This is a genomic window from Pseudomonas sp. DW-iso17, from assembly GCF_058725345.1.
In genome coordinates, this window is the sequence record NZ_JBZXEA010000045.1 from 1 (window position 1) to 230686 (window position 230686).

At 59.6% G+C, this 230686-nt stretch carries 205 protein-coding genes, 1 other RNA gene and 3 pseudogenes (1 of these 209 cut by a window edge); 117 read left to right on the plus strand and 92 right to left on the minus strand.

Annotated features, from left to right (window positions below; translation table 11 throughout):
• From AC4PS6_RS23685 to AC4PS6_RS23695, 3 genes are all read right to left on the minus strand, one after another.
• Positions 1-3617, minus strand: a 3617-nt coding sequence (locus AC4PS6_RS23685; protein WP_492181026.1) for a DUF6531 domain-containing protein, incomplete at its 3' end; no start/stop codon positions are given.
• 135 nt (positions 3618-3752) lie between these two features.
• On the minus strand, positions 3753-4133 hold the full coding sequence (locus AC4PS6_RS23690; protein ID WP_103451861.1) for a MerR family transcriptional regulator: 381 nt from the start codon (positions 4131-4133) through the stop codon (positions 3753-3755).
• Positions 4072-4716, minus strand: a complete 645-nt coding sequence (locus tag AC4PS6_RS23695) for an NAD(P)H-dependent oxidoreductase (RefSeq protein ID WP_014720117.1) — start codon at positions 4714-4716, stop codon at positions 4072-4074. The genes AC4PS6_RS23690 and AC4PS6_RS23695 overlap by 62 nt, the downstream gene beginning before the upstream one ends.
• A 174-nt stretch (positions 4717-4890) precedes the next feature.
• On the opposite strand from AC4PS6_RS23695, the gene AC4PS6_RS23700 reads away from it, so the two are divergent.
• The 9 genes from AC4PS6_RS23700 (at position 4891) to AC4PS6_RS23740 (ending at position 12269) form a co-directional block, all read left to right on the plus strand.
• Positions 4891-5922 (plus strand): PDDEXK nuclease domain-containing protein, encoded by a 1032-nt coding sequence (locus AC4PS6_RS23700; RefSeq protein ID WP_038451653.1) that lies wholly within the window; start codon positions 4891-4893, stop codon positions 5920-5922.
• A gap of 228 nt (positions 5923-6150) precedes the next feature.
• Positions 6151-6732: a YjfI family protein gene (locus AC4PS6_RS23705; RefSeq protein WP_019818839.1), complete on the plus strand. Its 582-nt coding sequence runs from the start codon at positions 6151-6153 to the stop codon at positions 6730-6732.
• Between the two features lie 18 nt (positions 6733-6750).
• A complete protein-coding gene (locus AC4PS6_RS23710; protein ID WP_014720114.1) occupies positions 6751-7449 on the plus strand; it encodes a PspA/IM30 family protein in 699 nt (232 codons plus the stop codon).
• Between the two features lie 151 nt (positions 7450-7600).
• On the plus strand, positions 7601-8161 hold the full coding sequence (locus AC4PS6_RS23715) for a rhomboid family intramembrane serine protease (protein ID WP_336827058.1): 561 nt from the start codon (positions 7601-7603) through the stop codon (positions 8159-8161).
• A 72-nt stretch (positions 8162-8233) separates the two neighbouring features.
• The gene (locus AC4PS6_RS23720) at positions 8234-9268 is read left to right on the plus strand and encodes an ion channel (protein ID WP_019818834.1); all 1035 of its coding nucleotides are present in this window, start codon (positions 8234-8236) and stop codon (positions 9266-9268) included.
• Positions 9255-9929, plus strand: coding sequence for a DUF2491 family protein (locus AC4PS6_RS23725; RefSeq protein ID WP_020302431.1), 675 nt, complete (start codon positions 9255-9257; stop codon positions 9927-9929). The genes AC4PS6_RS23720 and AC4PS6_RS23725 overlap by 14 nt, the downstream gene beginning before the upstream one ends.
• A gap of 16 nt (positions 9930-9945) precedes the next feature.
• Positions 9946-10374 (plus strand): DUF350 domain-containing protein, encoded by a 429-nt coding sequence (locus AC4PS6_RS23730; RefSeq protein ID WP_003194539.1) that lies wholly within the window; start codon positions 9946-9948, stop codon positions 10372-10374.
• A gap of 18 nt (positions 10375-10392) precedes the next feature.
• On the plus strand, positions 10393-11100 hold the full coding sequence (locus AC4PS6_RS23735; RefSeq protein ID WP_014720111.1) for a DUF1190 domain-containing protein: 708 nt from the start codon (positions 10393-10395) through the stop codon (positions 11098-11100).
• A gap of 11 nt (positions 11101-11111) precedes the next feature.
• Positions 11112-12269, plus strand: a complete 1158-nt coding sequence (locus AC4PS6_RS23740; protein ID WP_014720110.1) for a glutathionylspermidine synthase family protein — start codon at positions 11112-11114, stop codon at positions 12267-12269.
• A gap of 137 nt (positions 12270-12406) precedes the next feature.
• Here AC4PS6_RS23740 and ycaC read toward each other — a convergent pair whose 3' ends face one another.
• Positions 12407-13039, minus strand: a complete 633-nt coding sequence (gene ycaC, locus AC4PS6_RS23745) for an isochorismate family cysteine hydrolase YcaC (RefSeq protein WP_014720109.1) — start codon at positions 13037-13039, stop codon at positions 12407-12409.
• Between the two features lie 505 nt (positions 13040-13544).
• On the opposite strand from ycaC, the gene AC4PS6_RS23750 reads away from it, so the two are divergent.
• Positions 13545-13781, plus strand: coding sequence for a hypothetical protein (locus tag AC4PS6_RS23750; RefSeq protein WP_003194531.1), 237 nt, complete (start codon positions 13545-13547; stop codon positions 13779-13781).
• Positions 13782-13845: 64 nt separating this feature from the next.
• Here the strand turns inward: AC4PS6_RS23750 and fic are convergent, their stop codons facing one another.
• The 10 genes from fic to exaC all read right to left on the minus strand — a co-directional run bounded on the left by fic (position 13846) and on the right by exaC (position 24942).
• Positions 13846-14967 (minus strand): protein adenylyltransferase Fic, encoded by a 1122-nt coding sequence (gene fic / locus AC4PS6_RS23755; protein WP_032904192.1) that lies wholly within the window; start codon positions 14965-14967, stop codon positions 13846-13848.
• 546 nt (positions 14968-15513) lie between these two features.
• Entirely contained in the window at positions 15514-16284 is a 771-nt protein-coding gene (locus AC4PS6_RS23760; protein WP_014720107.1) for a LexA family transcriptional regulator, read from the minus strand.
• A gap of 211 nt (positions 16285-16495) precedes the next feature.
• Positions 16496-17023: an inorganic diphosphatase gene (ppa, locus tag AC4PS6_RS23765; RefSeq protein ID WP_003176323.1), complete on the minus strand. Its 528-nt coding sequence runs from the start codon at positions 17021-17023 to the stop codon at positions 16496-16498.
• A 109-nt stretch (positions 17024-17132) separates the two neighbouring features.
• Positions 17133-17948 carry a M90 family metallopeptidase gene (locus tag AC4PS6_RS23770; protein ID WP_103451865.1) on the minus strand — a complete coding sequence of 272 codons (816 nt, stop codon included), beginning with the start codon at positions 17946-17948 and terminating at the stop codon, positions 17133-17135.
• Positions 17949-17954: 6 nt separating this feature from the next.
• Positions 17955-18611 (minus strand): DedA family protein, encoded by a 657-nt coding sequence (locus AC4PS6_RS23775; RefSeq protein ID WP_003194521.1) that lies wholly within the window; start codon positions 18609-18611, stop codon positions 17955-17957.
• Between the two features lie 321 nt (positions 18612-18932).
• Positions 18933-19391, minus strand: a complete 459-nt coding sequence (locus AC4PS6_RS23780; RefSeq protein ID WP_014720105.1) for a GNAT family N-acetyltransferase — start codon at positions 19389-19391, stop codon at positions 18933-18935.
• An 89-nt stretch (positions 19392-19480) separates the two neighbouring features.
• Positions 19481-20317, minus strand: coding sequence for an ethanolamine ammonia-lyase subunit EutC (eutC, locus tag AC4PS6_RS23785; protein WP_019818775.1), 837 nt, complete (start codon positions 20315-20317; stop codon positions 19481-19483).
• Positions 20314-21708 carry an ethanolamine ammonia-lyase subunit EutB gene (locus AC4PS6_RS23790; protein ID WP_014720103.1) on the minus strand — a complete coding sequence of 465 codons (1395 nt, stop codon included), beginning with the start codon at positions 21706-21708 and terminating at the stop codon, positions 20314-20316. The genes eutC and AC4PS6_RS23790 overlap by 4 nt, the downstream gene beginning before the upstream one ends.
• A gap of 63 nt (positions 21709-21771) precedes the next feature.
• Positions 21772-23205 (minus strand): ethanolamine permease, encoded by a 1434-nt coding sequence (eat, locus tag AC4PS6_RS23795; protein ID WP_003194515.1) that lies wholly within the window; start codon positions 23203-23205, stop codon positions 21772-21774.
• Positions 23206-23421: 216 nt separating this feature from the next.
• On the minus strand, positions 23422-24942 hold the full coding sequence (gene exaC, locus AC4PS6_RS23800; protein ID WP_005791797.1) for an acetaldehyde dehydrogenase ExaC: 1521 nt from the start codon (positions 24940-24942) through the stop codon (positions 23422-23424).
• A gap of 272 nt (positions 24943-25214) precedes the next feature.
• On the opposite strand from exaC, the gene AC4PS6_RS23805 reads away from it, so the two are divergent.
• On the plus strand, positions 25215-27125 hold the full coding sequence (locus AC4PS6_RS23805) for a sigma-54-dependent Fis family transcriptional regulator (RefSeq protein WP_014720101.1): 1911 nt from the start codon (positions 25215-25217) through the stop codon (positions 27123-27125).
• Between the two features lie 345 nt (positions 27126-27470).
• Here the strand turns inward: AC4PS6_RS23805 and AC4PS6_RS23810 are convergent, their stop codons facing one another.
• Positions 27471-27755: a hypothetical protein gene (locus AC4PS6_RS23810; RefSeq protein WP_177480889.1), complete on the minus strand. Its 285-nt coding sequence runs from the start codon at positions 27753-27755 to the stop codon at positions 27471-27473.
• On the opposite strand from AC4PS6_RS23810, the gene AC4PS6_RS23815 reads away from it, so the two are divergent.
• The 4 genes from AC4PS6_RS23815 (at position 27742) to AC4PS6_RS23830 (ending at position 30862) form a co-directional block, all read left to right on the plus strand.
• Positions 27742-28500 (plus strand): hypothetical protein, encoded by a 759-nt coding sequence (locus AC4PS6_RS23815; RefSeq protein ID WP_224796998.1) that lies wholly within the window; start codon positions 27742-27744, stop codon positions 28498-28500. The genes AC4PS6_RS23810 and AC4PS6_RS23815 overlap by 14 nt on opposite strands.
• A gap of 109 nt (positions 28501-28609) precedes the next feature.
• Complete coding sequence (mpl, locus tag AC4PS6_RS23820) at positions 28610-29959, plus strand: UDP-N-acetylmuramate:L-alanyl-gamma-D-glutamyl-meso-diaminopimelate ligase (RefSeq protein ID WP_336827056.1); 1350 nt, start codon at positions 28610-28612, stop codon at positions 29957-29959.
• Positions 29956-30585, plus strand: coding sequence for a flavin prenyltransferase UbiX (ubiX, locus tag AC4PS6_RS23825; protein WP_032895136.1), 630 nt, complete (start codon positions 29956-29958; stop codon positions 30583-30585). Before mpl ends, ubiX begins: the two co-directional genes overlap by 4 nt.
• Complete coding sequence (locus AC4PS6_RS23830; RefSeq protein WP_122301361.1) at positions 30578-30862, plus strand: YceK/YidQ family lipoprotein; 285 nt, start codon at positions 30578-30580, stop codon at positions 30860-30862. Before ubiX ends, AC4PS6_RS23830 begins: the two co-directional genes overlap by 8 nt.
• 143 nt (positions 30863-31005) lie before the next feature.
• On the opposite strand, the gene AC4PS6_RS23835 is transcribed toward AC4PS6_RS23830, so the two are convergent.
• The 3 genes from AC4PS6_RS23835 to AC4PS6_RS23845 all read right to left on the minus strand — a co-directional run bounded on the left by AC4PS6_RS23835 (position 31006) and on the right by AC4PS6_RS23845 (position 34014).
• The gene (locus AC4PS6_RS23835; RefSeq protein ID WP_014720096.1) at positions 31006-31647 is read right to left on the minus strand and encodes an oxidoreductase; all 642 of its coding nucleotides are present in this window, start codon (positions 31645-31647) and stop codon (positions 31006-31008) included.
• 29 nt (positions 31648-31676) lie between these two features.
• Positions 31677-33395 carry a C13 family peptidase gene (locus AC4PS6_RS23840; protein ID WP_072435471.1) on the minus strand — a complete coding sequence of 573 codons (1719 nt, stop codon included), beginning with the start codon at positions 33393-33395 and terminating at the stop codon, positions 31677-31679.
• 163 nt (positions 33396-33558) lie between these two features.
• Positions 33559-34014 carry a MaoC family dehydratase gene (locus tag AC4PS6_RS23845; protein ID WP_019818757.1) on the minus strand — a complete coding sequence of 152 codons (456 nt, stop codon included), beginning with the start codon at positions 34012-34014 and terminating at the stop codon, positions 33559-33561.
• Between the two features lie 184 nt (positions 34015-34198).
• Here AC4PS6_RS23845 and AC4PS6_RS23850 point away from each other — a divergent pair, with 184 nt between their 5' ends.
• The 4 genes from AC4PS6_RS23850 to AC4PS6_RS23865 all read left to right on the plus strand — a co-directional run bounded on the left by AC4PS6_RS23850 (position 34199) and on the right by AC4PS6_RS23865 (position 36193).
• The gene (locus AC4PS6_RS23850; RefSeq protein ID WP_014720093.1) at positions 34199-34552 is read left to right on the plus strand and encodes a CidA/LrgA family protein; all 354 of its coding nucleotides are present in this window, start codon (positions 34199-34201) and stop codon (positions 34550-34552) included.
• Positions 34549-35265: an LrgB family protein gene (locus AC4PS6_RS23855; protein ID WP_014720092.1), complete on the plus strand. Its 717-nt coding sequence runs from the start codon at positions 34549-34551 to the stop codon at positions 35263-35265. The genes AC4PS6_RS23850 and AC4PS6_RS23855 overlap by 4 nt, the downstream gene beginning before the upstream one ends.
• A gap of 21 nt (positions 35266-35286) precedes the next feature.
• Positions 35287-35877: an LON peptidase substrate-binding domain-containing protein gene (locus tag AC4PS6_RS23860; RefSeq protein ID WP_014720091.1), complete on the plus strand. Its 591-nt coding sequence runs from the start codon at positions 35287-35289 to the stop codon at positions 35875-35877.
• 100 nt (positions 35878-35977) lie between these two features.
• Positions 35978-36193 carry a hypothetical protein gene (locus tag AC4PS6_RS23865; protein ID WP_019818751.1) on the plus strand — a complete coding sequence of 72 codons (216 nt, stop codon included), beginning with the start codon at positions 35978-35980 and terminating at the stop codon, positions 36191-36193.
• Here AC4PS6_RS23865 and AC4PS6_RS23870 read toward each other — a convergent pair.
• Both AC4PS6_RS23870 and AC4PS6_RS23875 read right to left on the minus strand, forming a co-directional pair.
• Positions 36187-37503, minus strand: a complete 1317-nt coding sequence (locus AC4PS6_RS23870; protein WP_020301972.1) for a bifunctional DedA family/phosphatase PAP2 family protein — start codon at positions 37501-37503, stop codon at positions 36187-36189. The genes AC4PS6_RS23865 and AC4PS6_RS23870 overlap by 7 nt on opposite strands.
• Positions 37504-37659: 156 nt before the next feature.
• Positions 37660-38343: a DNA-3-methyladenine glycosylase gene (locus AC4PS6_RS23875; protein WP_003194484.1), complete on the minus strand. Its 684-nt coding sequence runs from the start codon at positions 38341-38343 to the stop codon at positions 37660-37662.
• A 175-nt stretch (positions 38344-38518) separates the two neighbouring features.
• Here AC4PS6_RS23875 and AC4PS6_RS23880 point away from each other — a divergent pair, with 175 nt between their 5' ends.
• The 13 genes from AC4PS6_RS23880 to AC4PS6_RS23940 all read left to right on the plus strand — a co-directional run bounded on the left by AC4PS6_RS23880 (position 38519) and on the right by AC4PS6_RS23940 (position 50993).
• Positions 38519-39784 (plus strand): glutamate-5-semialdehyde dehydrogenase, encoded by a 1266-nt coding sequence (locus tag AC4PS6_RS23880; protein WP_020301956.1) that lies wholly within the window; start codon positions 38519-38521, stop codon positions 39782-39784.
• The gene (nadD, locus tag AC4PS6_RS23885; RefSeq protein WP_003194480.1) at positions 39784-40428 is read left to right on the plus strand and encodes a nicotinate-nucleotide adenylyltransferase; all 645 of its coding nucleotides are present in this window, start codon (positions 39784-39786) and stop codon (positions 40426-40428) included. The genes AC4PS6_RS23880 and nadD overlap by 1 nt, the downstream gene beginning before the upstream one ends.
• Before the next feature lie 66 nt (positions 40429-40494).
• Complete coding sequence (rsfS, locus tag AC4PS6_RS23890; protein WP_003176298.1) at positions 40495-40989, plus strand: ribosome silencing factor; 495 nt, start codon at positions 40495-40497, stop codon at positions 40987-40989.
• A 9-nt stretch (positions 40990-40998) separates the two neighbouring features.
• Positions 40999-41466, plus strand: a complete 468-nt coding sequence (gene rlmH / locus AC4PS6_RS23895; RefSeq protein WP_003176297.1) for a 23S rRNA (pseudouridine(1915)-N(3))-methyltransferase RlmH — start codon at positions 40999-41001, stop codon at positions 41464-41466.
• Positions 41467-41481: 15 nt separating this feature from the next.
• Entirely contained in the window at positions 41482-43380 is a 1899-nt protein-coding gene (gene mrdA, locus AC4PS6_RS23900) for a penicillin-binding protein 2 (RefSeq protein WP_014720086.1), read from the plus strand.
• A gap of 31 nt (positions 43381-43411) precedes the next feature.
• Positions 43412-44515 carry a rod shape-determining protein RodA gene (rodA, locus tag AC4PS6_RS23905; protein ID WP_044268991.1) on the plus strand — a complete coding sequence of 368 codons (1104 nt, stop codon included), beginning with the start codon at positions 43412-43414 and terminating at the stop codon, positions 44513-44515.
• A gap of 17 nt (positions 44516-44532) precedes the next feature.
• Positions 44533-45543 (plus strand): lytic murein transglycosylase B, encoded by a 1011-nt coding sequence (gene mltB / locus AC4PS6_RS23910; protein ID WP_020301955.1) that lies wholly within the window; start codon positions 44533-44535, stop codon positions 45541-45543.
• Entirely contained in the window at positions 45543-46547 is a 1005-nt protein-coding gene (locus AC4PS6_RS23915; protein WP_014720084.1) for a septal ring lytic transglycosylase RlpA family protein, read from the plus strand. The genes mltB and AC4PS6_RS23915 overlap by 1 nt, the downstream gene beginning before the upstream one ends.
• Before the next feature lie 180 nt (positions 46548-46727).
• Complete coding sequence (locus AC4PS6_RS23920) at positions 46728-47885, plus strand: D-alanyl-D-alanine carboxypeptidase family protein (protein WP_014720083.1); 1158 nt, start codon at positions 46728-46730, stop codon at positions 47883-47885.
• An 85-nt stretch (positions 47886-47970) separates the two neighbouring features.
• The gene (locus tag AC4PS6_RS23925) at positions 47971-48246 is read left to right on the plus strand and encodes a DUF493 domain-containing protein (protein WP_336827055.1); all 276 of its coding nucleotides are present in this window, start codon (positions 47971-47973) and stop codon (positions 48244-48246) included.
• Positions 48246-48893 carry a lipoyl(octanoyl) transferase LipB gene (gene lipB, locus AC4PS6_RS23930; RefSeq protein ID WP_336827054.1) on the plus strand — a complete coding sequence of 216 codons (648 nt, stop codon included), beginning with the start codon at positions 48246-48248 and terminating at the stop codon, positions 48891-48893. Before AC4PS6_RS23925 ends, lipB begins: the two co-directional genes overlap by 1 nt.
• Before the next feature lie 25 nt (positions 48894-48918).
• Positions 48919-49920, plus strand: coding sequence for a lipoyl synthase (gene lipA / locus AC4PS6_RS23935; RefSeq protein WP_161793230.1), 1002 nt, complete (start codon positions 48919-48921; stop codon positions 49918-49920).
• A 152-nt stretch (positions 49921-50072) separates the two neighbouring features.
• Complete coding sequence (locus tag AC4PS6_RS23940; RefSeq protein ID WP_336827053.1) at positions 50073-50993, plus strand: S66 peptidase family protein; 921 nt, start codon at positions 50073-50075, stop codon at positions 50991-50993.
• Positions 50994-51108: 115 nt separating this feature from the next.
• Here AC4PS6_RS23940 and AC4PS6_RS23945 read toward each other — a convergent pair whose 3' ends face one another.
• The 5 genes from AC4PS6_RS23945 to leuS all read right to left on the minus strand — a co-directional run bounded on the left by AC4PS6_RS23945 (position 51109) and on the right by leuS (position 57272).
• The gene (locus AC4PS6_RS23945; protein ID WP_003194458.1) at positions 51109-52434 is read right to left on the minus strand and encodes a lytic murein transglycosylase; all 1326 of its coding nucleotides are present in this window, start codon (positions 52432-52434) and stop codon (positions 51109-51111) included.
• A gap of 61 nt (positions 52435-52495) precedes the next feature.
• A complete protein-coding gene (arfA, locus tag AC4PS6_RS23950; protein ID WP_003176285.1) occupies positions 52496-52660 on the minus strand; it encodes an alternative ribosome rescue factor ArfA in 165 nt (54 codons plus the stop codon).
• A 234-nt stretch (positions 52661-52894) separates the two neighbouring features.
• Entirely contained in the window at positions 52895-53932 is a 1038-nt protein-coding gene (gene holA / locus AC4PS6_RS23955; protein ID WP_003194456.1) for a DNA polymerase III subunit delta, read from the minus strand.
• 39 nt (positions 53933-53971) lie between these two features.
• Positions 53972-54577 carry an LPS-assembly lipoprotein LptE gene (locus AC4PS6_RS23960; RefSeq protein WP_014720078.1) on the minus strand — a complete coding sequence of 202 codons (606 nt, stop codon included), beginning with the start codon at positions 54575-54577 and terminating at the stop codon, positions 53972-53974.
• Between the two features lie 88 nt (positions 54578-54665).
• Positions 54666-57272, minus strand: coding sequence for a leucine--tRNA ligase (gene leuS / locus AC4PS6_RS23965; RefSeq protein WP_200600697.1), 2607 nt, complete (start codon positions 57270-57272; stop codon positions 54666-54668).
• Between the two features lie 261 nt (positions 57273-57533).
• Here leuS and AC4PS6_RS23970 point away from each other — a divergent pair, with 261 nt between their 5' ends.
• Positions 57534-57839: a hypothetical protein gene (locus AC4PS6_RS23970; protein WP_020301951.1), complete on the plus strand. Its 306-nt coding sequence runs from the start codon at positions 57534-57536 to the stop codon at positions 57837-57839.
• Positions 57840-57936: 97 nt separating this feature from the next.
• Positions 57937-58698 (plus strand): YdcF family protein, encoded by a 762-nt coding sequence (locus tag AC4PS6_RS23975; RefSeq protein WP_014720075.1) that lies wholly within the window; start codon positions 57937-57939, stop codon positions 58696-58698.
• Between the two features lie 112 nt (positions 58699-58810).
• On the opposite strand, the gene lnt is transcribed toward AC4PS6_RS23975, so the two are convergent.
• The 5 genes from lnt to miaB form a co-directional block, all read right to left on the minus strand.
• On the minus strand, positions 58811-60334 hold the full coding sequence (gene lnt, locus AC4PS6_RS23980) for an apolipoprotein N-acyltransferase (RefSeq protein WP_014720074.1): 1524 nt from the start codon (positions 60332-60334) through the stop codon (positions 58811-58813).
• An 8-nt stretch (positions 60335-60342) separates the two neighbouring features.
• Positions 60343-61182, minus strand: coding sequence for a CorC family transporter (locus AC4PS6_RS23985; protein WP_003194444.1), 840 nt, complete (start codon positions 61180-61182; stop codon positions 60343-60345).
• Positions 61183-61224: 42 nt separating this feature from the next.
• Positions 61225-61683, minus strand: a complete 459-nt coding sequence (gene ybeY, locus AC4PS6_RS23990) for an rRNA maturation RNase YbeY (protein ID WP_014720073.1) — start codon at positions 61681-61683, stop codon at positions 61225-61227.
• Positions 61676-62680: a PhoH family protein gene (locus tag AC4PS6_RS23995; protein WP_014720072.1), complete on the minus strand. Its 1005-nt coding sequence runs from the start codon at positions 62678-62680 to the stop codon at positions 61676-61678. The genes ybeY and AC4PS6_RS23995 overlap by 8 nt, the downstream gene beginning before the upstream one ends.
• Before the next feature lie 230 nt (positions 62681-62910).
• Entirely contained in the window at positions 62911-64239 is a 1329-nt protein-coding gene (gene miaB / locus AC4PS6_RS24000) for a tRNA (N6-isopentenyl adenosine(37)-C2)-methylthiotransferase MiaB (RefSeq protein WP_014720071.1), read from the minus strand.
• 130 nt (positions 64240-64369) lie between these two features.
• On the opposite strand from miaB, the gene AC4PS6_RS24005 reads away from it, so the two are divergent.
• From AC4PS6_RS24005 to AC4PS6_RS24030, 6 genes are all read left to right on the plus strand, one after another.
• Positions 64370-64696 carry a DUF1820 family protein gene (locus AC4PS6_RS24005; RefSeq protein WP_003215457.1) on the plus strand — a complete coding sequence of 109 codons (327 nt, stop codon included), beginning with the start codon at positions 64370-64372 and terminating at the stop codon, positions 64694-64696.
• A 223-nt stretch (positions 64697-64919) separates the two neighbouring features.
• Positions 64920-66974, plus strand: a complete 2055-nt coding sequence (locus AC4PS6_RS24010) for an oxidoreductase (RefSeq protein ID WP_032904149.1) — start codon at positions 64920-64922, stop codon at positions 66972-66974.
• Positions 66975-67012: 38 nt separating this feature from the next.
• A complete protein-coding gene (locus tag AC4PS6_RS24015; RefSeq protein ID WP_019818062.1) occupies positions 67013-67771 on the plus strand; it encodes a transporter substrate-binding domain-containing protein in 759 nt (252 codons plus the stop codon).
• Positions 67772-67801: 30 nt separating this feature from the next.
• A complete protein-coding gene (locus AC4PS6_RS24020; protein ID WP_492181035.1) occupies positions 67802-68518 on the plus strand; it encodes an ABC transporter permease in 717 nt (238 codons plus the stop codon).
• Positions 68515-69225: an ABC transporter permease gene (locus AC4PS6_RS24025; RefSeq protein WP_038451623.1), complete on the plus strand. Its 711-nt coding sequence runs from the start codon at positions 68515-68517 to the stop codon at positions 69223-69225. The genes AC4PS6_RS24020 and AC4PS6_RS24025 overlap by 4 nt, the downstream gene beginning before the upstream one ends.
• 8 nt (positions 69226-69233) lie before the next feature.
• Positions 69234-70346 (plus strand): succinylglutamate desuccinylase/aspartoacylase family protein, encoded by a 1113-nt coding sequence (locus tag AC4PS6_RS24030; RefSeq protein WP_073843938.1) that lies wholly within the window; start codon positions 69234-69236, stop codon positions 70344-70346.
• Here AC4PS6_RS24030 and AC4PS6_RS24035 read toward each other — a convergent pair whose 3' ends face one another.
• From AC4PS6_RS24035 to AC4PS6_RS24050, 4 genes are all read right to left on the minus strand, one after another.
• Complete coding sequence (locus AC4PS6_RS24035; RefSeq protein WP_014720065.1) at positions 70347-70901, minus strand: tetratricopeptide repeat protein; 555 nt, start codon at positions 70899-70901, stop codon at positions 70347-70349.
• A gap of 226 nt (positions 70902-71127) precedes the next feature.
• Positions 71128-72411, minus strand: coding sequence for a glutamate-1-semialdehyde 2,1-aminomutase (gene hemL, locus AC4PS6_RS24040; protein WP_019818059.1), 1284 nt, complete (start codon positions 72409-72411; stop codon positions 71128-71130).
• 11 nt (positions 72412-72422) lie between these two features.
• Complete coding sequence (gene thiE, locus AC4PS6_RS24045) at positions 72423-73052, minus strand: thiamine phosphate synthase (RefSeq protein WP_014720063.1); 630 nt, start codon at positions 73050-73052, stop codon at positions 72423-72425.
• 30 nt (positions 73053-73082) lie between these two features.
• Positions 73083-73880, minus strand: a complete 798-nt coding sequence (locus tag AC4PS6_RS24050) for a hydroxymethylpyrimidine/phosphomethylpyrimidine kinase (protein WP_019818058.1) — start codon at positions 73878-73880, stop codon at positions 73083-73085.
• A 275-nt stretch (positions 73881-74155) separates the two neighbouring features.
• On the opposite strand from AC4PS6_RS24050, the gene AC4PS6_RS24055 reads away from it, so the two are divergent.
• From AC4PS6_RS24055 to AC4PS6_RS24070, 4 genes are all read left to right on the plus strand, one after another.
• Positions 74156-76555, plus strand: coding sequence for a hybrid sensor histidine kinase/response regulator (locus AC4PS6_RS24055; RefSeq protein ID WP_336827051.1), 2400 nt, complete (start codon positions 74156-74158; stop codon positions 76553-76555).
• Between the two features lie 68 nt (positions 76556-76623).
• The gene (locus tag AC4PS6_RS24060) at positions 76624-78276 is read left to right on the plus strand and encodes an acyl-CoA dehydrogenase family protein (protein ID WP_038451618.1); all 1653 of its coding nucleotides are present in this window, start codon (positions 76624-76626) and stop codon (positions 78274-78276) included.
• 183 nt (positions 78277-78459) lie between these two features.
• The gene (amn, locus tag AC4PS6_RS24065; RefSeq protein ID WP_161981173.1) at positions 78460-79932 is read left to right on the plus strand and encodes an AMP nucleosidase; all 1473 of its coding nucleotides are present in this window, start codon (positions 78460-78462) and stop codon (positions 79930-79932) included.
• Positions 79933-80003: 71 nt separating this feature from the next.
• Positions 80004-80636, plus strand: a complete 633-nt coding sequence (locus AC4PS6_RS24070) for a pseudouridine synthase (protein WP_019818056.1) — start codon at positions 80004-80006, stop codon at positions 80634-80636.
• On the opposite strand, the gene AC4PS6_RS24075 is transcribed toward AC4PS6_RS24070, so the two are convergent.
• Both AC4PS6_RS24075 and AC4PS6_RS24080 read right to left on the minus strand, forming a co-directional pair.
• A complete protein-coding gene (locus tag AC4PS6_RS24075) occupies positions 80631-80840 on the minus strand; it encodes a DUF2788 domain-containing protein (RefSeq protein ID WP_025999909.1) in 210 nt (69 codons plus the stop codon). The two genes, AC4PS6_RS24070 and AC4PS6_RS24075, sit on opposite strands and share 6 nt — an antisense overlap.
• A 186-nt stretch (positions 80841-81026) precedes the next feature.
• Entirely contained in the window at positions 81027-81506 is a 480-nt protein-coding gene (locus AC4PS6_RS24080; RefSeq protein ID WP_003194418.1) for an Lrp/AsnC family transcriptional regulator, read from the minus strand.
• 427 nt (positions 81507-81933) lie between these two features.
• On the opposite strand from AC4PS6_RS24080, the gene AC4PS6_RS24085 reads away from it, so the two are divergent.
• The gene (locus tag AC4PS6_RS24085; RefSeq protein WP_198833176.1) at positions 81934-82896 is read left to right on the plus strand and encodes a DUF6515 family protein; all 963 of its coding nucleotides are present in this window, start codon (positions 81934-81936) and stop codon (positions 82894-82896) included.
• Here AC4PS6_RS24085 and AC4PS6_RS24090 read toward each other — a convergent pair.
• The gene (locus tag AC4PS6_RS24090; RefSeq protein ID WP_060766661.1) at positions 82893-83786 is read right to left on the minus strand and encodes a cation diffusion facilitator family transporter; all 894 of its coding nucleotides are present in this window, start codon (positions 83784-83786) and stop codon (positions 82893-82895) included. The two genes, AC4PS6_RS24085 and AC4PS6_RS24090, sit on opposite strands and share 4 nt — an antisense overlap.
• A gap of 9 nt (positions 83787-83795) precedes the next feature.
• Entirely contained in the window at positions 83796-84215 is a 420-nt protein-coding gene (locus tag AC4PS6_RS24095; protein ID WP_019818055.1) for a hypothetical protein, read from the minus strand.
• Positions 84216-84468: 253 nt separating this feature from the next.
• Between AC4PS6_RS24095 and hrpB the strand changes: the two genes are divergently transcribed.
• Positions 84469-86976: an ATP-dependent helicase HrpB gene (hrpB, locus tag AC4PS6_RS24100; protein ID WP_336827050.1), complete on the plus strand. Its 2508-nt coding sequence runs from the start codon at positions 84469-84471 to the stop codon at positions 86974-86976.
• A 122-nt stretch (positions 86977-87098) separates the two neighbouring features.
• Here hrpB and AC4PS6_RS24105 read toward each other — a convergent pair whose 3' ends face one another.
• Together AC4PS6_RS24105 and AC4PS6_RS24110 are read right to left on the minus strand one after the other, a co-directional pair.
• On the minus strand, positions 87099-88187 hold the full coding sequence (locus AC4PS6_RS24105) for an endonuclease/exonuclease/phosphatase family protein (protein ID WP_122300812.1): 1089 nt from the start codon (positions 88185-88187) through the stop codon (positions 87099-87101).
• Between the two features lie 41 nt (positions 88188-88228).
• Entirely contained in the window at positions 88229-88888 is a 660-nt protein-coding gene (locus AC4PS6_RS24110) for a DUF7847 domain-containing protein (RefSeq protein ID WP_336827049.1), read from the minus strand.
• Between the two features lie 182 nt (positions 88889-89070).
• Between AC4PS6_RS24110 and AC4PS6_RS24115 the strand changes: the two genes are divergently transcribed.
• The 3 genes from AC4PS6_RS24115 to AC4PS6_RS24125 all read left to right on the plus strand — a co-directional run bounded on the left by AC4PS6_RS24115 (position 89071) and on the right by AC4PS6_RS24125 (position 91025).
• On the plus strand, positions 89071-89793 hold the full coding sequence (locus tag AC4PS6_RS24115) for a DUF2076 domain-containing protein (protein ID WP_336827048.1): 723 nt from the start codon (positions 89071-89073) through the stop codon (positions 89791-89793).
• Between the two features lie 118 nt (positions 89794-89911).
• The gene (locus tag AC4PS6_RS24120; protein ID WP_003194396.1) at positions 89912-90388 is read left to right on the plus strand and encodes a LabA-like NYN domain-containing protein; all 477 of its coding nucleotides are present in this window, start codon (positions 89912-89914) and stop codon (positions 90386-90388) included.
• A 25-nt stretch (positions 90389-90413) separates the two neighbouring features.
• Positions 90414-91025 carry a 3'-5' exonuclease gene (locus tag AC4PS6_RS24125; RefSeq protein WP_014720051.1) on the plus strand — a complete coding sequence of 204 codons (612 nt, stop codon included), beginning with the start codon at positions 90414-90416 and terminating at the stop codon, positions 91023-91025.
• Positions 91026-91352: 327 nt separating this feature from the next.
• Here the strand turns inward: AC4PS6_RS24125 and AC4PS6_RS24130 are convergent, their stop codons facing one another.
• A complete protein-coding gene (locus AC4PS6_RS24130) occupies positions 91353-91664 on the minus strand; it encodes a DUF6124 family protein (RefSeq protein ID WP_014720050.1) in 312 nt (103 codons plus the stop codon).
• 474 nt (positions 91665-92138) lie between these two features.
• Between AC4PS6_RS24130 and AC4PS6_RS24135 the strand changes: the two genes are divergently transcribed.
• Both AC4PS6_RS24135 and AC4PS6_RS24140 read left to right on the plus strand, forming a co-directional pair.
• Positions 92139-92705 (plus strand): hypothetical protein, encoded by a 567-nt coding sequence (locus tag AC4PS6_RS24135; RefSeq protein ID WP_032873225.1) that lies wholly within the window; start codon positions 92139-92141, stop codon positions 92703-92705.
• A complete protein-coding gene (locus AC4PS6_RS24140) occupies positions 92695-92961 on the plus strand; it encodes an acyl carrier protein (RefSeq protein ID WP_019818047.1) in 267 nt (88 codons plus the stop codon). The genes AC4PS6_RS24135 and AC4PS6_RS24140 overlap by 11 nt, the downstream gene beginning before the upstream one ends.
• Before the next feature lie 179 nt (positions 92962-93140).
• Here AC4PS6_RS24140 and AC4PS6_RS24145 read toward each other — a convergent pair whose 3' ends face one another.
• Complete coding sequence (locus AC4PS6_RS24145; RefSeq protein ID WP_014720049.1) at positions 93141-93602, minus strand: Lrp/AsnC family transcriptional regulator; 462 nt, start codon at positions 93600-93602, stop codon at positions 93141-93143.
• Between the two features lie 160 nt (positions 93603-93762).
• Here AC4PS6_RS24145 and yedA point away from each other — a divergent pair, with 160 nt between their 5' ends.
• Both yedA and rhlE1 read left to right on the plus strand, forming a co-directional pair.
• Positions 93763-94659 carry a drug/metabolite exporter YedA gene (gene yedA / locus AC4PS6_RS24150; protein WP_073452101.1) on the plus strand — a complete coding sequence of 299 codons (897 nt, stop codon included), beginning with the start codon at positions 93763-93765 and terminating at the stop codon, positions 94657-94659.
• A 48-nt stretch (positions 94660-94707) separates the two neighbouring features.
• Entirely contained in the window at positions 94708-96042 is a 1335-nt protein-coding gene (gene rhlE1, locus AC4PS6_RS24155) for an RNA helicase RhlE1 (protein ID WP_014720047.1), read from the plus strand.
• A 113-nt stretch (positions 96043-96155) separates the two neighbouring features.
• Here rhlE1 and AC4PS6_RS24160 read toward each other — a convergent pair whose 3' ends face one another.
• Together AC4PS6_RS24160 and AC4PS6_RS24165 are read right to left on the minus strand one after the other, a co-directional pair.
• Entirely contained in the window at positions 96156-97382 is a 1227-nt protein-coding gene (locus AC4PS6_RS24160) for a TIGR03862 family flavoprotein (protein WP_336827046.1), read from the minus strand.
• 171 nt (positions 97383-97553) lie between these two features.
• Complete coding sequence (locus tag AC4PS6_RS24165; protein WP_060767991.1) at positions 97554-98474, minus strand: histone deacetylase family protein; 921 nt, start codon at positions 98472-98474, stop codon at positions 97554-97556.
• A gap of 77 nt (positions 98475-98551) precedes the next feature.
• Between AC4PS6_RS24165 and AC4PS6_RS24170 the strand changes: the two genes are divergently transcribed.
• From AC4PS6_RS24170 to AC4PS6_RS24180, 3 genes are read left to right on the plus strand one after another with little or no spacing between them, the layout of a single operon-like run.
• A complete protein-coding gene (locus AC4PS6_RS24170) occupies positions 98552-99121 on the plus strand; it encodes a GNAT family N-acetyltransferase (RefSeq protein ID WP_014720044.1) in 570 nt (189 codons plus the stop codon).
• A gap of 38 nt (positions 99122-99159) precedes the next feature.
• Positions 99160-100029, plus strand: coding sequence for an acyl-CoA thioesterase II (gene tesB, locus AC4PS6_RS24175; RefSeq protein ID WP_038451600.1), 870 nt, complete (start codon positions 99160-99162; stop codon positions 100027-100029).
• Positions 100026-100613 carry an HAD family hydrolase gene (locus tag AC4PS6_RS24180; RefSeq protein ID WP_200583413.1) on the plus strand — a complete coding sequence of 196 codons (588 nt, stop codon included), beginning with the start codon at positions 100026-100028 and terminating at the stop codon, positions 100611-100613. The genes tesB and AC4PS6_RS24180 overlap by 4 nt, the downstream gene beginning before the upstream one ends.
• A gap of 132 nt (positions 100614-100745) precedes the next feature.
• Here AC4PS6_RS24180 and AC4PS6_RS24185 read toward each other — a convergent pair whose 3' ends face one another.
• From AC4PS6_RS24185 to AC4PS6_RS24195, 3 genes are read right to left on the minus strand one after another with little or no spacing between them, the layout of a single operon-like run.
• Complete coding sequence (locus AC4PS6_RS24185; RefSeq protein WP_058410083.1) at positions 100746-101720, minus strand: hypothetical protein; 975 nt, start codon at positions 101718-101720, stop codon at positions 100746-100748.
• Positions 101721-102608 carry a KPN_02809 family neutral zinc metallopeptidase gene (ypfJ, locus tag AC4PS6_RS24190; protein WP_014720040.1) on the minus strand — a complete coding sequence of 296 codons (888 nt, stop codon included), beginning with the start codon at positions 102606-102608 and terminating at the stop codon, positions 101721-101723.
• A gap of 45 nt (positions 102609-102653) precedes the next feature.
• On the minus strand, positions 102654-103067 hold the full coding sequence (locus AC4PS6_RS24195) for a lipoprotein (RefSeq protein ID WP_014720039.1): 414 nt from the start codon (positions 103065-103067) through the stop codon (positions 102654-102656).
• Between the two features lie 199 nt (positions 103068-103266).
• Here AC4PS6_RS24195 and AC4PS6_RS24200 point away from each other — a divergent pair, with 199 nt between their 5' ends.
• The gene (locus tag AC4PS6_RS24200; RefSeq protein ID WP_003194370.1) at positions 103267-104145 is read left to right on the plus strand and encodes a DMT family transporter; all 879 of its coding nucleotides are present in this window, start codon (positions 103267-103269) and stop codon (positions 104143-104145) included.
• A 1-nt stretch (position 104146) separates the two neighbouring features.
• On the opposite strand, the gene AC4PS6_RS24205 is transcribed toward AC4PS6_RS24200, so the two are convergent.
• Positions 104147-105481, minus strand: coding sequence for an MFS transporter (locus AC4PS6_RS24205; RefSeq protein ID WP_014720038.1), 1335 nt, complete (start codon positions 105479-105481; stop codon positions 104147-104149).
• A 226-nt stretch (positions 105482-105707) separates the two neighbouring features.
• Here AC4PS6_RS24205 and quiC point away from each other — a divergent pair, with 226 nt between their 5' ends.
• Together quiC and AC4PS6_RS24215 are read left to right on the plus strand one after the other, a co-directional pair.
• A complete protein-coding gene (gene quiC / locus AC4PS6_RS24210) occupies positions 105708-107609 on the plus strand; it encodes a 3-dehydroshikimate dehydratase QuiC (RefSeq protein WP_336827044.1) in 1902 nt (633 codons plus the stop codon).
• 77 nt (positions 107610-107686) lie between these two features.
• Entirely contained in the window at positions 107687-108352 is a 666-nt protein-coding gene (locus AC4PS6_RS24215; protein WP_014720036.1) for a TetR/AcrR family transcriptional regulator, read from the plus strand.
• Positions 108353-108405: 53 nt separating this feature from the next.
• On the opposite strand, the gene AC4PS6_RS24220 is transcribed toward AC4PS6_RS24215, so the two are convergent.
• Together AC4PS6_RS24220 and aroQ are read right to left on the minus strand one after the other, a co-directional pair.
• Entirely contained in the window at positions 108406-109254 is an 849-nt protein-coding gene (locus AC4PS6_RS24220) for a shikimate dehydrogenase (RefSeq protein WP_014720035.1), read from the minus strand.
• Positions 109254-109700, minus strand: coding sequence for a type II 3-dehydroquinate dehydratase (gene aroQ / locus AC4PS6_RS24225; protein ID WP_014720034.1), 447 nt, complete (start codon positions 109698-109700; stop codon positions 109254-109256). Before aroQ ends, AC4PS6_RS24220 begins: the two co-directional genes overlap by 1 nt.
• Positions 109701-109739: 39 nt before the next feature.
• Between aroQ and AC4PS6_RS24230 the strand changes: the two genes are divergently transcribed.
• The 3 genes from AC4PS6_RS24230 to AC4PS6_RS24240 all read left to right on the plus strand — a co-directional run bounded on the left by AC4PS6_RS24230 (position 109740) and on the right by AC4PS6_RS24240 (position 110941).
• The gene (locus tag AC4PS6_RS24230; protein ID WP_144269790.1) at positions 109740-109967 is read left to right on the plus strand and encodes a hypothetical protein; all 228 of its coding nucleotides are present in this window, start codon (positions 109740-109742) and stop codon (positions 109965-109967) included.
• 84 nt (positions 109968-110051) lie between these two features.
• On the plus strand, positions 110052-110480 hold the full coding sequence (locus tag AC4PS6_RS24235; protein WP_019818036.1) for a DUF4160 domain-containing protein: 429 nt from the start codon (positions 110052-110054) through the stop codon (positions 110478-110480).
• Positions 110477-110941 (plus strand): DUF2442 domain-containing protein, encoded by a 465-nt coding sequence (locus AC4PS6_RS24240; protein ID WP_032904163.1) that lies wholly within the window; start codon positions 110477-110479, stop codon positions 110939-110941. Before AC4PS6_RS24235 ends, AC4PS6_RS24240 begins: the two co-directional genes overlap by 4 nt.
• A 55-nt stretch (positions 110942-110996) precedes the next feature.
• On the opposite strand, the gene trmA is transcribed toward AC4PS6_RS24240, so the two are convergent.
• A complete protein-coding gene (gene trmA / locus AC4PS6_RS24245; RefSeq protein ID WP_020301735.1) occupies positions 110997-112076 on the minus strand; it encodes a tRNA (uridine(54)-C5)-methyltransferase TrmA in 1080 nt (359 codons plus the stop codon).
• Positions 112073-113368 (minus strand): NCS2 family permease, encoded by a 1296-nt coding sequence (locus AC4PS6_RS24250; RefSeq protein WP_492181041.1) that lies wholly within the window; start codon positions 113366-113368, stop codon positions 112073-112075. The genes trmA and AC4PS6_RS24250 overlap by 4 nt, the downstream gene beginning before the upstream one ends.
• A gap of 188 nt (positions 113369-113556) precedes the next feature.
• On the opposite strand from AC4PS6_RS24250, the gene AC4PS6_RS24255 reads away from it, so the two are divergent.
• The 4 genes from AC4PS6_RS24255 (at position 113557) to AC4PS6_RS24270 (ending at position 117790) form a co-directional block, all read left to right on the plus strand.
• Positions 113557-114003, plus strand: a complete 447-nt coding sequence (locus AC4PS6_RS24255) for a DUF4879 domain-containing protein (protein WP_032904795.1) — start codon at positions 113557-113559, stop codon at positions 114001-114003.
• A gap of 96 nt (positions 114004-114099) precedes the next feature.
• The gene (locus AC4PS6_RS24260) at positions 114100-114624 is read left to right on the plus strand and encodes a (2Fe-2S)-binding protein (RefSeq protein ID WP_014720030.1); all 525 of its coding nucleotides are present in this window, start codon (positions 114100-114102) and stop codon (positions 114622-114624) included.
• Positions 114621-115610 (plus strand): FAD binding domain-containing protein, encoded by a 990-nt coding sequence (locus AC4PS6_RS24265; protein ID WP_020301733.1) that lies wholly within the window; start codon positions 114621-114623, stop codon positions 115608-115610. The genes AC4PS6_RS24260 and AC4PS6_RS24265 overlap by 4 nt, the downstream gene beginning before the upstream one ends.
• Complete coding sequence (locus AC4PS6_RS24270) at positions 115607-117790, plus strand: xanthine dehydrogenase family protein molybdopterin-binding subunit (protein WP_336827043.1); 2184 nt, start codon at positions 115607-115609, stop codon at positions 117788-117790. Before AC4PS6_RS24265 ends, AC4PS6_RS24270 begins: the two co-directional genes overlap by 4 nt.
• Positions 117791-117890: 100 nt before the next feature.
• Here AC4PS6_RS24270 and AC4PS6_RS24275 read toward each other — a convergent pair whose 3' ends face one another.
• Positions 117891-120383 (minus strand): membrane-targeted effector domain-containing toxin, encoded by a 2493-nt coding sequence (locus tag AC4PS6_RS24275; protein ID WP_258035784.1) that lies wholly within the window; start codon positions 120381-120383, stop codon positions 117891-117893.
• Positions 120384-120499: 116 nt separating this feature from the next.
• Entirely contained in the window at positions 120500-121738 is a 1239-nt protein-coding gene (locus AC4PS6_RS24280) for an MFS transporter (RefSeq protein WP_198833186.1), read from the minus strand.
• 316 nt (positions 121739-122054) lie between these two features.
• Here AC4PS6_RS24280 and AC4PS6_RS24285 point away from each other — a divergent pair, with 316 nt between their 5' ends.
• From AC4PS6_RS24285 to AC4PS6_RS24295, 3 genes are read left to right on the plus strand one after another with little or no spacing between them, the layout of a single operon-like run.
• Positions 122055-123494: a cytochrome ubiquinol oxidase subunit I gene (locus tag AC4PS6_RS24285; protein WP_014720025.1), complete on the plus strand. Its 1440-nt coding sequence runs from the start codon at positions 122055-122057 to the stop codon at positions 123492-123494.
• A gap of 1 nt (position 123495) precedes the next feature.
• On the plus strand, positions 123496-124503 hold the full coding sequence (gene cydB / locus AC4PS6_RS24290) for a cytochrome d ubiquinol oxidase subunit II (RefSeq protein WP_014720024.1): 1008 nt from the start codon (positions 123496-123498) through the stop codon (positions 124501-124503).
• Positions 124504-124515: 12 nt separating this feature from the next.
• Complete coding sequence (locus tag AC4PS6_RS24295) at positions 124516-124680, plus strand: DUF2474 domain-containing protein (RefSeq protein WP_003194328.1); 165 nt, start codon at positions 124516-124518, stop codon at positions 124678-124680.
• Positions 124681-124729: 49 nt separating this feature from the next.
• Here the strand turns inward: AC4PS6_RS24295 and AC4PS6_RS24300 are convergent, their stop codons facing one another.
• Together AC4PS6_RS24300 and AC4PS6_RS24305 are read right to left on the minus strand one after the other, a co-directional pair.
• Entirely contained in the window at positions 124730-125854 is a 1125-nt protein-coding gene (locus AC4PS6_RS24300) for a methyltransferase (protein WP_073452117.1), read from the minus strand.
• A 139-nt stretch (positions 125855-125993) separates the two neighbouring features.
• Positions 125994-126704, minus strand: a complete 711-nt coding sequence (locus tag AC4PS6_RS24305; RefSeq protein WP_336827042.1) for a helix-turn-helix transcriptional regulator — start codon at positions 126702-126704, stop codon at positions 125994-125996.
• Between the two features lie 436 nt (positions 126705-127140).
• On the opposite strand from AC4PS6_RS24305, the gene AC4PS6_RS24310 reads away from it, so the two are divergent.
• Entirely contained in the window at positions 127141-127917 is a 777-nt protein-coding gene (locus AC4PS6_RS24310) for a ferredoxin--NADP reductase (RefSeq protein WP_336827041.1), read from the plus strand.
• A 41-nt stretch (positions 127918-127958) separates the two neighbouring features.
• On the opposite strand, the gene mscL is transcribed toward AC4PS6_RS24310, so the two are convergent.
• Entirely contained in the window at positions 127959-128375 is a 417-nt protein-coding gene (gene mscL / locus AC4PS6_RS24315) for a large-conductance mechanosensitive channel protein MscL (protein ID WP_014720019.1), read from the minus strand.
• A 287-nt stretch (positions 128376-128662) separates the two neighbouring features.
• Between mscL and katB the strand changes: the two genes are divergently transcribed.
• From katB to radA, 3 genes are read left to right on the plus strand one after another with little or no spacing between them, the layout of a single operon-like run.
• Positions 128663-130204 carry a catalase KatB gene (gene katB, locus AC4PS6_RS24320; RefSeq protein WP_020301753.1) on the plus strand — a complete coding sequence of 514 codons (1542 nt, stop codon included), beginning with the start codon at positions 128663-128665 and terminating at the stop codon, positions 130202-130204.
• A 57-nt stretch (positions 130205-130261) separates the two neighbouring features.
• A complete protein-coding gene (locus tag AC4PS6_RS24325; protein WP_336827040.1) occupies positions 130262-130801 on the plus strand; it encodes an ankyrin repeat domain-containing protein in 540 nt (179 codons plus the stop codon).
• Between the two features lie 35 nt (positions 130802-130836).
• Positions 130837-132204: a DNA repair protein RadA gene (gene radA, locus AC4PS6_RS24330; RefSeq protein WP_003194313.1), complete on the plus strand. Its 1368-nt coding sequence runs from the start codon at positions 130837-130839 to the stop codon at positions 132202-132204.
• Positions 132205-132332: 128 nt separating this feature from the next.
• Here the strand turns inward: radA and AC4PS6_RS24335 are convergent, their stop codons facing one another.
• Positions 132333-132701, minus strand: coding sequence for a PilZ domain-containing protein (locus AC4PS6_RS24335; protein WP_020301754.1), 369 nt, complete (start codon positions 132699-132701; stop codon positions 132333-132335).
• 174 nt (positions 132702-132875) lie between these two features.
• Between AC4PS6_RS24335 and AC4PS6_RS24340 the strand changes: the two genes are divergently transcribed.
• From AC4PS6_RS24340 to yjiA, 3 genes are all read left to right on the plus strand, one after another.
• The gene (locus AC4PS6_RS24340) at positions 132876-134942 is read left to right on the plus strand and encodes a carbon starvation CstA family protein (protein ID WP_014720014.1); all 2067 of its coding nucleotides are present in this window, start codon (positions 132876-132878) and stop codon (positions 134940-134942) included.
• 15 nt (positions 134943-134957) lie between these two features.
• Positions 134958-135155 carry a YbdD/YjiX family protein gene (locus AC4PS6_RS24345; protein ID WP_003194308.1) on the plus strand — a complete coding sequence of 66 codons (198 nt, stop codon included), beginning with the start codon at positions 134958-134960 and terminating at the stop codon, positions 135153-135155.
• Positions 135156-135338: 183 nt separating this feature from the next.
• A complete protein-coding gene (yjiA, locus tag AC4PS6_RS24350; RefSeq protein WP_014720013.1) occupies positions 135339-136295 on the plus strand; it encodes a GTPase in 957 nt (318 codons plus the stop codon).
• Positions 136296-136484: 189 nt separating this feature from the next.
• Here yjiA and glyA read toward each other — a convergent pair whose 3' ends face one another.
• Together glyA and AC4PS6_RS24360 are read right to left on the minus strand one after the other, a co-directional pair.
• A complete protein-coding gene (gene glyA, locus AC4PS6_RS24355) occupies positions 136485-137738 on the minus strand; it encodes a serine hydroxymethyltransferase (protein ID WP_003194304.1) in 1254 nt (417 codons plus the stop codon).
• A gap of 231 nt (positions 137739-137969) precedes the next feature.
• On the minus strand, positions 137970-141821 hold the full coding sequence (locus AC4PS6_RS24360; protein WP_014720012.1) for a sensor domain-containing protein: 3852 nt from the start codon (positions 141819-141821) through the stop codon (positions 137970-137972).
• Between the two features lie 285 nt (positions 141822-142106).
• Between AC4PS6_RS24360 and ettA the strand changes: the two genes are divergently transcribed.
• Positions 142107-143771 (plus strand): energy-dependent translational throttle protein EttA, encoded by a 1665-nt coding sequence (gene ettA / locus AC4PS6_RS24365; protein ID WP_014720011.1) that lies wholly within the window; start codon positions 142107-142109, stop codon positions 143769-143771.
• Between the two features lie 66 nt (positions 143772-143837).
• Here ettA and AC4PS6_RS24370 read toward each other — a convergent pair whose 3' ends face one another.
• Positions 143838-144767, minus strand: a complete 930-nt coding sequence (locus AC4PS6_RS24370) for a LysR family transcriptional regulator (protein WP_336827039.1) — start codon at positions 144765-144767, stop codon at positions 143838-143840.
• Positions 144768-144862: 95 nt separating this feature from the next.
• Here AC4PS6_RS24370 and AC4PS6_RS24375 point away from each other — a divergent pair, with 95 nt between their 5' ends.
• The 7 genes from AC4PS6_RS24375 (at position 144863) to gdhA (ending at position 152927) form a co-directional block, all read left to right on the plus strand.
• Complete coding sequence (locus tag AC4PS6_RS24375; RefSeq protein WP_336827038.1) at positions 144863-146056, plus strand: MFS transporter; 1194 nt, start codon at positions 144863-144865, stop codon at positions 146054-146056.
• 34 nt (positions 146057-146090) lie between these two features.
• Positions 146091-146915 (plus strand): hypothetical protein, encoded by an 825-nt coding sequence (locus tag AC4PS6_RS24380; protein ID WP_019818016.1) that lies wholly within the window; start codon positions 146091-146093, stop codon positions 146913-146915.
• Between the two features lie 32 nt (positions 146916-146947).
• Positions 146948-148165, plus strand: a complete 1218-nt coding sequence (locus AC4PS6_RS24385) for an MFS transporter (RefSeq protein WP_073452129.1) — start codon at positions 146948-146950, stop codon at positions 148163-148165.
• A 39-nt stretch (positions 148166-148204) separates the two neighbouring features.
• The gene (locus tag AC4PS6_RS24390) at positions 148205-149434 is read left to right on the plus strand and encodes a pyridoxal phosphate-dependent aminotransferase (RefSeq protein WP_032904172.1); all 1230 of its coding nucleotides are present in this window, start codon (positions 148205-148207) and stop codon (positions 149432-149434) included.
• A gap of 24 nt (positions 149435-149458) precedes the next feature.
• Positions 149459-150304 (plus strand): hypothetical protein, encoded by an 846-nt coding sequence (locus AC4PS6_RS24395; protein WP_014720005.1) that lies wholly within the window; start codon positions 149459-149461, stop codon positions 150302-150304.
• A gap of 48 nt (positions 150305-150352) precedes the next feature.
• Positions 150353-151243: a phosphoenolpyruvate mutase gene (gene aepX, locus AC4PS6_RS24400; protein WP_492181050.1), complete on the plus strand. Its 891-nt coding sequence runs from the start codon at positions 150353-150355 to the stop codon at positions 151241-151243.
• A gap of 346 nt (positions 151244-151589) precedes the next feature.
• Positions 151590-152927 carry an NADP-specific glutamate dehydrogenase gene (gene gdhA / locus AC4PS6_RS24405; protein WP_336827036.1) on the plus strand — a complete coding sequence of 446 codons (1338 nt, stop codon included), beginning with the start codon at positions 151590-151592 and terminating at the stop codon, positions 152925-152927.
• Here gdhA and AC4PS6_RS24410 read toward each other — a convergent pair.
• The 4 genes from AC4PS6_RS24410 to AC4PS6_RS24425 all read right to left on the minus strand — a co-directional run bounded on the left by AC4PS6_RS24410 (position 152924) and on the right by AC4PS6_RS24425 (position 156563).
• Entirely contained in the window at positions 152924-153421 is a 498-nt protein-coding gene (locus AC4PS6_RS24410) for a GreA/GreB family elongation factor (protein WP_014720002.1), read from the minus strand. The two genes, gdhA and AC4PS6_RS24410, sit on opposite strands and share 4 nt — an antisense overlap.
• A 153-nt stretch (positions 153422-153574) precedes the next feature.
• Positions 153575-153931, minus strand: coding sequence for a hypothetical protein (locus AC4PS6_RS24415; protein ID WP_106111433.1), 357 nt, complete (start codon positions 153929-153931; stop codon positions 153575-153577).
• A 197-nt stretch (positions 153932-154128) separates the two neighbouring features.
• Positions 154129-155982 (minus strand): Lnb N-terminal periplasmic domain-containing protein, encoded by a 1854-nt coding sequence (locus AC4PS6_RS24420; RefSeq protein WP_336827035.1) that lies wholly within the window; start codon positions 155980-155982, stop codon positions 154129-154131.
• Between the two features lie 92 nt (positions 155983-156074).
• The gene (locus AC4PS6_RS24425) at positions 156075-156563 is read right to left on the minus strand and encodes a DUF3015 domain-containing protein (RefSeq protein WP_003194274.1); all 489 of its coding nucleotides are present in this window, start codon (positions 156561-156563) and stop codon (positions 156075-156077) included.
• A 263-nt stretch (positions 156564-156826) separates the two neighbouring features.
• Between AC4PS6_RS24425 and AC4PS6_RS24430 the strand changes: the two genes are divergently transcribed.
• Positions 156827-159265, plus strand: a complete 2439-nt coding sequence (locus AC4PS6_RS24430; protein ID WP_003194272.1) for a Lon protease family protein — start codon at positions 156827-156829, stop codon at positions 159263-159265.
• Between the two features lie 314 nt (positions 159266-159579).
• Positions 159580-159897: a PA4575 family protein gene (locus tag AC4PS6_RS24435; RefSeq protein WP_003194269.1), complete on the plus strand. Its 318-nt coding sequence runs from the start codon at positions 159580-159582 to the stop codon at positions 159895-159897.
• Positions 159898-159956: 59 nt separating this feature from the next.
• Here AC4PS6_RS24435 and AC4PS6_RS24440 read toward each other — a convergent pair whose 3' ends face one another.
• On the minus strand, positions 159957-161780 hold the full coding sequence (locus AC4PS6_RS24440) for a hypothetical protein (RefSeq protein WP_336827034.1): 1824 nt from the start codon (positions 161778-161780) through the stop codon (positions 159957-159959).
• Positions 161781-161942: 162 nt separating this feature from the next.
• Here AC4PS6_RS24440 and AC4PS6_RS24445 point away from each other — a divergent pair, with 162 nt between their 5' ends.
• A complete protein-coding gene (locus tag AC4PS6_RS24445) occupies positions 161943-162431 on the plus strand; it encodes a TIGR00645 family protein (protein ID WP_014719996.1) in 489 nt (162 codons plus the stop codon).
• Positions 162432-162446: 15 nt separating this feature from the next.
• Here AC4PS6_RS24445 and AC4PS6_RS24450 read toward each other — a convergent pair whose 3' ends face one another.
• From AC4PS6_RS24450 to AC4PS6_RS24475, 6 genes are all read right to left on the minus strand, one after another.
• Positions 162447-163880 carry an ArnT family glycosyltransferase gene (locus tag AC4PS6_RS24450; RefSeq protein WP_336827033.1) on the minus strand — a complete coding sequence of 478 codons (1434 nt, stop codon included), beginning with the start codon at positions 163878-163880 and terminating at the stop codon, positions 162447-162449.
• Positions 163881-163996: 116 nt separating this feature from the next.
• Positions 163997-165022, minus strand: a complete 1026-nt coding sequence (locus AC4PS6_RS24455; protein ID WP_336827032.1) for a hypothetical protein — start codon at positions 165020-165022, stop codon at positions 163997-163999.
• Positions 165023-165128: 106 nt separating this feature from the next.
• Positions 165129-165383 carry a DUF6124 family protein gene (locus tag AC4PS6_RS24460; protein WP_060764095.1) on the minus strand — a complete coding sequence of 85 codons (255 nt, stop codon included), beginning with the start codon at positions 165381-165383 and terminating at the stop codon, positions 165129-165131.
• Between the two features lie 416 nt (positions 165384-165799).
• Complete coding sequence (locus tag AC4PS6_RS24465; RefSeq protein ID WP_336827031.1) at positions 165800-166339, minus strand: hypothetical protein; 540 nt, start codon at positions 166337-166339, stop codon at positions 165800-165802.
• 127 nt (positions 166340-166466) lie between these two features.
• Positions 166467-166718, minus strand: coding sequence for a DUF6124 family protein (locus tag AC4PS6_RS24470; RefSeq protein ID WP_336827030.1), 252 nt, complete (start codon positions 166716-166718; stop codon positions 166467-166469).
• Positions 166719-167059: 341 nt separating this feature from the next.
• Positions 167060-167578 carry a cysteine hydrolase family protein gene (locus AC4PS6_RS24475; protein ID WP_336827029.1) on the minus strand — a complete coding sequence of 173 codons (519 nt, stop codon included), beginning with the start codon at positions 167576-167578 and terminating at the stop codon, positions 167060-167062.
• Between the two features lie 410 nt (positions 167579-167988).
• On the opposite strand from AC4PS6_RS24475, the pseudogene AC4PS6_RS24480 reads away from it, so the two are divergent.
• Positions 167989-168389, plus strand: a pseudogene (locus AC4PS6_RS24480) (transposase); the annotation flags it as partial.
• Positions 168390-169887: 1498 nt separating this feature from the next.
• Here AC4PS6_RS24480 and AC4PS6_RS24485 read toward each other — a convergent pair.
• Positions 169888-170568, minus strand: coding sequence for a hypothetical protein (locus AC4PS6_RS24485; protein ID WP_371039653.1), 681 nt, complete (start codon positions 170566-170568; stop codon positions 169888-169890).
• A 661-nt stretch (positions 170569-171229) separates the two neighbouring features.
• Here AC4PS6_RS24485 and AC4PS6_RS24490 point away from each other — a divergent pair.
• The 3 genes from AC4PS6_RS24490 (at position 171230) to AC4PS6_RS24500 (ending at position 173506) form a co-directional block, all read left to right on the plus strand.
• On the plus strand, positions 171230-172090 hold the full coding sequence (locus tag AC4PS6_RS24490; RefSeq protein ID WP_371039654.1) for a hypothetical protein: 861 nt from the start codon (positions 171230-171232) through the stop codon (positions 172088-172090).
• Positions 172091-172168: 78 nt separating this feature from the next.
• The gene (locus AC4PS6_RS24495; protein WP_023442851.1) at positions 172169-172348 is read left to right on the plus strand and encodes a helix-turn-helix transcriptional regulator; all 180 of its coding nucleotides are present in this window, start codon (positions 172169-172171) and stop codon (positions 172346-172348) included.
• A gap of 489 nt (positions 172349-172837) precedes the next feature.
• A complete protein-coding gene (locus AC4PS6_RS24500; protein WP_034100791.1) occupies positions 172838-173506 on the plus strand; it encodes an inovirus Gp2 family protein in 669 nt (222 codons plus the stop codon).
• Positions 173507-173745: 239 nt separating this feature from the next.
• On the opposite strand, the gene AC4PS6_RS24505 is transcribed toward AC4PS6_RS24500, so the two are convergent.
• The gene (locus AC4PS6_RS24505; RefSeq protein ID WP_033968774.1) at positions 173746-174393 is read right to left on the minus strand and encodes a HEPN domain-containing protein; all 648 of its coding nucleotides are present in this window, start codon (positions 174391-174393) and stop codon (positions 173746-173748) included.
• Between the two features lie 45 nt (positions 174394-174438).
• Between AC4PS6_RS24505 and AC4PS6_RS24510 the strand changes: the two genes are divergently transcribed.
• The 3 genes from AC4PS6_RS24510 to AC4PS6_RS24520 all read left to right on the plus strand — a co-directional run bounded on the left by AC4PS6_RS24510 (position 174439) and on the right by AC4PS6_RS24520 (position 180012).
• Positions 174439-176094, plus strand: a complete 1656-nt coding sequence (locus tag AC4PS6_RS24510) for a hypothetical protein (protein WP_492181051.1) — start codon at positions 174439-174441, stop codon at positions 176092-176094.
• Positions 176095-176159: 65 nt separating this feature from the next.
• The gene (locus AC4PS6_RS24515; protein WP_371039656.1) at positions 176160-179570 is read left to right on the plus strand and encodes a TM0106 family RecB-like putative nuclease; all 3411 of its coding nucleotides are present in this window, start codon (positions 176160-176162) and stop codon (positions 179568-179570) included.
• Between the two features lie 229 nt (positions 179571-179799).
• Positions 179800-180012: a hypothetical protein gene (locus AC4PS6_RS24520; protein WP_172901756.1), complete on the plus strand. Its 213-nt coding sequence runs from the start codon at positions 179800-179802 to the stop codon at positions 180010-180012.
• Between the two features lie 195 nt (positions 180013-180207).
• Here AC4PS6_RS24520 and AC4PS6_RS24525 read toward each other — a convergent pair whose 3' ends face one another.
• Positions 180208-181083 (minus strand): BrxR family helix-turn-helix transcriptional regulator, encoded by an 876-nt coding sequence (locus AC4PS6_RS24525; protein ID WP_096426792.1) that lies wholly within the window; start codon positions 181081-181083, stop codon positions 180208-180210.
• 119 nt (positions 181084-181202) lie between these two features.
• Here AC4PS6_RS24525 and AC4PS6_RS24530 point away from each other — a divergent pair, with 119 nt between their 5' ends.
• Genes AC4PS6_RS24530 through AC4PS6_RS24540 form a run of 3 tightly spaced genes read left to right on the plus strand, consistent with a single transcriptional unit; the run spans position 181203 to position 182769 of the window.
• Positions 181203-181460 (plus strand): hypothetical protein, encoded by a 258-nt coding sequence (locus AC4PS6_RS24530; RefSeq protein WP_096426791.1) that lies wholly within the window; start codon positions 181203-181205, stop codon positions 181458-181460.
• A 9-nt stretch (positions 181461-181469) separates the two neighbouring features.
• Complete coding sequence (locus AC4PS6_RS24535; protein WP_371039657.1) at positions 181470-182522, plus strand: ADP-ribosylglycohydrolase family protein; 1053 nt, start codon at positions 181470-181472, stop codon at positions 182520-182522.
• Between the two features lie 46 nt (positions 182523-182568).
• Positions 182569-182769 (plus strand): hypothetical protein, encoded by a 201-nt coding sequence (locus tag AC4PS6_RS24540; RefSeq protein WP_034100781.1) that lies wholly within the window; start codon positions 182569-182571, stop codon positions 182767-182769.
• An 85-nt stretch (positions 182770-182854) separates the two neighbouring features.
• On the opposite strand, the gene AC4PS6_RS24545 is transcribed toward AC4PS6_RS24540, so the two are convergent.
• The 3 genes from AC4PS6_RS24545 to AC4PS6_RS24555 are packed head-to-tail and all read right to left on the minus strand — an operon-like array spanning position 182855 to position 189160.
• Complete coding sequence (locus tag AC4PS6_RS24545) at positions 182855-185200, minus strand: dynamin family protein (RefSeq protein WP_371039658.1); 2346 nt, start codon at positions 185198-185200, stop codon at positions 182855-182857.
• The gene (locus AC4PS6_RS24550) at positions 185197-187440 is read right to left on the minus strand and encodes a dynamin family protein (RefSeq protein ID WP_492181052.1); all 2244 of its coding nucleotides are present in this window, start codon (positions 187438-187440) and stop codon (positions 185197-185199) included. Before AC4PS6_RS24550 ends, AC4PS6_RS24545 begins: the two co-directional genes overlap by 4 nt.
• Before the next feature lie 13 nt (positions 187441-187453).
• On the minus strand, positions 187454-189160 hold the full coding sequence (locus AC4PS6_RS24555; RefSeq protein WP_371039660.1) for a dynamin family protein: 1707 nt from the start codon (positions 189158-189160) through the stop codon (positions 187454-187456).
• A 701-nt stretch (positions 189161-189861) separates the two neighbouring features.
• On the opposite strand from AC4PS6_RS24555, the gene AC4PS6_RS24560 reads away from it, so the two are divergent.
• Entirely contained in the window at positions 189862-190347 is a 486-nt protein-coding gene (locus tag AC4PS6_RS24560) for a hypothetical protein (protein ID WP_371039661.1), read from the plus strand.
• Between the two features lie 52 nt (positions 190348-190399).
• Here the strand turns inward: AC4PS6_RS24560 and AC4PS6_RS24565 are convergent.
• Positions 190400-190666, minus strand: a pseudogene (locus AC4PS6_RS24565) (BrxR family helix-turn-helix transcriptional regulator); the annotation flags it as partial.
• Positions 190667-190783: 117 nt separating this feature from the next.
• Here AC4PS6_RS24565 and AC4PS6_RS24570 point away from each other — a divergent pair.
• The 9 genes and pseudogenes from AC4PS6_RS24570 (at position 190784) to brxL (ending at position 206246) form a co-directional block, all read left to right on the plus strand.
• A pseudogene (locus tag AC4PS6_RS24570) lies at positions 190784-191004 on the plus strand (hypothetical protein).
• Positions 191005-191180: 176 nt separating this feature from the next.
• The gene (locus tag AC4PS6_RS24575; RefSeq protein WP_102886092.1) at positions 191181-191378 is read left to right on the plus strand and encodes a helix-turn-helix domain-containing protein; all 198 of its coding nucleotides are present in this window, start codon (positions 191181-191183) and stop codon (positions 191376-191378) included.
• Positions 191375-191989, plus strand: coding sequence for a DUF1819 family protein (locus AC4PS6_RS24580; RefSeq protein WP_371039662.1), 615 nt, complete (start codon positions 191375-191377; stop codon positions 191987-191989). The genes AC4PS6_RS24575 and AC4PS6_RS24580 overlap by 4 nt, the downstream gene beginning before the upstream one ends.
• The gene (locus AC4PS6_RS24585; protein WP_371039663.1) at positions 191986-192642 is read left to right on the plus strand and encodes a DUF1788 domain-containing protein; all 657 of its coding nucleotides are present in this window, start codon (positions 191986-191988) and stop codon (positions 192640-192642) included. Before AC4PS6_RS24580 ends, AC4PS6_RS24585 begins: the two co-directional genes overlap by 4 nt.
• Before the next feature lie 11 nt (positions 192643-192653).
• Positions 192654-196196: a BREX system P-loop protein BrxC gene (gene brxC / locus AC4PS6_RS24590; RefSeq protein ID WP_371039664.1), complete on the plus strand. Its 3543-nt coding sequence runs from the start codon at positions 192654-192656 to the stop codon at positions 196194-196196.
• A 90-nt stretch (positions 196197-196286) separates the two neighbouring features.
• Complete coding sequence (gene pglX, locus AC4PS6_RS24595; RefSeq protein ID WP_371039665.1) at positions 196287-199772, plus strand: BREX-1 system adenine-specific DNA-methyltransferase PglX; 3486 nt, start codon at positions 196287-196289, stop codon at positions 199770-199772.
• Between the two features lies 1 nt (position 199773).
• Positions 199774-201648 (plus strand): DUF262 domain-containing protein, encoded by a 1875-nt coding sequence (locus AC4PS6_RS24600; protein ID WP_371039666.1) that lies wholly within the window; start codon positions 199774-199776, stop codon positions 201646-201648.
• The gene (gene pglZ, locus AC4PS6_RS24605; RefSeq protein ID WP_371039667.1) at positions 201645-204152 is read left to right on the plus strand and encodes a BREX-1 system phosphatase PglZ type A; all 2508 of its coding nucleotides are present in this window, start codon (positions 201645-201647) and stop codon (positions 204150-204152) included. The genes AC4PS6_RS24600 and pglZ overlap by 4 nt, the downstream gene beginning before the upstream one ends.
• Positions 204153-204164: 12 nt before the next feature.
• Entirely contained in the window at positions 204165-206246 is a 2082-nt protein-coding gene (brxL, locus tag AC4PS6_RS24610; protein WP_371039668.1) for a BREX system Lon protease-like protein BrxL, read from the plus strand.
• 399 nt (positions 206247-206645) lie between these two features.
• Here brxL and radC read toward each other — a convergent pair whose 3' ends face one another.
• The 10 genes from radC to AC4PS6_RS24660 form a co-directional block, all read right to left on the minus strand.
• Positions 206646-207143, minus strand: a complete 498-nt coding sequence (gene radC, locus AC4PS6_RS24615) for a RadC family protein (RefSeq protein ID WP_371039669.1) — start codon at positions 207141-207143, stop codon at positions 206646-206648.
• A 51-nt stretch (positions 207144-207194) separates the two neighbouring features.
• Positions 207195-208115 carry a recombination directionality factor gene (locus AC4PS6_RS24620; protein ID WP_371039670.1) on the minus strand — a complete coding sequence of 307 codons (921 nt, stop codon included), beginning with the start codon at positions 208113-208115 and terminating at the stop codon, positions 207195-207197.
• A 77-nt stretch (positions 208116-208192) separates the two neighbouring features.
• On the minus strand, positions 208193-209197 hold the full coding sequence (locus tag AC4PS6_RS24625; protein WP_371039671.1) for a YqaJ viral recombinase family nuclease: 1005 nt from the start codon (positions 209195-209197) through the stop codon (positions 208193-208195).
• 76 nt (positions 209198-209273) lie between these two features.
• A complete protein-coding gene (locus AC4PS6_RS24630) occupies positions 209274-210242 on the minus strand; it encodes a DUF932 domain-containing protein (protein WP_371039672.1) in 969 nt (322 codons plus the stop codon).
• Positions 210243-210313: 71 nt separating this feature from the next.
• Positions 210314-210643 (minus strand): hypothetical protein, encoded by a 330-nt coding sequence (locus tag AC4PS6_RS24635; RefSeq protein WP_371039673.1) that lies wholly within the window; start codon positions 210641-210643, stop codon positions 210314-210316.
• 343 nt (positions 210644-210986) lie between these two features.
• Positions 210987-212243: an integrase domain-containing protein gene (locus AC4PS6_RS24640; protein ID WP_426429122.1), complete on the minus strand. Its 1257-nt coding sequence runs from the start codon at positions 212241-212243 to the stop codon at positions 210987-210989.
• A 184-nt stretch (positions 212244-212427) separates the two neighbouring features.
• Positions 212428-212824: a transfer-messenger RNA gene (gene ssrA, locus AC4PS6_RS24645) on the minus strand.
• A gap of 94 nt (positions 212825-212918) precedes the next feature.
• Positions 212919-213197 (minus strand): PA2433 domain-containing protein, encoded by a 279-nt coding sequence (locus AC4PS6_RS24650; protein ID WP_005791519.1) that lies wholly within the window; start codon positions 213195-213197, stop codon positions 212919-212921.
• A gap of 136 nt (positions 213198-213333) precedes the next feature.
• On the minus strand, positions 213334-216144 hold the full coding sequence (locus tag AC4PS6_RS24655; protein ID WP_336827025.1) for an FAD-binding and (Fe-S)-binding domain-containing protein: 2811 nt from the start codon (positions 216142-216144) through the stop codon (positions 213334-213336).
• A 70-nt stretch (positions 216145-216214) separates the two neighbouring features.
• Positions 216215-217909: a lactate permease LctP family transporter gene (locus AC4PS6_RS24660; RefSeq protein ID WP_336827024.1), complete on the minus strand. Its 1695-nt coding sequence runs from the start codon at positions 217907-217909 to the stop codon at positions 216215-216217.
• 251 nt (positions 217910-218160) lie between these two features.
• Here AC4PS6_RS24660 and AC4PS6_RS24665 point away from each other — a divergent pair, with 251 nt between their 5' ends.
• Complete coding sequence (locus AC4PS6_RS24665; RefSeq protein WP_014719963.1) at positions 218161-218928, plus strand: FCD domain-containing protein; 768 nt, start codon at positions 218161-218163, stop codon at positions 218926-218928.
• Between the two features lie 27 nt (positions 218929-218955).
• On the opposite strand, the gene smpB is transcribed toward AC4PS6_RS24665, so the two are convergent.
• Positions 218956-219438 carry an SsrA-binding protein SmpB gene (smpB, locus tag AC4PS6_RS24670; protein ID WP_014719962.1) on the minus strand — a complete coding sequence of 161 codons (483 nt, stop codon included), beginning with the start codon at positions 219436-219438 and terminating at the stop codon, positions 218956-218958.
• A gap of 167 nt (positions 219439-219605) precedes the next feature.
• Between smpB and AC4PS6_RS24675 the strand changes: the two genes are divergently transcribed.
• Both AC4PS6_RS24675 and AC4PS6_RS24680 read left to right on the plus strand, forming a co-directional pair.
• A complete protein-coding gene (locus tag AC4PS6_RS24675; RefSeq protein WP_003194226.1) occupies positions 219606-220040 on the plus strand; it encodes a type II toxin-antitoxin system RatA family toxin in 435 nt (144 codons plus the stop codon).
• Entirely contained in the window at positions 220033-220335 is a 303-nt protein-coding gene (locus AC4PS6_RS24680) for an RnfH family protein (protein ID WP_014719961.1), read from the plus strand. The genes AC4PS6_RS24675 and AC4PS6_RS24680 overlap by 8 nt, the downstream gene beginning before the upstream one ends.
• A 306-nt stretch (positions 220336-220641) precedes the next feature.
• Here AC4PS6_RS24680 and AC4PS6_RS24685 read toward each other — a convergent pair whose 3' ends face one another.
• Positions 220642-221169 carry an outer membrane protein assembly factor BamE gene (locus AC4PS6_RS24685; protein ID WP_019817954.1) on the minus strand — a complete coding sequence of 176 codons (528 nt, stop codon included), beginning with the start codon at positions 221167-221169 and terminating at the stop codon, positions 220642-220644.
• 98 nt (positions 221170-221267) lie between these two features.
• On the opposite strand from AC4PS6_RS24685, the gene fur reads away from it, so the two are divergent.
• The gene (gene fur, locus AC4PS6_RS24690) at positions 221268-221672 is read left to right on the plus strand and encodes a ferric iron uptake transcriptional regulator (RefSeq protein ID WP_003194220.1); all 405 of its coding nucleotides are present in this window, start codon (positions 221268-221270) and stop codon (positions 221670-221672) included.
• An 85-nt stretch (positions 221673-221757) separates the two neighbouring features.
• On the opposite strand, the gene recN is transcribed toward fur, so the two are convergent.
• Positions 221758-223431, minus strand: a complete 1674-nt coding sequence (gene recN, locus AC4PS6_RS24695; protein ID WP_492181053.1) for a DNA repair protein RecN — start codon at positions 223429-223431, stop codon at positions 221758-221760.
• A 254-nt stretch (positions 223432-223685) separates the two neighbouring features.
• On the opposite strand from recN, the gene grpE reads away from it, so the two are divergent.
• The 6 genes from grpE to carB all read left to right on the plus strand — a co-directional run.
• On the plus strand, positions 223686-224246 hold the full coding sequence (grpE, locus tag AC4PS6_RS24700; RefSeq protein WP_003194215.1) for a nucleotide exchange factor GrpE: 561 nt from the start codon (positions 223686-223688) through the stop codon (positions 224244-224246).
• A 102-nt stretch (positions 224247-224348) separates the two neighbouring features.
• Positions 224349-226265 (plus strand): molecular chaperone DnaK, encoded by a 1917-nt coding sequence (gene dnaK / locus AC4PS6_RS24705; protein WP_014719959.1) that lies wholly within the window; start codon positions 224349-224351, stop codon positions 226263-226265.
• Between the two features lie 316 nt (positions 226266-226581).
• A complete protein-coding gene (dnaJ, locus tag AC4PS6_RS24710; RefSeq protein WP_014719958.1) occupies positions 226582-227706 on the plus strand; it encodes a molecular chaperone DnaJ in 1125 nt (374 codons plus the stop codon).
• A gap of 10 nt (positions 227707-227716) precedes the next feature.
• Positions 227717-228523 carry a 4-hydroxy-tetrahydrodipicolinate reductase gene (gene dapB / locus AC4PS6_RS24715; RefSeq protein ID WP_014719957.1) on the plus strand — a complete coding sequence of 269 codons (807 nt, stop codon included), beginning with the start codon at positions 227717-227719 and terminating at the stop codon, positions 228521-228523.
• 259 nt (positions 228524-228782) lie between these two features.
• A complete protein-coding gene (carA, locus tag AC4PS6_RS24720; RefSeq protein WP_003194208.1) occupies positions 228783-229919 on the plus strand; it encodes a glutamine-hydrolyzing carbamoyl-phosphate synthase small subunit in 1137 nt (378 codons plus the stop codon).
• A gap of 105 nt (positions 229920-230024) precedes the next feature.
• Positions 230025-230686, plus strand: the beginning of a protein-coding gene (carB, locus tag AC4PS6_RS24725) for a carbamoyl-phosphate synthase large subunit (RefSeq protein ID WP_003194205.1). Its footprint extends 2560 nt past the window's final position; the window shows 662 of its 3222 coding nt (coding positions 1-662); the start codon lies at positions 230025-230027; its stop codon lies beyond the right edge, outside the window.

Genomic DNA, 230686 nt, shown 5'->3' on the forward strand with positions numbered 1-230686 from the left:
TGGCCCTTGCCGCGTCGTTCGCGGATGAGGTTGCCGAAGGCGTCATAGTCATAGTGGCGGTCACCCTGGATCACCAGACGGTTAGCGGCCACGATGTCTGGCCCTGGGCGGTCTTGCATCAGCAAGTTGCCCGCCGGGTTGTGGGCGAAGCGTTCCTGTACGTCCTGCGAGTGATCGGCGCGAGTCAGGCGGGCGAGGGGGTCGTAGTGGTAGCGGTGTTCGCCTTTGCGGGTGTCGAGCAGGCGGGTGAGGTTGCCGGATTTGTCGTAGTCGTACTGGCGTTGGTAAAAATGGTTTTGCTGTTGGGTTACCGCATGGGCGTGTAGGCGGCTCTGGTCATCGTAGTGGTAGTGGCTGAGCAGTTGGCCTTGCTGGCGCTGGTGTTCGCGGCCGCTCTTGAACAGATGTGAGGTGAGTACTTCACCGTTGAGTTCGACCGTGGCGAGGTGGCCGCCTTTGTTGTGGTTGAAAGTGACGCGGTTGTTGTCTGGCAGGCACAGGTTTTTCAGCTGGCCGCAGGCGTCGTAGCCGTAGCGCAGGGTGCCCCAGCCTTGGTGTTCGGCGGTGAGGCGGTTTTGGCGGTCGTATTCGTAGGCCAGCGCCCAGTGGCCGTCTTCGGCGCTGAGGAGGTTGCCTTGGCGGTCGTAGGTATAGTCGACAACGCTGGCATCGGGCAGGGTTTTTTGTACGAGGCGCCCGGCGTGGTCGCGCTGATAACGGGTGATTAGCTGACTGTTATCGTCGCCGTATTCGGTCTTCTCCAGCAGGTTGCCGTTGAGGTCGTAGGCATACGCGGTGCGCTGGCCGTCGAAGCCGGTTTCCTGGCGGATCAGGCCGTTGGGGTGATAGTCGAGTTGGTAGGTTTCGCCGGCTTCGTTTTCGATCTCGGTGAGCAGCAGCCGGGCGTTGTCGTAGCGGTACTTGACTTGGGTGCCGTCGGCGTTGAGGCGGCGGCTGATCAGGTGCAGGCCGTCGGCGTATTCGTAGCGGGTGACGTGGCCGAGTTCGTCGCGTTCTGCGATGATTTTGCCGTAGGGGTTGTAGCTGAATTCTCGTGTGGCGCCGCCTGGCAAGACGAGGCGAATCAACCTACCGACGCTGTCCCATTCATAAACGGTCTGCGCGCCATGTTCATCTTCACGGGCAATCTGTCGCCCCAGATCGTCATAGCGATAACGCTTGATCCCACCATTGGGCAATTGCTCTTCCAGCAACTGCCCCCGCTCATTCCACACCAGCCGATGGCAACTATGATCCGGGTACCAAACCCCGGTCAGTTGCCCGTGTTTGTTGTAGCTGTAATCGGTAACCTCGCCGTCAGGATCGATCCTGCGCGTAACATCGCCTTGCTCATTACGCTCATATTTCCAGGCCGCCTCACCACGGCGCACAACTCGTACGAACCCATTGTCATGCTCGTAGGATGTCGGCTCATCCTCCCCCGGAAACAGCGCCACCAAGCGTCCGGCGTCGTCATATTGATAGGCCGTCACCGCGCCCATCGGGTCTTGCTCGACGGTCAGCCGGCCCTGGTCGTCGTAGGATTTGAAATGCGTGGCACCATCCGGATCAATCCTCTGTACCAGCCGCGCCCGCTGATCATGGACATACACTTCCTGGCTACCATCGGCGTTATGCACGGTGACGCGCCCGTCATCGCCCCAGGCATAACGCGTGTCCATCTGCGAAAAACTCGCCCAATGCCGAACGCAGCGCGCCGCCTTGCCAGCGTGTTCCCATTCCCAATAGAAACTCGCGCCTCCGGCCAACTGCCGCTCGAGAATGACGTGCTGATCGTCGTACCGATAACGCTCGCTTTCCCCGACAGCATTGGTCGCGCAGACCAGTCGTCCGTGTTCGTCATAGGCGTAGGAAACAAGGTTCTGCTCGGTCTCCCACACGTAGGGCTCACGCCCTTTGGCGCGATGAACCTGGTAGTCCACCGCGACGATACGGTCCAGTTCATAGCGCAGCAGCAGCGAACGGCCACAACCGTTATCCAACCGCTCAATTCGCCCGGAATGATCACGGCAAATGCGCAGGCGGTTGTCATACGCATCACTGATCGAGACCAGGACACCATCGCGAAAGTGATAAAACCGTGACGCCTGGGCCAACACCAGTTCATCAGGCGCCGAGCCCAGGTAGATCGCCGCTTCGGCCAGGCTGTTGGTGATCGCCGGTCGAGCAGCCGTGGGCAAGGGCAGGGTAGTCGAGCGGTTCTCATGATCGGTCCACACCACCGAATCGCCCGATACAGCAAGCCTGTGCGCCAGCGCATGACTCCAGCCAAACCCCAACCCACAATCCACTTCCACCGCACTGGTGCGATAAATCCGCGTCCACTCAAACGGCAAGATCCCATCCAGCGTGCCATCGGTGAGGGTCAGCAATTCCTCCCCAGTGACCATCGACACCGGGCAGCCGTTAGTAACCGTCTTGTCCGCAGGCGCCGCCGCATCCCCCTTCGGATTCGAAGCCACGACAGGCACATCATCCACACGCTCTTTCTGCTTCAGCACCGCGTTCTGCCGCGCCTTCCAGCGCATCTGCATCGTGCCTTGCTTCAGTCCACCCACCACCCCGCGAACCGCCACCGCCTTGTAACGGTCAACCGCCTGCATGAACTTCTTGAGAATCGCCAGCACACCCTTCACGAAGCCTACGGCAGCCTCAAGAATCCACGCGCCGTACTTGACCAGGCGCAAGCTCAAATACGCCACGCCCGCCGCTGGCAACGCGATGGTTAACACTGAGCCAATCACCAGATCAATCAGCAGCGACACCATAAAACTGGCGGCTGCCTGCGCAACTTCACTGGGCGGTAACGCGTCCAGCCAGACCATGGCGGTGCGCAGTAACAGGTACAGCGCCGCTTCATCACTGGCGAGCAACATCGCCTGTTCCATGACCTTGGGCGCATCGGTGGCGATCTGCGCCAACTTGGCCGCTTCGTTACCCAGTTGCTCAACGTACTTCAGCGGGTCTTCAAGCATCGCCTGCACCAGCTTGATGCTGTCCCACACATCTGTGATCGCTGCCCAACTGCCCGCCAGCACGCCGCTGCCAATCGCGCTGGCAGTAGAGCGTTCCCAGTGGGGTTTGAAGTCTTTCCACTGTGACCGAAGCCACTGTTCCAAGTCCGCCGTCAGCCCGTCATAGGAGGCAAACAAGGCGTCCACTTGCTGCGCTGAAACACCGCCCTGAACCCGTACCTGATAGCGCCCCCCAGCGGCGCAGTAGTGCGAACCCTTGCCGTGCTCATCGAGCATCACCACCGTGGAGCTGCCGTCATCCAGGCCGATCACCTCAACCTGGATATCGCCAATCGGTACGTCATACGCTGATTCGAATTTGCTCTCGATCTCCAGCACGCCACCCACCGGGCAACGGGCTACGGTGGAAAAATCTGCATCGGTAATGCTCACCGAACGCTGCGAATCCCCAATCCGCAACACCCTGTCCATGCCTAGCAACGACGGCATATCCGCTGCATGGCTTACTGATTCCAGCGCACGCGAATACCAGGCGCCCATCTGCTGGCGGTACTCCACCAGGCTCTGATGGAAGCCATCCAGCTCATGTTCGATAGCGGCAATGTGGGCAGCGTGGGTCATCCATGACGTCTCGACAGAAGGCAAGGCGTCGGAGTCTGCCGCAGCGAAAAGCGGCTGGATGAACGGTTTGGAAAATCAGATTGCCCTTACACGGGGCTCGCAAAAGTCAGCGGCAACTCATGCGTAAGGGCTACTTCAAATGGCGACACTACTGATTGACGAGCATTGCCCTTGGGCGTCTTTCAGTTGGGCTTCAAACTCAATCAAGCCCGCCTGCATCCGTTGCAACACGGCGATTTGCGCAGCCAGCGCGTGCTTCTTGTTGGCGATGGCTTGGTCCGCCCTGTCCCAGGGAAAGGCGTCACCGTCGTACCCCAGCAAAATCTCCTGCAACTCCTTGAGTTTGAACCCGAGCTGCTGGGCGCATTTGATAAAGGTCAGTCGCTCTACGCTCCGCGCCGTATAAACCCGATAGCCACCAAGGCGTTGCGGCTCGGGCATCAATCCAATCGCCTCATAGTGACGAATCGCCTTGATGGTCGTGCCGGACAACTGCGCGGCTTTGCCGATGTACATGAAAACTCCCTTTTTCAAATAGTGCGCCGGCCTGTTTCAGCCACTTGGCCCGCTGCGTCAGCGAAGAGCCCAGCACCGGCCCCAACAGCAGCGTCTTGCTCGTCGCGATGCCGCACAGCGCCAGCGTGGTGCGCCGCATTTGGTGGATGGCCGGCATGCGATAAACCCAGCGGTAATACCACGGCGGCGTGTCGAGGGTCACTAACAAGTGCGCGGTTCGGCCCTTTAGCAGCTTGTCTGGGAATGCCTTGCCTGCGCGGTACTTGAAGGCAAAGCCGGGGAGGAAAACGCGGTCGATAAAGCCCTTCATCAGTGCCGGGATACCGCCCCACCAGACAGGGAAAACCCAGGCCAGATGCTCGGCCCAAAGGATGTCGGCTTGGGCGCTGAGCAAGTCAGGTTCCAGCGCTTGAACCTGGGTGTAAGCATGATGAAGGATGGGGTCGAACCTGAGATCACCCAGGCGCAGGACGCGGACTTCGTGACCGGCCGTTTTAGCAGCGTGGATATAAGTGTGCGCGAGGGCGGAACAAAAGCTATCGGCGGACGGGTGGCCGAGAATGACCAGAATGCGCTGACTCATGGTGATAAGTTCTGAGAAAAGGGCATTCAGGGTAGGGGGTGCCGTATAGGGGAGAGTCAAGTGCCAGCAGGACCTTTCTGTGAGGTACGCAGGACCCTTCCTGAACTGTTCTCGAATGCTTGTGACGGTACTGTCGGCTGGCTAGCCTGCCGAAAACACCAGAGTAAAAAAGGCATGAGCGAAACTTCTATCGGGTTGATCGCGCCTCCTGAGGGCTACGGCGATTGGCTGACAGACCTCAAGGGCCGTATCCATCAGGCGCAACAGCGCGCATCAATTGCCGTTAATCGTGAGCTGGTGCTGCTCTACTGGCAGCTCGGTCACGATATTTTGGCGCGTCAGCACGCTCAAGGTTGGGGTAGTAAAGTGATCGACCGCCTTGCGCAAGATCTGCGGGCGGCCTTTCCTGACATCAAGGGTTTTTCGCCGCGCAATCTGAAATACATGCGTGCTTTTGCCGAGGCGTGGCCGGATTCGGAATTTGTGCAACAGGCTGCTGCACAATTGCCTTGGGGCCACAACGTGGTGCTGCTCGATAAGCTTCCCGGCCCCGAAACTCGTCGTTGGTACATCATCCAGGCCTTAAAACATAACTGGTCGCGCAACACACTGGTGATGCACATTGAAAATCGCCTGCTGGAGCGCAGTGGCAAGGCCGTCAGCAACTTCGAAAGCCATCTGCCCAAAGCGCAATCCGACCTGGCGCGCGAATCCCTCAAAGACCCGTACCGCTTTGATTTCCTCAGCCTGGGCCAGAATGCACAAGAGCGCGAAATCGAAAACGCCCTGATCAAGCATGTCACTGACTTCTTGTTGGAGTTGGGCGCAGGTTTTGCCTTCGTTGGCCGGCAAGTGCTGCTGAATGTAGGCGGCGATGAGTTCTTCATTGACCTGTTGTTCTATCACCTGAAGCTGCGTTGCTATGTGGTGATCGAACTCAAGGCAGGCAAGTTCAAGCCCGAGCATCTGGGCAAATTGAGCTTCTATCTTGCGGCGGTGGATGCCGAGATAAAGCACCCACAGGATGGCCCGACTATCGGCCTCTTGTTGTGCAAGGGTAAAAATGAAGTGGTGGCTGAATACGCACTGCGCGATAACAACCGGCCTATTGGTGTGGCGCAATATCAACTGATGGAGTCTTTGCCAGCCGAACTGCAATCGAGCTTGCCTAGCATCGAGCAAATCGAGCGAGAGTTGGCGGGGTAGGCTGGGTCTTTTCGGTGGCTGAAAAATGTAAGGAAAAATCTCACGCGTGAGCTATTGAGTACCTTGCGGATTGCCTGTAGATTTTCTCACGCGTGAGTTTTTCACAGCGAGGTCAGTACCATGAACAGCAGCTCTCCATCGAGCCCATCAACTGGGCCCGATACCGATTCAACAAGCCTCAAGGGAGAGCGCTTGAAGCCGTCCGCAAAAAAGCCGTCGAGCTTTTACATGAAGCAGATGCGTGCGGGGCTGGCGGCGGCCGGTTATGTGAAACACGAGACTTGGGTGCTTCCCGAAAACCGAAGCCTGCTCAAGCAAATGGAGAAACAGCTACGCCAACCGATCCTGGCTGGCTCATTCATGTCGGAGAATTTCATGAGCGCAGGTACTAACTGGAATATCGATCGTCTTTACAGTGCTCTTCAGGCGCTGGATGACGTGACGTCCAATGACATTACGCTTTCTCTCGTCCAAGGCTCCGAGTCCAGCATCAAGCTGGAAATGAACGACTTTGGTGGCTTGCCGATTTACATCGCGGTGGTGGGCGAGCAAATCATCGTGGATACCGTCCTGGTCGACGCCGAGTCCATCAACGACGTGCCGGCCTTCAATGACGCCGTGCTGCGCAGCCGGGAGATGTTCCCGTTGTCGTCGATCGGTATCGAGTCCATGCCGAACGGGCAGGTGGTTTACAACATGTTCGGTGCGCTCAGCTCCGACTCCAGCCTGACCAACATCGTGACCGAGGTGAAAACCCTGGTTGATAACGTGCAGCGCGCCAGCGAAGCCTTCGAACGTTTCTTCATTTAATTATTCGGGAAAAACCCAATGACTCAGTCCATCTGGAGCAAATTGTTCACCGCGTTGCGTGGCGGTGCCAGCGAAGTCGGCGAATCGATCGTCGACCAACAGGCCCTGCGCATCCTTGACCAGGAAATTCGCGATGCAGACAGCGCCTTGGCCAACGCCAAGCGTGAGCTGGTGAGCATCATGGCCAAGCACAAACTGGCGGCTGATCGTGTTGGCGAGTACGACGCCAAGATCAAAGACCTGGAATCCAAGGCGATGGCCGCTATCCAGGCCAACCGTGAAGACCTCGCCCTGGAAGTGGCCGAAGCCATTTCGACCCTGACCAACGAGCGGGACGTTGAGCAAAAGCAGACCACCGAGTTCGGTGGGTACGCTGAGAGCATGCGCAAAGACATCACCAAGGCCGAAAGCCGCATCAAAAGCCTGCGCCAGCAAGTGGACATGGCCAAGGCTCGCGACAGCGTGCAAAAGGCCCAGGTCAGTGCCTCCATTGCCAGCGGCGGTGCCAACGGCAAGCTGGAAACCGCCGTCGGTACGCTCAATCGCTTGCAGGCCAAACAGCAACAACGCGCCGCTGAGCTGCAAGCCCAGGATGAGCTGGCTGAAGCGTCGACGGGGACAGACCTGGAACGCAAACTGCGCGATGCCGGCATCACGCCGAACGAAGGCAGTGCCAATGCGATTCTGGAGCGTCTGAAGCAAAAGTCGGCTGAGTAATCAACGTAGGTCAGTTAAGCCTGCAACTCTGTGGGGAGGGAGCTTGCTCCCGCTGCGCAGCAGTCCTGTTTTTGGGGCCGCTTCGCGCCCCAGCGGGAGCAAGCTCCCTCGCCACAGTCGCAGTGCTCTTCTTTTGTATGTTGAGGTCAGGATGGACGCCTTGAAGGGTTTCAAGACAATCGCAGGCCTGGCCCTCTTCATGGTCGCGCTGCAACTGCTCAATGTGGTGACCGGTTACAGCCTCATGGCATTCGGGCTAATCCCGAGAACGATGCAGGGTCTGTTCGGCATCCTCACATCACCGTTTTTGCACGCCTCCTTCGCCCACCTGAGCGCCAACCTGATTGCCTTTGTGATCCTGGGTTCTCTGGTCATCATCGAAGGGGTCAACCGGTTCATCGCCGTCAGTGCCATCGTCATTCTGCTGGGCGGCTTGTTGGTCTGGCTGTTCGGTTTTTCAGGCGTACACGTCGGCGCCAGCGGCTGGGTGTTCGGGCTATGGGCCTATCTGCTGTCTCGCGCCTGGTTTCACAGAAGCTGGGGCAACCTGCTAACAGCCGCTGTTGTGGCTTTGCTGTATGGCGGACTGGTCGTGGGCTTCCTTCCGCGGCAGGGCGTTTCCTTCGAAGGGCATCTGTTTGGTGCGCTCGCCGGATTTATTGCAGCCAAGGTACTTCTATCCACGCCGCGCAGCGGGTTTAATGCCGGGTGAACGCACTTGAGCATCCAGACGCCGAGGCGATGCTGTCGTCAGGATTCAAGTACCCAGGGAGCCAGGGGCTAAATGTCGATTTTCCTACTGCTACGCATGTACGCCTCGTCCCTCTTTCATCGCTTCGGTTGGGCAGGCCTGATCGTTGCCTTGGGTGTCCACCTGAGCACCGCTTACCTGGGCCTGGTGTTGCTGGGCGAACAACACCTCACCGCTGCCGCCACGTTTATCTACTTCTATCTCACCACCACACTCACCGTCGGCTATGGCGACCTCGCGCCGCAGACGTCTGCTGGGCGAATTTTCGTGGCGGCCTGGGTCATGCTCGGGGGCATTGCGCTGCTCACGGCAGCCATCGGCAAAACCACCAGCAGTGTTATCGATGCATGGAGAAAAGGCATGAAGGGCAAAGGTGATTTCACCGGCAAGGTCGGCCATACCGTGTTGATCGGCTGGGAGGGCGCGTCCAGCGAGCGGGTGATTGAGTTGTTGCTGCAAGACGAAACCTCGAACGACAACCTGATCGTGATCTGCGATTGCAGCCTTGAAGAAAATCCGATGCCGGGCAAAGCAGCGTTCATCCGCGGCGAAAGCCTGTCTTCCACCGCGCTGTTGCTGCGTGCCGGTGTGCCCGGTGCCGAGCGTGTGCTGGTGCGAACCCCGTCTGACGACCTGACGCTGGCCACCGTGCTGGCGGTGAACCAACTGAGCCCCGTGGGGCATGTGGTCGCCCACTTCAACGAAAGTGAAATCGCTGCACTGGCCAGCTCCTACGCCCCGCGCCTGGAATGCACGTCCAGCATGGCGATCGAAATGCTGGTGCGCGCCTCTCAGGATCCGGGCTCGTCGGTGGTCATCAATGAGTTGCTGTGCGTGGGGCAGGGCGCCACCCAGTACCTGATGAAATTGCCCGACGCCTTTGAGGCAACGTTCGGCGAGCTGTACACGCAGATGAAGGAGCGCCACAACGCCACCCTCATTGGCTATCGCGCCAAAGGTGTTCAGCAGCCGTCGATCAACCCGCCCAGTGCCACAGCGGTCAAAGGCGGCGAACTCTTCTACATCGCTTCCACTCGCCTTAAGGAAATCTTTCATGGGATGGCTTAAACAGTTGATGGGGCTTGAGGCCCCAAAAGCCACTACCGACTCGAGTCGAACCGCCAGCCCAAGCCTGCCCGCCACCGGCCCTTTGGGCCTGGCGCCGGGCAAGGGCGTGATGTTTGACACGACTCTGAAATTGCTGCTCGATGAAAAAACCAACGTGGTGATCCCCGGCTCCCAGGAAATCTGGAGCAACGGCACCATCGACCTCGGCCAGTCCACCTGGCTGTCGCGCTATTACATGAACGACGAAGATTATTGGTTGCAGGTGCACACCACCGGCCAGATAGCGGGCCAGGTCGAGTCAGTGATTCTGTTCAACTACCTGAGTTACGTCACCATCAGCAGTGAAGCGGAACTGAGCAGGCTCGCGGGCCCACAAAGCCTGATCGGTCTGCCGACCTACACCCACGACGGCGTCGAGTTCTTCCGGGAGTGGGGCAGCGAAGATGGCCAGACCGAATTGGTGGCGATGAGCGAACAGGTCATCAGCCCAGAAGCCACCTACAGCGTCGAGCACCGTTCGATGCTATACGCCCGCGACACCGGCTTGACCGACCGCCGAGAGTTCCTGCTGTTCTCCGTCGAAGAAGATGCCGAAGGCACCATCAGCCTGAGCACATCCCTGGGCATTTCGCTGTACACCACCGACCTGACTACGCTCTAAAAAAAGGAAGCCGTCCATGCTAGAAGCACTCTCCATCTCCCTCAACAAAGCTGCGGTGCTCGGCTTTGTCCTCTACATCCTGGGGGCTGCGGTACTGTTCGCGCTGTTCCAGTTCATCTACACCCGCATCACCCCGCACAAGGAGTTCGAACTGATCCGTGCGGGCAACACCTCCGCAGCGGTCGCCCTGGGCGGTGCCATCGTCGGTTTCGCCATTCCGGCCAGCAATGTGATTGCCTACTCGATCAACGTTCTCGACTTCATCGTCTGGGCCGTGATCGCCGCCGTCGTCCAACTGCTGGCGTTCCTGCTGACCAGCCTGGTGCTCAAAGGCACGTCCGAGCGCATCAAGAAGGGCGAACTGGCGGCCGGTATCTACGTGGCCGCGGTGGCCATCAGCGTCGGCATGCTGAATGCCGCGTGCATGACGCCCACCTCGAACTGATTGCCCACGGAGCTCCCGATGAAACGAAGCAAGTACGTCCAGCTGTCGCTGGCAGCGTCGGTCGCCATGGCGATATCCGGCTGTGGCCCAACGGAAAAAACCTACGACCTGCAAAAGAAGTACAACTTCCAATCGGTACAGCAATGCGCCGATGAAAAACTTCCGGTAGACGTCTGCTCGGACGCCTACATGACGGCCATGGCCGAGCATCGCCGCATTGCGCCGGTGTATGACAGCCAGGCCGATTGCGACGCCGACTTTGTCGCTGACTGGTGCCAGCAAGACTCCACCGGCAAATTCATCCCGCGCTTGGGCGGTTTCGAACTGACCGCCGAAGGCCAGGTGACCCAATCCCAAGTCGACGCTGCCAATGCGCAAGCGGCCAACGCTCAGGCCAGCGGCGGCTCAGGCTTCTCCACCAGCAGCCTGCTGACCGGCTTGCTGATCGGCAACATGCTGAGCAACAACCGCAACAGCTACCGTTCGGAACCGGTGTACCGCTATCGCGATGATCGCGGCAACTACGGTAACTCGACGCTCAACCAACGCGTGTCCAATGGCGCGACCTTTGGCCGTTCCAACCAGGCCCGGTACGGCAGCAGCAATTACACCAGCACGCTGCGCTCTTCACCTAAGTCGAGCTCGGTTTCATCGGCCACCTCCCGCGGCGGCTTCGGCAGCAAAGCCAGCGCACGCAGCGGCTGGGGCGGCGGGTCGAGCAGCTAAGGAAACCGGCCATGAAGAAGATCCAATGCGCAGAGCGTCATGACTGGAAACACACCGCCGAGAGCCTCGGCTTCCTGTTCCATACCATCGACGGCGAACCCTACTGGGACGAAAGCGCGTACTACCAGTTCACGCTCAAGCAAATCGAGCGCGACCTCGAAGACCCGACCACCGAGCTCCATGACATGTGCATGGACCTCGTCGCCCGCGTGGTCCACAGCGAAGAACTGCTTGAACGCCTGAGCATCCCCGCGCCTTTCTACGACATGATCCGAACCTCATGGCTCGAAGGCCACCCGCACCTTTACGGGCGCATGGACTTCTCCTACAACGGCAGCGGGCCCGCCAAGTTGCTGGAGCTCAACTACGACACCCCCACCAGCCTCTACGAAGCAGCCGCGTTTCAGTGGGGCTGGCTGGAACAATGCATCGAACGCGGCCTGCTGCCCAAGCACGCCGACCAGTTCAATAGCATCGACACCAAACTGCACCAGGCCTTCGCGCAACTGCAGGTCAACCAGCCGTTCTACTTCGCCTCGATGAAAGACTCGATCGAAGACAAAGGCACCACCGACTACCTGCGCCTGGTCGCTGAAAAGGTCGGCATCGAATCGCGCCACATCGACATCGAAGACATCGGCCTGAACAGCGAAGGCCGCTTCGTCGACCTTGAAGATCGCTGGATTCCCCACCTGTTCAAACTGCACGCCTGGGAGTTCATCTTCCACGAACCCTTTGGTGCCGCGATTGCCCAGAGCGACACACAGTTCTTCGAGCCCGCGTGGAAATCCATTATTTCCAACAAAGGCATCCTGCCGCTGCTGTGGGAATTCAACAAAGGCCACCCCAACCTGCTCGCGTCCCACCTGGACACCGACCCAGGCAAAGCCGTGCCAAAAGGCTGGGTGCGCAAGCCGTTCTTCTCCCGTGAAGGCGCCAACATCGAACTGCAAACCGCCGAAGGCCTGACCGTAAAAGAAGACGGCCCCTACACGGATGCGCCCTTCATCCTTCAAGAGTTCGCACCGCTGCCAAAATTTGGTGACAGCTACACGCTGATCGGCTCTTGGGTCATTGGCGACCAGGCCGCCGGCATCGGTGTGCGCGAGGACAATAGCTTGATCACCAAGGATTCAAGCCGGTTTCTGCCGCACTTGATCCTGGATTAGGGACGTCTGACGGGTTCGTTCCCACGCTCCGCGTGGTAACGCATCCAGTGACGCTCTGCGTCACCCGCACGCCTCTCAATCTACACCCATAAAAAAGCCTGCCTTTTCAGGCAGGCTCAATACGGAGCATGGCAGTCTTAGCTCTGGCGAGCAGATAGGGCCGAGTAGCTGTTCATCAAATTGCGGTAGTTAGGAATCCGCTGGGACAACAAATTCCCCAGCCCTTCGATATCGTTGCGCCAGTCGCGGTGCAACTCACACGCCACCGAGAACCAGTTCATCAACTGCGCGCCGGCCTGCGTCATCCGGCTCCACGCCGCTTGCTGCACGGTGGTATTGAACGTGCCCGATGCATCCGTCACCACAAACACCTCAAAACCTTCTGCCAGCGCCGACAAGGTCGGGAACGCCACACACACATCCGTCACCACACCGGCAATGATGATCTGCTTACGCCCGGTGGCCTTGATTGCCTTGACGAAATCCTCGTTGTCCCAGGCGTTGATCTGACCAGGGCGAGCGATATACGGCGCGTCCGGGAACATCTCCTTCAGCTCCGGTACCAGCGGGCCGTTAGGGCCTTGCTCGAAACTGGTGGTGAGGATGGTCGGCAAGTTGAAGAACTTGGCCAGGTCAGCCAGGGCCAGCACGTTGTTCTTGAACTCGTTGGGGGAGAAGTCCTGCACCAGCGAGATCAGGCCGGTCTGGTGGTCGACCAGCAGAACAATGGCGTCGTCTTTGTTCAAGCGGTTGTAGGTTGCAGTGCTCATGGTTGAATCCTTTTTTGTTTAGGTTGGTTGGGCGTTGCGTTCAACATGGGCACAGATTAATGGGTAGGTGACGAGGGATAAATCGGGTGGAAGGAGTCTTACTGTCAACTTAAAGTGGACAATAGTTGGCACCCGATTTCAGGCCTCCGGGTCGCTGTGCAGACCAGGAGTGAATTGCCTGATTTTGAGTAGCTAGCAGGTCCGATCCCTTTCCTTTGCAGGACGTTTCCGAGAGAATCCCAACCGCTTGCGCCAGTGGAATTGGGTGACTAGGCTGCTGACCGTCACTGCTAATTCAGTGATCGGGTTTAGTCGCCCGGATTCGATTGGCGCATATGCAACTCATGAGTCAGGCACCTCATCGCCTGCATCTTATGGTGGCTGTGCGCAGGGCACCTTCGGGTGCGCCGGGTTCCAATCGACCGGTCGACTAACCTGCGTACAGCTGCCACCTTTCGTTTAGTCGCGTAATTGGCAGCTTCAAATTATCGATTGGAGTTTTGCTATGGATAACGTTGTTTCGGATTCGCCGTCGTCAGGCGCAACCAACCCATTTACGGTCAATGAAGAACTGAGCTTCGAGGATGCCTGGGTGCAGGTGGCTGAGCTGCTGCATTGTGCGCTGGCTACGTCGCAGGTGATCGGCGAGTCAGTGGCTGCGCCACAGAGGGCGGTGATGCATTTGGTGGAGATGGCGAAGATGGTGGCGGATAGGGCTGTGGAGTGTTTGCAGCCTAGGTGATATGACGTCGCCTGTTCGGTTTTGATCGTCCAGGCGACTTATTCACGATTTCCTTAATTTCGGCTCAGAAATAGGGCTTGAATTCGTTGCTGTCGCGAATCAGCAACTGCATCAGCTTTGGATGAATGAACAGTTTTTCCTTTCCGACCTGAACCTCTTGCAGAACATCAATGGAGACCAGCTCTTTGAGGTAGCGAGAAGCAGCCTGGCGCTGAGCGATCTGCTTGTCGACGACGTTGCTAATACGGCAATAGGGCTGCTCAAAAATCACGTCCACCAATTCGCGTGAGTAGGTTTTCGGCAAACGTTCGCGAACAAATTGGCTGGTGTGCTCGGACAGGCTGCGAATGGCGGCAATTTTTGCACTGGTCCAGCGAGCGGTTTCTTCCACGGCAGTAAGCATGTACAGCAGCCAGGGCTCCCAGGCCTGTTCGCGTGTGACATCAAGCAGTAGTCGATAGTAATCGGCTCTATGCGCAATGATGAAATGACTAAGGTAAAGAATCGGTAGATTCAACAGACCTTCCTGGATCAGATACAGGGTGTTTAGCACGCGCCCGGTACGACCGTTGCCGTCTGTGAATGGATGAATAGCCTCGAACTGATAGTGTCCGACAGCCATGCGAACCAGCGGGTCGAGGTCTGTCTCGTTGTGTAGAAAACGTTCCCAGTTGGTGAGCAAGTCGCGTAAGCGATCTTCGCCCTCTGGTGGGGTATAGATGATTTCTCCGGTCCGATCATTGGCTAGCTGGACGCCTGGCACTCGACGGATGTCCATGTCTACACCCTTGAGCGTTCGACAGATCTCTACTGCTGTGCCGGTAGAGAGTGGACGTTCAGCCAGAGACTGGAAACCGTTATGTAGAGCCTTGCGGTACCGGAGGGCTTCTTTGGTCGCGGGATCTGCATGATTGGCGCAATCCTGGGCATGCTGAAAGAGTAAATCTGTAGTAGTGACAATACTTTCGATCTCGGAGCTGTCCTTGGCTTCCAGCAGCGGGATCGTATTGATCAGCATCGTCTGGTTAGGAATCAGCTCGGCTGCTTGTTTCAATTCGGCCAAGGCTGCTCGAGCTTCGATGCAGCGTTTGAGGACTGCTCGGGTTTCCAGTTCTGCCTTTGGCGGCAAGGGTGGAAGCTGGTTATAGGGTCTATCCGCCTGCCAAGGCCGTTGGGGGTTAGTCATGGGCGCACGCTCACTAGGACGTCCAGTTAAAGGTAAGGCCGCTTTTATAAGCGCCCTTGTCATGTCGCTAGTGTAAGCCTGCGTGCATAACGTGTCGTTATTTTTGTATTTTTGCGACATGTTTCATCCTCGCGTCGCTGTTGGCGACATGTTGGATATCGATCAGGTCGCTGACTATTTGGGTGAAGCAATGAAGAAGGGGTAATACACCTAGATTGCGTCGAGTCATTTTGATATTGCTGGAGCCCACTGGCCTTTGAATGGCTGCCTATTGCACCAGAGACATGTTCAGGGGGGGCAGAGTGGATCTTTAAGGCTACGTGATTGATGTTTAAGGGGGGGGATTAAAAAGCCGGCTTGTGGCCGGCTTCTCGGGGACTGCCTCAGCTTGTTTTTGACAAACCTCACCAGCCTTCAAATCGCTCAGCCCACATTGCGTCAGGCTGAATAGTAGGGGCATCCGCGGGAACTCCTCCGCTTCGCCAGCAGGGAATCAGCTAGAAGCGACCCCTGCCAAATGTGCGGCGCATGATACTCACATTCACTTCAGTTGCCCACCTCCGGTTCCGATTTAGAGCCTTCCCAGCCCAGCAGGTGTTCATCCAGTGGCACCGGTGGGCGGCGGTTGTTGAGGGTGGACCACCAGAATACCCAGCCGACGATCTTGAAGCTTTGCTCGAAGCGTTCCTCGTGGTTGAGGTATTCGTCCGGGTGTTCGCTGGCGTTGTGGCTGCGCAGGCGCAGGCCGCCGCCAGGGCGGTTGTAGAGGTATTTGATACGCAGCATGCCGTCGTGTTCGACGGCGTAGATTTCACCGTCGATGATTTGGGTACGGCCTCGGTCGATGGCGAGGGTGGCGCCTTGTTGGATGATGTCGATCATGCTGTTGTCGACCATGTAGGCGCCTATCGCGCGGTCGGGGTTTACGTTGAGTGTTTCCAGGCTGTGCAGGGAGACGCGGATGCGTTCGGTTGAGGTGAAGGTGGGGTGGAGGGGGATCTCCACGTCGGTTTTTTCCGGGCGGCAGGCGGGGCCTGTGAGGTATTTGCCTGTGTCTTCGCGGGCGGTTGCAATCCTTGCGGTGGGGCCTTCCAACAGGTAGTTGGCGGGCGGGTGTTTGGGGCCTTTGCCGTCGCTTAACCAGCGACTTGAGACGCACAGCAACTCTGCGATCTCGTTGAGTCGGCCCATGGGGACCCCGCGTTTGAACCAGTTGTTCACGTGCTGAGGCGTGACGCCGCGGTTCTTGGCGAAGTCGGAGGCGGAAAGATGAACTTCCCGTAATAGCGCTTTTAAACGATCACCTGATGTATTCATAAACGCAGAGTTTACTGGCCGGAAAGTCTAATCAAATAAACCATGCGTTGATTTGCGGTTGTAGGATTTGGCTTAGTTGTGGCCGGATCTTTCAGGTGTGCAACTTAGTTAAACGCTGCAAATAAACATTGAACTTGATGTTTAATTCGGCCCATAAAAAAGCCCCGAATTAACGGGGCTTTTTAATTGCCGTGGCAATGAGGCGCGGGTATCAGCCTTTGTAGGCGGCAACCGACTTCATGATCTCGGCGCGGGCGGCGTCTGCGTTGCCCCAACCGTCGATCTTCACCCACTTGCCTTTTTCGAGGTCTTTGTAGTTCTCGAAGAAGTGCTTGATCTGTTCCAGCAACAGTGGCGGCAGGTCGGTGTATTCCTTCACGTCCACGTACAGCTGGGACAGCTTGTCGTGTGGCACTGCGATTACTTTGGCATCGCCGCCGCCGTCGTCGGTCATGTTCAGGATGCCGACTGGGCGTGCGCGGATAACCGAGCCTGGGGTGACCGGGTAAGGGGTCACGACCAGCACGTCGAGGGGGTCACCGTCGTCAGCCAGGGTGTTAGGGATAAAACCGTAGTTGGCCGGGTAGAACATCGGGGTGGCCATGAAACGGTCAACGAACAGGCAGTCGCTGTCTTTGTCGATTTCGTATTTGATCGGCGCGTGGTTGGCCGGAATTTCGATGGCGACGTAGATGTCGTTCGGCAGGTCTTTGCCAGCCGGAATCTTGCTGTAGCTCATTGGGCGTTGCCCCCGTTAGTTGGCCATATGACATGGCCGGATTGGCCTAAAAGTGGCGGCGATTATAGGCATATTCTGACGCCGATGCCATGCGCCAAGCGTCGTACGGTCATTCGCCCCGTGGCGCGTAGCGCAGGTCGCTGGCTTGCAGTTGAGTCAGGCGGGCCAGGGGATCCTGGCGATAAAAGCGGCTGAGTTGGGCGTACACCTGTGGATAACTGTTGACCAGTAAATCCGGGGCGCTGAAGAAATACTCGCTGGTGACGGCAAAGAACTCCGCCGGGTTTTCCGCAGCGTAAGGGTCTATCTCGGTCTCGGCGTCCGGGTTGGCGTCCAACTGGCGATTGAGGTCATCGAAGGCGCCTTGCATGACGCTGGCCCAATCCTGCACGCGCATGTCGTGGTGCAGCGGCGGCAGGCCGTTGGCGTCGCCGTTGAGCATGTCCAGCTTGTGCGCTAGTTCGTGGATGACCAGGTTGTAGCCTTCCCATTGGCCGCTGGCGAGCACGCCGGGCCAGGCGAGGATCACCGGGCCCTGTTGCCAGGCTTCGCCGCTGTGTTCGCCGTCCCACTCGTGTTCGACGCCGCTGGCATCGCGATGGCGTTGTGGGCTGAGGAAGTCGTCGGGGTACAGCACGATCTCATGAAAGCCTTGGTACCAGTCGAGGTCGCCCAGGTTCATCAGCGGCAGTTGCGCCTGGGCGGCGAGCAGCAGGCGTTGTTCCTGGTGCAGTTCGACGCCAGGCAGGGCGGTGAGGTGTTTTTCGCTGAGGAACACCACGCAGGCTTCGCGTAGCCACTGATCTTGCTCCGGCGTGATGCCGTCGAGGAAGGTCAGGTGGTGGCGCACCCGTTGCCAGATGTCATCGGCAATCGGGTGCTTGGCCAGCAGGCGCCGGCGACGCCAGGCGCTGAAGGACCACACGGGCAATCAGTGCGGGTTGGCTTCGGAGGACGTGCGGCCAAAGCGGCTGCGCACTACGCCAATAATCATCGGCACCAGGGACAGCAGAATGATGAACACCACCAGCAGCGACAGGTTCTTCTTGATAAAAGGCACGTTGCCGAAGAAGTAACCCAAGGTCACCAGGCCGCCGACCCACAGGATGGTGCCCAGTACGCTGAAGCCGAAGAAGCGTGGATACGGCATCTTGGCCACGCCCGCGACGAACGGCGCGAAGGTACGCAGGATCGGCAGGAAGCGCGCCAGCGTCACGGTCTTGCCGCCGTGCTTGTCGTAGAAGTCGTGGGTCTTTTGCAGGTAGTCGCGGCGGAAGATCTTGGAGTTCGGGTTGCTGAACAAGCGCTCGCCCGCCGTTCGTCCGATCACATAGTTGGTGCTGTCGCCGAGGATGGCCGCCAGCATCAGCAGGCCGGCCAGCAGGACTGGGTCCATACCGCCGCCGGCCGCTACGGCACCGGCAATGAACAGCAAGGAGTCGCCCGGCAGGAAGGGCATGACCACCAGGCCGGTTTCGCAAAAAATCACCAGGAACAGAATGGCGTAGATCCACGGACCGTAATTGGTTACCAGCATGTCGAGGTAAACGTCGAGATGCAGGATAAGGTCAAGCGGGTTGAAATCCATGGATGGCACCTGTGTGAATGGCCCGGCTCAGCGGGCTTGTGCGGAAGCTCAGGCAATAAGGCTACAAGTAATTGTCGCGGTTCTTACAACCCTGAAAGGTCGGCATTATACGGATTGAGAGGTGAAAAGCGTGTGGCTTTTGTAGCGGGGAGTGTCGCGAAATTGTGAAGGGGTTGGGCTTCAAGCCAGTCGCCGGACCCAATGTGGGAGCTGGCTTGTCTGCGATAGCGGTGGGTCAGTATGAGAAGTGCTCGCTGACACTTCGCCATCGCAGGCAAGCCAGCTCCCACAAGGATATTGCGGTGTTTGGCTTACCGGTTTTCAGTCTTCGTTGATCGGCAACACGTAGTTTTTGAATTCGGTGTCTTCGCGAAACCCAATCGACTCATAGGTCTTCTGCGCCACGTCGTTATCGCTGCTGGTCGATACCCGCAACCGTACCGCGTGGGTGTCCTTGGCCATTTTCTTGGCCGTGCGCATCAGGTTGTCGGCCACCAGTTGCCGGCGCGCATCCTCGGCCACATAGATGTCGTTGAGGATCCATACCCGCTTGAGAGACAGTGAGGAAAAGCTCGGATAGAGCTGGCAAAACCCCAGCAGCCGCTTGTCATCATCGTCGGCCAGGGCCAGGTAGATCACCGACTCCTTGCGCCGCAGGCGCTTTTCCAAAAAGGCCCGTGACGAGTCCGGGAACGGCAGGGCCCCGTAGAACTCGCGGTATTTGACGAACAACGGGGTCAACAGGTCCAGGTGTTCCAGGGTCGCTTGAGTAATCCGCATGCCAGGCCTCAACTTCCAAATGGGGTATGACCACACGAGCGGCCGTGACTCGATGCTGCCTAATGACGCCAAAAAGCGCAATCTTGCCGCTATCGGTCATCGGGCGGGCTGAGCAGGAAATTGCCCTTCATCAGGTCCGGGTCGTCCGATTCGAGGGTCTGAACCTGTGCCTCATCCTTGAGATTAACCCCCGACAACTGCCGGCGACACGCCTCGCGCATCAAGTACAGCAGGCGATGGGCCGCCATGCCATAACTCAGGCCTTCCAGCCGCACGTTGGAGATGCAGTTGCGATAGGCATCGGTGAGGCCGACCTTGGGGTTGTAGGTGAAATACAGGCCCAGGCTGTCCGGCGAACTGAGCCCCGGCCGTTCGCCGATCAGGATCACCACCATCTTGGCGCCCAGTAGCTGCCCGATTTCATCGGCTACCGCCACGCGGCCTTGCTCTACCAGGATCACCGGTGACAAGGACCAGCCTTCGGCGTGAGTCTGTTCTTCCAGGCGCGCCAGAAACGGTGCTGTGTGTTTATGCACCGCCAATGCCGACAGGCCATCGGCCACTACGATGGCCAAGTCCACCCCGCCGGGCTGGGCCGAAGCGTAGTCGCGCAATGTTTGCGCCGACTCATCGCTCAAGCGTCGCCCCAGGTCCGGGCGTTGCAGGTACATGTGCCGGTCTGTGGCGGCGCTGTGCAGCAACAGGCTGTCTCGGCCACGTTCGGCCAATTGGCGGCTGAGGCCGGTGTGATCGAACGGCAAATGCACCGCGTCCCGCGCCTGGGCGTGGGCAAACTGGAAGTCCAGTTGGGCGCTGGTGGGAAGGCTGGTGCCGGTGCGGCCCAGGGCAATACGCGCCGGGGTGAGGCGGCGCAGTTCCAGCCACGGGTTGTCAGGCAATTCTGGTTGCACGGTCGGCTCCTTCATCCCAATTGCGCCAAGGCGTGACGAAAGGCCGGTGGCAAGCTATTGCCAAAATGCACCTTGCCATCAGCCTGCGTGAAGATGCCCATTTTCGCCAGCCACTGCTCGAACTCCGGCGCCGGTTTTAAACCCAATGTTTGCCGGGCGTACAGGGCGTCGTGAAACGAGGTGGTCTGGTAGTTGAGCATGATGTCGTCGGAGCCGGGGATGCCCATGATGAAGTTGATGCCGGCCACGCCGAGCAGGGTCAGCAGGGTGTCCATGTCGTCCTGGTCGGCTTCGGCGTGGTTGGTGTAGCAGATGTCGCAACCCATGGGCACGCCGAGCAGTTTGCCGCAGAAGTGGTCTTCAAGGCCGGCGCGGATAATCTGCTTGCCGTTGTACAGGTACTCCGGGCCGATAAAGCCGACCACGGTGTTCACCAGAAACGGCTTGAAGTGCCGGGCCACGGCGTAGGCACGGGTTTCACAGGTTTGCTGATCGACGCCAAAGTGCGCATTGGCCGACAAAGCGCTGCCCTGGCCGGTTTCGAAGTACATCAGGTTCTGGCCCAGGGTGCCGCGCTTGAGGCTTAAGCCCGCGTCATAACCTTCCTGCAGCACGTTCAGGTTGATCCCGAAACTGGCATTGGCCGCTTCGGTACCGGCAATTGACTGAAACACCAGGTCCAGCGGTACGCCGCGGTTGATCGCTTCGATGGAGGTGGTGACGTGGGTCAGCACGCAGGCCTGGGTGGGGATGTCGTAGCGCTGGATGATCGCGTCGAGCATCTCCAGCATGGCGCAGATCGAGGCGATGCTGTCGGTGGCCGGGTTGATGCCGATCATGGCGTCGCCGTTGCCGTACAGCAGGCCGTCGAGGATGCTCGCCGCGATGCCGGCCGGTTCATCGGTGGGGTGGTTGGGCTGCAAGCGCGTGGACAAGCGCCCGCGCAGGCCCAGGGTGCCGCGAAACTGGGTGACCACGCGGATCTTCTGCGCCACCAGCACCAGGTCTTGCACGCGCATGATCTTGGACACGGCCGCGGCCATTTCCGGTGTCAGCCCTGGCGCCAATGCGCGTAGGGCCTGTTCATCGGCCGCATCGCTGAGCAGCCAGTCGCGCAGGCCGCCGACAGTGAGGTGGCTGACCGCTGCAAACGCCTGTTTATCGTGGGTGTCGATGATCAGCCGGGTGACTTCATCGCTTTCATAAGGAATCAATGCTTCCTGCAGGAAGTGCTTGAGCGGGATATTTGCCAGCGCCATCTGCGCCGCCACACGTTCGCCGTCATTCTGCGCGGCGACACCGGCGAGGAAGTCCCCGGAGCGTGCCGGGCTGGCCTTGGCCATCACGTCCTTGAGGCTGTCGAAGCGGTAGGTTTGAGCACCCACCGCGTGGGAAAAGCTTGCCATACAGTGTCTCCTTGGTGACGCGCGCCTGCTGTGGGCAAGGCGCCGCGTCGAGGTTTTCGGCAGTTAGTGCAGGGCGGCCTCTGCAGCCTGGATCGCCGCGAATTCCTCTTCCGGCGTGCCTGCTACCAAGTGATGCCGGCTGTAGAAAGCAAAGTAAGCAATTAATACTCCATAGATGATCGCCGCGCCAATCACCACGCGCGGGTCCACCAGAAAGCCCGCCACCACGGCCACGCAGGCCAGCACCAGCGCCACACCCGAGGTGAAGATGCCACCCGGCGTGCGGTATGGCCGCTCCATTTTAGGGCGACGGATGCGCAGGGTGATGTGGGCGGCCATCATCAACACGTAGGAAATCGTGGCGCCAAACACCGCCACCAGGATCAGCAAGTCACCCTGACCGGTCAGCGACAGGCCAAAGCCGATAATCCCGGGGATCACCAGCGCCAATACCGGCGCCTTGCTCTTGTTGGTCTCGGACAATTTGCGTGGCAGGTAACCGGCACGGGACAAGGCAAAGATCTGCCGCGAATAGGCGTAGATGATCGAGAAAAAGCTCGCGATCAAACCGGCCAGGCCGACCAGGTTGACGAAGCTCCCCATCCAGGTGGAACCGCCGTAAGACAACGCCAAGGCTTCAACCAGCGGGTTGCCGGATTTGATCAGCGCATAAGTGCCCGCACCGCCCGGCGCGATCACCAGGATCAACAGGGCAAAACTGGTCAGCACCACAATGGCGCCAATCAGCCCACGCGGCAGGTCGCGCTTGGGGTTCTTGGTTTCTTCAGCGGCCAGCGGCACACCTTCCACCGCCAGGAAAAACCAGATGGCATAAGGGATCGCGGCCCACACGCCGACGTAGCCGAACGGCAGGAAGCTGCTGGCGCCCTTGGCCTCGGTCACGGGTATGTCGAGCAGATTGGCGACGTTGAAGTGCGGCACCATCGACACCAGGAACACGCCTAGGGCGATCGCGGCGACGGCGGTGATCACAAACATCAGCTTCAAGGCTTCACCCACACCAAAAATGTGGATGCCGATAAAGATGATGTAGAACGCCAGGTAGATCATCCAGCCGCCAATGCCGAATAGCGACTCGCAATAGGCGCCGATAAACACCGCGATGGCGGCGGGCGCGATGGCGTATTCGATAAGGATGGCAGTGCCGGTCAGGAACCCGCCCCAGGGGCCGAAAGCGCTGCGGGCAAAACCGTAGCCGCCGCCAGCAGTAGGGATCATGGAAGACAATTCGGCCAGGGAAAAGCACATGCACAGGTACATGGTGGCCATCAGCAAAGTAGCGAGGAACATACCGCCCCAACCGCCCTGGGCCAGGCCGAAGTTCCAGCCGGCGTAGTCTCCGGAAATAACATAGGCGACGCCCAGGCCAACCAGTAATACCCAGCCGGCGGCGCCTTTTTTCAGTTCGCGTTGTTGAAAGTAATCGGTGCCGACTTTTTCAAAGTCGACAGAAGAACCAGTGGGTTCGCTAGGCATGGGAAGTACCTTCCATTCTTATTGTTTTTGACTCGGCGTCTGTGTGCCGAACGAGGTAGCAATTGCGTGTGATATCAAATGTGGGAGCTGGCTTGCCTGCGATAGCGGCCTGTCTGCTACCCCTTATTTGGCTGATACATCGTTATCGCAGGCAAGCCAGCTCCCACACTTGATTGCGTTTCATGTTGGGAACTGGTTGCTTGCTATAAGGCTGAGTTAGAAAAAGCCCAACGGATTAATGTCGTAGCTCACCAGCAAGTTCTTGGTCTGCTGGTAGTGATCCAACATCATCTTGTGGGTTTCACGGCCCACGCCAGACTTCTTGTAACCGCCAAACGCGGCATGCGCCGGGTACAGGTGGTAGCAGTTGGTCCACACGCGGCCAGCCTTGATCGCCCGGCCCATGCGGTAGGCGCGGTTGATATCGCGGGTCCACAGGCCAGCGCCCAGGCCGAACTCGGTGTCGTTGGCAATCGCCAGGGCTTCGGCTTCATCCTTGAAAGTGGTGATGCTCACCACCGGGCCGAAGATTTCTTCCTGGAATACGCGCATGTCGTTGGTGCCCTTGAGCAGGGTCGGCTGGATGTAATAACCGGTGGCCAGGTCGCCGGTGAGCTTCTCCACCTTGCCGCCCGTGAGCAATTGCGCGCCTTCGCCCTTGGCGATTTCCAGGTAAGACAGGATCTTGTCGAACTGCTGCTCGGACGCTTGGGCGCCGACCATGGTGTCGGTATCCAGCGGGTCGCCACGCTTGATCGACTCGACCTTTTTCATCACCACTTTCATGAAGTCGTCGTAGATCGACTCTTCCACCAGAGCACGGGAAGGGCAGGTGCACACTTCGCCCTGGTTGAAGAACGCCAGCACCAGGCCTTCGGCGGCTTTTTCGATAAATGCAGGTTCCGCTTTCATGATGTCGGCGAAGAAGATGTTCGGCGACTTGCCGCCCAACTCCACCGTAGACGGAATGATGTTCTCGGCCGCCGCATGCATGATGTGCGAGCCCACAGGCGTTGAGCCGGTGAAGGCGATCTTGGCGATGCGCTTGCTGGTGGCAAGGGCTTCGCCGGCTTCCTTGCCGAAACCGTGCACCACGTTCAGCACGCCCGGTGGCAGCAGGTCGCCGATCAGCTCCATCAGCACGCTGATGCCCAGCGGCGTTTGCTCGGCGGGCTTGAGCACCACGCAGTTACCGGCGGCCAGGGCTGGGGCGAGTTTCCAGGCGGCCATCAGCAGCGGGAAGTTCCACGGGATGATCTGGCCGACCACGCCCAGCGGCTCGTGGAAGTGGTAGGCGGCGGTGAGTTCATTGATTTCGGCGCTGCTGCCTTCCTGGGCGCGGATGCAGCCGGCGAAGTAGCGGAAGTGGTCGGCAGCCAGGGGGATGTCGGCGTTAAGGGTTTCACGCACGGCCTTGCCGTTGTCCCAGGTTTCGGTGATGGCCAGCAGTTCGAGGTTTTGCTCGATGCGGTCGGCGATTTTCAGCAGCACCAGCGAACGGTCCTGGGCCGAGGTTTTGCCCCAGGCGTCCGCAGCGGCGTGGGCGGCGTCCAGCGCCTTGTCGATGTCTTTGGCGGTGGAACGCGGGAAGTCGGCTATCGGCTTGCCGTTGACCGGCGAGGTGTTGGAGAAATAGTTGCCATCGACTGGCGCCACGAATTCGCCGCCGATGTAGTTGCCGTATTTGGCCTTGAACGAAACGATGGCGCCTTCAGTACCGGGGTGTGCATAACGCATGGTGAGCATCTCCTGCTTTTATGTTTATTGGAGTACAGCGCGGCAAGCGCGTTATAAAGCGTAGAGCAAAGGTTGGGCCACTGCTGTGCGGGCCAGCAAAATCAATGGGTTGGGCTTTGTCGCAAGGCGGTGCCGTGACAGGTGTGGTACAGGCGTGGTGACAGTTTGTGCCATAAGCGGTACAGCCTGTGACCGGTGGGTCGGGCCGGGATTGCAAAGGCCCAATGGCTGGGGGATGCTGGGCGTTCTCACGCAGGGAGAATAATAAGAACATGCATAACGATCATTTCAGCCGCCATGCCCAGCAAGTCCTGACCGTCACCCGTGGCCAAGAGCTTTCCCAGGGGCCGGGCAGCGACCCGTCCATCGCCCGCTCCTGGCTGCGCTGCGTGGAGGACTACCACCTCGACCCGGCGCTGACCATCGCGCCTACCGTGCTTGAACACGGGCGCCTGCTGGAAAGTCGCGAACGCCTGCGCCAGGTGCTGCACATCGCCGGCAGCGAGATGAATAGCCTGCACCAGCAACTTTCCGGTGCCGGCCATGCGGTGCTGCTCACCGATGCGCGCGGGGTGATCCTCAACTGTGTCACCGCGCCGTCGGAGCGCAAGATTTTCGAGCGCGCCGGTTTATGGTTGGGCGCTGACTGGAGCGAAGCCTGCGAAGGCACTAACGGCATAGGCACCTGCCTGGTAGAGCGGCAGTCGTTGACGATCCACCGTGACGAGCATTTTCGCGGCCGTCATACCGGGCTGACCTGTTCGGCCAGCCCGGTGTTCGATCCTCATGGTGAATTGCTGGCGGTGCTGGATGTGTCCTCGGCCCGCGAAGCCGTGTCGCGCCAAAGCCAGTTCCACACCATGGCGCTGGTGAACCTGTCGGCCAAGATGATCGAAAGTTGCTACTTCCTGCGCCACTTCGAACACCACTGGCTGTTGCGTTTTCACCTGCAGGCCGAGTCGGTCGGGTTATTCAGCGAAGGCTTGCTGGCGTTTGATGGCGAAGGGCACATTTGTGCGGTCAACCAGAGCGCCCTGAACCTGTTGGGGCAGTTGCGCGGCGGCTTGGTGGGCCAGCCGGTGGAAGCGTTTTTCGACTGCTCCCTGGATCAGTTGCTGGGGCGGGCCAGCGCAAATGCCACGGCCAGTTGGCCGCTGCGCACCCGCGATGGTCGGCCTTTATTCGCAGCGCTGCGAGGCCAGCCGCGCAGTGCGCCGGCCCCTATCATCAAGCCACAGGCGTCACGCCCATTGGGTATCTGCCTGGGCGACCCGGCGTTGCAAAATGAGCTGCGCAAGGCCTCGCGAGTGTTCGAGCGCGATGTGCCCTTGCTGATCAACGGCGAAACCGGCTGCGGTAAAGAAGCCTTCGCCAAGGCCGTGCATCAGGGCAGCCAGCGGGGCGACAAGGCCTTTATCGCGCTGAACTGTGCGGCGATTCCAGAAAACCTGATCGAGAGCGAACTGTTTGGCTATCGCGCCGGCAGTTTCACCGGCGCCCTTAAAGAAGGCATGCGCGGCAAGCTGCAACAGGCCGATGGTGGCACGCTGTTTCTCGACGAAATCGGCGACATGCCCCTGGCGTTACAAACCCGCCTGTTAAGGGTGCTGGAGGATCGCCTGGTGGTGCCTATCGGCGGCGAACCCCAAGCCGTGAACGTGCGCATCATCAGCGCCACGCACCGCAATTTGCTGGAACGGGTGGCCGATGGCAGCTTTCGTGAAGACCTGTATTACCGCTTGAACGGCTTGGAAGTCGCCCTCCCGCCGTTGCGCGAGCGCAGTGACAAGTCGCAACTGTTGGATTTCCTCTTGGCGCAGGAAGCAGGCACCGAGCAGGTGATGCTCGACGAGTCGACGCGCCAGGCCTTGTTGGCATTCCACTGGCCCGGCAACCTGCGGCAGATGCGTACTGTGTTGCGCACGGTGGTGGCACTCTGTGAGGGCGGGCGAGTCGGTCTTGAAGACTTGCCGGCGCTGATTCGCCAGGCGCGGCCGCAAGGGGCAAGGGCGGATGCGCCGTACGCTTTGCCACTGGAGAGCGCCGAGCGCCAGGCATTACTCGATGCGTTGGCGCAGCAGCGCTGGCATATGAGCCATGTGGCGGAACAGTTGGGCGTCAGTCGCAATACGCTGTATCGCAAGTTACGCAAACATGGTATTTCACGGGGCGCCATGCATTAGGGCGCGCGACAGTTGTCGGAATAACTCCGTTATTGCGGACGACTCGTTTTTGTCCCACGTCATTTAAGGTTTTTTATCGCTCTACCCGTTCACGTCGTCCCGGAACGTGGCACGTTGTTTTAAGCACTGATGGAATAAGGGCAGAGCATTAATTGCCCTTAAACACCGCTGTTTGAAACTTCTAGGGTGACAACACATGAATATTACAAGTCCAATAACGACTCCTGTGCCACAACTCCCTGTTCAACTTGATGTTACGCCCACCTCCCCACCGCAACACTCGATAACGGGCTGGGGCGAACCGATGGACCCCCCTCAGCCTGACCATGACACGCCGCCTTCTGCTCAGGAGGCCGACCAAGCGCCGAAGGTACGCAACAAGCGTGGAATCTCCTTCTTCGGACGGCGGTTCCCATTTGGAGGCGCAACCCGGCCCACGGCGCCCGTGTCTCCCACGCCATCGATCAAGGTGCCGTCGCCTGCGTCCGTGTCCCCCGGTCCATCGACCAGGGTGCCGCCCGCCCCGGTCAATCCCACTGCCACCAGGCTGCAGAACGCACTGGGTGGAAATAACCCTGGTACCAGCTCGACCGCAGCCAGTTCAAGCCAGTCGGCCTTGGATAAACTCAAGGGCGTAGTGACCAGGGGGCCTCAAACGCCCACCAGTGGCGGGGTTGTCTCCGTAAAGCCGGTGGAACCGCCCAAGATCAGTGTGGCCGATGTCACCCAGCGGCTTTTGGATGCCGACAGGCTGGTCAAGGCAGGGGTTATTTCCACCTCACCTTCAACCGGCAAGACGATCAAGGACGCGTTCATCAACGCGGGCGTCAATGGCATCGTCAGCGCGCCGATCAATGTGGGCGCATACGCCGGGTCCGTGGCCGCGGGAGAGGCGATCAAGGGCCAGTATGTACCGTCGCCATTGCCGCCGCCGCATTTGCCTGGTACTGCAAAGCCAGATCCCGCGTCTACACCGCAAGTAGCCGCGCCCACCACATCGGATACGCCAACGCCTTCGGCCACGCGCCATCTGGACCGGGTAGAAAAAGTGGTGCTGGAATTTGCCAATGTCATCATCACGCTGGCGTCGGGAAATACTGAAGACCGGCTTGCCATGGGCGACGCCTGGCCCAAGGAGCGGGGGGCACGCTTGGATAACCTTGAGCAGTTACTGAGCATTTCGGAAACCCATATGAAGCAAGTGGCCGAGGATAACGGCATTATTTTCAAACCTCACCTTGAACCAGAAACCGCCCCAGGCACGGGGGGGCGCTTAGGCGTGATAGAGCGCCGTTATCGCGCCTTGGAAAAGGCGGCTGACCGGATCATTACCCTGAAAGACGCCGAAGCCAAAAAAACCGAGGCCTCCGTTTAAGGCAGCCTTTTTGCCCGCCGGATCCTACCGGCGGGCGTTTCGCGCTCAGCTAAAGCGTGCGAACTTTCCCACCCTACGCTAACCTGCCTCGATGTTTACGAGGTCGACTATGCACATTCATATTCTGGGTATCTGCGGTACGTTCATGGGTTCGATGGCGGTTCTGGCCAAGGAGCTGGGCCATCATGTAACTGGCTCCGATGCCAATGTTTATCCCCCCATGAGCACGCAGCTACAGGCGCAAGGGATTGAGCTGACCCAAGGTTACGACCCCGCGCAATTCGACCCGGTGCCGGACCTGGTCGTGATCGGCAACGCCATGTCGCGCGGCAATCCGGCGGTGGAATACGTACTGAACAAAGGCTTGCCTTACGTCTCCGGCCCCCAGTGGCTGGCCGACCATGTGCTGCAAGGCCGTTGGGTCCTGGCAGTGGCAGGCACTCACGGCAAGACCACCACCAGCAGCATGCTCGCCTGGGTGCTGGAGCATGCGGGCATGAGCCCGGGGTTCCTGATTGGCGGCGTGCCGCAGAACTTCTCGGTATCGGCGCGCCTGGGTGAGACACCGTTTTTTGTGATCGAGGCCGATGAGTACGACAGCGCCTTTTTCGACAAGCGCTCCAAGTTCGTCCATTACCGCCCACGCACAGCGATCCTGAATAACCTTGAGTTCGATCACGCGGATATCTTCCCCGATCTGCCGGCGATTGAGCGGCAGTTCCACCACTTGGTGCGCACTATTCCAAGTGAGGGCCTTGTCATTCATCCCACCACCGAGCCTGCGTTGCAGCGTGTGATCGACATGGGCTGCTGGACCCCGGTGCAAACCACCGGCGCGGGCGGGCAGTGGCAGGCGAGGTTGCTCAGCGAAGACGGTTCGCGGTTTGAAGTGCTGTTCGAAGGCCAACCCCAAGGCACCGTCGATTGGGGCATGACCGGCCAACACAACGTGGCCAACGCTTTGGTGAGCCTGGCTGCCGCTCGGCATGTTGGCGTGGTACCAGCCATGGGCATTGCCGCCTTGAGCGCGTTCAAGAGTGTGAAGCGGCGCATGGAGAAAGTCGCTGAAGTAAATGGAATTACCATCTACGACGACTTTGCCCACCACCCGACCGCAATTGCCACCACCCTGGATGGCCTGCGCAAGCGCGTCGGCGATGCGCAGATCATTGCCATCGTCGAGCCGCGCTCCAACTCCATGAAGCTGGGTGCGCACCGTGATGGCCTGCCCGAAAGCGTCAACGATGCCGACCAGGTGGTGTGGTATGCACCGGCCAACCTTGGCTGGGATTTGCCCGCGATTGCTGCGCTATGCACCGTGCCCTCCACAGTCTGCGATTCGTTGGAAGGCATCATTGAGCATGTGAAGTCCTTGGCCCAGGCCGGCACCCACGTGGTGGTCATGAGCAACGGCGGCTTCGGCGGCCTGCACGGCAAGCTGGCCGAGGCACTGAAATGAGCGGGCCGGAACGCATTACCCTGGCGATGACCGGCGCATCCGGTGCGCCCTATGGCCTGCGCCTGCTCGATTGCCTGGTACGTGAAGACCGTGAGGTGCATTTTCTGATCTCCAAGGCGGCGCAATTGGTGCTGGCGACTGAGACCGATGTCGCGCTGCCTTCCAAGGTGCAGATGATGCAGGCATTCCTCACCGAGTACACCGGCGCAGCGGCGGGGCAGATCAAGGTCTACGGCAAAGAAGACTGGATGTCGCCGGTAGCCTCAGGCTCCGGTGCGCCAGCGGCGATGGTGGTGGTGCCGTGTTCCACCGGCACCTTGTCGGCGATTGCCACGGGCGCCTGCAACAACCTGATCGAACGGGCGGCGGACGTGACCTTAAAGGAGCGCCGCCAATTGATCCTGGTGCCGCGCGAAGCGCCGTATTCGAGCATTCACTTGGAGCACATGCTCAAGTTGTCGAACATGGGCGTGACCATTCTGCCCGCGTCGCCAGGCTTCTATCACCAGCCACAGACCATCGATGACCTGGTGGACTTTGTGGTGGCGCGCATTCTCAACCTGTTGAACATTCCCCAGGACATGCTGCCACGTTGGGGTGAGCACCACCTGGGCGGCGATGAATAAAGCACTGCTGCTGTTGATGGCGCTGCAACTCACCGGCTGTGCCACCGCGCGCACGCTGGATGCCGCGCAACCGGGCGCCCCGGTGGTGTATGCCGGCACGCGCCTGGATCTGTACGCGATCAATGGCGGCTGCTGCGCCAAGGACCGCTTTGGTGCCGAGGCCCCGAGCTCTCCCCATCTCGACCTGCCGGCCAGTGCGTTGCTCGATACCTTGTTGTTGCCACTGTCGGTGCTGACGGTGCTGGGGGTTGGCTTCAACGCCACGGGCGGGCTGTAAGATAATGGCTACCTGGGTGGATCGTTCCCACGCTCCGCGTGGGAATGCAGTCGGGGACGCTCCGCGTCCCAAGCATGACGCAGAGCGTCATAACCGGCGTTCCCACGCAGAGCGTGGGAACGATCAGTACCAGCCCTGCATCATCACTTGCCGAGTTTGCGCAACTCGTCCGACTCCACCACCCGCACGCCATCCTGTTCTTCCAGCGCCAGGCGCCACATGGCGCGAGCCAGTTCGCAGACTTCAATACCGTGGTACTTGCCCGGGATAAGCCGTGACAGCGGGCCGGCCAACTGTTCGGCCAGGCGCGGTTCCAGTCGCTCACCCAGCAGGAGCGAGGGACGTACGATGGTCAACTGCGGCCAGTCTTGCGCTCGGAGCGCCAGTTCCATTTCCCCTTTGACCCGGTTGTAGAACACCGAGGATTTCGGGTCGGCGCCAATCGCACTGATCACGATCAGATGCCGCGCGCCCAGTTCCCGTGCGCGTTTGGCGAAGGCCACTACCATGTCCAGGTCGACCGCACGGAACGCCGCTTCCGAGCCGGCCTTTTTAATCGTGGTGCCCAGGCAGCAGAAGGCAATATCCACGCGGCCGCTCAGTTGCGGCAGGAACACCGCCGGGTCGCCTACCGGGTTTTCCAGGCGTGGATGTTCAGCCAATGGTTTGCGGCTGGGTGCCAGCACGCGGGTCACGGTAGGTTCGTTGAGCAGGCGGTCGAGCAGGTGTTCGCCAGTGAGGCCGGAGGCCCCGGCCAGCAAGATATGCTGCGGTGTCAGGTACATGGTGTTTCCCCCTTGTTACACGTTACAGCTTAGTTGCCTTTGGCTTCCTTGCTATTCATTGAGACGCTTTCGAGCGCCTTTCGTGCCTGCTGTTTACGTAATAATTGCCAATGGGCGATCACGCCCTTAGGCGCCCAGATCTGCGGTTCGGAGGCTTCGAAATTGTCCGCCTGTTCGCGTTCGGCCACGTGCAGTTGTGCCAGTTTGAAGGCGTGTTGCAAGTCATCCGTTTGGTTGAAAGCCTGTGCGAAAAGCGCATCACCGAAGTAGGTGAAGTCTGCTTCTTCCGAGCAGCCGAACGACACGCGGTCCGCGCGGGAGGCGGTCATGATCAGGGTGCGCTCATCTTTGAGCGCCGGTATGAAGCCGCCGGAATAACATGCGGAGATCACGATGACCTTGTCGCGGTTTTTCAGCGGTGCGAGCACGGCGGCCAGCTCGTCGGCGGGCAGGTCGGCCAGTTCCATGCGCGGTTGGTCGAGCACCAGCTCATGCTCATGGGTGCCATGGCTGGTCAGGTAAATGAACACCAGGTCTTCCGGCCCGGTCCGTTCGGCCAGGGTTTGTACCGAGCGGCGCAGGCTTTCGCGGGTGGCCAGGGGGCGGTCGGCGATATGGTCGCGGTGGTTGACCAGGCGCACTTGCCCGCGCGCGCCGAAGCGGGTGGCGAGCAGGTTGCTGACGTAATCGGCTTCGCGCAGGAACACGCTTTGTTTGCCGTCACCGGCCAGCACCAGGGTGTACAGTTCCACCGCCGGGGTGGACGCGGGCACGGTCGCCAGGGCGTCATTAAGCAAGCGGCCTTGGGCCAGTATGCCGGTCTCCAGTGGGTCGGGCAGCAGCTTGCCCTCGGCGTCGCGTACGCGCAGGCCATTGACCCAGGTGCCGGACTGCACGGTGCCGTCGGTGAGGACCAGGGTGCCACGGCCTTGATAGTTGTCACTGTCAAAGCCACCGATATAGAAACTGCCATCGGTGAGGTTCAGACGCCCTTCGCCGGTAAAGCGCCAGTCACTGAACTGGCCGACGTAGTGGCTGCCATCAACCCCGATCAGTTCGCCTTTGCCGGTCAGCGCGCCCTCCTTGAACTGGCCGATCCATACATCGCCGTCGGCGTTCTCGTAGCGGCCTTTACCGTTGAGCTGGTTCTGCTTGAATTGGCCGACATAGATATCGCCCTCGGCGCTATTAAAGGTGCCATTGCCTTCCAGTTGGCCATCGACAAAGCGGCCGCTGAACTGGTTGCCGCTGTCGTCATTGCGCTGGCCTTCGCCATTGGGCTTGCCGTGGGCGAACTGGCCCTGATACTGGCTGCCGTCGGCCAGTTCCAGGCGGCCGAGGCCTGAATACTGGTCGTCCTGGAATTCGCCGCGATAGGTCATCTGCCCCTCTTTGAGGGTGCCTTCGCCGTTGCGTCGACCATTCTTGAAGCCGCCCACGTAGCTGCTGCCCGACGTGGTCAGGCTGCCCTGGCCATCAAACAGGCCCTGTTTGAATTCGCCTTTATAGACTTCGCCATTGCTGCCATGCCATTCGCCCTGGCCGTGCCACTGGCCTTTGTCGAACTGGCCGGCGTACCAACTGCCATTGGGGTAGTCCACACGGCCTTGGCCTTGCAGCAAACCGTTGACCACATCGCCACGGTAGCGGCCGCCATCGGGCAGGCGCGCATCGGGCGGCAACAGCGATTCGCCGTCTCCGCAAGCGGTGAGCAACAGGGCAAGGGCAAGGGGAGCGAGTGGGCGCATAGCGGGATCCGGATAATTGAGCGCCGAGTATGCCGTAGCCGGGGTGCCGAACCTAGTGGTCTATGCGCAGGATCTACCACCTGTAGGAGCGGGCTTGCCCGCGAAAAACTCATAGGCACCGCATTTATTCAGCAAGCTCGCTCCTACAGAGCAGGTGTGGTGATTATACGAAGCAGAGTGACAGCGACTCGGCAATGTAGGCCGGCTTCTCCTGGCCTTCGATTTCCAGGGTGGCCGTCGCCTTGAACAGCCATTGGCCCGGCTTTTTCTCGGTGACGTCAGTGAGGGTGACGTTCAGGCGCACCTTGGAGTTCACCTTCACCGGCTGGATAAAGCGCACGCTGTCCAGGCCGTAGTTGACGGCCATTTTCAAGCCTTCGGGCATGATCAGGATGTCTTCCATCAACTTGGGCATCAGCGACAGCGACAGGAACCCATGGGCAATGGTGCTGCCGAACGGGGTTTGCGCCGCCTTGATCGGGTCGACGTGGATGAACTGATGATCGCCGGTGGCTTCCGCGAAGAGGTTGATACGCGCCTGGTCGATGATGAGCCATTCGGAACGTCCCAGTTCCTTGCCGACGTAATCTTTGAGCTGCGCTACGGGTACATAGGGCATTGCGTCTCTCCTTGGTTCATCACTTATGTGCCCGTTGATAAGGGGCGTTTTTTTTGGTTGCAGAGAACCACTGTAGATCATCACGGGCAATCAGCCCGGTCAACCCAACATGCTTTTGGCGAATGCCGGAGCATAGGGCGGGCGTGCTTATAATGCGCGCGGGATTTGAGGGGGAGAGAGCGGGATGCTGTTACGTGGCCTGACCTGGCTGGTGCTGTTTCAACTGATCGGCACCGCGATCAATCATTTGCTGGTGCCGGTGCTGCCTGGGCCAATCATCGGCTTGTTGCTGATGCTGGGCTTTCTGGTCTGGCGCGGTGAAGTCGGCGAGCCCCTGAGCCTGGCGGCCGGCAGCCTGTTGCGTTACCTGCCGCTGCTGCTGGTGCCGCCGGCCGTGGGGGTAATGGTGTACGCCAAGGACATTGTGGCGGATTTTTGGGCCATCGTCGGGGCGTTGGTGCTGTCGCTGGTGGTTGCCATGGGCTTTGTCGGCGTGCTGATGCAGCAGATGGTCAAGCGCAAGGAGAAGGACCAATGATCCTCGACTGGCAGGGCGCCTGGACGGCGGTCATTCATCACCCGTTGTTCGGTATCGGTATCACCCTGGGCGCCTATCAGCTGGTGCTGGCGGGGTTCGAGAAAACCCGCTGGATCTTCCTGCAGCCGGTGCTGGTGTCGATGTTGCTGGTGATCGGCGTGCTGCTCACCTGCGGGCTGAGCTACGCCGAATACCGCGAGAGCACCGAGATCATGGGCATCCTGCTGGGGCCTGCGACCGTGGCCCTGGCGGTGCCGCTTTATCTGAACCTGCGACGGATTCGCCAATTGTTCTGGCCGATTTTTACTACGCTGGTGGTAGGCGGGGTATTGGCCACTGGCCTGTGTGTGGCGTTGGGGTGGTGGTTCGGGGCCGAGCACAGGGTGCTGATGACCATGGCACCCAAGTCGGTGACCTCGCCGATTGCCATGCTGGTGGCCGAGCAGATCGGCGGCGTGGCGGCCTTGGCGGCGGTGTTCGTGTTGATCACTGGGGTGGTCGGCGCGATGATCGGCCCAGCGCTCTTGTCACGGCTGGGAGTGCGCAGCCCCGAAGCGCGCGGCATGGCTTTGGGCATGACCGCCCACGCCGTCGGCACTTCGGTGGCCCTGCAGGAAAGCGAAGAATGCGGCGCCTTCGCGGCGCTGGCCATGAGTTTGATGGGCGTGGCCACGGCGGTGTTCCTACCGTTGGCGGTGTCGGTCATTGTTTAACCCAGGTTTAAGGAAACCGTTATGAGTCTGGCGCTATTCCCCCTCAACACTGTGCTGTTCCCGGGCTGCATCCTCGACTTGCAGATATTTGAGGCGCGCTACCTGGACATGATCGGCCGTTGCATGAAAAAGGGCGAAGGCTTTGGTGTGGTGTGCATCCTGGATGGCTCTGAGGTGGGCGCGGCCCCTGACGGCTATGCGCTTGTCGGTTGTGAAGCGCTGATTCGTGACTTCAAGCAGCAGGATAACGGCCTGCTGGGCATTCGCGTCGAAGGTGGCCGTCGATTCCGCGTGCGTGAGGCCGACGTGCAGAAAGACCAATTGCTGGTGGCCCAAGTGCAATGGTTGCAAGAGTTGCCGGACCCGCCGCTGGGCGAAGAGGACGCCGACTTGCTGGCGTTGCTTGAGGCCCTGGCCGAGCACCCGATGGTGGCCTCGCTGGACATGGGCGGCCACGCCGAAGGCCAGCAAGCCCTGGGCAATCAATTGGCCTATCTGTTGCCGTTTACCGAAGCCGACAAGATCGACTTGCTGCAACTGGACGACCCACAGCAACGGCTGGATGCGATCCAGATGTTGCTCGATGAACTGCAGGGCGAGCTGTTCACCTGAGGTTCGGATTTGCCTGACAGCGCTTTCAGACTTTGCTCGGTCGTCTCCACGGTGTCGCCTGCACTATTTTCCGATCACACAACAATGATCGGAGAGAACCATGATTCGGCTGACACCCTCGGAACAAGTGGCGTGGGACGCTTATTTTGTCAGCGTGACCACGCAATTACTCCAGCAGCAAGCCACGCGGGGCGCGGAGTACATTGCCGAGCGCGCCGCCGAAGTGGCTGATGAGATGTTACTGGAGCGCCGCGAACGTTGCGTTGAACGGCGCAGCGCCTCCGTGGACTGGATCGGCCCGGCCAAGGGTCAGTAGGCGTACCTGAGCAGGGCGTGGGGCGTGCCGGTAAAGGCGATAAAACCGAGCACGGCCACCACGGCGGGCAGCAGCAGCCACCAGGCTTTTTGCGACATGGCTGGCAATGGGCTGCGGTACTGGATGGCCGTCAGGCTGAACGCACACACGGTCATCGCCAGCAAGGTGCCGGCCAGGATGTCCGTCGGCCAGTGGGCGCCCAGGTACACCCGTGACAAGGCAATGAACGCCGCCGGAATGCAGCCCAGCAGCATCCAGGTCAGGCGCAGCCGCGTGGGTTGACCGCGACCGGCCAATACCGCGAGCGCCAGGAAGAAGGCAAAGGCACCGGAGGCATGGCCGCTGGGCATGCTGAAGCTGGTCAGCGGGTCGGTGAGGATTTCCGGGCGGCCCCGGGCGAAAAACAGCTTGGTGCCGGTGTTGATCACTGCCGCGCCAGCGAGGGTGGCGCCGACAAACACCGCGTGGCGCCACTGCCGTGCCAACAGCAACAGGCCAGTGAACACCGCGCTGGCGAAAAACATCTTCTTGAACTCGCCCAGTTGGGTGACCCGTACCATCACTTCGTCCAGCCACGGGCTGCGATGTTCCTGCACCAGTGCGCTCAGGCCCTGGTCGAAGTTGTTGAGATGGGGGTAGCCGATAAACAACGCGATCAACAACACCAGGCTGGCGCAACCGATCCACAAGGTGGCGCGCCGATGCCCGCGCCAACTGCTGTTCAAACTCAGCCCCAGCAGCACCGCCAGGCACGCCGCGATAATCGCCGCTTCCGGCCAGAAGCCTTCCGGCAACGGCAGGCGGAACGCGGCGCCGGCAGCCCAGCCCGGCAGCAGATAGGCCACGGTCCAACCCGCTGCGGCAATGATGCTCACAACGGCAAAGCGCGGGAAGGGCATGTCGCACATGCCGGCGACCATGGGCAGCATGGGACGCAATGGGCCGATGAAACGCCCGACCAACAGGCTGGCGATTCCGTACTTGTGGAAGTAGGTTTCTGCGCCGTTCATCCATTCAGGATGCTGGCGCAGGCCGGGCAGGCGCCGGATGTTCTGATGGAAATGGCGGCCCAGGTAATAGGAAACGCCGTCGCCCAATAAACCGCCGAGGAAGCCCAGCAGTAGGGTTTCACTCAAAGGCAGCGCACCGCTGCCAGCCAACGCGGCGATTGCGAACAGCAATACCGTGCCCGGCACGATCAACCCGGCAATCGCCAGGCACTCCACACACGCGACGATAAACACCGCGGCTGCCAGCCATTGTGGGTTGAGGGTCAACCAGCCGGTGATGCTATCGAGCCATTGGCCCATACAATCCACTCCATGCATACAAAACAGAATTTGAGGCGGTGAAATTCAACTGTGGGAGCTGGCTTGCCTGCGATGGCTGCGGCATGGCCAGCATTGAAGTTGCCTGGCCCACTGCTATCGCAGGCAAGCCAGCTCCCACATGGGATGTGTCGCGCGTTAAATCAAAAAATAATCCCGGCCTTCGACCTGCCCCCGACGCATCGGGTTCCGCGTGCAATAAGGCGCATAGCCAGCATCGACGAAGCGGTACATCAAGTGTTCATCGCGCCCACTGGGGATGCCCAGGCGTGTGGTCTGGATAATCTGCGTGGGCACCTGGCCCACGTCTTCGACATACAGCAGTTCCTGATCGAAGCGCTTGGCGTCCCACATCGGCACTTTCAGGCCCAGGGCCTTGCACAGCAGCGTCTGGCCCGCACAGAGTTTCTGCGAGGGGCGTGGGCTGCCATCGGGGTTGGGGTTGTTCAACAGCATCTGCGCCAGGCTCGCCGCGCCGGAAATGTCGTCGACCCAGGGATAGGCCGATTTGATCAGCACGGCATTGCCCGGGCCGTGAGCGCTGAAGTTCAACGAATCACCGCCACGGGCGTAGTACATGTAGATATGGCCACCATCCAGAAACAAAGCCTTACGCTTTTCTGTGTAGCCGAGTGAGGCGTGGCTGCCTTTTTCGGCCACGTAATAGGCTTCGGTTTCAATAATTCGCGCCGAAAGCCAGAGATCGCCCACACGATGACGAATGACTTTTCCGAGTAATTCGCGCGCAAGCAGTTGGGCATCGCGGTCGAAGAAGCTATCGGGCAGGGGGCTGGCGGGAAGTTGGGGCGAAAAATCGGGCATGGCGGTCAAGGGTTGATACGGCTAAATGTGACCGAATCATAACAACTCTCAGCTTAATTACGCCTGAACCTGGGGTTTTTACAGTTCATTTCGACCATCCGCCCCTCACCGCTGTCAGTCGGGCGGCGTCACAGCTATAATCTGCCGCTTTCCTCTTTGCCAAGACTCCCTGACCATGACTGAGTCCGTTCTTGACTACATGACCCGCCTGGGTCGCGCTGCCCGGCAGGCCTCGCGGTTGATCGCCCGTGCGAGCACCGCGCAGAAGAACCGTGCGCTGCTGGCGGCTGCGGATGCTCTGGATGCTTCGCGCTCCGAGCTGACCGCCGCCAACGAACTGGACCTGGCCAATGGGCGCGCCAATGGCCTGGAGCCAGCCCTTTTGGACCGCCTGGCGCTGACCCCGGCACGTATTGACGACATGATCGAAGGCCTGCGTCAGGTGGCCAAGCTGCCTGACCCCATCGGTGAAATTCGCGACATGCGTTACCTGCCGTCCGGCATCCAGGTGGGCAAGATGCGCGTGCCCCTGGGCGTGATCGGCATTATCTATGAGTCGCGCCCGAACGTGACCATCGACGCCGCGAGCCTGTGCCTCAAGTCAGGCAACGCTACCATCCTGCGTGGCGGTTCCGAGGCGATCAACTCCAACCGCGCCATCGCCGCCTGCATCCAGCAGGGCTTGGCCGTGGCCGAGTTGCCAGCCGAAGTGGTGCAAGTGGTGGAAACCACCGACCGTGCCGCCGTGGGCGCGCTGATTACCATGCCGGAATTCGTCGACGTGATTGTGCCTCGTGGTGGCAAGAGCCTGATCGAGCGCGTCAGCCGCGATGCCAAGGTGCCAGTTATCAAGCACCTAGACGGCGTCTGCCATGTGTTCATCGACATCGCCGCCGATCTCGACAAGGCGATCCGCATTGCCGACAACGCCAAGACTCACCGCTACGCGCCGTGCAACACTATGGAAACCCTGCTGGTGCACGTCGGCATTGCCGAGCGCGTGCTGCCGCCGCTGGCCTCCATCTACCGTGACAAGTCGGTAGAACTGCGCGGTTGCGAGCGCACCCGTGCGCTGCTGGGCGCGGACGTCATCGAGGCGACCGAGCAGGATTGGTACACCGAGTACACGGCCCCGATCCTGTCGATCCGCATCGTCGACGACCTGGATCAGGCCATCGAACACATCAATACCTATGGCTCCAAGCACACCGACGCCATCGTTTCCGAGCATTTCAGCGATGCCCGGCGTTTCCTCAACGAAGTGGATTCCGCTTCGGTGATGGTCAACGCCTCGACGCGTTTTGCCGACGGCTTCGAGTACGGCCTGGGGGCGGAGATCGGTATTTCCACCGACAAGCTCCACGCACGCGGCCCGGTGGGCCTCGAAGGGCTGACCAGCGAGAAGTACGTGGTGTTTGGCGACGGTCATGTGCGCACTTGATGACTAAACGCATCGGGCTGCTCGGCGGTACTTTCGACCCCGTGCACATCGGCCATTTGCGCAGTGCCCTGGAAGTTGCGGATGCCCTTGCGCTGGATGAGCTGCGCCTGCTGCCCAATTTTCGGCCGCCCCATCGCGACACGCCGCAGGTGGCCGCAGAACAACGCCTGGAAATGGTGCGTGTTGCCGTAGAAGGTATATCGCCGCTGGTGGTGGACGATCGCGAACTCAAGCGCGATAAACCGTCCTACACTATCGACACCCTGGAGCTGATGCGCGCCGAATTGGCCGCAGATGACCCACTGTTTCTGCTTTTGGGCTGGGACGCATTTTGCGGCCTGCCCTCTTGGCACCGCTGGGAGGAACTCCTCCAGCATTGCCACATCCTGGTTTTGCAACGCCCGGATGCCGACAGCGAACCGCCGGATGCCTTGCGCAACCTGCTGGCCGCGCGGTCGGTAAGTGACCCCTTGGCCCTGACCGGGCCGAACGGGAATATTGCATTCGTCTGGCAGACCCCGCTTGCGGTGTCCGCCACCCAGATCCGTCAACTGCTGGCCAGCGGGAAGTCGGTACGTTTCCTGGTGCCTGACGCGGTCCTGGCCTACATCGATGCGCACGGGCTTTACCGTGCGTCGAACTGAAAAGGCGCGCTTGAACGCACGAACCGTGCAGCAAGCGCCCGAACATACGAGCAAAACGAGTTTTATATGACGAACAAAGACGTAAGCAAAGTTAAGCGCAAAGGCACCTTCAAAAGCGCGCCGCTGCCGGTTGAAGCCCATGTTGGCCCGGAACTGGCTGGCGAAGAGCTGGTGAAAGTCGCCGTGGCTGCCCTGGAAGACGTTAAAGCCCAGGACATCCAGGTGCTGGACGTGCGCGACAAGCAGAGCATCACCGACTTCATGATCATCGCCACCGGTACCTCCAACCGCCAGATCGGCGCGATGCTGGACAAGGTTCGCGAAGCCGTCAAAGCCCAGGGCGTCAAGCCACTGGGTGAAGAAGGCAAGGGCGACAGCGACTGGGTGCTGCTGGACATGGACGATGTGATCGTTCACATGATGACCTCCAACGCTCGCCAGTTCTACGACCTGGAGCGTCTGTGGAAAGGCGCCGAGCAGAGCCGTGCTGCCGATGGCAAGCACCACAGCCCGGAAGTGGGCCACGCGCACTTCGACAAGCTCAACAAAGACCAGGAATAAGGAACGGCTGTGCGCCTGCGTCTGATCGCTGTCGGTTCACGCATGCCCAAGTGGGTGGAAGAAGGCTGGCACGAATATGCCAAGCGTCTGCCCGCTGAGCTGTCGCTTGAGCTGGTGGAAATACCGCTCAATACCCGGGGCAAGAACGCCGACGTGGCGCGCTTTATCCGTCAGGAAGGCGAAGCCATGCTGGCCAAGGTCGGCCCCAATGAGCGCATCGTCACCCTTGAAGTGCACGGCAAGCCCTGGAGCACCGAACAACTGGCGGTGGAGCTGGATCGCTGGCGCCTGGATTCGCGCACGGTCAATTTCATGGTCGGCGGCCCGGAAGGGCTGGCGCCAGAAGTCTGTGCGCGGGCCGATCAGCGCTGGTCGCTGTCGGCGCTGACGTTGCCGCACCCGTTGGTAAGGATTCTGATCGGTGAACAGCTGTATCGCGCCTGGACAGTCCTGTCCGGGCACCCTTACCACAAATAGTCTGCGCCGCCCCCGATGACCCAGCCGATCCGCATCAAGGACCACGAGAAAGACGCACGTCTGGTACGCGCGCGGGTGGTGTTCGGTGCTGTCTTGGTGGTGGTGCTGATGTGCGTGCTGATTGCGCGGCTGTATTTCCTCCAGGTGATCCAGTACGACTATCACTCCACGCTGTCGGAAAACAACCGGGTGCATGTGCAGCCGATTCCCCCGACCCGTGGGCTGATTTTCGACCGCAATGGCGTAGTGGTTGCCGATAACCGGCCCAGCTTCAGCCTGAGCATGACCCGTGAACGCTCCGGCGATTGGAAGCAGGTCCTCGATGTCATCGTCGAGGTGCTGCAACTGACGCCGGAAGACCGGGCCGTCTTCGAGAAGCGCATGCGGCAGGGGCGCCGGCCGTTCGAGCCGGTGCCTATTCTGTTCGAGCTGACCGAAGAGCAGATCGCCCGGATTGCGGTGAACCAGTTCCGCCTGCCGGGTGTGGAAGTGGTGGCGCAGTTGGTGCGGCATTACCCGCAAGGGCCGCACTTTGCCCACTCCGTTGGCTACATGGGGCGGATCAACGAGAAAGAGCTGAAAACCCTCGACCCGATCAACTACAGCGGCACCCACCATATCGGCAAAACCGGCATCGAGCGTTTCTACGAGGCCGAGTTGCATGGCCAGGTAGGTAACGAGGAAGTCGAGACCAATGCGCGTGGCCGCGTATTGCGCGTGCTCAAGCGCACCGATCCGGTACCGGGCAAGGACATTGTCCTGAGCCTGGACATCAAGTTGCAGGAAGCTGCCGAGATGGCCTTGGGCGGTCGGCGAGGTGCCGTAGTGGCGCTGGACCCGAAGACTGGCGAAGTGCTGGCGATGGTCAGCCAGCCCAGCTTCGACCCCAACCCGTTTGTGACTGGCATCAGCTTCAAGGCCTACGCCGAGCTGCGTGACTCCATCGACCGGCCACTGTTCAACCGTGTGTTGCGCGGCCTGTACCCCCCGGGCTCGACCATCAAGCCGGCGGTGGCGATTGCCGGCCTGGATGCTGGTGTGGTCACGGCCTCAAGCCGGGTGTACGACCCTGGCTACTACATGCTGCCCAACTACGACCACAAGTACCGTAACTGGAACCGCTCCGGTGACGGCTATGTCGATTTGGACACCGCGATCATGCGCTCCAACGACACCTATTTTTACGACCTGGCCCACAAGCTGGGGATTGATCGGCTATCTGCCTACATGGGCAAGTTCGGCCTCGGTCAGAAAGTCTCCTTGGACATGTTCGAAGAATCCCCTGGCCTGATGCCATCGCGGGAGTGGAAGCGTGCGACCCGCCGCCAGGCGTGGTTCCCTGGCGAAACCCTGATCCTGGGTATCGGCCAGGGCTATATGCAAGCCACTCCGCTGCAACTGGCCCAGGCCACGGCGCTGGTGGCGAACAAAGGCGTGTGGAACCGACCGCATCTGGCCAGGACCATCGAAGGCGAAAAGCCGGTGGACGACAACCCGATTCCGGACATCGTGCTGCGTGACCCGTCCGACTGGACCAAGGTCAACCACGGCATGCAGCAGGTGATGCACGGCGCTCGCGGCACCGCGCGCAAGGCGGCGGTCGGCGCGCAGTACCGCATTGCCGGCAAGAGTGGTACGGCCCAGGTGGTCGCAATCAAGCAGGGCGAAAAGTATGACCGCTCCAAGGTGCAGGAGCGCCACCGCGACCACGCCTTGTTTGTCGGCTTTGCGCCGGCGGAAGACCCGAAAATCGTGGTGGCAGTGATGGTCGAGAACGGCGAGTCCGGCTCCGGCGTCGCGGCCCCAGTGGTACGCCAGGTGATGGACGCCTGGCTGCTGGCCGACGATGGCCGGCTCAAGCCCGAGTATGGCGGCCCCCCTTCAAGCCCCGAGGTTACGGCCCGTGAAGAGTAATTTTGACCGCATCCTCTCCAGTGAAGATGTGATGCGTCGCCGTGCGACGTTGCTGCAACGCATGCACATTGATGGCCCCTTGCTGATCCTGCTGCTGACCCTGGCGGCCGGCAGCCTTTTTGTACTGTATTCGGCCAGCGGCAAGAACTGGGACTTGCTGATCAAGCAGGCGTCCTCGTTTGGCCTGGGCCTGCTGTCGATGGTGGTGATCGCCCAGTTGGAGCCGCGCTTCATGGCACGCTGGGTGCCCTTGGGCTATGTCGCCGGCGTGTTGCTGCTGGTGGTGGTGGACGTCATGGGCCACAACGCCATGGGGGCCACACGCTGGATCAACATCCCCGGGGTGATTCGCTTCCAGCCGTCGGAATTCATGAAGATCCTGATGCCGGCCACTATTGCCTGGTACCTGTCCAAGCGCACCTTGCCGCCGCAGCTCAAGCACGTGGCGATCAGCCTGATCCTGATTGGCGTGCCCTTTGTGCTGATCGTGCGCCAGCCGGACCTTGGCACCTCGTTGCTGATCCTCGCCGGTGGCGCGTTCGTACTGTTCATGGGCGGATTGCGCTGGCGCTGGATCCTCAGCGTGCTGGCCGCCGCCGTGCCCGTGGCGGTGGCCATGTGGTTCTTCTTTATGCACGACTACCAGAAGCAACGGATCCTGACGTTCCTCGACCCGGAGAGCGACCCGCTGGGCACCGGCTGGAACATCATCCAATCCAAGGCGGCCATCGGTTCCGGCGGGGTATTTGGCAAGGGGTGGTTGCTGGGCACCCAGTCTCACCTGGACTTCTTGCCCGAGAGCCATACCGACTTCATCATCGCGGTGATGGGCGAAGAGTTCGGCCTGGTGGGCATTTGCGCATTGTTGCTGATCTATCTGCTGTTGATTGGTCGCGGCCTGGTGATCACGGCCCAGGCGCAGACGCTGTTCGGCAAATTGCTCGCCGGCAGCCTGACCATGACTTTTTTTGTTTACGTTTTCGTCAACATCGGTATGGTCAGTGGCCTGCTGCCGGTGGTTGGGGTGCCGTTGCCATTCATTAGCTACGGCGGAACTTCGCTGGTGACATTGCTGTCAGCGTTTGGGGTTTTGATGTCGATTCATACGCATCGCAAGTGGATCGCACAGGTTTGAATAAGGTGAAGATGTCAATGCAAGTAATGCGCGGCTGGGCGACTCGGCATGCGACCTGGATGGGCCTGATCGGGCTGCTGGGGGCAACGCAAGAGGCGCAGGCCGGTGACTACGATGGCTCTCCCCAGGTTGCCGAATTTGTCGGTGAGCTGACCCGCGACTACGGTTTTGCCGGTGAGCAACTGATGGGCGTGTTCCGCGAAGCCCAGAAAAAGCAGGCGATCCTCGACGCCATTTCCCGGCCCGCCGAACGCGTCAAGCAGTGGAAGGACTATCGCCCGATGTTCCTCACTGATGCACGCATCGCCCGCGGCGTGGATTTCTGGCGCCAGCACGAGGCGGTACTGGCCCGCGCCGAGCAAGAATACGGCGTGCCGGCGCAGGTGATCGTCTCGATCATCGGCATCGAAACCTTTTACGGGCGCAATACCGGCAGCTACCGGGTGATCGACGCCTTGTCGACCCTGGGCTTCGATTACCCGCCCCGTGCCGAATTCTTCCGCAAGGAACTGCGCGAATTCCTGTTGCTGGCCCGCGAAGAGCAGGTCGACCCGCTGAGCCTCAAGGGCTCCTACGCCGGGGCGATGGGCTTGCCGCAGTTCATGCCGAGCAGCTTTCGGGCCTACGCGGTGGATTTCGACGGTGACGGGCACATCAATATCTGGAGCAACCCCGACGATGCCATCGGCAGCGTGGCCAGCTACTTCAAGCGCCACGGCTGGGTGGGCGGCGAGCCGGTGGTTATCCGCGCCGATGTCGCGGGCGAGCACGCCGACGAGGGCCTGACCCAAGGTATCGAACCGGTCAAGACCGTCGGGGAGTTGCGAGCGCTGGGCTGGTCGAGTCAGAATGCGCCACGCGACGACATGCCGGTGACGGCATTCCGCCTGGAAGGCGCAAATGGCCCTGAATACTGGATGGGCCTGAAGAATTTCTACGCAATCACGCGTTATAACCGCAGTGTGATGTACGCCATGGCCGTGCATCAGCTGTCAGATGAGCTGGTTCAAGCACGGGGCAACAAGTAATGCGGGTATCGCCGTTCAAAAAACCGCTCAAGCTGGTGGCGTTCGCCGCGTTGTCCTTGTTGGTAGCCAGTTGCTCCACCACGCCTAACCGTGCGCCGGCCAAGAAGGCCGGCGGCGCGGTCGTGCGCGCCCAGCCGGGCCTGGACATCAACCGCGCGCACAAAGACGGCGCGCCGTGGTGGGATGTGGATGTGTCGAAAATCCCGGACGCCACGCCGACCCTGCACACCGGCCCCTACAAGGCCAACCCCTATACCGTGCTGGGCAAGAATTACTTCCCGCTGCAGGAGTCCAAGACTTACGTGCAGTCGGGCACCGCGTCCTGGTACGGCACCAAGTTCCATGGCCAGAACACCGCCAACGGCGAAGTGTATGACCTGTATGGCATGAGCGCGGCCCACAAGACCCTGCCGCTGCCCAGCTATGTTCGCGTCACCAACCTGGACAACAACCGCACGGTGATCCTGCGGGTCAATGACCGCGGGCCGTTCTATTCGGACCGGATCATCGACCTGTCCTACGCCGCCGCCAAGAAGCTTGGCTACGCCGAAACCGGCACCGCCCGGGTGAAAGTCGAAGGCATCGACCCGGCGCAGTACTGGGCCCAGCGCGGCAAGCCGGCGCCGTTGATGCTCAACGAACCGGCTACCCCGCAACCGCAAGTGACGGCCTCGACCGGCAAGATCGAGCAGTGGACGCCGCCGCCGGCGCAACATGCTCCGGATACCGTCGTCGTCCCTCACGCGGCACCGGGCGCCTCGATGGCGGGCGGGCAATACCTGCAGGTCGGCGCTTTCGCCAACCCGGATGCGGCAGAACTGTTAAGGTCCAAGCTCAGCGGTATGGTCAGCGCGCCAGTCTTCATCAGCTCCATCGTGCGTAACCAGCAAACGTTGCACCGTGTGCGCATGGGCCCGATCGGCTCGCCGAGCGAAGTGGCGCAAGTGCAGAACAGCGTACGCCTGGCCAACCTTGGGCAACCTAGCGTGGTCACCGCAGAATAAGTAACGCATTGATGGCTCGGGGGCGTCTGCGTGCCCGAGCCCTGGTTGTTGGCTCGTTGAACAATAAAAACCCAGGGGCAAGGGGTGAGCGGGCAACCGAACACGTGACAGTCTGGAAGCGGGCTGTCTGAATAGTTTTGCCCGCGAGGGCAAGTTTCCATAAGCAATTTCGAGAGACGGATGAACATCACCACCTTAGCCAAACGCACGTGCCTGCTTATCTCGCTGATCATCACCCCGGCCGCCTGGGCGGTTGAAATGGTGCCGGCCTCCCCGCAACTGGCTGCCAAGTCGTGGGTCCTCATGGACGCCGCCAGTGGCAACGTGCTGGTCGAAAACGGCGGTGATGTACGCCTGCCGCCTGCCAGCCTGACCAAGCTGATGACCGCCTACATCGCGACCCTGGAAATCCGTCGCGGCCAGATCGGCGAAAACGACCCGGTTACTGTCAGCGAAAACGCCTGGCGTACCGGTGGTTCGCGGATGTTCATCAAGGTGGGTTCGCAAGTGACCGTGAGCGACCTGCTGCACGGCATCATCATCCAGTCCGGTAACGACGCCAGCGTCGCCCTGGCCGAGCACATCGCCGGCAGCGAAGACGCCTTCGCCGACATGATGAACAAAACCGCCGGTGAGTTGGGCATGACCAACAGCCACTTCATGAACCCGACCGGCCTGCCGAACCCGGAGCACTACTCGTCGGCTCATGACATGGCGATCCTGGCGCGCGCCATCATCCGCGTTGACCCGGTGCACTACGCGATCTACTCCCAGAAGGAATTCTTCTGGAACAACATCAAGCAGCCTAACCGCAACCTGTTGCTGTGGCGCGACAAGACCGTCGATGGCCTGAAGACCGGCCACACCGACGAAGCCGGCTACTGCATGGTGTCGTCCGCCGTACGTGATGGCCAGCGCCTGATCGCCGTAGTATTCGGCACCAACAGCGAGCAGGCCCGTGCGGCCGAGACGCAAAAACTGCTGACTTACGGCTTCCGCTTCTTCGAAACCCAGACCTTCTACCAGAAGGGTGCTGAACTGGCGACCGCGCCGGTGTGGAAGGGCTCGACTTCGCAAGTCAAGGCCGGCCTGGCCGACGACCTGACCCTGACCATGCCTAAAGGCCAGCTGAAAAAGCTCGCCGCCAGCATGACCCTGAACCCGCAATTGGTTGCGCCAATCGCCAAGGGTGATGTGATCGGTAAGGTCGAAGTGAAGCTGGACGACAAGGTGGTGCACAGCGCCGACCTGATCGCGCTGGACGCTGTCGAGGAAGGTGGTATCTTCCGCCGCGTATGGGATAGCATCCGTCTATTCTTCTACGGCTTGTTCAACTGATTGTGTGCACCTGCAAAGCCCCGCGTTGATCCAACGCGGGGCTTTGCCCGTCGCCACGGCTTAGCGCTTACGAGGCTGTTCTGCCATGACCGATAAAGAAGTAAAAGCGCCAAAAATTGAATTCCCTGTGACGGATTATCCTATCAAGGTAATCAGCGACACCGGTGTGGGCCGCAAGGACACGATTCTTGAGATCGTGCGTAAACATGCGACGATCAACGATAACCGGGTGGATGAGCGCTCCAGCACCACCGGTAAGTACACGACTATCCAGTTGCACATCGTTGCGACCGATCAAGACCAGCTCTACAACATCAACAGCGAACTGCGAGCCACCGGCTTCGTGCATATGGTGCTGTGATGTCGCAAGTCCTGGGCTTTCGCGAGCTCGGCCGGATGGCATACGAGCCGGTCTGGCATGCCATGCAGCGCTTTACCAATGAGCGCGGCACCTCGGCCCCGGATGAAATCTGGCTGGTGGAACACCCGCCGGTCTTCACCCAGGGTCAGGCCGGCAAGGCCGAGCACTTGCTGCTTCCGGGTGATATTCCGGTGGTGCAGGTCGACCGAGGGGGGCAAGTGACTTACCATGGGCCCGGTCAACTGGTGGCTTACCTGCTACTGGACGTGCGCAAGTTGGGGTTTGGCGTGCGCGAACTGGTCAGCCGCATGGAAACGTGCCTGATCGAGCTATTGGCCAGTTACGGCGTGACCGCCGTGGCCAAGCCCGATGCACCGGGTGTGTACGTGGATGGCGCGAAAATCGCCTCCCTGGGGCTGCGCATTCGCCACGGTTGTTCCTTTCATGGCCTGGCCTTGAATGTGGACATGGACCTGGCGCCGTTCCGGCGCATCAACCCGTGCGGTTACGCCGGGCTTGCGATGACCCAGTTGAGTGAGCATGCAACATCCATAGAATTTGCCGAGGTAAGTGCCCGGCTGCGCGCGCAGCTCGTCAAACACCTCGACTATGCAGAGCAGACGACCCTGACGGGCGGAATCGATTGATATGACTACTGATGTTGTGCAAACCATGATCCCGACGCTGGACATCACTGAGCGTCCAGCCCCGGCCCCGCGTGCCAAGGTGGAAGCCGGCGTCAAGCTGCGCGGCGCCGAGAAGGTTGCACGCATCCCGGTCAAGATCATCCCGACCACCGAACTGCCGAAGAAACCTGACTGGATTCGCGTGCGCATCCCGGTTTCGCCGGAAGTCGACCGTATCAAGTCGCTGCTGCGCAAACACAAGTTGCACAGCGTATGCGAAGAAGCCTCCTGCCCGAACCTGGGCGAGTGCTTCTCTGGCGGCACCGCCACGTTCATGATCATGGGTGACATCTGCACCCGTCGTTGCCCGTTCTGCGACGTCGGCCACGGCCGTCCGAAGCCGTTGGACGTCAACGAGCCAGAAAGCCTGGCCATCGCCATCGCCGACCTGAAGCTCAAGTATGTGGTGATCACCTCGGTAGACCGCGACGACCTGCGTGACGGTGGTGCCCAGCACTTTGCCGACTGCATCCGCGAGATCCGCAAGCTGTCGCCCAACGTGATGCTCGAAACCCTGGTGCCGGACTACCGTGGCCGTATGGACGTCGCCCTGGACATCACCGCTGCCGAGCCGCCGGATGTGTTCAACCACAACCTGGAAACCGTGCCGCGCCTGTACAAGGCGGCGCGCCCGGGTTCGGACTACCAGTGGTCGCTGACCCTGCTGCAGAAATTCAAGCAGATGATGCCGCACATCCCGACCAAGTCCGGCTTGATGCTGGGCCTGGGTGAGACCGACGAAGAAGTCATCGAAGTCATGAAGCGCATGCGCGAACACGACATCGACATGCTGACCCTGGGCCAGTACCTGCAACCGTCCCGCAGCCACTTGCCGGTGCAGCGCTTCGTGCACCCGGACACCTTCGCCTGGTTCGCCGAGGAAGGCTACAAGATGGGCTTCAAGAACGTGGCCTCGGGCCCGTTGGTGCGGTCTTCGTACCACGCCGACGAGCAGGCCAAGCTGGTCAAGGCGAGCCTGGTTTCGTAAGCCGCTCCAGAATCAATGTGAAATGCGGGCTTGTGTGGGAGCTGGCTTGCCTGCGATAGCATCACCTCGGTGTCACTGATACACCGAGGCGCTTGCATCGCAGGCAAGCCAGCTCCCACATTTCGTTCTGCGTCATATAGGGAGAACCATGGATGACCGCCGCCGTACCTGCACTGCGCCCCGAAGGCACCCTCGGCCTGATCGCCCCCGCCGGCCCCGCCGAGCTGGATGTTGAAAAAGCCCGGCAATGGATGCGTGCCCGTGGCTACGACCTGCACATTTTCCCTGGTGTGCACGAGCGCGACGGCTACCTGGCCGGTAGCGATGAAGTGCGCGTGCGTGATTTGCATGCCGCCTTCGCCAACCCCGATATCGATGCCATCCTTTGCCTGCGTGGCGGTTACGGCACGCCCCGTTTGCTCGACGCCCTAGACTTCGACCTGCTGCGCGCCAACCCGAAGCCGTTCGTGGGCTACAGCGATATCACCGCCTTGCATCTGGCCATCAACCGCTATGCGGGCTTTGTGACGTTCCATGGCCCGATGCTCAACGCCGACCTGCTCGGCGGCAAACAGCCACCCACCGAATCCTCCTTGTTCAGCCTGCTGCGTGGCCAGCGGGGCGCCGGCAGTGTGCTGCCGCACCCGATGGCCTACCCGTTGACCACAATCGAGCCAGGTGTGGCCTGTGGGCGCTTGCTGGGGGGTAACTTGTCGATGATCGCCGCAGTCATGGGCACGCCTTACGAAATAGACGCTGACGGCATCATCCTGTTTATCGAAGACGTCAACGAACCGCTCTATCGCATTGACCGTCTGCTGACCCACCTGCGCCTGGCTGGCAAGCTGGCCCAGGTCGCCGGTGTGCTGGTAGGGGATGTGGCTGGTGTGGATAGCGGGGCGTTGGCACGTCTGCTGAAGCAGTCCTTTGAGCCGCTGTGCATTCCAGTGCTGGCAGGCTGGCGCAGTGGGCATTGCGACCCGAACCTGACATTGCCGATGGGCGCCTTGGTGCGCCTGGATGCGGGGGAGCAGCGTGTGGTGTTGGAGCAGGATGTAGTGTTCAAGGCCTGATCGTTCCCACGCTCTGCGTGGGAATGCCTCCAGTGACGCTCTGCGTCACCCTCTTCAGCCGCCGACGCGGAGCGTCCAAGGCAGCGCTCCCACGCAGAGCGTGGGAGCGATCACTTCAGCGGTTCTGCAGCGACTCCAGCAACTTCACCGTCGGATACCCATCCGCCGGCCAGCCCAACGCCTGCTGCGCAGCCCGAATCGCCTTGCGCGTGTTAGCGCCAATAATCCCGTCGGCATTACCCGCGTCATACCCCTTGGCGCTGAGCGCCGTCTGCAGGTCAATGCGTTGCGAACGGCTCAGCGGCAGCTCATCCTTTGGCCAACTGCCCCGAATCACACCGCCGCCGCCAAATCGCTCCGACAGCAAACCAACCGCCAGTGCATAGGACGACGAATTGTTGTACTTGAGGATCGCGCGGAAGTTATCCAGCACCAGGAACGCCGGGCCACGGTAGCCGGCCGGCAGCAGCAGGGCGGCGGACAGCTGGTCGACATTGGCCGGCAGGCTCACGCCAGGCGGCAGTTGGATCCCCAGTTGCAGCCATTGCGCCACGGTCTTGCGCACGCCGCCATCGGCCAGGCTGTAGTCGAAGCCCGACGGCAGCGGCTGTACTTCAACGCCCCACGGCTGGCCTTTCTGCCAACCGGAGCTTTGCAGGTAATGCGCGGTGGAGGCGAGGGCGTCGGACGGGCTGTTCCAGATATCGCGGCGACCGTCACCGTCGAAGTCCACGGCATGGGTGTTGTAGGTGGTCGGGATGAACTGGGTCTGGCCCATCGCCCCGGCCCAGGAACCTTTCATCTGGTCGGCCTGAATATCGCCATGCTGGATGATCTGCAGCGCGGCCAGCAACTGCGCTTGCGCAAAGGCCGGACGACGTCCTTCATAGGCGAGGGTGGCCAAGGAGCGGATCACCGAGTTATTGCCCTGGAAAGCGCCGAAGTTGCTCTCCATGCCCCACACCGAGACCAGCGCCTGGCGGTCGACGCCATAGCGTTGCTCGATGCTTTGCAGAATATCGGCGTACTTGACCAGCAGTGCCTGGCCATTGCGCACGCGCACCGGCGACAGTGCTCCGTCGAGGTATTCCCACACTGGGCGGGAAAATTCCGGTTGGCTGCGGTCGGCGCGAATCACCGCCATATCAGGTGTGACGCCGGCAAAAGCGTTATCGAACACGGCCGCAGTGATCCCGGCCTGCAGCGCTTGCGCACGGAAGCCAGCTTGCCATTCGGCAAAGGTCTGGGTCGGCTGGATATCGAGATTGTCCACCGCCAACGGGGCCACCACGGCAGGCGCGATAGCCGGGGCCGTCTGGAGCTTGGGCAGGGGTTGAGCGTCCGCAGCGGTAGGTTTTTCGGCGCAGGCGACAAGCAGAATGAGGCTGGAGGCAGCGATCAATTGGCGCAGGTGCCAATGACGAGAAAGACGAGAGGGCATGCACAGGTCCAGGGGTTACAAATCAGGTACAGACCTTATCATGCCAGAGGGGCGCTTGCCTTCAGGCAGCCAGAAAGTAAGAAGCCTCCCAGCTATTAGACTGGAAGGCTTCGCGGCGGTAGCTGCCTTTGCCTTTGCCGGCGCGTTCCTGGCGGCTGCGGAACAAGGGCTGGGCGATGATGGATTTGGCCTTGTTGGGGCCATGCTTGGATGGCTTTTTGCTCATGGTGGATTCTCTCGCTTGAGGGTGGAATGCAGCGGTGCAAATCATCTGCCGAAGTGGGCCGGCTGTAAAGCCCGTCGATAGGTGGGAAATGTCGCAAATAAGCAGTGGGCAGAGTCAATGTGGGAGCTGGCTTGCCTGCGATGGCGGTGGGTCAGTTGGCACAAAGGGCACTGATACACCGCCATCGCAGGCAAGCCAGCTCCCACAGGGTTTTGTGCTGTTGTACAGAAGGGTTTATTCGGCAGGCAACGCCAGGCGCTGGCCAGCCATCAACAGCGACAAGCGGCTCAGGCTCATCCACGGCGAGCCGGCCGCCTGGCCTTTGATCTGTGCGTCGATGCGCTGCGCTTCCAGTAACAGTTGCGCCCAGCGTTGCGCCGAGTGCCGTTGCAGGGCTTTGCTCATCAGGGGTTTGCGTTTGTCCCACACCGGCGGCCTGGCCTGGCTGAAGCATTTGTCCAGCGGTGTGCCTTGGCTGTATTGCAGGGCAATGTTCGCCAGCACCCGCAGCTCCCGAGCCAGTGCCCACAGAATCACCGGCGGTTCCACTCCTTCGCCACGCAGGCCTTCGAGCATGCGCAGGGCGTGGGCGGGCTCGCCGTTGAGGATGGCGTCCACCAGGCCGAACACATCAAAGCGTGCGCTATCGGCCACTGCGCCTTGCACGGTTTCGACGGTGATCTGCCCGTCTTCAGCCATCAACTTGAGCTTTTCGATCTCCTGGGCGGCGGCAAGCAGGTTGCCCTCGACCCGAGCGGCGATCAGTTCCACGGCATCCTGTGTCGCCGCCAGCCCTGATTGCGACAGGCGCTGACGAATCCACTGCGGCAACTGGTTGCTGTCCACCGGCCAGATCTGGATGAACTGAGTCTGTGGACCTTCAACCAGGGCCTTGCCCCACTTGGTTTTCTGCGCGCTGCCGTCAAGCTTGGGCAGGCTGACCAGCAGCACGGTGTCTTCGGCGGGGCGCGAGCAGTATTCCATCAGGGCCGCCGCGCCTTTATCGCCCGGCTTGCCCGAGGGCAGGCGCAGTTCCAGCAGGCGTTTTTCGGCAAACAGCGACATGCTCGCGCCAGCTTGCAGCAGCGTGCCCCAGTCGAAACTGGCGTCAGCACTGAACACCTGGCGTTCATCGAAACCTTGCTGGCGTGCGGCGGTGCGGATAGCGTCGGCCGCTTCCTGGCACAGTAGCGGGTCGTCGCCGCTGACGATGTACACAGGCGCAAGGCCACCTTGCAGGTGTTTGGCGAGTTGGGCGGGGGCAAGTTTCATAGGCAGGGCGAACGGGGCGCCAGGGGCGCCCCGTCTGGCTTACTCGACAGGGACTTCAACAGGCGACTGTTTCGGCGTGTTGTCTTCATATTCCTGCGCGGCTTTCAGGGCGTCGGCATCAGCCTTGGCCTTGTTGTCGGCCACTTGCTGCAGCTCAGCCAGTTTTTCCGGAGTGAGCATTTGCAGGCGAGTCATCATGCGCTGGATCAGCTCACGACGCATTTCCTTGCGCACCTGGATGGTCTCGGAGTCCGAACCCACCAGGTTGTTGCCATCGTGGCTCACCACTTTCTGCACCTGGATCTTGTCACCCATCAACGGCAACTGATCACGGCCTTGTATTTCGAACATCAGCGCAGTGTTCAACTCGACGTCGGACGCACGGCCAGCACTGGCGTAGCTGATATTGCGCTGGGTTTCGCGCTCATCCGTCAGGATCAGTTTGTAGGTGGCGCCGTTGTACACGTGCACACCGCTGTTTTCCAGGGTCTGGCGCAGCTGGGTGACGGTTTCGCCGTAGGCGTTGCGGGCGCTGACGTCGAGTTCCTTGAGCGACAGCTCATTGGTGCCGGTACCGCGCAGCTGGAAGCCGCAAGCGCTCAACAGCACGGCAAGGCCCATAACCAGCAGATTGCGTTTGATCATTTTGTTGCTCCCCTTGAAACCAGGTGGGCCTTCTCGGGCCCTAAAGGTTTAGTTCGGCGTGGGGCCCAAGCCCCGCGCCTGATCCGATTTAGCTGGCGACGATATTGACCAGTTTGCCAGGCACCACGATCACCTTGCGGATGGTCAGGCCTTCGGTAAAGCGCAGCACGTTCTCATTGATACGTGCAGCTGCTTCAACCTCTTCACGGCTGGCGCTGGCCGGCATGTCGATCTGGCCACGCAGTTTACCGTTAACCTGGATGACCAGTTGCAGCGTGTCCTGTACCAGGGCGCTGTCATCCTGCACCGGCCAGGCGGCATCGATGACGGCACCGCTGTGGCCCAGACGGCTCCACAGTTCATGGCTGATATGCGGCGTGATCGGCGCGAGCAACAGGGTAACTGTTTCCAGGCCTTCCTGGATCAGCGCACGGTCTTGCTCGGTCGCCTGCGAGGCTTTTTCCAGCACGTTCATCAGCGTCATCACCTGGGCGATGGCGGTGTTGAACTTGTGGTTCTGCCCGACGTCCTGGCTGGCCTGGCGGATAGCCAGGTGGATGCTGCGGCGCACGGCTTTCTGCTCGTCGTTCAAGGCGCCGAGGTCCAGCTTGCCCGGCAGGCCCTGGCTGACGTGGGCGTGGGCCAGGCGCCAGACGCGCTTGAGGAAACGGTGCGAACCTTCAACGCCAGAGTCGGACCATTCGGCGCTCATGTCAGGCGGCGAGGCAAACATCATGAACAGGCGGCAGGTGTCGGCGCCGAACTGATCGATCATCGACTGTGGGTCGACGCCGTTGTTCTTGGACTTGGCCATCTTCTCGGTGCCACCGATTTCCACCGGCAGGCCGTCGGCCTTCAATTTGGCGCTGATGACCTTGGCCTTGCTGTCACGCTCAAGCTCGACATCCGCCGGGTTGAACCAGGTGTAGGCGCCATTGGCTTCGCGACGATAGTAAGTGTCGGCGATCACCATGCCCTGGGTCAGCAGGTTCTTGAACGGCTCATCGGAGCTCACCAGGCCTTCGTCACGCATCAGCTTATGGAAGAAGCGCGCATACAGCAGGTGGAGGATGGCGTGTTCGATGCCACCGATGTACTGATCCACCGGCAACCAATGGTCGGCTGCGGATTTCTCCACCAGGCCGCCTTCATAGTGCGGCGAGGCATAACGAGCGTAGTACCACGAGGACTCGACGAAGGTGTCCATGGTGTCGGTTTCACGCTTGGCCGGTGCGCCGCACTTAGGGCAGCTGCACTCGTAGAACTCAGGCATGCGTGCCAACGGCGAGCCAGCGCCATCCGGCACCACGTCTTCTGGCAACACGACCGGCAGTTGGTCTTCCGGTACCGGCACGTCGCCGCAGGTTTGGCAGTGGATGATCGGGATCGGGCAGCCCCAGTAGCGCTGGCGGCTGATGCCCCAGTCGCGCAGGCGGAACTGGGTGCGCGAGGCACCGAGGTTTTTCTGGATCAGGGCCACTTCCATGGCATCGAAGGCGCCCTGGAAGTCCAGGCCGTCGAATTCGCCGGAGTTGATCAGCGTGCCGTGCTCGCCGTAGGCGTCTTGCCACGGAGCGGGGTTGGTGTCGCCCGAGCTGGTGCGCACGACCGACTTGATCGGCAGGCTGTACTTGGTAGCGAATTCGAAATCGCGCTCGTCGTGGGCCGGCACGGCCATGACGGCGCCATCGCCGTAGTGCATCAATACGTAGTTGGCGACCCAAACCGGCAGTTTCTCGCCGGTCAGCGGGTGCTCGACGAACAGGCCGGTTGGCAGGCCTTTTTTCTCCTGGGTGGCGACGTCGGCTTCGGCCACGCTGCCGCCTTTGCATTCAGCGATGAACGCCTGCAGCTCAGGGTTGTTCTGTGCGGCCTGGGTGGCCAGCGGGTGTTCGGCGGCCACGGCGACGTAGGTCGCGCCCATCAGGGTGTCTGGGCGGGTGGTGAAGACCTTGAGTGCGCCCGCTTCGCCGATGGAGTCGACGTTGTACGGGAACTGCACTTCCATGCCCTTGGATTTGCCGATCCAGTTGCGCTGCATGGTCTTGACCTGTTCAGGCCAGCCCGGCAGATCGTCGAGGCTCGACAACAGTTCATCCGCGTAGGCGGTGATCTTGAAGTAGTACATCGGGATTTCGCGCTTTTCGATCAGCGCGCCGGAACGCCAGCCGCGACCGTCGATAACCTGTTCGTTGGCCAGTACGGTCTGGTCGATCGGGTCCCAGTTCACGGTGCCGCTTTTTTTGTAGATCACACCTTTTTCGAACAGGCGAGTGAACAGCCATTGTTCCCAACGGTAGTAATCCGGCTTGCAGGTGGTGACCTCGCGGGACCAGTCCACCGCCAGGCCCAGGCTGCGCAGCTGGGTCTTCATGTAGGCGATGTTTTCGTAGGTCCACTTGGCGGGCGCCACGTTGTTTTTCATCGCGGCGTTTTCTGCCGGCATGCCGAAGGCGTCCCAACCCATAGGTTGCAACACGTTCTTGCCGAGCATGCGCTGGTAGCGCGAAATCACGTCGCCGATGGTGTAGTTGCGCACGTGCCCCATGTGTAGCTTGCCGCTGGGGTAAGGGAACATCGATAGGCAGTAGTAAGTCTCCTTGCCTGGCTGTTCACTGACTTCAAAGGACTTTTGCTCGTCCCAGAAGGTTTGGGCGGCATTTTCTATTTCACGGGGCTGATATTGTTCGTGCATGGCTACTTTTGAACTGGATAGGGGTGGCCTAATCCTCTTCGGTGCACTGTCCGGGTTGTTCGACACCAAGAAGCGGCGCGTCCGTGCCCAAACCCTGCGGGAAGTGGAGTTACAGGAAGCGCCGTAGCATACATGACCCCACTCTATCGAGGGAAACCCTGATTGCGCGGCAAGGGCCGTCTGTCGCGGCACCGGGCAGGCGCAGCCACGGGGGCTACGCTGTTTAGTGGGGAGCAAGTATTTCTTCAATGAGGTGAGGGGATGGTTGAATCGCAGCGAACTTTAACGAAACCGCAGTTGTATGAAGGATTGATCGACCGTTTGGGTCGGGCATTGGATGCCGCAAGAACCGCAGGCCGATTGCGTGATGAGCGGCCTCTGGAGCTGGAGTTGCGAGGCTTGAGCCAGGCGGAGCTTGAATTGATCAAGAACTACCTGGCGTTGAATCACGACCGCGCCTCCCATGGGCAGGCTTCCCCGCCCGCTCATTCGGCCAAGGTCATCTGGCTCAAAGACCTGGCGACCGGCCGCGGGCCAGAGAACTTCCGCTCCGTGCGGTGCAAGTGAGCCCCGCGTTATCCGTTAGCGTTATCAAAATGTTGTCGGTAAGGATTGTTGCAAAACCCCGATGCATCTAGGCTGCGGGCATCTTTGGAGATGCCCGATGCCTTTTCGTTATTTCATTAAACAACTGTTGTTGCCGCCCGGTATTTTTCTGCTGTTGCTGGCGTGTGCCTGGTGGTTTCGCCGCAGCCGTCCACGCCTGGCGGGCTTGTGCTTTGCCCTCGGGCTGGGCGGGATGTGGTTGATCAGCCTGCCAGTGATGGTGCAGTGGGGCGCCCGTGTCCTGGAGACAGAACCACCTTTGGCCCGGGAAGACTGGGCCACCTTGGCCCAGCGTGCCGACGCGATTGTGGTGCTGGGCTCGGGGCGCGAGCGCGGTGACGTTGCCTGGGGCAGCGACCAGCCCACCGGTATTGGCCTGGAGCGTGAGCGTTTTGCCGCGCGGCTGGCCAAAGCATCCGGTTTGCCAGTGCTGACCAGCGGTGGCTTGCACTACGGCACGCCGCCCAGTGAGGCCGAGCTGATGGCCGTGTCGATGCAGGATGACTTCGGTGTCACCGTACGCTGGAAAGAAGAGCGAAGCCGCACTACCTGGGAAAACGCCCAGATGAGCGCCGAGATACTCTTGCCTCAAGGCATCAAGCGTGTGGTAGTGGTGACCCAGGCCTGGCACATGCCGCGTTCGGTGTGGAGTTTTGAAAAGGCCGGCTTCACCGTGGTGCCGGGGCCGGTGGGCTTTTTGGGTGTGGACCATGGCCGACCGCTGGGTGGCTGGATGCCGGAGGTCAAGGCGGTGTGGCAAAGCGGGCAGTTGATCAATGAAGCGGTGGGGCAGGTGGGGTATCGGTTGTTCTACCGGTAGGCGCAACACAGGAGATCAAAATGTGGGAGCTGGCTTGCCTGCGATGGCGGTGGGTCAGTGAGCACTCAGGGCACTGATCCACCGCCATCGCAGGCAAGCCAGCTCCCACAGGTCAGAGCGTTTTGGACATTCGTGCAGCCAGCAGAGCCCAGCCAAACAATGCCAGGCACACAATGATCAACGGCCACGAACGCCATTGCAGGTACGGCGTGAGGTTATGCATCGGCACCACCTCTCCATAGAGAATGCCACGTTCGAACTGCGGGATCTGCGCGGTGATCTGCCCAAACGGATTGATCAGCCCGGTCACGCCGTTGTTGGTGGCGCGGATCATCCAGCGGCCAGCTTCCAGGGCACGCATCTGCGCCATTTGCAGGTGCTGCAGCGGGCCGATGGAGCGGCCAAACCAGGTGTCGTTGCTGATGGTCAGCAGCAGGTCGCTCTGGGCCGACAGGCCGGCGGCGAATTCGGGGTACACCACTTCATAGCAAATGAACGGCGCAATCTGATAACCCTTGGCCTGTAGCATGGCCTGGTCAGAAGGGCCGCGGGCGAAGTCGGACATGGGCAGGTCGAAAAAGGCGATCAGCCCGCGCAACATGTCCTGCAACGGCACGTACTCGCCAAACGGCACCAGTTTCTGCTTGAGGTAGGTGCCGTCACCTTCACCCACCACGGTGATGCCGTTGAAGTAGCGCTTCTGGTGGTGCACTTCCTGGCGAATCGGTACCCCGGTGATCAACGCACTGTCCCGGTCGGCGGCAAACTTGCCCATCATGCCCAGGTAGCCCTCGACGGACTCCTTGAGCACCGGCACGGCGGTTTCCGGCCAGACCAGCAGGTCGACGCGCTTGGAGCTCAGGCTCATGTCGCGGTACAGCGCCAACTGTGCATTGAGCTGGTCGGGGTCCCACTTCATGCTTTGCTCGACGTTGCCCTGAATCGCGGCCACGCTCAGCGGCGCGCCAGACGGCGACGTCCAGGCGTGATGCTTGAGCGCCAGGCCAATGGCCCAAGGTGCAACCAGCAATAACAGGCCCGCGCCGATGAAGGCATTGCGCTTGCTGGCCAGCAGACGCGGCAGGTTGCACAGCAATGCGGCGGTGAGTGCGAGGGCGAAGGAAATCAGCCACATCCCACCCAATGGCGCGAGGCCGGTCAAAGGCCCATCGAGTTGACTGTAACCGGAGTACAACCACGGGAAACCGGTAAGGAACCAGCCACGAAAGGCTTCCTGGCCGACCCACAACGCGGCGAACGTCAATGCATCCGCCAGTGGTGCTTCGTTACGGCGCAACCAGCGTGCCCATAACCAGGCGGGCAGGGCAAAGAACCAGGCGATGGCGGCGGTGAACAGCAGCATCAGGAACCCCGCCAGCAGCACCGAAGCGCCGCCGAAGTGGTGGATGCTGTAGTAGATCCAACTGGTGCCGGCGCCAAACAGGCCGAAGCCGAAACACCAGCCACGGGCCAGGGCTTGGCGGGGTGTCAGCTCCCGCAGGCCGATATAGAACAGGCCGACCGCTACCAGCGCCAACGGCCAGATATCGAACGGCGCCAGCGCCAGGGTTGTGATGGCGCCGGCCACCACGGCCAGCAAGTTACCGGGCCAGCCGGGTGCGATCATACGGCGCATGTCAGTCCTTAGCGGGCGATAGGTGTCAAACGGATCAGATGGATACGACGGCTATCGGCATTGAGGATGCGGAAGCGATACGCACCGATCTCGGTGGTTTCATTACGCTTGGGCAAATGCCCGAACGCACTCATCACCAGGCCGCCGACGGTGTCGAACTCATCGTCCGAGAACTCGCTGTCGAAAAACTCGTTGAAGTTCTCGATCGGCGTCAGCGCCTTGATCAGGAAATCACCGCTGGGCAGCGGCTTGATGTAGCTGTCTTCTTCGACGTCGTGCTCGTCTTCGATGTCGCCGACGATCTGCTCCAGCACGTCTTCGATGGTGACCAGGCCGGCCACGCCGCCGTATTCGTCAATCACAATGGCCATGTGATTGTGGTTGGCGCGGAACTCGCGCAGCAGCACATTCAGGCGCTTGGACTCGGGCACGAAGGTGGCCGGGCGCAGCAGGTCCTTGATGTTGAAGCTGTCGCCGTTCTCCTTGAGGATCAACGGCAGCAAGTCCTTGGCCAGCAGGACGCCCATGACGTCGTCATGGCTTTCACCGATCACCGGGTAGCGCGAATGCGCCGAGTCGATCACGGCCGGGAGGAATTCCCGTGGGGTCTGGGTCGCCTTGATGCTGATCATCTGCGAGCGCGGGACCATGATGTCGCGTACTTGCAGGTCAGCCACCTGGATGGCGCCCTCGACGATGGCCAGCGCTTCGCTGTCCAGCAATTTGTTCTGGTGTGCATCGCGCAGCAGCTCCAAGAGCTCCTGGCGGTTCTTCGGCTCGTGGGCAAAAGCCTGGGTCAGTTTACCCAGCCATGACTTCTGCCCGTTGCTCGATCGGTCTTCGCTCATAGCGATTACTCTAAATCCTTTGATATGACAGTTGAGTGTTGATCAGTTTTCGTCGTCTGCGTACGGGTCGCGGTGACCCAGCTCTGCAAGCAACGTTCGTTCCAGCGCTTCCATTTCCTCGGCTTCGTCATCGTCTATGTGGTCGTAACCCAAGAGATGCAAGCAGCCGTGGATGACTAGATGGGCCCAATGGGCCTCAAGTTCCTTGCCTTGTTCGGCCGCTTCGCGCTCGACCACCGCGACGCAGATCACCAGGTCGCCCAGCAGCGGAATATCCAGCAATTCGTCGGGCACGTCGGCGGGGAAGGACAGCACGTTGGTCGCGTAGTCTTTCTGGCGCCAGGTGTGGTTCAGCTCACGGCCTTCGGCCTCGTCCACCAGACGAATGGTCAGTTCCGAGTCGGCGGTGCGCTGGCGCAAGGCCAGTTCACACCATTGGCGGAACTGGGCTTCGCTGGGGGCGGGCGCGTCGGTGGCCAGCTGCAGGTCTAGCTCAACCATCGTGGCGAGCGTCCTTGGCGGGCGCGTCGTCGCGGTGTTCGAAACGCTCATAGGCCTCGACAATGCGCTGCACCAGCGGGTGGCGTACCACGTCCTTGGGCATGAAATGCGTGAAGCTGATACCCGGCACGTCCTTGAGCACCTCGATCACCTGGCCCAGGCCCGACTTGGTGCCCTTGGGCAGGTCGACCTGGGTGATGTCGCCCGTGATCACGGCAGTGGAGCCGAAACCGATACGGGTGAGGAACATCTTCATCTGCTCAACGGTGGTGTTCTGGCTTTCGTCGAGGATGATGAAGCTGTTGTTCAAAGTGCGGCCACGCATGTAGGCCAGTGGTGCGATCTCGATCACCTGGCGCTCGATCAGCTTGGCCACGTATTCAAAGCCGAGCATCTCGTACAGCGCGTCGTAGAGCGGGCGCAGGTAGGGGTCGATCTTCTGGGCCAGGTCGCCGGGCAGGAAACCGAGCTTTTCGCCGGCCTCGACCGCTGGGCGCACCAGCAGGATGCGCCGCACTTGCTCGCGCTCCAGGGCATCGACAGCGCAGGCCACCGCCAGGTAGGTCTTGCCGGTACCGGCCGGGCCGATGCCGAAGTTGATGTCGTTGCCGAGGATTTCCTTGACGTACTTCTGCTGATTCAAGCCGCGGGGGCGAATCATGCCTTTTTTGGTACGCAAGGCCACGCTGGCTTCGGCCACCGGGTTATTGGCCAGGTCTTCCACAGCCGATTCCTGCAGGTACAGGTGCACGGTCTCCGGCGACAGCTCGCTACCCTTGGTTTCGCGGTAGAGGCGGCGCAACAGGTTTTCTGCAGACGTGGTGTGTTGAGGTTCACCAATGAGCTCGAACTGATTGCCGCGGTTGCGGATCTCGATGCTCAGGCGTTGTTCGATCAGGCGCAGGTGCTCGTCGAACTGTCCGCACAGGTTGGCGAAACGGCGAGCCTCAAACGGCTCGAGGATAAAGCGATGGGGTTCTGCTATGGGTGCGTTCAAGGTTGCTTTTAGCCGCCCTTTGGCTGATGAGGTGAGAGAGAGAATAACGCCAGGCGCCGGTGTGCGAAAGCACTTAAATAGCTTGGCCCCACTCTCGATAACCCTGAAGAACCCCTGTGGGAGCTGGCTTGCCTGCGATAGCGGTGGGTCAGTTGGCACATAGGGCACTGATACATCGCTATCGCAGGCAAGCCAGCTTCCACATTTTGATCTTCATCCGGTCAGCGAGATCAGTTGATCAACGAGCCACGCAACGAGTGTGGCTGCGCCGCATCAATGTGCACATCGGCAAACTGGCCGATCAGCGTGGGATTGTCGCAGCGGAAGTTGACGATTCGGTTGTTCTCGGTACGCCCCTGCAATTCACCCGGGTCTTTCTTCGAATAATCGGTGACCAGAATGCGCTGGATCGAACCGACCATTTGTCGGCTGATTTCAAAGCCCTGCTGATTGAGGCGATGTTGCAGCGCGTTCAAACGCTCTTTTTTCAACGCTTCCGGGGTTTCATCCAGCAGGTCGGCAGCCGGGGTGCCCGGGCGCTGGCTGTAGACGAACGAGTAGGAGAAGTCGAAACCGACGTCCTCGATCAGCTTCATGGTCTGCTGGAAGTCTTTCTCGGTTTCGCCCGGGAAGCCGACGATAAAGTCCGAACTGATGCAGATGCCCGGCACGGCAGCGCGCAGTTTGCGCAATTTGGATTTGTATTCCAGCGCGGTGTGGTTGCGCTTCATCGCCGACAAAATGCGGTCCGAACCCGATTGCACCGGCAAGTGCAGGTGTTTGACCAGCTCTGGCACTTCGGCGTGGGCCTGGATCAGGCTGTCGGAGAACTCCAGCGGGTGCGAGGTGGTGTAGCGGATACGCTCGATGCCATCGACAGCGGCGACCACGCGGATCAATTCCGCCAGGTCGGCCAGGCGGCCATCATCGGTCTGGCCACGGTAGCCGTTGACGTTCTGGCCCAGCAGGGTCACTTCGCGCACGCCGTTTTCAGCCAGGTGGATGATTTCCGATAGCACATCGTCAAACGGCCGGCTGACTTCTTCGCCGCGGGTGTAAGGCACCACGCAGAAGGTGCAGTACTTGCTGCAGCCTTCCATCACCGACACATAGGCGCTCGGCCCATCGATGCGCGGTTCGGGCAGATGATCAAATTTTTCGATTTCGGGGAACGACACGTCAACCTGCGGCAGCTTGGTGATGCGTGCGGCGTCGATCATCTCGGGCAAGCGGTGCAGGGTTTGCGGGCCGAACACCACATCGACATAGGGCGCGCGGTCGCGGATCGCAGCGCCTTCCTGGCTGGCCACGCACCCGCCGACGGCGATCACCATGTCCGGGTTGGCCAGTTTCAATTCGCGCCAGCGGCCCAGCTGCGAATACACACGGTCCTGGGCCCGCTCGCGGATCGAGCAGGTATTGAGCAGGATCACGTCGGCATCTTCGGCGCGGGCAGTGACTTCCAGGGCCTGGTGTTCGCCCAGCAAGTCGACCATGCGCGAGCTGTCGTACTCGTTCATCTGGCAACCGTGGGTTTCGATGTAAAGCTTCTTGGCCATGGGAATCGTCAACTGGTGGTAAAGAACCGCGCATTATAGGGGGCATGCCCATTGGTTCCTAGCGCTGTGCATCGGGTGCCATGCTATAGTTCGCGCCCTCTTTTATATCCCCATGTGTTGTTCGCCCACCATGACCAAACGTGAAGCTCCAATCTATAAGGTGATTTTCCTCAACCAGGGCCAGGTGTTCGAAATGTACGCCAAGCAGATCTATCAAAGTGATCTGTGGGGCTTCCTGGAGGTGGAAGAGTTCGTCTTTGGCGAGCGCACCCAGTTGGTGGTCGATCCGGGCGAAGAAAAGCTCAAGGCCCAGTTCGAAGGGGTAGTGCGCAGCTTTGTGCCCATGCATTCGATTGTGCGCATCGATGAAGTCGAGCGCTTGGGGACGCCGAAGATCAGTGAAGCTCGGGGCATGAGCAATGTGATGCCGTTTCCGATGCCGATGCCTGAGAAGTGATCTGCAATTAATTTGTAGGGCGTTTCCGAAACTGCCTCTCAATGGATAGACATTTTGTTTGAAAGATAGCAAATTTTGTTTATTCAGAGAGGGCATCATGAATCTACCAATAATAAGAAAACCTCGAAGTTTCCCCCGTTCGACTGCGTTTAATCACGCCACTCATTAGCGCCAAGTTCCATCACGCCTTCATTAACGAACTGACCTGTTCGGGAGTAGCCCTGTGCGCGATCCTCGCTATGACATTCTGTTTGAACCGGTGCAAATAGGCCCGGTGCGTACCCGCAATCGCTTTTATCAAGTTCCGCACTGTAATGGCATGGGCCACGTGCACCCCTCGGCGATGGCGCGCATGCGCGCAGTGAAAGCCGAGGGCGGCTGGGGCGTGGTGTGCACGGAAGAATGCGAAATCAGCCCGCTGAGCGAGTTCTCACCTTATATAGAAGCGCGTCTTTGGGATGAACGCGATATTCCTGCACTGGCGCGCATGTGTGAGGGGGTACACCGTCACGGGGCGTTGGCCGGGGTAGAGCTGGCATTCAATGGTTACTCGGCGCCCAACCGCTACAGTCGCGAAATTCCCTGGGCGCCTTCCAATACCCCGGTGCGCAGTTACGACCCGGTGCAGGCTCGGGCCATGAGCCATGCCGATATCCGGCAATTGCGCGCCCTGCATCGAGCCGCCGCATTGCGCGCCCGGGAGGCGGGTTTCGACATCATCTATGTGTACGCCGGCCACGACCTGAGCGTGCCGTTCCATTTCCTCACGCCACGCAATAACCGGCGTACCGACGAATACGGCGGTACGTTGAAAAACCGTGTGCGCCTGTTGCGCGAGTTGATCGAAGACACTCGCGACGCAGTCGGTGATCGGTGTGCCGTAGCGGTCCGCCTGGCGGTGGATGAGCAAATGGCCGACGGCCTCAGCCGCGAGGGCGAAGGTGCCGAAATCTTCTCGATGCTGGCGGACCTGCCGGACTTGTGGGACGTCAATGTCGCCGATTGGTCCAATGACAGCGTGACGGCGCGCTTTGCCGGGGAGGGTTACCAGGAGGCCTTCCTGCTGGGGCTCAAGGCGCTGACCAGCAAGCCCGTGGTGGGCGTCGGCCGCTTCACTTCGCCGGACACCATGGTGTCTTTGGTTCGCCGTGGCGTACTGGACCTGATCGGGGCGGCCCGCCCTTCGATTGCCGATCCGTTCTTGCCCAAGAAGATTGAAGAGGGGCGCGCCGAGGAAATTCGCGAATGCATCGGCTGCAATGTATGTGTCAGTGGCGACCACACCAGCACGCCCCTGCGCTGTACACAGAACCCGACCATGGGCGAGGAGTGGCGGCGTGGCTGGCACCCCGAGTCGGTCAACCGTACGCAGCAACCCGGCCGGGCGCTGGTGGTCGGCGCCGGGCCATCCGGGCTTGAGTGTGCACGGATCCTAGGTGCGCGAGGGATGGAAGTGGCCCTGGTCGACAGCCTGCGCACCCTAGGCGGGCGTGTAGCGTTGGAAGCCCGGCTGCCGGGGCTGGCGAGTTGGGCACGGGTGATTGACTATCGACTGGATGCGTTGAGCCGCATGCCGTCAGTCGAGATCTATCGGGAAAGCCCCTTGCAGGCCCAGGATGTGCTGGATTTCGCCGCCGAGCATGTGTTCATCGCTACGGGTTCCCATTGGCGGCGGGATGGCTTGGGACGCGCCTTGCGCTCCCCCTTAACGGGCCTGGAGAGCCTGCCCGTGCTGACGCCTGATGACCTGATGGCGGGGGTGTTGCCCACTTCGCCGGTGCTGCTGTTCGATGACGATCACTATTACATGGGCAGCGTGCTGGCCGAACACCTGGTGGCGCGGGGTGTGGAGGTGATATTCGTCACCCCTGCGGCGGACGTGGCGGCCTGGACCCATAACACTCTCGAGCAGCACCGCATTCAGCGTCGTCTGATGCAGTTGAATGTCACGATCATACCGTCCCATACGCTGGTCAGCGTTAAGCCTGAGGGCGTGGTAGCGGGCTGCATCTACACCGAACGTACGCGGTTGATCCCAGCTGCAGCCTTGCTGCTGGTCACTTCCCGGGAGCCTGAGCAGGCGCTGTATCAGGCCTTGAACAACTCACCCGAACAGTTACAGGCGGCAGGCATCCGAACGCTGACGCTGATCGGCGACTGTGTGGCGCCGGGCACCATTGCGGCGGCGGTGTATTCAGGTCATCGCATCGCACGTGAGTTCGATGCGCCCGAAGGCTCGCTGATAGTGCGGCGGGAAATTCCATTTATCGAGGTGTAGTCAGTCCGACTGTTCAATCAATAACGAGGAATACAATAATGAAAAAAATACTCCTGATGTTATTCACCACACTCCTTATTAATTCATCGTTGTTTGCCAGCGATTATAAAGTGATCCGTTTCGCTGCCGATCCCAACTATGCGCCCTTTGCTTATAAAGACAGTACGGGCACTTTGACCGGTTTTGAAATAGATATTGGCAATGCAATTTGTGCACATTTGAATGTTCGCTGCCAATGGGTCGAGAGTGACTTTGACGGCATGATTCCCAGCCTCAATGCCGGCAAGATCGACGCCATCCTTGCTTCAATGACCATCACTGCCGCTCGGCAAAAGGTCATCGACTTTTCCTCGGAGGTGTTTTCCAGTCCCACCGCCATGGTGATGCGCCCTGGCACTGAGCTTTCCACAGGCATGGCCGTCGGCTATTTGCAGGGCAGTACTCAAGAAGTGTATGCCCGGCAAGTGCTCGCCGGGCAGGGTATGAAGGTGGTGGCTTATGCCGATCAGGAGCAAGTGTACGCGGACCTGCTGACAGGGCGTTTGCAGGCATCGCTGCAGGATGCTCAGCAAGCACAGAGCGGATTTTTACGTTCACCCCAAGGCGTCGGGTTCGTGCTGGGCCCGTTGATTGACAGCGAGTTGATGCCGTCCAAAAGCGGCATTGGCATCGCCAAGGGCAACCACACGTTGAAAGCGCTGTTGGATAAGGGGCTGGCTGCCCTGCACGCCGATGGCACCTACGCTCGCCTGCAAGAGCAGTACTTCCCCGGAGTGAACATGTTCAGCGGCCAATAACCGCCCTCAACGGCCAGCGAGGACACAATCATGCTACCTGCCTTCACTCAATTCGCCGCGTCCCTGGGCGGTTTTTTGCCGATGTTACTGCACGGGGTCTGGGTCACCCTGCAACTGGCACTGTTGTCATTGCTGCTGGGGCTGATCCTGGGCCTGCTGGGGGCAGGCACCAAGCTGTCCAGGGTCAGGGCATGGCGCCTGTGCGCGCAGGTGTATACCACCTTGATTCGCGGGGTTCCGGACCTGTTGTTGATGCTGTTGATTTTCTACGGGTTGCAGACAGGCCTGAGTCGTCTGACCAGCGAATTGGGCTGGGCCTACATCGATGTCGACCCTTTCAGCGCCGGCGTGATCACTCTGGGGTTTATCTACGGCGCCTATTTCACCGAAACCTTTCGCGGCGCGTTGCTGGCTGTGCCCCGGGGCCAGTTCCAGGCTGCCAAAGCCCTTGGCCTGACCTTCAGGCAGAGTTTTGTGCATGTGATATTCCCGCAAATGATGCGGTTTGCCCTGCCGGGGCTGGGCAATAACTGGATGGTCTTGCTCAAGGCCACGGCGTTGGTGTCGATCATCGGCTTGGCAGACTTGGTGAAAGTGGCGCAGATGGCGGGCAAGAGCAGTCAGCAATTACTGGCTTTTCTGCTGCTGGCGGCGCTGGTTTACCTGTTGCTCAGCAGTGTTTCAAACGCGGCGTTGCGCTGGCTGGAGCGTCGGTATGGTGACGGTGTGCAGGAATCATCATCATGATCGAGCTTATCCAGGAGTATTGGCGGCCGTTTATCTATTCTGACGGCCAACAAATCACCGGCCTGGCCATGACCTTGTGGCTGACTAGCGTCTCTTCGTGCCTGGGCCTGCTGTTGGCGTTGCCACTGTCCATTGCCAGGACGTCCAGCCGACGCTGGCTGCGTTGGCCGGTGCAAAGCTTTACCTACGTGTTTCGCGGCACACCGCTGTATATCCAGTTGCTGATCTTCTACACCGGCATCTACAGCATTGGCGCCGTTCGCGAGCAACCGTTGCTGGATGCTTTTTTTCGCGAAGCGCTCAATTGCACCCTTCTGGCGTTTGCCCTCAATACCGCGGCCTACACCACGGAAATACTCGCGGGCGCGATCCGGGCGATGCCGCGCGGTGAAATCGAGGCTGCACGGTCGTTGGGTTTCGACGGTTGGAAGCTGTACGTGCACTTGATCATGCCCTCGGCCCTGCGCCGGTCGTTGCCCTACTACAGCAATGAAGTGATCTTCATGTTGCATTCCACCACCCTGGCGTTCACGGCAACGGTGCCGGATATCCTGAAAGTCGCACGGGATGCCAACGCTGCAACCTTCCTCACCTTCCAATCCTTTGGCCTGGCCGCGGCGCTCTACTTGTGCATTACGTTCGCGTTGATCTGCCTGTTCCGTCTGGCAGAACGACGCTGGCTGAGCTTTCTTGATTCGAATCGATAGGAGGCGATATGCAGACTTGCAGACATGAACTGTTGACGGCTGTGCCAGGTACCACGCGGCATATTCATAGTTTTCATTACGGCCCAGCCGATGCGCCGAGCAAGGTTTACATCCAGGCGTCCCTGCACGCCGATGAGCTGCCGGGGATGTTGGTGTTGTGGCATCTCAAACAACGGCTGGCAGATCTGGAGGCCAAAGGTGCGCTGCGTTGGCAGGTGGTGCTGGTGCCGGTGGCCAATCCGCTGGGGTTGGAGCAGGTGCTGATGGACGTGCCGCAGGGACGCTTCGATAACGACAGTCGAGAGAACTTCAATCGCTTCTTCGTCGACGTCAGCCAGCAGGTCGGGGATCAGGTCCAGGATGTTCTGACTGATGATCCTGCGCATAACCTGCACCTGATCCGCGCGACCTTGCGGCAAACCCTTGTCAGCCAGGTGCCGGGGACCCAGCTGCATTCCCTGCGCCTGGCCCTGCAAACGCTGGCCTGTGACGCCGACAGAGTGCTGGACCTGCATTGTGATTTCGAGGCGGTGCAGCACCTGTACCTGGCACCGGACGCCTGGCCCCAGGTGGAACCGCTGGCGCGGTACCTGGGCGCCCGCGCCTGCTTTATGAGCCCGGACGCGGGCGGGCATTCGTTCGACGATTGCTACACCTTGTTCTGGGCACGGATGCAGGCGCGTTTTCCTGGGGTCTTTGCGGCGCCGGGTTTTGCCGTGACCGTGGAGTTGCGCGGCGTGGCTGATGTGAGCCACGGGCTGGCGCGACAGGATTGTCAGGCGTTGATCAACTATCTGACTTTGCAGGGAGGCGTTGAGGGGCAAGCGCCTCCACTACCGGCGTTATTGAGTCCGCCAACACCCTTGGCGGGGGTCGAGCCGGTGGTGAGTGCGGTGGGAGGCTTGATTGTGTTTTGCGCGCAGGTGGGGGATTACCTGGAAGCAGGACAAATCGTGGCGCACGTCATCGATCCGATTACAGACCGTGTGACCGAGGTAGCGTGTGAGCGTGCAGGGCTTTTGTATGTACGATCAATACGCCGAATGGCAAGCGCCGGTATGGCGATTGCCCACGTCGCAGGGGTCACGGCGTATCGACAGGGCTACCTGTTATCGCCGTGATCAAGGCAGGGGAGAGAAAGGCGAACGCCCATCGGCGCTCTGCAACTCCTGCAGGTAGTTGCGGAAAATCTGCCCCAGCACCTGGGTCGCCACTTCCAGTTCATCGCGCTGCATGTGCTCGGCGACTTCGTCGGCGGTGTCCAGCGCGTCTTCGGCGCCATTGACCGCGGCCATTTTCAGCACGATGTACGCCTGAATGTTGTTGGCCGGCACGCCTTCGCCTTTGAAGAACATGTTGCCCAACTGGTATTGCGCCTGGGCGTGGCCCTGCAACGAGGCTTTCTCGAAGTAGCTCAACGCTTTGTTGAGGTCAACGGCCGGGTTCTTGCTGTCGTGGTAGTACTCGCCCAACTCGTATTGCGCCTGCGCATCCCCGTCCTCGGCCTGTTTCTGGCACGCGCTCAGGGCTTCGGCCTGGCTCTCTGGCTGGGTATTGAGGGTGCAACGACCCATCGCTGGAATTAACAACGAGTTGCCGCCGGCCTGGGCATGTGCCAGTAGCGGTTGAAGGAGCAACAGGCAGCCCAGAACCAGGGTGCGGCCGGTGCGTTTCATGGGAATCGACTTACCTCTGACGGGGCGCGCGGACCCTCGAGGGAGTCCAATAAGCGCGCATTATGAAATAAGCAGGCCTCTGCTTACAAAGTCTTTACTCGTTTTTCTGCTGCTTGGGCAAGTTATCTGCCGGATTGCAGTGCAATTCTCGAAAAAACCAGGAATTCTCTGTAAGCAAAGTAGCAAATCTGACGCTGCCAGGGGCAACGTCAGAGGTTGCCGTCACTTATTTCAGGGCCGCGAAGGCGCGCTCGGCAGCATCCAGGGTCAACTTCAGTTCGGCTTCGCCATGGGCAATCGAGGTGAAGCCGGCTTCAAAGGCGCTCGGTGCCAGGTACACGCCGCCTTCGAGCATCAGGTGGAAGAAGCGCTTGAACAGCTCGGCATCGCTGCCCATCACGTCATCGAAGGTGACGATATCGTCGGCGCCGCTGAAGTACAGGCCGAACATGCCACCGGCCTGGGTGGTCACAAACGGGATGCCGGCGGCGTCGGCGCGTTGTTGCAGGCCGTCGAGCAGGCGCGTGGTGTAGTCGGTCAGCTCGGCGTGGAAGCCCGGGCGGCTGATCAGGCGCAGGGTGGTCAGGCCGGCGGCCATGGCCAGTGGGTTACCCGACAAGGTGCCTGCCTGGTATACCGGGCCGAGCGGGGCGATGTGTTGCATGATCTCGCGCTTGCCGCCGAAGCAGCCTACCGGCATGCCGCCGCCGATGATCTTGCCGAAGGTGCTCAGGTCTGGCGTAACGCCGTAGTAAGCCTGGGCGCCACCGAGGGCGACCCGGAAACCGGTCATCACTTCGTCAAAAATCAGCACCACGCCATGCTTGTCGCACTGCTCGCGCAAGCCCTCAAGAAAACCCGGGGCCGGTGGAACGCAGTTCATGTTGCCGGCAACCGGCTCGACGATGATGCAGGCAACGTCCTGGCCGACTTCGCTGAGCATCTGCTCGACGGCTGCGATGTCGTTGAACGGCAAGGTCAGGGTGTGCTTGGCGAATGCCGCAGGTACGCCAGCGGAATTGGGGACGCCCTGGGTCAGCGCGCCGGAGCCGGCTTTCACCAGCAGGCTGTCGGAGTGGCCGTGGTAGCAGCCTTCGAACTTGATGATGTTGTCGCGGCCGGTGAAACCACGGGCCAGGCGGATCGCGCTCATGGTGGCTTCGGTGCCGGAGCTGACCATGCGCACCATTTCCATCGACGGTACGATCGAGCAGACCAGGTCGGCCATCTCGGTTTCCATCGCGGTCGGGGCGCCGTAGGACAAGCCGTGTTGCAGTTGCTGGCGCACCGCCTCCAGCACATCCGGATGGCTGTGGCCGAGGATCATCGGGCCCCAGGAGCCGACGTAGTCGACATAGCGCTTGTCGTCTTCATCGGTGACGTAGGCGCCTTCGGCATGCTTGAAGAACAACGGCGTGCCGCCCACGCTCTTGAACGCACGCACGGGGGAGTTCACACCGCCGGGGATGTGTTTCTGGGCGTTGGCAAACAGGGTTTCGGAACGGGACATGATCGGGCTCTCTAAACTGAAGATTTAAGAAGGTCGTTGAATGCACGGGCGCGGCGCGTGACTTCCTGGGTGCTGTCGGCACCGAACAGGCCATGGACCACGGCGAGCAGGTCAGCCCCGTGGGCCACCAGCGGCTCGGCGTTTTCCAGGGTGACGCCGCCAATTACGCAGATCGGCAGGTGCAGGCGCTTGCGGGCCTGGGCCAGCATGTCAACGGTGGCGGCGGGTGCGCCGGGTTTGGTCGTGGAATTGAAGAAGCGGCCGAAGGCGACGTAGCTGGCGCCTTCTTTGGCGGCCTGTTCGGCCAGTTCGATCTGGCTGTGGCAGGTGGCGCCGATGATCGCCTTGGCGCCGAGCAGTGCCCGGGCCGAGGTCAGCGGGCCGTCGGTCTGGCCCAGATGTACGCCGACGCCCAGTCGCGCGGCCAGTTCGGCATCGTCGTTGATGATCAATTGAGTCTTGTAGCGCGAGCACAGTTCATAGAGCTTTTCGGCTTCACGCAGGCGCCGTGCCTCGTCGCTGCTTTTGTCGCGGTACTGCAACAGGGTGACGCCACCGTCCAGCGCCGCCTCGACGTAGGCGAGGAATTTGCCGGCCAACAGTTGGCTGTCGGTAATGGCGTAAAGGCCGCGTAGTTTCATCGGGCAAACCCCTTGCTGACGAGCGATAAGTTACGAGCAGAAATCCAGCGGCAATCGACGCGGCACGAACTGGCCCTGGCCGAGTTGTTCGGCATCACGCAGGGTACGCCACGTGTAGTTGAGAGCCGTTTGCACGGCGCTGGCCAAACCTTCGCCTTGGGCAATGCGCCCGGCCAGCGCACTGGCCAAGGTGCAACCCGAGCCGTGATAACTGCCGGGCAAACGCTGGCAGGTAAAGGTCTGGCGCGTGCCGTCGCGGCTGTACAGGCGGTTGTGCACTTCGTGCTCGTCGCCATGGCCGCCGGTGATCAGCAGGTGCTTGATGTACGGCAACAGCTTCTCGGCGCAGTCGTCGGCGCTGCCGTCGGGCAGTTCCGCGAGGATGCGCGCTTCGGGCAGGTTGGGGGTGGCGATCAATGACAAGGGCAGCAGCCGCTCGCGCATTGCATAACCGACCTCGTCCTTGCCCAGGCTACCGCCGCCGCCGGCGCGCAGCACCGGGTCGCAGACCACCGGCAAATGCGGGTGCGCCTGCAGCAGTTCGACCACGGTGTCGACCATCGCGGTGGAGCCGAGCATGCCCAGCTTGACTGCCGCAACTTCAGAGTCACCGAGCACGGCATTGGCCTGGGCCAGTACCCACTCACGGTCAAGCACGCGGAAATCACTGACATTGACAGTATTTTGCACGGTCAACGCGGTGACGGCCGGGGCCGCGTGGCAACCCTGGGCGAGCAGGGCTTCGATATCTGCCTGCAGGCCGGCGCCACCACTGGGGTCGTGGCCGGAGAGACAGAGGACAACGGGGCGAGAGCTGTAGATATTCATGGTGCGCGAGCTTACCACCAAACGCTTTTTGCGTGGCTGCCTGGCGATGGCAGGAGTTTGCCGCTGCGGCGCGATTTGCCGTGGCTGAGCGCTGCACTGAGATGAGCTGAAAGCATTGCTCTAGAGCTGTCCTAAAAAAAGTTCCCGCGGTGGCTAATGGCTTTTACTGGCTATGCTAAAGTGCATCCAAACAACTTACTGTATCGCCGGTGTACGTCTTCTCAAAAGGAATGGGGGGCTTTTGACACAACCGGACCAGGCTACGCTGGGGCTCTATGCGCTATTTGCTGATTTTTTTATTGTGCGGGCTGCCGATGCTCGCCAGCGCCGTCGAGTTCAACCAGGACACGCGAAGCCTCCCGTTGGGCCGGGTCATGCAAGTGCTCGAAGACCCAACCGATGCCCTCACCATCGCCGATGTCAGTTCCCCCGCCTATGCCGCCCAATTCAAGACCCACGACAAAGACACGCTCAATGCCGGCTATTCACGCTCGGTGTTCTGGCTGAAGGTCAACCTGCACTACACCGCCAAAGATCCCCGGGCACCGCGCACCTGGTTTCTGGAACTGGCCTACCCGCCGCTCAATCGCCTGGACCTTTACCAGGACGACGGCACTGGTCACTTCCGCCTCACCACCCGCACCGGCAGCGCGTTGCCGTTTTCCAGCCGTGAGGTGAGCCAGAGCAACTACCTGTTCAAGCTCAGCTTCTTGCCCGACCAGCAACAAACCGTCTACCTGCGCTTGCAAAGCCAAGGCTCGATCCAGGCACCGCTGACATTATGGGCCGGCACCGCCTACATGGAGGAGCAGCCGCTGCGCTTGTACGTGCTCGGCGCCATCTACGGTGTGTTGCTGGGCATGCTGATCTACAACCTGTTCATCTACCTGAGCGTGCGCGACACCAGCTACCTGTATTACATCCTCTATATCGCCTCGTTCGGCTTGTATCAGCTGTCGGTCAATGGCGTCGCGGTGGAGTACTTCTGGCCGAACAACCCGTGGTGGGCGAATGCGGCGGTGCCCTTCCTGATCGGCTCGGCGGCCTTGTTCGGCAGCCTGTTCGCGCGCAGTTTCCTGCACACCGCGCAGCACAGCCGCTGGCTCAACCGTATCCTGCTGGCGCTCGCGGCCTGTGGAGGGTTGGTGATGGCACTGGCGTTGTTGACCAGTTACGCCGTGGCCCTGCGCCTGGCCACTGCGCTGGCGCTGGTGTTTACCGTGACCATCTTCGTGGCGGCCATCAAGGCCTGGTATTGCGGGCAGCGCATGGCGCGTTATTTCATCATCGCCTGGTCGGCTTTCCTGCTCGGCGGGGTGGTCAACACCCTGATGGTGCTGGGTTACCTGCCTAACGTGTTCCTGACCATGTACGCCAGCCAGCTCGGCTCAGCCATTGAAGTGGCGCTGTTGTCCCTGGCCCTGGCCGACCGCATCAACGGCATGCGCGAACAGCAGGCGCAGATTCTCCTCGATGCCAGCCAGAAGCTGGAAGCGCTCAACCAGCAACTGGCCCGCAGTAATCGCCTCAAAGACGAATTTCTCGCCACCCTGACCCACGAATTGCGCACGCCGATGAACGGTGTGATCGGCTCGCTGGAGCTGATGCAAACCGTGTCATTGGACGATGACCTGACGCAGTACCAGCAAACCGCCGCCGGCTCGGCGCGGGACATGATGCGCATGGTCAACGGCATCCTCACCCTCACCGAATTGCAGGCCGGTCGCCTGGTGGCCCAGCCACAAGTGTTCAGCCTGCGCGGCACGCTCGATACCTTGCGCCAGCAATTCACCGGCAGCGCCCAGAGCAAAGGCCTGGCGTTCTCCATTGATGTGTCCGATGAGGTGCCGGACCGGCTGATCGGCGATGCCGACAAACTGCTCCAGTGCCTGGATTGCCTGCTCGATAACGCTTTCAAATTCACCCACGTCGGCGCGGTGCGCTTGCGAGTGGTGGGCGTGCCCCAAGGGGATGGCGCCTTGCACCTGAGCTTTATCGTCACCGACACCGGTATCGGCTTCGCCTTTCTCGATGAGGCCACGCTGTATCAGCGTTTCTTTCAGTTGGACGGCTCGATGACGCGTGAATACGGCGGCCTGGGCATTGGCCTGGCGATCTGCCGGCAGTTGATCGAACTGCTGGGCGGGCGCCTGACCCATCATTCTGAGCCCCGTAAAGGCAGTCGCTTCCAGTTGGAAGTGGACGTCAGCGCCGTGCCGCAGCAGGTGACGCCCGCCACGCAAACGCTGCCTGCACAGCGTGCGCCTCAGGAGTGCACGGTACTGTTGGTGGACGACAACAGTGTGGGCCAACTGGCGGTGCGTGGCATGTTGCTCAAGCTCGGTTACCGGGTCAAAACCGTGGACAGCGGCCCGGCGGCACTCGCTGCATTGCAAGGGCATAGCTTCGACGCCGTGCTGCTGGATGTGCCAGAGGGTGGCTTTTCGTTGTGCTGTCAGATTCGCGCATTGCCTGGCTGCGGTGAATTGCCGGTGATCGCCCTGAGCTCTTCGCCCAATGGGCCGGAGCGTGAGCGCTGCCATGGCATTGGCATGACGGATCGGCTGGCCAAGCCGGTGCGTTTCGATGCTTTGCAGGCGGCACTTGAACGTAGCGTGCTGTGCGCGGATGAGGGTGAAAGCGCCGAACATTCGGCGCGTATGCCACTTTTTTAAGGTCTTGCACGGTGCTTAACTGAATTCCGGGCCACTGTTCATGCGGCCTTTTTTCCAGGAGGCCCGTCATGAACCTGCATCAGTTTGCCGAAACCCACGACGTCACCAACCAGCCACCGTCCCTGGACGGCACCAACCTGTATCGCATCGACTTGCCTTTGCAGGAATGGTCACGCCGCTTTGGCGCCGGCTGGGCCCAAGCGCGCATTGATGCCTACGGCGCGCTGGCGGGTGGGCCGTTGATGGCAGCCGGCTTCCTGGCCAACCAGAACAAACCGGTGTTCAGCAGCCATGACCGTTATGGCCATCGCATTGACCTGGTTGAGTTTCACCCGGCTTATCACGAGCTGATGCGCACCGCCGTCGAGCATGGCCTGCCGTCGTTGCCGTGGGCCCATCCCCAGGCGGGCGCCCATGTGGCGCGTGCGGCGATGACCTACCTGCACAGCCAGGCCGAAGCCGGCAGCGGCTGCCCGCTGACCATGACCTTCGCCTGCGTCCCGGCCCTGCGCCTGCAACCGGAGCTGGCGGACCTCTGGCTGCCTAAAGTCCTCAGTACCCAATACGACCCCCGCAATGTCGGCATCGCCCACAAGGCCGGCGCTACTATCGGCATGGCCATGACCGAGAAGCAGGGCGGCACCGACGTGCGCGCCAACACCACCCGCGCTTACCCCGTGGGCGCGAGTGGCCCTGGCCAAGCCTACGAGTTGGTGGGGCATAAGTGGTTCTGCTCGGCACCGATGTGCGATGGCTTTCTGACCCTGGCCCAGACCGACAAGGGCCTGACCTGTTTCCTGCTGCCCCGGCACCGCCCGGATGACACGCGCAACGAGTTCTACATCCAGCGCTTGAAGAACAAACTCGGCAACTGCTCCAACGCCTCCAGCGAAGTGGAATTTCGCGGCGCCCTGGCGTGGATGGTCGGTGAAGAAGGCCGCGGCGTTCCAACCATCATCGAAATGGTTGCCATGACCCGCTTCGATTGCATGGTCGGCTCCAGCGCCTTGATGCGTCAGGCGCTGACCCAGGCCAGCCATCACTGCGCTCATCGGCAGGTGGGTGGCCGCGTGCTCAGCGAGCAGCCGCTGATGCAGAACGTGCTGGCCGACCTGGCCCTGGAAAGCGAAGCGGCCCTGGCCTTGAGCCTGCGCATGGGGCGCGCCCTGGATCATCTTGATGATGAACATGAAGCCAAGTTCGCCCGGCTGGTCACGGCCGTGGGCAAGTACTGGATCTGCAAACGCGCGCCCGCGATGATCAACGAAGCCGCCGAATGCATGGGCGGCGCCGGGTATGTGGAGGACAGCATCCTGCCGCGCCTTTACCGCGAGGCACCGGTGAATTCGACGTGGGAAGGTTCCGGCAATGTGCAGTGCCTGGACGTATTGCGTGCCCTGTCCAAAGAGCCGGGGGTACTGGAGGCGTTGTTTGTGGAGCTGGGCGATGGCCACGGCGACAAGCGGTTGGCGCGGCATATCGAGCAGTTGAAGGCGGCATTCATGGACACCCAGGACATCCAGTATCGGGCGCGGCAACTGACCGAGGACATCGCCCTGGCGTTACAGGCCAAGTTGTTGCTGGAGGCGGGTAATGCGGCGGTGAGTGATGGGTTTATCGCCAGCCGGTTGGGTGAGTCGTCGGGGCGGGTATATGGCACCTTGCCGCGTGGCGTCGACGTGGAAGCAATTGTCGCCCGCTCAACCCCGCAATCGCTCTGAATAAACACAATCCAAATGTGGGAGCTGGCTTGCCGGCGATAGCGGTGGTCCAGCCAGCAATTATGTAGGTGATAGACCGCTATCGCAGGCAAGCCAGCTCCCACCTATCAACGCATTCCACTTCTGGTGTTTCGGTGAGGCTTGGATACAGGCAAGATAAAGGCCTGCAAGTCAGAACACAGGATGCTTACCGTGACCGAAGCTTTTGTTGTCGTTAAAACCGCCGAAGAAGCCGTGGACCGGCTGGCGGCGCTGCATGAGCGTGCCACTGGCGCGCTCAACCAGGCGCTCAAGCAATACCTCAAGGACCGCGTCGAGCCCGACGCCGAGCAGCGCGCATTGTTTCGCTACCCGGAACTGCGCTTGACCTACCACTGCCACGGTGAAGTCCCCCAAACCACTCGGGCGTATGCCAAGGTGCAACTGCCGGGGACCTACAGCGTCACCGTGACCCACCCGGCCGCGTTCCGTAAGTACCTGCTGGAGCAACTGGTGCCGCTGATGCACGACTTCACCGTCACGGTGGAAGTAGGCGTCAGCCAGCAGAACATTCCATATCCGTACGTGGTGGAGCAGGGCGATGAACTGGCCGGCTCCGGCGTCACCGCCGCGACCCTGGCCCGTGTATTCCCCAGTACCGACTTGTCCGCCGCCACCGACGGCATTGCCGATGGCCTGTACGACTGGGAAAACACCGACCCGCTGCCCCTGGCCCTGTTCGATGCCGCCCGTGTGGATTTTTCCCTGCGCCGCCTGGTGCATTACACCGGCAGCGACTGGCGCCATGTACAGCCGTGGATCCTGCTGACCAACTACCACCGCTACGTTGACCAGTTCATCCTGCATGGCCTGGAGCAACTGCGCAGCGACCCGCGGTTTATCCGTATGGTGCTGCCCGGCAACGTGGTGATCGACAAGAGCATGGACCACGGCGAAGCCTCGGCCATTGCCGCCGGCGTGGTCTGGCACCGCTACCAGATGCCGGCGTATCACCTGCAGGCCACTGACGGCCACGGCGTGACTTTGGTGAACATCGGCGTGGGCCCGTCCAACGCCAAGAACATCACCGACCACCTGGCCGTATTGCGCCCGCATTGCTGGCTGATGATCGGCCACTGCGGCGGCTTGCGCCAATCCCAGACCATCGGCGACTACGTACTGGCCCACGCCTATATGCGCCGCGACGGGATTCTGGACCGTGTAGTACCGCCGAACATCCCGATCCCGGCCCTGGCCGAAGTGCAGCTGGCGCTTCAGCAAGCGGCGGCGAAAGTCACCGGCGAAAAAGGCGAAGAGCTGAAAAAACGCCTGCGCACCGGTACCGTGCTGACCTACGACGACCGTAACTGGGAACTGCGCTGGGCCCAGGAGCGGCCGCTGATCAACCTGTCTCGCGCCGTGGCCGTGGACATGGAAAGCGGCACCATCGCCGCCCAGGGTTACCGTTTGCGCGTGCCTTACGGCACCTTGTTATGCGTATCCGACAAGCCGCTGCACAGCGAGATCAAGCTGCCGGGTTCGGCCAACGCGTTCTACGAGCGTGCGGTCAGCCAGCATTTGAAGATCGGCATCGAGGCGGTCGACCTGTTGCGCACCGAACTCAACTCGTTGCACTCGCGCAAACTGCGCAGCTTCGACGAACCGCCGTTCCGCTAAGCGGTTGGGATGGTCATTTGGCGGTCAGGCCACTAGCATTGTCGGTCCTGACCGTTAGATGTTCCTTTGCCATGTCCCGTCCTACCCGTCCCGATTCGCGCCGCCCAGGCGTGAAACCTTCGCAGCCTGTTCGACGTGTCGCCAAGGCGCCACCGGCCGAGCCGAAGCTGATCCTGTTCAACAAACCGTTCGATGTGCTGACCCAGTTCAGCGACGAAGGCGGGCGCGCGACGCTCAAGGATTTTATCGATATTCCCGGTATTTACCCGGCGGGGCGCCTGGACCGTGACAGCGAAGGCTTGCTGCTGTTGACCAACGATGGCCAGCTTCAGTCGCGCATCGCCGATCCCAAGCACAAATTGGCGAAAACCTACTGGGTGCAAGTGGAAGGTGAGCCGACTGAAGAACAGCTGCAACGTCTGCGCGATGGTGTCGAGCTGAACGATGGCATGACCTTGCCTGCCGAGGCTCGGCAACTGGATGAACCGGCGTTATGGCCGCGCAACCCGCCGGTACGCTTTCGCAAAAGCGTGCCGACGCATTGGCTGGAGTTGGTGATTCGTGAAGGGCGCAACCGTCAGGTACGGCGCATGACCGCAGCAGTGGGCCTGCCGACGCTGCGCCTGGTGCGCGTGCGCATTGGCGACTGGTCTATCGACGGCCTGGATCAAGGCCAATGGAAAGCAGTACCGGCGCGCCTATAAAGCGCCGGACTCGATCAAGCCAATCACCACGCTCTTGATGATGAATGCGGCCACGCCCAGGCCCAGCACGAAAAACAAAATGAATGAGCCAAAGCGCCCGGCCTTGGATTTTTTCGCCAGGTCCCAGACGATAAAGCCCATGAAAATGATCAGGATAGTGACCAGGCCGGTCATCATCCATTCTTCAAACAGGGCGGGGTCGATGTTGTTCATGGGACTCTTCCGACAAGACAAGCGAGCAGTATACGGCAGCGTCACAAACGCAACATTGACCTGAGTCCTACACCATCGAACTGTGGGAGCTGGCTTGCCTGCGATAGCGGTCTGTCAGGTACCGTGATGCAAACTGGCCCGCCGCCATCGCAGGCAAGCCAGCTCCCACCGTTGTTCTCAGGTGCGCAGGTGGGTCAGGGGCAGTTCGGTGCTGTTGAGCACTTGGTTCAGCACAAAGCTGGAACGCACGCTGGTCACCCCTTCGATCCGGGTCAGATGCCCCAGCAGCAATTTTTGATAGTGATCCATGTCCGGCACTACCACCTTCAACTGGTAGTCCGCATCCATCCCGGTCACGAGGCTGCACTCCAGCACTTGCGGCAGGGTGCGGATGGCGGCCTCGAAATTCTCGAAGCGTTCCGGCGTGTGACGGTCCATGCCGATCAATACATATGCGGTGAGGCTCAGGCCGAGCATCTTGCGGTCGAGCAGGGCGACCTGGCGGGCGATGTAGCCGTCGTCCTCCAATTGCTTGACCCGGCGTGAGCAGGGCGAAGGCGACAGGCCGATGCGTTCGGCCAGCTCCTGGTTGGAGATCCTCGCGTCGCGCTGCAATTCTGCCAGAATACTCAGGTCGTATCGGTCAAGCTTGCTCATTGGGTTGGCCTTTGTCGTAACTATTGCGGTTAATTATCCATGAAGGGTTAAAAATTGCGCAAGCACTGTTTATTGACGCAATCTTCGCAATCCTCTGCCCGCCCGGCACGCCTATGATTACCAACAGAATCACCGCCTGGACAACAGTCCACAGCAACGCGCCCAATCAGGCCCGTTGCGGCCGCCGCCCCAGCAGGGTTGAGCCGGCCTCCAGGCTGCACACTGTCCACAAGACGGCGTGAGGTGAGCCAACGTCAAAAGCGTTGAGCCAGGACGAAATTCTCAAGGGGTGGCCGACGGGTCACCCCTTTTTCTTTGTGCGCGTTTTGCCTTCAGAAAATAGTTCTCGTGACTGATAACCTGTCTCAGAACCGGGCGAGGCTTTTCCAGTCTCATGATCAAGCCCCAATCCGCAGTGAGGAAAAGCATGAAGCGCATCTGGCGTATGGCAGGTGTTGGTTTGCTGGTGGTCAGCGTCGGCTCCCAGGCGATGGCCGACGAACGCGATAACTCACCGGGCCAGGGGCAACGGCCTGAGCACAATCAGCCACGCCCACAAAACCCGCAGGGTGATCGTGGCGGCCAGCACGAGGGTGGCCAATGGCAGGGTCGGCCTCAAGGTCATGAGCCGGGGCGACCAGCACCGCAACCGCAACCCTCCAATAACCTGCCGATCCAGGGCCGGCCCGATACCGCGCGCCAGACCCAGGAGCCGCGCCAGGGTTATTACCGTGATATTCCCAGACGCCCCGATGACAACCGGCATTGGGAGGCCGGCGGCCCCGGTTCGCGTCCGGGTAACGATCGCCCCGGTGATAACCGCTGGCCAGGCCGCCCCGACGGGCATGGCAACGGCTGGGGCCCGGGCCCGCAACATCGCCCTGGTTATGTCATCGACCGTTTTCCCGACCGCAATTACCGCGTGCCTTACCGTGGCCAGGACTACTTTTTCTCCGGTGGCTACTGGTATCGCCCCCAAGGCCCGCGCTACGTGGTGGTGACGCCGCCCTACGGCATCCGCGTGCATTACCTGCCGGACTACGCACGTGAAGTGTGGGTAGGCGGCTCGCTGTTGTTCCTCGCCGCAGGCGCCTATTACGCCTACGAGCAAAGCACCCAACAATACGTGGTGGTACAACCTCCGACGCAGGTGCCATCACCTCCGCCGACGCCTCAAGGCAACGGTTATGACGTGGTGGCTTACCCGGCCAACGGCCAGTCGCCAGCCCAGGTACAGCAGGACGGCTACGACTGTTATCGCTGGGCGGTGCAACAAAGTGGCTTCGACCCGCGCACCGTCACCTACGCCCCGGACCCTGCGGTGGTGCAAACCTACCGCCAGGCCCAGGGCAACTGCCTGGGCAGTCGGGGGTATCAGGTGCAGTACTAGGCCTTGTTACCGGTGACCACTTCCCGTGGGTCGGCGTGCACCAGCACTTCGGCTTTCGGGTATTCCCGGTGAATGGCATCGGCGGCCTGGTCGCTGATGCCATGGGCCACCGACAGCGTCAATTCCCCCGGCAACTCCAGGTGCAACTGCACAAACCAGTGGTTGCCGGAAACCCGCGTACGCAAGTCGTGGGCACCCAGTACGCCGGGCACGCCACGGGCCAGATCCAGCATGTGCTGGCTGACATCCGGCGGTAGCTCTTCATCCATCAACACCGCAAAGCTTTCCCGGGCGATCTGGATCGCGCTCCACAGAATGTAAGCGGCGATTCCCAGGCCGAACCAGGCGTCGACCTGATGAAAGCCAAAGCCTGCCAACACCAGCGCAATCAGGATGCTGCCATTGAGCAGCAAGTCTGAGCGGTAATGCAGCGAGTCGGCACGCACCGCGTTGGAGCCGGTCTCGCGCACCACGCGGTGTTGCAGCATCAGCAGGGCCATGGTCAGCCCCAGCGACAAGATAATCACGCCGATACTCAGCCACGGTGCGCCGACCGGCTCCGGATGCTTGAGCCGTTCATAGGCCTGGAGCGCAATCAGTACCGCACTGCCGGCGATAAACAAGGCTTGCGCCATACCCGCCAGCGACTCTGCCTTGCCATGCCCATAACGATGATCGTCATCGGCGGGGCGCAGGGCGTAATGCACCGCCAGCAAGTTCAGCAGCGAGGTCACGCCGTCGAGCAGCGAGTCGGTCAACCCGGCGAGCATGCTCACCGAGCCGCTGAGCCACCAGGCGATGGCCTTGGTCACAATCAACACACAGGCCACGCCCACCGAGGCGCGGGTGGCTAGGCGCAAGAGCCTTGCGTGTTCGGGGCTGCTGGTCATGAGCTGTCCTTACGCGGCAGGCTGCAGGCCCAGGGCCGCCAGTTGCTGCACGCTGCCCCTGAACTGGATCAGGCGTGGGTCGTCCAGCGGCAAGGTGCGGCCGGTTTCTTTCTGGATGATGCTTTGCAGCTTGGCGTTATCGACCTTGCCGTCAGCGCCGATGGCTTCGTGCAGTTTCTCGGGGGCGACCTGGGCGGTCTTGCCCGGTTCGAAGTAAATGGCGCCCGTGGCGAAGTCGACACCGAAGGCGATCAGGCCGGGGATCACATAAAACAACAGGCCGAGGGCATCGAGTACCGCGATGGTCGGGTCGATCTTGCCATCGATCTGGCCACGACGGTCGGGGTAGAAAATCGACCCGCAGGCGGTAAGTTGGCTCAGCAGGGTAACGGCGAGGACACCGCCGATGACACGGGAAGCGATACGCATGAAAAAGTCTCCTGAACATATTTAAGGGTGACTATAAGCCAGATCGGCCAGGCGCCGATGAACCAATGTGGGAGCTGGCTTGCCTGCGATTGCGACGGTTCAGGAAATACAGCGGCAACTGTCACACCGCTATCGCAGGCAAGCCAGCTCCCACCTTCGACTGCATTCACAGCCCAAAGCGTGGGTGTTTTTAAGACCCGCATCGGCACTCGGCAGTTCGCCGTTATACTCGCCGCTCTGCTTTGGAGCCAGTATGAATTCGTTGCCGATCGATGATGTTTTACCCGCCCTGCGTGACGCCTTGGCGCATCGCCATGAAGCCGTGCTGGAAGCGCCCCCCGGCGCCGGTAAAACCACCCGCGTGCCGTTGGCCTTGTTGCATGAGCCGTGGCTCGCCGGGCAAACCATCCTGATGCTCGAACCCCGGCGCCTGGCTGCCCGTGCTGCTGCCGAGCGGCTGGCCAGTGAACTGGGTGAAAAGGTCGGTGAGACCGTGGGCTACCGCATTCGGCTGGACAGCAAAGTCGGCCCCAATACGCGTATCGAGGTGGTCACCGAAGGTATCCTCACCCGCCGCCTGCAGGACGACCCGGCGCTGGACGGCGTGGGCTTGTTGATCTTCGACGAATTCCACGAGCGCAGCCTCGATGCCGACCTGGCGCTGGCCCTGAGCCTTAACGGTCGCGAGCTGTTTCGCGACGAGCAGCCGCTGAAGATCCTGCTGATGTCGGCCACCCTCGAAGGGGAGCGCCTGGCGGGCTTGCTGGATGACGCGCCGATCCTGCGCAGTGAAGGGCGCATGTTCCCGGTGCAGATGCGCTGGGGGCGGCCGTACCAGGCCGGGGAGTTTATCGAGCCGCGCGTGGTGCAAACTACCCTCGAAGCCCTGCATGACGAGCCCGGCAGTGTGCTGGTATTTCTGCCGGGGCAGGCGGAGATTCGCCGGGTCAACCAGCAACTGACTGAGGCCTTGGGTGATCGCCCTGATGTACTGTTATGCCCGTTGCACGGTGAGCTGGACCTCAACGCCCAGCGCGCCGCCATCGACCCGGCGCCGGCCGGCAAGCGCAAAGTGGTGCTGGCCACCAACATCGCCGAGACCAGCCTGACCATCAACGGCGTACGCGTTGTGATCGACGCCGGGCTGGCGCGGGTGCCGCGTTTCGACCCCGGCAGCGGCATGACCCGCCTCGACACCCAGCGCATCTCCCGCGCCAGCGCCACCCAGCGCGCCGGCCGGGCAGGGCGGTTGGAGCCGGGGGTGTGTTACCGGTTGTGGTCCGAAGACCAGCACGACGGTCTGGCCGCTTATGGCAGCGCGGAAATCCTCGCCGCTGACCTGGCAGGGCTGGCCTTGCAACTGGCCCGTTGGGGTGTGAAGCCCAACCAGTTGGTGTGGCTGGACGTACCACCGACTGCCGCGTATGCCCAGGCCCAAGATCTGTTGCAACGCCTCGGTGCATTGGACGAAGAAAACCTCACTGCCCATGGCCAGAAGATGGCCGAGTTGCCGGCTCACCCGCGTATCGCCCATCTGTTATTACGTGGCCAGGACCTGGGCCTCGCCGCCACCGCCTGCGACGTGGCAGCCTTGTTGGGCGAACGCGACATCTTGCGCGGCGGCGGTGCCGATTTGCACAGCCGCCTGGCGCTGATGTCCGGTGAAGAACGTGCGCGCGGCACCCAGGGGGGCGTGCAGCGCGCCAAGCAACTGGCCCGGCAATACCGTGGCTACCTGCGCGGCAAGGCGACCCTGCCGGTGGACAACCCCGACCACCCGCGCTGGCTCGGCGCCTTGCTGGCATTGGCCTACCCGGACCGCGTCGCCCAGCAACGGCGCCCTGGTGGCGCTGAATATCGTCTGGCCAATGGCCGAGCAGCGCTGTTTGCCGAAGCCGACAGCCTGATGAAACAACCCTGGCTGGTGATCGCCGACCTGGGCAGCCGCCAGGGCCAGCGTGAAGAGCGCATCTACCTGGCGGCGGATTTTGCCCCGGCGCTGTTCGACACGGTGCTGGCCGAGCAAGTGCGCAACGTCGACCAACTCGACTGGGACGAGCGCGAAGGCGTCTTGCGTGCCGAGCGCCAACGCAAAGTCGGTGAACTGGTGCTCAGCCGCGAACCCCTGACCGGCCTCGACGAATCCGCTCGCAGCCAGGCGCTGGTCAACCTGGTGCGCCGCAAAGGCCTGGAACTGCTGCCCTGGACCCCGGAACTGCGTCAGTGGCAAGCCCGTGTGATGCTGCTGCGCCAACTGGATGCCGGCAACACCAGCGAGTGGCCCGACATCAGTGACAAGGCCCTGCTCGCGGGCCTGGAGCACTGGCTGATGCCTTACCTGGGCAAGGTCTCGCGCCTCAGCCATTTCGCCAACCTGGATATTTCCAGCTACCTGCACAACCTGCTGCCATGGCCCTTGCCCCAACGCCTGGAAGAGCTGGCGCCGCAGCATGTGAAAGTGCCTTCAGGGTCATCGGTACGCCTGGACTACAGCGAACAGCCGCCGATCCTGGCGGTGCGCTTGCAGGAATTGTTCGGGTTGGCAGACACCCCGCGCATTGCCGGTGGGCGCCTGGCCGTGAAGCTGCACCTGCTGTCCCCGGCGCGGCGACCGGTGCAGGTCACGCAGGACCTGGCGAACTTTTGGCGCAGTACCTATGCCGAGGTGAAGAAGGATTTGAAAGGGCGCTACCCCAAGCATTACTGGCCGGATGACCCGTTGGTGGCCGAAGCGACGGCCCGGATCAAGCCGCGTAAGTAGGCGCGATGCAGTTCAAATGTGGGAGCTGGCTTGCCTGCGATCGCATCGCTGCGGTGTCACTGAAAGACCGCATCGGCGGCATCGCAGGCAAGCCAGCTCCCACAAAAGATTAAGGGTGTGGGTTATTGCGCGGCAGGCAGCAGGAAGCGGGCGATAACCGGGAGATGGTTGGAAATGCGCAATGTGTCCTCCTGCCTCACCTTCGCCTCCACCCGCTTGATGCGCGGGCTGTAGAACAGATAATCCAAGGTGCGATCCGGCCCGTCCAGGCTCGGGTCATTGGGGAAGTGCGTCAGCCATTTTTCTCGATCAATCCCGCTGGACTCGCTGTTACGCGGGATCATCGGGTACTTGTCCCACAGCAGGTGCAACTCGCTGTCCGGCGCATACTGCCCACGCTTAGCCGCGTCCAGGCGCAGGTATTGGCCCAGTGGCAGCAGATTGAAATCCCCGCCGATCAACCAGGGCGTGCCCCGGCCTTCGAACTTGTCCAGCAGCTTGGCCGTGGCTTGCACTTGTTGTTGCGCTGCCGAGCGGCCAGGTGCGCCGCCGTCCAGGCGTGTATTGAGCACCGCCAGTTGGCCGCCATCGCTCAAGGGCAGGTAAGTCAGTAGCAACGCAGGTTTAGGTTGGAACTGCCGGCTGATGAAGTTGGTTTCGGCGGCCGGCAGTTGCAGGCGCTCGGCGTGTTCGATCTGATAGCGGCTGAGCGTAGCGAGCTTGCGCCCGACACTGCCGAAGATATGCAGGCTGGGCACAAAGTCGGCCTTCCAGTCGAACGCCTGGGCGCTGCAGGGGTAGAGGTCCACCAGACGCTCCTGCAACAGCGCAAGCTGGTCCTGATAATGGGAAGGCTTGGCGCCTTCGTCGACTTCCTGCAACAGCAGGATGTCGGGTTGTTCGTCGCGAATCACCCGCGCCACTTCGTCGAGGCTAAAGGCCATGTCTTCGACGGTGGGGCGATCGTCTGGCCCGCTGCCGTCCGGGGTGTCGTACCAGAACACGTAGTTCTTGCCGGCCAGGTATTGCACATTCCAGGTCATGACCTTGAGCGCCTGCCCCGGCAACAGTGTCGGCGCACGGGGTGCCACGCAGCTGACGGGCAGGGTCTCTTTGTCGGCAGGGCGCCAGGTCAGGCTGTAGATCAGCGCGGCCAGCAGGCCGGCGATGATCAACAGGCTCAACAGGGTGATGCGCAATAAACGGGTCATCGGCTCGGCTTATATGCGTGTCAGAAGAGCCACGGAGCATATCACCGCACGTCGGCGTCGCCACCGATCAGCATGAATAAACGGAACAGCACCACGCTGGTGAACAGTTGCAGGAAGCTGTGGGCACTGTCCATCAACAGCCCCAGCAGCGGCGCGGGCTCGGGATACGCCGCCACGCTGGCACCCTTGAGCAGCCACAACGGCGTCATCACGCACAGCAGGCATACCAGGATCCGCCAGAAATGCCCGCGGGTCAGGCGAAAGCTTTCCTTCATCGCCGCCAGCGCCGGCATGCCGCGCAATACCAGCAGGTATTCGGCAAACGCCAGCACCACCATCAGCCACAAGCCCGGCAGAAAATACAGCGACAGCCCCAGCAGAATCAGCAAGGTGCTCATCGCCGTCAGCAGGGCGAAACGCGGCCACAGGCTCAGGGCCATGGCCCATACATCCTTGGTACGCGGCGACTCGCCCCGGGTGCGGGCGTCGAGAAACAGGATCAGGGCGCCGGTGTACAGCGGGTACACCAATAAACCCACGACCACGCTGTAGCCGGGAAACGCATCCGGGCCCAGCGTGTGGTCCAGCACCAGTTGCAGCAAGGCTTCGAGGATCACCAATGGCAGGCACAGCTGGACGATGGCGCCCAGGTTGCGCTGGGTAAAGCGGAAGGAGTCGCGCAAAACGTCTAACGGATTCATCAGGGTCATCACAGGCCTGGAAGCAGAGGGCGACACTTTAACCGATCAGGCTCAAAGGGGCGCAAACGTAAACCTTGAGTAAAGACCATTGAAACAACTCGTAACATCCCCATAACTGGAAAGCCCCCAGCCTGATCACAGGCGGGACCGGAATTTTTTATCGGCAATCTAACGAGGTCGCCATGAACAGCGAAGAGCAAACCCTGATCGATGGACTGTTTTCACGGTTGCAGCAAGCCGAAACGGACTCAGCCCCCCGCGACGCCCAGGCCGAAGCGCGGATCAAGGAGCATATGGCTCGCCAACCCGCCGTCGGCTACTACATGACCCAGTCGATTCTGGTGCAGGAACATGCGCTGCAGAGTCTCGATGCGCAAAACAAGCAACAGGCCCAACAGATCCAGCAATTGCAGGACGAGCTGCAACGGGCCAAAGCCACGCAACCGGCGCCGGCCAGCGGTGGTGGGTTCCTGTCGAGCATCTTTGGCGGCGGCTCCCGTGAGCCACAGCCTGCGCCGAGCAACTCAGGTGGCGGCTGGCGTGAGCCGGCGCGGCCCGCTTTTGGCCAGCCAGCGCCGCAACAGAACTATCAACAGCCGCAAGCACCGGTCGCCGCGCCAGCCGGCAGTGGCTTCCTCGGTGGTGCCATGAAGACCGCCGCAGGCGTGGCCGGCGGTGTGTTGCTGGCCGAAGGGATCAGCAGCCTGTTCCATCACAACGCGCAGCCCCAGGTGGTAGAAGAAATCATCGAACAACCGGCACCGGCCAGTGACCAGGGCAACTGGGGCAACGATGACCAGAAGTTTGCCGGCAATGACAGCTGGGGCAGCAACTCTGACAACTTCGCCGACAGCGATTATTCCGACGATTCCTCATCCTTTGGCGACGACGATTCCTTCGTCTGACACACCACGCCGGGGCGCTGCGGCGCTCCGGTCTGATTTTTTCCCGGAAACGCTCCCTTGGCTGGCATACTGGCGCCCTTTCCGGGCGCTGGCGCCTGGCTGTCCATGAGGAAGTGCGGTGAAAAAAATTGCAGTGTTCGCCGATGTGCAAAACCTCTACTACACCGTGCGCCAGGCCTATGGTTGCCACTTCAACTACGCCGCCCTGTGGGCTGACATCAGCGCGCGCGGGCAGATTGTCGAGGCGTACGCCTATGCCATCGACCGCGGCGACAGCAAGCAGCAGCAGTTCCAGCAGATCCTGCGCAACCTGGGCTTTACGGTAAAACTCAAGCCGTACATCCAGCGCAGCGACGGCTCGGCCAAGGGCGACTGGGACGTGGGCATCACGCTGGACATCATGGACGCCGCCGACCATGTCGACGAAGTCGTGCTGGCCTCCGGTGACGGTGATTTCGACATGCTGCTCGAGCGCATTATCCACAAGCATGGCGTGCGGGCCGTGGCCTACGGCGTGCCGGGGCTGACGGCCAACTCATTGATACGCGCCGCCAGCCACTATGTGCCGATCGAAGGCGCGTTGTTGCTCAAATAGATCGTAGAACGGAGTTGGAACAGGTTTGGAACGTATAGCGGTCATCGACTTTGAAACCACCGGCATCACCCCCAGCAGCCACTGCCGGGCCACGGAGATTGGCGTGGTCATCCTTGAGCGCGGGCAAATCGTGGACCGCTACCAGAGCCTGATGAATGCTGGCGTGCGCATACCGGCGTTTATCGAACAGCTCACCGGCATCAGCAACGCCATGCTGCGCAGCGCGCCCCCGGCTGAGCGGGTGATGAACGAGGTCAATGAGTTCGTCGGCACCACGCCCTTGATGGCGCACAACGCCGCGTTCGACCAGAAGTTCTGGGACTTTGAGCTCGGCCTGATCCGCCGCACCCGCCTGCAGAAATTTGCCTGCTCCCTGCTCCTGGCCCGTCGCCTGATGCCCGCGGCGCCCAACCACAAGCTCGGCACCCTCAACACCTACGCCAAACTGCCCCACACCGGCCAGGCTCACCGGGCGCTGGCGGACGCGGAAATGGCCGCTAACCTCACCGCGCACCTGGCCCGGGAACTGCGCCAGACTCACGGCCTGCGGGAGCTGTCCCATGACCTGTTGTGCACCTTGCAGAAAGTGCCGGCGGCGAAGATCAATGAGCACCTGAAGAAACATCGCGGGTTTTAAGGCCTGGCGCTGATCGTCCCCACGCTCCGCGTGGGCATGCATCTGGTGACGCTCCGCGTCACGACTTTAAGAGCGGACGCAGAGCGTCCAGGGCGGCATTCCCACGCAGAGCGTGGGAACGATCAGCAAGTCGCTAAATAAGTTGACTGACACACCGCCTTCGCGAGCAAAACATCGCGGGTTCTGATCCAGCCACCCCTCTCAAGAACACTGAAGTTCCAATGTGGGAGCTGGCTTGCCTGCGATAGCGGTGTATCAGCCAGCCATTTATTGCCTGACCCTCCGCTATCGCGGGCAAGCCCGCTCCCACAGGGGGTTATGCGTCGACTATCGAGGCTGTGCGCACTCCAGCGCCTGGTCCACCACCCCCTTCGCCATCTCCACCAAATGCATCACCGCCCGCTGCGGCGCCTTCATCACCTCACCCGACGCATTCGCTGTCTCCACCGCGCAGTGCAACAACTCCGCCGCATGGGCCAGGGCGTCTTCGAAGCTCAGGTTGTCATTGAGGATAAAGATCGGCGCATCCGGGGCGGATGCCTTGAGGTAGTAGTCGATGGCACGACGGTGGAGCAGGGCGTCTTCGCTGAGGAAGTCGGTTTTGGGCTGGGGTGGATCGGGGGTGACTTTTTTGACCATGGTGAAACTCCTTGCTGGAAGAAGTCGACACCGTTCGCTTGCACGCGAATTAGGGTGGCAACTGTGCGTAGGTGTGCAAGACCGGGGCAAGGATCCAAACCCAGCAGGCCCGAAGGCCTCCCACGCACAGCCGCCATAACAGGCATATTGGCTGTAGGTTTATTTATGATCTTGCTTGCCATCGGACTTGCACGTCCGGTCACCGAACATTCGATGACAGAGCGAGACTAGCTACCGAATCCGACGGAAACAAGGCCGTGGGATTCTCTCGGAAACGTCCCGCAAATGAAAGGGATCGGTCGTGCTGGCCAATGAAATACGGGGGGGTGAGGTCTCTTTCACCTGAGCGCTGAATGGTCGGTAGGCCAAATCCGGCTATGACCTAGGACCTTTCTGGTTTTCCTCTTTACTCCTCTATCGCGTCTTACTGCGACCTACCATCCCGTCTGTCACTCATGCACAGGGATTACAGTCATGCAGGAAAGCGATCTTCATACAGCGATTATGCGAAGCAAGTTGGAACTTGAATCAAATGGCATTGATCTGGGCTCCAGTTCAAGCATGGCGTTTCATGTGGGCAACACGATGACAAGCTGCCCGGCAGTCATGGTGTTGCCGAGTTCGCCAGGTTGGAGTCATGGCCCTCATTACCAGTTACTCAAGCCGATTCACGCTGACCCCGCTGTGCCGGATACGACGTTTGATGAACTCTGGAAATGTACACAGCAACACTACGGCCTCACGGCAGCCACCGTGATCACTGGCGCGGCGGGCATACCGATAAGCAAAATTGCGGTGGGTGCTTGGGTTCACGTCGGCTCCAGCAAAACCACGAACCTGGCTAGCCTGATCGGCATGCGCTTTTTCCCTCGTACATTGATCAGGCAACCCACCATGGCCAGAATGGCAAAGGCAACGTTTGGCACGGTTCGGGTATTTGGCATCATCGGGCGAGGCATACCCTTCGTTGCTGCCGGGCTTGCAGTCTTTGACCTAGTCAGTATTGGTAAGTGTGCCTATGAGGCGAGAAATGGAAGGTAGCCTGACCAGAGCCGACATCAGCGAAAAAGTGATCCAGCTATTCGTCGATATCATCGGCTTTATCGACCGAAGCGATGTGACGGAGCAAACCGATTTCATCCATGACTTCGACATCATTGATGACGATCTGACGTGCTTTGTCATGCAGATCAAGTGGCAGTTCAAGTTGCAAGCGACGCAGGAGGATTGGGATCACATCACGACCATCGAGCAGATAGTCGATCTGATCGTCCAGCGCAGATCGAGCCCTTTGTAGGAGCGAGCTTGCTCGCGAAGAACGCCAACGGTGACGCTGGCGTCCTGAATGCACGCGGCGCCCTCGGGTTTTTCGCGAGCAAGCTCGCTCCTACAGGGGGCGCGGCGGGCAACCGGTGAGGCCACTGGCGCCATCGCAGGCAAGCCAGCTCCCACAGTTGACCGCGTCGCTTGGGCAGATCAGCCAGCATTTTTGCCATTGGCTTCCAATTGCCCCAACGGCACCCGCCGCTCTATGGCGCTGGACAAAATAATCGAGGTCTTGCTGAAGCCGAACTTCGCTACCCGATTAATCAGGTTTTCCAGCTCGGGCATCGAGCCCACCGCCGCTTGCATGATCACGCACGGGTCGCCGGTGACCCGGTGGCATTCGGTCAGTTCGGGTATTTCCGCCAGGGCGTCGTAAACCTTTTGGCTGCCATGGTTGGTCAGTCGCAGTTCAATCACGCATTGAATCGGCAAACCCACTTTGGATAAATCCACCTTGGCCTGGTACCCGGTGATCACGCCGCTGGCCTCAAGCTTGGCCACGCGTTCGGCCACGGCGGGTGCGGAGAGGTTCACGGTGCGCGCCAGTTGCGCGTAGGAAGCACGGCCATCTTCAAGCAGGGCGCTGAGGAGCATGCGGTCGTATTTGTCCATGATAAGGCTCCGGTTGCGCATGGCTTTCGAAAGCACGGTTTATAGCCTTGATAACCATGGTTTGAGAAGTGTATTGGCGTTTTAAACAGGTTTTGTAACTTAAGTTTATCCACCTTCGTTTCTAGAATAAGTCTCCCATTTCCTGCCATAGAGCCGCCCAATGCCTGGCCCACGTCGCTTTCCCTTACCGTTGATCGCCGCCTTTTTTGCGTTGTATGTGATCTGGGGTTCCACCTACCTGGTGATCCGCATTGGCGTGGAGTACTGGCCGCCGCTGTTGCTGGCGGGGATTCGGTTTTGCACGGCGGGCGCGTTGATGTACGGCTTTCTGAGGTGGCGCGGGGTGCCGGCGCCGACCTGGCCGCAGTGGAAGGCGGCCGGGATGATCGGCATTTTGTTGCTCACCGTGGGCAATGGTGGCGTGAGTGTGGCCGAACATATGGGCGTGTCGTCCGGCGTGGCCGCGCTGGCGGTGGCGACGGTGCCGCTGTTTACCTTGCTGTGTGGGTTTTTCTGGGGCGCACGTAACACACGGTTGGAATGGGCCGGGGTGCTGCTGGGGATCATTGGCATTGCCATGCTCAACATGGGCAGTACCTTGCAGTCGAGCCCACTGGGCGCGGTGTTGCTGTTGATGGCGGCGGCGTCCTGGGCCTTCGGCTCGGTGTGGAGTCGCCACTTGCCGCTGCCCCAAGGCGCCATGGCCAGCGCCGCGGAAATGCTCGTGGCCGGTATGGCGCTGCTGATCGTCAGCGCGCTGTCCGGCGAGCACCTGCAGGCCATGCCGCCGCTGGAAGGCTGGCTGGCCCTGGCGTACCTCACGGTGTTCGGCTCGATCATCGCCTTCAACGCTTATATGTACCTGCTCAAGCACGTACGCCCGGCGGCGGCGACCAGCTACGCCTATGTGAACCCGGCCGTGGCCGTGTTACTGGGGATTGTGTTCGTCGGTGAGAGCATCGGCCTGGAAGAAGCCTTGGCAATGCTGGTGATCATCAGCGCGGTGTTGCTGATCAGCCTGCCCCAATGGCGCAAGCCCAAACCGGAAATAAGGTAAACTGCCGCGCATTACGCCCTTGCGCTGAATTTTTCCTACGGTAACTACATGACTTTCGCCACCCTTGGCCTGATCGAACCCTTGCTGCGCGCCCTTGAGACGCTTGGCTACCAGACCCCGACGCCGGTGCAGGCCCAAGCCATTCCGGCCGTGCTGGCCGGTCGCGACCTGATGGCCGCAGCCCAGACCGGCACCGGCAAGACCGCAGGTTTCGCCTTGCCGCTGCTGCAACTGCTGACCCTGGAAGGGCCGAAAGTCGCCGCCAACTCGGCGCGTGCGCTGATCCTGTGCCCCACTCGCGAGCTGGCTGAGCAGGTTCACGCCAGCGTTGCCGAGTACGCCCAGCACCTGCCGCTGACCACTTACGCGGTGTACGGCGGCGTGAGTATCAACCCGCAGATGATGAAGCTGCGCAAGGGTGTGGATATTTTGGTCGCCACCCCTGGCCGCCTGATCGACCTGTTCCGCCAGAACGCGTTGAAGCTCAACCAGCTGCAAACCCTGGTGCTGGATGAAGCCGACCGTATGCTCGACCTGGGCTTCTCCGAAGAGCTTGCCAACATTTATCGCATGCTGCCGAAAAAGCGCCAGACCCTGCTGTTCTCCGCGACCTTCTCCGATGACATCCGCCTGCTGGCCGGGCAGATGCTCAACGACCCGCTGAGCATTGAAGTCAGCCCCCGCAACGTTGCCGCCAACACCGTCAAGCAGTGGGTTGTGCCGGTGGACAAGAAGCGCAAGCCGGAGCTGTTTGTGCACCTGATGCGCAAGGGCCGTTGGAAGCAAGTGCTGGTCTTCGCCAAGACCCGCAACGGCGTGGATGCGCTGGTGGACAAGTTGCAGGGCCTGGGGATCAACGCCGACGGCATCCATGGCGACAAACCCCAAGCCACCCGCCAACGCGCACTGGACCGCTTCAAGGCCAGCGAAGTGCAAATCCTGGTGGCCACCGATGTGGCGGCCCGTGGCCTGGATATCGAAGACCTGCCGCTGGTGGTCAACTTCGACCTGCCCATCGTGGCCGAAGACTACATCCACCGTATCGGCCGTACCGGGCGTGCGGGCAACACCGGTGAGGCGATTTCCCTGGTGTGTGCCGACGAGGTGAACATGCTCTCGGCGATCGAGATGCTGACCCGTCAGACCCTCACCCGCAAGATGGAACCGGATTTCGAGCCGGAGCACCGCGTGCCGGACACCGATGCCAGCGGGCAGGTGGTGAAGAAACCGAAAAAGCCGAAGAAGCCTAAGGCGTCCGGCGGTGGCGGCAAGCGCAACCTGGGCAAGTGGGTGGACAGTGGGGAAGTGGCGCCGGCCGAGCCTTCGATCAAGCCGGTGCGCAAGGTGCCGGTGTTTAATACCGGGCCGCGTAAGAAGAAGTGATTGATCGTTCCCACGCTCCGCGTGGGAACGCATCCTGTGACGCTCTGCGTCACGAACCTAAAGCGGGACGCAGAGCGTCCCTGGCGGCATCCCCACGCAGAGCGTGGGAACGATCAGCGTTGGAGCCACTCCAACATCCCCAGCCCAGCCGTCCGGCCACTGGCAAAACAGCCGGTCAGCAAATACCCACCGGTCGGCGCCTCCCAATCCAGCATTTCCCCCGCACAAAACACGCCAGGCAACGGCTTGAGCATCAACCGCTCATCCAGCGCTTCAAACGGCACACCACCGGCCGTGCTGATCGCCTCATCCATCGGCCGCGTCCTCACCAGCGTCAGCAGCAGCGCCTTGATATCCACCGCCAATTGCGCCGGATCGGTGAAGTGTTCAGCGGGCGTCAGCTCGCGCAACAACGCCGCTTTCACGCCATCCAATCCCAACTGACTGTGCAAATGCTTGCTCATCGAACGCGAGCCACGGGGCTTGGCCAGTGCGGCCTGCACCTTGTCCAGCGGCTTGCTGGGCAGCAAATCGATATGCACCGTGGCCGCACCGTCGCGGTTGATCGCTTCGCGAATCGGCGCCGACAAGGCGTAAATCAAACTGCCTTCAATGCCGGTGGCAGTGATCACGCATTCGCCCAACCGAGGCTTGTCATCCCCCAGGCCAATGGCGACGTTTTTCAACGGTGCGCCCGCGAATTTGCTGACCATCAACGCGCTCCATGCCGACACTTCAAACCCGCAGTTGCTCGGTTGCAGTCGCACATAGGGCAGGCCTTTGCCTTCAAACAGGTTGAGCCATGCACCGTCGGAGCCCAATCGCGACCAGCTGCCGCCGCCCAGGGCCAGCAGCACAGCGTCGCTGTGGACAACTTTTTCGCCGTCCGGGCTGTGGATAAGTAAATCGCCCTCAGCATTCCAACCCGTCCACCGATGCCGGGTGTGGATAACCACACCTTGCTCCCGCAGACGCTTGAGCCAGGCGCGCAACAGTGGCGCGGCTTTCATATCGGTGGGAAATACGCGGCCGGAGGTGCCAACAAGGGTTTGAATACCCAGGCCATGGATCCATTCGCACAACGCCTCGGCACCAAAGCTGCGCAGCAACGGCGCCATGTGCGGCGCGCGTTCAGCGTAGCGCGACAGGAACGCCGGGTACGCCTCGGAGTGGGTGATGTTCATGCCGCCCACGCCGGCCAGCAGGAACTTGCGCCCCACTGAAGGCATGCCGTCGTACAGATCCACGCGCACGCCCGCCTGGCTCAAGACTTCGGCGGCCATCAGCCCGGCGGGGCCGCCGCCGATAATGGAGACGTGGTGGGCAGAAGTCTGAGGCATGGGAAGGGCTACGGTGATGTGAATAGGCCGAGCATTCTACCCGACCATGACGCCGCTGCCTGATCAAAAAACGTACACTTTCCTACAGGCCATGCGGCTACTCGCTTGCAGCCGCTTACGCTCAAGTTATCCACAGGCCGTTCCACAGGCATTGTGGGTAACGCCCACAGCTCAATGACAGCCTGATGACGTCCACACCCGCTGCGCGCTGTGGTGCAGGATGCCGTGGCGGCGGGCGAGGGCGGGGCGGTCCTTGCTGTAACCGCCGCCGATCACGCCCATCACCGGTATGTCGCGGCCCAGGCAGTGGCGCATCACGCTTTCATCACGGGCGGCGACGCCTGCATCTGTCAGCTTGAGGTAACCAAGGGCGTCGTCCTTATGCACATCCACGCCGGCGTCGTACAGCACCAGGTCCGGCTGGTAGAGCGGCAGCAGGTAGTTGAGCGCGTCATCCACCACCTTGAGGTAGTCGGCATCGCCCATGCCCATGGGCAGCGGGATGTCCCAGTCGCTCTGGGCCTTGCGTGCCGGGAAGTTCTTTTCGCAGTGCAGCGACACGGTGATGGCGTCCGGCGTGTCGTGCAGGATGCGTGCGGTGCCGTCGCCCTGGTGCACGTCGCAATCGAAGATCAGCACGCGATTGACCCGGCCGCTGGCCAACAGGTAATGGCTGATCACCGCCAGGTCATTAAAAATGCAGAAACCCGCCGGATAATCGTAATGGGCATGGTGGGTGCCACCGGCCAAATGGCAGGCCAGGCCATGTTCGAGGGCTTGTTCGGCGGCCAGGATCGAGCCGCCCACCGCGCGCACCGTGCGCCGGGCCAGGGCTTCGCTCCACGGCAGGCCGAGGCGGCGTTGGTCTTCGCGGGACAGTTCGCCGCTCATGTAGCGTTCGATATACCCAGGTTCATGGGCCAGGGCCAAAATGTCTGCCGGGCACAGCGGCGGGCGCAGCAATTGGCTGTCTTCGGTCAGGCCGCTGTCCACCAGGTGGTCACGCAACAGGCGAAACTTGTCCATGGGGAACCGGTGGTCCGCCGGGAACTCAGGGCTGTAGTCTTCGTGGTAGATCAATGGCAAGGGCATGGGATTTTCTGACGGGAACCTGCGACGAATCTTAACAGCGCTGTACACTCACGCACATGGCAAGGCAGGGGGGACCCATGGAGCCGATACTGGAATTGGAAAGTGCACGCTTGGTGCTGCGCCAATGGCGCGACAGCGACCTGCCGGACTTTGCGCGCATGTGCGCCGACCCGCAGGTGATGCGCTACTTTCCGGCTCAATTGAGCCACTTGGAAAGCGCCGCGCTTATCGGCCGGATTCGCGGGCATTTTGCTGAATATGGCTTTGGTTTTTGGGCCTTGCAGCGCAAGGACACGGGCGAATTTATCGGCCTGACCGGGCTTGCGAATGTCAGCTTTGAAGCCGGCTTTACCCCGGCGGTGGAAATCGGCTGGCGCCTGGCCCGCGAACATTGGGGCCTGGGTTATGCCAGTGAGGCCGCCTGGACAGCGTTGCGCTGTGGTTTTGACCGCTTGCAACTGGACGAAATCCTGGCCTTCACCACCGAGAGCAATCTGCCCTCACAAAAAGTCATGCAGGCCATCGGTATGCATTACGATCCGCAGGCAGATTTTGAACACCCGAAAGTCGCAGCCGGTGACCCGCTGCGACCGCATGTTTTGTACCGCATCACCCGCGCCCAATGGTTGGACACGCTGCACGGATAAGCAGCCCGGAATGCCCTATTGATTGTAGGAGTTGCTCTATGAGCCAAGTATTGGAAGATCTGGTGGACTTGCTGACCCTGGAGCCGATCGAGGAGAACCTCTTTCGCGGCCGCAGCCAGGACCTGGGCTTTCGCCAGCTGTTCGGCGGCCAAGTGCTCGGCCAGTCGCTGTCGGCGGCCAGCCAGACCGTAGAAGAAGCGCGGCATGTACATTCCCTGCACGGTTATTTCCTGCGCCCTGGCGATGCCGCGTTGCCGGTGGTGTATTCGGTGGACCGCGTGCGCGATGGTGGCAGTTTCAGCACGCGTCGTGTCACCGCGATTCAAAAGGGCAATCCGATCTTCACCTGCACGACCTCGTTCCAGTACGACGAACAAGGCTTCCAGCACCAGACCACCATGCCGGTGGTAGTGGGCCCGGAAAACCTGCCGTCGGAGCTGGAGCTGACCCAGCAACGTGCGCACCTGATCCCCGAGCACATGCGCGACAAGCTGCTGTGCCCCAAGCCCATCGAAGTGCGCCCGGTCACCGAAAAAGACCCGTTCAACCCGCAGCCGTCCGACCCGGTCAAGTACGTGTGGTTTCGTGCCGACGGTGCCTTGGCGGACACACCGGCGTTGCATAAATACCTGTTGGCCTATGCCTCGGACTTTGGCCTGCTGACCACCTCGCTGCTGCCCCATGGCAAGACCGTGTGGCAGAAAGACATGCAGGTCGCCAGCCTCGATCACGCGCTGTGGTTCCACGCCGACCTGCGTGCCGATGACTGGTTGTTGTACGCCATGGACAGCCCGTGGGCTGGCAACTCCAGGGGGTTCTCCCGGGGCAGCGTGTACAACCGCGCCGGGCAACTGGTGGCGTCGGTGACCCAGGAAGGTTTGATCCGCCATCGCAAGGATTGGGCATGAGCCTCGGCGACGTTAGGCACTGGGTGTTCGACATGGACGGCACCCTCACGGTGGCCGTGCATGATTTTGCCGCTATCCGCGTGGCGCTGGACATTCCACCTGAAGACGACATCCTCACGCACCTGGCGGCCTTGCCGGCGCCGGTTGCAGCCGCCAAGCACGCCTGGTTGCTGGAGCACGAGCGCGAGCTGGCCCTGGGTTCGGTGGCGGCGCAAGGCGCGGTGGAATTGGTACGCGAATTGGCCGGGCGCGGTTATCGCTTGGGGATCCTGACCCGCAATGCGCGGGAGCTGGCCCATATCACCCTGGAGGCGATAGGCCTGGCGGACTGCTTTGCCATTGAGGATGTGCTGGGGCGCGATGATGCGCCGCACAAGCCGGATCCCGGTGGGTTGCTGAAACTGGCGGCGGCTTGGGACGTAGCACCCCGCGACATGGTGATGGTCGGGGATTACCGCTTTGACCTGGATTGTGGTCGGGCAGCGGGCACCAGGACGGTGTTGGTGAACTTGCCGGAGAACCCTTGGCCGGAATTGGCGGATTGGCATGCCGAGGATTGTGCGGCGCTGCGCCGAATGATCTAAGCCGGGCGACAGAGAGCAAATGTGGGAGCTGGCTTGCCTGCGATAGCGGTGGGTCAGCTGACACTTTATCAACTGACAGTCCGTCATCGCAGGCAAGCCAGCTCCCACATTTTGATGGGGTTCCTTCAGGTGCTACTGGGCGAACAGTACCTTTTCTCCCTCTGGCGAGGTAAACATTTTGTCCCCGTCATGTCCCACCCCCGGCACTTCTACCAGCCGGTGGCCCAACTGCGGATGCCGCTGCTTGAGGTAGTCAAAATAGTTGTGGCCACGCATCAGCCGATACGCACCCTGGGTTTCGGCTTCGCAGCTTTTATCCAATGCCGGGTGGTTGGGGTCGGTGTCCTGCTGGCCCAACAGGTAAGTGATGTCGCGTGAGACGTAGTCTTGTTCCAGTTGCTGGGCACCTCGGCCCCCCACGTAATCCGGCAGGTTTTGCATGCCGTACTTCCAGTCGTTAAAGCCTGGGCAATTGGCGATGTCGAACGTCACCGGGCGCTGCGGGCTGAAGTACGCATAGGACGACGGGTTAGCCACCACATACCGCAGGCGGATGCCCTCGGAGTTCAGCAACGGGTGGTCGTGGCCGGTGAGGGCGAAGCGCTGCACCACTTGGCCGCCACCGGAATGCCCTGCGACCACGATTTCTTTCAACGCCGGGAACAGTTTGTGGTTGCCCAAGTGCTTGATGATCTGGTCCAGAGCGCCATAAGAGCTGATCTGCCCTGGGCCGGTGGACGCTTCGCCGGCCATCCAGTCGTTACCCGTCCAACGCACCACCTCGTGGCCCAGGTGATTGCGCTTCACGTCGGCTTGATTGAGAAACTGCGGCGCGATCACCAGCGTAGTACCGCCCACCCCGGCATGCTCGGCGGCGTCGATGCCGCTTTGCAGGTAGGTTTGTGCATTGCGCAGGCGGCCATGCACGATGATCAATGCGCGTGTGACCTTGGGCAGTGGTTCGCGCCAATCCTGGCTCAGGCCCAGGCTGAGGTCGCCGGCCTCCAGATGAAAGCGATCGGGGCTGACCACCTTGACGCCGTGTTCGGCTGCGAAGGTGCAACAGGACACGAGCACACCCAGCAGTAACCCCCATCGTTTGATCATTTAGAGACTCTTGGCCGCGAAGGTATCGCATTGAGTGATCTGGCCCTGGGCGAAGCCGGTCTTGAACCAGCGCACGCGCTGGGCCGAGGTGCCGTGGGTGAACGAGTCTGGTACCACGCGCCCCTGGCCTTGTTGCTGCAAGCGGTCATCGCCGATGGCATTGGCTGCGTTCAGGGCTTCTTCGATATCGCCGGGTTCCAGCCAGTTCAGACGTTTTTGCGCATGGTTGGCCCACACGCCGGCAAAGCAGTCGGCTTGCAGCTCCTGGCGAACCAGCAGGCCACCGTCGCCTTCCATCTGCCGGCCCTGTTGGCGCGCCGCCTGGATCTTGGACGAGATGCCCAGCAACGTTTGTACGTGGTGCCCGATTTCGTGGGCGATCACGTAGGCCTGGGCGAAATCACCGGCGGCCTGGAAGCGTTGCGACATTTCCCGGAAGAAATCCAGGTCCAGGTACACCTGCTGGTCAGCCGGGCAGTAGAACGGGCCGCTGGCCGAGGTGGCGCCACCACAGGCTGAGTTCACCCGGCCACGGAACAGGATCAGTTTCGGGTTCTTATAGGCCAGCCCATTTTCCTGGAACACTTGGCCCCAGGTGTCTTCGGTATCGCCCAGCACAGCGCGCACAAAGTCGGCTTGCTCATCGTTGGCTGGCGGCGCTTGACGCGGCTGGGTACTGACCGATGGCGCCTGTTCCATCTGGCCGGTCAATTGACCAAGAATCTGCATCGGGTCCTGGCCGGTCAGCCAGCCAATGCCAACGATCAGCACGATGGCCGTGAGGCTCAGGCCCTTGCCGCCGCCGAAGCGCATACCGCCACCGCCGCCACCACTGTCGTTACGGGCATCCACCACGTTGTCGCTGCGTCGGCCTTTTTTCCATAGCATGGGAGCAATCCTCTGTGTGCAAACCGTGATTGATTATGGTCGGTATTAACGGCAATAGCCTTCGCCAGTGGCGACGATCAGGCAGTCTTTTTTATCTGCCAGCCATTTCAAGCCGGTGGCGGCGCCGTCGCCAGCGCGCAACAACTGCGGGCCGTCGGGGCGGATGAAGGCGATGCCGTCTTCGGTGGCCTCACCTTTGAAGGTGCCGGCGTCATCGGCGTCGAGGCCGTATTGCATGGTCAGCAGGTAGTGGCCACGGCCAATGCTGTCGTCCTTGGCGATGGTCAGGTGCAAGCCTTCGACACCGACCCACTTGCCTACCCATTTATCGGTCGGCGGAGTCTCGGGCACCAGGGTCGCTTGCACGGAAGCCGGCGCGGGCTTGGGGGCTTCTTTCGGGGTTTTATCGCAGGCGGCGAGCAGGGCGAGGGCAGACAGGGCAAAGAGGATTTTTTTCATAGCGGCAAGGCCTTGGTTAAATAGTGTGCAACGCCGGGGCGAGCGTGCAGCGTTGGACTCGGATCCATCGATTTAGTGCGCTGTTCGCCCAGTGTTTGGTTATGCTCTTGGGGCAGACTCCGGCCCGGCTGCTAGATTACCGGGTTGAGCGCGACTTGGTTCAGCGCTCAGCGTCCCGCTCGCCACACAAGAGAATTCAATGACTGTCAGTACCCCGCTCTCCGGCGTCAACCATCCGTTCAAAGGCATCCTGCTGATTGTGCTGGCGACGTTCCTGTTCTCCAGCCACGACGCCTTGTCCAAATACCTGGCCGGGTTTTACCCGATCGTGATGGTGGTGTGGGCGCGGTACATGGTCCACACCTTGCTGATGGCCGGGATCTTCCTGCCGCAATCGGGCCTGCGCGTGTTGCGCAGCAAGCGGCCGGGCATGCAGGTGGTGCGCGCGTTATGCCTGTTGGGCACCAGCCTGTTCTTCACCACAGCGCTGCATTACATCCCGTTGGCCGAAGCTACAGCGGTGAACTTCCTGGCGCCGATCCTGGTGACGGCGCTGTCGGTGCCGTTGCTCGGTGAGCACGTGACCCGAGGCCAGTGGCTAGCGGTGATCTGCGGGTTTATCGGCGTGGTGATCATTATCCACCCCGGCGGCGAGCTGTTTACCCCGGCGGTGTTGCTGCCGCTGTGTTCGGCGCTGTTCTTCTGCTTCTACCAGTTGCTCACGCGCATCCTCAGCCAATACGACAGCCCGACCACCAGCAACTTCTTCGCCGGCCTGTGCAACACCTTGGTGATGAGTGCAATGGTGCCGTTCTTCTGGCAAGTGCCGACGCTGTGGCATGCGGTGATGATGCTGGCGCTGGGCACCTGCGGGATGACCGCGCACCTGATGCTCACCCAGGCGTTCCGCTTCGCGGCGCCGGCCTTGCTGGCGCCGTTTGGCTATTGCCAGATCGTGTTTGCGGGGTTGTTGGGCTGGCTGGTGTTCAGCCATACCCCCGATATGACCACGGTGGTGGGTATCGGGGTGATCTGCATGAGCGGGTTGGCCGCTGCCTGGCAGCAGCGGCGCAGGTAGATCAAACGTCTACGGTAGGGATCTTGCGCGGCGCCATGAAGTACATCCACACCAGTGCGATGAAGTACATCGCCGGGATCAGGGTGAACAACACCGTGTAGTTGTTGTTGGTCACCGTGAGGATATGGCCGACGATCTGGGTCATGAACATGCCGCCGATGGCCGCGCACATGCCGCCGAAACCGAACACCGTGCTCATCATGTGCTTGGGCGTGTAGTCCATCACCAGGCTCCAGATGTTGGCGGTCCAGGCCTGGTGCGCGCCGATGGCCAGGGAGATGGCAAACACCGCGACCCACAGCTGGCTGGAGCCGGCCGCCATGATGACGCCGACGATGCAGCAGGCGAACAGCAGCATCGACAACAGCCGCGCCTTGATCGAGTTCATCCCACGGCCAATCAGGAATGACGACAGGATCCCGCCCCCGACGCTGCCAAAGTCGGCGGTGAGGTAAATGATGATCAGCGGAATGCCCATCTGGGTCACGTTGATGCCCAGGTTGTATTGCTGATTCAAGAACGGCGGCAGCCAATACAGGTAGAACCAGAACACCGGCGCGGTCAGCGAGTAGGCGAGGGCGAAGGCCCAAGTGCCACGCATGCGCAGGATGCGGCTGAACGGCACGCGGGGTTGTTCGGGTTCGACTTCCTGTTGCACGTAGTCCAATTCGGATTGTTTAACCGTGGGGTGGTCTTCCGGGTTGTAATACTTCAAGCCCCAGAGCACCAGCCAGATACCGCCCAGTGCCGACATGCACAGGAACGCTGCCTGCCAGCCCCACACGTGCAGGATCAACGGCAGCAGCATGGGCGTCATCATCGCGCCGACGTTGGTGCCGGCGTTGAAGATGCCGGTGGCCACTGCACGTTCACCCGCCGGGAACCACAAGCGTGTGGTCTTGACGCAGGCCGGGTAGTTGGCGGCTTCGGTCAGCCCGAGGACAAACCGGCAGACCATAAAGCCGACCGCCGAGGTGGCCAGGCCATGGGCGCCGGTGGCCAGGCTCCACAGCAGCACGGCGCAGAAGAACACGCGCTTGACGCCGACCCGGTCAATCAGGCGGCCTTGCAGCACAAAGCCGATGGCGTAGCCGACCTGGAACCAGAAGTTGATGTTGGCGTAGTCCATCGCCGTCCAGCTCATTTCCTTGGCGAGGATCGGTTGCATCACGCCCAGGGCGGCGCGGTCGATGTAGTTCAAGGTGGTGGCAAAGAACACCAGGGCCAGCATGCCCCAGCGCGTTTTACCCACGGCCAGGGCACCGCGGATCTTGTCGCCGATGCCGGCGTGCGGGTTGCCCGGGCGCGCGGCCAGGGCTGAATTTTGCAGAGGCATGAGGTTTGTACCCGTTTTTTGAAATTCTTATGGTGTGTTCTGGGTCTTTGTTACGTGAGCGAATTACCCGGTCGATGGTGCGCAGTGGTTAAAAAGTCGTCAATTCGCCAAAGGGGCTTAGTGTTCGATAATCGCACCAAAAACTAACCGGTTCGTACATTTTAATTGCTGCCTGTAGGCTGGGGGCGAATAATTTGCCACAAACAACAATTGCCGGGAGTCTTCCATGCAACGTTCTATCGCCACTGTGTCCTTGAGCGGCACCCTGCCGGAAAAACTCGAAGCCATCGCCGCCGCCGGGTTTGATGGGGTGGAGATCTTTGAGAACGACTTGTTGTATTACGACGGCAGCCCTCGGGAAGTTAGGCAGATGTGCGCCGACCTCGGCATCGCCATCACCCTGTTCCAGCCGTTTCGCGACTTCGAAGGCTGCCGCCGTGATCGCCTGGCGCGCAACCTGGAGCGCGCCGAACGCAAATTCGATCTGATGCAAGAGCTAGGCACCGACCTGGTGCTGGTGTGCAGTAACGCCTCGGCCGACAGCGTGGGTGACGAACGCATTCTGCTCGATGACCTGAGCCTGCTGGCCGAACACGCGGGCAAGCGCGGCCTGCGCATCGGCTATGAAGCGTTGGCCTGGGGCAAGCATGTGAACACCTGGCAGCAGGTATGGAACCTGGTGCGCCAGGTCGATCACCCAAGCCTGGGCGTGTTGCTCGACAGCTTCCACACCTTGTCGCTCAAGGGCGACCCGAGTGGCATCGCCCAGATCCCCGGCGACAAGATTTTCTTTGTGCAAATGGCCGACGCGCCGATCCTGGCCATGGATGTGCTGGAGTGGAGCCGGCATTTCCGTTGCTTCCCCGGCCAGGGCGAATTTGACCTGGCGGGCTTTCTCGCGCCGATCATCCAAAGTGGCTACACCGGGCCCTTGTCCCTGGAAATTTTCAACGATGGCTTCCGCGCCGCGCCCACTCGTGCGAATGCGGCAGATGGCTTGCGCTCGTTGCTGTACCTCGAGGAAAAAACCCGCCAGCGCCTGGCGCAAGAGGCACCCGCTGCGCCAGTGGACATCCTGTTTGAAACCCCGGCGGCCAGCGAGTACGACGGGATCGAATTCCTCGAATTTGCCGTGGATGAAAGCCTTGGCGCCAAACTGAGCAATTGGCTGGAACGCCTGGGGTTTGCCAAGGCCGGCCAGCATCGCTCCAAGAATGTGGGCCTGTTGCGCCAGGGCGATATCAATCTGATCCTCAACTGCGAACCCTATTCCTTCGCCCACAACTTTTTCGAGGCCCATGGCCCGTCGCTGTGCGCCACCGCAATTCGGGTCAAGGACAGTGCCAAGGCCCTGGAGCGGGCGGTGGCCTACAAGGGCCAGCCTTATCGCGGCCTGGTCGGCCCCAACGAACTGGAATTGGCCGCCGTGCGTGCACCGGATGGCAGCCTGATTTACCTGGTCGACCCCAGCGAAGGCGGGCTGTACGACACCGATTTCAACCTGCAAACGGCTGCGCCCGCCAGTGGCGGCTTGCTGCGCATCGACCATATGGCCATGGCGCTGCCGGCCGACAGCCTCGACAGTTGGGTGTTGTTCTACAAAAGCCTGCTGGATTTCGAAGCCGATGACGAAGTGGTCCTGCCCGACCCCTACGGCCTGGTGAAAAGCCGTGCATTGCGCAGCCGTTGCAGTTCGATTCGCCTGCCGTTGAATATCTCCGAAAACCGCAACACCGCGATTTCCCACGCGCTCTCCAGCTATCGCGGTTCGGGCGTGCACCACATTGCCTTCGATTGCGCGGATATTTTCGCCGAGGTACGCCGGGCCAAAGAAGCCGGTGTGCCGTTGCTGGATATCCCGCTCAACTATTACGACGACCTGGCGGCACGCTTCGATTTCGACGAGGAGTTCCTCAGTGAGTTGGCGTATTACAACGTGCTGTACGACCGCGACGCCCAGGGCGGTGAGTTGTTTCATGTGTACACCGAGGCGTTCGAGGGGCGGTTTTTCTTCGAGATCATCCAGCGCAAGAATGGCTATGCCGGCTACGGCGCTGCCAACGTCGCGGTGCGTCTGGCGGCGATGGCCAAGTCGCGCAGTGGGGCGGTACGCCAGGCTCGGCTATAACCGCAAGGCAGGTGCTTCCTTCGGGGAGCGCCGCGGCCCATAATCAGCGCCTGCACAACAATGGCCGTGAGCGCACCATGACCTCGAGTCCCGATCTCCCCGCGGTAGCTGATGCACCGCGCAAGAGTCGCAAGAACAATCCGGAAAAGACCCGGGAGAATATTCTCCAGGAAGCCATTGTCGAGTTTGTTCAACAGGGCCTGGCCGGCGCTCGCGTAGACGCCATCGCCGAGCGCATTCACACCTCCAAGCGCATGATCTATTACTACTTCGGCAGCAAGGAGCAGCTATACGTCGAGGTGCTGGAGAAGCTCTACGGTGATATCCGCAACACCGAAACGCGCATGAACCTCACCGCCCTGGAGCCGCGTGAGGCGATTCGCCGGCTGGTGGAATTCACCTTTGATCACCACGACCAGAACGTGGATTTCGTGCGCATCGTCAGCATCGAAAACATCCACAACGCCGAGTACGTCAAACGCACCGAGACCATCAAGGCGATGAACAGCAAAATCCTGGAAGGGTTGGGGGAGACCCTGCGCCGCGGGGCTGAGTTGGGGCTGTTTCGCGAAGGGCTGGAGCCGCTGGATGTGCACTTGCTGATCAACTCGTTCAGTTTCTACCGGGTGTCCAACCGGCACACCTTCAGCGAGATTTTCCAGATCGAACTGTCGGATGAGGCGATCAAGCAGCGCCATCGGGAAATGATTTGCGAGTCGGTGCTGCGCTACCTGCAAGCCTGAGAACTGATCGTTCCCACGCAGAGCGTGGGAACGATCATGATGGGGTTGCATACCTAGATATTCATGCTCTGGAAGTGCGCCAGCATTCTGTCTGCATCCGCCACTTCGCCGCTGAACAACTCAAATGCCTTCACCGCCTGAAACACCGCCATATTGCCGCCATCCAGGGTACGGCAACCCAAGGCGCGCGCGTCGCGCAGCAGTTGGGTTTCCAGCGGGAAGTACACAATTTCCGCCACCCACAATTCAGCCCGCAACAACGCCGCAGGCACAGGCGTGCCGGGCAGCTTGGCCATGCCCATCGGCGTGGTGTTCACCAGGCCATCGGCCTCGGCCATGGCGTTTTCCAAGTGGCTGCCGACCTGAGCGCGACCGGTGCCGAACTGCTGGGCAAGGTTATCCACAAGGTCCTGGGCGCGAGTGCGGTCGACATCGAAGATGCTCAAGTACTCCACGCCTTCTGCCAACAGTGCATGGGCCACTGCCGCGCCCGCACCACCGGCGCCCATCTGCACCACGCGTTGGCGCGGCACGTTGTGCAAGTTGCGCCGAAAGCCTTCGGCGAACCCCAGGCAGTCGGTGTTATGACCGATGCGTTTGCCGCCCTTGAACACCACGGTGTTGACCGCACCAATACCCCTGGCCTCATCGGAGAGCTCATCGAGCAACGGCAGAATCGCCTGCTTGCACGGGTAAGTAATGTTCAAACCGGTGAAGTGCATCAACTCAGCGGCCCGTAGTAATTCCGGCAGGGCTTTGAGGTCCAGGTGCAGCGGCTCCAGGTCGATCAGGCGATACAGGTAGCGCAAGCCTTGGGCGTCGCCTTCCTGCTCATGCAGTGCCGGTGTGCGTGAGGCCTGGATGCCGGCGCCGATCAGGCCAGCGAGAATGCGTGGTTTCATTACGTGCGTCCCTTCAGCGTCAGGCTGAAATGTTCCAGGGCCAGGTGGTAGCCATGGCTGCCAAACCCGGCCAGCACGGCCTGAGCGATCGGTGACACAAACGAGTGATGACGAAAGGCTTCACGGGCATGCACGTTGGATAAATGCACTTCGATCACTGGCACTTCACTGGCCACCAGGGCATCGCGGATCGCGACCGAAGTGTGAGTCCAGGCCGCCGGGTTGATCACAATACCCGCGCAGCGGTTGCGGGCGCCGTGGATCCAGTCAAGCAATTCGCCCTCGTGGTTGGTCTGGCGAAACTCGATCTTCAGCCCGAGCTTGTCGGCGCTGCGACCACACAGGGTGGCAATGTCGGCCAGGGTTTCATGGCCATAAGTGGCAGGCTCGCGGGTGCCGAGCAGGTTGAGATTGGGGCCGTTGAGCACCAGCACGATGGGCGGCATAGAGGCTTCTCCACAGTTCTTATTGGTTGTGGAGTCAAAATGTACTGGTTGGTTAATTTGGTCAATGGATGGCTGCGGATATGTTCGGTGATCGAACGTTTAATCAGTGCAATTGCTGGATTACCGGCTGATGGGCATTCGGTTGAAGTATTGCGCGAGGTTGCTGAACGAGGCGGACTTTCGAGCATTGACCGGGTAGTTCCAGTTGTTGGCATCCCTGGTTACAACCCGGCATTCGCCGGGTTTTTTGTGCTTACTAATCTGTGAAACAGCTTCGGGAATAGGAGCCGGTTGTCGGGTGGCAGAGGGAAATTGTTACCTGACGGAAAATAACCTAACGGATGGGTTACGATGAGAGTAGGTGCTTACAAAGGCTATGTCATTTCGGTGTTTATCAGGGATGAGCATTGCCCGCCCCATGTGCATGTCAGGGGCAAGGGATGGGATGCGCGGTTTCGTTTCAGTTTCCTGGATGGGGAAGTTGAGTTGTGGGATGTAGAGCCTGAACGGAGGCGGCCACCCACAGCACTTCTGAAGGAGATACGCGTGGCGATCATGCAGCGGCACTACTTGGCGCGGGCACGCAGGATCTGGTGGGAAAAACTGCAGACGGTTTGCCTGGAGAATCATTCCTGGAATTGGGACGCTGGTGAGTTGGTTCCAGGATTGGTCATTCGACACGGCGTCTATGTCATCGCCAGCGCCAGGCACGATGTCGTAGCGCAACGGACTATTTTGAATCTGGTAAGAGCGCCAGATTGCGTGGGGATTAATTTATGAAACTCATAAAAGCCAAAGTCACACCTTATGTACCTCTCACTGAAGCCGACGTTGACAAGGCAATCGCCCGAGGACGCAGGTTGAAACGCCTGTACGCCAACGCCAGTAACGTACGTTATGAAAACGATTGCCTCTCCATTGGCTTCAGCGATGGCAGCCGCGTGGTGTTGCCGGTGGCTGGCCTGCCGGAGTTCGAAGGGTTTTCAGAGAAGGATTTCCAGCAGTTGGAAGTGACTTTCGGAGGCAAGGCGATTAGCTGTGAAGCGCAGGACCTGGATGTTTCGATCACAGGGTTGATCGCTACAAGCCAGCCGCTGATGGACCTGGCAACCAGCCTGGTGGCATCGCGCAATGGTCGCAAAAGCAGCGCGGCCAAGACCGCAGCGGCCCGGGCCAATGGCAAGAAGGGGGGGCGGCCACGCAAGGAAGTACCGCAGCCCCCAGAGAAAACAGACACTTGAATAACCAACAGGGGAACTGTAGGAGCGAGCAAGCTCGCTGCTACAACCCGCAGATTTATCGGCGGGTCAGCAACACACCCGACTCCATATGGTGCGTCCACGGGAACTGGTCAAACATTGCACACTGGGTGATCCGGTGCGTGTCGTGCAGTTGCGCGATGTTCGCCGCCAGCGTCTCCGGGTTGCAGGAGATGTACAGGATGTTGTCGAAGCGCCGGGTCAGCTCGCAGGTGTCCGGGTCCATGCCAGCGCGGGGCGGGTCGACGAAGACGCTACCGAATTCGTAGCTTTTCAGGTCGATGCCGTACAGGCGGCGGAACGGGCGCACTTCGTTCAGGGCTTGGGTGAGTTCTTCGGCGGAGAGGCGCACCAGGGTGACGTTATCCACGCCATTTTCATCCAGGTTGCTCAGGGCCGCATTCACTGAGGTCTTGCTGATCTCAGTGGCCAGCACCTTGCGCACGCGGGTCGCCAGCGGCAGGGTGAAGTTGCCGTTGCCGCAATACAGCTCCAGCAAATCGTCCGGGCGATCGCCCAGCGCTTCGTAGGCCCAGTTGAGCATCTTCTGGTTCACCGTGCCGTTGGGCTGGGTGAACGCGCCTTCGGGTTGGCGGTAGCTGAAGGTGCGCCCACCGACGTCGAGTTTCTCCACCACGTAGTCATGGCCGATCACATCGCGCTTGCCCTTGGAGCGGCCGATGATGCTCACATTCAGCTCAGCGGCCAATTTGTTTGCGGCGGTGTGCCAATGTTCGTCCAGCGGGCGGTGATAACACAGGGTGATCATCGCGTCGCCGGCCAGGGTGGTGAGGAACTCCACCTGGAACAGCTTGTGGCTCAGGGCGGCGCTGGCTTGCCAGGCGGCCTTGAGTTGCGGCATCAACTGGTTGATGCGCTGGCTGGCGATGGGGAACTCTTCGATGAGGATCGGCGTGCGCTTGTCCTCCTGGGAGAACATCGCGTAGTGGCGCTCGCCGCCTTCGCGCCACAGGCGGAACTCCGCGCGCAGGCGGAAGTGCTGCAGCGGCGAGTCGAAGACCTGCGGCTCGGGCGCGTCGAACGGTGCCAGCAGGTCACGCAGGCGCGTGACCTTGTCTTGGAGTTGAGCGGTGTAGCTTGCGGCGTCGAAAGTCATGCGTTGAACCAACCCAGCTTGATCACAAACAGGATCGACAGGATCACCAGTGCCGGGTTCAGCTCACGGTAGCGGCCCGAAAGCAGCTTGATGGCGGTCCAGGCGATGAAACCGAAGGCGATGCCGTTGGCGATGGAGTAAGTGAAGGGCATCGCCAGGGCGGTGATCACCACCGGCGCTGCCACCGTAATGTCGTCCCAGTCGATTTCGGCCAGGCCTTGGCTCATCAGCACCGCTACAAACAGCAAGGCTGGCGCGGTGGCATAGGCCGGTACGCTGGCGGCCAATGGCGAGAAGAGCAGCGCCAGCAAAAACAGGATCGCGACCACGATGGCGGTCAAGCCGGTACGGCCACCGGCGCTCACGCCTGCGGCCGATTCGATGTAGCTGGTGGTGGTCGAGGTACCCAGCAGGGAACCGGCCATGGCAGCGGTACTGTCGGCGATCAGTGCACGGCCCATTTTCGGCATATGGCCGTCCTTGCCCATCAGGCCGGCGCGCTTGGCGACGCCGATCAGGGTGCCGGAGTTGTCGAACAGGTCAACGAACAGGAAGGCGAAGATCACGCTGACCAGGCCGATGTCCAGCGCGCCCTTGATATCCAACTGCAGGAAGGTCGGCGCCAGGGACGGCGGTACTGAGGTCACACCGATGAACGGCGTGAAGCCCAGGACGATGGAGGCGACAGTCACCGCCAGGATGCCGATCAGCACCGCGCCGCGTACGGCCAAGGCTTCCAGCGCGACGATCAGCACGAAACCCAGGGTCGCCAGGATCGGCGCCGGTTGTTTCAGGTCGCCCAGGCCCACCATGGTGGCCGGGTTGCTCACCACGATACCGGCGTTATGCAGGGCGATCAGCGCCAGGAACAGGCCGATGCCGGCGGCAATCGCCGAGCGCAGCGGCAGGGGGATGGCGTTGATGATCCACTCACGAATGCGGAAGATCGACAGCAAGAAAAACAGCACCGCCGAAATGAATACCGCGCCCAGCGCCACCTGCCAGGTGTGGCCCATGTGCAGGACCACGGTGTAGGTGAAGAAGGCGTTGAGGCCCATGCCCGGTGCCAGGGCAATCGGGTAGTTGGCGATCAGGCCCATCACGGTCGAACCGATGGCCGCCGCCAGGCAGGTGGCGACAAACACCGCGCCCTTGTCCATGCCGGTCTCGCCGAGGATGCTCGGGTTCACGAACAGGATGTAGGCCATGGCCAGGAAGGTGGTGATCCCCGCGAGAATCTCGGTGCGCACATTGGTGTTGTGGGCTTTGAGTTGAAACAGCTTTTCCAGCATGCCGGCTCCCTGTGACGCTAGTGTGCGTCGTGATTTGTTGACCTCTAAGTCAAAGCACAAACTGCGCCAAACGCTTGTGGTTTCAGAGAGGATCGGAAAAAGCGGCGCATCATACCAGCAGCCGAGGCTGTGTGGCGCATGGGCTTGAGGCATACTGCGCCGACGTTCAACAGCCGGTCATCGACAGCATGAAAAAAGCCAACCCGTGGAGTCTAGCTCTGATCGCCAGTATCGGCCTGTGGCTGGGCGCAGCACCGGCGTGGGGCGCGACTGCACCGGCCTTGAGCGAGGTGCGGGTGTTCAAGGTGGAATCGGCCGACTGCAGCGAAGCGATCCCGGAGCGGGTCAACACCACCCAGATGTGCGAGCACCGCGGGCCCACCCAGGTCTCGGTGATGGAAGTCGGCCTGGGCAACAGCCCCATGGGCCGCTTTAACGGCGCAGAGTTGAATGGGCAACGCACAGCGGTGTGCCAGGTCGGCAACATCAGTGAGGCGTGCAACGGCGTGGGCACCTTGATGGGCTACATCTATGTGTTCGACCTGAACGTCCAGGCCCAGGGCTGGTTCGAATTCACCAATACCTCGATCAACCCACCGCAAAACACCCTGAAAGCCCAGCTCAATATCCGCTGATCAATCATCTTGAACGCTCAAAACACCCGGAAGTCGTACCCCTAAGACGGCGATTTTCCTGAACGCCGCGGATGTACACCAACCCGTGAGGTGTTTATGAGCGCGACCCCCCATGGCGCGGCGGCCCAGCCGTTCGTTGCCCACCCGATACGCCTGACACTCAACGGCCAGGCTCGCCAACTGACCGTGTTGCCCTGGACCACCTTGCTGGACTTGCTGCGTGAGCAGTTGGACCTGGTGGGCAGCAAAAAAGGCTGCGACCACGGCCAGTGCGGCGCCTGCACCGTGTTGCGTGACGGTAAACGCGTGAATGCCTGCCTGACCCTGGCCGTGATGTGCGACGGCGCCGAATTGACCACCATCGAAGGCCTGGCTGACGGCGACCAACTGCACCCCATGCAACAGGCCTTTATCCAGCACGACGCGTTCCAGTGCGGCTATTGCACCCCCGGCCAGATCTGTTCTGCCGTGGGCCTGGCCAATGAAGGCCGCGCCCACGACCGTGCGCAGATACAGGAATTGATGAGCGGCAACCTGTGCCGCTGCGGCGCCTACAACAACATCCGCGATGCCATCGAAGACGCGCTGCCGGCATGCCGTCGCCAGGGAGGTGAATCATGAACCCCTTCCACTACAGCAGGCCGACCGATGTGCAGCAGGCCGTTCAGATGAGCAGCGCCGCCTCGCGCTTTATCGCCGGTGGCACCAACCTGCTGGACTTGATGAAGGAAAACATCAGCCATCCCGAGCACCTGATCGACATCACCGGCTTGCCGCTGCATGACATTCAAGAAACTGCCGAGGGCGGCCTGCGCATTGGTGCGTTGGTGAGCAACGCCGACCTGGCCTGGCACCCGCTCATTGAGCAGCGTTACCCGTTGCTGTCCCAGGCCATCCTCGCCGGGGCGTCGCCGCAGTTACGTAACATGGCCAGTACCGGCGGCAACCTGTTACAGCGCACCCGTTGCTATTACTTTTACGACGCCGCGGTGCCGTGCAACAAGCGCCAGCCCGGCAGCGGCTGCCCGGCGCGCAACGGTTTGAACCGTATCCATGCGATCCTCGGCGCCAGTGAACAGTGCGTGGCCACCCATCCTTCGGACATGTGCGTGGCCCTGGCGGCGCTTGCGGCGCGGGTGCATGTAGAAGGACGTGGCGGTGCGCGGGTGATCGAGTTCGCCGACTTCCATCGCTTGCCAGGCGATGCGCCGCAACGTGACAACCAGTTGGCCGACGATGAGCTGATCACCGCGATTGAACTGCCCGCCGATCACTTGGCCCGCCACAGCCACTACCTGAAGATCCGCGACCGTGCCTCCTATGCCTTCGCCTTGGTTTCGGTGGCTGCCGCCTTGGAGCTGGACGGTGATGAAATCATCGACGCCCGCCTGGCCCTCGGCGGTGTGGCGCATAAACCCTGGCGTGACCGCGCAGTGGAAGCCTTGCTGATCGGCCGCACGGTCAGCCGCGAAACCTTCAGCGCCGCCGCCGACGCCCTGCTGCAAGACGCCGAACCGTTGGAACACAACGGCTTCAAGGTCAAGCTGGCGCGACGCGCAATCATTCGTGCCCTGAGCGACGCCGCCGTCGCAGGAGAACAGCCATGAGCGCCATCGGTAAACCCCTGGACCGTGTCGACGGTCTGCTCAAGGTCACCGGCCAAGCACGCTACGCCGGTGAATTTCCCGAGGACGGCCTGCTGCATGGCAGCGTGGTGTCGAGCACTATCGCCAAAGGCCGGGTGCTGCGCATCGATGCGTCCAAGGCGTTGGCGTTGCCGGGTGTGGTGGACGTGATCCATCACCTCAATTGGCCGAAAATCGCCAGCTATGATGAGGCGTTCGCCGATGCCGATGCGGCCGATGGCTCGCCTTTTCGCCCGCTGTATAACGACCGCGTACTCTACAGTGGCCAGCCCCTGGCCTTGGTGATTGCCGATAACCTCGAACTGGCGCGGCACGCCGGCTCGCTGGTGCAGATCGACTACGCGCCTGAAGCCTTCGAAACCGACCTGCTCACCCAGCAAGCGGCGGCGCACCCGTCGCCCCAGACCCCACCCAAACCGCGCGGCAACTTCGAGGCTGAATGGGCCGGTGCCGCAATCAGTCTGGACTTGCACTACAGCACGCCCATCGAGCACCACAACCCGATGGAGCCCCACGCCAGCACCGTGCTGTATCAGCCCGACGGCACCCTGCATATTCACGACAAAACCCAGGGCCCGCAGAACTGCCAGGCCTATGTGCAAAAAGTCTTCGGCCTGGATAAGAACCAGGTGCGCATCTTCGCTGCCTTTGTCGGGGGCGCCTTCGGTTCGGGCTTGCGCCCGCAATACCAATTGCCGCTCGCGGTGATGGCGGCCATGGCGCTCAAGCGTTCGGTGCGGGTCACCCTGACGCGCCAGCAGATGTTCACCTTCGGCTATCGTCCGCGCACCTTGCAGCGTTTGCAGATGGGCGCCGCCGCCAATGGTCGCTTGCTGGCGCTGGGGCATACCGCGATTGGCCAGACCTCGCGCTTTGAGGATTTCAGCGAGCACGTGGTGGAGTGGAGCGGCATGCTCTATCACTGCGACAACGTGCAATTGACCTACAAGCTGGTGCCGCTGGACGTCTTTACTCCGCTGGATATGCGCGCGCCCGGTGCGGCACTGGGCGTGATCGGCCTGGAGTGTGCCATGGACGAACTGGCCTGCGCCTTGGCCATCGATCCGGTGCAATTGCGCCTGATCAACTACGCCGAACGCAACCAGAACGAAGACAAACCCTGGTCGAGCAAGGCCCTGCGCGAGTGCTACAGCGAAGGCGCCGAACGTTTCGGCTGGAGCCAGCGCAACCCGGAACCGCGCAGCATGCGTGACGGCCGCCAATTGATCGGTTGGGGCATGGCCGGTGGGGTGTGGGAAGCCATGCAGATGAAAGCCAGCGCCAAGGCGCGCCTCGACGCCAACGGCACGCTCACTGTCAGCAGCGCCACCACCGATATTGGCACCGGCACCTACACGGTGATGACCCAGATCGCCGCCCAGGCCAGTGGCGTGGCCATGGCCGACGTGCGTTTTGTGCTGGGCGATTCGTCGCTGCCCACCGCGCCGTTGCAGGGCGGCTCGTTTACCGTGTCCTCGGTCGGTACTGCGGTGCAACAGGCCTGCGAAGCGCTGAATGCCAAGTTGCTCCAAATCGCCCGGCAGACATACCCGGTATTCAAGCACGCCGAAACGGTGCGGTTTGAAGCGGGCCAACTGCACGCCGGTGATGTGAGTGTGTCGTTGGCGCAACTGGTCAAAGACAGCGGTGAAGAGGTGCTGGAGGCGCAGGTTGACAGCGAGCCGGACCAGAAGCGCCAGGGCTATGCCTGCGCGACTCATTCGGCAGTGTTTGTGGAGGTGCGGGTCGACGAAGACCTGGGCACCATCAAGGTCAGCCGTGTGGTCAGCGCCATTGCCGCCGGGCGCGTGGTCAACCCCAAGATGGCCCGCAGCCAGATCCTCGGCGGCGTGGTGTGGGGCATCGGTATGGCCCTGCATGAAGAGACCCAGGTCGACCATCAACTGGGGCGCTACATGAACCACAGCCTGGCCGAATACCACATCCCGGTGAACGCCGATATTGGCGAGATTGACGTGCTGTTTGTCGAAGAACACGACGAGATCGTCAACGCGCTCGGGTCCAAGGGCGTGGGCGAAATCGGGATTGTCGGGGTGGCGGCGGCGGTGGCAAACGCGGTTTACCATGCCACCGGCAAGCGGGTTCGGGCGTTTCCGATTACGCTGGATAAGGTCCTCTGACGTAGATCATCAACCCACCGAAGGCTACCGTTTTTTGCACTTTCCTTGAGGCAGTATCAAAAAACGGTAGCTACTTACGGCCTTGTAGACGACCTGTTTTTCAAGGACGTTTCATTTCAATATAGATTTCCGTTTTGTCTCGTGATTGAGTGACAGAGGCTGGCGTATTGGCTGGGGCTTGCTCGACGCTCACCCCTGTTGCTCCCGTCAGTTGAGAGACTCCTCGAACAGGCGGTTCACCGTCATATGTAAACACATGCTCGTCGCCGACTCGTGCAACCCATTTTTCTCCGGGGTTAAGAGCCTGATCTCGCTCGATCACTTTGGTCGTATAGTAGTTCATATTTTTAATACGTGTGGTTTTTGGCTCTACCGAGGGCACATCAATCGCTTTGATACGAATACCCTTTTCACGCATTTTTAAGAGCAGATTTCTATTTGTATAGGGCCCATGCCCAGCATGCCCACGGTCAATGAGCTTCAAATTTTCCCGTAACGCGGGTGAGAACTCACCCGTCTCGAAAAACCTGTCCAGATCTGGCTGCAGGGCGTGTTCGAAGCCTTCTGAATACAACGTTTTAACCTCGGCACGCTGATAGTCGTCAGCATGGTCAATGAGAAATCGCAAGGCGGCAGATTCTGAATGGTTCTCACCAATGATCATCCCAGTCGACTTCTTGTATACGGTCTCAATAACCTGCCCTGGTCCCGCATCGCGAGGGATGTCTGAGAGGCTGGGAGGTTGTTTCGTTTTAGCTGTTTTATGATAGTTACTCGCATCTTTTTTCAATGCGGCATCTATTTTTTCTTTCGTCTTTGACGTTGAGGGTTTTCCTTCAGCGGGATAGTCGTAAGTGCCCGGGTCAAACTGTTCCGGTCCAGGAGTTTTTGTTTGCCACGGCCACTTTCCGCCAGGCCCATTAACCGGTTTCCAAGTGCCATTGCCGGTTGAATGCACCGTCATTACCGGTGTTTTGGTGTTTGGATCGATAATCTGAACATGACCATTACTGAGTTTAAAGCGGCCATCAATTTCGTAGACCCGGCTGACCCCATTGTCATCGGTTAGCCGAATCATCCATCGGTCTGTGCTTTGTGGCCCTTTGACTTGATAGATGCCCTTGGCGTTTGGTGTCACACCCTCAATCAGTTGTTCACCCTCTGCGATGGAGAAGTGTCTGATGTCAGGCCACTGAGATGGGCGCAGACGATTAGGGCCGGTTTCGGCATTGGGCGGCGTGGGCGCTGGCTCGGCGTCGCCTGACACAGGTGGCTCATGCGTCTCATTGGGCGTGGGCTCGGGTACGGTGGGCTTATTCTCTAGGGCTGGTCTGTTCGGTGATTGGGGTTCGAACAGGTTTTTCCTGGCTGGGCTGTTTGGTTTCAATGCAAGCATATCCGCCATATCTCTTGTCTCTTGCTTGGTCAATGGCTCATTTCGAATTGCCTTCGCCAACAAATTCCCTAACCCCCTGGCCTGGCCATAAAAAGGAACAAAACCCTGCGCAATATCACCGGCGCCTTTAAGGGCTGAATCCATGGTCGCTTTGTCGACGCCAAATACCTTGCCGATCTGATTGTTTTTGTTCAAATCGAGTAACAGCGCGCTAAAAGGGTTGTCTAGATAGCGCTCTACGGTATCCGCCGTATTTTTATTCACGCCTAGGGCTTTTAGCGCATCGCCAATACCGGAAAAGGGGTGTTCAAGATGAGTAAGAAGCTCTTCGTAGAGCCCCCTGATATCATCTGCGCCGACATTTTTTTCGACTTCTTCATAAACCCGTTTGTCAAACTCGCTCGGTGTCATCGGCTTTAAGGGCATGTGGCTGTTTAAGCCATTTTTGATGAAATAAGAATTCCCTTTATTGTCTGCACCTTGAAAGTTTCCGTACGCGTCATACTCGTAAAATACTTTTGTCCCGTCGGCCTGCTGTCCTGAATAAATCACGCTCCCGTCCGTACGGATGCGCTCTTCTTTAAGGTTCGTCAAACCGTTAACCGCAGCGGGTGGGGCGGACGCTTCCTTGTCCAGGCGCGCAAAGATATCAACGCGTTCAGTGGCATAAGGCCCAACGATGGCGTTGATATTGTTCTTTTTGAACTCAGTCATCGTATCAATGACTCGCTTTTTCTTTGCAGGAAGCCCCTCCACCGCAAAGTGCTCACTGAATGCTTCCAGCCACTGTGGATCGCCAGCCAGTTTTTTCAAACCAGCATTCATATCTTCAACAGTGTTGAATGTCAGAAAGGAATTGCCGGCTTTGTCTGGTATAAAAAGAACGATATTGGGGCCTTCGGGCACTGGCGGCACACGCTCAATGAACATGATGTCTTTCGCTTGCATTCCGTCTACCGCAAAGGTCTTGACTTGCACTTTGGGTAGGCCGGGTTTGCCTGGTGAAAGTATTGCCTCGGCCAGACGATTGACGTCAGGCGACAGCTGGCCGCTATTCAAGCCCTTCGTCACGCTTTCTATAAACGTGTCTTTGGTGGTCTTCAGCGTAAAGCTGTCGCGGGGGGCGTCCCAAGACTTGGGTGAGGTCGACGCAACATTGTTTACTTGAGGGGGGGCGCCAACAGCAGAGAAAGTCATGATCAGTAAAACCTTACGTATGGTGGTATGAATTCTTTGCAACACAGGATTCAACCTGTGCGGCTGTACTCCATATGTGTACTCAGCGTACGAACTCGTTCCACCACTTGTCGGTTCTAAGCCTTGCCCTCTCCCTCCGACACATGCATACGATCACGGTTGGCCAGCGTCGGGAACAGCTTGATCCACACCCCGGTCACCACCAAAGTGCCAACCCCGCCCATCACCACCGCAGGCACGGTGCCAAACCAATGGGCGGTAATCCCGGATTCGAATTCGCCCAATTGATTGGACGCACCGATAAACAGGCCATTGACCGCACTCACCCTCCCGCGCATTTCATCTGGCGTTTCCAACTGCACGAACGACGCACGGATCACCATGCTGATCATGTCTGCCGCGCCCAGTACCACCAGCACCGCCAGTGAAAACCAGAACGAAGTCGACAGGCCGAAGGCAATGGTTGCCACCCCGAACACGCCGACGGCGGTGAACATTACGCGGCCCACCTGGCGGTCTACCGAGAACCGCGCTAGCCACAATGACATCAGCAATGCCCCCACGGCCGGGGCCGACCGCAGCAGGCCCAGGCCCCAAGCGCCGGTCAGCAGGATGTCCTTGGCGAACACCGGCAACAGCGCGGTGGCGCCGCCCAGCAGCACGGCAAACAGGTCCAGGGAGATGGCGCCGAGAATGTCCGGGCGGCTGCGGATAAAGCGAATACCGGCCAGCAGCGAGTCCATCGTGGCCTTGGCTTTGTTCAGTGGGGTCTGGCGGGCGGGCAAGTTCAGGGTCAGCACGCAGGCAATCAGGTACAGCGCCACGGTGGGACCGTACACCCACACACTGCCAAACGCATAAAGCAGGCCGCCCAGGGCCGGTGCGACGATGGTTGCCAGTTGCTGGGCCGATTGCGAGGCGGCCACGGCGCGGGGGAACAGCGCGCTGGGCACGATGCTCGGCAACAGCGCCTGGGTGGTAGGCATTTCAAACGAACGTGCGGCGCCCAGCAGGAAGGCGAGGATAAAGATCATCTCGCGGGTCACGTTGCCGGTCAGGCCGCCGATGGCCAGGGACAAGGCAATGAGTGCCTGTAACGTCTGGCAGATAGCGGCGACCCGGCGCCGTTCATAGCGGTCAGCCACGTGACCGGTGTGCAGCATGAACAGTACGCGCGGTATGAATTCCACCAGGCCGACCAGGCCCAGGTCCAGGACGTTGCCGGTCAGCTGGTAGAGGTTCCAGCCAATCGCCACGGTGAGCATCTGGAAGCCGCTGGCGGTAAAGATCCGCGCCAGCCAGAACGCGATGAAAGGGCGGTGGTGACGTAACAACAACGCAGGTTCACTGGGCATCGGCAATCAGGTCGGCAACGGGAGAATGGCGAGATTAGCATCAAGCTGTAACAAATAGTTGCAAGAACTGAGCTGAGGCAAGCTGTCACGCGGCAAAAGACCACACAGTCCTACGGCAAAAATGGGACTACTCTTTCAACGATGCTTGATCCAGATCAAAACCTGCCCCGGGATTGTTCTGGCGGCTGAAAGGCCAGATTCCCCACGCGATGGGTAAAAAAAGAAACGAATTGAAATTCGCCACACTCCATATCCGTGGGGGCAGTGGGTGCAGGCTCCCAGCCAGCAGCCGGTATTACCTGACAGAGGAAGACTTATGTTCGGTTTGGAGGCGCTAGATCTCGCCCGAATTCAATTCGCGTTCACCATCTCATTCCACATCCTGTTCCCGGCGATCACCATCGGCCTGGCCAGTTACCTTGCGGTGCTGGAGGGCTTGTGGCTCAAGACCCACAACGACACCTACCGTGACCTCTATCATTTCTGGTCGAAGATCTTTGCCGTCAACTTCGGCATGGGTGTGGTATCGGGCCTGGTCATGGCCTACCAGTTCGGCACCAACTGGAGCCGCTTCTCAGACTTCGCCGGTGCCGTCACCGGGCCGTTGCTGACGTACGAAGTGCTCACGGCCTTCTTCCTCGAGGCCGGTTTCCTGGGGGTGATGTTGTTTGGCTGGAACAAGGTGGGGCGCAAGCTGCACTTCTTCGCCACCGTGATGGTGGCCGTGGGTACGTTGATCTCCACGTTCTGGATTCTCGCCTCCAACAGCTGGATGCAGACGCCCCAGGGCTTTGAAATCATCGATGGCCGCGTGATACCGACCGACTGGTTGGCGGTGATCTTCAACCCCTCGTTCCCCTACCGCCTGATGCACATGGCCACAGCGGCGTTCGTGGCCACGGCCTTCTTCGTCGGCTCGTCGGCGGCCTGGCATCTACTGCGCGGCAAGGACAACCCGGCGATCCGCAAAATGCTCTCGATGGCGATGTGGATGGCCTTGATCGTTGCGCCCATCCAGGCGGTGATCGGCGACTTCCACGGCCTCAATACCCTCAAGCATCAGCCGGCCAAGATCGCCGCGATTGAAGGCCACTGGGAAAATATCGGCAACGAGCCCACGCCGCTGATCCTGTTCGGCTGGCCGGACATGAAAGCCGAGAAAACCAAATACGCGGTCGAGATTCCGTACCTGGGCAGCCTGATCCTGACTCACTCCCTGGACAAGCAGGTGCCGGCGCTCAAGGAGTTCCCGCCTGAAGACCGCCCCAACTCCACCGTTGTGTTCTGGTCGTTCCGGGTCATGGTCGGCCTGGGGTTCCTGATGATCTTCACCGGTCTGTTCAGCCTGTGGCTGCGCCGGGGCGACAAGATGTACACGTCCAAACCGTTCCTGTACCTGGCGTTGTGGATGGGCCCGTCTGGCCTGATTGCGATTCTTGCCGGCTGGTTCACCACCGAAATCGGTCGCCAGCCCTGGGTGGTCTACGGGTTGATGCGCACGGCGGATGCCTCCTCCGGGCATAGCCTGACGCAGATGACCATTACCCTGGTGTTGTTCGTGGTGGTGTACTTCGCGCTGTTCGGTGCGGGCCTGGGCTACATGATGCGCCTGGTACGCAAAGGCCCCGTGACCCACGACAGCACCGAGCCAGCCCACGGTGGCCCTGGCCAGAAACGCACCCCGGCGCGTCCGTTGTCTGCTGCCGACGATGGCAGTGATAACGACCACGACCACATCCAGCACAAGGGGAATTGAGATGGGTATTGATCTTCCGCTGATCTGGGCCGTGATCATCATCTTCGGCATCATGATGTACGTGGTCATGGACGGCTTCGACCTGGGGATCGGCATTCTTTTTCCGTTTATCCCGGGCAAAGTCGACCGTGACGTGATGATGAACACCGTGGCGCCCGTATGGGACGGCAACGAAACCTGGCTGGTACTCGGCGGCGCGGCGTTGTTCGGCGCGTTCCCGCTGGCCTATTCGGTGGTGCTGTCGGCGCTGTACCTGCCGCTGATCTTGATGCTGATCGGGCTGATCTTCCGCGGCGTGGCCTTTGAGTTCCGCTTCAAGGCCAAGGACCACAAGCGTCACCTGTGGGACAAGGCGTTTATTGGCGGCTCGCTGGCGGCGACTTTCTTCCAGGGGGTGGCGTTGGGCGCCTTTATCGACGGTATTCCGGTGGTGGATCGCCAGTTCGCCGGCGGCTCACTGGACTGGCTCACACCCTTCACGATGTTCTGCGGCGTGGCGCTGATCGTGGCGTATGCCTTGCTCGGCTGCACCTGGCTGATCATGAAGACCGAAGGCAAGTTGCAGGAGCAGATGCACAACCTGGCGCGGCCATTGGCCTTCGTGGTGTTGGCGGTGATCGGCATCGTCAGCATCTGGACGCCGCTGACCCACCCGGAAATCGCGTCGCGCTGGTTCACCTTGCCGAACCTGTTCTGGTTCCTGCCGGTGCCGATCCTGGTGCTGGTTACCATGTACGGGCTGATCCGCGCCGTGGCACGTAATGCGCACTACACGCCGTTCCTGTTGACGCTGGTGCTGATTTTCCTCGGCTACAGTGGCCTGGGGATCAGCCTGTGGCCGAACATCATCCCGCCGTCCGTGTCGATCTGGGATGCCGCCGCGCCGCCGCAAAGCCAGGGCTTCATGCTGGTGGGCACGTTGTTCATCATCCCGTTCATCCTGGGCTACACCTTCTGGAGCTACTACGTGTTCCGCGGCAAGGTCACCCACGAAGACGGCTATCACTAGGAGGGTTGAAACATGTCCAAACCTTCGTTGCACGAAATTGAACAGGCCGAGAAGCAGCCATTGTGGCGGCGCCTGGGGTGGCTGGCGATGATCTGGACCGGCAGCGTGCTGGCCCTGTTTGTGGTGGCCAGCCTGATGCGCATGTTCATGAATGCGGCAGGCCTGAGCACGCACTGATACTCCTACGAAAAAGCCCTGCTTTTCTTGATCGAAAAGCAGGGCTTTTTTATTTACGCGCCTTGAGGATCACGAACTTGGGCGTGGCCGCTACTTGCTCGACACCACGGAACAGCCGCGCCAGCTTGCTGTGGTAGCCCAGGTGACGATTCCCGACGATGTACAAGGCGCCACCGACCACCAGTGCTTCGCGTGCCTGCTGGAACATACGCCAGGCGAGGAAGTCACCGACCACTTGTTGTTGGTGGAACGGCGGGTTGCACAGCACCACGTCCAGCGATTGCGCCTCCTGGCCGGCCAGGCCATCGTCGGCACGTACGCTGACGTCCCGTTCACCCAAGGCGGCTTGCCAGTTTTCGGCGGCCGATTGCACTGCCATATACGACTCATCCACCAAGGTGTAGTGCGCGTCGGGGTTTTGCAGGGCGCTGGCAATCGCCAGTACGCCGTTGCCGCAGCCCAGGTCCGCCACGCGGGCGCTGCCCAGGCTTTTTGGCAGATGCGGCAGGAAGGCACGGGTGCCGATGTCCAGGCCTTCGCGGCAAAACACGTTGGCGTGGTTACACAACTCGATGACCGGCGCATCCAGGGTATAGCGGGTCGGGTAGGGCGAGACCGCGGCAGGGCGCTGCTCGACGCTGGCGATCAGCAACCGTGCCTTTTTGACCGCCAATGAGGCGTGCATGGGCCCGATGTAACGCTCCAGCAATTCACCTGCGGCCCGGGGCAAATGCTTGACCATCGCACCTGCGATCACCTCGGCGCCGGGCGCCAGTTGCCCTTGCAGGCGGATCAGTTGTTCTTCCAGCAACGCCAGGGTTTTCGGCACGCGGATCAACACGCGATCGAACGGCCCGGTCGCGAGCTGGCTAGCCGGTATGAAGGGCACGGCATCGAAGGGCTTGCCGTTGCGCACCAGGTTTTTTTCCAGGCCCTGGGCGGCGAGGAACGAATCGCCGCTGGAGGTTACCTGTACCTGGCCCTGAAGGCTGGCCGCCAGGGCGCCGAAGCTGTCATTGAGGACCAGCACGCGGGTGGCGGCAGTGGGCTGTTGCGCGGCGAGGTGGTTGAGCAGGTATTCGTCGGCGGCATCGAAGGCTTGCAGCGGATCATTGTGTTGCTCTGGCTGACGAATCAGGTCGAGCTGGGCGAAAGGGCTGTCAAGCAGGGGCATGGCGGGGCAAGGCTCTGGGTAATCAGACGGACCGTCTGAGTGAACGGCGGGGGCCACGCGAAGCGCACCCTCAACACTCAGAATTGGCCGTAAATATTACGTTTTTTTCAACGCGATGACATGCTGTGTTTTGCGTGGGCTAAAACAGCCCGGCTTTAGCGGCACGCAGCACCGCCTGGATCTTGTTATGCACGCCCAGCTTCTTGAAGGTACTGCTGATATGAAAGCCCACGGTGCGCTCGGACAGGCAAAGAATCGCGGCAATCTCGGAGGCGGTCTTGCCCATCGCGGACCACTTGAGTATTTCTGTTTCCCGGGCAGTCAATTTGCTGGGCGCTTTGATCTCGGGTGCGTTGGCGTACTTGCGCGCGACCACCGCATGCATCACATGGCAAAGCCACAACACCTGGGCGGTTTTTTCGTAGAGCTCTGCAGGGGTGACCTTGCCCTTGCTGCGAACCAAGGTCAGCATTCTGAACACCCCCTGGAAATCATGCACAGGTTGGGTCCAGCCGAAATGCACTCCGCATGCCTGGGCCAACTCCCACAGCTGGGGGGCGTCAGCAAAGGTTTTTTGCTCCCAGAGAATGGGCAGTACCGAAGTTTTACAGTGGGTTACAACGGGGTCTACATCGAAGAAGTGTGCTTTTTTATAAATACTGAGCCATTCATTTGGATAGTTATTGAATAAAATTGGTTTTGTAGGGGGGCATTGTGATTGGGTGCTCATGGTAAAGGAGCAATATTCGAAGCCTAGTTCATAGGTGTGGTTTATCACCATCTCAAACACACTGGTGATTTCACTCTCGCCGTCCAGCTTGGGTAGCCGGGTATTATGCCAATTGACCATCGGTGACTCTCCATAGGTGTCTGTGTAACCTGGGTACGTCCTGATCTCCCAATGCAACTCGAAAAGAAGTGTAGGGTAAGTCCTACAACTGAGTTTAAAAAAAATTTTATCTACAGGGCTCGTTTAGTTCGCCGGTTTTGTACAAGACTCGAAGTTTTGTATAGGAGCGCTTGGCAGGGGCTTTTTTTTCAATGTTTTGAAGGTGGTATCAAAATGATGTCGCTGTAAGTGCCGTTGCTTCTGGTGAGGTATTCGGGGCACGTTAATAGCCAAATAGTTAGTTCCGGAGTGGAGTGCATGGTTGACCCCGTGATGGGCAAAAAACGTGCAGCCCAGCTGAGTATGCTTTGAGCGATTGCAAAGCCAGTACCAATCATCGGTGTTTGCGCGGGCTGTTTTGAGGGACACTAAAGGCCTGTGCAAAACGGAGCCCCCCATGACGGCCAGTGCTGAGAAATTTACCCGCCAGACCCTGCTCGATGTGCAATCGCTGACCCCCAGCCTGTTCACCCTGCGCACCACCCGCGATGCCGGTTTTCGTTTTACCGCCGGCCAGTTCGTGCGCCTGGGCGTTACCAAGGCGGATGGCAGCACCGTCTGGCGTGCCTATTCCATCGTGTCTTCGCCGTTTGACGAGCATCTGGATTTCTTTTCCATCGTGGTCCCCTGTGGTGAGTTCACCAGTGAACTGAGCCGTCTGAAGGTGGGCGATACCTTGCTGGTAGAGCGCCAGGCTACGGGTTTTCTGACCCTCAACCGCTTTGTCGACGGGCGCGACCTGTGGTTGCTGGGAACCGGTACGGGCGTCGCGCCGTTCCTGTCGATCCTGCAGGACTTCGAAGTCTGGGAAAAATTCGAGCGCATCATCCTGGTGTACAGCGCCCGGGAAGCCAAGGAACTGGCCTACCAGTCGCTGATCGACACACTGGGTGAGCGCGAGTACCTGGCCGAGTACGCCCACAAGCTCACCTACATTCCTATCGTCACCCGCGAGCAGCATCCGGGCGCGTTGAATGGGCGTATTACGGCCTTGATCGAAAATGGCGAATTGGAGCGGGCCGCCGGCGTGGAGCTGACGGCGCAGGATTCGCGCGTACTGATTTGCGGCAACCCGCAGATGGTCGATGACACGCGCCAGTTGCTCAAGCAGCGGGACATGCAACTGAGCCTGAGCCGACGGCCTGGCCAGGTGGCGGTAGAAAATTATTGGTAGAAAAAAGGCGCCTTGCGAGGCGCCTTTTTTGCATCCGCCGGCTAAAGCGGCTTGTTGTTCTGTGCCTTGAGCAGATCGCGGATCTCGCCCAGCAGCACTTCTTCCTTGCTCGGCGTCGGCGGCAGGCTTGGGGCCACGGCTTCTTCGCGCTTCAGACGGTTGATCGCCTTCACGCCCATGAAGATTGCAAACGCGACGATTATAAAGTCGATGATGCTCTGGATGAACTTGCCGTAGGCCAGGACAACAGCGGGTACATCACCTTGTGCTGCCTTGAGCGTGACGGCCAGATCGGCAAAGTCCACGCCACCGATCAGCAGGCCGATGGGAGGCATTATCACGTCGCCTACAAATGAGGAAACAATCTTGCCGAAGGCAGCACCGATGATGATACCGACGGCCATGTCGACCACATTACCTTTGACCGCGAAGGCCTTGAACTCACTGATCACGCCCATAGGTTATTCCTTGTTACAGTTGAGGAGGGTGGAGGTCAGTGTAATTCAGTCGAACAGCGCTTGCTCGACACAACTGTTAACACTGTCGGTTTTTATCGACACATCAAATCGCAAATAGTTTGCAAAGTGCCATCAATCGCGCGCGAATTAGCCGCTATTTCAGCGAGTTACCAGATTTTTTTCTTAATCGGGTCTGTGGGGTTTTTCTATTTATCTTCTGACTCGCAGGTCACTAGCCTCTGGCAAGCACAACTGAATGTGCATTAAAAAAACCAGAGGAAACCTCGATGAATACTCCAATCAGCCGCAGGCCCGTGTCGGCGCGCCACGCGCTGGCACTGGTGACCGCCAGCCTGCTTTCCCTCTCTGTGCAAGCCGCCAACCTGACCCGCGATAACGGGGCCAACGTCGGTGATAACCAGAACTCCCAGACCGCCGGCGCCAATGGCCCGGTGTTGCTGCAGGATGTGCAACTGATCCAGAAGCTGCAGCGCTTCGACCGAGAACGCATCCCGGAGCGCGTGGTGCACGCACGCGGCACGGGCGCCCATGGCACCTTCACCGTGACCGACAACCTCAGCGACCTGACCAAGGCCAAAGTGTTCGCCGCCGGTGAAACCACGCCGGTGTTCGTGCGCTTCTCGGCGGTGGTGCATGGCAACCACTCCCCGGAAACCCTGCGGGACCCACGGGGCTTCGCCACCAAGTTCTATACCGCCGAAGGTAACTGGGACCTGGTCGGTAATAACTTCCCAACGTTCTTTATTCGCGATGCCATCAAGTTCCCGGACATGGTCCATGCCTTTAAACCGGACCCGCGCACTAACCTGGACGATGACTCGCGCCGTTTCGACTTCTTCTCCCATGTTCCAGAGTCCACTCGTACACTGACCGAGTTGTACTCGGACTCCGGCACCCCAGCCAGTTACCGCGAAATGGACGGCAATGGCGTACATGCCTACAAGTTGATTAACACTAAAGGTGAAGTGCACTACGTCAAGTTTCATTGGAAGAGCCTGCAGGGCATCAAGAACCTTGATCCCAAGCAAGTTACCGAAGTACAAGGGCGTGACTACAGCCATATGACCAATGATCTGGTCACGCACATCAACAAAGGCGACTTCCCTAAGTGGGACCTGTATGTGCAGGTGCTCAAGCCTGAAGACCTGGCCAAGTTTGATTTCGACCCACTGGATGCCACCAAGATCTGGCCGAATGTGCCCGAGCGCAAAGTCGGGCAAATGGTGCTGAACCGCAACCCGGCCAATGTGTTCCAGGAAACCGAGCAAGTCGCGATGGCCCCGGCCAACCTGGTACCGGGTATCGAGCCGTCGGAAGACCGTTTGCTGCAAGGGCGGGTGTTCTCCTACGCCGATACGCAGATGTACCGCCTGGGCGCGAACGCCCTGCAGTTGCCGATCAACGCTCCACGGGTCACCGTCAACAACGGCAACCAGGATGGCGCGATGAACTTTGGCAAGACCACCACCGGTGTGAATTACCAGCCAAGCCGCCTGTTGCCGCGCGAAGAGCCTCAAGCCGCACGCTACAGCCAGGCGCCGCTGTCGGGCAGCACCCAGCAGGCCAAGATCCAGCGTGAGCAGAACTTCAAGCAGGCGGGTGACCTGTACCGTTCCTACACCAAGAAAGAGCGCGAAGACCTGATCAACAACTTCGGCGGCTCATTGGCCACCACCGATGACGAGAGCAAGCACATCATCCTGTCGTTCCTCTACAAGGCCGATCCCGAGTACGGCACTGGCGTGGCCAAGGTCGCCAAGGGCGACCTGGCTCGCGTAAAGGCGCTGGCGGAAAAACTGACTGACTGATTCGTTGGTTATGGTCGGCGCCTTCACGGGCGTCGACCTTTGGCAGGAGAACACCCTATGCGCATCACTATCGGTTTACTGATGGCCATGCTGGCCTTCGCTGCCCATGCCGAGTCCCCCGACCCGGTGGCGCTCAAGGCACAGTTGCAGGACTACTATTTCGACGCCGCCCGTCGTGGCGACCTCGACATGCTCAACACCTTCATAGAGTCCGGCTACGGCCTCAATGCCCAGGATGACAAGGGCTACACCGCATTGATCCTGGCTGCTTATCACGGCCAGGGCCCGTATGTGGAGCGTCTGCTCGATGCCGGCGCCGACGCCTGCGTGCAGGATAAACGCGGTAACACAGCGTTGATGGGCGTCATCTTCAAAGGTGAGCTGAAAATCGCCCAGCGCCTGTTGGCCACCGACTGCAACCCCGACCAACGCAACGGCGCAGGGCAGACCGCCGCCATGTACGCCGGGTTGTTCAAGCGCGTCGAGTTGCTGGGCGCGCTGCAAGCCAAAGGCGCCGACCTGAACGCCGAAGACCCCGTCGGTAACAGCGCTTCACGTTTGGCTAATGGCGAAATCCGGACCCCAGCGTCGCGCTGAGCTATCATCGCGGTTTTTCGGTTGGAGGTTCTCATATGGCAAAGGCCAAGCGCATGTACGGCTGCACAGAGTGCGGCGCGACCTTTCCCAAATGGGCGGGCCAGTGCTCCGAATGCGGCGCGTGGAACACCCTGACTGAAACCATGATCGAGAGCGGCGGTGCCGCGGCCCCCACCGGCCGTGCCGGCTGGACCGGGCAACAGGCGCAGATCAAGACCCTGGCCGAAGTCAGCGTCGAAGAAATCCCGCGCTTTTCCACCGCCTCCGGCGAATTGGACCGGGTGCTGGGCGGTGGCCTGGTGGACGGCTCGGTGGTATTGATTGGCGGTGACCCGGGCATCGGCAAGTCCACGATCCTGTTGCAAACCCTGTGCAGCATCGCCAGCCGCATGCCTGCGCTGTATGTCACCGGCGAAGAGTCCCAGCAGCAAGTGGCCATGCGCGCCCGGCGCCTGGGCTTGCCCCAGGACCAACTGCGGGTCATGACCGAAACCTGCATCGAAAGCATCATCGCCACGGCGCGCATCGAAAAGCCCAAGGTCATGGTTATCGACTCGATCCAGACGATTTTCACTGAACAACTGCAATCGGCACCCGGCGGTGTGTCCCAGGTGCGCGAAAGCGCGGCGCTGTTGGTGCGTTACGCCAAGCAGAGCGGCACGGCGATCTTCCTGGTCGGCCACGTGACCAAGGAAGGCGCACTGGCCGGGCCACGGGTGTTGGAACACATGGTCGACACCGTGTTGTATTTCGAAGGGGAATCCGACGGTCGCCTGCGCTTGCTGCGAGCGGTGAAGAACCGTTTTGGCGCCGTCAACGAACTGGGGGTGTTCGCCATGACCGACCGGGGGCTGAAAGAAGTCTCGAACCCCTCGGCGATTTTTCTCACCCGCGCTCAGGAAGAAGTCCCAGGCAGTGTGGTGATGGCCACCTGGGAAGGCACCCGGCCGATGCTGGTGGAAGTCCAGGCGCTGGTGGATGACAGCCATTTGGCCAACCCACGGCGGGTCACACTGGGCCTGGACCAGAACCGCCTGGCGATGCTGCTGGCGGTGCTGCACCGGCATGGCGGCATTCCGACCCACGACCAGGATGTGTTCCTCAACGTGGTGGGCGGGGTCAAGGTGTTGGAGACCGCGTCCGACCTGGCGTTGATGGCGGCGGTGATGTCCAGCCTGCGTAATCGGCCGTTGCCCCATGACTTGCTGGTGTTTGGGGAGGTGGGGTTGTCGGGCGAAGTGCGCCCGGTGCCGAGTGGGCAGGAGCGGTTGAAGGAAGCGGCCAAGCATGGCTTCAAACGGGCGATTGTGCCCAAGGGCAATGCGCCGAAGGAGGCGCCGCCGGGGTTGCAGATTATTGCTGTGACGCGGCTGGAGCAGGCGTTGGATGCCCTGTTCGAATAATCCGCAACACTGCTGAACACCTGTGGGAGCTGGCTTGCCTGCGATAGCGGCGGGTCAGCTTACCCATCCTTGTCTGATACACCGCCATCGCAGGCAAGCCAGCTCCCACCCTTGATTCATGTTGGCGGCTAGAGCTCCAGCAGGGCGCCCAACTCGCGCTCCAGTTCTTGCTCATCACCCAGGTTCAACTCAACGAACCTACGCAAATGGCTGATCGAGTCCAGATCAATGTGCTTGCACACAAAGCCCAATTGGCCCTGATCTTCATGGGTCAGCCGCGCTTGCATCTTTATATGCGTCTTCTGTTCCAGGCGTATGTCGACGTCAAAGGGCAGCGCTTTATTCCCCTTCCAGTCGTCAGGCCGTTCCACCAGCAATCCCTTGAGTGACAGATCCACCAGTTTCACCGGCCATTCGCTGCCGTTTTGCCGAAGTTCGGCCGTGGCATCAAAGGCGATTCGGCGAAAACGGCGACGTTCAGACGCATGTTCGGTCATGGTATAGCCCTCTGTGAATGGGAGGAGTGTAGCCCGGGGCCATCAAGGGGCGTTTATTTCGGCTTTTTTTAACGGTTGAAGGCTCTAGACCAACGTAGGGGGCTGGTCTTTAAGGCCAGTAGCGCTAAACTCGGGCTGGCTGTCCTTTCTGTCCACCCTGGCTGGAATATAAAAATGAAAAATAATAATAGCCTGCTACGCCACTTACCCTGGCTGGTGCTGGCAATTGTAGGAGCGTGCGCCCTGGGCGTAGTGGCCTTGCGCCGCGGCGAGGCGATCAACGCCTTGTGGATTGTGGTCGCTGCGGTGGCCATCTACCTGGTTGCGTACCGTTACTACAGTCTGTTCATCGCCAACAACGTGATGCAACTCGATCCCCGGCGGGCAACCCCTGCGGTGGTCAACAACGATGGTCTGGACTATGTGCCGACCAACAAACACATTCTTTTCGGTCACCACTTTGCGGCGATTGCCGGTGCAGGCCCGTTGGTCGGCCCGGTGCTGGCGGCGCAAATGGGCTATCTGCCCGGTACCCTGTGGCTGATTGCCGGGGTGGTGCTGGCCGGTGCGGTGCAAGACTTCATGGTCCTGTTCCTGTCCACCCGTCGCAACGGCCGTTCCCTGGGGGATATGGTGCGCGAAGAGATGGGCCGTATTCCCGGGACCATCGCGCTGTTCGGCTGCTTCCTGATCATGATCATCATCCTCGCGGTGCTGGCGCTGATCGTGGTCAAAGCCCTGGCCGAGAGCCCATGGGGCATCTTCACGGTGATGGCGACCATCCCGATCGCGATGTTCATGGGCATCTACATGCGCTACATCCGCCCGGGCCGCATCGGTGAAATCTCGATCATCGGCGTGCTGTTGCTGCTCGGTTCGATCTGGCTGGGCGGGCAGATTGCCGCTGATCCGGTGTGGGCCAAGGCGTTCACCTTCACCGGTATCCAGATCACCTGGATGCTGATCGGCTACGGTTTCGTGGCCGCTGTGCTGCCGGTGTGGCTGATTCTGGCGCCCCGCGACTACCTGTCGACGTTCCTGAAAATCGGCACCATCATCGCCCTGGCGATTGGCATCCTGATCACCATGCCTGATCTGAAAATGCCGGCTCTCACCCAGTTCATCGACGGCACCGGCCCGGTGTGGAAGGGCGGCCTGTTCCCGTTCCTGTTCATCACCATTGCCTGTGGCGCGGTCTCGGGTTTCCATGCGCTGATCTCCTCGGGCACCACGCCCAAGTTGCTCGCCAGTGAGAGCCATGCCCGTTACATCGGTTACGGCGGCATGCTGATGGAGTCGTTCGTGGCCATCATGGCGATGGTTGCCGCCTCGGTGATTGAGCCCGGCGTGTACTTCGCCATGAACAGCCCGGCTGCCATTGTCGGCACCGACGTGGTCACCGTGGCGCAAACCGTCAGCAGTTGGGGCTTTGCCATTACGCCTGAGGCGCTGTCGGCCGTTGCCCACGATATCGGTGAAACCACCATCCTGGCACGTGCCGGCGGCGCGCCGACTCTGGCGGTAGGTATCGCGCAGATCCTGCACAGCGTGCTGCCGGGTGAAAACACCATGGCGTTCTGGTACCACTTTGCGATCTTGTTCGAAGCGCTGTTCATCCTCACGGCGGTGGACGCCGGTACCCGTGCCGGCCGCTTCATGCTGCAGGACCTGCTGGGTTCGTTCGTGCCTGCGCTCAAACGCACCGAGTCCTGGACCGCCAACCTGATTGCCACGGCCGGTTGCGTGGCCATGTGGGGCTACTTGCTGTACCAAGGCGTGATCGACCCGCTGGGTGGCATCAATACCTTGTGGCCGCTGTTCGGTATCTCCAACCAGATGCTGGCCGGTATCGCGCTGATGCTGGCGACCGTTGTGCTGATCAAAATGAAGCGTCAGCGCTACATCTGGGTGACCATGTTGCCGGCTGTCTGGCTGCTGATCTGCACCACCACGGCAGGCTTCATCAAGCTGTTCGACGCCAACCCGGCGATCGGCTTCCTGTCGCTGGCCAAGAAATACAGCGATGCCCTGGCTAACGGCCAGATCCTCGCCCCGGCCAAGAGCATCGACCAGATGCAGCACGTGATCTGGAACGCTTACACCAACGCAACGCTGACGGCGCTGTTCCTGTTCGTGGTGTTCAGCATCCTGTTCTATGCGCTCAAAGTCGGCGTCGCTGCCTGGGGTAACAAAGAACGTACGGATAAAGAAGCCCCGTTCCAGGCTGTACCGGACGCGTAAACGAGGATTGCAAGCATGTTCAATGACATCAGTCGCCTCGGTAAATACCTCGGTCAGGCCGCCCGCCTGATGGTCGGCATGCCCGACTACGACACCTACGTCGAGCATATGCAAACCAAACACCCGGACAAGCCGGTGATGGACTACAAGGCGTTCTTCCGGGAACGCCAGGAAGCCCGTTACGGCGGCAAGGGTGGGCCCAAGTGCTGCTGACCCGGTAACGCGGGCCAATGCAATATCCCTGTGGGAGCAGGGCTTTCTGTGGGAGCTGGCTTGCCTGCGATAGCATCACCTCGGTCTGACGCAAGCACCGAGTTGTCTGCATCGCAGGCAAGCCAGCTCCCACAGGGGCCTTTGCTCCCACATTTGTTTCTGTTTTTCTTCAAGGAGAATCTCTTGTCCTCTCCCATCCCCGTCACCATCCTCAGTGGCTTTCTCGGCGCCGGCAAGACCACCTTGCTGCGCCACCTGCTCAAAGCCGAGCACGGCTTGAAAATCGCCGTGATCGAAAACGAATTCAGTGACGCCGGTATCGACACCCAACTGCTGGGCGACGAGCCGGTGCAAGTGATGACCCTGTCCAACGGCTGCGTGTGCTGCACCATCCACACCGACCTGACCAAAGCCCTGTACCTGCTGCTGGAACGCCTGGACAGCGGCGAGATCGCCTTCGACCGGCTGGTGATCGAATGCACCGGCCTGGCCGACCCGGCGCCGGTGGCCCAGACGTTCTTCATCGACGAAGAACTGCGCGAGCGTTATATCCTCGACGGCATCATCACCTTGGTGGATGCGGCCCACGCCGAGCATCACCTGACCCAGACCATCGCCCAGGCCCAGATCGGCTTTGCCGACCGCTTGCTGGTGAGCAAACGCGACTTGGTAGACGACGCCAGCTTCGACGCCCTCAGCCAGCGCCTCACCCGCATCAACCGCCGTGCGCCGATTCGCGTAGTGGACCACGGCAAGATTGATTTGGCCGAGCTGCTGGACGTACGCGGCTTCAACCTCAATGCCGGCATGAGCCTGCGCCCGGTGAGTGCAGCGCCTTCGGTGGACCGTATTTCCAGCCTGGTGCTACGCACCGACCAGCCGCTGGATATCGACCGTCTCAGCGAGTTCATGAACGAGCTGCTGGAAGACCATGGCAAGCAACTGCTGCGTTACAAAGGCGTGTTGAACATTGCCGGGGAGGATCGACGCATGGTGTTCCAGGGCGTGCTGAAGCTGTATGGCTTCGACTGGGATACCGAATGGGCCGAGGGCGAGGCGCGGGAGAGTGTGATCGTGTTTATTGCCGATGAGCTGCCCGAAGACAAGATTCGCCAAGGCTTTGAGCGGGTCTACCAATGAACTCGGCTTGAAATGCACGCCAATGTGGGAGCTGGCTTGCCTGCGATAGCGGTGGGTCAATCACTGATGGGCTGACTGCACAACCGCCATCGCAGGCAAGCCAGCTCCCACACTTGACCCTGTTTCAAATTGAAATCGGCATAAAAAAGCCCGGCTCATGAGCCGGGCTTCTTATTCACGCAACTGCCATCAAGCGCCGTATACCGGCAGCTTCTTGCAGATGGCCTTGACCTTCTCACGTACCGCGTCGATCACGGCTTCGTTGTTCAGGTCGGCCAGGATGTCGCAGATCCAGCCCGCCAGTTCCTTGCACTCGGCTTCCTTGAAGCCACGGGTGGTCACTGCCGGGGTGCCGAAGCGCAGGCCGGAGGTGACGAACGGCGAACGTGGGTCGTTCGGCACGGAGTTCTTGTTCACGGTGATGAAGGCTTTGCCCAGGGCAGCATCAGCATCTTTACCGGAAATGTCCTGCTTGATCAGCGACAGCAGGAACAGATGGTTTTCAGTACCGCCGGACACCACGTCAAAGCCGCGCTCGATGAACACGCTGGCCATGGTCTTGGCGTTCTTGACCACTTGTTGCTGGTAGGTCTTGAACTCAGGCTGCAGTGCTTCCTTGAAGCAGATCGCCTTGGCCGCGATCACGTGCTCCAGCGGGCCGCCTTGGGCGCCCGGGAAAACGGCGGAGTTGAGCTTCTTCTCGATCTCGGCGTTGGCACGCGCCAGGATCAGGCCGCCACGTGGACCTCGCAGGGTCTTGTGGGTCGTGGTGGTGACCACGTCAGCGTAAGGCACTGGGTTGGGGTAAACGCCCGCAGCCACCAGACCGGCCACGTGGGCCATGTCGACGAACAGGTAGGCACCGACCTTGTCGGCGATTTCACGGAAGCGTGGGAAGTCCAGGATCTGCGAGTAGGCAGAGAAACCGGCCACGATCATTTTTGGCTTGTGCTCAACCGCCAGACGCTCGACTTCGTCGTAGTCGATCAGGCCGTTGGCATCGATACCGTACTGAACGGCGTTGTACAGCTTGCCGGAGGACGAAACCGTGGCGCCGTGGGTCAGGTGACCGCCGTGGGCCAGGCTCATGCCCAGGATGGTGTCGCCGCCTTGCAGCAGGGCCAGGTACACGGCGCTGTTGGCTTGGGAACCGGCGTGTGGTTGGACGTTGGCGTAATCGGCGCCGAACAGCTCTTTTGCACGGTCGATGGCCAATTGCTCAACCACGTCGACGTACTCGCAACCACCGTAGTAGCGCTTGCCTGGGTAGCCTTCGGCGTACTTGTTGGTCAGAACCGAACCTTGAGCCTCCATCACCGCAGGGCTGGTGTAGTTTTCCGAAGCGATCAGCTCAATGTGCTCTTCCTGGCGCACGGCTTCTTGCTCCATGGCGGCGAAGAGATCGGCGTCGTACTTGGCAATAGTCAAATCACGGCTGAACATGGCGGTCCTCAAGGATCGGGGGCAGAAAAGGAGGGCATTCTAACCCAATGGGTTTTAGATGGCATATGAAAGGACATCATGTCGCGGACAAGTGGGGCTCATCTGGGGATGGGCGGTGTCGGTACTGGCCCCATCGCAGGCAAGCCAGCTCCCACACTTGATCGGGTTCACACAGTCAAATGTGGGAGCTGGCTTGCCTGCGATGAGGCCCTCAGCCTCACCACGGCACTTTCAGTCAAACATGAACAGCGCATCATTACTGAACTGCACCTCAAACCGATTCGCCGGCATTGGCCGCCCGAACAGGTAACCCTGCACCTCATCACAGCCATGCTCACGCAGGAAGTCCAACTGCTCATGGGTTTCCACCCCTTCGGCAATCACCGCCAGGTTCAGGCTGTGGGCCATGGCAATGATCGCCCGGGCAATCTGTGCGTCCTGCTCACCCGAGGGCAGGCCGTCGACGAAGGTGCGGTCGATCTTCAGCACATCGATGGGGAATTGCTTGAGGTAGTTGAGCGACGAATAGCCGGTGCCAAAGTCATCCACCGCGATGCTCAAGCCCAGGTTTTTCAGGCTGGCGAGGATCTGCAGGGCTTCGTTGACTTCACGCATCAGGATACTTTCGGTCAGTTCCAGCTCCAGGCACGCCGGCGGCAGGCCGGTGTCCTTGAGAATGGTGGCGATACGCGTGCCCAGTTGGCCGTCGGAGAACTGCCGCGCCGAGATGTTTACCGAGACTTTAGGGACTCGCACCTTGTTCTGGTGCCAGGTCTTGAGCTGGCGACAGGCTTCGCCGATCACCCAGTCGCCCACATCCACCACCAGCCCGAGCTCTTCCAGCACCGGGATAAAGTCCCCGGGCGGTACCAGGCCACGGCGCGGGTGGCGCCAGCGCAGCAGGGCTTCGGCGCCGGTCAGGCGTTTGCCGTCGCCGCTGAATTGCGGCTGGTAATAGAGCACGAATTCGTTCTGGTCCAAGGCGTGGCGCAGGTCGCTTTCCAGTTCCAGGCGCTCCAGGGCGCTGGCGTTCATGTCGGCCTGGTAGAACTGGAAGTTGTTCTTGCCGCGCTCTTTAGCGTGATACATCGCCGTGTCGGCGTTTTTCATCAATTGGCTCAGCTCGTTGCCGTCTTGCGGGCTCAGGGCGATGCCGATGCTGGCGGTCACGAAGAATTCGCGGCCCTCCAGCACAAAAGGTTTGACCAGGCTGGCGAGAATCTGCTCGGCCACATGAATGGCGCGGTTCAGCGCCATGTCGCGGCTGACCCGTGGTTGCAGGAGCAAGGTGAATTCGTCGCCGCCCATGCGCGCCACGGTGTCGTCCTCGGCCACGCAGCCGAGCAGGCGCGTGGCCATTTCCTTGAGCATGCGGTCGCCGGCCGCGTGGCCGAGGGAGTCGTTGATCGGCTTGAAGCGGTCAAGGTCGAGGAACATCAGCACCACCCACGACTTCTGCCGTTCGGCGGACTGCAACGCGGTGTGCAGGCGGTCCTGGAACAGGGTGCGGTTGGGCAGGTGGGTCAGGGCGTCGTAGTAGGCCAGGCGGTGGATGCGCTGCTCACTGGCCTTGCGCTCGCTGATATCGCTGAAGAAACACACGTAACTGGCCAGGTCGCCTTCGTCGTCGAACACCGCGGTAATGCCCACCCAGGCCGGGTAATGCTCGCCATTGAGACGCTTGAGCCACACCTCGCCTTCCCAGGTGCTGTGCTGGTGCAATTGCTTGAGCACATAACGTAGATGGGCTTCCTGCTGCTCATCGACGGTGAGCATATTGGGCAACTGGTCGAGCACATCGCTCACCGCATAGCCGCTGACCCGGCTGAACGCCTCGTTGGCTTGCACGATATAACCGGCCGGGTCGGTGATCAGGATCGCCGAGGTGGAATGCTCGAATACCGTGGCCGCCATGCGCAGGTCTTTTTCGGCGCGGCGTTGCTGGCTGATATCGCGGCCCACGCCGAGGATGCCTTCAAACGCGCCATGTTCATCCCACACCAGCACCAGGCGCAGTTCTATCGGCACCTTGCGCCCGTCGGCGCGCAGGCAGTCGAACAGAAACAGTTGGGTCTGCAGTTCATCGCGCAAGGTGTTCAAGGCGTCGGGGTTGCCGAGGGCGCGGCTGACCTGTTCCATCAGGCTATAGATGCCGGTCAACTGCTGAGGGTTGGCAACGATCGACTGCCAGCCGTTCTTGAACACCCAGTCCACGTCATAGCCCAGGACGGTGTTGACCGAGGGGCTGATGTAGTTGAGGGCCAGTTGGCTGTCGGTGGAGCAGATCACGTCGCTGATGCTTTCGGCCAGCATCCGGTAGCGCTGTTCACTGTCGCGCAGCGATTCACTGGCCTCGATCTGGTCGGTAATGTCCTTGGCCACGCCGATGATCCGGGTGACCACCGTAGACGTATCGCGGGCCAGGGCCTGTTCGCGGATATCGAAGCGGCGCCACTGGTTATTGCGGTGACGAAAGCGCAGTTGGCAGTGCAATTGGGTCGTATAGCCGACCTGGCGTTGTTGTTGGCGCGCGTCATGGTAGTGCTCGGCGTCTTCGGGGTGCAGCAGGATTTCCCAGAAGTACTCACCCATTTGCTGCAACTCGGCTTTGTTGTAGCCCAGGGTGTGACCCAAATGATGGTTGCTGAAAATCATGCGCTGGCTGATCACGTCTTGCACATACAGGTGGTCGGGCACGGTGCGCACCACATCCGACCAGAAGCTTTCACGCTCCACCAGCGACAACTCGATCAGCTTGCGGCTGGTGATGTCGCTGATGCTGAGAATCACGGCCTTGACGTCATCCTGCTGCTCGGGCAAACGCATCACCAGCCACAGGTACTGTTCGTTGCCGGCCACGTCGTTGAGCTGGATTTCCAGCTCCAGCTGTTTTTGCCGGGTCAGTACGGCTTCCAGCACCTGATAGCCGATGGACGTGGCATTGCGCGGGCAGTCATCGATCAGGCGTTCCCACGCCTGCTCGCAGGACGCGACGTTGAGCAGGCGCACGGCCATCTGGTTGACCTCGGTGACGCGCAACTCCTTGAGCAGTTGCTTGCGCTCCGTGGGGTTGGCCTGCAACCAGGCGTGCAACTGCTCACGGCTTTGCACCTGGGTCTTGTTGCAAAACGCCTTGAGCCCCGACAGGTCCAACACGCACAACGCGACGCCGGTGCCTTCGAAGATGTCCTGGTAGCGTCGCCGGCCTTCGTTCACCTGGCGTTGGCGGCGGCGCATGTTGAGCAGCACGATCACCGGGATCAGCGAGAACGCCAGGCCCAGCAGGCACTTGCCGATAAAGGCGGGCAGTAGTTGTTCCAACACCGCGCTGCGGTCAAACATGCCGCGCAGTTGCCAATCGCTTTTGCTCAACGGCGTGACCAGCACGCTGCGGTTCAATTCATCCGGTGTCAGGGCGCCGGACCACTGCGCCGGCATGCCGCTGTCACGGCTGACCACACGATGGTTCAGGCTGTTCTCGATTGCCCACATCGGGCGCTGGCCCTGGACATCCTGGCGTGTGAGGTTGGCCAGATAATTGGGCGCCAGGCGCAAGGCCCAGTACACCTTGGAGCCACCGCTGGGTTGGTGCAGCAACAGATAGATGACCGTGCCGTCATTATCATTGCTCAGGTAGTAGGACTGGGCGTGACTGCGCTTGACCAGGTCTTCGAGCAGGGCACTGTCTTGGCTGCCTTCGGCAGTGTCGCTGATCAGTGCGCCGCTGGGGGCGAGCAGGGCGAAGCTGCGCAGGTCCGGTAATGAGCGCTGCAGCGTGCGCATCAGGGCCTGCTGCTGTTCGGCATTGCGCGGCGGCTCGACAATCGGCAACAGGTTCAGGGCGATCTGTGCGCTCAGGGCCATGTTCTGGCTGATCTGCTCGGCCAGGTCGGCGCTGTAGTCGATGGTGTATTGCTGTTGGTTTTTCTGGTTTTGCTGCAATTGGTCCAGCAGTTGCCAGAACAACAGGGCGAGCAACAGCAGGACAAGCGTCGCCAACGCGCCTTTCAAGGTGCCGTGCAGGGGCGCTCCCGGCGCAATATGAGCGGCGCGCAAGGGCGTGGGCGGCGTGACGTTGGACAAACTGTGATCCTGCGGTTTGGCTGGACTGGCGCGCGACGTGCACTATAAGCCGGACGCCCGAAGGGCGGCTAGCATGCCTTGAGTTGTGGCAAAGTGCCAGTCCTGCCTGGCTGGACTGCCCCAGCGCATTCAGGTAGCTTTGCCGGTTACGCGGGGGCGTTCCAGCCCCAGACATTCAGGCTTTTTTTGCTCGCTGGCATTGATGATAGTCAAAGGCCCGCGCGGCGCATGGCCTGGCACGGGCTTCGTCCGCTTAATTCATCAGTCACTGACGCTAGGTTCACCATGGCTCAATACGTCTTCACCATGCATCGGCTGGGAAAAGTTGTTCCGCCGAAGCGGGAAATCCTGAAAAACATTTCGCTGTCCTTCTTCCCAGGCGCCAAGATCGGCGTGCTCGGCCTCAACGGTTCGGGTAAGTCCACCCTGCTGAAAATCATGGCAGGCGTCGACACCGAGTTCGAAGGCGAAGCCCGTCCGATGCCGGACCTGAACATCGGTTACCTGCCGCAAGAGCCGATCCTGGACCCGACCAAGACCGTGCGCGAAGTGGTCGAAGAAGCCGTCAGCGTGATCAAGGACGCCCAGGCCCGCCTTGATGAGGTGTACGCCGCCTACGCCGAACCGGATGCCGACTTCGACAAGCTGGCTGCCGAACAGGCCAAGCTCGAAGCGATCCTGCAGGCGGGCGATGGCCACAACCTGGAGCGCCAACTGGAAGTCGCCGCCGATGCGCTGCGCCTGCCAGCCTGGGACGCCAAGGTCGAGCACCTGTCCGGTGGTGAGAAGCGTCGTGTGGCCCTGTGCCGCCTGCTGCTGTCGGCCCCTGACATGCTGCTGCTCGACGAACCGACCAACCACCTGGACGCCGATTCCGTCGCCTGGCTGGAGCACTTTCTGCACGATTTCCCGGGCACCGTGGTTGCGATCACGCACGACCGTTACTTCCTGGACAACGTCGCCGGCTGGATCCTCGAACTCGACCGCGGCGCCGGTATCCCTTACGAGGGCAACTACTCCGGTTGGCTGGAAGCCAAGTCCGACCGTCTGGCCGCCGAATCCAAGCAGCAATCGGCCCACGAAAAAGCCATGAAGGAAGAACTGGAGTGGGTGCGCAAAGGCGCCAAGGCCCGCCAGTCCAAATCCAAGGCCCGTCTGCAACGCTTTGAAGAAATGCAGTCGCAGGAATTCCAGAAGCGCAGCGAAACCAACGAGATCTACATCCCGGCCGGTCCGCGCCTGGGTGACAAGGTCATCGAGTTCAAGAACGTGACCAAAGGCTATGGCGACCGCGTGCTGATCGACAACCTGTCGTTCGCCATGCCAAAAGGCGCGATCGTCGGCGTTATTGGTGGTAACGGTGCGGGTAAATCCACACTGTTCCGCATGCTGATGGGCAAGGAAACCCCGGACTCCGGCAGCATCGAGATCGGTGACACCGTGCAACTGGCCTGTGTGGACCAGAGCCGCGACGACCTCGACGGCAGCAAGACTGTGTTCCAGCAGATCTCTGACGGTTCCGACCAGATCCGTATCGGCAACTATGAAATCCCGTCGCGCACCTACGTCGGCCGTTTCAACTTCAAGGGCGGCGACCAGCAGAAGTTCGTCAAGGACCTGTCCGGTGGTGAGCGCGGTCGCTTGCACCTGGCCCTGACCCTGAAAGAGGGCGGCAACGTGTTGCTGCTCGACGAACCGTCCAACGACCTCGACGTTGAAACCCTGCGTTCCCTGGAAGAAGCCCTGCTGGACTTCCCGGGCGCCGCCATTGTGATCTCTCACGATCGGTGGTTCCTTGACCGCGTCGCGACCCACATCCTGGCGTACGAAGATGACTCCCAGGCGGTGTTCTTCGAAGGCAACTACACCGAGTACGAAGCCGACCGTAAGAAGCGCTTGGGTGAGGCCGCTGCCCAGCCGCACCGTGTGCGTCACAAAAAGCTGGCCTGATGCTGCAATAGCCGCAACAGCCTGTTGAAAAAATACCCCTCACGCAGGGGTATTTTTTTGCCCGCGTTATGCCGGAAGCGTCGTGGGCGCCAGCGTTGGGCGGCTGCGCAGCAATTCTTCGACCACCCCCATAAACGCCTCGACCAACAATGAGCGTGACGGTGAGCGCGTGAGTATCAGCAGGTGTACCCAGGCTTCGGGGTCTGCCAAGGGGCGGTAGACCACGCCTTCCCTGGCCAGGGTGCGGGTGCACTGGGGCACGAGCGAGACACCTTGGCCTGCCGCCACCAGGGCGATGATCGAGGTGATCTGGCGCCCAGCAGGGCCCGGGCGCAGCGCCAGGCCGCGGCGTTGATACAGGTGCTCGATGGAGCCGTTGAGGCCCGAACCGTAGTCGCTGGGGAACAGAATCAACGGGTACTCACTGAGCTGGGCGAGGGTGACTTCGTCCTGGTCCGCCAGCGGGTTGTCGCTGCAAAGCGCCGCCACCAGCGGTTCTTGCCCCAAGGACAAAGCCTCGACGCCGGTTTGCCCGGCCTCCGGCAGCAGGCGGCTCATGCCGATGTCGATGCGCCCGTCCAGCACGTGCGTGTGCAGGCTGCCGGAAGCGCTCTCCACCAGGGTCAGTTGCACATCGGGAAAACGCTGGGCGAAGGCTTGCAGGGTTTGGCTGAAGAGTTCCGACAACGCGATCGAGCTGGCATAGCCTACGACCAGTTGGCCAGTCGAGCCGGCAGCCAGCTTGGCGGCGATGTCTTGTGCAAGCCTGGCGTGCTCCAGCGCTGCGCGGGCATACGGCAAAAAGTGCTGGCCTTGGGCGGTCAGTGTGACCGTGCGACTGGTGCGGTCGAACAGGCGAAAGCCAAGCTCGGTTTCCAGGGCCGAAATCTGCCGCGTCAGGGGCGGCTGGGCAAGGTGCAGGCGCTGGGCTGCGCGGCCGAAGTGCAGCTCTTCGGCGACCGTCAGGAAGTACCGTAACTTGCGTAGATCAAGCATTCTGTTTCCTGGGTATTGATCGGTCCGAATTCGGTATTGGTGTTCCCTGCGCTGGGTATTCTATAAACATCCTCGACTATAAGACGAGAGGCCACATGAACCCGCGCATGCATCACGCCCGCTTCGCCGTGTTCCTGTGTGGCTGTGCGGCGTTTCTGAATCTTTATGCGACACAGAGCATCCTGCCTGCGTTTGCCGAAAGCTTCCAGGTGAGTGCCCGACAGGCAGGGTGGAGCATCACGGTGACCACGTTGGCCGTGGCGTTGACCGCGCCGTTTGTCGGGCGCCTGACCGGCCGTTTCGAGCAGCGCACGGTGATTGCCGTGGCTGCATTGCTGCTGGCGCTACCGACGCTGCTGACGGCCTATGTGGACAGTTTTGCCGAGCTGCTGGTGTGGCGTTTTGTCGAAGGGATGTTGATTCCCGTGGTGTTCGCCACCAGCGTGGCCTACATCGGCGATCGCTGGCGCGCGGCCAGCGTTACCGAGATCACCAGTTTGTACGTCGCGGGGACGGTGCTCGGTGGGTTTGCCGGGCGCTTTGTCTCGGGTGTCATGACCCAATATGTGGGCTGGCGCGAAGCCTTCGAACTGTTGGCGGTGATCAGCCTGCTGGTCGGCCTGCTGATTGTGTGGCTGTTGCCGGCCAATCCGGTGGCGCGGCCCGGCGTTGCGGCCGTGGGCATGCACGGGGTGCGCCGGCTCCTGCGCAAACCCTTGCTGGCGGCCTATGGCGTCGGTTTCTGCGTGCTGTTCTCCCAAGTCGCAACCTTTACCTATGCCGGGCTGCATCTCAGCCAGGCCCCGTTCAACCTGGGCGCTGCAGCCTTGGGCACTTTGTATGCGGTGTTCCTGCTGGCGCTGGTGGTCATTCCTGTTGCGGGGCGCTTGAGCAAATCGCGACCACAATCGCAGTTACTGACCGGCGCTGTGGCGCTCGGCATCTGTGGCTCGGCGCTGACATTGTTGCCGTCCCTGTGGCTGATCGTGCTGGGGCTGGCCCTGAGCTCCACCGGCGTATTCCTGGCACAGGCATCCGCCAATGCGTATATCGCCACCACGGCGGGCCCGGACAAGTCCGGCGCCGTGGGGCTGTACCTGACCGGTTATTACCTGGGCGGCAGCGCCGGCGCCGTGGCCCCGGCCATGCTCTGGAATCAATGGGGCTGGCCAGGCTGCGTGGCGTTGGTCGCAGGTTTTCAGCTGTTGTCGCTGGCGATTGCCCTGCTGGGCTGGAAACCGGTAAAGCCCCAGGCCCTGATCGCCGGACAGCGCGGCAAACCAGCCTGATTTTTCATCCAATAAAGGACTATGAGAGGTGAACATGACTAACACCGTGATCAAGCGCAGCCAGTTGTTGAAGCTCATCGAACCGGTATTGAACGACATGCCGGCCGGTGCATTGCGCCACGCGCTGTTCGAAGCCTTCTGGGCTCAGGAAGACGCGCTGGTGGATATCGAAGACGCTTTTGCGCGACTCACCTCGCGTCGGCATTCGCCGGCGGTACTGCGCAAGTTCTTCGCCAGTTGGTCCAAGACCAATAATTCGGCAGCCAGTGTGTCCGGCCTGGCCAACCGCATTACCTTGCTGGCGCGCTCCGATGAAGGCTCCGCCGCCGCGGCGCAGTTGTACCGCGCCTGCGGCAGCCTGCAACGCATCACCGATGAAGATCTGGGCGCGTTGGGCAACACCTTGCACGCAGACCTGTTCTACACCATGGCCACCGCGCTGTGCGGTGATGACCAGTGGATATTGAAGGACAATTGCCTGCCCTCGGCACAGGCGTTCAAGGACTGGACCGACACCCGCCGCCTGCGTGATCGCGACCTGCTGCAGGGGTTGCTGACCACGTTGATCCACGAGGTGTACACCCATGGCGAAGTGGAATTCATCCACCCGTTGTACTCGCAGTGGTTCGTGCGGGACATGGGCGTGCCGCCGGAGAAATCCCGTGCGACGGTGGCCTGGGTCACGGTGCACACCGGCGGTACTGAGAGCAACCATTTCGCCCATGCGGTGGCGGCGGTGAATGAGTTCACCACTGCCATGCAGATTGAAGTGGACCCCGCCACGGCACGCGACATTTTCGCCCAATACCTGCAGCGTAAAGCCAGTGTGATGAGCGACTGTGCGCAGTTGCTGGGTTAACCCGGCGTTTTGCCTGAGAGCCTCTGACCCAGATGAACACCCTGAAGCAGACCGCAACGCCATCGTTGTCGCCGCCTGACCCGGTCAGCGTGCGTCGCCGCGCTCTGGTGGCCGGCTGCGGCGCGCATGCCGTGCACGACGGGCTGACCGATGTGATTTATGTGCTGTTGCCGATCTGGCAAGCGCAGTTCGGCCTCAGCTACGCCCAGATCGGCCTGTTGCGCGGTGCCTATGCGGGCATGATGGCCGGTTTTCAGTTACTGGCCAGCCGGGCTGCCGCGCGCTGGGGGCGTGAACGCTTGCTGGTAGGTGGCACGGCGTTGGCGGGCCTGGCCTACCTGCTGGCCGGCCAGGCCGGTGGGCTGGGCGTGTTGTTATTCGCGCTGCTGCTGGGCGGGCTCGGCGCGAGTACGCAGCACCCGCTGGCCTCGTCGTTGATCACCGATACGCACGAGGCCGGCGGGGGCGTCAAACAAGCGCTGTCGCAGTACAACTTCAGCGGCGATATCGGCAAGACCCTGATCCCGGGGCTGATCGGCCTGTTGCTGGCGGTCATCAGTTGGCGCGCCAGTGTCACCCTGCTGGGTGTACTCGGGTTGCTGGCGGCAGGCCTGTTGTGGTGGCTGATCCCGGCACGCACCGAGGCGACGGCGGCGCCGCTGAAAGCCACCCGTACGGGCGGCGGCGCCGGCTCTGCGAGCGGCCTGCGTGCGCTGATCGTGACCGGCACGCTGGACAGCGCCGTGCGCATGGGTTTCCTCACCTTCCTGCCGTTTTTGCTCAAGGCCAAGGGCGCCGGGCCTGCGGGCATCGGCCTGGCGCTGACGATGCTGTTCGTCGGGGGCGCCTTCGGCAAATTGTTGTGCGGTTACCTCGGTGCGCGCATCGGCATGATGAAAACGGTATGGGCCACGGAGTTCACCACGGCCGTGTTGATCGTCATGGCGGTGTACTTGCCCTACGCCGGCTTGATGGTGATGTTGCCGCTGCTGGGGCTGGCGCTGAACGGCACGTCGTCGGTGCTGTACGGCGCAGTCCCGGACCTGGCAGGGCCGGGCAGGCGCGACCAGGCGTTCGCCGTGTTCTACACCGGCACCATCGGTGGCGGCGCCTTGGCGCCGGTGCTGTTCGGCAGCCTTGGGGATGCCACCGGTGTGCCCATGGCCGTCCTGTTGCTGGCCGCCACCCTGTTGCTGACCTTGCCGCTGTCCTGGCGGGTTCAGCAAGGGCTGGAGGCCCAAGCCCGGTAGGGCGAACGAACGTTCCAACGTGTTCTGGCAGGTGTAACAATGAATAACAGTGAACCGTCTGCCGTGTCATTGCCGTTGTCCCAGCGTGCGCAACGTCTTAGCGCACCCGGCACATCCAGCATGCGCAGTAAAGCCAATGCCTTGAAAGAAGCCGGCGTCAACGTGGTCAACTTTGCCGCGGGCGAATTGTCCTTCGATGCCTGCCCGGTGATGAAAGCCGCCGCGGCCGATGCGCTCGCCACTGCCCGCAACCGCTACACGCCGCCCATCGGCCTGCCCCAGCTTCGCCACGCGCTGGCGCAGCAGGTCACTCAGCGCTGCGGGGTGAATTACGCCGCCGATGAAATAGCGGTGACCGCTGGTGCCAAGCAGGCGCTGTACAACGCCGCGATGGTGCTGCTCAATCCGGGGGATGAAGTCATCGTCGCGGTGCCGTACTGGGAAACCTTCCCCACCCAGATCCAACTGGCCGGTGGCGTTCCCGTCTATGTCGACACGGCTGCGGATGACTATCGCCTCACCTGCGCAGCGGTCCAGAAGGCCCTGACCCCGCGCACCCGGATGATTGTGATCAACACCCCGAACAATCCGACGGGCACGGTTTATCAGCGCGAAGAACTGCTGGGTATTGCCCGGCTCGCCTTCGCACACAGGCTTTGGGTGGTGTTCGACGAGTGTTACCGCAAACTGGTGCGCGCGCCCCATGAACATCACAACATCGTGTCGCTGTTTGCGCCGCTCAAACATCAGACGGTACTGGTCGATTCGTTTTCCAAGAGCCACGCGGTCACCGGCTGGCGGGTAGGGTATGCGTGCGCGCCCGCCCCAGTCATCGCCGCCATGCACAACCTGCAAGGGCATACGACGTCCAACCCCAGCAGCCTGTCCCAATATGCCGCGCTCGGCAGCCTGATGGCGGACGCGCCGCACTTTACCCGCCAGGTCAATGCCTTCCTCGACCAGCAATTGCTCGTGGCCTGCACCTGCCTGGGGCATGTCGACGGCATTCGGTGCGCCCCGCCGGAAGGGGCGTTCTATCTGTTTATCGATGTGTCCCGCAAGTTGGGGGGCCGCTACCTGGGCACCGTTATTCGTGACGTCGACCACTTGGCCGATCTGTTATTGACCGAGGCCCATATCGCGGTAGTGCCCGGCTCTGGCTGTGGCGACGAAAACAGCATCCGCATCTCCTACGCCGTTGAGCGTGAAGCGCTGATTGAGGGCCTCACACGCTTTAGTCGTTTCATGTCAGAAATCGTTGCGCATTAACCCCACCTTAAAAGGATATGAGCCGTGGAAAATCTGAGCCGCCAATTGATCGGGTACGTGAACCAGGCGCTGGTGGATGTCGAGGACGGACATCTGGTCCAGGCCCTGCTCAGCGGTTTCAACAGTCAAACCGCCGCGCTGGACACGTACTGCGAGACCTATGTCGACATGACCTCCAGTAATTGGAGCGAGTCGTCACTGTGTACGTTCTTCTGTGGCTGGCGTAGCCCGGACGGCGCCGCCCATGCCGTCTCGAGCGTCATCGTGCGCATCCTCCAGGAGTCGGCATCGTTGACGGATGACGCCCGGTTGAAAATGCTCGAAGCGGCGGCCCATTGTGGGGAGATCATTGTCGAGGACATCGGGCTGGGTGAAATGCATGGGCATCCGCACCATTCCAAGCTGTATTACCGCATGGCTTCGGCCATCTGCGGCTCCGATGATTGGCGCCTGCAAGACAAATTCCTCAACCCGATTACCAAAGAGTTCTCCGGTTGGGTGGGGGAAAAACGCCCATTGGCGCCGCAACTCATCGAAGCGCTGGAAATGATGGCCATGACGGAGTTGTTCAATACCGGCGAATACAACCTGATGACCCCGCTATGGAAGCAGTGGTTGCGCGATGTACGGGGCTACAGCGCCGGTGAGGCCAGCCGCGTCGCAAGTTTTCTCAGCGTGCATTGCGGCAGCGTGGAAGCACGCCACTTCAAGCATGCCGCTGAGGCGTTGCGGCTGTATGCCAGCGCCACCGGGCAGGCCGTGGATTACGCGCGTATCGCGCGGCTCTCCAGGGAGTACGTGGCCAGGGCCTGCGAACATCTGCAAAAGATGGCGTCGGTGCTCAAGTGCGAACAGCCCGCCTGGGATTGAGGCTGTCCGATAACCCTTGTTGTGCCGCTGATAAGGAGCCTGAACCCTATGATGGATACCGAAGCGCGCCGACGCCCTCTGTCGGCGCTATTGGATAGCAACCGTTGCCTGCGTGTACTCGAAGCCCATAGCCCGATATCGGCGTTGCTCGCGCAGCGCGCCAGGCTGGAAATCAGCCCAGGGCATTCGGTGGGGTACGACGCCATCTGGTCGAGTTCGCTGACCGACTCGACCCAGCGCGGGTTACCCGACATCGAAATTCTTTCGCCCAGTAACCGATTGCCGGGGATTCGCGAAATCTTCGATGTGTGCTCGCTGCCGCTGATATTCCATGCCGATACCGGCGGTAAGGCCGAACATTTCGCGATTCATATCAAGATGCTGGAGCGCGCAGGCGTCTCGGCGGTGGTGATCGAAGACAAATGCGGCCTGAAGAAGAATTCACTCTTGGGCATCGAGGTCGACCAGGCGCAGGAGTCCATCGAGGCCTTTTGCGCCAAGCTCCAGGCCGGGTGCACGAGTCGCACCGGCTCAGGGCTGATGATGATTGCCCGGTGTGAAAGCTTGATCCTGGATCGCGGCATGGAAGAGGCGATGGCGCGGTGCCTGGCGTATGTGGAGGCGGGGGCGGATGGCATCATGATCCACAGCCGCAAGCAGGATGGCCTGGAAATCCTGGAATTCGCCCGGCAGTTTCGCCTGCAGCGGCCCAGAGTACCGCTGATTTGCGTGCCGACCAGCTATGTTCACCTGAAGTTCGAGGTGCTGGAGCGAGCAGGTTTCAACGCGGTGATTTATGCCAATCACATGTTGCGCAGTGCCTACCTGGCCATGCGCGATACCGCCGTCGGCATACTCGCCAATGGCAGGACGCTGGAGCTGGAGCCACGTTGCTTGGGCATCGACGAGATACTCGACCTGGTGCCCGGTACGCGCTAGAGACATGCGCGGGTCTGTGGGCAAATGCTGTGCGGGCTTGCTCGCGAAAGCGGTGGGTCAGTCGCTGCATCTGTAACTGCACCGCCGCTATCGCAGGCAAGCCAGCTCCCACATGACCGGTGTACTCGATCCAATGTGGGAGCTGGCTTGCCTGCGATAACGGCCTACCTGTTGGTGCAAAACTCAGAGTGAAATCCCCATTTAAGGGCAAAAGAAGGCAGTTATTTATACTTATTGCACCATTTGATTTCACAAAGGCGACATTTTGCCCTGTCACGGTGCGAAACGAATTGATAAAGTCCGGCTCAATCTCCGTTTAACAACAATCAATTTGCCGAGACTGTTCATGACCGAATCCGTCGATTCCTTCCTTGCCCGCCTCAAGAAACGCGACCCGGACCAACCGGAATTCCACCAGGCTGTAGAAGAAGTCCTGCGCAGCCTGTGGTCCTTTCTTGAAGCCAACCCGCACTATCTGACCTCGGGAATTCTGGAGCGCATCTGCGAGCCGGAACGCGCGATCACGTTCCGGGTGTCGTGGGTGGATGACCACGGCAAGGTCCAGGTCAATCGCGGTTTCCGTATCCAGATGAACAGCGCCATTGGGCCCTACAAAGGTGGCTTGCGCTTCCACCCTTCGGTCAACCTGAGTGTGCTGAAATTCCTCGCCTTCGAACAGACCTTCAAGAACTCCCTGACCTCGCTGCCCATGGGCGGCGGCAAAGGCGGCTCGGACTTCGACCCCAAGGGCAAGAGCGACGCCGAAGTGATGCGCTTCTGCCAGGCGTTCATGAGCGAGCTGTACCGCCACATCGGTGCGGACGTGGACGTACCGGCCGGCGATATCGGCGTGGGCGCACGGGAAATCGGCTTCCTGTTCGGCCAGTACAAACGCCTGAGCAATCAATTCACCTCAGTGCTGACCGGCAAGGGCATGACCTATGGCGGTAGCCTGATCCGCCCGGAAGCCACCGGTTTCGGCTGTGTGTATTTCGCCGAGGAAATGCTCAAGCGCCAAGGCCAGAGCGTCGAAGGCAAGCGTGTGGCCGTGTCCGGCTCCGGTAACGTGGCGCAGTACGCGGCGCGCAAGGTCATGGACCTGGGCGGCAAGGTGATTTCCCTGTCGGATTCCGAAGGCACCCTGTACGCCGAAAGCGGGTTGACCGAAGAACAATGGTCGGCCCTGCTGGAGCTGAAAAACGTACAGCGCGGGCGTATCAGTGAGCTGGCCACACGTTTCGGCCTGGAGTTCCGCAAAGGCCAGGCGCCGTGGGAACTGGCCTGCGATATCGCACTACCTTGCGCCACCCAGAACGAACTCGACGCCGAAGCAGCGCGTACCTTGCTGCGCAACGGTTGCCTCTGCGTGGCCGAAGGCGCGAACATGCCGACCACGTTGGAGGCTGTGGATATCTTTATCGACGCGGGCATTCTGTTTGCACCGGGCAAGGCGTCCAATGCCGGTGGTGTGGCGGTGAGCGGCCTGGAAATGTCGCAAAACGCCATGCGCCTGCTGTGGACCGCCGGGGAGGTGGACAGCAAGCTGCACAACATCATGCAGTCGATCCACCATGCCTGTGTGCATTACGGTGAAGAAAACGGCCGTATCAACTACGTCAAGGGCGCGAACATCGCGGGCTTCGTGAAAGTGGCTGACGCGATGCTGGCCCAAGGCATCGTTTAAATCTCGGGTTCGACGCGTAACACTTCGATCAACTGATCGCCGACGGGGCGCTGCCACAGCACCTCGTCGCCCACCTGGGCGCCCAACAAAGCACGGCCCAGGGGCGAGCCCCAGTTGATCAAGCCTGCGTTGGCATCGGCCTGGTCTTCACCGACCAACTGGATGCGCTGCTGTTCGTCCTGCTCGTTGGCGAACGTGACCCAACTGCCGATCTGCACCTTGTCGGTGGACGTGGCCGGCGCGACTACCTGGGCACTCTGCACTCGTTGGTTGAAGTAGCGCAGGTCCCGCTCAAGATCCGCCTGGCGCTGTTTATCGGCCTGCTCACCCTTGGCGGCTTCGTCGCTGTGCTCCCCTTGCAACTGCGCCACCTTGGCCTGCAATTGCGCCAACCCTTGCGCGGTCAGGCGGTTAGGTTGCGCGCTGACCTGGCGCTCCACCGGCTGATCAGCCTGGGCCGCCGCGTTATCTTCATTTACAAAAGCTCGGCTCATGGCGTTCTCCTTCCTATGGAAGTTGGGCCACGTTCGCGGGCTGATCGTTCCCACGCTCCGCGTGGGAATGCATCCTGTGACGCTCCGCGTCACGACCTCGCGAGCGGACGCGGAGCGTCCAGGGCGGCATTCCCACGCGGAGCGTGGGAACGATCAGCGTGAGCGATAGGCTTTGGCGGCGTCACGATCTTTTTCCTGCTGCCAATCGCGCTCGCGGTCGTCCCTGCGGTTTTCCTCGTAATCGCGCAGTTCCTGGTTCTCGCGCATGGCCTTGCACTGACGAAACCCATCTTCCCAACCTTCGGCGTATGGCCGGTCTTTGAGGTAGCGTGGCACATTCTTGCGAAACGCCCCGGTAATCACCCCAGCGGCCTGGCGACCGCTGCTGCAACCGTCATCAAAACCATCGGCGAAGGCGGGTGGATAACCTTTGGCCAGCAATTCCTGATGGGTTGACTGGCAACCCGACAACCCCACCACCGCGCACAGCATGACCGCATACCGCCACATGGCGTACTCCCTGGCCGTTTTACGGCTGATAAGGGAAGTCTAGAAGGGGATTTGTTGGGGCGGTGTGAAAGGCAGGTCAGAAAGTTGTGGGCCGAGTATAAAACCTGTGGGAGCTGGCTTGCCTGCGATGGCGGTGCGTCAGTCACTTGAACCTTGGCTGATATACCGTATATCGCGAGCAAGCCCGCACTCATTAATCAGTAGTGGTACCACTTCAGCTCAAGCATCACTTCATTCACTGGTGTGGACAGGTGGCTGAACTCACGCTGGGCACTCAGGCGCAGGCCCAGGTTGCGCGACAGTTCCCACTGCTGGTTGAGGCTGATGCTGCGCCGCACTTCGCCGTTGGTGAAAAAATCGCCCTTGGCTTCCAGGCTCAGGTTGCCCAACGGGTTTTTCCACAGCACGCCGGTGTTGAAGCCAGCGGCCGGGGAGATGGCTTCGCTGAAGTCGTTGTTGTGCTCCACGCGCACGGTGCCGAGGGCGAAGCCGAGCATGTCGTCGGAGAGTTGCCAGGTGCCACCGGCGCCGCCGTTGACGTGGGCGACCAGGGTTTCGTCGTCGTGTTTGCCCGGCACCCGCTCCAGGCCGCCGGTAACTTGCCACGACCAAGGTTGCAGCAGCGCATTGCGTGGCGTCAGCGAGCGAATGGTGGCCAGGTCCAGTTGCTGGAGCTGCCAGTGATTGCCCTCGTACTGGCGCAATTTCATTTGCAGGATTTCGATCTGCGCGCCCAGGGGGAAGCCTTCGGCGTTGTCGTTGAGGTCGTGGTAGGCCATGCGCAGGCCGTATTCGCCGAAGGCTTTGTCGCCACGGGTGCCGATGCCGGCTTGCCAGGTGCGCGACTCGTGGCCGTTTTCCGGCAGGCCAGGCGGGGTGATCTTCAGGTCTGGCGCCCGGTTCTGGTTGATCGCGCGCAGCAGTTCGAAGCTGCGCTGGGAGCGTGTCGCGTCGCGCTCCAGGCCATTGGCGCGGTAGCGGCCCAGGCGGTAAGCAGCATCCACGATCAGTGCCTGGCGCTCGCGGGGCAGTGCTTTGAATGCCGGTTCCTGCAGTTGCTTTTGGTCGTCGCTGATTTTCAGCACCCACTGTTGCTCATCGCCGTCCAGCGGCTTGGCGCGTTCCAGCAGTTCACGTTCACGGGAGGGGCGATAGTCGATCTTTTCCACCAGCCCTGCGTCTTTTACCGCTTTGACCGTGTCGGTAGGGATCGCGGTGAGTGGGAATTGCTCAGTCAAACGCAGGCCAGGGCGGGCCACTTGCAGCAGTTCGAGCAGGCGGTAGGAGCAGTTTTCGTCGAAGAAGAAGTAATCGAACTGGATCTGCTTGAGCTCCCACACGTGCTCGACCATACGCTTGGTCTCGACCTCGGTGAGGTTCAGGCGGTATTCCCACAAATCGCGGTTTTCGAGGCTGCGGTATTCCGAGAGTTTCTCCTGATAGGGCACCAGGGCGAACAGGCCCGGATAACCGCCCATCAGGCCCTTCCAGGCATAGAGGATGCTGTTGTCGGAGCCTTCGATATAGGCGCCGAAGTTGATCGCATAGCTGAGCAGCGCGGTGTTGTTGCTTTGCACGTCGGCCTGGTCGATGCGCAGCAGGGTGTGGCCGAACATCGACGACGGGCTGTTGAGGTAGGCCGCCGGGAAGATCATCACTGCGCTATGGGGCGCGACGTCCTTGAACCATTGGGTGAACTCTTTGCACTCCAGGGCGGGCAGGTCGTTCAGTTGCAACTGGGCCTTGAGCCAGCGGGTGCGTGCGGGGTAGACGCATTGGGCGTGCTTTTCACCCAGGCTGGCCGGTGCATACAGCGCATCAACGGTGGCCTTGAGTTCGGCGTCCGGATGGTACGCGCCATCGGGAGCGATGAAGAATTTCTTGTCGCTGACATAGCTGCGCCAGCCACTGATCTTGCCGGCTTCGTAGTGCCCCAGCGACAGCCAGAACGGATCATTGGCCAGTTGCTGCAAACGTTGATCGTCGAGGTGCGGTGCCGCATGCAGCGGGGCGCAGGCGAAGAGAGCCAGGCAAGCGAGGCGTTTGAGCATGGGGGCTACTTAAGTCGGACGGAAAAAAAGACCCAAGGTGGGCGGGTCGAAAAAATAAAACCCGCGCCTCGAAAGGCGCGGGCAGGTCGAGCTTAAGCCTGGGTTGCGTATTTCGCCAGACGGGCATCGCTTTTCAGTACAGCAATGGTGTTGTTGTGCACGTCGTCAGCGGTCACGTCAGCCTTGCTGAAGATCTGCTGGAAGTGCTCGTGGGTCACGGCCGCGAAGTGATCGCGATCTTCCGGCGCAACACCCAGTACCACCGCGTAGGTGGTCAGCGCTTCGCCGTTGCCTTTGGCCATGTCTTCGGACAGCTCGTTCATCATGCCATTCATGGCAATCCAGGACTTGCCGCCGTAGGTCAGGGCGCTGTTGGTGCTGCAACCGTTGGTGCCCGAGGTCATGCCGAAGGTGGCGTTACCCGAAGTACCGTTGGTGGTGGAGGCGAGGAAGTGGGCCGGAGTACCGCGCTGGCCTTCGAACAACATGTTGCCCCAACCGCAGTTCGGGCCACCTGGTGCTTCTGCCATTGCATTGAGGGAGACGACGGTGAAGAGAGTACCAAGAAGGATCCGTTTCATAGCTTTGTTCTCTTTGTGTGCAAACCAATGGACAAGGGTTCAGGTGCTCAACGCACCCTAGGGGCCAGTTATTAGTCCAACCCGCGCAGTTTGGAGTTTAGGCACGTTCCCAGGGTTCCGTGTTTTTTTATAAACATTCAGTGGCGGGCGATTTTTTTGCAGGACGCGTGCGGTGGCTATGCTTTCCCGAAAGCGCGCCTTGCCAGAGCGCTCAACCGGGAGCCAGAATGCCCCATCTGCCCCGCCTGATGTAAGGAAGCCCGATGCCTGATCCTGTTGCTGCCAGCTTGCGTCTAGCGCCCGAAGCGCTGACTCGCCCTTTCTCCGCTGAACAGTTCAGCTTCTCGACCACCAATGATTTGGAGCCCTTTCGCGGTGTGCTTGGCCAGGAACGTGCGGTTGAAGCCTTGCAGTTCGGCGTGGCCATGCCACGCCCCGGTTACAACGTGTTTGTCATGGGCGAGCCGGGCACCGGCCGCTTTTCGTTCGTCAAACGCTACCTGAAAGCCGAAGGCAAGCGCCTGCAAACCCCGGCGGACTGGGTTTATGTGAATAATTTCGATGAGCCCCGCGAGCCCCGCGCCCTGGAATTGCCAGGTGGCGCCGCCGCGGCATTTATCGCCGATATCAACGCCCTGGTCGATAACCTGGTCGCCACCTTCCCGGCGGTGTTCGAGCACCCGACTTATCAACAGCGTAAAAGCGCCATCGACCGGGCGTTCAACCAGCGCTACGACAAAGCGCTGGACGTGATCGAGCGCCTGGCCCTGGAAAAAGACGTGGCGCTGTACCGCGACAGCTCCAATATTGCCTTTACGCCGATGCTCGACGGCAAGGCGCTGGACGAAGCCGAGTTTTCGCAACTGCCGGAAGCTGATCGCGAGCGCTTCCACACTGATATCTCCGAGCTGGAAGAACGCCTCAACGAGGAGCTGGCCAGCCTGCCGCAGTGGAAGCGTGAGTCCAACAACCAGCTGCGCCAGTTCAACGAAGAAACCATCACCCTGGCCCTGCAGCCTTTGCTGGCGCCGTTGTCAGAAAAATACGCAGAAAACGCCGGGGTCTGTGGCTACCTGCAAGCCATGCAGGTGTACCTGCTCAAAACCGTGGTCGAGCAATTGGTGGACGACGCCAAGACCGACGCCCAGGCGCGCAAGCTGCTCGAAGAGCAGTACTGCCCGAGCCTGGTGGTGGGCCACTCGGTCAACGGCGGCGCGCCGGTGGTGTTTGAACCGCACCCGACCTACGACAACCTGTTCGGCCGTATCGAATACAGCACCGACCAGGGCGCGCTCTACACCACCTATCGCCAGTTGCGTCCAGGTGCGTTGCACCGCGCCAACGGCGGTTTCCTGATTCTGGAAGCCGAAAAAATGCTCAGCGAACCCTTTGTGTGGGATGCGCTCAAGCGTTCCCTGCAATCGCGCAAGCTGAAGATGGAATCGCCCCTGGGCGAACTCGGCCGCCTGGCCACCGTGACCCTCAACCCGCAGATGATTCCCTTGCAGGTCAAGGTGATCATCATCGGCTCGCGCCAGTTGTATTACGCCTTGCAGGACGCCGACCCGGACTTCCAGGAGATGTTCCGCGTATTGGTGGACTTCGACGAAGACATCCCCATGGTCGACGAGAGCCTGGAGCAGTTCGCCCAGTTGCTCAAAACCCGTACCTCGGAAGAAGGCATGGCGCCGCTGACTTCGGACGCGGTGGCGCGCCTGGCGACCTACAGCGCACGCCTGGCCGAACATCAGGGGCGCTTGTCGGCGCGTATTGGCGATTTGTTCCAGTTGGTGAGCGAGGCGGACTTTATTCGCCACCTGGCCGGCGACGAAATGACTGATGCCGGGCATATCGAGCGTGCCCTCAAGGCCAAGGCCACGCGCACCGGCCGCGTGTCGGCGCGGATTCTCGACGACATGCTCGCCGGCGTCATCCTGATCGACACCGCCGGCGCCGCTGTGGGCAAGTGCAACGGCTTGACGGTGCTGGAGGTCGGCGACTCGGCATTCGGCGTGCCGGCGCGGATTTCCGCCACCGTGTACCCAGGTGGTAGCGGTATTGTCGACATCGAGCGCGAAGTTAACCTCGGCCAGCCGATTCACTCCAAGGGCGTGATGATCCTCACCGGTTACCTGGGCAGCCGCTATGCCCAGGAATTCCCGTTGGCCATCTCCGCCAGTATTGCCCTGGAGCAGTCCTACGGGTATGTGGACGGCGACAGTGCGTCCCTGGGCGAGGCGTGCACCTTGATCTCGGCTCTGTCGAAGACGCCGCTCAAGCAATGTTTTGCCATCACCGGCTCGATCAACCAGTTTGGTGAAGTGCAGGCGGTGGGCGGGGTCAACGAGAAGATCGAAGGCTTCTTCCGCCTTTGCGAAGCTCGCGGGCTGACCGGTGAGCAGGGGGCGATCATCCCTCAAGCCAACGTGGCCACGCTGATGCTCGACGAGAAGGTGTTGCAGGCCGTGCGTGCCGGGCAATTCCATATTTATGCGGTGCGCCAGGCGGATGAGGCCTTGAGCCTGCTGGTGGGCGAGGATGCCGGTGAGCCGGACGCCGAGGGGCAGTTCCCGGAAGGCACCGTGAATGCGCGGGTGGTGGAGCGCCTGCGCGCGATTGCCGAGATGATCAGTGAGGAAGATTTGAAGGAGGCGGAAAAGGAGCTGGCGCAGCAGGCGTTGGCCGAAGCCAAGCCGACCTGATTGCTTTCATCACTTGGTTAAGGTGGGAGCAGGCTTGCCTGCGATAGCGGTGTATCAGCCAACTGGGAGGTTGGCTATGAGTCTGTCATCGCAGGCAAGCCAGCTCCCACAGTGGTCCGTGGTGTTTCGGGGCGCGTTTAGCGTGCCACAAAATTGACTCCATTCTCGGGGACCAACGCCCGTTGGTCCCTACAACCTTGGTTTGTCGTGTTTTTCTTCTATTCTCAGAATCAGGGATATCCACAGGAGTCGCAGGATAGAAACAGCCTCGCCGTGCGCTGGGGCTGAACACCGATCTACCGAGGGGCGCCGCCATGTCGCGCAACCTTTGCCTTACTCGCCAGTGCCTGGGCCTGGTCACCCGTATCGAATGCTCCATTCGCCCTCTCGCCGGGGATAACGGGATGTGGACGCTGTTGTTTGCCGCCGGCATGTCGGGCGAGCAGCCTTCCACCGTCAAATCCCAGGGCCCGTTCCATGGGCCCTTCGTGGCAGAACGCATGCTGGGCACCATCGTTGATAGCCTGACCTTGCACGGCTACGAGCAAATGGACGAGCCGCAGATCTGGTGCCTGCACCTGCAGGCTCATCTGCGCCAACTCAATGGCGGCCAGGAGCGGCTAGCCCTCTGAGGATCGTTCCCACGCTCCGCGTGGTAACGCCGCCCCGGACGCTCCGCGTCCACCCAGGGCTATTTGCTCTCAGGCCTGTCCAGCTTCACCTCAAAACCGTACTGCACGGTGCTGAGGTCGGTGCGCTGGTAACTTTCCAGCGTGGTCGGCTGGCCGTAGAAGTAATGCACGTCAAACATCGCCGTGCCGTATTCCTCGGCGCGGTGGCTGACGCCGAGGATCTCCTTGAGGTAATTGCCGCTGGCATCCTTGGCGTAGAAGCGCCAGCTGTCGGCGGGGAAGTCCTTCTGGTCGACGATCAGCGCGTTGTCCTTGAGCGACAGGCCCTTGGGCAGTTTGGCGGCGTCAATCGTGGCTTTCTCGATGGTGGCCAAAAACAACGGTACCGAGCCCACCACAAACGCCGGGGTTTCCGGGAACAGATTGAGGTCGTACGTGAGCGTGCCGCTGACGGCATTCAGCTCGAACGCCTCGGTCGGCAGCTCGATAGGCTCGCCGCGCTCGCCCTTGTCGTCGGCGGTGAAGAAGGTGATAGGCGCGTCACTGTTGTTGCGCTCGGCACCGACCAGGTCGTCATTGAAGGTGAACGGGTGGTCGAACACGATTTTTGCGGCACTGGCGTCTTCGGTCGATTGGCTGATGGTGACGCTGTTTTTCAGTTGGTCCTCCGTCATCGAGGCATCCTTGAGCCAACTGGCGGCGCCGTCGTCATACACCGTGACCGGCATTGGCAGGGGCTGTACGGTCTTTTGCAGGCTGTTCCTGTCAAAGCGCATCACCGGCAGGTCCAGGTCTTTACGGGTGAGCGTGGCCTTGGAGAAATCCAGCACATTCACCTGCAGGTTATCGATCAGCCCGTTGAAATACACCTTGGCGTAATGGCTGGTCTGCTGGCGCTCGAAGGCTTTTTGCGCGTCGGTGAGCTGTTTATCGAAGGCATCGGACCACGCGGTCTGTTTTTGCATCTCGGCCAGTTGTTTTTCATAGAACGCCACTTGCGCGGCACTCTCGTTGATCGAGCCTGAGCGGGTCAGAAACTGCCCGGTGCTGTCCCGTGCCTGCACCAGCAGCGGGTTGGGTGACGCATCGCCGACTTCGGCGGCCAGGGGCTGGCTGTTGGTCAGTTCGATCTCGGCGTAGTTCTTTTCCAGCGTCAGCAGGTTGAGGGTGATATTGCCGTCGGTGCGTTTATGGCCCACGTCTTGTTTGGTCAGGTCGAACGTCAGCACCTTGCCCGGGGTGATCACCTCCACCGCGCCCTTGAGGCTGATGGGTTGTGGCTGGCTCTTGTTTTCCGTCTCGATCCCTTCAATAAACGGGTAGGTCACCGTCAGGTCGTCGGGGTTGGTCAGGTTGGAGCTGCTGGGGCTCAGTTGGATGCCGGGGTCGGTTTCTGACCATTCCGGCTGGAAGGGAATGACTTTATTGTTGCTCAGGGTGACCGACTGCCATTCCAGACCATGGGGGAAGGGGAACTGGTCCGGCGCATTGAAGTTGAACGGGAAGACCGGCTGCAAATCCGTCAGGTAGTCGGAATGCGAGGTTTTGCGCAGCACGAACAGGCCATTGATGTAGGTGTCCACCAGCGCTTGGGGCGTAGGGTAATGCTTGAGCAGGGCCAGGCTGTCTTCGCCGTATTCGGCTTCGATGGGCTTGCTGGCGAGCTTGGCGCGCGCACGTTCCAGCAACAGCAGCGAGCCGCCAAGGTCGGCGATGGCATCGCGCAGCTTGGGGTCCTGAATACTGTCCAGGGACTGTTCGAACTTCGTGGTTTTCTCTTCGAGGGTCGCCTGCTTCTGCTCTTCTTTGGGGGAGCAGCCGCTGGCCATCAGCAACGCCGCGCACAGGCCGAGAGCGGCCAAAGGGGATCGCACATCCATCATCTGAGTTTTCCTGTCCGACATCATCGAGCCAAGTGAATGGCCTCGACACTAGCAGAAAAATTCTCTTACAGATGCCACTTGGGTCAGTTTTCTCGCGGTGACAGGGGCTAGGTGGCGGCTGGTATACTCGGCGCCATTTTTAGCCAAGCTGTGTGAGATTCAATGGAACGCTTTATCGAAAATACAATGTACGCCTCGCGTTGGCTGCTGGCGCCGATCTACCTGGGCCTGTCCCTGGGCTTGCTGGTCCTGGCGCTGAAATTCTTCCAGGAAATCATTCACGTGATTCCCAACATCTTCACCATGTTGGAAGCCGAAGTGATCCTGCTGCTGCTGTCGTTGATCGACATGGCCCTGGTCGGTGGCTTGCTGGTGATGGTGATGATTTCCGGCTACGAGAACTTCGTCTCGCAGCTGGATATCGACGAGAACAAGGAAAAGCTCAACTGGCTGGGCACCATGGACTCTTCGTCGCTGAAGATGAAAGTGGCGGCCTCCATCGTGGCGATTTCCTCCATCCACCTGCTGCGCATCTTCATGGACGCCAAGAACGTCGATCCACAGCACCTGATGTGGTACGTGATCATCCACATGACGTTCGTGGTCTCAGCGTTCGCCATGGGCTACCTGGACAAACTCACCAAGCACTGATGCTCCGCGCCGGCCTTATTGCTCCACGAAGTAATAAGGCTGGCGGTTGACCGCCATTTGCTTGATCACCGTAACCTTCTCGTTCAACCGGTCGGTGTGGTCCGTCAACGCAACATTGCCGGGCTTGGCGCTTAGGAAGGCGCGCAGTTCGGCTTCGGTGTTCAGGATCGGCAAGTAGGCCTGCAGGTAGAACACGCTGGCGCCGTCGATGCGCTCGTTGGGTTGATACATCGCCACCGTCCTGCCTTCGTCTTGCAGGGCCTGGATCTGAATCATCACCGGTACGAATGAATGACGCACATCGGCTTTGGGTGCAAACCAGAACGCCGCGCTCAGGTAGCAGGCGATCGCCAGGGTGAAAACCCCGCCGATGATTTGCCGGTGATAGCGGTACAGCCCCGGCTTATGGTCCTTGGCCCACTCCAGCAACACCCGCGCATACTCGGCAGCCAGTACCGCGGCAGCTGGCGTCAGCGCCATCAAGTACACCGTGCGTTTGCTGGAAGCCAGGGTCAGCAGGGTGAACTGCGCCACCAGCCACACACTGAAAAACAACCGATAGCGGTTGCGCACCAGGCTTTTGCGGAAGTGCCACAGGCCCAAGTACACCAGGATGTTCCAGGGCAGGAAGGCCTCGGGCAGTTTGGCGAGGTAATAGTAAAACGGCTCGTAATGCCCAGCCTCGACAAACGAACCGCTGAAGCGCCCGACGCTATTGGTCCATAACACTTCACCCACCGCCTGCATCCCGCCGCGCTGAAACAGAAACCCCAGCCAGATCAGCAGCGGCACCAACGCCAACAGCGTGAACAGCGCCGGCTTGAGCCAATCGCCCAGCCGCAGGCGTTTATCCATCAGGCTGGTGCTGAACAGGTACACGAAAATCACAATGCCCGGCATCGCCAGGCCCAACACACCCTTGCTCAACGTAGCGATGACCATCCCGGCGGTAAACAACGCCCAGGCCCAAGTACTTGAACCTTCACGCTCAGGCCGCACAGCCTGGTAAAACCCCAGCAGGGCAGCCGTGACACCGAGGCTGAGCAACGAATCCTCACCCACACCCCGCACATTGCCCCAATAACTGGCCATGGTCGCCAGGATCAGCGCAGCGCTGAACGCCAGCGCCTGCGGCCGCCCGAACCGCCGCAGCATCCCGTACAACAGCATCACACTGAACAACCCGGCAAACGCTGAGGCCAAGCGCACCGCCCCGGTGCTGGCGCCAAACAGGCGAATCGCCCCGGCATCCAGCCATAGGCTCAGGGGCGGTTTTTCCAAGAAGGGTTCACGAAACAGGCGCGGCACCACCCAGTCATTGTCCAGGTGCATCGCCATGGCGATCCCGGACACCCGGGCTTCGGTAGAGCCTTGCAACTCGTGGTTGCCGAGGGCGAAAAAGAACAACAGAGCAGCAAGCAAGAGCAGCAGGGGAGCAGGGCGCGTCATGGAATCTGGCTACCGAGGCATGAGACCGATCGGACGACCGGCCATGGGTAGTCAGGGAGTATACGAGCGCGATTCTTAACCTTTGGTGAACGGCGGTGGGGTTTTTCTCCGGCGGATCAAGGCAGTTTCAAGCTGGGCAGTGCCGCTTTGCCTTGTTCGGTCAGCACCGGCTCCAACTGCTCCCAGGTGAAGGCCAAGTCGTTGTCGCAACCGTCACCATTGGCCGGTGTCGAGAGTTGCAGGCCCTGGGTGTTGAAGCTGAGGTGAAAGTTGGAATAATCGGTGATCGCCGGGCAGCCCTCGTCGGTGGTGGTTTGCTTGGCCAGCCAAGTGCTGAAGGCGGCCGGCAGCTTCAAATGGCCGGAATAGGCGTCATGCCATTGCTGATGGCCGCCGAGCCAAGTCCATGGGTCCACACTCTCGCCGGTTTGCAGGTTCCAGGAGTGCAGGCCCCAACTGATGCCCATGGCGCCTTGGCCTGCGGCCCAGCGGTAGAACCGCACGGTGAGAAATTGCGATGACCAATAGGCGGGCTCGACCTCGATCTCACTGGTATAGACCGAGCCGTTTCGACCCAGGTATTCACGCCGTTCATAAAAATAGTCGGTTAGGTCTTCGTCATTGACGGCCAGGGCGGCGAGTTGCTGGTTGATCTTCTGCACCGCCGGGCTGTCACCCGCAAGCTTGAGCGTGACGCGGGGGCCTTGGGTCTTGAGCTGGTAGGTGTGGTTGTGGAAAGTCTTCTTCTCGGTCTTGATCGGCAGCGGCGCGGCTTCCATGGGCGCGTTATAGGCATCGCTACCGCAGCCGTCCGTGCCAATGCGGCGCAGGGCCAGTGGCAGCGGCGCACCGCCATCGGTTTTGCTCCAAGCACCAGAAAGCGTATCGCCCTGAGGTTTTTGCAGGGCCCAGAAACCGGTGTTTCCTTCTTCCACCCACGGCGCGTTGTCGTTGGCCTGAGTCAACTGAATCGGGGTACGGATGCGCTGGTAGTAATAACTGCCATGCTCACCATCGGCGCCGTTGAAACAGGCGGTGATAGCGGACTTGCCCAAAGTACCTTGCCAAACCCCGGCCAACTCGGCAGCGGTGGCGAGTGAAGGGATGACGGCGAGGGCGATGACGGCGAAGGGCTTGAACACGGGTATCTGACTTCCGGTTGTCTGATAAAGGCCGTCAGGGTAATGGGAAGTGTGAGGGGATGCCAGCGGGCGAGATGCGCTGAGGCAGCTCGCCCGTTTTCGTGTTTTAAGGCTGTGGCGTCTGGGTAGTGAATGGTTGGGTGTTCAGGACCCGTTCTACCAGTAGCTCACCCAGAACGATCAATTGTTGGGCGCCCAGCAACTTGTGGCGGTGCGCGCCTTCAAGTTCGAAAGCCAGGTCGGTGGTCATGGCGTTGAGGGAGGCGAGGGTTTCGCTGGCTTGGATTAGCAGGGTTTCGGGGTGGATGTTTTCGGCGAGGGTGAAGAGGGTGGTTGGGGGATTGGGGGTGATCTTTTTCATGGCTGAAACTCCTTGATTGATGGAGTCGCCAGACATCGCTGCTAAACGAAAAGGGTGGCGACCGTACGCGGGTTAGCAGACCAGGAATCAAGGAACCCGGCGCACCCGAAAGTGCCCCACGCACAGCCGCCATGATACGAACCAGCGGATGCTGAAAGCATCGCTCGAACGGATGGTGGCTTTGCAGGCCTTGATATTAACCGAGCTGCTAAACCCGGTCGCTGATTTTGCAGCGACAGGGGGAGGCTAGGCTTGTTGGTTGGGGGGCGCTAGTTCATCAACAGCGCTGCATCTTGCGGGAAAAGTCTGAAGCCCGGTCCCGTTGACCTCCGCCGTCGTCAGGCTCTGTTAAAAGCTCCAGTCCACAGCCTGAACCAACTGGCAGAACGGCCCGCACCCCCCCGGTGCTGGTGCCTTTAGTGAACGGATGGGGAAATATTGAGCGCAGGCGTTGCGTTCGTCACCACAATCCCCAAAGGCCCGCTGCGCTTTTCCACCGTCGCCCAGCCCTGATCACCGCTACCGCCCACATGACAGATCTTGATTTGCTTGTTCACTTCCGTATCGAACACCAGGATGCCCGAACAACTACGGCTGCCGCCTGTTGTGTATTCGTACTGGGTTGTGTAGGTGCTGAGCGTCGCACTTGTAAGAAGGATGACGACTGCTAGCAGGGAGATCATGGCCATGGCACTTGCGATGAACGTACCGAGAAAAATTTTCAATCTGTCCATGGGCTTTTTACGCAGCCATTCGGTTTTCCTGACTCGCCACACATAGAGCATCAGCACAATTGCCAGCACCGGCGACGCGATCAGGCAGATCTTCTCGGCCAACGGTTTGAAGTGCACAGACGGCCAGATAACGAATACCCAGGCCAGCACCAGCACCAGCGCCATGGACACCAGCATGCCAATGGCGACCGGTATTACGAAGGCGTAGGAGTTTTTGTTCAATGGAGTTCGTCCTTGTCATCAATGCTTTGAGGGCCGAGGCGGGGGATATGATGGCAGTGATGCGCTTGGATGTCTGAGACGCATGACAGAAAAAGGCCGAGCCGCTGAACGCGCCTCGGCCTTTTGATTACTGGAAGGTTTGCCTGTCTTGGGTGAGCACCAGCACCCGCTCAACCAACAGCTCACCCAGCACGGTGAGTTGCTGAGCGGCCAACAGCTTGTGGCGGTTGGCGCCTTCGAGTTCGAAGGCCAGGTCGGTGGTCATGGCGTTGAGAGAGGCGAGGGTTTCGCTGGCTTGGATCAGGAGGGTTTCGCAGGAAATGTCTGGAGAGAGTGTGAAGAGGTTGGCGGAGGGTGGATTTGGGGTGATTTTTTTCACGATGAAGCTCCTACACTGTTCAAGGAGCTGCCTCCCCCTGCTGTCAAACAGAATAGGTGGCAGCTGTACGCGGGTTGACAGACCGGAAGTGTAGGAACCCGGCGCACCCGAAGATGCCCCACGCACAGCCGCCATGAACAGGGCGGAATGCGTAAGCATGCCGTCTTATCACGGGGTGTGAAAGGTTACACTTTTCGGCCTGTCAAAGCCGGACGCTGATCATCAGCGACGCGAAGAAGTTAGCGTTGTGAAGGGGGTTGCGCCAGTTCACCAACAGCGCGGTAACTTGCGGGAAAATTCCGAAGCTCGGCCCTGTTGGCGCCCCCCGTCTTCAGGCTCTGTTAGAAGCTCCAGTCCTCAGCCTGAACCAACTGGCAGAACGGTCCATTGAGCGTGGCATTGTGATGAGCAACGATGGCTTCGGCTTTCATCAAGGGCGTGTCGGAACAGGTATGACCGTCGGCGATAAGTACCGAATCGAATCCAAGATCACGCGCGGCGCGGCAGGTGCTGTCGATGCAGTATTGCGTTTTCATCCCGGTGATTACCACGCCGGTGGCGCCGCTGGAGCGCAGATTGTCCGCCAGGTCAGTCATTGCAAAAGCGTTAGGCCTACGCTTTTCGAACACCACTTCCCCACCCAGCAACTTCAGCTCCTCTGCAACCAGCGTAAGCGGGCTGCCAGGCTCGATTGGCGAGCCAACGGGGCCGATGTGACGCGCGAGAAAAATCGGCGCGCCTGCGCTGCGTGCCTTGTCCATCAGGGTATTGAGCGTTTCCAACAGCTCGTCGCAGCGCCAGGGTTTTTCCGGGCCGTGGATGAGTCCGACTTGGATATCGAGTATCAAGAGGGCGTACATAGGTGCATCTCCTTGCGTGTGGACCAGCGACACAGAGCATGAAAAAAGGCCCTGTCCATCGCTGGCGGGCCTTTGAAGTGTTCGTTGGTTATTGGCTCACGACACCTCGCACGCTCCGCTTGATGCGGTCGTGGTGGTGGTTGTTGAGGTGATGCAATAGATATTCAAGGGTTGACACTAGCATTGTGGTTGATGGGATTCTAGGTAAAAAAGACGTTGCTGGACGTCCTTTTTTCGTTGAGTTGGCCGGGGTAATCTGAACAGAAGTCATAAGTTATTGATTATAAAACAAAATATCGGTTTGATTTTTTTGTTGGAATGCCATTTGGAATGCCGATAGGATTTGCTTGGTCCTTGGGGGGCTGACAGGGTGCTATTGCTAGATCGTTCCTTCACAACCGCTTACCTAGGGTACGTCCGCGAATGTAGCTGACGTCACCCAGGTCGCAGAGCTGCTGCATGCGACGAAAACGCGGTGTACGCGGACGCCGGATATACCGGTGTCGAGAAGCGCGAGGAGCACAAAAGTCGTAAGGTGATCTGGCAGATCGCTGCCCGGCGCGGCACCTATTCCAAGCTCAACAAGCGCGGTCTGATCTACAAGGCCAAGCGTAAAATCGAGTATCTCAAAGCCCAAACGCGCGCCAAGGTCGAGCACCCGTTTCGGATGATCAAGCGCCAGTTTGGATACGTGAAAGTACGCTTTCGCGGGCTGATGAAAAACACGGCTCAGTTGACCACCCTGTTCGCTCTGTCGAACCTGCGGATGGCTCGAAAACACCTGATGAGTATGGGCGAGTCACGCGCTTAATACGGAGAACCGGGCAGAAAACGCCCTCGACGCACGCTGCGTCAGGCTGTTTTCAGCAAATAGCGCTGCGTGCCGAGCAGATTACGACTTGCCGTCACTGCGCAGCAAGTTGATCGAGGCATCCCGAGAGATCGGACTGGCTGATGTGCGCAATGAGCGAGAAATACTAGGTCACGGATTTTCTGGGGTGTCCGCCCGTCACACAACAGACAGGCCGAACGGCTTGTACAAGACTACGTGGATTGTGCTGCATATGATGCTTTCATCTTTGTTCGCACAGTAGAACTCTGCAGGGCGGAGTGGTGGGATTTGATCTGGATCCTGTCGAATTGCGTCTTCCGGCGGTCGAGTTTCTACGTGAGCTTCTCACCTATACGGAGCAAATCGGTTGCTATTTCCTTATTATCGCAAGCCGGATGAGTGCATGACAGCAACGACATTGAGTCGAGGACCCGAAAGCATGGGTAAGGACCGCATCGGCTTTTCAGCCCATGACATTCGCGCCAGCGCCTGGGCCATGCTCAACTAGATGGAATCTCGCTCGGACGTGATCGAGCGTGAATTGGCGCATGCCGATAGGAGCAAAATCCGGACAAGTTATAATCAGGCTAGATATCTCGCCTAGTTTTGTCAGGTGATGCAGTCTTAGGCTTACATGGCCGACGCTATGATCATGAGTTATAAAGCGTTATTGATTTTTTATTTTGGTTGCATAAGGATTTCCTTGGTGGTTGATAACTAAATCCCTAGCGGCAAGTTGGCTTTCGCTCGACTGTAATGAGCTGGTCATGCAATTAGTATGAAGTTTCTTGACGCTTACGAGCATATGTTGATGGGGCAGTTGCTACCCTGAGGGTACTTACTTTGCGAGGTATTAAGAATTTGTATCTTTCACTAGCTGCTACCTGGTGATGTTTTCGCCGGTCCAGCCGGCCAGGTGCTGGTTCTTTTTTGGCTGAAGTGGCCAATCAATCAAGAGCAGGTTTGGAAAGCTTTGACCGAGTTTTAGCTTTTAAGTATTTTTGGTCGTCTATAGAAAGATAGTCTTTGAGGGTTTTGAAAGGAATAAAAGTCGGGTCTAAGTAGTGTTGCCGAACTCGCGGAGCTTTCTCCAAGACTACCTAAAGTGACGGTGCAGTATCTCCCGTAACAGACCTGACGGAATACTTCTGAAAAATTGGTTGTGGCAGAGGTGCTTTCCAAGTATGGGTGTGATTTGGTACCAGTGGCCAGGCTAGAAAAGTCCGTCAGAAGGTGCTGGATGACACGCTAAAGTTTGGTCTTAGTGATTCTCCAAGTCGTATCTTCAGACGTATGAAGCCTCGGTTTAGTAAGTAAAGAATATCTAAGATTGCTGGTGTAATTGCATTGTTATGCCGAAATTAAAATTCATAACCAGTTAGGTATCAAACGGAAATAAAATACTGAGCGCAGGACGCGGTCTATCTTCCGATGATTTTTCGGTTGCAGTACTGATTGGGTGATTTTTAGGAGCTATTCATTGCTCCAGCTCCTGCTCAAGGTAGTGGATTGTTGGTTGTATCTGCCTTTCGTGTATTCGTATGGCGTCTCTTTTGATGATTGAACTTGATTTTAAGAGTGTTGATTTTTTCTTTCTGAAAAGATTTTCGATCTGGTCCTTATGTGGGGTTGGAAGACTTTTCGGGGTGGGGGTTAATGCTTCGATTTGAAGGGTTAATTTGCAGTTTTCGGTTAGAGATTCGCTTAGTTTTTCAGTGAGAGTGATAGCCGCTATTTGATAATCGTCGAGTTGTTTGCGGTGGGACTTGTTTAGCTCGTTGAGTTGGTCGCGGTATTGATTTTTTATTTCAACTCCATTTTTAATTAACCACTCCAGTGTTTCGGTTATGGAGCTGCGTCTTGATTTGGCTAAATTTTCCAGACATTTCTTTGCTGAAGTCGAAAGTATAAAGTTGCTGGACTTTTTCCCATTTAGGCTTTCTCTCAGTTTTTTTTGGCGCCAGGCGCCTTTCATCTTTTTTAAGAGCTCTCGTATTTCACTGCCTTCAGGCCATTTCTCAGATTCCCTTATAAGCCCGTCGTAGGTGATTTGCTCGGGAATACTTGCTCTGTGATTGTTTAAATATCGAATGGCCCACTTCAGCATGTCTTGGTTGTCTTTTTTTATCCATCCAAGTCTGTTTTGTGCCTTTTCCAAGGAATCCCTCGCTAATGCGCTTATTAAAATTAAAGGTTATATAGAGTAATTTTTAATGCGTCGTTACGGAGTGACGTTACGTAGTAGCATAGACTATTCTAAATGTGCTTGAAACAGGGTGTTATTCTACGATTTAATGGCTGCCTTCCTGAAGAGGTGAGGGTGGGTGATGCACTGCGTTCTGTTGGGTCTTGGATTGGCTGGGGTGAGCCCTGAGGCGAAGTTTGTCCTTGTAAGGTTCGTGCAGCTGTACGGGTTGTGGGAGTCGATCACAATCGGGGTTAAGGAGTTAGCCAAGGCCTCAGGTGCTACGGATCGTGTGGTATCTAGCGCTCTGGCTGAATTGGTGGCCGAAGATCTTTTGATACGCACACCTATCGTCTGCGGGCGGGGACGCCCCAAGAGTGGGTATCGGGCGTCAAGTAAATTGTCTAGGTTGTTAGAAGACGAAAACAAAAAGCTCAATGTGATAAATAGACCGAGAATTGATCACGTACTGAACCCTTCTGCGGAAAATTGTAAGGGTGGCTTGAGTGTTTGTAATCGGTTGCTACTGTCCACTCTGCTTCTATACGCCGATCAATTTGGGATTGTACGGGGAATCGGAGTATCCAGGCTGTCCCAGGCTACTGGTCTGAATCGAGATCGAATAAAGGCCCAGGTGCACAAGCTGATCGCTCTGAGGGTCATGAGAGGGGTGATTCCGGGTGTTGCAACATCTGTTGTATTGGGCGTTTCAAAGTCAGTTTACTTTATTAATTTTCATCATGGGTTTTTTCAAAAAGGTAGTTCGGGAGCGATCGTGCTAACTTTCGTCTCGAAATCCAGTGGGGATTCGGGGGAGATGAGTGAGGTTGCAGCCATCATTGGCTCTGCGGGGCTTGGCAAAGGACTGGAATTCGAGAGGCATAAAAAGTTTTCTGGAATACTGCCTGATAGCGATAGATTTAATGCGCTGGCGGGGTTGTTTTCTTCTTTAGCCAAGGATAGAAGCTCGTCGAGGGCGCTTCAGGTTAGATTGGAGGAGTACGCGTCAGGGCTACTGTCCAAGCATTGGAAAGCCTTGGAACTAGGTCAGTTTAATTCTGATGATGAATTGCAGCTGCGAATCAAGAAAGATTTCAGTAAAGGAACGGGCACAGGGCGAGATTTCAAGGATGATGGCCTTCGAAGCGAGCTGTTTTTTGAGTTCGTTTATGTAGTCGCTGTTTTGATGGCTCGGCGTGTGCAGAGTTTGGTTTTTAGTGCTAAGGGTTTTGCGTACGAAATTGCCGGGTTGCAGATCCTGCCGAGTTTTGAGCCCGGCACATACTTTGGGCGGTTTGCTGTTGGCCGGTCTCTGTTGATTGTTCCTGGTAATAGTTTTCGAGCAGGAGAGTGCTATGTCATGAATGAGAGCAATCTTGGCGAGCCTACGTGTGAGAGGTTTTCAAGTGAGGAGGAGATGCCTGAGATTGACCGTTATCGTTTTGGCCTTCTTTTTCAGGTTCATACTCCCACGCGCTATCGGTATCGGGGGTAAATCGCTCTGTATGCCAGTAATGGCCAGTAACTCTTTACCGGCCTCCTAGATCCTGTGTACGGATTTGAGGAGTTGGTCATGCGCATACTTCGAATGAAAACGGTTATTGAAATTACTGGTCTGGCCCGATCTACGGTGTATAAGTACGTTGCTGAAGGGATATTTCCGAAGCCTATTTCGTTAGGTGGGCGCTCTGTTGGCTGGTTGGAGTCAGAGGTTCATTCCTGGATTCAGTCTAGGCTAGTTGAGCGAAATTAGTAGGTCTTGATGGGCTTGTTCTTGGCAGCTAGTCTGCTTCTTGTTTGCTTTATTTTCTTTCAATGAAAACATCATGTCCGGGAGTCAACCGGACATGATGTTTTTTTGCCGGACCTTTTGGTGGCGTTGTTTTTCTGGCTCTGAACAGGAATGCTTTAACTTTCTCTAGGGTTTATGCTTTTGGAGCTTTCGGTGCGGGTAGTATGCTTTAGTGTTCTAAGCGCTACTGTTTAATAATTCCTGCCTATCACTCATGCAGGGCCTGATATTGAATCATTAGGTTAAGGTCATAGATGTCCCTCTAACGGGTATCTATCATGAATGTCTACTTTATGCCTTGCGGTTGGCAGTATGGTTTAGGTGATCGATATTGAACTTTGGTATCTGCGTGATGAGCTCGTTGAGGTCTAGCTCAATGGGTTGCGGTGAACGTGTAAATAACTACCAAGCCGACTGAAGATATGAACTTCAGCAGAGTAGGTAGTAACCATGCGTCGTTTTTCAGAGAACCGTAATCTTCGTTTGTACTCAGCAGATACTTTTCAGGGCCTGCCGATAATGGGTGAAAAAGGCCCTTTTATACTTGGATACCTTGAAGCCCTGAGTCGCACCATCAACCTTGCACTTGATCAGTATCCTAGGGTGATTGCGTTCAGGGTGGACCTGCGTCTTCCGCGTTTTGGGGGTATTCCGGATGATGCGTTGTCAAACCGTGTGATTAGTAGGTTCATCGAGTCGTTCAAAGCAAAAATTGAGCACAATCGTGAGAAAGCACGTGAGCAGAACAAGTACGCCCATGACTGCAGGGTGCGTTACGTCTGGGCGAGAGAGAGGAGCGAGGCAGGGCGACAGCATTACCACCTGCTGATCCTGCTCAACAGGGACGCCTACTACACAATCGGGCGGTTGCAGCCACAGAGGCCGAACATGATCAGCCGCATGCAGGAGGCTTGGGCCAGTGCGTTGAAGTGCGAGGTTGAGCAAGTGAGGGGCTTGGTACATATCCCGTCTAATGCGGAATACCGAGTAGACCGGGAGGTCCGGCCAGGGAATGTGGATTACTTACCTGATCTGTTTCATCGTGCCAGCTACCTTTGTAAAGCTGCGACGAAGCGTTATGGGGAGGGCGCTCATGGCTTCGGATTCAGCCGAGGATAGAGGGTAAGTAGCTTGTTCCCAGTCCAGCCCTCAGGTCAGTTTGCCTTCCTGAGGGCTTGGAGGGCTTTGTCACTGAGGACAAATTCGAGCCCCGAATTCAAATTCTTGTTGCGTTGACTTCCTACAGGCAAAGCATTCGCGCATATTCAAACGCGTGTGAACGCCTTCCACTCAGTGTAAGCAGCAAGCGGAATCACTTGGTTTGTCACCGGTCATCGCGGGATTGGAGTGTGGTCTGCCTAAGCAACAACCGGATAACATGCATCACCCCATAGCGTTTCCGGGTTATCCAACATCAGCAAAATAATCACAGGCACCAGCTTGCCGAGGAGGTTCGAGCAGTCGCGCAGTTGATCCCGGTTCACACTGCTGTTCCAGGTTGCGCCCCCATGCATTACCTGGTTACGCAATGTATAGATTCGATTGAACAGAACACCGAGTACTGCTGGGGTATTGCGATTGGCTAACGCTTGCTGCGCTGCTCGTCGACCGCTGGCAAACCGCTCGGTCCACTGTTGCTCGCTGATCTTGCCGTTCTGGTTGTCCCAGAAACTCTGAAATACGTAGGGGTTGTCCAGCAATGCGCGGATACTGCCTGAGAACTCGGACCAGACCAGGTTCTCGATCAGGTTGGCCGTGTCTAGCGCACAGAGTTTGTCCAGGAACGCCTTGAAAGTGGACTGCTCGGAAAGTCGGAACTGCTCATCAATGTCCGTGGCATAGGCAGAGTTGAAGGCGATCCACAGAAAGATAAAGCGCCCATCAAGATCATCCGCCTGCTCGGCGCGATTCAGCCAGCTTAATGCGCGATGAACGCGCAAGGTGAGGTTGGGATGGTGGCCTTCACGTTCCTGGCGGTGACGGGCTTTGAGTGCTTGATGGTCCATGAAGTGCCGATCCTTGAAGTCGTGGGCGGTCGGTAAAGAGGTAGCGTGTGCCTGAAAACTTTACAGGTGGCCGGGCCAATCGCCGCTGGCGTTGAAAAGCGTCTATTCAGGGCATTAGAACCTGCTCAATTTGTTTACCTGTATGAACAGACAACGTGGACGTGGCCTGCCATTTTGCTTAGGGTATGGCCATTCGACATTGCCCGCAAGGCGGCCTGCATGAAGCGTGAACAGTTCCTGGCACAACCCGAAGTGGAATCTTTCGTTGCATGGCTGGCAGCCAACTTGCCGGCGCTCACGTTCAAGCTGCGCTTCAAGTCCAGCAAGTTTGTACCTGGCGGTTTGACGGTTGAAGTCCAGGGGATTGAGCGGGTACTTGAGCACTATCGCTGGAAGGCAAGCTGGCACGACTCCAACCAGAGTGTGGTTGAGTCTGAAACCTGGGCTGAAACCCAACGCTCTTTGGGGCAACTGCGTGAGTGGCTGACGAGTGCGGTCAACGCTGGTGATGAGCAACAAGCGCTTCAGGCGTGTTTGCAGATTCTTCGTTGGGGCGGCGTGCGGGGCGCCATTCCGTTCTTGCACCGGTTGGAGGCCAAAGACGAGTTGTCGGGCTACCTGAAAAAGATGGCCGGACTCATGACGCTCGACGGTGACAATGACCTGGATGACCTCGACGCTAGCAGTGTCGAGCGTTTCGATTCTGGCCTGACCAAGATTCACGCCTTGCTCGATTTGTCTGGTTCTCCAATCTATGACAGCCGTGTGGGCGCTGCGATTGCCATGTTGTATTCGCTGTTTCGCCAGCAGTGGGCGGGGCGTGGTAAACCCTTGCTGATGTTCCCGTCCGGCGGCGCGCGAGGCAGCCAGATCCGCAACCCGGGAGCGTTCTTGAACAGCGTGGCGGCGCCGCAGTTTTCGACGATCGACTATGCCGAGTGGGCGCGTTGGCAAGTGCGCTTGGGCTGGATTATTCGAGCGCTGCTCGAGCGTACCAATTGGTTTGCTGGGCAAGGGACTCTCCCCGCGCGTTGCCATGCCTTCGAGGCCAGCCTGTTCATGCTTGGCTATGACCTTCGCTGCTTTGGTCTGGCGCTGGCGTCTAATTCCATAGCGGGTAAGCCAGAAGTCGAGGCGCAGGACTGCGAGCGTGGAGGCAATAATTGGGTGCCCACGGGGCATCCTTTCAGCCAGGTTCTCAAGGATTATCTGGCCTTCCGCTACAGCGGTGCTCTCGATAACAAAGCCTCGTTTGTTGAATGGCTGGTGGCCCAGCCGCGTGACGAGAAGCCGCTCACGCGTACCACTGCACAGGGCTACTGTTTCCCGTTTTCCATTGAAGAGTTCGACTTGTTCGGCCGACCGCTTGCACAGCTTGAGCGCATCGTCGCCGGTGGTGAGGACGGATTGCGTGCGGCCCTGGCTACCGAGGCCCTCGAGCCGTTCACAGTCGGTGATGAGCGCGTCAGTGTCTGCTTGGTGGATGTGTTGATCACGGGCAACGCGTATGCGCGAGCGACGACCGACAAGGATCGTGTCGACTACATCGTGAGTGCCGGCTATGCCGGTACCGAGAACTCTGCAAGGACACTCATGGCCCTGGGGCGTAACGTGGGCAAGCACTTCGGCCTGCTTGATGCGCAGCACTCGCCAACGGGTCTGTTCGAGCAGTTTTACCAGGACTGCTCGCTCGACGCCTGAGCAACACACGCAACATTTGCGCAGCACCATGTGCCCCTTGGCCTTTCACAGGGTGGAATACAACCATGCAAACCCGGAATGGCGTTCAGTTGTATTCCGCCTCAGACATCTGTGGTTTTCTGGAGTGCCAGCACCTAACGGCACTGGACCTTCAGCATCTTGTTGCCCCTATGGAAAAAGCGCCGGCAAGCGAGCAGAACCGCCTGATCCAGGGCAAGGGGCTCGCTCATGAAGCGACGTTTCTTGAACGACTCAAACGCGAAAATGCTCACGTAGTCGACATTGCCGAGGGCAATCCGAGTTTCGCGCGGCGGGTGGAACTGACCATTGAGGCCATGAAGGCTGGTGCGGACATCATCTTCCAGGCTTCGCTCCAGGAAGGTGCCTTTATTGGGCATGCCGACTTCCTGCGTAAGGTGCCGCGGGCGTCGACGCTGGGCGATCATAGCTATGAGGTGATCGACACCAAGCTGGCCAAGTCTGCAAAGGCCAAGTTCCTTGTGCAGGTTGCGCTTTACTCGCGAATGCTGATTGCAATCCAGGGCATACAGCCGCAGTTCATGTATGTCGTACTGGGTGATTCTGCGCGTACGGAGCAGGCGTTTCGGGTCGCTGACTACGCCGATTATCTGGAGCAAGTGCTGCAGCGTTTCACGGCGTTCGTGAACGGTGACGGACAACCTGTGACGTACCCGGAGCCATGCGGGCATTGCGGGTTTTGTGTGTGGCGCGATCGCTGTGACGAACAACGGCTGCAAGACGATCACCTCTCGGCAGTCGCCGGCATCAGCCGCTCGCAAATCAAGAAATTGCAGGCTGGTGGAGTGACCACATTGCAGCAGTTGGCGAACAGTACCGATGACTTGCGCATCCCCAAGTTGCAAGTGGAGTCGCTGGGCAAGTTGCGCCATCAGGCGCGTTTGCAGTTCCAGGGGCGTTCCAGTGATGGCCCGTTGTTCGAGTTTCTGCCGGTCGTGGGGAAAAGGCGTGGTTTTAGCCGAATGCCCACGGCGGTTGAAGGCGATCTGTTTTTCGACATGGAGGGCAATCCGCTGGAGGAGGGCGGCCTGGAATATCTCTTCGGTCTGTATATCGACGAAGGTGGCCAACAATCCTTCAAACCCTTCTGGGCACATAGCCGAGAGGAAGAAAAGATCGCGTTCGAGCAGTTCATCGACTGGGTCATCGCCCACCTCAAGCGTTACCCCAGCGCACATCTCTACCACTATGCCAGCTATGAAGAGACGGCCATCAAGCGCCTGATGAGCCAGCACGGTACACGCGAGGCACAAGTGGACTGGTTGCTGCGCAACGGCAAGCTGATCGACCTCTACAAGGTCGTGCGCGAAGCGATCCGGGTGTCTGAGCCCAGCTACTCGATCAAGAACATCGAGCATTTTTACATGGGGCAGCGCGACGGCGACGTTACCAATGCCGGTGCGAGCATCGTGTTTTATGAGCGTTGGAAAGAGACTGGCGAGTCGGGGTTGCTCGAGCAGATCGAGCGGTACAACGAAGACGACGTGCTATCCACCTATCTTCTGCGCAACTGGCTTTTGAGCATTAAACCTTCGGATGCGAGCACTCTCTCCGAGCCTGAAGCAGAAAGCGAGAAAGCTTTAGCGGAACAAAAGGAGATCGAGGTTCGTCTGGAAAGCTATCGCGATCGTTTGCTCGCTGGCTTGTCCGCCGCCGAATGTGCTCTGAGCGAAGCGGATCAAGTCAGGTTGCTCACCTTCCAACTGCTCGACTTCCACCGTCGGGCAGACAAGCCGACATGGTGGCAGTTGTTCAGTCGTCAGGACATGACCACTGAGGAGCTGCTGGAGGATATCGAGAGCCTGGCCGGTTTGCGGCGTACAAAAACGCCGCCCGAACCGATCAAGAAATCATTTCTGTTTGAATACCGTTTCGAACCTCAAGAAAGCAAGATGCGCACGGGTTCCCAAGGCGTCATCACCGAGTCCCTGGCCAATGTGCAGTTGGTTAACCTGGACAGTCACGCGTGTCTGGCGATGTTCAAAGCCACCGCGAACAAGGCGCCACCGGATGACTTCGACATGATTCCCGGCAGGCCGATTCCATCGACTTCGCTGCGCGAGGCACTGTTTCGCTATGCCGACAGCGTCTTGGCCGGTGAGCAGCGCTTCCAGGCGGTGGCGGACTTTCTCCATCGACGCGTTCCACGGGTGAAAGACGTCCAGCCGGGTGCGCCACTGCTGGATCCACGCCTGACGACGACGGATGCCATCAAGCAGGTGGTACGCAACCTCGAGAACAGCGTGCTGTTTATTCAGGGGCCACCGGGTGCCGGCAAGACCTACACGGGCTCGCACGTCATTGTTGACCTGCTCAAAGCAGGCAAGCGCATCGGTGTGACCTCCAATTCGCACCATGCCATCAACAACCTGTTGGCTGCTGTTGAGTCTCGTGCACAAGCAGAGGGCGTTGCATTCAAGGGGTTGAAAAAGTCATCGGAGGGAGATGGCACTGAGTTCACTGGTCGCTGCATTCGCTCCATCGAAGACAAAAAGGATTTCCTTGATGCCTGGGGGCCGGGAATTGACCTGACTGCGGGTACCGCCTGGCTATTTGCCGACGAGACCTTCACCGAGGCGTTGGATTACCTCTTCATCGACGAGGCCGGGCAAGTGAGCGTGGCGAACCTGGTCACCATGGGCATTGCGGCACGCAACATCGTCTTGATGGGAGACCAGATGCAATTGTCGCAACCCGTGCAAGGCGTGCACCCTGGCCGTTCCGGTGACTCTATCCTCGATTATCTGCTGGATGGCACGCCCACCATTGCGCCTGACCGTGGGGTGTTTCTGGCGCAAACCTGGCGGATGCATCCGCACGTTTGCTCATTCATTTCTCATGCGGTGTACGAAGGTCAGCTGTCGTCGGCACCAGGAGCCGAGCGGCAGGTGTTGCGACTGGATGGCCAGCGCCCGGACGTACCGGGCAGCGGACTGATGTTTTGCCCTGTTGAGCACGACGGCAACGGCCAGAGTTCCGATGAAGAAGCCGCGTACGTCAAAGCGCTGTACACGTACTTTCTGCAGCAGCGCTTTGTGGATAACACCGGCGAGGAGCACGCGGTGTCTCTCGAAAACATCCTGGTCGTGGCGCCCTACAATTTGCAGGTACAGCTGTTGAAGCAAGTGCTGCCGGCGGGTGCGCGCGTCGGCACTGTGGATAAGTTTCAGGGGCAAGAGGCAGAGATTGTCATCGTCTCGATGGCGACGTCGAATGAAGACTACCTGCCCAGGGACATCGGCTTCCTGTACTCGAAAAACCGTTTGAATGTAGCAGTCAGTCGGGCGAAGTCGCTGGCTTGTATCGTCGCCAGTCCTGATCTGATGGCCATTCGTTGCCAGACGCCGCAAGACATGAACCTGGTCAACGGCTTGTGCATGGCGGTCAGGTTCGGAACGGTCGACGAAACCCGTCAATCCCAAGAGGTTGTGCTATGAAAAATCTGTTCGCAATTATCGGTGTCATCGTCGTTGCCAAGAAGGGCTACGAGTTTGTCCGTGAATACATGGAGATGAAACAGGAGCTGGACCGACGTGCCTCTGATTCGGCCTGACAAACGCCGATAACGTCGACAACTCCGTCCTTTTTCTGCTTCCAACGGGTGTCTGCTTGGGCCAAGTTGGCGCGACCGTTCAGCTAAGGTCCCATTTCAACGCGAGGTTCGTGATGTGTAACGATCAAGAGGATGGTCACTCGGATGACCCAGCACCTGCGCAAGTTGAAACCGAGGGTGAGGTCGAATACAGCGAGGAATTCGCCGCCATGATCCTGGAGCAGGAGGCGAAGGGCTGCTTCCAGGAAATTGACGTCGATGACATGCTCGCTCTGCTCGACTGCATGATCATCGAGGCCCAAGGCATGGGGCGGAAGCTACAGTGACTGGGGACAGCCCTGACTGTTGATACAGATGTTGCCAGCCGGTATGGCTGAAATCCTCGACGGCTGGATCTCTTCTTGGCTGGCCGCGGGTGAGTCGTCCTCCGAATAGGGTTGAGCAGATACACCCGCGGCTGAACGAGCATTAGCTGGCCATCGACTCGGGACGTCATGCCCCTCGTCTCAGGGATTTGAGCGTCAGTCATTCATCAGCCACGGCCTCAGTTCCTTGAGGTTGCTCACCACAATTTGCTGGGCCTCAGGGCTCGTCGCCAGGTTGCGCGGGTCGATCCGATAACGCATCAACACATACTTCACCAAGGCCCTGCGGCTGGGCACCACCAATTGTCCTTGCGTCATTCCGAAGTCGGTTTCAATGATTGCCTTCTGTGCCTCGTTCAATCGCCCATCGGGCTCGAAGATAACCGGAATCTCGACATTCCAGTCTTCATCCAGCTCCCGTGTGTTCGGCGATTCGTCGAGCAGGTCCGGCTGCCCGCGCAGGCGGCTGAGCACGAAGTCGCGGTACTGGCCATTCTTTTCGCAGTAAGCCCGCACATGCCAACGCATGCCGGTGTAGACCAGCGTGTGAGGGGCGATGAGGCGAACCTCTACGTTCGGGGTATTGAACGACACGTACTCGGTTTCCAGGCGCAGGCCTTCGCGGCAAGCCTTGAGCAAGGGGCGCAGGATCTCCGGCCGAATGGGGCGATCCGGCACTTCCAACACTTTGGTGTGCGCATAGGCCAGTGCCAGTCCGTCGATGTGCGGGGCACGCTCATTGTTCTGATAGAGCAGGTGCAAATAGGCACTGGCACTGTCGTCGATGAACAGGGGTTTGAACTGCTTGCTCGGCACATACCCTTTGAGCTGCTTGTCATATGTCAAGTTTTTGGGCGCATGCTCGCTGATGTAAGTATTGATGTCCTTGGACGCCTGCTGGCGGCTGATGCCAAAGCTCTGCATCAAGTGCCCCGTGGTCAGCCTGCCTTCCCACCAGGTAACGGTCTCGATCAAACGATAGCGAAGTGCCAGGTCCCAGCGTACCTGTTCAATGGATTGCTTGCGTTTCATACCCTCTCCATGTGCGCGAATACTTTACCTGTATAAGTCTACATTCTAGACCTGTCGTTAATCACTACATATCGTGTGTCTGTCTTCGAAATAAGTTGAAGTCACGAAAGGAAGTGGACATGACTATGTCTGAAGCGGTTTCGACAGGGGCGCTGGTGTTGATCGGGATGATCCTGACGGTGCTCCTGATGCAGTACCTGAGGTTGCGAGAAATCTGGCACGTGGCGCTCGCCTGTCGCAAGGACGCGCGTTGGGCGCGGATCTGGGAAATGGAAAACCGGGAGCTACGTTCGGCACTGCGTGCTGAGAAAAGGCACATCGAGCAGTTGCAAAGCAAGCTCATGATTTTGCAGAACTTGATCTGTGCAGAGCGATAAGAGAAGGGCATGAACAGACTTGAACGGATCAAAGGCTGCCTGCTAGGCGGTGCTGTCGGAGACGCGCTCGGCGCCCCCGTGGAGTTTCTTGAGTGGCCTGCCATCGAGGCCAGGTTCGGTCCGCAGGGCATCATTGATTTTGCCCCGGCTTACGGCATTACCGGTGCCATCAGCGACGACACGCAGATGATGTTGTTCACCGCAGAAGGTTTACTGCGCGCTTTTGTGCTTGGCAGTTCACGGCAGGCGTGCCATGTCCCGAGCGTTGTTCACCACGCGTTGCTGCGCTGGCTGCTGACCCAGGATTACCCCTCGACGACACCGGTCGCCGCAGATGGCTGGCTGATCGAGCAGGTGGAGCTCTGGTCTCGTCGCGCCCCTGGCACAACCTGCCTGAGCGCACTCAAGGCCAGCGCGCAGCTGGGAGCGGTTGCCGAAAACAACAGCAAAGGCTGTGGCGCGTTGGTACGTGTTGCGCCCTGTGCATTCTTTGCCAATGCATTTGACTACGCAGCGCAATCTGGGCGCCTGACGCACGGGCATCCGACGGGCTACCTGGCGGCTGGGCTATTCGCAGACATTCTTCAGCGTGTTGTCGATCTACAAGACAGCCTGGAACACGCCGTGGCTCAAAGTTTGGCCAAGTATGGGCAAGTGCCTGGTATGGAAGAAACGTGCAGCCTCATTGAACGGGTGCTGTTCTTCTTTTACGAGGGCTATAAGCCAACCCCGCAACGCATTTGCGATCTTGGCGGTGGTTGGGTCGCCGAACAGACGCTGGCGATTGGACTGTGGTGTGCGCTGACAGCACGATCACTCGAAGAAGGGGTGATCACGGCGGTGAATCACAGTGGCGATAGCAACAGCACAGGGCTTGTCGCCGGGCACTTGTTGGGTGCCCAGTATGGTGCTGCTGCCATTCCTGCCCGCTGGTTCGAACGCCTGGAACTGCGCCAGGTGATCGTGCAGGTAGCCGAGGATCTTGAGCGTGTTCCACGTGATTACTGCGGGGTTGGTGGCGCGTTCGACGAGCAGATCGAATTGGCTTATCCGGGCAGTTGAATGCACCGATGGCAATACATCAGCGAAGAGACCAAGGAGCTTTAGAATGCCCATCAAACCCAGGCCCTTCACCTTTGAATGTGAAGGATGCGGTTGGACAAAGACAGTGGCACCGCAAAGTGATGTGCTGATGCCCGGCGAGTGGTTTGACCAGTGCCCGAGGTGCGGGAGCAAAGCACTGAAGATGCGCACCGCCGGGTGGCTTGAAGGGGCGTTGGCGGAGTTGCTGGCGCGGCGGCGATTTTGAGCGCACAGGCCAGGGTTCAGCGCCCTGGCCAGCAACGGCCTGCCAGCAGGCAGGCCTGGGTTAGTAACACGCTGTGTGCCGGCGTTTAGCGGCGTATTCGAGTGCGAAGGAAGTCATCAGACTCGACAGAGGTTCTGGTGCGAACGAGTTCGCAAACCTCCAGGGCTTTTCGAGCGGCCAGCTTGAGCGTTCGACGAAGGCCTTCGCATTCATCAACGAGTTTTTCCAGCCCGGAAGAATCGAACATTTGCTCAGAGATGGGGAATGCTCGATCAATTCTGTCAAACAGCGCCGTTCCGCCTATTTCCAGCGCATCGAGCTTGAACGCATTGAACTCGCCCTTGCGGCCTTCCAGTTGCGCAATATCGGCCTGGATGGCCTGCTTGTAGGCATCGAATACGGTATCGAGCTTGCTGTTAACCTTGCCGACTACATCCACTTTACGGTTGATCGAGCGCAGGAACTGCTCGAACGTCAGGCCGCTGGAGGGGTAGTCTTTCTTGCGCGTGGACGAATAGGCGCACATGCCGGCGTACTCGATACCCGCGAAACTCAGGTCGTCGGCTACTTGCTCCATGATCTCGAGAATATCGTCCTGAGACTTCACATCCGCCTTGTTCAACACGATATACAGCGACTCTGCGCGGAACGGCGTGGACTCGATGAACTCGATGTCGGACTGGTCGATGGTCCCGGCCGGGTCAAGGCCGATGACCCAGACCAGCGCCGATGCCTGATTGACCAGGGAGGCTGCAGTGCTACGGTCGGAGGCCGCGGCCCCACCCGTGGTACCCGGGTTGTAGCCGGGCGTATCGATGATGCACAGGTTGCCGAACAGCTCCGGGTCCATGGGAACCTTGACGCTGATGAAGGGCAGGATGCGCCGCAGGTCGAAGCCGAAGGCCTGAACATATTCGTGGCACATCGACGCGTACAGGCTGGGCTCCAGGTCGATGGCCCCACCGTTATACGAATAACCCTTGATCCGGGTTTCTTCGGAGCACACCACGTAGCTGGGGACCACGGTCACCGGGTTGATGCCGGTCGCCAACTTCACGCTCGGGTTACGGATGAAGCTGTTGACGAACGCCGACTTTCCGCTGCTGAAACCACCTGCAATGCTCAGGATGGTTTTGCCGGCAATGCTCGGGAAGTTGTTCAGCATCTGCATCTCGGCGAGGATCGCCTGCATGTCGAGCACTGCTTGGGCTTCACCGGCCAACGACGATTCTCGGCTGGCGAACTCCATATAGTCGTGGTTGATCAGGTCGGCGAATTTGGCCAGCTCTTCATTACCGGGCGGTTGCTGGGCCAGGACTTTGCTCACCAGGGAAAATTTCTCGGTTAGCGACAGGTGCTGCTTGTTGATGTCGGCGTAGTTGTCTTCCAGGTGCTGCTGGGAGGCCTTCAGTTGTTCGGTCAGGCTTTCCAGTAGGTCGACGTTCTGCTCCGTGGAAATCAACTGGTTCTTATGTTCCTCCAGGTACGTCTCCAGCTCGGCAATTTGTGCCAGCGCCTGTGCCTTGCGTTCCTCCAGCTCGGCCGCATTGGCTCGTTCTGCCTGCAGCTGGGTTGTTAGCGCTTCATTGTCCGACTCCAGCGAGTCGATCTGTACAGCCTGCCCGGTGCACTGTTCGGCCAACTGCTGTTTGGCGTCGTTCAGTGCTTCGATCTGCTGTTGCGCGTCCGAGAGGGTGTGCCCAAGTTCAGCGATACGCTGTTCTTTTTCCACCAGCGCCTGCTTGCGATCTGCTAGCTGCTGTTGAAGGGTGGCGATCTCGGCAAGCGCCCGGTCCTTGCGTGCTTCCAGCTCTGCCGTATTGGCCTGTTCTGCCTGCAACTGGTCGCTGAGCGTCTCATTGCGCGACTCCAGCGTGCGGATCTGCTCAGTCTGCTCGGCGCACTGCTCGGTCAACCGCTGTTTGACGTTGTTCAGCGCTTCGATCTGCTGTCGAGTATCGGCCAGGGTGTGCTGGAGTTCCTGAATGCACCGCTCTTTGTCGACAAGCTCCTGCTTGTGATCGGCAAGGTGCTCTTCGAGCCCTGCGATCTGGGTCATGGCCTGAGCCTGCCGCTCTTCCAGATCCTTGGCGTACACCTTGGCCTGGGCCAGTGCGAGCATAGCCTTCTGGAGCTTGCCCTTCTCCTGCGCTAACGCTTCGGAGGTCGAGGCCAAATTGGCTGTTTCAAGCTGCAACGCATCGACTAGCGAGCCGTTGCGCGATTTTAGCTCGCCGATTTCGTCGTTCTGGCCCGCGCACAGCGCGGACAATTGCTGATTGGTGCTGAAAAACGTGTCGAGCTGGCACTGGGCATCATCCAGGTGGCCCTGAAGTTCAGCTGCCAGCTTCTTGCGTTTGAACTGCCAGAAGCGGGACAGCGACTCCAGCGTCGAGCGTGCCTGTTCATGAATGGCTGGCGGGTTGCTCACAGGGTGACCTCTTCGGCCTTGCGTGCCAGACGTTCAAGCCGGTCAATGGTTTGAGCCGCGTTGTCGACCTGATCCTTGAGCACATTGATCCGGCGTTGAATCTCATCGACGAAGGAGTTGGAGATGGTGGAAGGTGCGTTGCGTTCAACATCGTTGATGAACGAACTGATCTTGCTTTTGACCTTGCTACCCAACGAGCCGATGAAGTCATCGGCGGCATCCTTGAAACGTTCGGCCTCGTAGCCCTTGAGCGTGCCGTTGCTTTTCAGGGAGTCAGGCAACGGAATGCCCAAATCAAAGTCATCGTCAGGAATCGATTGAATGATCGAAAGAATCGCGAGCTTGATCATTTGCGCATTGGCATCCTGTTCAAGCACCTCACGGATCTTGGGCGTGAGGGTCCGGGCCAGCTCTTCGTTCAACCCGCGATGAGAGCTCTCCACCTTGGCGCCCAGCTCATCCTGGATGTCGTTCATGAACTCGTTGATGGTGGAGATGACCTGGCTACTGATGATCTTGGCGCGGACGACCGTTTTCTCGGTAGTGCCGCCGCCCCAAAGCTTGCGGGCAAACCAGCTGCCAACCCCAGGGTTGTCGACGACAATGGTTTCACTGAAAGAGCCTTCCGCGTCTTTGACAGAGGACTGCGTCTCGCGAAGCAATTGCGCAGCTGTCTTGCGCATGTCGTCACGCAACTTCTGGCGGTAGTCGGCCATGGTGTATTTGAAGCTGACATCCAGTTCTAGCGAGAGATTCAGTCGCTTCGATTCCAGCGAAGCCAGTTGTTCGTCCAGCTGATCGACGTTGGCGTTCTTGATCTGGATGACCTGGTTGCGTGCCAGGGTGATGATCAGCGCCTTGAATGCCTCAAGGTTCTTTTGTTTGCGAACCATCAGGTTGGCGATTTTTTCCCGTGTGATCTCCGTTTTCTTCTCGCGCACCTGGGCAAGCATGGCGTTGATCGCGTCAATGTTTGCCAAGCTGTCCAGGCTGCTCAACGACAGTGCCTGGTTGTCACGAGTGAAGTAATCCGGGTAATCGGTGGACAGGTTGTCCCAGGTCACCTGCTCGTTCGAGTCCCAGGTTTCGGGCGTTTCGAAGCGGCGGTTGAGGCTGTGGCACAAGCCGGAGCTATGCAGCAGGTTACGGTGTACCGATCCGATCAGGTTGTCGAACACCGAGCCCACTTCCGGGCTGCTCATCTTGAGGTCTGCAAGGGTGCTCTGTGCCCGTGCCGACAGCTGGGCACGGATGGCTTCCACGGCATCGCTCAAGCGCGCGCGTTTTTCGCTGCCGTACAGTTGTGTGTCGATCTGGCTGGCCACCAGTACCAGTTCCTGAATGCCTTCCTTCTGGGTAATACGCCCCATCACCTCAAGGTCTTGCTCATTGAGGAACTGGCCGGCCGGGCTGACAATGAACACCACGTCGCAGGTTTTCAGCAATTCGACCGTGCGCTCTTCGCGCGACTGGACCGGATCGTTCATGCCGGGGGTATCGATGATGCAGATATCGCGTAGTGCCTCCAGCGGCATGGCGACATGAACCGTCTTGGTGAACGGCATGTACGTGCCGTCGGCACCGACATAGTTGTGCAGACGAGCCGCCAGCTCTTTCGGGTTACCTGCCTGAATCTCGCTGTGCAAGTGCAGGGTGGCCGCATCGAGCCCTGACCTCTTCATGCGCTGGAACTGGTCGTATGCCGCGAACAAGCCTTCTTCGCGTTGCAGTTCGCTCAAGGCTTTTTTATCGGCCATGTTCGTCAGCTGCGCCATATCGAGGGGCGCGCTATTGGCTTGGGCGTTACGACGCTTCACCAGCTCTTCCAGGCATTCGCGCTTGCGCGTGGCAAGGCGTTGCTCGAACTGGTCCGATTTGAAGCGGATCGCGGCGATGTCCGTTTCGCTGTAGAACTCAACCTTGGCCTGGAACACTTCGCCCCAGGTAATGGTGGTCAGTGCAGCGGTCATGGGTGTTGCAGCCTTGGGTAGGATCGGTTCGCCATTAAAAATCAGCGCATTGAGCAGCGATGACTTTCCGGCTTTCACACGACCAACAATACCGATGTTCATCAGCCGGTTCTGGTCCTGCAGCGTCTGGCACGCTTGCGCGAGCTGTTGCGGTTGGTCGATGCCGTTCAGCCGCTTGAACTGCTCGATTTCGCGCTCAAACAGGTCCTGGTTGCTTGCTGCCAGCGTGTGCAGGCTTTCGCTAAAAGCGACGAGTGATTGGTAATCCATTAGGTCGTTCGCCTTACTTGTAGAGGTGTTCGTTTGCAGCGGCTTTTACTGCGGTGGCAAGGTTTTCCAGCACAGCAGTCTTCTCGCTGATCTGTGCTTCAAGCTGCAGGCTTTCTTGTGCAATCGAGTCGATCACATGCTTTTGCTTGGTGATCTGCTCTTCGAAACCGTCGCTGATCTTCTTCAGCATGGCGTTGAGCTGCTCGTCGATGATTGCCGGAATTTTCCCGCGCAGTTCCGCCTTGATGTTGGGGAACACTTCGCCGGTCAGCTTCTGGCGAAACTTCTCGCGCTCGTTACCGCCACCGTTAAACATCTTGAGAATTTCGGGCAAGAAGATGATCACCAGCTCTACCAGCGGATTGACCACGGTGGTGGTGACAGCGAGCACGGTAGAGAGGCTGCGGTAGAGCATGACACCGCTGTTCTTGTCTTCCTCGGCACGATTGCTCAGGCGTGTCGACCAGTCGCTGAGCATTTCCGTGGTGCGCTCCAGCGAAAACTTGACTTTGTTGGAAAGCTCCTCGCTCCAGTTGCCGCTGATGTCCAGTACGGACATCTGGCTGCTGGTGGCACTGAGGTTGCTGGCAATCCGGTCGACCATGTTGGTGGAGATGTCCTGCACTTCAGATTTGATCGTGCTGGACAGGCTGCTGCGGATGATGTCGGAGAGTGCATTCGACAGGGCACTCGGGTTCTTGCTGCTGCCCAAGGTGACCAGCTCGTCGAGGGAGTCATTAAGCGCGTTGTCCAGGCCGCGCAGGCTACGGTCGAGCATTTTTCCCGAGTAGCGATCTTTCAGGTCCGACTCGACGTCTTTGCGTTGCTCCAGCAGCTTGGCCAAGGCCTGCTCGAGTGCGCGTGCGGTTTGCTCGCTCTCGGCCTTGTCCTTTTTCAGCATGCTCAGCGCCAGGTTGATCTGCGCCAGTACTTCGAAGTTCTGGTCCTTGAGGATGTCGATGAACAGGCGCGAGAACAGCACGTCAGGCTGCAATGCGGTCAGTGCATTTTTCAGTTCCTCACCACCACGGTTGCCGATAGTGATGCTGCGGTAGTGCTCGCCGAAATACACCCCGAGCTGGTCGTCAATGTAGGCCTGCACGTCTTTAACCTGGTCGGCGGCGCGCAGGTTGCATTTGCTCAGCAGGAAGGTGAAATCGGTGTTGTAGGTTTTTAGCTCGTCGAGTTTGCGCAGCATCGACTGCGTAATGTTGCCGTCCTCGATGCTGGTCAGCACCACGAAGTGCACACCGCGCGGCAGGTAGTAAGCAATGGCCTTATTGTGGTTTTCCAGCGATGAGCCAAAGCCCGGCATGTCGACCAGCACCAGGGGCGCAATGGCTTTCAACGCCTCGCTGTCGAGGTACAGGCGCAAGTGTGAAAACTCGCTGGAACGACGATTGATGGTACTCAGCGCTTCAACAGGCAAACGTTCCTGCACACCGTCGGGTTTGATTGCCAGCAGATAGGGCTCAGATGAATAACGCAGTTCGGTCGCCAGTTCAGTTTCCGGCGCAATTCCAACTGGCAAAATGTCCTGGCCCATCAGCGCGTTCAACAGCGAGCTCTTACCGGCGCTGAAGGCCCCGATTACGGGCACCACAAGCTCGGTCTCCATCACTTTTGGAAGCAATGACTGATCGAATGAAAACGCTTGGTCATTGAGCAGCACCTGCATTTTCTTCAAGTAAGTGGCGAACTCTTTCTGGCTTTCGAGCATGGTGATATTCCTTTAAGTGTTGATGGTCTGCGCGAAAACATGGCATAGGGTGCACAGAGGCTTATGCGCTGGGATATTCAAATAATCGCTGGTCTTTCTCGTCGTGCGAGAAGGGGGCCGGTCCGAGAAGGTTACAACCGCAGTTGCCGCATTCGGGTCGCGTTCAGGGCCGTTCACGAGGTCAGTGCGTCACTGCTTGGCTCGTGGTCTTGTTACAGAAGCATTGAGTGCAATGGAAGGGGAGGGCAAAGGCATGCACACGTCCTTGTCTGTAGGGTGTTGATCGCGCATGCCAAATAACTGATGGCATATCGCATCCCGGATGAGATTGCGTTGGGTGAAACCAATAGATCGGCGCAATCTGTTCTGCCTGTATGATGGCACTTTGATTCGGCATGGTAAACTGTCAACAAAACGCCCATATCCCGGGGTTTTTCTTCAGATGCAACGCGCATTTTCAAGGCCTTGCGCGGAGGTGCATGGTTGAAATATTTACCTGTATGCTTAACCAGTATTCAGGTGCTGCACGTGTAACTGCAAGCGGTAGGGATAGAACGAAAGCCGGTCAAGCTATTTCCTCGCCAATAGGCATTTGGCGAAGGCTTCATTTTTTAGTGGCGGCCTATTGGCATTATGCTGGTCGCGTTTTTTGGTGATGGACCTCGTTTGGTTATCCAGCGAACTGGCAGGAGCAGCAATGAATGGTGTGGGTTATTGGTATCGTCGTCGCGTTGATCGGCTTTGCGATGATGTCTCGTCCTTTCAGGATTAGTTTCGCCCTCTATTTGGCCTTCCTGATTTACTACATCTACCTGTATGGCGGTAAAGGGGATCTGGCAGAGGCGTCCACCGCACTTTCACTCGTGTCCGGGGCGGTAGGCCTTTTGGTCCTCGGGGCAGTGCTGGGTGGCATACGGTCGAGTGCTGGCAGTGAGTCGGAGTACATAGCCAAACGTAAGCGAGTCTGGATTTTTCTGCTGAAGTTTGGTGGCGCATACGTTGTGTTTACCCAGCTGCTGACTGTGGCATTGTTTTTGGGCGGAGGGGGCGGTTCCTGGGAAGACTGGACAGCAGCAGGGTTCATGGTGAAATTACTGCCCTACAAGTGGGTTGGGTATTTGCTGATGTTGGCGGGGTACTATTGCTTGAAAGGCAAATCCAAAACGCCCCGGCCCCTACGCACTTGATACCTTTTTATCTCTTTTCAGAACTATCAAGCATTACCACTACTGCTGGACGTGCGCTGGCACTGTCGTCGATGAACAGCGGCTTGAACTGCTTGCTTGGCATATAACCCTTGAGTTGCTTGTCATATATCAAGTTTTTGGGCGCATGTTCGGTGATGTAGGTATTGATATCCTTGGACGCCTGCTGCCGACTAATGCCAAAGCTCTGTATCAAGTGTCCCGTGGTCAGCCTGCCCTCCCGCCAGGCTGCGGGTTCAATCAGGCGATAGCGAAGAGCTAGGTCTCAGCGAACCTGTTCGATGGATTGCTTGCGCTTCATACCCTCTCCATATGCTCGAATTCTTTACCTGTATAAGTCTACACTCTAGACGTGTCACTTTCAGCTACATATCGTCTTGCTGTCTTCGGAATTATCAGTGTTTTGAGGGGGGCGAACATGGCTGCGTGGGATGGGGTTTCTATAGGCGCATTGCTGTTGATGGGGCTACGCGAGCTCTGGAAAATGGCTCTCGACTTCAAAAGGTATGTGCGTTGGGCTCGCATTTGGAGATGGAAAATCGGGAGCTGCGGTCAGCACTGCGGGCTGAGAAAGCGCACATTGAGCAGTTGCAAAGGAAACTGGTGATTCTGCAGGCGTTGATTCCGGCAGAGGGCTAAGGGGAGGGCCTGGGCAGCTTAGGTCGTGTCAGCCTGATGGATGGTGCCGCCACTGATGCGTTAGGTGTTCCAGTGGATTTCTTTAGTGCTCCTTAACAGGCTTGATCCAAATAAATCAGTCTTAACCCTAGCAAGTCAGCTAGAATCCTCGACTCTTAGTCGATATGGATCTGGAAATGACAGATCGGTGGTTGAGTGTCGAGGAAATCGGCGAGCACTTGGGCGTGAGTAAGGACACTGTCTATGCATGGATTGCAAAGCGACACATGCCTGCGCACAAGGTGGGGCGGCTCTGGAAATTCCAGAAAGCTGAGGTCGATTCGTGGGTTAAAGCTGGTGGGGCAAATGATGATGCGACCTTGGGGTCAGCATGAGTGCCGAGCGCTACCGCCTGTCATTCACCACGGGTGGTCTATTTCTGCAGGAAGCCCCGTTGGTTGCCGAGCGTTACCTATCATTGCGCGATTGGTCGCAGACCCGTGCAGAGGTACGTAATGGCAACCTCCTGCAGGCGCGTACAGCCAGCTCTGCGAAGCGCATTAGCATCGAGTTGTTCGGGCGACTTGAACTGCTTGATATCGAAGAACTGGAGGCTCTGGTCGACGGTAACCTGCGAGAGCGCAGTTACTTGCTCTGGTCGGCGGTCAGTCGCCGTTATGGCTTCATCCGTGATTTCGCCATTGAGGTACTGCACGAATACTACCTCAGCCGGCGTCACCGGATCATGACTGCTGACTATGAGGCTTTCTACAACGCCAAGGCGCTTTGGCATAAGGAGCTGGATGAAATTGCAGTCTCCACCCAAAAGCGTTTGCGCCACAGTGTATTTCAGATGCTGCGCGAGTCCGGCCTGCTCTCAGAGCAAGGTCAGATCCAGCCGGCGCTGCTGACCCCGTATCTAGCCCGGCTGATAGCCAAGCATGGGCGCGAGCATCTGCTGGTTTTTCCTGCCACGGATAGCGAAATTCAAAGGTGGCTTCAATGAGCCGGAAAATCAGCCAGCAGCCGCTGGCCGCACGTTTCGAACACCTGCTGGGCGTCATCAGCAGCCAGCGCTTTATAGAGATGAAAGGGCTGAACAACGACCTGCCGTTCTACATCTGCGAGTACAAGGCCGCCGAGGCCGTCGAGATACAACGCATGCGCCGGCAACTGGTCAACAGCCTGGCCAGCTTGAGCATCGACTGCTTACAGGGGCGTGGTGTGCGGGTTCTGGAGATCAATCTCTACGATTTGTCCATCGAGCTGCTCAAAGCTCGAGAAGGCAGTAGCGATGACAGCAGCCTCTGGGACGAGATCCTCGCCGTCGAGCCTGACGTGGAGAAGGATGCTCTGCTTGAGTTGCTGCAGAACGTCTTGGGCGTCGAGGAATACCTGATTCCGGCAATTGGCGAGCGCATCGCTGAGGCTGAGCACGACGTTCTGTTTCTCTCAGGTATTGGCGAGGTGTTCCCCTACATCCGCTCGCACAACGTGCTCAACAATCTGCAAAGTACCGCCAAGGACAAGCCAACCGTGATGTTCTTCCCCGGTGAGTACCGTCACTCACTGCAGCAGGGGGCTTCGCTGGAGCTGTTCGGCTTGCTGCACGACGACAAGTACTACCGCGCATTCAACATTTTCGAGATTCAGGTCTGAGGAAGTAGTAGATGGAGCTCAACGGTATTTTCCTGAACCCTGTCAGCCGCCCCATCGAGGGGGTGATTAAGGCTGACGATGAGGCCAGCCTGTATGACGAGCTGAGCGAGTACGTCCTTACCGATGAGGTTGCCAAGCGCCTGGAGCACTTCCTCGACGCCTACACTGACTACCATGGTGCCAACGGGGTGTGGGTATCCGGCTTCTTCGGCTCGGGTAAGTCGCACCTGCTGAAGATGCTGGCTCTGCTGCTGGAAAACCGTCGCATCGATGGCACCTCTGCGCTGGACATCTTCCTGCCCAAGATCCACGAGGACGATGCGCTGCTGCGCAGCAAGCTCAAGCAGGCCGTCGCCATTTCGTCGAAGAGCATTCTGTTCAACATCGACCAGAAAGCCGACATCATCAGCAAGAGCCAGACCGATGCCTTGCTGTCGGTGTTCGTCAAGGTCTTCAACGAGATGTGTGGCTACTTCGGCAAGCAGGGCTACATTGCCCAGTTCGAGCGTGATCTCGACAGCCGCGAGCAGTTCGAGGCCTTCAAGGACGCCTACCAGAGCATCGCCAAGAAGCCTTGGGAGCGCGGTCGCGAGCAGGCCTTGCTGGAGTCCGGCAACATCGCCAAGGCCTATGCGCAGATCACCGGCGAAGATCCGGCACTGGCCAAGGGCATCCTCGACAAGTACCGCACCCAGTACAGCGTCTCCATCGAAGACTTCGGCATCCAGGTCAAGGCCTGGCTGGACAAGCAGCCAGCCAACTTCCGCCTGAACTTTTTCGTCGACGAGGTCGGACAGTACATTGACGACAACACCAAGCTGATGACCAACCTGCAGACCGTCGCCGAAAGCCTGGCGACCAAGTGCCAGGGGCGAGCTTGGATCATCGTCACGGCGCAGGAGGACATGAGCTCGGTTCTTGGTGAAATGGGCACGAAACAGAGCAACGACTTCACCAAAATCCAGGCGCGCTTTGCCAACCGCCTCAAGCTGACCAGCGCCGACGTGGCTGAGGTGATCCAGAAGCGTCTGCTGACGAAGAACTCGGTGGGTACCGATCTGCTGAAAAGCGTCTACGACCAGCAATTCAACAACTTCAAGACGCTCTTCGAGTTCGCCGATGGCGGTCAGCACTACCAGAACTTCCGCGATCTTGAGCACTTCACCTACTGCTACCCGTTTGTGCCGTATCAGTTCCCACTGTTCCAGTCGGCCATCCGGGGCATTTCCCTGCACAATGGGTTCGAGGGCAAGGCCAACTCGGTGGGTGAGCGCTCTATGCTCGGCGTATTCCAAGATGTGGCAAAAGCTATCCGCCCGGAGCCAGTAGGGCAGTTGGCGACCTTCGACCGCATGTTCGAAGGCATTCGGGGGGCGCTGAAAAGCGCGATCCAGAGCGCGATCAACAACGCCGAACGTCACCTGGGTGACCCCTACGCCGTGCGCGTGCTCAAGGCACTGTTCCTGGTCAAGTACGTCAAGGAGTTCAAGGCCACCCTGCGCAACCTCAGTGTGCTGATGCTGGAACGCTTCGGTGAGGACGTACCGGCCCAGCGCAAGAAGCTGGAGGCTGCACTCAACCTGCTGGAGCAGCAAACCTACATCCAGCGCAATGGCGATCTCTACGAGTACCTGACCGACGAAGAGAAGGACATCGAGGAAGAGATCAAGAACACCGAGGTCGAGTCGGCCGACGTGATCAAGGAGCTGGAGGGGCTGCTGTTCGAGGGCGCAATCAAGCAGCGCAAGATCCGCTACGAGAACGGCCAGGATTACCCCTACACGCGCAAGATGGATGACAGGGTGCTCAGCCGCGAGCATGAGCTGGCCATCCACGTCGTCACGCCGCTCAGCGACAACTTCGACAACCTCACGGTGCAGTGCATGCAGAGCATGGGGCGCGATGAGCTGCGTGTCGTGCTGCCCGCCGACGCGCGTTTCATGCAAGACCTGACTATGTACAAGCGCACCGAGAAGTACATCAGGCAGAACAGCAACACCCAGCAGGAGGCGGTCAAACGCATACTCGATGCAAAGAGCTTCCAGAACACCGAGCGTCTGGCCGAGTTGCAGGAGCGTGCCAAGTATCTGCTCGGCCACGCGCAGCTGATTATCAATGCGGCCGATGTGGACGTGTCCAGCAACGATGGCCAGACCCGCATCCTCAAGGGCTTCTACCAGCTCATCGAAACCACCTATCCAAACCTGCGCATGCTGCGCGATGTGGTGTTCAGCGAGAACGACATCGGCAGATACCTGCGCCAGGGGCAGGATGGGCTGCTGGGCAACGACGCCACCAGCTTGAGCGAGCCGGAGCAGGAACTGCTCGCCTTCATCCAGACCAATGCGCGCAGTGGCGTGCGTACCACGGTGAAGAGCTTGCTGGAGCGCTTCGAACGCAAGAGCTACGGCTGGTACTACGCGGCCATCCTTTGCAACCTCGCGCTGCTCTGCGCGCGCGGTAAGGTTGAGGTGCGTCAGGACAGCAACCCGCTGGAAGGTGACCTCCTGGAGCGCAGCCTGCGCAATACCAATGCTCACCCCACGCTGGTGCTGGAGCCGCAGATCGAATTCACCGCCTCCCAGGTGCGGACGCTCAAGGATTTCTTCGCCGACTTCTTTGATCGGCCTGCCAGCAGCAACGAGGCCCGAGCTCTGGCCCGTGAAACCATCGATGCGATCAAGGACCTGGAGCTGGAACTGGCCGAGCTGCACGGCCAGAAGGCGCAGTATCCCTTCCTGGTGGCTCTGGATGCCGTGCTGGCAACTCTCAAGGAAATTGCCGCGAAGAACCCCAGCTGGTTCTTGACTGACCTGTCGCGTGCGGAAGATGCGCTGCTCGAATCCAAGGAGCAGATCATCGACCCGCTGCAGCGCTTCATGCGCAGCCCGCAGCGAGAGATCTACGAACAGGCCCGCCAATTGATGCAGGAGCAGCAGGACAACTTCACCTATGTGAACGTCGCTGAGGTTGAGTCTATCCGCGCTGTGCTGGCCGACAGCAAGCCTTGGCAAGGCAACCGCCTGCAGCAGGCTAGGCCGCAGTTGGAGGCGCTCCAGCTGGTCTTTGCCAATCAGCTGGCTAGCGAGCAGCAGATCAGCGAGCAATTGCTTGATGAACTGGAGCAGCGCCTGTCTGGTGCCGACGGCTATGCAGCGCTGAGTGCGGATCACAAAGCGCAGCTCGCAGCGCCCTTCACTGAGACTCGTCAGGCCCTGAAAGGGCAGAAGCTGATCGCAGTGCTGCGTGATCAGCGCCGACGTTTTGAAGAGGATCGCTACCCGCAGTTGCTGCTGACTCTGGAAAAAATGGCGCGGCCAGCTGAGCCGTTCGAGCCGTCACCACAGCCACAGGTAGAGCTGCAAGGCGGAGACGCACAACCCAAGCAGCCCGTGCACAAAGAGACTGAACCTCGCATAGTGCCCGCTCGTAGCATTAAGGTTCGCTATGGCAAGCCCTGGCTGACCAGCGAGGCCGAACTGGACGACTATCTGCAGAAGCAGCGTGAGGCATGGCTGCAGGAAATCCAGGCCGGTAACCGCGTACAGATCTGATCCTGTAATGAATTCAAGTGGCCTGCCTGCTGCGGGCCACTCCAGGTTGATACTGCCCGGTGGAGTGCCGGGATCAGGAGAGTTGGATAGATGGAAACCACCAAGCTGAAGAAGTTCGCCCAAGCTGCACGCACCGACCTGCGCAGGCAGGTCGAAACCAAGTTGATACAGGTGTTGCACGCCAGCAGTGCTGCACGCCGCGAGATCCCGCAGGCTGTGGCCCAGTTGGAACGGCAGATTCAGGAGTCCAACAAGGAGCAGGTGATCGAGAAGGTTGCCTACACCTGGTTCAACCGCTTCTGCGCCCTGCGTTTCCTTGATGCCAATGGCTTCACTAATCCCCGTGTGCTGACGCCCATGGAAGGCCAGATCACTCCGGAAATTCTCGCCGAGGCGAAGATGGGGCACTTGGACGACGAATTGGTTGCTGGCAAGACGCGAGAAAAGGTTCTGGATCTACTGGCCGGCAACGCACCCAGTTCAGATCCTCAAGGTGAAGCCTATCGCCAACTGCTGGTGTCGGTATGTAATCACTGGTACCGGCACATGCCATTCCTCTTCGAGCAGATCAACGACTACACCGAACTGCTGATGCCCGGGGACTTGCTGTCGCAAGGCTCAATCATCACCAGCTTGCGCGAGGTGATGACTGAGGAGGTCTGCCAGGACGTTGAGGTTATCGGCTGGCTTTACCAGTATTACATTGCGGAGAAGAAAGATGAAGTCTTCGCCGGGCTGAAGAAGAACATCAAGATCACGCCCGAGAACATCCCCGCTGCAACGCAGTTGTTCACCCCGCACTGGATCGTCCGCTATCTGGTAGAGAACTCGCTGGGCCGTCTGTGGCTACTCAATCGTCCGCAGTCGAAGCTGGCTGAGAAGATGGACTACTACATCGCGCCGGAGGAGTCCGAAAAGGACTTCCTGCGCATCTCCAGCCCGGAAGAGATTCGCGTCTGTGATCCGGCCTGTGGCTCGGGGCATATGCTGACCTATGCCTTCGATCTGCTCTATGCAATCTACGAGGAAGAGGGGTATGACCCGACCGAGATCCCGGCGTTGATTCTGACCCATAACCTCTATGGAGTTGAGATCGACGACCGTGCCGGAGCGCTCGCGGCCTTTGCGCTGGTGATGAGGGCTGCAGCTAGGCTGGGCCGGCGACGTTTTCTTCGTATGCAGGCACGGCCCAATATCTGCGTGCTGCAGAACGTGAGCTTCACCCAGGATGAGCGAGACGACGTAGTTGCCATTATAGGCCGCGACTTGTTCACGGACGAGTTGCGCGAGACCCTGATGCAGTTCGAGCAGGTGAAGAACTTTGGATCGCTTATCGTACCGAAGCTGCGTGATCCAGCTGAGACGCTTCGGGCTGTTGAGGCTTGGGATTTTGGGGGCGATTTGCTGCTGAGAGAGGTGCAAGAGCGATTGGTGACTGTGCTGCGCATGGCCGAGGCGCTCTCGCCAAAATATCATGTGGTAGTGGCCAATCCGCCGTATGCGGGTTTCAAAGGACTGAATGCAGATATCCAAAACTATCTTCTTCGAAACTACCCTAGTGCGAAAGTTGACCTCTACTCCGCGTTCATAGAGCGAGGCTCGCGGATCGTTGTTTCCCATGGTTTCAACGGCATGGTTACAATGGAGAGTTGGATGTTTCTGTCTTCATTTGAGGACATGCGTGCAAAATGCTTGGAGTCAAATACTCTGCACTCTATGGTCCACATGCCGTATCTCGGTAAGGGGAGGACGAGCATGGGTATCAGCTTTGGCACTACAGCTTTCATCCTTGAAAAAGCGCGGCGCATCGACCATGTTGGCGATTTCTGCTGCCTAAGATATTTCGAGTCGGATGATCATGGTGTCCCCTTAGAGTTTCCACCAAGAAACGAGCGACTGGCGCGTGCATCAACCAGAGACTTCGAGAAACTTCCGGGTGAACCGATCGCATATTGGGTGAGTGAACAGTTTCGCAAAAATTTCGCTGATCTTCCGCCTGTTTCTGAGATTTTCACTGCCTGCCAAGGCCTATCGACGTCTGATAATCCTACTTTCGTCCGACAGTGGTCAGAAGTTTCAGTAAGCCGTGTTCGCTTGCCAGGCTCTGATCGCGCTTCGAAGTGGTCGCCTTACAATAAAGGTGGAGAGTTCCGTCGTTGGTCGGGAAACCAAGAGCATATCGTCGACTGGGAAGAAAATGGACGTAGGATTAAAGCGCTCAAACCGAAAAGCGTGATAAGGAACGAAAGTCGATACTTTCAGCCAAGCATATCTTGGTCGGACGTGACGTCTTCAAAAAGCTCTTTTCGCAAATATCAGGACGGGTTTATTTTTGCAAATAATGCCCACTCGGTGTTCCCTGCTGAGAGTGAGAAAGCATCATCACTCATAGCGCTTCTTAATTCGAAAGTGATTGATGGCATCATCGACGCGATCAGTCCGGCAATGCACTTCGATGTAGGCTACTTTTCGAAGATTCCGTTTCAGACTCGAGATGCATCGGCTTACGTAAACTGGTTGGTAAACACCGCAAAATCTGACTGGGACTCCTACGAAACCTCTTGGGATTTCACTACGCTCTCGATACTTTCGCCGCAGCACTGGACTGAGACGCTGAATTCCAGCTATGCCCGTCTGCGTACCCATTGGCAGGGCATAACAGACGAGATGCAGCGGCTGGAGGAAGAAAATAACCGTATCTTCATCGACGCCTATGGTCTTCAAAATGAGCTGAACCCTGGGGTACCGGTCGAGGAGATCACCCTAACCTGCAATCCAGCCTATCGTTATGGCGTGAAGGTCACTGAAGATGACCGCGAAAAGCGCCTGCTTTCCGACACCATGGCCGAATTCATCTCCTACGCAGTCGGTTGCATGTTCGGTCGCTACAGCCTGGACAAGCCGGGCCTTGTTTTGGCCAATCAGGGAGATACGCTGGCGGAATACCTTCAGCACGTGCCTGAGCCCCGCTTCATGCCGGATAATGACAACGTGATCCCAGTGCTGGATGGTGAGTGGTTCGCCGACGACGTGACTGAGCGCTTCCGCCAGTTCCTGCGCGTGACCTTTGGCGATGATCACTACGAGGAGAATTTGGCCTTCATCGAAAAGGCCTTGGGCAAGGTCGTGCGCAAGTACTTTCTCAAGGATTTCTACGTCGACCACCTCAAACGCTACAAGAAGCGCCCGATCTACTGGTTGTTCTCCAGCCCCAAGGGCACTTTCAGTGCACTGATCTACCTGCACCGCTACCGCCCTGATACCGTCAGCGTGGTACTCAAGTACCTGCGCGACTTCCGCGATAAGCTTGCCGCGCGGCTAGACTACTTGCAGAAAGTGGCCATTAGCCCCGATGCCAGCCAAAGCGAAAAGACCAAGGCCAGTAAGGAGGCCGATACAATCAAGAAGCAGTTGCTTGAGCTGGACGACTACGAGCGCGAAATCCTCTACCCGCTTGCGCAAAAAGCTGCTTCCGGGAAGCTGAATCTGGACCTCGATGATGGCGTCAAGGTCAACTACCTCAAGCTGGAAGCTGCCCTTAAGAAGATTCCAGGATTGGAAGCCAAGGAAGACTGATATGGCAGGCCGCTTTGAAAAGGCGATCACGATTCGCCAGGCGATACGCAACATCGATGACCGGACGTTTCTGTTACCGGCGATCCAGCGCAACTTCGTCTGGTCGACGCAGCAGATCTGCACGCTATTCGACTCCCTAATGCGTGAGTACCCGATCAACACATTCATGATGTGGGATGTCACGAGTCCGGAGATCAAGAACAAATACCGCTTCTACAGCTTCCTGACCGACTACTGCCAGCGCTTCAAGGAGTCCAACGACTACGTCCCCACCCAGGGAGACTTCAAAGACTTCAAGGCAGTCATCGACGGGCAGCAGCGGCTGACCTCCATCTATATCGGCTTGAAAGGCACTTATGCCTATAAGCAGCCGCGAATCTGGTGGCCCAATACTCGCAACGATCAGGCGCTCCCGCCTCGCCGGCTGTACCTCAATCTTAGCAAGGGCGTCGAAGGGGATGACAACGAGTCGATGTCTCAGTATGACTTTCGCTTCCTGACCGAGAAGCAGGTCGCATCGTACAAGAGTGACAGGGCCTCGTTTTGGTTCGAAGTGGGTAAGGTCTTGAGCCTACCTGATGTGCGCTCTGATGATGAGATCCTGATGGAAGTCGTACTTCCGTACCTGACGGAGCAGGGGCTGGATACCAATAGGTTTGCAGTCAAGACCCTGAATCGCCTGTATTACCTGGTCAGGCGGGAAGAGGTCATCCACTTCTACAACGAAGAGAGCCAGGACATCGATCATGTCCTTGACGTGTTCATTCGTACCAACAGCGGAGGGACACCTCTGGCGTTTTCCGACCTGTTGATGTCGATCGCCATTGCCAACTGGCAGGGCGATGCCCGTAAGGACATCGACGAGCTGGTCGCTGAGGTCAGGCAGAGCTCGGAGATGCAGTTCTCGGTCGGACGTGACTGGATTCTAAAGACCTGTCTGATGCTGACCGGCGCTGATGTGCGATTCAAGGTCAAGAATTTCGACGCTGATCAGGTTGGCGTCATTCAGGCGCAATGGCCGCAGATCCGGGCCTGTATCGTGGAAACCTTCAAGCTGTTGCGTCTTTTCGGACTGAATGACCATTCGCTGAGAGCAAAGAATGCGGTCATTCCTCTGGCCTTCTACCTGTACAAGCAGATATTCCAGGATAAACCGCTATACCAGAGCATCAACAATATCAACCATCTGCGCGAGGAGCGCCTTGCTCTATCGCGTTGGTTGCACATGGTGCTTCTGCGTGGGGTGTTTGGTGGTCAAGCCGATGGCGTGCTCACAAGAATGCAGCGTCTGCTTGCCAAGCACCTTAGCAAGAAAGCATTCCCTCTGGATGAAATCATCCAAGCATTCACTGCGACCAATAAGGATCTGCGCTTCGACGAGGCGTACCTCAGAGGGTTGCTCGAGATCCAGCATGGGGACTCGCGGTGTCGCTCTGTGCTGAGTCTGCTCTTTCCCGAAATCAATGAAAACCTGCAGTTGGACATTGATCATCTACACCCGAAAAGCGCTTTTACCCAGACAGAGCTTTCCAAACAAGGTTTCCTTAAGAATGACCCCGAGCGGCTGGCGTTTTACCGGAACCCGCTCAACTGGAACTCGATTGCCAATCTGCACCTGCTTAATGCCTCGCAGAATCGATCGAAGAAGGATATGCCGCTGTACGAATGGCTTGCTGAAAAAAGGTGTGGCATCAAACCATCTGATCTGCTGCTGGAAGAGGGTGACAGCCTGCGCTTCGAGGACTTCCAGGCGTTCTGCAATGCACGGCGTGAGGTCCTCCTGCAGCGTCTGCGTTGTAATGTGGTGGTCAGCGGGGCGCTGCCGGTATCCGAAGAGGTGCTGGATGACGAGGAAGAATTTGAGGCAGTGGCATGAGCAACCCAAAAATCACCCAGGCGCTAACCAACCTATTCGATAAGCAGCGCATCGTCTTTTGGTACGACAACAGGCTGGAGTTCCGCGCTGACTTTGAGGCGCTGGAGCTTTCGGGGGTCGAAAAGATCGAGCTGGCTAACAACGAGTTCGGCGTGAAGTACCGCATTCTGCGCGAGCAGCTGGAGCAGAAGTTCCTGCTTTATCGCGAGGGTGCTGAGCCGCCGCATCTGGAAAACTGGTTGCTCGATGTGCAGTTGGCCAGTGGCAACTGCTTCCGTACCGATCAGGTCGCCCTGTGGCTGGCCGAGCTGGAACTGGGGCCAGATTGCTATCCGTTGCTGGAGGCCCATGTCGCGTTCTTCCAGGCCGCCAAGCGGCGCGAGGATCTGCGCAAGCTGCAGCAGCAGGGGGACTCGGACAATATGCTGCGTCTCAAGATGCTTGCGGTCTGCGCCGACACTGCGCCGCGCCTGGATGTGATCCTGGAGAAGCTACTGGCCGAGCTGGCCAGTGCCGGCGATGCGCAGATTAAGCTGATCGAGAGCTGTGGCCTGAGCAGTTTCCTCTGGGAGCAGATGAAGCGTGCCTACGGTTATGTCTCGGAAAGGGCAGGCCTGCGCGACTTCGTCATCGAGCTGTTCAAGGCCTGTTTCCTGATGGGCACCGATCCAGAGCACAAGGCACGTCTATCGACCGAATCGCTTGTATTTCTCAAGCGCTGGAAGGACAGTCGCTCCCATGAGCAGAGCTTCGAGCTGCTCTCCGAGAAGTGCGCCGAAGTGCTGCAGATCGGCGACCGGCTGCATGGACTCGACTACCGCAAGCTGATGGAGCTGGATTACTTTGAGCTGATCGACCGCAAGATCCTCAGCGAGATGGTACATGCGGTGGTAGCGAGGACGGTGACTGCGCAGGAGGTCGCGCAGTGTTTACGCCAGCGCCGGCAGAGCCACTGGTTTGCTCACTTCGAGGATGTCTACCTGTCGGTTGACCATGCTGCGCAGCTTCTGCAGTTGCTGGATACGACAAAGTTGGAGATGACGTCGCTGAGCGATGGCGTGGAGAAGTATGCTCAGAGCTGGTATCGGCTGGATCAGCTGTACCGTAAGTTCATCTACCATGCCCGCGAGTCGGGGCAGGCCTCTTTGCTGGAGGAGCTCAACACCCAGGTCGAGAACCTGTACATCAACAACTTCCTGGTGCGTCTCAATGACCGCTGGCAGCAGCACGTCGATGCCGCCCAGCGCTGGGAAGCTACACCGATCATGCTGCAGCGGAATTTTTTTGGCCGCTACGTGAAGCCATTCGTCGAGCGCAGGACCAAGGTCTGCGTGGTTATCTCAGATGCTTTCCGCTACGAGATTGGCGAGGAGCTACAAAGCCTGATTCGCCGCGAGGATCGCTTCGAAGCCGAGCTAGAGCCGGCACTGTCGATGCTGCCGAGCTACACCCAGCTGGGCATGGCGGCACTGTTGCCCAACCAGACACTGCAGCTGGCTGAAAACGACAGTGGCGACGCAGTGGTGAATGGGCAGAGCGCTCAGGGGACAGCCAATCGTGGCAAGATCCTAGCAGCAGTGGTGCCGAACTCTGCAGTAGTCCTGGCAAAGGATCTGCTGGCGATGAACCAGGCCGACTCTCGATCCCTGCTGCGTGACAACGATGTGGTCTATGTCTATCACAACCTGATCGACAAGACCGGCGATACTCGTGATACCGAGGAGCGGGTATTTGCGGCGGCTGAGGAAACCTTGTCCGAGTTGGTTCGCCTGGTGAAGAAACTGACCAATTCCAATGCCAGCAATTTGCTGATCACTGCAGACCACGGCTTCATCTACCAGAACCGTCTCTTGGAGGAGAGCGACTTCCTCAGCAGCGAGCCGGATGGTGATGAGGTGCTGTATCGCGACCGGCGCTTTGTACTGGGGCGTGGCTTGCGTAGCCAGGCCGGTTTCAAGACCTTCAGCCCTGACCAGCTGGGTCTGGAGGGAACTCTGGAGGTGCAGATACCCAAGTCCATCAACCGTCTGCGTCTGAAGGGCTCCGGCAGCCGCTTCGTGCATGGCGGGGCGACGCTGCAGGAGGTGGTGATTCCGGTCGTCCGCATCAACAAGAAACGCCAGAGCGATGTGGGCCGTGTGGAAGTCGAGTTCATCGGCGCTGGCGGCAAGACCATCACCACCGGACAGTTGGCCGTGGTGCTGTATCAGACCGAGGCAGTCACCGAGAAGAAGCAACCCCGCCGACTACGCGCAGGCTTGTATACGCTGGACGGTGAGTTGATCTCGGATGCGCATGAGCTGACCTTCGACTTCGCGTCGGATAATCCGCGTGAGCGCGAGCTGTCGGTACGCTTCATCCTAAGTCGCCAGGCTGAGGAGGCGAACAACCAGCAGGTGGAGCTGCGGCTTGAAGAGCAAGTGGAAGGCACCTCGCATTTCACCCGGTACAAGGCTGCTCGGTATACGATTCGTCGTTCGTTCACCAGTGAATTCGACTTTTAAGCGGGAGCCTTCATGAGTCAGCTCGATGACAAGATCAATCAGCATTTCGCCGGCCTGGTCGTCCGCAAGGATCTGGTCAAGGCGGTGAAGGGCAACGCCATCGTGCCCTCCTATGTGCTGGAGTATCTGCTGGGCCAGTACTGCGCCACCAACGACGAGGCCACGATCCAGGCCGGCATCGAGACGGTCAAGGAGATCCTGCGCAAGCACTATGTGCATCGCAATGAAGCAGGTCTGGTACGCTCGATTATCAAGGAGAAAGGCCGGCACAAGGTGATCGACCGCGTCAGTGTCTCCCTAAACGACAAGGATGACGTGTACGAGGCGGAATTCGCCAACCTCGGAATCAAGAAGGTGCTGATCGACTCCAGTACGGTGAAGGCCCACCAGAAGCTGCTGGTCGGCGGCGTGTGGTGCATCGCCGATCTGGAGTACGAGTACACCGAAGACAAGTCGGCCTCACCGTGGGTTCTGGCATCGCTCAAGCCGATTCAGATCTCCCGCTTCGACTTCGAGGGCTACTTGGATGCCCGCAAGCAGTTCACCACCGATGAGTGGATCGACCTGCTGATCCAGAGCGTCGGCTTCAACCCTCAGATGTTCGGCAAGCGCAACAAGCTGCTGCAGCTGATCCGTCTGATTCCGTTCTGCGAGCGCAACTACAACCTGATCGAGCTGGGGCCGAAGGGCACCGGCAAGTCGCATGTCTACTCAGAGTTCTCGCCTCACGGCATCCTGATCTCCGGTGGCGAGGTGACGGTGCCTAAGCTGTTCGTCCACAACGGCACGGGCAAGCTCGGTCTGGTGGGCTACTGGGATGTGGTGGCCTTCGACGAGTTCGCCGGCAAGCAGAAGCGCGTGGACAAGGCGCTGGTCGATATCATGAAGAACTACATGGCCAACAAGTCGTTCTCGCGGGGCGTGGAAACCCTCGGAGCGGAAGCCAGCATGGTGTTCGTCGGCAACACCGACCACACCGTGCCATACATGCTCAAGCACAGCGATCTGTTCGACCCGCTGCCTGAGAAGTTCCACGACTCGGCCTTCCTCGACCGCCTGCACAGCTACATTCCCGGCTGGGAAGTGGATGTGATCCGTGGCGAGATGTTCTCCTCGGGTTACGGCTTCGTAGTGGACTATCTGGCCGAGATCCTCCGCTCGCTGCGTAGCCATGACTTTTCGGATCGCTACAAGGGGATGTTCAGCCTTTCAGACGACATTTCCACCCGTGACCGTGACGGTATCAACAAGACTTTCTCCGGGCTGATGAAGATCCTCTACCCACACGGAGAGGCCTCGAAAACCGAGGTGGAGGAGGTGCTGCGCTGTGCTATCGAAGGACGCAAGCGCGTCAAGGATCAGTTGTTACGCATCGATACGACCTACCCAGCGGTACGTTTTGCCTACCAAGGGGCTGATGGCCAGGAAAAGCTGGTGTGTACGTTGGAAGAGGGGGAGTACCCGAATCAGTACCACCGCCGTGTGGCTGCCGAGATGGCCGAGATCGACCTCTTCGGAAGCATCGAAGCCACAGTGGCGACGGAGGATGGCCACGTCGCCACGGCAGCGCCTGTGCGGCCTGCTGCGCCGCGGAGCAAAGAGCCTGAGCTGAGGGAGCAGCACCTGGCTTTCCAGGAAAACCAGCGCGGCGTGACCTTCGACAAGTTGTTCGGCCCCTACTTGGCTGGGGCAACACACATCAAGATTACCGACCCCTACCTGCGGCTATTTCACCAGCTGCGCAACCTGATGGAACTGCTGGAAACTGTCAGCAAACAGCGAGAGGAAGAGGATGAAGTGGAAGTGCATGTCGTGACCGTCGAGGATGAGTTCAACGGCGAGCGGCAGACTGAAAGCCTGCAAAAGATCGCTGATGCCTGCAGCAGCGTAGGTATTCATTTCACTTGGGAATACGATGCCACAGGCACCAAGCATGATCGGGACATCACGACTGATCACGGCTGGAAGCTCGTGCTGAGTCGAGGGCTCGATATCTTCCAGCGCTTTGAGCTCAACGACGCATTCAACTTTGCCAACCGGATGCAGCGGCATCGGCAGTGCAAGGAGTTCAATGTGACGTATGTTCGGGTTTGAGTATGTTGATTGAATACTGCTCGGTCAGTTCAACCGTCTGACCTAAAATCGCCACATCTGTCTACAGGTCGCCCGCCATGTCTCGCAAGAAGCTGCCTATCGTTTCCAGACCTCCGCACGCATTCGCCAGGATGGCTGCTACTACGTCGACAAGACCGGCATCGCCCTATGCTGATTGAGGAAGGCAACTACCACTTCCTCTCCGTCCTCGGCGCTTTAGTAAGAGCCTGTTTATCGACACCCTGGCCGAGCTGTTCGAGGGTATGGCACTTTGCCAATGCGGGCGTCCACCCCGTTCGCTCATTCGATCATGACAAAAAATAAGTAAAGGGACCGCCCCCGAGACCGCCCTGGCATTGGCCAAGGGCAGTCCATCGGATGGCATGAATAACTTTTCGATTACAGATAACCCCGCTCGGCCAAGGAGATACAGCCCTCATAGCCCACGATGACATGATCCAATATCCGGGTACCGATCATATTAAGGGCGTTCTTGAGGGTGGTGGTCAGTGTACGATCAGCCTGGCTGGGCTCTGGGTCACCGGAGGGATGATTGTGGACCAGTATTACGGCCGCTGCATTGTTCTCCAGGGCGATCTTGACCACTTCCCGTGGGTAAACGCTGGCTCCATCCAATGTGCCTCGAAACAGCTCTCTGAAGGCAATCACCCGATGCCTGGTATCAAGCAACAGCAACGCAAAGACTTCGTGCTCATGATATTGCAGCAGTGTTTGTAGGTGACTGAAGACCTGCTTTGGATCGGTCAATGCCCGGCCTTTGGAGAGTCGGCTCATTGCCAGTTGTTGGGCCATTTGCAGGATATCAGCCTCGGTGACAGGTGAGTCCATGACATAGGTGCCGGTTGTTTCACCGGCCTTGAGCTTGTGGTATTTCATACGAGTATTCCTGTGTGAATGCGTGCGAGCGGAAGGAAGTCGAGAGGGGCGTTACTGGATTGAGGGCCTGCCGTGGTGCCGGGAGGCTTGGGACTCTAGCTTCTGAGCCAGTGAGGGTTTTCCAGGTGTTGCCGGTTGGGCTTGGGACTCTCCAGGGCTGGGCTGGTCTTCAATGCTGGGGAAGAATTCCTCGACGATGGCGCCGGTGTCCTCCTCGCTGTCTTCAAAGGCGCCATTGCTAAAACCCTGTCGGGCCGCGCGATCCAAGGTGTTCTGGTCAAAGCCCGCAGCTTGCCGGGTTTCCTCTAGTTGCTTGGCGGCGCGCAAGGCGTCTTCTAGGCTTAGGCCGCTGCGCACTGTGATATCCACGTAGAAGATCGGCGTGCCATGGCTCTGGCGGGTGGATTTACCACGCAGACGCAGCTCCAGTGGCAGACAGGCCAGGCGATTGCCCGAGATGGCTTGCAGGTAATGCAGGCGCGCAGCCAGGGTGCGGATGCTGTTGAATCCAGTGGTGCGGAAGACAAAACTGCCCAGGGGGTCGTCATCGCCAATCACCACATTCAGCCGACCGTATGGCTTGCAGGCATTGCCTTGGGCCAGTGGGCAGCCATCGGGTGAAGGGCAGGGCAGCGACTGGATGCCGTCCTTGGTCAAACGCTTACACGTTTCACCGTTGCCGACGCACAACGGTCTGCCGGTGGTACGGTCGAACAGGCTGTAGTCCGCGCGAAAGTTGAGGTCCGGTTCGTTGAACAGCAATCGGATCGGAATGCTGCGCAGCTTGCCATCCTGGCCATTGCGCAGTTCCTCATTGAGGGGATGCAGTAACCAGCCGTCACGGCTCTGGACTTGCGAGGTGATGGTGAACTGATCGTCTTTCTCGGGTAGGCGCTTGCCGTTTTTCTCGACGACCTTGCCGATGGAAATGCGCCCGAGCACTGGCGGTGTAATGGCTAAACCTTTGAGCATGGCGGTACTCCTTGATCTGAAAATAAAAAAGCCACCGGGACGTGAGCGGTCCGGGTGGCTAGGGTGAGCAGGCTGTTTCAACCGATCAGGAAGCGACGACTGCCTGCTTTGGCTTTGGAGTAGCGGGCTTGTAGGTAGGGTTTGTCTTTGAGCATCTGCTCGACATCCAGGCCAATGCTGTCTTTAGACTTCCTCCAACTGATATAGCCCTCGGCAAACTCTGCACGAGTGGCTTCCCCCATGGCCTGCTGCAGAACCTGCTTGAGCTGCGCTTCACGTGTCTCCTGCTGGGCAATGGTTTGGCGAACAGACTTGAGTTCCAGAAAGGTGCTGGCCAGCTCCGTGTGGTGGCTGAAATCCAGGGTCTGTCCGTTATCCTCGGGGTAGAGGCAGCGTAATGCCGCTTCCGCAGACGCTGTGCCGTCGGCCGGTGGCGGGGTGTCACTGACGACGTAATCCCAGAACAGCCGTTCTAGGTCAATCAGCCGCGCAATCAGTGCCTCGTCGCGGGTGATGCGATGGATTTCCAGGTGCTGACCACCGAGCAGGACCGCCACATCAGCGGCCTGCTTGCCAGTGACGGCGAGCTGGTGCATGACTTGCAATTGCACATACTCGGGCACGCCCTCTTTCCAGAGGCGTACTCCGTTTATGCCCGCTGTTTTGCATTCGAGGATTTGCACCTCTGGAGCACCGATCACCTCGCGGTCGATATTGGCGAGCATCCAGGGCAGTTCTGGATCAGGATGCTGCAGCACCGCGTTGATCCGCCGAACCTTGTTTTGGCTGCGCTTGCTGTAGTGCCAGGCCACGATGGGCTCCAGCACATTGCCCCAGTACAGCGGGCTTTCTTCATCCTGAGGATCGGCTTTGGGCATGCTGGCATCGCGGCCAGTTTTCTCCAGCCATAGTTCCAGCTGCGACTTGTAAGGATTCAGACCCACTGCAGCGGCGGCGTCCGAGCTGCCGATGCCTTGCCTGCGGATCTGCAGCCAGTCCTCGCGGGGCAGCTCCTTGGTGTTGACCAGGCGCAGGGCGGGGCGCGTCTTGCGGGTGCTGCCATTCAATGACGTTGCTTTCATCGTATTCACCTGCCGGTATAAAAAACGCCCGACCAGCACAAGGCTGATCGGGCGCAAGGGTTGATGTGAGTGAGCGTTAGGCGGCGAGTTGCAGAGCGGCATCCAGGGCGCGTTGCTTGAGCTGTGCGCCCTGACCAAACCAGGCCGAGTCCAGGCGGTACTCGTTGCTGCGTGCGCGGCGCTCGTGGTCGACATATTCGGTCACGGCATTGAGCAGGCCCCAGGCGGTGCCGCGTGCCGAGTCCAGTTGACTGCCGCGACCACGGCCCTCGTACAGTTCCTGGACCTTGCGTAGGGCGCGCTCGTTGGGCAACTGCTCTGGCAGAGCACCGCTCGGGCTGGTCTCACACATCACGTTCAGGAAGAAGCTCAGCGCCTCATGCCACTGCACCTTGCGCTCAGCCAAAGCCTTCATGCGGTACATAAACTCGTCCCAGCCAGAGACGGCGATGCCCAGTTGCCTCTTTACCGTCTTCGGGTCAAAGCGAGTGTTGTGTGGCACCTTGATGGCGCGGCTGCTGCCATCCAAGGCGATGGTCAGGGTGTTGTTGCACACCACGCGCACGGTGGTGGGCGTTGCCGTGGTGGCCAGGGTGCCGTCACAGGAGGTGGCCAGCAGTAGGTAGCCGTTGACCTGGTCGTTGCCCTTCAGTTCTGCATTTTGCCCGGTACGTGCCAGTGCCCAGAACTTGCGCCCACCCTTGAGCACGCCGGCCGTTTCTAACTCGTAGCCGGAGGCTTCAGTGAGGTCGCGATAAAACTCCAGCACTTCACGCGGCTGCACAGTGTGGTAGCGCTGGGAGACCACCGACAGCGGTGCTTTGGTGTCGGAGCGGTAGAGGACTTTCTGTTCGGGGAAAGAGTGAATAGTGCCAAGGTGACCGACAGTATCCGACTTGAAGTGCACCGTACTTTCCTGGATTTGCCAGTCCATGCCGGCTTCACGTTGCCACACCTCGATAGGCTGTTTACGGGGTAGTTGATTGCCCAGACCATGCCAAGGAGTAGCGCCGGCGTAGGCCATGGTTTCAATGAGATGAGCCATAGGAATGATTCCTTGCGAATGAATGGGAGTGAGCGTCGATTCATCAACCGCCGACGCGTGTTCACGACGGCTTAGTGGTTGACGCTGAAGCTGTAACCGCACCCCAGGCATTGGTAGTTGTGAAGCACCTTGTCATCGATCTGCTCACCCAGCGTGGCCCCGGCTATCCCGCCTGCCACTCCGCCAAACAGTCCACCGAGAAGAGCTCCAGCAATACCACCAATGGCAATCCCTACCGGCCCGCCGACTACACCAAGCACTGCACCGACTTCAGCACCCGATAGGGCGCCAGCGGCTCCACTGGCCGCACCACCTGCAGCACCAATCAAGCCGCCTGTTTGTTTACCGATATTTTTAGTGATGACGCGTCCAGAGTTACAGCTTGGGCAAGGGGTATACATGTGCAGATCCTCTCAAGTGATGAGCGTGCCGAGGTAGAAGCTGGCACGCCAAATCCCTCTGCAGCAGTCGATACTGCGGGGCGTTCATTGAGGTGATATAGGTTTGAAATATTTTTGGATCCAATGTCGATTAATCTAGCGCTGTAGACGTAACCGGGTATTGGTCCCTCAGGCTTTGAGAGGGCGAGGAAGGTCGATAATGAAATTATGAAGAACTGGGACGCTGGCGGTCCTGATGAACGAAAACTGATCCAAGTGAACCACAGCAAATGGGTCACCATCGGCAACCCTGTGAGGTAGCATCATGTCCGTAGCCCGCTTTGGGCGAGGAGCTGACGTTGGGTCAACGTATCGAGACGACTTTTTTATCTTGATTTTCTCTGATAGCTGACACCGACAGATTGCCTGTACCAGCTTCCTGAATGTGATTGCTCCACCACGCCATAAGAGGGCGTCTGCGTTCTATGTAATCTGCTCGGTTGTACGCGCTACGTACCTCGTCTTTATCGACGTGGGCAAGCGCAACCTCGATCAATTCAGGATCCCAGCCGTGCTCGTTGAGGATGGTGCTCGCCATAGAGCGCATGCCATGGCTTACCAAGCGCCCTTCGAAACCCATGCGCTTTAACGCCATGTTGGCGGTTTGGCTGTTGCAGTGGGTACGAGGGTTTCGGTCTGCAGGGAACACAAATTCCCGATGTCCACTGTAGGGTTTTATCGCTTCTAGGAGTGCAAGAGCCTGCACCGTGAGCGGGACAATGTGCGCGCGGCGCTTTTTCATGCGCTCCGCAGGAATCGTCCAGACCTTCTTCTCGATGTCGATATCTGCCCAGCGGGTGGTTGCTGCCTCTACTGGCCGTGTCATGGTGTGGAGCTGCCACTCGATCAGGCAGCGGGTTGTCCTTTTTATGCTGGCATTGGCGATTGCCACCATGAGTTCTTTCAGCTCATCGGGGGGTAGTGCCGCCATGTTTTTCTTTTTCGGTTTCTTGAAGACGGAGCGGATACCGCTGAGTGGGTTCGCGTGAATCAGTCCCGAGTTGACCCCGTAGGTCATGATCTCGTTGAGCCGCTGCGTCAGCCGCTTCACGGTTTCAAGGCTGCCCTTGGTTTCGAGTGGCCGGAGCAGGTTGATGACTTGAGGTGCGCTGATGGCTGAGATCGGTGTGGAGCCCAAGTCCGGGAATACGTGCAACGTTAGCGAGCGCCAGATGTCCTCAGCATAGGCTGGTGTCACAGCATCTTTCTTAAGCTCATACCAGGACGTCGCCACATTCTGGAATGTGTGCTCAGTCGCAGCTTGTTTAGCTTGCAGCACAGCATCCCGTTTCTCTTTAGGGTCGATGCCGTGGGCAAGTGCTTCCCTCGCTTCAACTGAACGCTTGCGTGCTTGCGCTAGCGAGACTTCAGGGAAGGTTCCTAGTCCCATGTTGATGCGCTTCTTCGTCACAGGGTGTCGATAGTTGAAGTTCCACAGTTTTGAGCCATTGCTTCTCACTCGCATTTGAAGGCCGCCGCCATCGAATAGGACGTAGTCCTTTTCAGCCGGCTTGGCAGATTTAATTTTGAGTTCAGAGAGGCGGGTAGCTTGTGCGCACATTGGCATTCCAGACTTGATTTCGGCATTCCAAAAATTAGCACCTACGGGCTTGGAATGCCATTTGGAATGCCAAAAGGCGTAGCTGCTCATGGACGTCCGTGGACGCCGATGGCGTTGAAAGCCTTGTATTTACTGGCTTTCAGGCACAAAAAAAGACGTCCGTGGACGTCTTTAGATGTGAATTTGGTGGAGCCGGGGGGATTTGAACCCCCGTCCGCCAGTACTCCGCTGTCGGTACTACATGCGTAGCCGTTTCTATTAAGTTAACCCTCAGCGACCCGAAGGGCAGGGTGCTTTGGGCGAGTTGTGTAAGTTTTAGCCGCTTCGTCCACAACGTACTGCACGGCGATTCTGTTCTATATGACAATCACTTTGGGTTTACAGACATCCCCTGGTGATTGCTGGACCCGAAGGTACCAGAAGCTCAGGGCTAAGGCTGCTTACGCAGCGAGAGCGAATTCCTGGCCGTAGTTTTCGTCATTGGCAACTATAAGAAGTTGCAACAGTGGATTTACGAGTTCTGTTACCAACTCGGCATGCACCTAAAGTTTCGCGACCGGCGTCGAATCCTAAACGGCCCCGTGCTTGTAACTCGTTGTTTCTTAGTGAGTGACAAGCCTGTGCAGTGTACGCCAAAACGTCAGCGAAGGCCAACCCGAAGGTTGGCCCTCTCGCTTACTGGCCGCCTTTCTCGCTGTTCTGCAGGTCTTGCAGGGCCTTGGAGGTGATTTCGATGCACTTCTTGTCATCACCTGCGGCGTGGGCGGCCTTGGCCTGGGAGACGGCGGTGTCTATTTCGCCACTTTTACCGCTGGTGTCGGTGGCGAGCAGGGCTTTGCCGTTGTTGATTTTGTCCAGGTTGATCTGGCACAGGTCTTTGTCACCGGCGGCGAAAGCGGGGGAGGCGAGCATCGCAGCGGTCATGAACAAGCCAGCAAGAGCGGAACGCTTCATAGGGTGTCTCCTTGCGCAAAAGGGCTCGACGCTGCTGGCGTGCAACCGCTGCCAGCGACATCACTGATGGGCTTCGTTTGTCGAGGCCTATGCAGATGACTGCGCTGGTGCGCGAGGGTTCGGTTTTTTTGCCGGGTCAGTGGGCGCGGGGGCGGGTGACGCGGTCTACCAGGTAGACCAGGCCGTGGTAGTCGATGCCGCCATGCTGGCTCAGGCCGATCTCGCAGGTGCGGCTGGTGGAGATGCCTTCGCTGCAATGTTGCACGGCGTCCTTGAGTGAGCGCAGGGAGTGGGCGTTGAGTTCCGGGGTGGTGAAGCCTTTGTCGCCGGCAAAGCCGCAGCAATGAATGCCTTCGGGAATCACCACGGTTTTGGCGCAGCGTCGTGCGAGTTCGATCAGTGCCTGGCTCTCGCCCAGGTGTTGGGTGCTGCAGGTGACGTGCACGGCGATGGGCGCTTCCTGGGGTGTGAAGTCGAGGCGGTCCATCAGGTGGGTGCGGATAAAGCGCACGGGGTCGTAAAGGTCCAGGCGCGTTTCTCCCAACTCTTGCACCAGGCGTAGGGTGCAGGGGCTGGTGTCGCAGTAGATCGGGTCGAGGCCGCCGCGGCTGGCGTGGAGCAGGGCGCCGATCAGTTCCTGGCGCTTGTGTTCGGCTTGCTCGGCGTAGCCTTTGGAGGCGAAGGGCTGGCCGCAGCAGAGGCTGTCCTGGTTGTCGGGGAAGACTACCTGGTAGCCGGCTTTTTCCAGCAGTTGGCGGGTTTTGTCGTACAGCGACATTTGCTCTTTATCGCCGACTGCCGGGCCCATGGCGCGGGAGACGCAGGCGGCCAGGTAAACCACGCGTGGGCGCGCGTCCGTCACTGCCGGGCTGAAGCGGATGGCTTTTTCGGGCTGTGGCATGGCGTTGGTCCACTGCGGAATTTGCCCTTTGGTCAGCTTGGTCAGCGTGCTCGAGAGCTTGGCCAGCCGTGGAGCCCCCAGCAGCATGCGCGCACCGTTGGCGACGTGCAGGGTAAAGCGCGCACCTTGCAGCGCGGTGGCGAAATGGCTGGCGAGCCAGTCGGCGGTTTTCGTACGGTCGGCTTCGCGGCTGCGCAGCTTTTTCACCAGGTCGCCGGTATTGATGCCTACAGGGCAACGTTGCGCGCATAAGCCGGTGGCGGCGCAGGTGTCGATGCCCTGATAGTGGTAGGCCGCTTCCAGTTCGGTAGTGTCCACGCCTGCGCGTTTTTTTGCCTGGATGTCGCGCCAGATCACGATGCGCTGGCGCGGGCTCAGGGTCAGGCCTTTTGACGGGCACACCGGCTCACAGAAGCCACACTCGATGCACTTATCCACAAGCTCATCAGCGGCGGGCAACGGCTTGAGGTGTTTGAGGTGGATCTGCGGGTCTTCGCTGAGCACCACGTCGGGGTTGAGGATGCCATTGGGGTCGAGCAGGCGCTTGAGCTGCCACATCAGTTGATAAGCGTCGCTGCCCCATTCCAGTTCGACGAAAGGGGCCATATTGCGGCCGGTGCCGTGTTCAGCCTTCAGCGAGCCACCGAACTCCACGGCCACCAGTTGCGCGACGTCGTCCATGAACGCTTGATAGCGTGCGACTTCTTCGCTGCTGTTGAAGCCTTGAGTGAACACAAAGTGCAGATTGCCTTCCAGGGCGTGTCCGAAAAGGATGGCTTCGTCGTAGTGATGTTTGTCGAACAGTGCGATCAAGCGGTTCACGCCAATCGCCAGTTGTTCGACCGGGAAGGTCACGTCTTCGATGATCACGGTGGTGCCGGTTTTGCGCACGGCACCTACGGCCGGGAAGGTGTCTTTGCGGATGGCCCACAGGCGCGCGTTTTCCAGTGGGTCTTCGGTGAAGTCGACTTGTTGCTCCACGGGAAACGCCGCCAGGGACGCCATGATGCGCGTCAGTTGTTCGTGCAGCAGTGATGACGAAGCGGCGCGGGATTCGATCAGCAGTGCGCAGGCGTTTTCCGATAGGTGCTGTACGAAAGCGGGCATGCCCGGTTTGTCCTGCACCGAACGCATGCTGCGTCGGTCCAGCAGTTCAACGGCAGAGACTGGCTGGGTTTTCAGCACGGTGACTGCGTTGCAGCAGGTTTCGACATCCGGGAAGATGATCAGCGCCGAAGCTTTGTTTGGGTGATCGATCACGGTGTCGTAGGTGATCGCACTGATAAACCCCAGGGTGCCCTCGGAGCCGACCAGCAGGTGGCTGAGGATATCCAGGGGGTCATCGAAATCCACCAAGGCATTGAGTGATAGGCCGGTGGTGTTTTTCAGGCGGTATTTGTGGCGGATTTTTGCCGCCAGCTCAGTATTTGCCCGTGTTTCGCGACCCAACAGGGCCAGGCGTTCAAGCAGTGCGCTATGTGACTGGCGGAAGGCTTGCACGCTGGTGGCATCTTCGGTGTCCAGGCGGCTGCCATCGGCCAGTACCAGGCGGATGCCCGCCAGGGTGTGGTAGGTGTTTTGCGCCGTGCCGCAGCACATGCCACTGGCGTTGTTGGCGACGATACCGCCGATCTTGCAAGCATTGATGGACGCTGGGTCCGGCCCGATCTTGCGCCCGAACGGTGCGAGCCAGGCGTTGGCCTGGGCGCCGATCACACCCGGTTGCAGGCGTATCTGGGTGCCTTGCCCGCGAATTTCGCGGTGGTTCCAGTTATCACCCAGCACGATCAGCACCGAGTCGCTGATGGCCTGGCCCGAGAGGCTGGTGCCTGCGGCACGGAAGGTCACCGGCACGCGGTCGCGCTGGGCCAGTTGCAGCAGGGTTGCCACTTCGTCTTCTGACTCCACACGGATCACCAGCTGTGGAATCAGTCGGTAGAAGCTGGCGTCGGTGCCGAAGGCGAGGGTGGAAAGCGGATCGTCGAAGCGACGATCTTGCGGGATCAGTTGTGCGACGTCGCTCAGGAAAGCAGCAGGCAGGCTCATCGGTCCTCCAGAAATAGCAGACGCCGGAAGGATGCCCCGGCGTCGATTCTTACCCTATTACGTGCAGGCCTCAGTGCACCAGCATACCGGTGAACCAGTACGCCTGCGCCAAGGTGATCAGCCCGACGATGGTGGCAAAAAACAGGCTGTGCTTGAGGGTAAAGCGGAACAGGTCGGATTCCTTGCCCACCAGGCCGGTGGCGGCGCAGGCCACGGCGATTGATTGCGGCGAGATCATTTTGCCGGTCACGCCACCGCTGGTGTTCGCGGCTACCAGCAGGGTGTCGTTGACGCCGATCTGGTGCGCGGTAGTGGCTTGCAGTGAGCTGAACAGGGCGTTGGATGAGGTATCGGAGCCTGTCAGGAAAACTCCCAGCCAGCCAAGGAATGGAGAGAAGAACGGGAAGGCAGCACCGGTGCCAGCCAGAACCAGGGCCATGGTCGAGGACATGCCGGAGTAGTTGGTGACGAAGGCGAATGCCAGCACCATGCCGATGGACAGGATCGGCCAGCGCAGCTCAAAGAAGGTTTCTTTTAAAGTGGTAAGACCAGTTTTGACGTCGATTTTCAACACCAGCATGGAGACCAGTGCCGAGAAGAAGATTGCAGTGCCGGTGGCAGATATCGGGTCCAGCTTGAAGACGGCCGGGATGGCGGTGGGGTTGGTCACGATGGGCGCGACTTTAACCACCAGTTGATCCAGGTGCGGGATCGCGAAATTGAACACCCAGCCGTACATCGGGCCGCCCGCGGCGAACAGGGCCTTGAAGGGTTTGAGAGTCCAGATGGTCACCAGTACGGTGAGGATCAGGAACGGCGACCATGCCTTGAAAATTTGCCCCAGGCTGTAGGGCGAAACCACGGTGTTGCGTGGCAAGCCGAAGCCGCCGGCGCTGGAAGTGACCGCTACGCTGGAGGTGGCGCCGGCAATTTGTGCGCCTGCGGTGCGCTTGGGTTGCCAGACTTTCAGGAACAGCGTCAGGGCAATCAGGCTGGCGAGTGCCGAGGTGATGTCCGGCAGCTCTGGGCCAATGAAGTTCGAGGTGAAATATTGGGTGACGGCAAAGCTCAAGCCCGCCACCAAGGCTGCCGGCCAGGTTTCGCGAACGCCGCGCAGGCCGTCCATCATGAACACCAGCCAGAACGGCACGAACAACGACAGCAACGGCAGTTGGCGGCCGGTCATGGCGCCAATCTTGAACGCATCAATACCGGTGACCTGGCCTGCGACAATGATCGGAATGCCTAATGCGCCGAAGGCCACAGGCGCGGTATTGGCGATCAGGCACAGGCCGGCGGCGTACAGCGGGTTGAAACCCAGGCCTACCAGCAGCGCGGCGGTGATCGCCACGGGCGCGCCAAAACCGGCCGCACCTTCCAGGAAGGCACCAAAGCAAAAACCGATCAGCAACACCTGCAAGCGCTGGTCGTCGGTGATCGACAAAACGGAGCTGCGGATGATTTCGAACTGGCCGCTCTTGACCGTCAATTTGTACAGGAATACAGCCGCGACGATGATCCAGGCGATGGGCCACAGGCCGTAGGCAAAACCATAACCGGCCGCAGCCAGTGCCATGTCTACGGGCATCTGGAAGGCGAAAATGGCGACCAGGATCGACAGGGCCAGGGTGATGCTGCCGGCTACATGGCCTTTGAGGCGGAACACGGCCAGCGCCAGGAAGAAGAATACGATAGGAATGACGGCGGCCAGTGCGGACAGGCCGAGGCTGCCGAGTGGGCTGTAAAGCTGTTGCCAGGTTTGCATATGGGGTGGCCCCTGATTGTTGTTGTTTGGTGAGCTTGGTTAATTGGTAATACCAATTTACAGTCGCTGTGGGCTAGATTAAGAGCCGGAGCAGGGGTGTGTCAATTTGCCGCCTGCGAAACTTTGGTCGTAAGTCGGTAGGCGGGGTGTTCTGATCGGCGAAATTGAAGGCGTTCTGATAGGTGCTGCCGGCACGTCGATAGGCCAGAATAGGGGCCCCGGCGAGTGGTCGGGATGGTGGAGAGTGAGTTATGGGGTTTGATCAGGTGCGTCAGCGCCGTTTGTCTGACGATATTGTCGAGCAGCTTGAGGGGATGATTCTCGAGGGCACGCTGAAGTCGGGCGAGCGCTTGCCGGCCGAGCGCGCGTTAGCCGAGCGCTTTGGTGTGTCGCGCCCGTCGTTGCGTGAGGCGATTCAGAAACTGGCGGCCAAGGGGTTGTTGGTCAGTCGTCAGGGCGGTGGCAACTATGTGGTGGACTCCCTGGGTTCGACCTTCAGCGATCCGCTGTTGCACTTGTTGGAAAGCAATCCCGAAGCGCAGCGCGATCTGCTGGAGTTTCGCCAGACCCTTGAGGCTTCGTGTGCTTATTACGCGGCGTTACGCGCCACGGAGGTTGACCGTGAACGGCTGACCGCAGCGTTTGAGGCGTTGCAGGATTGCTATGCGCGCGCCGACGAAGTGAGCCGAGTGGAGGAGGGTGCTGCGGATGCAAGGTTTCACTTGGCGATTGCCGAAGCCAGTCATAACGCCGTGTTGCTGCACACCATTCGCGGGCTGTTCGACCTGCTCAAGCGTAACGTGGTGACGAATATTGGTGGCATGTACCAGCAGCGTACTGAGACCCGCGACATGCTGATCAATCAGCATCGGGACTTGTACCTGGCCATCATCGAGGGGCGGGCCGAGCAGGCGCGCGAAGTCTCGACACGGCATCTGCTGTATGTGCAGGAGGTGTTGGAGGAGGTGCGTCAGGAGGTTCAACGCGTGGCTCGGGCGGAGCGGCGCAAAGGGATGTAGCCCGCGTGGGCTACACCGTCACAAGGATTACTCTTCCTTGCCTTTGTTGCGCACGGCGCGATGCAGCTCGCGATTGGAATCGCGCTCGCGTTCGGTGTCGCGCTTGTCGTATTCCTTCTTGCCCTTGCCCAATGCGATCTCGCATTTGACCAGGTGCTTGCTCCAGTACCAGGACAAGCAGACACACGCGTAGCCTTTTTGCTGCACGGCTGCGGCGAGTTTTTCGAGCTCGCGGGCATTGAGCAACAACTTGCGCGTACGCACCGGGTCGGCAATCACGTGGGTGCTCGCGGTGGTCAGCGGAGTGATATGACTGCCAAGCAGCCATGCCTCGCCATCCTTGAGCAGCACATAACTGTCGACCAGCTGCAGTTTGCTGGCACGCAGACTTTTTACTTCCCAGCCGGCCAGGACCAGACCAGCCTCGAACCGATGTTCGATGAAGTAATCGTGTCGCGCTTTTTTATTTTGCGCGATGGTCCCTGTGGGGTGTTTCTTTTGTTTAGCCATAGGGGCGGCATTATAGGGAGTTGCGAGCGTGTCGGCTACGGTCAACCTGTGTGCTTGAGCGAGTTGGACGAATCCCGGACAATGCGGGCAGTTCTTTGGTTTTTTTCTCTCGCGGATTGGGCTGTTCTTTCGCGATGTTTGCCTTAAGCAGTGGAAGTAACGCTCACATGACGACGCATATTCAACGTTCGGCCCTGTTGCCCTACCCGGCGCAGGCGCTCTATGACCTGGTCAACGACGTGGCGCGTTACCCGGAGTTTCTGCCTTGGTGCTCGACGGCCGAGGTTCTGGAGAGCAGTGACGAGCACATGGTTGCCAGCGTGGGGGTGGCCAAAGGCGGCCTCAGCCAGCATTTTGTGACGCGTAATGTGCTGGTGCCGGGTCAGTCCATCGAAATGAACCTGCAGGAAGGGCCGTTCACCCAACTGCACGGTGTGTGGGTGTTCAAGGCGCTGACGGACAAGGCCTGCAAGATCAGCCTGGATCTTTCGTTTGATTATGCCGGGCCGATTGTTCGTGCGACGTTGGGGCCTTTGTTCAATCAGGCAGCCAATACCCTGGTGGACGCGTTCTGTCAGCGCGCCAAGCAACTGCATGGTTGAGATTGAGGTGGTGTTCGCCGCTGAGGATCGCCAGGTGTTGCTGGGGGTAAAGGTGGCTGAAGGCACTAGTTTGCGCGAGGCGGTGCGGGCGTCGGGAATAGCGGCGCATTTTCCTGACGTTGATCTGGCTGATTGCCCGCTGGGTATATTTGGCAAGGTTGTCGTGGATGCCGGGGCGCGTTGCGTGCAAGCGGGCGACCGTATTGAGATCTACCGGCCTTTGCTGGCCGACCCTAAAGAGGTGCGCAGGTTGCGCGCGGCTAAGGCGGCATTGGCCAGGCAAACGAATTCTTGAGCTTGCCAAATGGCAGCCTAGCTATCTGGAGCGCCGCGATCCAACTGTGGGAGCTGGCTTGCCTGCGATGACGCCCTGATAGCCGGCGCATATCTACCTGATACCCGCGATCCAAATGTGGAAGGGGCGGTCCCGATAACGGGTATGTTCTCGATCTGATCCAGGATCCTGGTTGACTGTCAGATCGCTTTCGCAGGCAAGCCAGCTCCCACAGGTTCAGCGTCGCACCAAGGTTATGTAGAGATGCCTATGTAAATGGCAGGCAACAAAAAGCCCGGCATGCCGGGCTTTTTATCGAGCGCAAAATTATTGCGGGCTGGTGTCCAGAGGCTCAGGCGTCGGGACGGGCACGGTTTCCACGTTGTCGATGTCTTTCTGGATGGTGTCCAGCAACGAACCAGGCTTGGCCGGTACCTCGGATTTTGGTTTTTCAGCTTCCTGCGCAGGTGCGGTCACGTTGGTGCCGCTGTCCTTGCCCAGCAAGGCTTCATCGCGGCTTACGCCGGGCATGAAGTCGCCGGACAGGCTCACGAGCTGGTCATTGCCATTGAAGATGACACTGACGCGCTCCTGCTGGCGTTCACCGCCACCAGGCTGCAGGCTGTAGAGATAATCCCAGCGATCGGCATGGAAAGTGTCGGTCAGCAGGGGATTACCCATGATAAACCGTACTTGCCGTCGGGTCATTCCCGGGCGTAACTGGTCTATCATGTCCTGCGTGACGACATTGCCCTGCTGGATGTCGATTTTGTAAACCCCGGGGAATGAACAACCGGCGAGTGCGAGCAGTCCCACAAAGGTGAAACTGGTTAGCAAGAGCTTGGTGTTTTGCATCGGTGGGCGACTTCCACTATCTTGGCTGGGACAACGTAAACGCCGATCATACCCGTATTAAGAGAAGCTGCGAAGCAGCATCCGCGAGAAAGCTAACCATGGTTGAAAATAGCGAACTACGCAAAGCCGGTCTCAAAGTGACTCTGCCACGAGTCAAGATTCTACAAATGCTCGATTCTGCTGAGCAGCGTCACATGAGTGCCGAAGATGTTTACAAGGCGCTGATGGAGTCTAACGAGGACGTCGGCCTGGCCACGGTCTACCGTGTACTGACCCAGTTTGAAGCCGCAGGGCTGGTGGTTCGTCATAATTTCGACGGCGGTCATGCGGTGTTTGAATTGGCTGACGGTGGTCACCATGACCACATGGTTGATCTGGATACCAATGAGGTTATCGAGTTCACCAGCCCTGAAATCGAAGCGCTGCAGCACAAGATTGCTGAAGAGCATGGGTTCGATTTGGTCGACCATAATCTCGTGTTGTACATCCGTAAGAAAAAGTAAAAATCGACGCAGTTTTGCTTTGCGAAACGATTGAAGGCGACCCTCGGGTCGCCTTCGTGCTTTCTATAGAGTGGAAAATATCGCTTCAGGCCTTCGCGGCCACCACCATTTTTTTCGCGTGAGCCAAGGACTCCTTGGTCAAGTCGATACCGCCGAGCATCCGCGCCACTTCCTCCACCCGTTCCGACTTGTTCAGCTTGGAGACGGCGGTGTGTGTCGCGTCACTGCCGCGCACCTTATGCACAAACAGGTGCTGATGCCCTTGGGCTGCCACTTGCGGCAAGTGGGTCACCGTAAGCACCTGGCCGCGATCCCCCAGGCGACGCAGCAATTGGCCAACAATTTCTGCGGTCGGCCCGCCAATGCCCACATCCACTTCATCGAATACCAGGGTGGGTACCCGTGAGGTCTGGGCGGTAATCACTTGGATCGCCAGGCTGATCCGCGAGAGTTCGCCGCCGGAGGCCACTTTGGCCAGGGCCTTGAGCGGTTGGCCGGGGTTGGCACTCACCAGCAGTTCGACGTGCTCCAGCCCATGGGGCTGCAATTCTTGACTGGCGTTGGGATGCAGCTCGATGGTGAAGCGCCCGCCTGGCATGCCCAGGCGTTGGATTTCCAGCTCAACGGCGCTTGCCAGGCTAGTAGCTGCCTGCTGGCGCAGAGCGCTCAGCTCCCGGGCTTTTTCCTGATAATGACGGGCAAACGAAGCGAGCTCTTCGCCCAGTCGTTCGATAGATTCGTCGTTCGCGTTGAGTGTTTCGATTTCATCCAGCAGTTTCTGCTGCATGGTTGCGACTTCTGTCGGCTGGATTCGATGCTTGCGAGCCAGTGTATAAATAGTGTCCAGGCGTTCTTCTATTTCCTGCAGGCGAGCTGGGTCGGCGTCGAAATGGTCCAGGAAACGATTGAGTTCGCCCACGGCCTCTTCAACCTGGATCTGCGCGCTGGTCAACAGGGTGGTCGCTTCGCTCAGTGAGCCGGAAGCATTGTTCACGCTGGACAGGCGGTTGAGGCTGGCGGTCAGTGCATTAAGGACATTGCCGGAGTCGCTCTCACTACATTGCTCGACGACCTGGCGGCAGATACCCAGCAGGGTCTCGGCGTTGGTCAGGTTCTTGTGTTCCTGCTCAAGTTGCTCCAGCTCTGTCTCACCCAGGCCCAGACTCTCGAGCTCTTCCAGTTGATAGCTGAGCAACTGGTGGCGGGCGCGTTGTTCGTCGCCGGAGTTGGAGAGGCGTTCCAGTTCCTGGCGTGTCTGGCGCCAGCGTTGGGCGGCCAGTTGAACTTGCCGGGAAAGATCGGTGGCGCCGGCGTACTCATCGAGCAGGCGACGGTGGGTATCGGTTTTCAACAGGGATTGGTGTTCGTGCTGACTGTGGATATCGATCAGCAATTCGCCCAGGGCTTTCAAGTCGCCCAGTGGGCAAGGCGTGCCGTTGATATAGCCGCGCGAGCGCCCCTCGGCGGTGATCACCCGGCGCAGAATGCAGGGGCCTTCATTATTAAGGTCGCGCTCGGCCAGCCATGCCTCGGCTTCGGGGATGTCCGCCAGGTCGAAGGTGGCCAGGATGTCGGCCTTGTCGGAGCCAGGGCGTATCACGCCACTGTCGGCGCGGTCGCCAAGCGTCAGGCCGAGGGCGTCGAGCATGATCGACTTGCCGGCGCCGGTTTCGCCTGTGATTACGCTCATCCCGCGATCCAGTTCAAGATCCAGATGTTCAACGATGGCGTAGTTATGTACAGACAGGTGCACGAGCATGACGGCCGCTCCCAGGCTTTAGGTCTGGTTATTTATACAGTGTTTTGTTTGGGCCTGACAATCCTGGCACTTAGCTCGATTTGCTTGAGTCGTTAATTTTTTTAGCGCGATGTGGAATGAGCGTGAAGGAAATGATCCAGGTCAATCGAAAGACTTTTGGTAACGCCTGCGCCCTTGAACCTGAAAATTGTGGCCCCATATACCGGAGCAGAAGCGCGAGTTGAGTTCGCGCATGATTTTGAAAGGAGAAATCTATGGCTGACGAACAGACGCAGGATACGCAAACTCCAGACGCCAATTCGGCTGCCGGTGATGAACTGGCGACACGTGTGCAAGTGCTCGAAGAGCAATTGGCCGCTGCGCAGGATCAATCGTTGCGTGTTGCCGCCGATCTGCAGAACGTCCGCCGCCGTGCCGAGCAGGATGTAGAGAAGGCTCACAAGTTCGCGCTGGAAAAATTCGCCGGTGACCTGCTGCCGATCATCGACAGCCTGGAGCGTGGTCTAGAGTTGTCCAACCCGGACGATGAAAACATCCGCCCAATGCGCGAAGGCATCGAGCTGACCCTGAAAATGTTCCAGGACACCCTGAAGCGTTATCAGTTGGAAGCTATCGATCCGCAAGCCGGCGAGCCGTTCAATGCTGAACATCACCAAGCCATGGCCATGCAAGAAAGCCATGACCTGGAACCTAATAGCGTGATCAAGGTGTTCCAGAAGGGTTACCAGCTCAACGGTCGCCTGATGCGTCCGGCAATGGTGGTGGTGAGCAAGGCTCCTGCACCCGTTGCACCTTCTATTGATGAGCAGGCTTGAAATTCGCCGCAAGGCCCCCATTTATAAGTCAAGCGTTTAAGTGCTACCGCAGTTAGCCAAAACTGCTGCGGCAACCAAATTCAAGTTTCGGGAGAGTAAATCATGGGCAAAATTATCGGTATCGACCTGGGGACCACCAACTCCTGCGTCTCCGTGCTGGAAAACGGGGTTGCAAAAGTTATTGAAAACGCCGAAGGCGCACGTACCACTCCGTCGATCATCGCTTACGCCAACGACGGTGAAATCCTCGTCGGTCAATCGGCCAAGCGTCAGGCGGTGACCAACCCGCACAACACCCTGTACGCGGTAAAGCGTCTGATTGGTCGTAAGTTCGACGAAGAAGTCGTACAGAAAGACATCAAGATGGTGCCTTACAAAATCGCCAAGGCCGACAACGGTGACGCCTGGGTTGAAGTGAACGGCCAGAAAATGTCGCCGCCGCAAATCTCGGCTGAAATCTTGAAAAAGATGAAGAAGACCGCCGAAGACTACCTCGGTGAAGCGGTGACTGAAGCGGTGATCACCGTTCCGGCCTACTTCAACGACAGCCAGCGCCAGGCTACCAAAGACGCCGGCCGCATCGCGGGCCTGGATGTAAAACGTATCATCAACGAACCAACCGCAGCCGCGCTGGCTTACGGTATGGACAAGGCCAAGGGCGACCACACCGTGATCGTTTACGACCTGGGTGGCGGTACGTTCGACGTCTCCGTGATCGAGATCGCAGAAGTTGACGGCGAGCACCAGTTCGAAGTGTTGGCCACCAACGGTGACACCTTCCTGGGTGGTGAAGACTTTGACATTCGTCTGATCGACTACCTCGTTGACGAATTCAAGAAAGAAAGCGGCATGAACCTCAAGGGTGACCCGCTGGCCATGCAGCGCCTGAAAGAAGCCGCTGAAAAAGCCAAGATCGAACTGTCTTCCGCTCAGTCGACTGACGTGAACCTGCCGTACATCACTGCAGACGCTACCGGTCCTAAGCACTTGAACGTGAAGATCTCGCGTTCCAAGCTCGAAGCGCTGGTTGAAGACCTGGTTCAGCGCACCATCGAGCCTTGCCGCATCGCGCTGAAAGACTCCGGTATCGACGTTGGCTCGATCAACGACGTGATCCTGGTGGGCGGTCAGACCCGTATGCCACTGGTTCAGAAGCTGGTTACCGAGTTCTTCGGCAAAGAAGCCCGTAAAGACGTGAACCCGGACGAAGCCGTTGCCATGGGTGCTGCCATCCAGGGTGCGGTACTGGCCGGTGATGTGAAAGACGTGCTGCTGCTGGACGTAAGCCCGCTGACCCTGGGTATCGAAACCATGGGTGGCGTGATGACTGCGCTGATCGAGAAAAACACCACGATTCCTACCAAGAAATCCCAGGTGTTCTCGACTGCCGATGACAACCAGGGCGCCGTGACTATCCACGTGCTGCAGGGCGAGCGTAAGCAAGCTGCACAGAACAAGTCCCTGGGCAAGTTCGACCTGGCTGAGATTCCACCAGCACCACGTGGCGTGCCACAAATCGAAGTGACCTTCGACATCGACGCCAACGGCATCCTGCACGTCGGCGCGAAAGACAAGGCCACCGGCAAAGAGCAGAAGATCACCATCAAGGCCAACTCCGGCCTGTCTGATGAAGAAATTCAACAGATGATCCGTGATGCTGAAACCAATGCTGAAGCCGACAAGAAGTTCGAAGAGTTGGCAGGCGCCCGTAACCAGGGTGACGCGCTGGTTCACTCGACGCGCAAAATGATCGCTGATGCTGGCGACAAAGTGACCGACGAAGAGAAAACCGCAATCGAAGCGGCAGTGGTTGCGCTGGAAGCTGCCATTAAAGGCGACGACAAGGCTGCCATCGAAGCCAAGGTTGAGGAGCTGTCGAAAGTCTCCGCGCCAGTTGCTCAGAAAATGTACGCCGAGCAAGGCCAGCCGGCTGACGGCGCTGCGCAACAAGCAGAGCCTGAAGCCAAGCACGACGATGTTGTCGATGCTGAGTTCGAAGAAGTTAAAGACAACAAGTAAGTTGTCGCCCGGTTGACCGCGCACAAGCGGTGACTGGTAGGATGTCGCCGCGCGGGAGCTTGCTCCCGCGTTGGCGTGTCTGGGGTATGCGAATTTTTACAGCATGCGACAACGCTCGGATGCTGGCGGTGTGAACGGGAATGCTCCTGCTTTCCGAATGACAGTCACCGCGTTTTTGGCCGGCTCCCTGGCTGAAAACAGTAATGACCAGGATCGTTGAATTGACGTGAGTTGGGTCCGGGCCTGTATTGGGGCTCAACGAGTTTGGCAGGGTTCAGGAGGGCCAGGTCGAACGTCCTTAAGAGTGCAAAGACTTATGGCAAAGCGTGACTATTACGAAGTATTGGGTGTGGAGCGTGGCGCCAGCGAGGCGGAGCTGAAAAAAGCCTACCGTCGCCTGGCGATGAAGCACCACCCGGACCGTAATCCGGATAACAAAGAATCCGAAGAGATGTTCAAAGAGGCCAACGAGGCCTACGAATGCCTGTGTGATCCCAATAAGCGTGCGGCCTACGACCAGTATGGCCATGCTGGCGTCGACCCGAGCATGGGCGGCGGCGGTGCCGGTTTTGGTGGCCAGAACTTCTCCGATATTTTCGGCGACGTATTCAGCGACTTCTTCGGCGGCGGCCGTGGCGGTCAGCGTGGCGGCCCTCAGCGCGGCAGCGACCTGCGTTACACCCTGGAGCTGAACCTGGAAGAAGCCGTGCGCGGCACCAGTGTCAATATCCGTGTGCCGACGCTGGTCAACTGCAAGCCGTGCGACGGCTCGGGTGCGAAGAAAGGCTCCTCGCCGATCACGTGCCCGACCTGCGGCGGTATCGGGCAGGTACGCATGCAGCAGGGCTTCTTCTCGGTGCAGCAAACCTGCCCGCGTTGCCATGGCCAGGGCAAGATCATTTCCGATCCGTGCGACTCCTGCCACGGCGAAGGCCGCGTCGAAGAGTACAAGACGCTGTCGGTGAAAGTGCCGGCGGGTGTGGATACCGGTGATCGTATTCGACTGTCGGGCGAAGGCGAGGCGGGTGCCCAGGGTGGCCCTACGGGCGACCTGTACGTGGTGATCAATGTGCGCGAGCACTCGATCTTCCAGCGTGACGGCAAGCACTTGTTCTGCGAAGTGCCGATCAGCTTTGTTGATGCGGCCCTGGGTGGCGAGCTGGAGATTCCGACGCTGGATGGTCGGGTCAAGCTCAAGATTCCCGAGGGGACTCAAACCGGCAAGCAGTTCCGCATTCGTGGCAAAGGCGTTGCGCCCGTGCGCGGTGGCGGTGCTGGCGACCTGATGTGCCGTGTGGCGGTGGAAACCCCGGTGAACCTGAATCGTCGTCAGCGTGAACTGCTGGAAGAGTTCCGCAGCTCGCTGGAAGGCGATGACTCCCACTCGCCGAAGACTACGGGCTTCTTCGACGGTGTAAAACGCTTCTTCGGCGACCTGTAAGGATCTGAATATGCGACGTATAGCCGTAATGGGCGCTGCCGGGCGCATGGGCAAGACGCTGGTCGAGGCGGTGCAGCAACGCTCGCCGGCCTCCGGGCTGACGGCGGCGATTGTTCGCCCAGGCAGTACTTTGATCGGCGCGGACGCAGGTGAGTTGGCCTCATTGGGCCGCATCGGTGTTTCGTTGTCTGGCAACCTTGAGCAGGTGGCTGACGAGTTCGACGTGCTGATCGACTTCACCCTGCCGGAAGTGATGCTGAAAAATCTGGCCTTCTGCCGTAAGGCGGGCAAGGCCATGGTGATTGGTACCACCGGTTTGAGCGCCGAGCAGAAACAGTTGCTGGTGGAGGCGGGCAAGGATATTCCGATCGTCTTCGCTGCCAATTTCAGCGTGGGCGTAAACCTGTCGCTGAAATTGCTGGACCTGGCGGCGCGCGTGCTGGGTGATGAGGCTGATATCGAGATTATCGAGACTCATCACCGTCACAAGATCGACGCCCCGTCGGGCACTGCGTTGCGCATGGGTGAAGCTATTGCCGATGCGCTGGGCCGCGATTTGTCGAAAGTGGCGGTATACGGGCGTGAAGGCCACACAGGGGAGCGCGCACGCGACACCATCGGTTTTGCAACCGTGCGCGGTGGTGATGTGGTTGGCGATCACACCGTGCTGTTCGCCACCGAAGGCGAGCGCCTGGAGATCACGCACAAAGCCTCCAGCCGCATGACTTTCGCCAAGGGCGCGGTGCGTGCTGCGCTTTGGTTGGACGGCCGCGAGCCGGGCCTGTACGACATGCGTGACGTGCTGGATTTGCACTAACCAGTAGCTAAAACGGGGGCTCAGGATTATCCTGTGGCCCCGTTTTTACCCGCTAGGCGACGTCCTGTCGCATTCCCCTGCCTTTAAGGCTCATTAGCGGTGGACCAAAAAAGCCTTTTTCTGTAAGCTACAGCTTTAGTGTGTCCACTAAAAGCGCGCAGAATAATTCAGTGAAGAAGCGGGGTGACGTGTCCATACGTCACTCCGCTTTTTTACAACCTGCGATCGCCCTTTCAGGCTTTATTTACGGGAGGTCTTCTTGACTAAGCCAGCCATACTCGCCCTTGCTGATGGCAGCATTTTTCGCGGCGAAGCCATTGGAGCCGACGGTCAGACCGTTGGAGAGGTGGTGTTTAACACTGCCATGACCGGCTATCAGGAAATCCTTACCGATCCTTCCTACGCCCAACAGATCGTTACCCTGACCTATCCGCACATCGGCAACACCGGCACTACGCCGGAAGATGTCGAGTCTGATCGTGTCTGGTCGGCGGGCCTGGTAATTCGTGACCTGCCACTGGTTGCGAGCAACTGGCGTAACACGATGTCGCTGTCCGATTACCTGAAAGCCAACAACGTTGTGGCGATCGCCGGTATCGATACGCGCCGCCTCACGCGCATCCTGCGTGAAAAAGGCTCGCAGAACGGCTGCATCATGGTCGGTGACAATATCTCCGAAGAGGCGGCGATTGCCGCGGCGCAAGGTTTCCCTGGCCTGAAGGGCATGGACCTGGCGAAAGTCGTCAGCGTTAAAGAGAAGTACGAGTGGCGTTCCACTGTGTGGGATCTGAAGACCGACAGCCACGCGACTATCGAGGCTGCCGATCTGCCTTACCACGTGGTCGCCTATGACTACGGCGTCAAGTACAACATCCTGCGCATGTTGGTCGAGCGCGGTTGCCGTGTGACCGTGGTGCCCGCGCAAACCCCTGCCAGCGATGTGCTCGCGATGCAGCCGGACGGTGTGTTCCTGTCCAACGGCCCGGGTGACCCTGAGCCATGCGACTACGCTATCCAGGCCATCAAGGACGTACTGGAGACCGAGATTCCGGTGTTCGGCATCTGCCTTGGCCACCAGTTGCTGGCTTTGGCCTCCGGCGCCAAGACCCTGAAAATGGGCCACGGCCACCACGGTGCCAACCACCCAGTACAAGACCTGGACACCGGCGTTGTGATGATCACCAGCCAGAACCACGGTTTTGCGGTGGATGAAGCCTCCCTGCCGAGCAACGTGCGCGCCATTCACAAGTCGCTGTTCGACGGCTCCCTGCAAGGCATCGAGCGCACCGACAAGAGCGCGTTCAGCTTCCAGGGCCACCCTGAAGCCAGCCCGGGCCCGAACGACGTAGCGCCGCTGTTCGACCGTTTCATCAATGAGATGGCCAAGCGACGCTGACTGAGTGGCCTGCGGGCGGCCCCGGATTGCGGTGGCCCCCGCAGGCTCTTCAAAGATTGTTCAAGACGGCTTGCCGACTGACCTGCGGATTTGAGTGACAAACCCATGCCAAAACGTACAGACATAAAAAGCATCCTGATTCTTGGCGCTGGCCCGATCGTGATCGGCCAGGCCTGCGAATTCGACTACTCCGGCGCCCAGGCCTGTAAAGCCCTGCGCGAGGAGGGCTACCGCGTCATCCTGGTGAACTCCAACCCGGCCACCATCATGACCGACCCGGCCATGGCCGACGCCACCTACATCGAGCCGATCAAGTGGCAGACCGTTGCCAAGATCATCGAAAAAGAGCGTCCGGACGCGCTGCTGCCAACCATGGGTGGCCAGACCGCTCTGAACTGCGCCTTGGACCTGGAGCGCGAAGGCGTCCTGGAAAAGTTCGGCGTAGAGATGATCGGTGCCAATGCCGACACCATCGACAAGGCTGAAGACCGTTCGCGTTTCGACAAGGCCATGAAGTCCATCGGCCTGGCGTGCCCGCGTTCCGGTATCGCCCACAGCATGGAAGAGGCCAATGCGGTCCTCGAGACCCTGGGCTTCCCGTGCATCATCCGTCCGTCCTTCACCATGGGCGGCACCGGCGGTGGTATTGCTTACAACCGTGAAGAGTTCGAAGAAATCTGCGCTCGTGGCCTGGACCTGTCGCCGACCAAAGAGCTGCTGATCGACGAATCGCTGATCGGCTGGAAAGAATATGAGATGGAGGTTGT

Coding starts and splice junctions, on each gene's coding strand:
- AC4PS6_RS23690 (WP_103451861.1), bottom strand. CDS start 4,133: ATGTACATCGGCAAAGCCGCGCAGTTGTCCGGCACGACCATCAAGGCG.
- AC4PS6_RS23695 (WP_014720117.1), bottom strand. CDS start 4,716: ATGAGTCAGCGCATTCTGGTCATTCTCGGCCACCCGTCCGCCGATAGC.
- AC4PS6_RS23700 (WP_038451653.1), top strand. CDS start 4,891: ATGAGCGAAACTTCTATCGGGTTGATCGCGCCTCCTGAGGGCTACGGC.
- AC4PS6_RS23705 (WP_019818839.1), top strand. CDS start 6,151: ATGAAGCAGATGCGTGCGGGGCTGGCGGCGGCCGGTTATGTGAAACAC.
- AC4PS6_RS23710 (WP_014720114.1), top strand. CDS start 6,751: ATGACTCAGTCCATCTGGAGCAAATTGTTCACCGCGTTGCGTGGCGGT.
- AC4PS6_RS23715 (WP_336827058.1), top strand. CDS start 7,601: ATGGACGCCTTGAAGGGTTTCAAGACAATCGCAGGCCTGGCCCTCTTC.
- AC4PS6_RS23720 (WP_019818834.1), top strand. CDS start 8,234: ATGTCGATTTTCCTACTGCTACGCATGTACGCCTCGTCCCTCTTTCAT.
- AC4PS6_RS23725 (WP_020302431.1), top strand. CDS start 9,255: ATGGGATGGCTTAAACAGTTGATGGGGCTTGAGGCCCCAAAAGCCACT.
- AC4PS6_RS23730 (WP_003194539.1), top strand. CDS start 9,946: ATGCTAGAAGCACTCTCCATCTCCCTCAACAAAGCTGCGGTGCTCGGC.
- AC4PS6_RS23735 (WP_014720111.1), top strand. CDS start 10,393: ATGAAACGAAGCAAGTACGTCCAGCTGTCGCTGGCAGCGTCGGTCGCC.
- AC4PS6_RS23740 (WP_014720110.1), top strand. CDS start 11,112: ATGAAGAAGATCCAATGCGCAGAGCGTCATGACTGGAAACACACCGCC.
- ycaC (WP_014720109.1), bottom strand. CDS start 13,039: ATGAGCACTGCAACCTACAACCGCTTGAACAAAGACGACGCCATTGTT.
- AC4PS6_RS23750 (WP_003194531.1), top strand. CDS start 13,545: ATGGATAACGTTGTTTCGGATTCGCCGTCGTCAGGCGCAACCAACCCA.
- fic (WP_032904192.1), bottom strand. CDS start 14,967: ATGACTAACCCCCAACGGCCTTGGCAGGCGGATAGACCCTATAACCAG.
- AC4PS6_RS23760 (WP_014720107.1), bottom strand. CDS start 16,284: ATGAATACATCAGGTGATCGTTTAAAAGCGCTATTACGGGAAGTTCAT.
- ppa (WP_003176323.1), bottom strand. CDS start 17,023: ATGAGCTACAGCAAGATTCCGGCTGGCAAAGACCTGCCGAACGACATC.
- AC4PS6_RS23775 (WP_003194521.1), bottom strand. CDS start 18,611: ATGGATTTCAACCCGCTTGACCTTATCCTGCATCTCGACGTTTACCTC.
- AC4PS6_RS23780 (WP_014720105.1), bottom strand. CDS start 19,391: ATGCGGATTACTCAAGCGACCCTGGAACACCTGGACCTGTTGACCCCG.
- eutC (WP_019818775.1), bottom strand. CDS start 20,317: ATGAAGGAGCCGACCGTGCAACCAGAATTGCCTGACAACCCGTGGCTG.
- AC4PS6_RS23790 (WP_014720103.1), bottom strand. CDS start 21,708: ATGGCAAGCTTTTCCCACGCGGTGGGTGCTCAAACCTACCGCTTCGAC.
- eat (WP_003194515.1), bottom strand. CDS start 23,205: ATGCCTAGCGAACCCACTGGTTCTTCTGTCGACTTTGAAAAAGTCGGC.
- exaC (WP_005791797.1), bottom strand. CDS start 24,942: ATGCGTTATGCACACCCCGGTACTGAAGGCGCCATCGTTTCGTTCAAG.
- AC4PS6_RS23805 (WP_014720101.1), top strand. CDS start 25,215: ATGCATAACGATCATTTCAGCCGCCATGCCCAGCAAGTCCTGACCGTC.
- mpl (WP_336827056.1), top strand. CDS start 28,610: ATGCACATTCATATTCTGGGTATCTGCGGTACGTTCATGGGTTCGATG.
- ubiX (WP_032895136.1), top strand. CDS start 29,956: ATGAGCGGGCCGGAACGCATTACCCTGGCGATGACCGGCGCATCCGGT.
- AC4PS6_RS23830 (WP_122301361.1), top strand. CDS start 30,578: ATGAATAAAGCACTGCTGCTGTTGATGGCGCTGCAACTCACCGGCTGT.
- AC4PS6_RS23835 (WP_014720096.1), bottom strand. CDS start 31,647: ATGTACCTGACACCGCAGCATATCTTGCTGGCCGGGGCCTCCGGCCTC.
- AC4PS6_RS23840 (WP_072435471.1), bottom strand. CDS start 33,395: ATGCGCCCACTCGCTCCCCTTGCCCTTGCCCTGTTGCTCACCGCTTGC.
- AC4PS6_RS23845 (WP_019818757.1), bottom strand. CDS start 34,014: ATGCCCTATGTACCCGTAGCGCAGCTCAAAGATTACGTCGGCAAGGAA.
- AC4PS6_RS23850 (WP_014720093.1), top strand. CDS start 34,199: ATGCTGTTACGTGGCCTGACCTGGCTGGTGCTGTTTCAACTGATCGGC.
- AC4PS6_RS23855 (WP_014720092.1), top strand. CDS start 34,549: ATGATCCTCGACTGGCAGGGCGCCTGGACGGCGGTCATTCATCACCCG.
- AC4PS6_RS23860 (WP_014720091.1), top strand. CDS start 35,287: ATGAGTCTGGCGCTATTCCCCCTCAACACTGTGCTGTTCCCGGGCTGC.
- AC4PS6_RS23865 (WP_019818751.1), top strand. CDS start 35,978: ATGATTCGGCTGACACCCTCGGAACAAGTGGCGTGGGACGCTTATTTT.
- AC4PS6_RS23870 (WP_020301972.1), bottom strand. CDS start 37,503: ATGGGCCAATGGCTCGATAGCATCACCGGCTGGTTGACCCTCAACCCA.
- AC4PS6_RS23875 (WP_003194484.1), bottom strand. CDS start 38,343: ATGCCCGATTTTTCGCCCCAACTTCCCGCCAGCCCCCTGCCCGATAGC.
- AC4PS6_RS23880 (WP_020301956.1), top strand. CDS start 38,519: ATGACTGAGTCCGTTCTTGACTACATGACCCGCCTGGGTCGCGCTGCC.
- nadD (WP_003194480.1), top strand. CDS start 39,784: ATGACTAAACGCATCGGGCTGCTCGGCGGTACTTTCGACCCCGTGCAC.
- rsfS (WP_003176298.1), top strand. CDS start 40,495: ATGACGAACAAAGACGTAAGCAAAGTTAAGCGCAAAGGCACCTTCAAA.
- mrdA (WP_014720086.1), top strand. CDS start 41,482: ATGACCCAGCCGATCCGCATCAAGGACCACGAGAAAGACGCACGTCTG.
- rodA (WP_044268991.1), top strand. CDS start 43,412: ATGCGTCGCCGTGCGACGTTGCTGCAACGCATGCACATTGATGGCCCC.
- mltB (WP_020301955.1), top strand. CDS start 44,533: ATGCAAGTAATGCGCGGCTGGGCGACTCGGCATGCGACCTGGATGGGC.
- AC4PS6_RS23915 (WP_014720084.1), top strand. CDS start 45,543: ATGCGGGTATCGCCGTTCAAAAAACCGCTCAAGCTGGTGGCGTTCGCC.
- AC4PS6_RS23920 (WP_014720083.1), top strand. CDS start 46,728: ATGAACATCACCACCTTAGCCAAACGCACGTGCCTGCTTATCTCGCTG.
- AC4PS6_RS23925 (WP_336827055.1), top strand. CDS start 47,971: ATGACCGATAAAGAAGTAAAAGCGCCAAAAATTGAATTCCCTGTGACG.
- lipB (WP_336827054.1), top strand. CDS start 48,246: ATGTCGCAAGTCCTGGGCTTTCGCGAGCTCGGCCGGATGGCATACGAG.
- lipA (WP_161793230.1), top strand. CDS start 48,919: ATGATCCCGACGCTGGACATCACTGAGCGTCCAGCCCCGGCCCCGCGT.
- AC4PS6_RS23940 (WP_336827053.1), top strand. CDS start 50,073: ATGACCGCCGCCGTACCTGCACTGCGCCCCGAAGGCACCCTCGGCCTG.
- AC4PS6_RS23945 (WP_003194458.1), bottom strand. CDS start 52,434: ATGCCCTCTCGTCTTTCTCGTCATTGGCACCTGCGCCAATTGATCGCT.
- arfA (WP_003176285.1), bottom strand. CDS start 52,660: ATGAGCAAAAAGCCATCCAAGCATGGCCCCAACAAGGCCAAATCCATC.
- holA (WP_003194456.1), bottom strand. CDS start 53,932: ATGAAACTTGCCCCCGCCCAACTCGCCAAACACCTGCAAGGTGGCCTT.
- AC4PS6_RS23960 (WP_014720078.1), bottom strand. CDS start 54,577: ATGATCAAACGCAATCTGCTGGTTATGGGCCTTGCCGTGCTGTTGAGC.
- leuS (WP_200600697.1), bottom strand. CDS start 57,272: ATGCACGAACAATATCAGCCCCGTGAAATAGAAAATGCCGCCCAAACC.
- AC4PS6_RS23970 (WP_020301951.1), top strand. CDS start 57,534: ATGGTTGAATCGCAGCGAACTTTAACGAAACCGCAGTTGTATGAAGGA.
- AC4PS6_RS23975 (WP_014720075.1), top strand. CDS start 57,937: ATGCCTTTTCGTTATTTCATTAAACAACTGTTGTTGCCGCCCGGTATT.
- lnt (WP_014720074.1), bottom strand. CDS start 60,334: ATGCGCCGTATGATCGCACCCGGCTGGCCCGGTAACTTGCTGGCCGTG.
- AC4PS6_RS23985 (WP_003194444.1), bottom strand. CDS start 61,182: ATGAGCGAAGACCGATCGAGCAACGGGCAGAAGTCATGGCTGGGTAAA.
- ybeY (WP_014720073.1), bottom strand. CDS start 61,683: ATGGTTGAGCTAGACCTGCAGCTGGCCACCGACGCGCCCGCCCCCAGC.
- miaB (WP_014720071.1), bottom strand. CDS start 64,239: ATGGCCAAGAAGCTTTACATCGAAACCCACGGTTGCCAGATGAACGAG.
- AC4PS6_RS24005 (WP_003215457.1), top strand. CDS start 64,370: ATGACCAAACGTGAAGCTCCAATCTATAAGGTGATTTTCCTCAACCAG.
- AC4PS6_RS24015 (WP_019818062.1), top strand. CDS start 67,013: ATGAAAAAAATACTCCTGATGTTATTCACCACACTCCTTATTAATTCA.
- AC4PS6_RS24020 (WP_492181035.1), top strand. CDS start 67,802: ATGCTACCTGCCTTCACTCAATTCGCCGCGTCCCTGGGCGGTTTTTTG.
- AC4PS6_RS24025 (WP_038451623.1), top strand. CDS start 68,515: ATGATCGAGCTTATCCAGGAGTATTGGCGGCCGTTTATCTATTCTGAC.
- AC4PS6_RS24030 (WP_073843938.1), top strand. CDS start 69,234: ATGCAGACTTGCAGACATGAACTGTTGACGGCTGTGCCAGGTACCACG.
- AC4PS6_RS24035 (WP_014720065.1), bottom strand. CDS start 70,901: ATGAAACGCACCGGCCGCACCCTGGTTCTGGGCTGCCTGTTGCTCCTT.
- hemL (WP_019818059.1), bottom strand. CDS start 72,411: ATGTCCCGTTCCGAAACCCTGTTTGCCAACGCCCAGAAACACATCCCC.
- thiE (WP_014720063.1), bottom strand. CDS start 73,052: ATGAAACTACGCGGCCTTTACGCCATTACCGACAGCCAACTGTTGGCC.
- AC4PS6_RS24050 (WP_019818058.1), bottom strand. CDS start 73,880: ATGAATATCTACAGCTCTCGCCCCGTTGTCCTCTGTCTCTCCGGCCAC.
- AC4PS6_RS24055 (WP_336827051.1), top strand. CDS start 74,156: ATGCGCTATTTGCTGATTTTTTTATTGTGCGGGCTGCCGATGCTCGCC.
- AC4PS6_RS24060 (WP_038451618.1), top strand. CDS start 76,624: ATGAACCTGCATCAGTTTGCCGAAACCCACGACGTCACCAACCAGCCA.
- amn (WP_161981173.1), top strand. CDS start 78,460: ATGCTTACCGTGACCGAAGCTTTTGTTGTCGTTAAAACCGCCGAAGAA.
- AC4PS6_RS24070 (WP_019818056.1), top strand. CDS start 80,004: ATGTCCCGTCCTACCCGTCCCGATTCGCGCCGCCCAGGCGTGAAACCT.
- AC4PS6_RS24080 (WP_003194418.1), bottom strand. CDS start 81,506: ATGAGCAAGCTTGACCGATACGACCTGAGTATTCTGGCAGAATTGCAG.
- AC4PS6_RS24085 (WP_198833176.1), top strand. CDS start 81,934: ATGAAGCGCATCTGGCGTATGGCAGGTGTTGGTTTGCTGGTGGTCAGC.
- AC4PS6_RS24090 (WP_060766661.1), bottom strand. CDS start 83,786: ATGACCAGCAGCCCCGAACACGCAAGGCTCTTGCGCCTAGCCACCCGC.
- AC4PS6_RS24095 (WP_019818055.1), bottom strand. CDS start 84,215: ATGCGTATCGCTTCCCGTGTCATCGGCGGTGTCCTCGCCGTTACCCTG.
- hrpB (WP_336827050.1), top strand. CDS start 84,469: ATGAATTCGTTGCCGATCGATGATGTTTTACCCGCCCTGCGTGACGCC.
- AC4PS6_RS24105 (WP_122300812.1), bottom strand. CDS start 88,187: ATGACCCGTTTATTGCGCATCACCCTGTTGAGCCTGTTGATCATCGCC.
- AC4PS6_RS24110 (WP_336827049.1), bottom strand. CDS start 88,888: ATGAATCCGTTAGACGTTTTGCGCGACTCCTTCCGCTTTACCCAGCGC.
- AC4PS6_RS24115 (WP_336827048.1), top strand. CDS start 89,071: ATGAACAGCGAAGAGCAAACCCTGATCGATGGACTGTTTTCACGGTTG.
- AC4PS6_RS24130 (WP_014720050.1), bottom strand. CDS start 91,664: ATGGTCAAAAAAGTCACCCCCGATCCACCCCAGCCCAAAACCGACTTC.
- AC4PS6_RS24135 (WP_032873225.1), top strand. CDS start 92,139: ATGCAGGAAAGCGATCTTCATACAGCGATTATGCGAAGCAAGTTGGAA.
- AC4PS6_RS24140 (WP_019818047.1), top strand. CDS start 92,695: ATGGAAGGTAGCCTGACCAGAGCCGACATCAGCGAAAAAGTGATCCAG.
- AC4PS6_RS24145 (WP_014720049.1), bottom strand. CDS start 93,602: ATGGACAAATACGACCGCATGCTCCTCAGCGCCCTGCTTGAAGATGGC.
- yedA (WP_073452101.1), top strand. CDS start 93,763: ATGCCTGGCCCACGTCGCTTTCCCTTACCGTTGATCGCCGCCTTTTTT.
- rhlE1 (WP_014720047.1), top strand. CDS start 94,708: ATGACTTTCGCCACCCTTGGCCTGATCGAACCCTTGCTGCGCGCCCTT.
- AC4PS6_RS24160 (WP_336827046.1), bottom strand. CDS start 97,382: ATGCCTCAGACTTCTGCCCACCACGTCTCCATTATCGGCGGCGGCCCC.
- AC4PS6_RS24165 (WP_060767991.1), bottom strand. CDS start 98,474: ATGCCCTTGCCATTGATCTACCACGAAGACTACAGCCCTGAGTTCCCG.
- AC4PS6_RS24170 (WP_014720044.1), top strand. CDS start 98,552: ATGGAGCCGATACTGGAATTGGAAAGTGCACGCTTGGTGCTGCGCCAA.
- tesB (WP_038451600.1), top strand. CDS start 99,160: ATGAGCCAAGTATTGGAAGATCTGGTGGACTTGCTGACCCTGGAGCCG.
- AC4PS6_RS24180 (WP_200583413.1), top strand. CDS start 100,026: ATGAGCCTCGGCGACGTTAGGCACTGGGTGTTCGACATGGACGGCACC.
- AC4PS6_RS24185 (WP_058410083.1), bottom strand. CDS start 101,720: ATGATCAAACGATGGGGGTTACTGCTGGGTGTGCTCGTGTCCTGTTGC.
- ypfJ (WP_014720040.1), bottom strand. CDS start 102,608: ATGCTATGGAAAAAAGGCCGACGCAGCGACAACGTGGTGGATGCCCGT.
- AC4PS6_RS24195 (WP_014720039.1), bottom strand. CDS start 103,067: ATGAAAAAAATCCTCTTTGCCCTGTCTGCCCTCGCCCTGCTCGCCGCC.
- AC4PS6_RS24200 (WP_003194370.1), top strand. CDS start 103,267: ATGACTGTCAGTACCCCGCTCTCCGGCGTCAACCATCCGTTCAAAGGC.
- AC4PS6_RS24205 (WP_014720038.1), bottom strand. CDS start 105,481: ATGCCTCTGCAAAATTCAGCCCTGGCCGCGCGCCCGGGCAACCCGCAC.
- quiC (WP_336827044.1), top strand. CDS start 105,708: ATGCAACGTTCTATCGCCACTGTGTCCTTGAGCGGCACCCTGCCGGAA.
- AC4PS6_RS24215 (WP_014720036.1), top strand. CDS start 107,687: ATGACCTCGAGTCCCGATCTCCCCGCGGTAGCTGATGCACCGCGCAAG.
- AC4PS6_RS24220 (WP_014720035.1), bottom strand. CDS start 109,254: ATGAAACCACGCATTCTCGCTGGCCTGATCGGCGCCGGCATCCAGGCC.
- aroQ (WP_014720034.1), bottom strand. CDS start 109,700: ATGCCGCCCATCGTGCTGGTGCTCAACGGCCCCAATCTCAACCTGCTC.
- AC4PS6_RS24230 (WP_144269790.1), top strand. CDS start 109,740: ATGTACTGGTTGGTTAATTTGGTCAATGGATGGCTGCGGATATGTTCG.
- AC4PS6_RS24235 (WP_019818036.1), top strand. CDS start 110,052: ATGAGAGTAGGTGCTTACAAAGGCTATGTCATTTCGGTGTTTATCAGG.
- AC4PS6_RS24240 (WP_032904163.1), top strand. CDS start 110,477: ATGAAACTCATAAAAGCCAAAGTCACACCTTATGTACCTCTCACTGAA.
- trmA (WP_020301735.1), bottom strand. CDS start 112,076: ATGACTTTCGACGCCGCAAGCTACACCGCTCAACTCCAAGACAAGGTC.
- AC4PS6_RS24250 (WP_492181041.1), bottom strand. CDS start 113,368: ATGCTGGAAAAGCTGTTTCAACTCAAAGCCCACAACACCAATGTGCGC.
- AC4PS6_RS24255 (WP_032904795.1), top strand. CDS start 113,557: ATGAAAAAAGCCAACCCGTGGAGTCTAGCTCTGATCGCCAGTATCGGC.
- AC4PS6_RS24260 (WP_014720030.1), top strand. CDS start 114,100: ATGAGCGCGACCCCCCATGGCGCGGCGGCCCAGCCGTTCGTTGCCCAC.
- AC4PS6_RS24265 (WP_020301733.1), top strand. CDS start 114,621: ATGAACCCCTTCCACTACAGCAGGCCGACCGATGTGCAGCAGGCCGTT.
- AC4PS6_RS24270 (WP_336827043.1), top strand. CDS start 115,607: ATGAGCGCCATCGGTAAACCCCTGGACCGTGTCGACGGTCTGCTCAAG.
- AC4PS6_RS24275 (WP_258035784.1), bottom strand. CDS start 120,383: ATGACTTTCTCTGCTGTTGGCGCCCCCCCTCAAGTAAACAATGTTGCG.
- AC4PS6_RS24280 (WP_198833186.1), bottom strand. CDS start 121,738: ATGCCCAGTGAACCTGCGTTGTTGTTACGTCACCACCGCCCTTTCATC.
- AC4PS6_RS24285 (WP_014720025.1), top strand. CDS start 122,055: ATGTTCGGTTTGGAGGCGCTAGATCTCGCCCGAATTCAATTCGCGTTC.
- cydB (WP_014720024.1), top strand. CDS start 123,496: ATGGGTATTGATCTTCCGCTGATCTGGGCCGTGATCATCATCTTCGGC.
- AC4PS6_RS24295 (WP_003194328.1), top strand. CDS start 124,516: ATGTCCAAACCTTCGTTGCACGAAATTGAACAGGCCGAGAAGCAGCCA.
- AC4PS6_RS24300 (WP_073452117.1), bottom strand. CDS start 125,854: ATGCCCCTGCTTGACAGCCCTTTCGCCCAGCTCGACCTGATTCGTCAG.
- AC4PS6_RS24305 (WP_336827042.1), bottom strand. CDS start 126,704: ATGGTCAATTGGCATAATACCCGGCTACCCAAGCTGGACGGCGAGAGT.
- AC4PS6_RS24310 (WP_336827041.1), top strand. CDS start 127,141: ATGACGGCCAGTGCTGAGAAATTTACCCGCCAGACCCTGCTCGATGTG.
- mscL (WP_014720019.1), bottom strand. CDS start 128,375: ATGGGCGTGATCAGTGAGTTCAAGGCCTTCGCGGTCAAAGGTAATGTG.
- katB (WP_020301753.1), top strand. CDS start 128,663: ATGAATACTCCAATCAGCCGCAGGCCCGTGTCGGCGCGCCACGCGCTG.
- AC4PS6_RS24325 (WP_336827040.1), top strand. CDS start 130,262: ATGCGCATCACTATCGGTTTACTGATGGCCATGCTGGCCTTCGCTGCC.
- radA (WP_003194313.1), top strand. CDS start 130,837: ATGGCAAAGGCCAAGCGCATGTACGGCTGCACAGAGTGCGGCGCGACC.
- AC4PS6_RS24335 (WP_020301754.1), bottom strand. CDS start 132,701: ATGACCGAACATGCGTCTGAACGTCGCCGTTTTCGCCGAATCGCCTTT.
- AC4PS6_RS24340 (WP_014720014.1), top strand. CDS start 132,876: ATGAAAAATAATAATAGCCTGCTACGCCACTTACCCTGGCTGGTGCTG.
- AC4PS6_RS24345 (WP_003194308.1), top strand. CDS start 134,958: ATGTTCAATGACATCAGTCGCCTCGGTAAATACCTCGGTCAGGCCGCC.
- glyA (WP_003194304.1), bottom strand. CDS start 137,738: ATGTTCAGCCGTGATTTGACTATTGCCAAGTACGACGCCGATCTCTTC.
- ettA (WP_014720011.1), top strand. CDS start 142,107: ATGGCTCAATACGTCTTCACCATGCATCGGCTGGGAAAAGTTGTTCCG.
- AC4PS6_RS24370 (WP_336827039.1), bottom strand. CDS start 144,767: ATGCTTGATCTACGCAAGTTACGGTACTTCCTGACGGTCGCCGAAGAG.
- AC4PS6_RS24375 (WP_336827038.1), top strand. CDS start 144,863: ATGAACCCGCGCATGCATCACGCCCGCTTCGCCGTGTTCCTGTGTGGC.
- AC4PS6_RS24380 (WP_019818016.1), top strand. CDS start 146,091: ATGACTAACACCGTGATCAAGCGCAGCCAGTTGTTGAAGCTCATCGAA.
- AC4PS6_RS24385 (WP_073452129.1), top strand. CDS start 146,948: ATGAACACCCTGAAGCAGACCGCAACGCCATCGTTGTCGCCGCCTGAC.
- AC4PS6_RS24390 (WP_032904172.1), top strand. CDS start 148,205: ATGAATAACAGTGAACCGTCTGCCGTGTCATTGCCGTTGTCCCAGCGT.
- aepX (WP_492181050.1), top strand. CDS start 150,353: ATGATGGATACCGAAGCGCGCCGACGCCCTCTGTCGGCGCTATTGGAT.
- gdhA (WP_336827036.1), top strand. CDS start 151,590: ATGACCGAATCCGTCGATTCCTTCCTTGCCCGCCTCAAGAAACGCGAC.
- AC4PS6_RS24410 (WP_014720002.1), bottom strand. CDS start 153,421: ATGAGCCGAGCTTTTGTAAATGAAGATAACGCGGCGGCCCAGGCTGAT.
- AC4PS6_RS24415 (WP_106111433.1), bottom strand. CDS start 153,931: ATGTGGCGGTATGCGGTCATGCTGTGCGCGGTGGTGGGGTTGTCGGGT.
- AC4PS6_RS24420 (WP_336827035.1), bottom strand. CDS start 155,982: ATGCTCAAACGCCTCGCTTGCCTGGCTCTCTTCGCCTGCGCCCCGCTG.
- AC4PS6_RS24425 (WP_003194274.1), bottom strand. CDS start 156,563: ATGAAACGGATCCTTCTTGGTACTCTCTTCACCGTCGTCTCCCTCAAT.
- AC4PS6_RS24430 (WP_003194272.1), top strand. CDS start 156,827: ATGCCTGATCCTGTTGCTGCCAGCTTGCGTCTAGCGCCCGAAGCGCTG.
- AC4PS6_RS24435 (WP_003194269.1), top strand. CDS start 159,580: ATGTCGCGCAACCTTTGCCTTACTCGCCAGTGCCTGGGCCTGGTCACC.
- AC4PS6_RS24440 (WP_336827034.1), bottom strand. CDS start 161,780: ATGATGGATGTGCGATCCCCTTTGGCCGCTCTCGGCCTGTGCGCGGCG.
- AC4PS6_RS24445 (WP_014719996.1), top strand. CDS start 161,943: ATGGAACGCTTTATCGAAAATACAATGTACGCCTCGCGTTGGCTGCTG.
- AC4PS6_RS24450 (WP_336827033.1), bottom strand. CDS start 163,880: ATGACGCGCCCTGCTCCCCTGCTGCTCTTGCTTGCTGCTCTGTTGTTC.
- AC4PS6_RS24460 (WP_060764095.1), bottom strand. CDS start 165,383: ATGAAAAAGATCACCCCCAATCCCCCAACCACCCTCTTCACCCTCGCC.
- AC4PS6_RS24475 (WP_336827029.1), bottom strand. CDS start 167,578: ATGTACGCCCTCTTGATACTCGATATCCAAGTCGGACTCATCCACGGC.
- AC4PS6_RS24495 (WP_023442851.1), top strand. CDS start 172,169: ATGCGCATACTTCGAATGAAAACGGTTATTGAAATTACTGGTCTGGCC.
- AC4PS6_RS24500 (WP_034100791.1), top strand. CDS start 172,838: ATGCGTCGTTTTTCAGAGAACCGTAATCTTCGTTTGTACTCAGCAGAT.
- AC4PS6_RS24505 (WP_033968774.1), bottom strand. CDS start 174,393: ATGGACCATCAAGCACTCAAAGCCCGTCACCGCCAGGAACGTGAAGGC.
- AC4PS6_RS24515 (WP_371039656.1), top strand. CDS start 176,160: ATGCAAACCCGGAATGGCGTTCAGTTGTATTCCGCCTCAGACATCTGT.
- AC4PS6_RS24520 (WP_172901756.1), top strand. CDS start 179,800: ATGTGTAACGATCAAGAGGATGGTCACTCGGATGACCCAGCACCTGCG.
- AC4PS6_RS24525 (WP_096426792.1), bottom strand. CDS start 181,083: ATGAAACGCAAGCAATCCATTGAACAGGTACGCTGGGACCTGGCACTT.
- AC4PS6_RS24530 (WP_096426791.1), top strand. CDS start 181,203: ATGACTATGTCTGAAGCGGTTTCGACAGGGGCGCTGGTGTTGATCGGG.
- AC4PS6_RS24535 (WP_371039657.1), top strand. CDS start 181,470: ATGAACAGACTTGAACGGATCAAAGGCTGCCTGCTAGGCGGTGCTGTC.
- AC4PS6_RS24540 (WP_034100781.1), top strand. CDS start 182,569: ATGCCCATCAAACCCAGGCCCTTCACCTTTGAATGTGAAGGATGCGGT.
- AC4PS6_RS24550 (WP_492181052.1), bottom strand. CDS start 187,440: ATGGATTACCAATCACTCGTCGCTTTTAGCGAAAGCCTGCACACGCTG.
- AC4PS6_RS24555 (WP_371039660.1), bottom strand. CDS start 189,160: ATGCTCGAAAGCCAGAAAGAGTTCGCCACTTACTTGAAGAAAATGCAG.
- AC4PS6_RS24560 (WP_371039661.1), top strand. CDS start 189,862: ATGGTGTGGGTTATTGGTATCGTCGTCGCGTTGATCGGCTTTGCGATG.
- AC4PS6_RS24575 (WP_102886092.1), top strand. CDS start 191,181: ATGACAGATCGGTGGTTGAGTGTCGAGGAAATCGGCGAGCACTTGGGC.
- AC4PS6_RS24580 (WP_371039662.1), top strand. CDS start 191,375: ATGAGTGCCGAGCGCTACCGCCTGTCATTCACCACGGGTGGTCTATTT.
- AC4PS6_RS24585 (WP_371039663.1), top strand. CDS start 191,986: ATGAGCCGGAAAATCAGCCAGCAGCCGCTGGCCGCACGTTTCGAACAC.
- brxC (WP_371039664.1), top strand. CDS start 192,654: ATGGAGCTCAACGGTATTTTCCTGAACCCTGTCAGCCGCCCCATCGAG.
- pglX (WP_371039665.1), top strand. CDS start 196,287: ATGGAAACCACCAAGCTGAAGAAGTTCGCCCAAGCTGCACGCACCGAC.
- AC4PS6_RS24600 (WP_371039666.1), top strand. CDS start 199,774: ATGGCAGGCCGCTTTGAAAAGGCGATCACGATTCGCCAGGCGATACGC.
- pglZ (WP_371039667.1), top strand. CDS start 201,645: ATGAGCAACCCAAAAATCACCCAGGCGCTAACCAACCTATTCGATAAG.
- brxL (WP_371039668.1), top strand. CDS start 204,165: ATGAGTCAGCTCGATGACAAGATCAATCAGCATTTCGCCGGCCTGGTC.
- radC (WP_371039669.1), bottom strand. CDS start 207,143: ATGAAATACCACAAGCTCAAGGCCGGTGAAACAACCGGCACCTATGTC.
- AC4PS6_RS24620 (WP_371039670.1), bottom strand. CDS start 208,115: ATGCTCAAAGGTTTAGCCATTACACCGCCAGTGCTCGGGCGCATTTCC.
- AC4PS6_RS24625 (WP_371039671.1), bottom strand. CDS start 209,197: ATGAAAGCAACGTCATTGAATGGCAGCACCCGCAAGACGCGCCCCGCC.
- AC4PS6_RS24630 (WP_371039672.1), bottom strand. CDS start 210,242: ATGGCTCATCTCATTGAAACCATGGCCTACGCCGGCGCTACTCCTTGG.
- AC4PS6_RS24635 (WP_371039673.1), bottom strand. CDS start 210,643: ATGTATACCCCTTGCCCAAGCTGTAACTCTGGACGCGTCATCACTAAA.
- AC4PS6_RS24640 (WP_426429122.1), bottom strand. CDS start 212,243: ATGTGCGCACAAGCTACCCGCCTCTCTGAACTCAAAATTAAATCTGCC.
- AC4PS6_RS24650 (WP_005791519.1), bottom strand. CDS start 213,197: ATGAAGCGTTCCGCTCTTGCTGGCTTGTTCATGACCGCTGCGATGCTC.
- AC4PS6_RS24655 (WP_336827025.1), bottom strand. CDS start 216,144: ATGAGCCTGCCTGCTGCTTTCCTGAGCGACGTCGCACAACTGATCCCG.
- AC4PS6_RS24660 (WP_336827024.1), bottom strand. CDS start 217,909: ATGCAAACCTGGCAACAGCTTTACAGCCCACTCGGCAGCCTCGGCCTG.
- AC4PS6_RS24665 (WP_014719963.1), top strand. CDS start 218,161: ATGGGGTTTGATCAGGTGCGTCAGCGCCGTTTGTCTGACGATATTGTC.
- smpB (WP_014719962.1), bottom strand. CDS start 219,438: ATGGCTAAACAAAAGAAACACCCCACAGGGACCATCGCGCAAAATAAA.
- AC4PS6_RS24675 (WP_003194226.1), top strand. CDS start 219,606: ATGACGACGCATATTCAACGTTCGGCCCTGTTGCCCTACCCGGCGCAG.
- AC4PS6_RS24680 (WP_014719961.1), top strand. CDS start 220,033: ATGGTTGAGATTGAGGTGGTGTTCGCCGCTGAGGATCGCCAGGTGTTG.
- AC4PS6_RS24685 (WP_019817954.1), bottom strand. CDS start 221,169: ATGCAAAACACCAAGCTCTTGCTAACCAGTTTCACCTTTGTGGGACTG.
- fur (WP_003194220.1), top strand. CDS start 221,268: ATGGTTGAAAATAGCGAACTACGCAAAGCCGGTCTCAAAGTGACTCTG.
- recN (WP_492181053.1), bottom strand. CDS start 223,431: ATGCTCGTGCACCTGTCTGTACATAACTACGCCATCGTTGAACATCTG.
- grpE (WP_003194215.1), top strand. CDS start 223,686: ATGGCTGACGAACAGACGCAGGATACGCAAACTCCAGACGCCAATTCG.
- dnaK (WP_014719959.1), top strand. CDS start 224,349: ATGGGCAAAATTATCGGTATCGACCTGGGGACCACCAACTCCTGCGTC.
- dnaJ (WP_014719958.1), top strand. CDS start 226,582: ATGGCAAAGCGTGACTATTACGAAGTATTGGGTGTGGAGCGTGGCGCC.
- dapB (WP_014719957.1), top strand. CDS start 227,717: ATGCGACGTATAGCCGTAATGGGCGCTGCCGGGCGCATGGGCAAGACG.